The organism is Paraburkholderia sp. FT54 (assembly GCF_031585635.1).
Taxonomy (GTDB): Bacteria; Pseudomonadota; Gammaproteobacteria; order Burkholderiales; family Burkholderiaceae; genus Paraburkholderia.
The window spans coordinates 1424870-1655555 of sequence record NZ_CP134195.1 but is presented as its reverse complement, the minus strand read 5'-3'; the positions used below and the strand labels follow the sequence as shown (position 1 = coordinate 1655555).

Below are 230686 nucleotides of genomic sequence, written 5' to 3'. Positions count from 1 at the left end.
TTGCGAGTCTGCTGCCTTGTTGCTTCCGCTTGCTTAACCTCATAGCGCAGGCAACCGGCGTTATGAGAAGCCATTCTTGCCACTTTTTTGCCCACATGGACGAATAAAGTAAGACAGAGATCGACTTAGCCAAAGATTATAGCACGCGACTCTTGCACGACTCAACCTGCGCGGTAGTCCTGCTCATGGCCGGCGGGTTGCACCCACGTGAGCGCCGCCCGTCTCGAACGAGGCCGCCCGAAGCCCGTCCGGCAGCCCGTGAAAGGCGCCGGCCCGGTCGCAAAAGCCTGCGGCAGCCGGAATATGGTGCGATAATCCTGCAATAAATCGCATTTCAGGCCCGACTCATGGCTATTACGCTCAAAAACGAACACGATATCGCGCAGATGCGCGTCGCCTGCAAACTGGCAAGCGAAGTGCTCGACTACATCACCCCGTTCGTCACGGCCGGCATCACCACCGGTGAACTCGACCGTCTGTGTCACGAATATATGCTGAAGGAACAGGGCACGGTTCCAGCACCGCTGAACTATCAGCCGCCCGGCTACCCACCCTATCCGAAAGCCACCTGCATTTCCGTCAACGACGTGATCTGCCACGGCATTCCCGGCGAGAAGACGCTGAAGAACGGCGACGCGCTGAACATCGACGTCACTGTCATCAAGGAAGGCTATTTCGGCGACACCAGCCGCATGTTCATCGTCGGGGAAGGCTCGATCCTGGCCAAACGCCTTGTCCAGACCACCTTCGAATGCATGTGGCTCGGTATCGACCAGGTGCGCCCGGGCGCGCATCTCGGCGACATCGGCCACGCGATCCAGAAACACGCGGAAGGCCAAGGCTACAGCGTGGTGCGCGAATATTGCGGCCATGGCATCGGCACGGTGTTCCACGAAGACCCGCAAATCCTGCACTACGGCCGTCCCGGCACCGGGCTCGAGCTGGAAACCGGCATGATCTTCACGATCGAGCCGATGATCAACGCCGGCCGCCGCGACATTCGCACCATGCCGGACCAGTGGACCGTCAAGACCAAAGACCGCAGCCTGTCGGCGCAGTGGGAACATACCATCCTCGTCACCGAAACCGGGCACGACGTACTGACCGTCTCCGCCGGCACGCCCGCGCGCCCGCCGGTCGTCGCCGCCACGGCCTGACCGACTTCCCACCTCTGCGCCTCCCTGCCAATGAGTAGTGTTCCAGCCGTCGCCCAATCCCCTGCCACGTCGCTCAAGGCGGAGTACAAAGTGGCCAAAGCCCAACTGCTGGAACGCTTCAGGACGGCCACCAACGTCGACGCGTTGATGGCCTCCCTGGCGCGCGCCACCGACGACTCCCTGCGCGCCGCCTGGAGCACCTGCGAACTGCCGCCCGACCTGGCCCTTGTGGCCGTGGGCGGCTACGGGCGCGGCGAACTGGCGCCGCATTCCGACATCGACATTCTGGTTCTGCTGCCCGATGCGCCCATCGAGCATCTCGAAGCGCGCATCGAGCGCTTTATCAGCCTTGCATGGGATTTGGGGCTGGAGCTCGGCAGCAGCGTGCGCAGCGTGTCGCAATGCCTCGAAGAAGCCGCCAACGACGTCACCGTGCGCACGTCGCTGCTCGAGGCGAGGCGTATTACCGGCAGCGCCGCGCTGTTCGACGACTTCGCGAGGCGTTACCGCGAAGCGCTCGACCCGAAGGCCTTTTTCCAGGCCAAAGTGCTGGAAATGCGCCAGCGCCATGCCAAGTTCCAGGACACGCCCTACTCGCTCGAACCCAACATCAAGGAAAGCCCGGGCGGCCTGCGCGATCTGCAACTGATTCTCTGGATCACCCAGGCAGCGGGTTTCGGCAGCAGCTGGCGCGAACTCGAAGCGCGCGGCCTGATCACCGAGCGCGAGGCGCGCGAGCTGCGCCGTAACGAAGGCTTCCTGAAAACGCTGCGCGCGCGGCTGCATGTGATCGCCGGCCGTCGGCAGGACATCATGGTGTTCGATCTGCAAACGGCGGTAGCCGAGAGCTTTGGCTACAAGCCGACCGCCACCAAGCGCGCGAGCGAACAGCTCATGCGCCGCTACTACTGGGCCGCCAAGGCCGTCACGCAGCTCGCCACGATCCTGATCCAGAACATCGAAGCGCAGCTCTTCCCCAGCACGAGCGGCATCACGCGGGTGTTGTCGGAGCGCTTCGTCGAGAAGCAGGGCATGCTGGAAATCGCCAGCGACGACGTGTTCCTGCGCGAGCCGAACGCGATCCTCGAGGCCTTCCTGCTGTACGAACAGACGCCCGGCGTGAAAGGCCTGTCGGCGCGCACGCTGCGCGCGATCTACAACGCCCGCGACGTGATGGATCAGCACTGGCGGCGCGACCCGGAAAACCGGCGCCTCTTCATGGACATCCTGAAGGAGCCGGCCGGCATCACCCACGCGCTGCGTCTCATGAACCAGACCAGCGTGCTGGGGCGCTATCTGCTGAACTTCCGGCGCATCGTCGGACAGATGCAGCACGACCTGTATCACGTCTACACCGTCGACCAGCACATTCTGATGGTGCTGCGCAATCTGCGCCGCTTCGCGGTGGCCGAACACGCGCACGAATATCCGTTCTGCAGCCAGTTGATCGCCAACTTCGACCGGCCGTGGGTGCTGTACGTGGCGGCGCTGTTTCACGACATCGCCAAAGGCCGCGGCGGCGACCATTCCACGCTCGGCATGGCCGACGCGCGGCGCTTCTGCCGCAATCACGGCATTGAGGGCGAGGACGGCGAACTGGTCGTGTGGCTGGTCCAGCAACATCTGACCATGAGCCAGGTCGCGCAAAAGCAGGACACGAGCGACCCGGAAGTCATCAAGCGCTTCGCCGAACTGGTCGGCACCGAGCGGCGCCTCACAGCGCTCTACCTGCTGACCGTGGCCGACATTCGCGGCACCAGCCCGAAGGTCTGGAACACGTGGAAAGGCAAGCTGCTCGAAGACCTGTATCGCACCACGCTCGCCGTGCTCGGCGGCGCGCGGCCGGACGCGCATTCGGAGTTGAAGTCGCGTCAGGAAGAAGCGCTCGCGCTGCTGCGCCTCGAAACCGTGCCGGAAGGTGCGCAGAAGGCGCTGTGGGAGAAGCTCGACATCGGCTATTTCCTGCGTCACGACGCGGCGGATATCGCGTGGCAAACACGTGTTCTGTACCGCCACGTCGAGACGCCGACACCGATCGTGCGGGCCCGTCCGTCGCCGATTGGCGAGGCGCTTCAGGTGCTGGTGTACGTGAAGGATCAACCGGACCTGTTCGCCGGCATTTGCGCGTATTTCGACCGCAATGGCCTGTCGGTGCTCGACGCGCGGGTCAGCACGACCCGTCACGGTTACGCGCTCGATAATTTCCTCGTCGCGCATACCGAAGAAGACGTGCATTATCGCGATATTGCCAATCTGGTCGAACAGGAACTGACCGCCCGCCTCACCGGTGACGGCACCCTGCTTCCGGGACCGTCGAAAGGCCGTTTGTCGCGGCTGTCGCGGACCTTCCCTGTTACCCCGCGCGTCGACCTTCGGGCCGACGAGCGCGGCCAATATTACATCCTGTCCGTGTCGGCGAACGACCGGCCAGGCCTTCTTTATTCGATCGCGCGTGTGCTGGCCGAGCATCGGGTCGGCGTCGCTTCGGCGCGGATCAATACGCTCGGCGAACGCGTCGAAGACGTGTTCCTGCTGGATGGACACGGTCTGTCGGACAGCCGCCTGCAAATTCAGGTCGAGACCGAACTGCTGCGCGCGATCGCAGTGTGAGATTTCATGCGAGTCAAATTAACAGCCAAGCACCCGCGGCCGGCTTCGTCCGAACGCGCCCCTGTCCGTACCGGCAGCACGTCGGCGCGTAAGCCGACGCGCCCCGTGGGGCCCAGACCGGCGACGCCGGCACCTGGCGGGGCGCGAGGTGAACGCGCCGGCGCGGCCGGCGGCGGCAAGCGGCCGGCGGGCGCTGGTAAGCCGGCCGGTGCCGGCGCACGTCCTGCGCGGCCTGCCAAGGCTGAAGGGTCGTTTTCGCGCGAGCGGGACGCCGGTGGCGCGCCGCGAGCGGCGTCTGATCGACCGCCGCGCCGCGAGGGCGCGGGCGGTGCGCCGCGTCGGTTTGAAGGCGGCGGCGAGCGCGCTCCGCGTCGGGATGACGGCGAGCGTGCGCCGCGCCGGTTTGAAAGTGGCGGCGAGCGTAGCGAACGCGCGCCGCGCAGGGCTGAGGGTGAACGGGCTCCGCGCAAGTTTGAAGGTAGCGGCGACCGTGCCCCGCGTCGGGACGCCGCGGAACGCGCGCCGCGCCGATTTGAAGCTGGCGCCGATCGCGGCGAACGTGCTCCGCGCAGGGCGGATGGCGAGCGCGGCCAAGGCGCTCCGCGCCGGTTTGAAGGGGGTGGTGACCGTACCGGCAGCGCACCGCGTCGGCTTGAAGGTGCAGGCGATCGCGGTGAACGGGCACCGCGTCGGTTTGAGGGCGGTGCTGATCGTACCGATCGCGCTCCGCGTCGCTTTGAAGGCACTTCCGACCGCGGTGACCGCGCGCCCCGCCGTGAAACCGGTGACCGAGCCGAACGCGCGCCCCGCCGCTTCGAAGGCAGTACGGATCGCAGCGAACGCGCGCCGCGCAGCTTCGGCGAGCGCGCCCCGCGCCGCGACGACGGCGAACGCCGTCCGTTCAGCGCAGCGCGTCCCGGCGCAGGCCGTCCGTCGCCGGAAGGTGGTCCACGCGGCGAGCGTCCGGCACGCCCTGAACGCGACGCATCCGACCGCCCGCGCTTCGGCAGCGATCGTCGCGCTCCGCAAGACCGCCGCGGCAACGAGCGTGGTCCGCGCAGCGACAGCGCGCCGCGCCGTTTCGAAGGCGAGCGCGGCGCATCCGAACGTGGCGAGCGCAGCTTCGCCAAGCCCGTCAAAAGCGGCTACGGCGAGCGCGCGGACCGTCCGGCACGCGCTCCGCGCGACGAGCGCGGCGAACACGCCCCCGCCAAACGCGAATTCGGCGACCGCCCTGCGCGCAGCACCGAGCGCACCGACCGTGGCGAGCGCCCTGCCCGCAGCTTCGACAAGACGCTGCCGGCCGCCGGCCGCCGCTTCGGCGACGACCGTCCCGCGCGCGCCGACAAGCCGCGCGGTGCATCCCGAGCCGAACGCCCCAACGAAACCGATGCCGCTCCGCGCACCCCGCGTCGCGATTACGAGGACGCGCCGGGCACGCTGCGCCTGTCCAAGCTGATGTCCGAACTCGGCCTGTGCTCGCGCCGCGAAGCCGACGAGTGGATCGAAAAGGGCTGGGTGCTGGTGGACGGTGAGCGCATCGACACGCTCGGAACCAAGGTCCGTCCGGACCAGCGCATCGAAATCGACCCCGCCGCCGAGGCCGCGCAAGCGAGCCAGGTGACGGTGTTGATCCATAAGCCGGTGGGCCTGGTTTCAGGTCAGGCGGAAGACGGTTATCAGCCGGCCATCACGCTGATCACGCCGGAGAATCGCTGGGAAGGCGATCACTCCGACATCCGCTTCTCCGTCGCGCATTTGCGCCAGCTGGCGCCGGCTGGCCGCCTGGACATCGATTCGACGGGCCTGCTGGTGCTGACGCAAGACGGCCGGATTGCGAAGCAACTGATCGGCGGTCATTCCGAGATCGACAAGGAATATCTGGTGCGCGTGGCATTCGGCGAGCACACCACCGACGTCGAAAGCCACTTCCCGCCGGAAAGTCTGGCGCTGCTGTGCCACGGCTTGTCGCTCGACGACGTGCCGCTCAAACCCGCGCAGGTGAACTGGCAGAACGGCGAGCAATTGCGTTTCGTGCTGCGCGAAGGCAAGAAGCGGCAAATTCGCCGCATGTGCGAACTGGTCGGCCTGGAAGTGATCGGACTGAAACGCGTGCGCATGGGCCAAGTGATGCTGGGCGCGCTGCCACCGGGCCAATGGCGTTATCTGTCGCCGGATGAGTCGTTCTGAAGCCGGACGCCTGACTGACGCTTCAAAAAAAAACGCCACGGAAGCTAATTCCGTGGCGTTTTTTTATCCTTGCGCCGAGCCGAGGACGCCAGTGCAGTCACCAGAAGCAGCACAAGCCACGTCAATCGTCGGTATTCGGATCCATGTCCGGGAACAGCACTTCCGTGAAGCCGAACTTCGCGAAGTCGTTGATCCGCATCGGATACAGCTTGCCGATCAGGTGATCGCACTCGTGCTGCACGACACGCGCGTGAAAGCCCTCGGCGACGCGGTCGATCGGCTTGCCGTATTGATCGAAGCCGTGATACTTGATCATCGAAAAGCGGCTCACCGCGCCGCGCAGCCCCGGCACCGACAGGCAGCCTTCCCAGCCCTCTTCCATGTCCAGCGACACCGGCGTGATGGTCGGGTTGATCAGTACCGTTTCCGGCACCGGCGGCGCGTCCGGATAGCGCTCGTTGTGCCCGAAGCCGAAGATCACCACCTGCAGATTGACGCCGATCTGCGGCGCGGCGAGGCCCGCGCCGTTTGCGTCGTGCATGGTCTCGAACATGTCTTTGACGAGCTCATGCAGCTCGGGCGTGTCGAAGTGATCGACCGGATCGGCAATGCGCAAAAGACGCGGATCGCCCATCTTAAGAATTTCGCGGATCATAACTGCCCCTCCAGGAGCTTACGCATACCATCTTCGTCGAGTACGGAGATGCCGAGTTCCTCAGCTTTCGCCAACTTGCTGCCCGCGTCGGCGCCCGCCACCACATAGTCCGTTTTCTTCGATACGGACCCGGCCACTTTCGCGCCGGCCGCTTCCAGCATTTCCTTCGCCTCTTCGCGAGCGAGGCTCGGCAAGGTGCCGGTCAACACGACCGTCTTGCCGGCCAACACGCCCTGTGGCGCCTTGGGCGCCGGCGGCCCTTCCGGCCAGGTGACCTTGCCCGGCGCGCGCAACTGCTCGATCACCGTGCGGTTGTGCTCCTCGGCGAAGAACTGATGAATCGACTCGGCGACCACCGGCCCCACGTCGTTGACCTCCAGCAAGGCTTCGACCGAAGCGTCCATGATCGGATCCAGCGAACCGAAGTGCTTGGCCAGGTCCTTCGCCGTCGATTCGCCCACATGCCGGATGCCAAGCGCGTAGATGAAGCGCGCCAACGTGGTGTGCTTGGCCTCTTCGAGCGAGTCGAGCAGATTCTGCGCGGACTTTTCGGCAAAGCGGTCGAGCTCGGCGAGCGTCGCGAAACCGATGTTGAACAGATCGGCCGGCGTGCGTACCAGATTCTGTTCGACCAGCTGGTCGATGATCTTCTCGCCCAGCCCGTCGATATCCAGCGCGCGCCGCTGCGCGAAATGCCACAGCGCCTGCTTGCGCTGCGCGGGACAGAACAGGCCGCCGGTACAACGCGCAATCGCCTCGTCCGGCAGCCGCTCGATATTCGAGCCGCACACCGGACACTGCGTGGGCATCACGAACTCGCGGGCGTCGGAGGGACGCCGCTCGAGCAGCGCGCTCACCACCTCGGGAATCACGTCGCCGGCGCGCCGCACGATCACCGTGTCGCCGATGCGAATATCCTTGCGGCGCACTTCGTCTTCGTTGTGCAGCGTGGCATTGGTGACCGTCGCGCCGCCGACGAACACCGGATCCAACCGCGCCACCGGCGTAATCGCGCCGGTGCGGCCGACCTGCACGTCGATCGCGACGAGTCTGGTCAGCGCTTCCTGGGCGGGGAATTTGTGCGCCAGCGCAAAACGCGGCGCGCGCGACACGAAGCCGAGCGCATCCTGCTCGTCGCGCCGGTTGACCTTGTAGACCACGCCGTCGATGTCGTACGGCAGCTTCTCGCGTTTCCCGCCGACGCCGTGAAAGAAACCCAGCAACCCCTCCACGCCCTGCACCACAGCCCGTTCGCTGTTCACCGGCAGGCCGAGCTCCTTGTACCAGTCGAGCAGGTCGCTGTGCGTGGCCGGCATCTCCATGCCTTCGAGCACGCCGATGCCATAAGCAAAAAACGACAGCGGCCGCTGCGCGGTGATCTTCGAATCGAGTTGCCGCAAACTGCCCGCCGCGGCGTTACGCGGATTGGCGAATTCCTTCTGTTCCGCCGCCCGCTGCCGTTCGTTCAAGCGCTCGAAATCGCGCTTGAACATCAGCACTTCGCCGCGCACGTCGAGCACGTGCGGCACGCGTTTGCCCTTGAGTTTGAGCGGAATGGAGCGAATGGTGCGGACGTTCCCGGTGACGTTCTCGCCGGTCGTGCCGTCGCCGCGCGTGGAGGCTTGCACGAACGCGCCGTCGACGTAACGCAGCGAGATCGCAAGGCCGTCGAATTTCAGTTCAGCCGCGTAGTCGACCGGCACGGGAGGCTCGCTCGCGTTCTTGCCGAGCGCGTCGCCGACACGCTTGTCGAATGCGACGATGTCTTCGTCGGCGAAACCGTTGTTCAGCGACAGCATGGGCTGGTCGTGCACGACCGGCTCGAAGCCGCTCGCCGCCTCGCCGCCCACGCGCTGGGTGGGCGAATCCGGCACGATCAGGTCCGGATGCTCCGTCTCGATACTCTCCAGCTCCTTGAACAGCTTGTCGTATTCCGCGTCAGGCAGGTCCGGCTGGTCGAGCACGTAATACGCGTAGTTGGCGCGTTCGAGTTCCGCGCGCAGCCACGCGGCACGCTCGGCCGGGGCGCTGGTTGCAGGTTGTGAGGCGGAGGTTCGGGCCATGCTGTCGGAAGGTTCTTCAGTGAAGTTCAGACATTGGATTATCGCAGGAAGCGTGCCCCTTTACATCGGCCGGATGGCCAGTTTCGGCGCGTTGCGCATGCGGTCCACAATAACGCGTGAAGGCGCCTCGTGAAACGACAACGGCCGCACATCGTGCGGCCGTTGAAGACACCGGTAAAACATAAAAGTTACTGGCTGAACAAGCGCCGCGTGGCCGGCGAGCCGGCCGGAATGCCCGCCTGTTCGAGCTTCGCATACAGCGTCATCAACTGTTTTTCGATGGCGAGCAAGGCGGTCTCCGGCAGCGGACGGCGACCGTCGTCGACCACCCGCCCGCCGATGCGCTCGGCCAACGATTTCGCGTAGTCGCACATCAGGCGGAACGGCAGGATGTCTTCGTCGGCCACCGGCACGTCGAGCACCAGCGTGATCATCTGGCCGCCCTTGTAGGTGAGGTCGTCGCGCAGGAAGTTGGTGTCGCCGAATTGCAGCATGAACACCGGGCTCTGCTTCGCGTCGAGCTTGACGAAACGCGTGCCGTCGCGCGAGAGCAGCAAGCCGTCTTGCGACGCGACCGCCTGCACGTAGTTGGCGGACCACGGCGCGCCGTCGGAGAGCACGTTGATCGACAGCTGCGCGTCGCACTGCGCGGCAAAGCCGTCGAGCTCGCGCGCCATCGCCACTGTTTCGAGCATGTCGGGAAATTCCGGCGAGGCATCCAGCGCATCGGCAAACTGCTGCACGCCGGTCACGAACTCGGAAAATTCCAGTTCGTTGAGCGCGCCGCTGCGATTGGCCAGCTGCGCGGCCGCGCGCAACTCTTCGTAGCGCGCGCCGTTTTGCAGCAGTTCCCACGCGCCGCCCTCGAGCTTGCCTTCGATATGCACCGGCTTGCTGCCCGCGCGGCGCAGACGCTGCGCGAGCGGAATGACCTTGTCGCCTGCGACCGGGCCGTTCAGACGGATCGGCACGATACAGTCGATGCGCCGGTCGACGATAGCCGGCGGCGCCGACGAGATCGTCGTAGCGGCCGGCAGAATCGGTTCGACCGGCTCGCTCGCCCGCCGGGCGGCTTGCGCGGCCCCGGCGGTCTCGCCTTCGGCTTCAGCCACGCCCTCGGCTTCCGGATAGCCGTTCGGCGTGGTCGTCTCGGCCTGAATATCGGCCGCCGTGTCGAGCGGCGCCGTTCCAGCCGCCTGGCCGCCAAAAGTGGGTTCGACGCGTGCCGCCGTGGTTTGCTCCGCTCCTTCGGCGCCCGCCACCGGCTCGCGCCGCGTGGTCGGCCGGGCCGGTTCGATGAACGGGCTCTGTTCCTCCTGATCGTCCCGCGCGAGGTTGTCGGCGGTGTCGGCCGGCATCGGTCGCGGCATCTTGCGGCGCACCTTCGCGCTCTGCCACGCGTTGTACACGACCACGCCCCCGACCACCACGGCACCCGCGCCGATCAAACCGAGTGTCAACTCGTCCATGCATGCTCCATCAGCAATTCTTTTATCTGCGCGACCTGGCGCCCGCTCCACGTGTCGCGCGGCCACCGGCCGCTGCGCTGAACGCGGACACCCGCGATTGTCGACTCAATGAAACTCAAATGAAACTCAAACGATATTCTGGGCGAAACCGGCAGCCGTTTCCATGTCGACGGCAACGATCCGCGACACGCCCTGCTCCTGCATGGTCACGCCGATCAACTGCTGCGCCATTTCCATTGCAATCTTGTTGTGCGAGATAAACAGGAACTGGGTTTTGTCCGACATCGCCCGCACGAGGTTCGCGAAACGTTCCGTGTTGGCGTCGTCGAGCGGGGCGTCCACTTCGTCCAGCAGACAGAACGGCGCGGGATTCAACTGGAACATCGCGAACACCAGCGCGGTGGCGGTCAGCGCTTTTTCGCCGCCCGACAGCAGGTGAATCGTCGAATTCTTCTTGCCCGGCGGCTGCGCCATGACCTGCACGCCGGCGTCGAGAATTTCGTCGCCGGTCATGATCAGCCTCGCCTGGCCGCCGCCAAACAGACGCGGGAACAGTTCGCCGAAATGCAGGTTCACCTGGTCGAAGGTGCCTTGCAGGAGCGTGCGCGTTTCGGCGTCGATCTTGCGGATGGCGTCTTCGAGCGTTTCGATCGCGCTGTTCAGGTCGGTCGATTGCGAGTCGAGGAACGACTTGCGCTCGGTCGCCGCCTTCAGTTCGTCGAGCGCGGCCATGTTGACCGGACCGAGCGCGGTGATGGCGTTGTTGATGCGCGTGACTTCGCCCTGCAGGTACGACGGCTTCATGTCCGGCGTGAGCTTGGCCTGCAACTGCGCCTCGTCGACACCGGCCGCGGCCAGCTGTTCGATGAACTGCTCGCCGTTCAGGCGCGCCGCCTGTTCCTTCAACTGCAATTCGTTGATGCGGTCGCGCAGCGGCTGCAACGCGCGCTCGGCGGTGAGGCGCGTCTCGTCCGCGGCACGCAGCTTGGCGGTGAGATCGTCCAGTTCGAGACGCGCCGCGTGCAGCGCTTCTTCCTTGACGGCGCGGATGTCGAGCGCGTCCTGCAGACCGGTGTGCGCGGTCTGTTCATTGATGGTTTCCAGCTCGGCGCGCGCATCTTCCAGCGACGCCGCGACCCGCTCGCTCTGCTCGTGCGCGACCTGAATGCTGCGCTTCAGTTCGTCGATGCGGTTCGCCATGTTGCGCGCGGCAAAGCGCGCGTCGGTGGCGGCACGGTCGAGATCGCGCGCCTGGCCGCGAGCGGCGGTGAGGGCTTCGTCGAGTGCCTCAAAGGCGAGTTGATGATCTTCAAAACGCGCCTGCAATTCGGCGAGCTCGCCGTCGTGACGCTCGAAGTTCGCTTCCGACTCCGCCCGCATGGCGCGCTGCTCTTCGATCTGCGCGGTGATCTCCGCGAGTTCCTCGCGAATCTGCGTGCTGCGTTGGGTGTAACGCTCGTGCGCCTGGGTGAGCTTGAGCACGTCCATTTGCAAGGCATGCACGCGCTGCGTGGCGCGTTCGGCCTGTTGACGCACATCGGTCAACACCTGCGCGGCTTGCGTGTGCGCGGCTTCGGCGCGGATCGCGGCGGCCTTCACTTCGTCGGCGAGCAAGGCTTGCGCGCGAACCTGGCGCGCCAGATTTTCGATTTCCTGCTGACGGGCCAGCATGCCGGCCTGCTCGGAATCGGCGGCATACAGTTGCACGCCGACGCGCGTCACCACATGCCCCGCCTTGACGACGAACGAGCCGCCTTCCGGCAATTGCGAGCGCATGGCGAGCGCCTGCTGCAGATCGTCGGCGACGAACGAGAGGCCGAGCCAGTCGTTCAGAACCGCGCGAATGCCCGCGTCGTCGATCCGCACCAGCGACAGCAGCGGACGCAGCGCAGGCGGCGTGGCGGCCGGCTGACCGGCCACGGGCGGTGCATAGAAGGCGAGCTTGGCGGGCGGCGCGTCGGTGGCGAAAGCCTTGACCCAGTCGAGGTTCGACACTTCGAGCGCGGCGAGCCGCTCGCGCAGCACGGCCTCGAGCGCGGCTTCCCAACCGGCTTCGACATGCAGCTTCTTCCACAGACGCGGCAGGCTGCCCAACTCGTGCTTTTCGAGCCACGGCTGGATCTTGCCTTCGGTCTGGACGTTTTCCTGCAACTGCTTGAGCGCGGCAAGGCGCGCGTCGAGCTGATGAATCTGGGCGCTTTCCGCCTGCACGCGCTCCTGCGCGGTACGGCGTTCGCCGTCGAGGCGTGGCAGCGTTTCCTGCGCGTCGGTCAAACGCGCTTGCGCGTCGTTCAGGATTTCCTCGTGCTCGGCGAGCTGCATGCGCAGGTCTTCGAGCTGCGCTTCGTCGGGGGCGTCGAGACCGCCCGCTTCCGACTTCAGGCGCTCGTGACGCGCCTGCAATTGCTGCAATTGCTGATCGGCATTGCGCTGATGCGCGGCTTCGAGCTTGAGCGCCTGTTCGGTCTGCGCGATGCCGCCGCGCTCGGCGTTCAACTCCGTTTGCGCGTCGCGCCAGCGTGCTTCGAGCGCGGGCATTGCGTCGTGCTTGGCGGCGGCTTCGTCTTCGGCCAGCGCCGCCTTTTCCTCGGCGACGGCCAGTTGTTCTTCGGCGTCCGCGAGATCGTCTTGCGCTTTTTGCGCCTGCGACTGCCATTGCTCACGCTGTGCGTTCAGCGCGGCGATCTGCGCCTGAACGCGATTGCGCGATTCGACGATGAACTTGATCTCGGCTTCGAGCCGGCTGACTTCCGAATTCGCCTCGTAGAGCGCGCCTTGCGCGCCCTGCATCGCGTCGCTGGCGGAATAATGTGCGACACGCAGCGTTTCGAGTTGCGCCTCGACTTCGCGCAGCTTCGCGGTGTGCGCTTCGAGATCGATTTGCGCCTGTTCGATTGCGCGTTGCTGGCGTTCCTGCTCGCTGCCGGCTTCGTTCTTGCGCAACAGCCACAAGAGACGCTGCTTCTCTTCGCCGTCGGACTGCAGTTCCTTGTAGCGCGTGGCGATCACGGCCTGCGCTTCCAGCTTCTCCAGATTCGAACTGAGTTCGCGGACGATGTCCTCGACCCGCGTCAGATTCTCACGCGTATCGTGCAGACGGTTCTCGGTTTCGCGGCGGCGTTCCTTGTACTTCGACACGCCCGCGGCTTCTTCGAGGAACACGCGCAGCTCTTCCGGCTTCGCCTCGATCAGGCGCGCGATCATGCCCTGTCCGATGATGGCGTACGCGCGCGGCCCGAGGCCGGTGCCGAGGAAGATGTCCTGAATGTCGCGGCGGCGTGCCGGCAGATTGTTGATGTAGTAGCTCGAGGTGCCGTCGCGCGTGAGCACGCGCTTCACGGCGATTTCGGCATACTGCCCCCACTGCCCGGCGGCACGGCCGTCGGCGTTGTCGAACACGAGTTCGACGCTGGCGCGGCTGCCGGGCTTGCGCGCGGTCGAGCCATTGAAGATCACGTCCTGCATCGACTCGCCGCGCAGCTCGGAGGCGCGCGATTCGCCGAGCACCCAGCGCACGGCGTCGATGATGTTGGACTTGCCGCACCCGTTCGGTCCCACCACGCCGACTAGCTGGCCCGGGACCTGGAAATGCGTGGGATCGACGAATGACTTGAAGCCAGCGAGTTTGATCGAGGTCAGACGCACGGCGATTTCGCTGTTTGAAAAGGGAAAAAAATAGGTGGCTCGTGAAGGCCGCGCCAGCCGTTCGCCGATGGAGCGACACGGTCCGCGAACCCTCGCGACTCGGGTGCCGGCTTCATGCGGTGAGGCATGCGCCGGCTAATGAGGGGCAATCATACCATCGCGCGTGGGCGGTTTTTGCCGTCCTTACGGTCGTCGAGCCCGGCATCGCGTCCGTCGGCGAGACTCTCCTCCTGAATGGCCGGATCGGGCGGCATGGCCTTGGTCCGATGCACCCAGCTGGACAGCGCCGAAGCCAGCACGATGCACACGCCGCCCGCCCATTCGCGCGGACCCGGCGTCTCGCCGGCGAACAGCCACGCCGACAGCGCCGTGACCACGATCTCGAACAGCATGATGATCGACGCCCGATTGGCCGGCACGCGCGCGAGTCCGTACTGCACCAGCATATTGTTCGACGCCAGCAGAAACCCGAGGCCGAGCACCAGCCAGGCGGCCGTGCCGAGATGCGCGCCGGAGGGCGGCGTGGGCATCGCCTCGAACAGCGAGGCACAGGCACTGAACAGCGCCGCGCCGCCGAAGATCGTCGCCGTGCGCATCTCCGGCTTCATGTCCGGCAACACGCGGCTCGTCTTGAGAATCAGCACGTTGCTCATGGCGAAGCCCATGCCGCCCGCGAGGCCCGCCCATTCAGCGAGATTGCCGGGCACGGGAATACCCAGTTGCGGCGACCACAGCATGGTCATCGCGCCGGCCAGCGACAACGCTGCCAGGCCCGCACCCGCCCAGGTCAGCCGTTCGTGCAGGATGAAGTGCGCGAAGAGCGCGGTCCACGCCGGGGTGAGATAAAACAGCAGCAGCACGCGCATCACCTGGCCGTGAATCGAGCCCCACACGAAGCCGAGGTTGGTGATGCCCGCGGCCAGCGCGAGAGCGGGCAGCAGCCAGTGCCAGCGCACGGTCTTGAGCGCGCGATAGCGCACCAGCAGCACGAACAGGCAGCCGGCGCCGCTCGTCAGCGCGCTGGCTGCCGTGCCCGTCACGCCGAGCGCCGCCAGCATGCGCAGTGGATACCAGATCACGCCCCACACCGACGCGCCCAGCATGATCGCGAGCGTCGGCCAACCGTTGCGAAGCCAGTTGGTCATGGTGCGGGGCGCCTTGCGGAGGCGTTCGGGGTGTTTGTGTCGCGGACCGCGGCGCTCGTGCGCGTGTTGTGTCCGGCTGTCTCCGAGACTGCTGCGTACATTGCTGCTCCTGCTTCTTTTTTGCGCGAACCGTCGGCGGTTCGCGTCGTTCCCGCTGCAGCGCATTGCCTGCGCCGCCTGGCGGGTTGCGCCGTTGCTCAACGGCGCGAGGTCCTTCGCCTGCTCAACTCTTCGCCTTGCCTTCACTGCGCGGCCGTGGAACGCCTGCGCGCCGCCGCCGTGCGATGCGCGGTCCGCAAACCGCCGCGCCGCCGTATGCCCGCCTTGCCAGGCTCGCCACGCTATAATCATTCGCTCGCCGCTGCTGACGGCGGTTCAGCGTGTTTTGTGCGTTATACCGCTGCCGGCGCGTGCCCCGCTTTTTTCTGCACGCTTTTTCCACATCCGTTTCTCGCCCATCTTCGATCAGGCTCGATCCGCCCAGTGAATCCGCTACTCGACTCCCTTCAGCCCTACCCGTTCGAAAAGCTGCGCGCGCTTTTCGCGGACGTCACGCCGAGCGCCGGTCTCGCGCACATCAGCTTCGGCATCGGCGAGCCGAAACATCCTACGCCCGAGCTGATCCGCGAAGCCGTGGTGGCCTCGCTCGGCGGCTTGTCGTCGTATCCGGCCACGATCGGATCGCCGGCGCTGCGCGAGTCGATCGCGAAGTGGGTCACGCGGCGCTACAACCTGCCGCCGGTCGATCCAGCCACCCAGGTGTTGCCGGTGTCGGGTTCGCGCGAGGCGTTGTTCGCACTTGCCCAAACCGTGCTCGACCCGAAAAAGAATGCTGACGGCGAGCCTGCGATCGTACTCTGTCCGAACCCGTTCTACCAAATCTACGAAGGCGCTGCGATTCTGGCCGGCGCGCAGCCGTACTTCGTGAATAGCGATCCGGCGCGCAACTTCGCCTGCGACTATTCGGCGGTGCCGGCCGACATCTGGGCGCGCACGCAGCTGCTCTACGTCTGCTCGCCCGGCAATCCGACCGGCGCGGTGCTCACGCTCGACGACTGGCGCGAACTGTTCGCGCTGTCGGACCGCTACGGCTTCGTGATCGCCTCGGACGAGTGCTACTCCGAAATCTATTTCGACGAAGCCAACCCGCCGCTCGGCGGCCTCGAAGCCGCCCACCAGCTCGGCCGCGGTTTCGAGCGGCTCGTGATGCTGTCGAGCCTGTCCAAGCGCTCGAACGTGCCGGGCATGCGCTCGGGCTTCGTCGCGGGCGACGCGGCGATTCTCAAGGACTTCCTGCTATACCGGACATACCACGGCGCGGCCTTGTCGACGGTGTTCCAGAGTGCCAGCATCGTGGCCTGGAACGACGAGACGCACGTGCGCGAGAACCGCGCGAAGTACGTGCGCAAGTTTTCCACCGTGACGCCGATGCTCGCCGAGGTACTCGACGTGCGCTTGCCGGACGCCGCGTTCTACCTGTGGGCGGACGTCTCGCGCACGGGCCTGACGGACACCGAGTTCGCCCAGCGCCTCTACGCCGACTATAATGTGACGGTTCTGCCGGGCTCGTTCCTCGCGCGCACTGCGCACGGCGTGAACCCCGGCCGCAATTTCGTGCGCATGGCGCTCGTCGCCGACGTCGACGAATGCACGCAGGGCGCGCAGCGGATCGTCGATTTTTGCCGCGCGCTGGCGGGTTGATCTGCCGTTCACGGCAGCCCCGCGCACCGCATCCCCTTCTTCAGACTTCAACTCTTCGATAAAGCACGCATATGTCGCAACAACTTCAGCAGATCATTGACACCGCTTGGGAAAACCGCGCCGAACTGTCGCCGAAGGCCGCTCCGGCCGACGTGCGTGAAGCCGTCGCCCACGCCATCGAGCAACTGGACAAGGGGGCGCTGCGCGTCGCCGAAAAGAAGGACGGCGACTGGGTCGTCAATCAGTGGCTGAAGAAAGCCGTGCTGCTGTCGTTCCGCCTGGAAGACAACGCGCCGATGCCGGCGGGCGGCTACTCGCAGTTCTACGACAAGGTGCCGTCGAAGTTCGCCAACTACACCGCTGAAGACTTCGCCGCCGGCGGCTTCCGCGTGGTGCCGCCCGCCATCGCGCGCCGCGGCTCGTTCATCGCGAAGAACGTCGTGCTGATGCCGTCGTACACCAACATCGGCGCGTATGTCGACGAAGGCACGATGGTCGACACGTGGGCCACCGTCGGTTCGTGCGCCCAGATCGGCAAGAACGTGCACCTGTCGGGTGGCGTGGGCATCGGCGGCGTGCTGGAGCCGCTGCAGGCGAACCCGGTCATCATCGAGGACAACTGCTTCATCGGCGCGCGCTCGGAAGTGGTGGAAGGCGTGATCGTCGAAGAAAACTCGGTGATCTCGATGGGCGTGTACCTCGGCCAGAGCACCAAGATTTACGACCGCGAAACCGGCGAAGTCACGTATGGCCGCATTCCGGCGGGTTCGGTGGTGGTGGCGGGCAACCTGCCGTCGAAAGACGGTTCGCACAGCCTCTACTGCGCCGTGATCGTCAAGAAGGTCGACGCCAAGACGCGCGCGAAGGTTGGTCTGAACGAGCTGCTGCGAGGCGACTGATGGCGCGCGGCACCAAAACCGTCGTCTACGGCATCCCGAACTGCGACACCGTGAAGAAAGCCCGCGTGTGGCTGGAAGAACATGGCGTCGAGTTCGAGTTCCACGACTTCAAGAAACACGGCGTGACCGAACCGCTCGTGCAGGACTGGCTGAAAGACGTGAAACTCGACGCCTTGCTGAACCGGCGCGGCACCACGTGGCGCGCGCTGTCCGACGACATGAAAGCGGCCGCGGACACGCAGTCGGGCGCGATCGCGTTGATGATCCACAAGCCGTCGGTGATCAAGCGGCCGGTGCTGGTGGTCAACGGGCGCGTCAAGTCGCTCGGCTTTTCCGCCGACGAGTACACGGCGCTCTTTGCCTGAGAGAAGTATTGTTGCCTGAGCGCGAAGCTGTTTGTTCAGGTAAGGCGCGACTCGCCTGGTTCGGCGTGCGGTGCTGGATACCGGGGCTGGCGGCCAGTTCGGCGCGAGTCTCGGTGCTTGCGCCGAACGCGACGCGCCATGTAGTAAAACGCGGCCAGGCCGCGTGACTCAAAAGCTGTTGCCGGCTGCGGTATTCAACCGCCAGCCGGCATTTTTTCATTTCAAAGTGGCTGTATCGAATCCATGTCCGGCACCCTCGCCCTTACCGAACAACTGATCGCGCGCGCGTCCGTCACGCCCGACGACCAGCATTGCCAGCGCCTCCTGATCGAGCGCCTGTCCGCGCTCGGCTTCGAGCACGAGACGATCGAATCGAACGGTGTGACCAACCTGTGGGCCGTCAAGCGCGGCGTCGACGGCACCGCGGGCAAGCTGCTCGCGTTCGCCGGCCATACCGACGTGGTGCCGACCGGCCCGCTCGAACAATGGCACTCGGCGCCGTTCGAGCCGACCCATCGCGACGGCAAGCTGTACGGCCGCGGCGCGGCGGACATGAAAGCGTCGATCGCGGGCTTCGTGGTGGCGAGCGAGGAGTTCGTCGCCGCACACCCGGCGCATCGCGGCTCGATCGCCTTCCTCATCACGAGCGACGAAGAAGGCCCCGCCACCGACGGCACCGTCAAGGTCGTCGAGGCGTTGCAGGCGCGCGGCGAGCGCATGGACTATTGCATTGTCGGCGAACCGACTTCGAGCGCGCAGTTCGGCGACATGGTGAAGAACGGCCGGCGCGGTTCGATGTCGGGCAAGCTGATCGTCAAGGGCGTGCAAGGCCATATCGCCTATCCGCATCTGGCGAAGAATCCGGTGCATCTGCTCGCGCCCGCGCTGGCCGAACTGGTCGCCGAACGCTGGGACGACGGCAACGAATATTTCCCGCCCACCACGTGGCAGGTGTCGAACATTCACAGCGGCACGGGCGCGACCAACGTGATTCCGGGCCATGCGGACGTGATGTTCAACTTCCGTTTCTCGACGGCGAGCACCGTGGAAGGTCTGCAAGCCCGTGTGCACGCGATCCTCGACAAGCACGATCTCGACTACGATCTGCAATGGACCGTGAGCGGCCTGCCGTTCCTCACGCCGCGCGGCGATCTGTCGGACGCGCTCGCCAGCGCGATCAAGGACGAAACTGGCGTGAACACCGAACTGTCGACCACCGGCGGCACCTCGGACGGCCGCTTCATCGCGCGCATCTGCAAGCAGGTGATCGAATTCGGCCCGCTGAACGCCAGCATCCACAAGATCGACGAACATATCGAAGTCGCACACATCGAGCCGCTGAAGAACGTGTATCGCCGCGTGCTCGAACAACTGATTGCGTGACCCAAGGACTATCTGCGATGACGCTCCCGTTTTCCACCGTTCGCGACCTGCTGCGTTTCGCGGTTTCGCGCTTCAACCAGGCCGATCTGTCGTTCGGCCACGGCTCGGCCAATGCCTACGACGAAGCCGTCTATCTGGTCCTGCACACGCTGCATCTGCCGCTCGATCTGCTCGACCCGTTTCTCGACGCGCGTCTGACCGCGGCTGAAATCGACGCCGTGCTGAACGTGATCGAGCGCCGCGCCACCGAGCGCGTGCCGGCCGCCTACATCACGCAGGAAGCCTGGATGCACGGCTTCCGCTTTCACGTGGACGAGCGCGTGATCGTGCCGCGTTCGTTCATCGGCGAATTGCTGCAGGACGGATTGCAGCCCTACGTGGAAGATCCCGAGCAGGTGAGCGCCGTGCTCGAGTTGTGCACCGGCTCAGGCTGCCTCGCGGTTCTCGCCGCGCATGCGTTCCCGAATGCCGATATCGACGCGGTGGATCTGTCGGCGCCCGCACTGGAAGTCGCCGCGCGCAACGTCGCGGACTACAAGCTCGACGACCGCGTCGCCCTGTTCGAAGGCGATCTGTACGCGCCGCTCGCCGAGCGCCGCTACGACGTGATCATCAGCAACCCGCCGTACGTGAATGCGGCGTCGATGCAGGAACTGCCGGCCGAGTACAAGCATGAGCCGGAGATGGCGCTGGCGGGCGGCGCGGACGGCATGGACATCGTGCGCCGGATCATCGCCGAAGCGCGCAACTGGCTGACCGACGAAGGCGTGCTGGTCGTCGAAATCGGCAACGAGCGGCAACACGTGGAAGCGGCGTTCGGCGGGCTCGATCTCGTCTGGCTGTCGACCAGCGCCGGCGACGACAACGTGTTTCTGATCCAGGCGGCTGATTTGCCGGTTTGAGGTTGTTATTGCTTCGTGTTGCGATGCGCGCGGCGCGAGTTGTGCTGCTGTGCGTGTCGCGTCTGAGTACGGCCGTTTTGCCGGGCGAGCGCTCCGAGCCCGATCGTTGGCGTACCACGTCAAGGCGAAGCGGCTTTAACGAGCGCTCGCTGCAAGCGCATGTCTCGACCAGGCTCCCCAAGCGCCAACTTGCGCGCGCCCGACCAGGCAAACGCAACAATCTTTTGCCCACGTCGACCACACCGCATTCAGGCACGCGCCGCTGAAGCTGACCGTGGCTTGACCTTTCCCCGCCCTCAACGCACGCACGTTCGGTAAGATGAGCGCGGTCAGCTACCCGGCGCCCGTCGAACCGGCCCGGGCAGCGCTTCGCCAACCCAACGCCTGCCTATGGAATTCGACCTGCTTCACATCGGCACGCTGGTCGCCCTCTGCCACATTCTCGGCGTAGCCGCGGCATGCCACGCGATTCTCAATACGCGCACTTCGCAAGGTGCGATCGCGTGGGCCGTGTCGCTGGTCGCGATGCCTTATCTGACGCTGGTGCCGTATCTGTTCCTCGGCCGCAGCAAGTTTGCCGGCTACGCGGACGCGCGCCGCGTCGAAAACGAACTGTTGCGCACGCGCGCGCATCCGCCGGAATGGGACACCAGTGCTTCGTCAGCGGGACTGCCCACGCTGGAACTCGGCGGCCGGCTCGTGCATTCGCTCACGCGGCTCGGCGGCATGCCGTTTCTGCCGGGCAACTCGGTGCGCACGCTGGTGAACGGCGCGGCGACCTTCGAGGCCATTTTCGATGCGATCGAAAGCGCGCGCCGCTATGTCATCGTGCAGTTCTTCATCGTGCGCGACGACGCTCTCGGCGAGATGCTCAAAGACGCCCTGATCGCGAAGGCGCAACAAGGCGTGCGCGTCTACTTCCTGTACGACAGCATCGGCAGCTTCGATCTGCCGCACCGCTACGTGGCGGCGCTGCGCGCGGGCGGCGTGGAGACGCATCCGTTCGCCACCAATCGCCGCTTCGTCAACCGTCTGCAACTGAACTTCCGCAATCACCGCAAGATCGTTTCGGTGGATGGTGAACGCGCGTTTGTCGGCGGACACAACGTGGGCGTGGAATATCTCGGCGGCAGGCCGCCGCTCTCGCCGTGGCGCGATACCCATATCGAGGTGCGCGGCCCGGCAGTCGCCAGCATCCAGTTCGTGTTCACGGAAGACTGGCACTGGGCCACGCAGCGGTTGCCCGAGTTCGACATGCCGCCCGCTCCGGTCGCCGACCCATCCACGGGCCAAGGCATGCACTGCCTCGTCGTGCCGAGCGGTCCGGCGGACAAGCAGGAGACCTGCTCGCTCTTTTTCGTCGAAGCGATCAACGCGGCGCGCGAGCGAGTCTGGATTACCTCGCCCTATCTGATCCCCGACGAGGCGGTGTTCTCGGCTTTGCGGCTCGCCGCGCTGCGCGGCGTGGACGTGCGCATTCTGATTCCGAGCCGGCGCGATCACCTCGTGGTGTTCGCCGCCTCGAAACTGTATGCGTACGACTCGCTACGCGCGGGGATCCGGATCTTCCGCTACCAGCCGGGCTTTCTGCATCAGAAGGTCGTGCTGATCGACAGTGCGGCCGCGGCAATCGGCAGTGCCAATCTCGACAACCGCTCGTTCCGGCTAAACTTCGAGATCATGGTGCTGACCGTGGACCGCGGCTTCGCCAAAGAGGTCGAAACGATGCTGCTGGCCGACTTCGCCGAATCGCGCGAAATCGACCGCAATGAGTATCGCAAGGCAAGCGCCTTGAAGCGCGTGCTGATGCACGTGGCGCGTCTGTTTTCGCCCATCCTGTAGCGACAGCCGGCTTTACAGCAGCTTTTCGATATCCTCGGTAATCGCCTCGGGCTTCGTCAGCGGCGCGTAACGCTTCTCCACGTTGCCGTCGCGCCCGATCAGGAACTTGGTGAAGTTCCACTTGATCGCTTCCAGCCCCAGCAGGCCCGGCGCCTCGCCCGTCAGATAGCGGAACAGCGGATGCGCGTTCGCGCCGTTCACGTCGACCTTGTCGAACATCGGGAACGTCACGCCGTAGTTCTTCTCGCAGAAGCTGCCGATCTGCGCGGCGTCGCCCGGCTCCTGCTTGCCGAACTGGTTGCAGGGAAAACCGAGCACCGCGAGCCCGCGTGCCGCGTAAGTGTCGTACAGCTTTTGCAAGCCCGCGTACTGCGGCGTGAACCCGCATTCGCTCGCGGTGTTGACGATCAGCAAAACCTTGCCGTCGTATTGCCCGAGGCTCACTTCCTCGCCGCCCAACGTGCGTGCCGAAAACGAATAAATCGATGTCATGTGCTCTCCCCCGTGAAAGCCGTCAGTCTATGCCAAAAGCTTCGCCGGTACAGTCGGCCGAATGGCCGATCCCGGTTGAGCGCCCGGTGTCCGGTCGGGCAGTCTAAAATAGCGGTTTTCTTCAGCCGGCCTCTTCGTGATCCGCTTTAACCAGTTCAGCCTCGCGCGCGGCACCAAGCCGCTCTTCGACAACACCACGTTCACCCTCAACCCCGGCGAAAAGGCCGGCCTGGTGGGGGCGAACGGCGCGGGCAAATCGACGCTGTTCGCCGTGCTGCTCGGCGAACTGCATGCGGACGGCGGCGATTTCTCGATCCCGCCGAACTGGCAGATCGCCCACGTCGCACAGGAAACGCCGGCCGCGGACAAGACCGCCCTCGCCTACACGCTGGACGGCGACGCCGCCTTGCGCGCGATCGAAGCGGCGATTGCCGCCGCCTCCGCCGCGCATGACGGCGCGGCCGAAGGCGAAGCGCACGCCGCGTTCGCCGACGCCGACGGCTACACCGCGCCCGCGCGCGCCGAAGCCTTGCTGCTCGGCCTCGGCTTCACGCTCGAACAGACCCGCGAGCCGGTCAGCAGTTTCTCGGGCGGCTGGCGCATGCGGCTGAATCTCGCGCAGGCGCTGATGTGCCGCTCCGACCTGCTGCTGCTCGACGAACCGACCAACCACCTGGATCTGGACGCGATCGTCTGGCTGGAAGACTGGCTGGCCCGTTATCCGGGCACGCTGATCGTGATCTCGCACGACCGCGAATTCCTCGATTCGGTCTGCAACGTCACGCTGCACCTGGAGCAGCAGCAGATCAAGCGCTACGGCGGCAACTACTCGCAATTCGAAGTGCTGCGCGCGCAGCAGATCGCGTTGCAGCAAAGCGCGTACGAAAAGCAGCAGCGCACGGTCGAGCATTTGCAGAGCTACATCAACCGCTTCAAGGCGCAGGCCACCAAGGCGCGCCAGGCGCAGAGCCGCGTCAAGGCGTTGGAAAAGATGGAGCTGATCGCGCCGGCGCATGCGTCCTCGCCATTTACGTTTGAATTCCGCACGCCCGATTCCGCGCCGAATCCCATGATGGTGATGGAAGACGTGCGCTGCGGCTACCGCAGTGAAGCCGAACCCACCGTCGAGATTCCGATCGTCGAGCACGTCATGCTGTCGATCCAGAACGGTCAGCGCATTGGCCTGCTCGGCGCGAACGGCCAGGGCAAGTCCACGCTGATCAAGACACTCGCCGGCACGCTCGAGGCGCTCGGCGGCCATGTGCGCGAAGGCAAAGGGCTGCGCATCGGCTACTTCGCGCAGCATCAGCTCGAAACGCTGCGTGCCGACGACACCCCGTTGCAGCACCTCGCGCGTCTCGCACCGGACACGCGCGAGCAGGAGTTGCGCGACTTCCTCGGCAGCTTCAACTTTTCCGGCGAGATGGCGACCTCGAAGATCGCGCCCTTCTCCGGCGGCGAAAAAGCCCGCCTTGCGCTCGCGCTGATCATCTGGCAAAAGCCGAACCTGCTGCTGCTCGACGAACCGACCAACCACCTCGACCTCGAAACACGTCACGCGCTGACCATGGCGCTCGCGCAGTTCGAAGGCACGCTGATTCTGGTGTCGCACGACCGGCATCTGCTGCGCGCCACCACGGATCAGTTCATGCTGGTCGCGAAACATCGGCTGCGGGAATTCGACGGCGACCTCGACGACTACCGTGACTGGCTGCTTCAACATGCTGCCGAGCAGCGCGCGGCGCTCAAGGCAAACGCGGCGTCGAGCACTAGCAATGGTGGCGACGGCGGCGCGGACAACGGTGTGAACCGCAAGGAACAGCGACGCCTGGAAGCCGAAACGCGTCAGAAGCTCGCGCACCTGAAAAAACCGCTGCAAAGCCGGATCACGAAGATCGAAAAGGAAATGGACGCGCTCAACGCCGAGAAGGCGACGCTCGACGCCTTCGTCGTCGACCCGGCGAGTTACGAGCCCGAACAGAAAAGTAAACTGACGGAAGCGATCCGCCGTCAGGCAGATGTGAACGCGCGCCTCGAAGCGCTCGAAGCCGAATGGCTCGAGACTCACGAGGAACTCGAACAAATCGGCTAGCGGCACGCTGTTTCAGGTCCGCGCCGGCATCGACGGGAGGTTGGCTTTGTCATCCGCGACATCATCCGTCTCAACGCCTGATTCATCGGCCGCTTCGTCGGCCGCTTCACCGGCCGCCTCAGCGCCGCCCGCGCTACAGGGGCTGCGCGTGCTCGACCTGACGCGCCTGCTGCCGGGCCCGGTCGCCGCCCTGCGGCTCGCCGAACTGGGCGCCGACGTGCTGAAGATCGAAGCGCCTGGCGCCGGCGACCCTACCCGCACGATGATGCAGTCGTCGAGCGATCGCGTGGCCGGGCGGCCCGGCGCGTTTTACCGGCTGGTGAACCGCGGCAAGCGCGAAACGCGCCTCGACCTCAAGTCCGAAGCGGGACGCAACGTGCTGTGCGCGCTCGCGGCGGAAGCTGACGTGCTGATCGAGAGCTTCCGGCCCGGCGTGATGGAGCGGCTCGGTCTCGGCTACCAAACGCTGCACGCCCTCAATCCGCGGCTGGTCTACTGCGCGATCAGCGGATACGGCGCGAGCGGCCCGTTCGTCGACCATGCCGGACACGATCTGAACTACATCGGCTACGCGGGCGTGCTCGATCAACTGGCGGGCCGTGACGGCGCGCCGATCCTGCCGAATTTCCAGATCGCCGACCTGCTCGGCGGGGCCTTGAGCGCGGTCACGCAGATTCTCGCGGCGCTATGGTATGTGTCGCGCGGTGGCGAAGGCCGCTTCGTCGATGTTTCCATGACGCATGCCACCTACGCGCACAACGTCGTGGCGCAGGTCGCGCTCGCTAACGAGGGCGCGGCGCCTGCCGTCGGCGCCGGCCTGCTGAATGGCGGCGTGCCTTGCTACAACCTGTACCGCACGCTCGATCACCGCTGGCTCGCGGTCGGCGCGCTCGAACTGAAGTTTTGGGAAACGCTCTGCATGGCGCTCGACCGGCCCGAATGGGCCACGCGCCACTGGAGTCTCGGCCAGGCGATCGGCGGCCCGGACGCCGCCGCGCTCACGCAGGAACTCGCCGACCTGATCGGCAAGCGTCCGCTGGAAGAATGGGTTGTGCTGCTGGAGCCGCTCGACTGCTGTGTCTCGCCGGTGCTGACGCCGGCCGAAGCCGCGCGCCATCCGCTGTTCAATCCGCAGGCTTACGATGCGGCAAGCACGAGCGGTGAAGACGATGAAAAAAGCCTGGTCGGGTAGCGCCTCGGTGAATCAATGGTCGCGTCGACCCTAAAGTGACCGCGACTCAAGCCCCCGTCCATTAGCTTCACACGGACCGCGAACACAGGGGCGAGCCACCCAAGCCCCTGCCGCCCGCACAAACCTCAGCGCCGCGCCACCGTCTGCCGCGGCAAAGTCTGACGCGGCGTCTTTTCGTCGTCGTACAGCACGTGCTTGCGGCCTTCCACATGGCGATTGATGGTCGCGCGGACTTCGGCGGCCGTGGCGTCTTCGGCCACCACCCGCCGCGAGATCTGCCCCGCCGTGTCGATCCACTCGACGATCCGGCAAGCGCCGCCCCATGGCTGGCGAATGGGCGCGGAGACGCGGCAGCCGCGCACCTGTATCGGCCGCTCGGCTACGGTTTCAGATGACTGTTTCAAGGTGCGATCCTTTTTCGGGCATCAGAAGGGATGCATACCCCTGCAGCTTAGGAAAAAGGAATGTCGGGTAGGTTACAGCCAATATGGAGATATTTACCGCGCATTACGGAGTGAAGGGCGCCCCTAGGCGCCCGAACCCCCGTCTATTCGAGCGTGCGGACCCGGTCGATGGCCTGTTCGATCCGCTCGACCGCAACGACCTGTAAGCCTTCGATCGGCTGCTTCGGCGCATTGGCCTTGGGAATCACCGCGACCGAAAAGCCCAGTTTGGCGGCTTCCTTCAGACGCTCCTGACCGCGTGGCGACGGCCGGATCTCGCCGGCGAGACCCACTTCGCCGAACACCACCAGCCCCTTGGGCAGCGGCTTGTTGCGCATGGACGAATGAATCGCGAGCAACACGGCCAGGTCGGCGGCGGGCTCGGTGATCTTCACGCCGCCCACGGCGTTCAGGAACACGTCCTGATCGAAACACGCGATGCCGGCATGCCGGTGCAGCACCGCCAGCAGCATCGCGAGCCGGTTCTGCTCCAGGCCAACGGCGAGGCGCCGCGGGTTCGGCGCGTTGGCCGAGTCCACGAGGGCTTGCACTTCGACCAGCAGCGGCCGCGTGCCCTCCTGCGTCACCAGCACGCAGGAACCCGGCACGGACTGCTCGTGCTGCGACAGAAACAGCGCCGACGGATTGGCCACGCCGCGCAGGCCACGCTCGGTCATGGCGAACACGCCGAGTTCGTTGACCGCGCCGAAGCGGTTCTTGATCGCGCGCACCAGACGATACGAGGAATGCGTGTCGCCCTCGAAATACAACACCGTGTCGACGATGTGCTCGAGCACGCGCGGACCAGCCAGCGCGCCTTCCTTGGTCACGTGGCCGACCATGATGATGGTGGTGCCCGACTGCTTGGCGATGCGCGTCAGTTGCGCCGCGCACTCGCGCACCTGGGCGACCGAGCCCGGCGCCGAAGTCAGCGCGTCGGAATAGACCGTCTGGATCGAGTCGATCACCGCGACGTCGGGCCGCTGGTCGGCGATCGTCGCCTGGATTTTCTCGAGCTGGATTTCGGCGAGCAATTGCAGCTCGCTCGCCTTCGAGCCCGGCTCCAGCAACGAAAGCCGTTGCGCGCGCAACGCAATCTGCGCGGCCGATTCTTCACCGCTGATATAGAGCGCGCGCTTGTCGGCGGCGATTTCCGCGAGCGATTGCAGCAACAGCGTCGATTTGCCGATGCCCGGATCGCCGCCGATCAGCACCACGCCGCCCGGCACCAGACCGCCGCCGAGCACGCGGTCGAACTCGCTCACGCCGGTGGTAAAGCGCGGCACGTCCGACGCGTCGATATCGGCGAGACGGCGCACCGGCGCGCTCTTGGCGAGCGACTGGAAGCGGTGCGTGGACGGCGCTTCCGCCACCGACTCGACCAGCGTGTTCCACGCATTGCATGAGGGGCACTGGCCGGCCCATTTCGGCGATTGCCCGCCGCATTCACTGCAGATGTACAACGTTTTGGGTTTTGCCACGCGTTATTGCCTGTGTTGCTGTTCTTTGGATTGAAACGCTTGCTGCGAGGCCAGGTGTGCACCCGGGTTGCGCGCCCGGCTTTGCGGGTCTTTACTCCGCCCGCACTGGCACACGCGGCGCCACGGCGCACATCAGCTCATAGCCGATCGTGCCGCACGCCTGCGCGACGTCGTCGATCGGCAGCGAGTTGCCCCACAGCTCGACGCGCGAGCCGACGTTGGCGGTCGGCACCGGCGTCAGGTCGACGGTGAGCATGTCCATCGAGACGCGCCCGACGACCCGCGTGCGCACGCCGTCGACGATCACCGGGGTGCCTTCCGGCGCGACGCGCGGATAGCCGTCGGCGTACCCGCACGCCACCACGCCGATACGCATCGACCCGCGCGCCTTGAACGACGAACCGTAGCCGACCGTGTTGCCTTCGGTGAGCATTTGCACGGCGATCAGTTCCGAGGCGAGCGTCATGGCCGGTTGCAGGCCCGTGCCTTCGATCGCGGCCGTCACGCCGGACGGCGACGCGCCGTACAAGATAATGCCCGGGCGCACCCAGTCGAAATGCGTGGCCGGATGCCACAGCGTGGCCGCCGAATTGGCGAGGCTGCGCGCGCCGGCGATGCCCTGCGCGCCCCGCTCGAACGCCTCTACCTGATAGTCGACGCCGCGATTGCCATCGGCGTCGGAGAAATGAGTCATCAACGTGATCTGGCCGACGCCTTGGGCAGCGCGCGCGCGCTCCCATGCGGCGCGGAACTTTTCCGGCGTGTAACCGAGGCGGTTCATGCCGGTATTCATCTTCAACTGGATGTTGACCGGTTTGGACAGGCGCGCCATTTCGAGCATGCGCAACTGCTCGTCCGAATGCAGGGCGGTGGTCAGGCTGTAGCGGTCAATCACGTCGATATCGGTCGGACGAAAGAAACCTTCGAGCAGAAGAATCGGGCCGGCCCAGCCCAATTCACGCAACTTCACGGCCTCTTCGAGGTCCAGCAATCCGAAGCCGTCGGTCGCGCGCAGGCCCGGAAAAACGCGCGCAAGGCCGTGTCCGTAGGCGTTGGCTTTGACGACGGCCCAGATTTTGGATTTCGGCGCGTAGCGCCTGGCGACGGCGAGATTATTGGCGAGAGCGGAGGTATGAATTGTGGCTGAGAGCGGGCGCGGCATGGGATATTTTCGTAAAGACGCTTGCGAATCAGCGGCTTACAGGGCGTTTTCAGCGCTCGGCAGCCCGCTGGGCGGTGCGATCAAGGATTCTGCTAGTCCGAATGCAGCTATTTTCATGATATAAAGCCGTGCGCACAACCCATTTCGACGAACGGCATAAGCCCGGACGGTCAACCAGCGGCCGGGGCGGACAGACCGCAGCGAGGACAGCATCGCATCAGATGAAAAAAGGTTTTTACACCATCATGGCCGCGCAGTTTTTTTCGTCGCTGGCCGACAATGCGCTTCTGATCGCTGCTATCGCACTGCTGAAAGATCTTCACGCCCCGAACTGGATGACGCCGCTGCTCAAGTTGTTCTTTGTGCTGTCATACGTCGTTCTCGCCGCCTTCGTGGGCGCCTTCGCCGACTCCCGTCCGAAAGGACGCGTGATGTTCATCACCAATACCATCAAGGTCGTCGGTTGCATCACGATGCTGGTGGGCGCGCATCCGCTGCTCGCGTATGGGATCGTCGGCTTCGGCGCGGCGGCTTACTCGCCGGCCAAGTACGGCATTCTCACCGAACTGCTGCCGCCTGACCGTCTGGTCGCCGCGAACGGCTGGATTGAAGGTACCACCGTCGGCTCGATCATTCTCGGCACCGTGCTCGGCGGCGCACTCATCAGCCCGCACATCGCCGCGCCGATCCTGCGGCACCACATTCCCTCGGTCAACACACCCGCCGAGGCGGCGATGCTGGTCATCATGGCGATCTACATCATCGCCGCGCTGTTCAATCTGCGCATTCCCGACACCGGCGCGCGCTATCCGAAACAGGAACGCGGCCCGATCAAACTCATCACCGATTTCGCCGACTGTTTCCTCGTGCTGTGGCGCGACAAGCTCGGCCAGATTTCGCTCGCGGTCACCACGCTGTTCTGGGGCGCGGGCGCGACGCTGCAATTCATCGTGTTGAAGTGGGCCGAGGTATCGCTCAGCATGTCGCTTTCCGAAGCGGCCATCCTGCAAGCGGTGGTGGCCGTAGGCGTGGCGGCCGGCGCGATCTTCGCGGCCTCGCGGGTGCCATTGAAGAAGTCGCTGTCGGTGTTGCCGGTCGGCATCATGATGGGCATCGCCGTGATGCTGATGGCGTTCTACACGCGGGATCTGTTCCCTGCTCATTGGGGTCTTTATTTTGGCCGCATGCATGTGCCGGGCTATCTGATCGTCGCGTATATTTTCCTGATGATCGTCGGCGGCCTGTCGGGCTTCTTTGTCGTGCCGATGAACGCGCTGCTCCAGCATCGCGGACACGTGCTGCTGTCGGCGGGTCACTCGATCGCCGTGCAGAACTTCAACGAAAACCTGTCCGTGCTCGTGATGCTGTGCCTCTACGCCGTGCTGGTGTGGCTCGACGTGCCGGTCACGGCGGTGATCGTGCTGTTCGGCACCTTCGTGTGCCTGATGATGTGGTTCGTGATGCGGCGCCACCAGGCCAATCAGCGCGCGTTCGACTCGGTCGCGCTGATCGGCGAAGTCAAGCACTGATCCACGGCGGGCTGTCCGCTCACGCCGCGGCCCGCGCCTTCCTCCTTCCTCGCTTTGCCATGACTCAACCAATTCCCAATGTGCTGACGATCGCCGGTTCCGATTCCGGCGGCGGCGCCGGCATTCAGGCCGATCTGAAGGCTTTCTCTGCGCTCGGCGCGTATGGCGCGAGCGTGATCACCGCGCTCACCGCGCAGAACACGCGCGGCGTCACCGCGATTCACGCGCCGGACCCCGGCTTCATTACCGCGCAACTCGACGCGGTGTTCGACGACATCCGCATCGACGCCGTGAAGATCGGCATGCTGGCGAACGCGCCGATCGCGCGCGCCGTCGCCGATGCGCTGCGTCGGCACAAACCGAAATACGTCGTGCTCGACACGGTGATGATTTCGAAGAGCAACCACGCGTTGCTGCTGCCGGACGCGGTCGCCGCGGTGCGCGACGAATTGCTGCCGATCGCCGATCTGCTGACGCCCAATCTGCCGGAAGCCGCCGCGTTGCTCGGCGTGCAGGCCGCGACCGATGAAGCCGGCATGGTCGAGCAAGGCGAAGCGCTGCGCGCGCTCGGCGCACGCGCGGTGCTGATGAAGGGCGGTCATCTGAGCGCCCCCGATAGCCCGGACTGGCTGGTGCAGGAGAGCGGCGCGCTGCGTCTCGGCGGCCCGCGTGTGCCGGTGAAGAACACGCACGGGACGGGCTGCACGCTGTCGTCGGCGATTGCGGCGCTGATTGCGCAACGTGACGATCTGGCGAGCGCCGTCGCCGATGCCAAGCAATATCTGACCGGCGCACTGCAAGCGAGCGATCGACTCGACGTCGGCAGCGGCGTCGGGCCGGTGCATCATTTTTATCGGTGGTGGTGAGGGGTGGCTCGCGCGGGAACTGACCGGTTGCGTCGACCGGCTCCTGCGCCCTGATCTTGCCGGCAGCGCTTCATGATCGTGCCTGCTTCTTTCCAGGCAGCCCGCCGCTACTGCCGCGCGTAGTTTTGCGCCAGCTCCGGCCACTCGTCCGGCACGATAAAACCGCGCGAGCGTTCGATCAGGTTGCCCACGCTGTCCTCGGTGAACGCGGCGACCATCGCCGGTCCGTGCAGATGTGAAGTTTGCCCGGCGAGTGCCTGCGTATCGACGAAAACCAGGCCCGCGGCCTGCGCCTCGCGAAGCGTATGGCGACGCGGCGCGAGCCATTCCAGCCGCGGCAAGGTCCGCCACTTCTGTGCATGGGCCGCTGCGAATGCCGGCCAATCGCCGCGCGTCACCCACCAGCCACGGCCATGCGCCGGATCGAGCTCGACGGGATCAAGTGGCCTCTCGCCTTGCCGGTAAAACAGCCAGCCTTTGATGAACATCTGCGGCGTCCACGGACCCGCATAGCCGACCGAGGCGAACTCCTCGCGCGCGCTCAACGGCAACTGGTGATTCAGCAGATGCGCGAGCTTCAGGTCGAAGCGGTCTTGCAGATTCGGGCCGACGTAATCTGACAACTGCCCACGCCCGTCGCCGGCATGCAGATAGCACTTCACGGCCAGCTCCCAATGCAGCCGCGCGCCCTGCCGCGTCCTGATCAGAAAATCGCATTCGCCGAGCGTGATACCCGCGCGCCGCAGCGGCACGCCAGCCGCCACCAGCCGCGCTGCCGGCCCATGCTGGAGGAACCAGCCGAGCAGCCGTTCGGCGTACCGGCCCAGACGCGTGATGCGCGTCGCCGCGAGGTCGTGATGCAAGGGCTCGGGCGCGGCGTCGAGCGCGCGAAGCCAGTCGATGGTCGCCTGGGCTTCCTGCGGCGTCTCGAAAGGATTCGCCAGCACGCCAACCGGTGGTTGCGGGCGCAACAGATCGGCGCTCAGCAACAACCACGCGAGATCTCGCACAGCGGGGTCGTGCAAGGTGTCGAGCAGCGTATCGCGGCTCGCGGCATCGCTGCCGGACGCCGCCGCGGATTCGGCCGGCCCCTCGACGGCCGTCACTTCGACGCGTTCGACGGCGCGCCGCCCGCCGCCCGCCATGTGTCGCGCGCGAGGCACAGGTCGGCCCAGGCCTTCGCCTTGTCGGGCAGGCTGCGCAGCAGATACGCCGGATGATAGGTGACGATCACGGGCACGCCTTCATATTCGTGCACGCGGCCACGCAAGGACGAAATGCTCGCGTCGGTTTTCAGCAGACTTTGCGCCGCGAAGCGGCCGAGCGCGACGATCAGTTTCGGCTTGACCAGCGCGACCTGACGTTGCAGATACGGTTCGCAACGCGCGACTTCGTCCGCTTCCGGGTTGCGGTTGCCGGGCGGGCGACACTTGATCACGTTCGCGATGTAGACGTTGGTGTCGCGCGCGAGCGTCAGCGAACGCAGCATGTTGTCGAGCAGCTTGCCGGCCTGGCCGACGAACGGCTCGCCCACACGGTCCTCGTTTTCACCCGGCGCTTCGCCGATCAGCATCCAGTCCGCATTGCGATCGCCGACGCCGAACACGGTGTTGGTGCGCTTCTCGCACAGACGGCAAAGCTGGCAAGCGGCGACGCGCTCGCTCAACGCGTCCCAGTCCAGCGTGTGGATTGCCGGCGCCGCGGGGGCTTCCTGACGCGCGTTCGCGGGAGCCTGGGTCGGCAGGTCGTCGAACCACGCGAAATCGTCCTCGGGCGGCGCGTCGAATGTTGGCGGCTCGGGGCTGCGGGATTGCTGCGATGGTTGCGGCTGGCGCTTTGGTGAAGACGGCGTCTGATCCGCACGGATCGGCGCGTGCCGTTCGCTCTGTGCCGACGCGGCATCGGCGCTTTGGGCCTCTCCCGCGCGCAGCGCCGGCCGTGCGGTTTCCTGGGCGCGCGCGACGGGCGGCAAGCCGGGCGCCGCGCTGGGCGCATCGTCATGACGGGCGCCCGGCCCGGCCTCTACACCGGCGCCCTGCCCGGTTACGGCTACGGGTTCGGCTTCGGTTTCGGCTTGCGCTTCAACAATCGGCTCCTGCGCCGCCGCCATTCCTCGACGCACCCACATCGGCGCGAGTCCGAACTCTTCCAATAAGGATTCATGCAGCGCCATCTGCGCCCTCCGTGGCAAACGAGAAACGCATCACGATGGCGTCCTCCCGGCTGCGATGACGCGCCGGATAATAGTTTTTGCGCCGGCCGATCGAAGAAAAGCCGAAGCGCTCATAAAGCCGGATCGCCCGATGATTCGACGGCCGCACTTCCAGCAGCAGACCGTCGAGTTTTTCAGCACGCGTAATCCGCACCGCTTCGCGCAGCAGCGCGAGTCCCGCGCCGGCACCTTGAGCCGCGGGCGTCACGCACAAATTGAGCAGATGCATTTCGTCGACGACCGGCATCAGCACGCAATAACCGATCAGCGTGCCGGTGACATGACGCAGACAGATGCCGAAATAGCCGTTGCGCAGCGAATCGCCGAAATTGCCCCGGCTCCACGGAAATTCATAAGCGAGCTTTTCGATGGCGGCGATTTCGTCCAGATCGCCTTCGGTCATCGGCGACATGTACCGGTCCGCGAGCAACACGCCACTCATTGCCGGCCCTCGTCTTGGGCTGTGTCGTGCGGGAGTCTGGCGGCCTGCTCGGCCTTGGCGGCTTTCTCAGCTTTTTCGGCGACCCGCTCGGCCGTGGTCTGGGCGACCTTGTCGCGCACATATTCTGGCGCGGCCTGGTCGGCGGGCAGCGTGCGGCCGGCGCGCAACGCGCGCAGCGCGGCGTGGGCGAGCGGCACCGCGTGCGGCAGCGCTGCGCCGTCGACGCTGCTCGCCGCGGCGAGCGCGGGCAACCGCGCGCCGAAGGCCGCGGCGGCATTGCCTGCCAGCGTGAAGGGGACGTCGGGTAATGCGAGCCGGTCCGGCGCATCGAGCGAAGCCGCCTGGAGCGTGCGCCATTCACCCTGCGCGGGGTCCCAGGCGTAGTCGGCCCAATAAATTTCGTCCATGCGCGCGTCGAGCGCGGCGAGCACGCGCGTCACCGACGGGTCGCGCAGGCGCGCGCTCTCGGCGCACGCAAGGAGCGTGCTGACCGGCACGACCGGCAGATTCAGGCCGAACGCGAGGCCCTGGGCGACGCCGGTCGCGGTACGCAGGCCCGTGAACGAACCCGGACCGGAGCCGAAGGCAATGGCGTCGCAGTCCGCCAGTGTCAGGCCGGCTTCGTTAAAAAGTTCGCGGATAGCGGGGAGCAGGCGCGTGCTGGAGACCGCGCCGGTTTGCTCGTGGCGCACCCAGAGACGCGGTTCGGCGCGTGCCTCTTCATGTGTCGCGCCAACCGCACTGCCGGCGGCGGACAGAAGCGCTACCGAGCAGAATTCGGTCGAGGTATCGAGGGCGAGGAGCACAGTTTGAGTCATGGACCGTATTGTAATCGGCACGGCGCGCGCAAATGTGGTTTGCGCTTGCGCGCCGCATGCTTCGGCTTTGAATCCGGGTCGCAGGCCGGCGTTTGGAATAAGCCCTCGGGTCCGCGGCGGCATGCACTTGTTATGATCGTCAGCCGACATCAATCCCGATCCCGCCCGGCGGGCAAAACGACAATGACCGACCTCGACATCCAGTTCACCCAGGCCCAGGAAGATGTGAAGCAACTGACGGAGCGCCCGGGTAATCTCACGCTTCTGCGCTTGTATGCCCTCTTCAAGCAGGCTAGCGAAGGCGACGTTCGCGGCGACAAGCCGGGCTTCGCCGACATCGTCGGCAAATACAAGTACGATGCGTGGGCCGCGCTCAAGGGCACGGCGCAGGACGCCGCCAAGCAGCAGTACGTCGAGCTCGTCGAATCGCTCAAGAGCGGCAAGGCGGCCTGAAGCGGCCGTGAAGCGACCATTGCCGGCCCGCCCGGCAACCGCACCGCCCGTGGGAACAAGACCCGGCACGAACTTTTCCACCAGGAAAACTCCTAACAGTGGCGCAGTGCAGCAAAAGCCTATACAATGCTGCCTGCGCTTCACTGCTTTGCCCGGCTTTCCCTTAGCGGCCTTTGCGGCGCAGCGCTTCGTAGCGTTTAGCTCCAATCCAGTTTAGAACCTGTCCCCTCCTGCCTAGCCCCCTACGGGCGATCATGTCCCAGGCTGGCGGCACGCCGTGTTGGCATGTCGCATCCGATACAGCTTCTAACGAAAAGCTCGCCTTCATTGTCGCGAGCTGCCCCCGTTTTTCGATTTGCTCGCTGCTTCTTTGCTCGCTGAATCCGACGACTTGGGTATGCCGATTGGCGCCGACGTTTTAATTCCGTGTGTACCAAGGATTTTCCAAGGATTCTCATGACTTCGAGCAATACCCCCAGCAGCCCGTTGAACGCCATCGCCGACCAAGCCCTCGGTCTCGCCGACGCACCCGCCCAAGCCGCAGCCGTTGCTGCCGCTCCGGAAGCCGTCGCCGCTGAGGCCGCAGCACCGGCCGGCCCGTCGTTCGCGTCGCTCGGTCTGTCCGCGGATGTCGTCTCCGCGCTGACCGCCGCTGGCTATCAGAATCCCACGCCGGTTCAGCAGCGCGCCATCCCCGCCGGTATCGCCGGGCGCGACCTGATGGTCTCGAGCCCGACCGGCTCGGGCAAGACCGCCGCGTTCATGCTGCCCGCCATCGAGCGTTTCTCGCAACTGCAAAAGGCGCAAGCCAGCCAGCCGCGTGAACCGCGTCCGGCCGACGGCGCCCGCACGCGCCGTCCGCAGCCGGTTGCCCGTCCGACCATGCTGGTTCTGACGCCGACCCGCGAACTCGCGATGCAGGTCACCACCGCCGCCGCCACGTACGGCAAGCACCTGAAGCGCCTGCGCACCGTCAGCATTCTGGGCGGCGTCGCCTACGGCCAGCAATTGATGCTGCTCGCGAAGAACCCGGAAATCCTGGTTGCCACGCCGGGCCGTCTGATCGACCACCTGGAACGCGGCCGTATCGATCTGTCGCAGCTGCAGATCCTCGTGCTCGACGAAGCTGACCGCATGCTCGACATGGGTTTCATCGAAGACATCGAAACGATCGTTGCCGCTACGCCGGCTTCGCGTCAAACCATGCTGTTCTCGGCCACGCTCGACGGCAAGATCACGTCGCTGACGGGCCGCCTGCTGAAGGATCCGGAGCGTATCGAGATCGTTCAGCGTCTGGAACAGCGCACCAACATCGCGCAAACCGTCCATTACGTCGACGACCGCGATCACAAGGACCGTCTGCTCGACCATCTGCTGCGCGACGAAGGCCTCGACCAGGCTATCGTCTTCACGGCAACCAAGATGGATGCCGACCAGCTGGCCGGCCGTCTGGCCGACGCCGGCTTCGAATCGGCCGCCCTGCACGGCGATCTGCCGCAAGGCGCGCGTAACCGCACGATCCGTGCGCTGCGCGAGCGCCGTGTGCGCGTGCTGGTGGCCACGGACGTCGCCGCTCGCGGTATCGACATTCCGGGCATCACGCACGTGTTCAACTACGACCTGCCGAAGTTCGCCGAAGACTACGTGCACCGCATCGGCCGTACCGGCCGTGCTGGCCGCTCGGGTATCGCGGTGAGCCTCGTGCATCACGCCGAACAAGGCGCGCTGAAGCGCATCGAGCGCTTCGTGCGCACTCCGCTGCCGGTCAATGTCGTCGAAGGCTTCGAGCCGCGCAAGTCGGCTCCGTCGGGTAACGGCCGTCCTGGCTTTGGCGGCCGCGGCCGTCCGGGCGGTGGCAACGGTGGTGGCCGTCGCTTCGGCAGCGGTTCGGGCAAGCCGGCCGGCAACGGCGGCGGTGCGCGCAGCGGTAGCGGCAATGGCGGCGGCTGGGCCGGCAAGTCGGCTGGCGGCGGCTCGCGTGAAGGCGGCTTCGGCGGCGGTTCGCGTGAAGGCTACGGCGGTTCGCGCGACGGCGGCTACGGCGCACGCCGCAGCGACGGCCCGCGTACGGCGCGTCGCGGCAGCTAAGTACCGACCGGGCGCATTGTGCTTCAGGGCTTCGGCCCGTTGCAGCGCCCAGACGGTACTGCGCAGTTAGCTTGAAAATAGACCCAGACGGCCTCGCGCCGTTCGTCAGTCGAAAGAAACCGGTGCTCAGGCGCCGGTTTTTTTTCGTCCATACTGCGGCGCTCCCCAAATTTCACGATGTGGAAAATTTTTTTGCGTCGTAAAAAATCGTGCTGCAAGGCACAAGACGGCCTATTGCAACATGGAAAAAGTCTTTTCTCAATGTGAAACGTAAAGTGTAATTCATTGATTTAAAACATGAATAAATATTCCAAAAAGGCTGACCGGCGACTATTGCGCGACCATCGATTTGCCTAGACTCTTATATAAGACTTCACGAAACGAAACGCCCTAACCGGCCAGCCGCTTCGACGAAGAAAAGAGTCACCCATCCATACAGGCAACCAAGGAGCACACCATGTCCCGTCAAGAACAAGCCAGGCAACTCCAACAGCAATGGGAAACCGATCCGCGCTGGAAAGGCGTGAAGCGCAGCTACACGGCGGAAGACGTGATCCGCCTGCGCGGCTCGGTGCAAGTCGAGCACACGCTCGCCAAGCGCGGTGCGGAAAAACTGTGGGAAAGCGTGAACAACGAGCCGTTCGTCAACTCGCTCGGCGCGCTCACCGGCAATCAGGCCATGCAACAGGTCAAGGCCGGCCTCAAGGCGATCTATCTGTCGGGCTGGCAGGTTGCGGGCGACGCGAACGTGGCCGGTGAAATGTACCCGGACCAGTCGCTGTATCCGGCGAACTCGGTGCCGCTCGTCGTGAAGCGCATCAACAACACGCTGACGCGCGCCGACCAGATCCAGTGGTCGGAAGGCAAGAATCCGGGCGACGAAGGCTACGTGGACTACTTCCAGCCGATCGTGGCGGATGCGGAAGCCGGCTTCGGCGGCGTGCTGAACGCATTCGAACTGATGAAGGCGATGATCGAAGCGGGCGCCGCGGGCGTGCACTTCGAAGATCAACTGGCTTCGGTGAAGAAGTGCGGCCACATGGGCGGCAAGGTGCTCGTGCCGACGCGTGAAAACATCGCCAAACTGACGGCCGCGCGTCTGGCCGCCGACGTCTCCGGCACGCCGACCGTGCTGCTGGCGCGTACCGACGCGGAAGCCGCCGATCTGATCACGTCGGATATCGACGAAAACGACAAGCCGTTCCTGACCGGCGAGCGCACGGTGGAAGGTTTCTACCGCACCAAGCCGGGTCTCGAGCAGGCGATCTCGCGCGGCCTCGCCTACGCGCCGTACGCCGACATGATCTGGTGCGAAACCGGCAAGCCGGACCTCGAGTTCGCGAAGAAATTCGCCGACGCGATCCACAAGGAGTACCCGGTTCAACTGCTGTCGTACAACTGCTCGCCGTCGTTCAACTGGAAGAAGAACCTCGACGACGCGACGATCGCCAAGTTCCAGCGCGAACTCGGCGCAATGGGCTACAAGTTCCAGTTCATTACGCTGGCCGGCTTCCACGCGCTGAACTACTCGATGTTCAACCTCGCGCACGGCTATGCCCGCAACCAGATGACCGCTTTTGTCGAAATGCAGCAGGCTGAATTCGCCGCCGCCGAAAAGGGCTTCACCGCGGTCAAGCACCAACGCGAAGTCGGCACCGGCTACTTCGACGCGGTGACGCAAACGGTCGAACGCGATGCATCGACGACCGCGTTGCACGGCTCGACGGAAGACGAACAGTTCTTCGACAAGAAGGTCGCGTAAGCAACCCCGCGGTCTGATCGCGGAAACGGGGCAGACAGACGAAAAGCGGCTCCGGCAGAGAGCCGCCGTCACAGGGAGGAGCAAGGCCGTCGGAGCGTGAACCGGGCAGCGCCGACGGCCGGCAGCTTGAAGCGGACTCTGGGCGAGATCGCAGCAGCAAGAAAGCCAGCACAGCGCATGTGCGGCGAACACAGCGCGCGCCGACCTCACCGCCGGCGCGTTTTTTTCGGCTTTGATTCAGCGATACACAATCACCGGAATCTTCGTATGCGTGAGCACTCGCTGCGTTTCGCTGCCGATCAGCAGGCTGCCCAAACCGCGGCGGCCGTGCGAGGCCATGAAAATCACGTCGCAGCCGCCCTGCTCCGCCGCCTCGATGATGCCGAGATACGGCGCCGGATGCACGCTGGTCCGGCTGTCGACCGTGACGCCGACACGGCGCGCCGCCATCTCCACCTCTCGCAGATGCACGCGCGCTTCGCGCTCGCTGCGCTGCAGGAATTCGGTGGGCGGTTCGACCACCACGTCGGAGAACGGCGAGTACGGGTATTGGGGCAAGCACGCGTAGGCGGTCACGTGCGCATTAACGGCTTGCGCGAGATCGATGGCGCCGTCGATTGCCTTGCGAGACAGATCTGAACCGTCGGTCGGAACCAGGATGTGCCTGAACATGATGCCCTCCGTCGCCGGCTGCGCGCAGCGCGGCCTCAGCGTCCAACGAGGCTCGGCGTACAAGCCGCTTCAATCGATTGTAGGTCGCGGAATTGAGCGTATGAATCTGTTGAGGGTCTGTCCGCATATCGGAAACCCCTTGTTAGCAGCGGCGGCGGCGCAATCGCCGGGCAAGCTCGCGCGGCGCCGGCCGCTGTCAACCCCAGTAGCCGGGATCGCCATACGTATGCTTGAGAAAGTCCAGAAACAGTCGCACCCGCAGCGGCAAATGACGGCGCTGCGGAAACACCGCGTGAATGCCGATGGGTGGCGCGGTGAATTCGTCGAGCACGCTGACGAGCCGCCCGGCCGCGATGTCCGTGCCGACCTCCCACCACGAGCGCCACGCGAGGCCGTAGCCCTCGAGACACCATTCGTGCAGCACCGCGCCGTCCGAGCATTCCATCGTGCCGGACACCTTGATCGAGACGACCTTGTCGCCCTGCTGGAACATCCAGCCGCGCTGCTGGTTGGCGCTCGCGCCGAGCGCGAGACAGTTGTGATGCGCGAGATCGGCGAGGCTGTGCGGCGCGCCGCGCCGGCTCAGGTACGACGGCGACGCCACGCACACACGGCGGTTCTCGCCGAGCTTGAGCGACACCAGCGACGAATCCGGCAATTCGCCGAGACGCACCGCGCAATCGAAACCCTCGTTGACCAGATCGACGAGGCGATCGGACAGGTCGAGCGTGATCGACACGTCCGGATGCGCGACCGTGAACGCCGGCACCAGCGGCGCGACGTGCCGGCGTCCGAAGCCCGCCGGCGCGGAGAGCCGCAGGTGGCCGCTCGCCTTGACGCCGCCCGCCGACACGCTGGCTTCGGCGTTCTGCATGTCGTGAATGACGCGCTGACAGTCTTCGAGAAAGGCCGAGCCTTCGAAGGTCAGCGTGATCCTGCGCGTGGTGCGCACCAGCAATTTGACGCCGAGGCGCTCTTCGAGCGCGTCGATGCGGCGGCCGATGATGGCCGGCGCGACGCCTTCGGCCGAAGCCGCGGCAGACAGGCTGCCTTTGGCCGCGACGGTCACGAAAGTCTCGATCTGCTTGAAACGGTCCATGAACGGTGGGAGCCGCGCGAGGGCGGGAAAGTGGTCGGTGCGCGTTAGATTAGGTGGATGAAAGTAAAAGATCAAGTGATGTTTAGCCTCTTTTTTAGCGCATAACATCACTAATACAATCCGTCCTGACCTCTGATAGGAGCGCACGGCAATGTCGGCCACAACGACACTCTCCCTTAAAGCAGTGATTTTCGACGCATACGGCACGCTTTTCGACGTGCATTCGGTGATCGCTGCCGCGGAGCAGATGTTTCCCGGCCACGGCGACGCGCTCTCGCAGTTGTGGCGCCAGAAACAGATCGAATACACGCAGTTGCGCACGCTCGCCGACACGGCGGACGCACCCGGTGCACATTACCGGCCGTTCTGGGACATCACGCTCGACGCCTTGCGCTTCGCCGCGAAAAAACTTCAGCTCACGCTGGGCCGCAAGGCCGAAAAGCGTCTGATGGACGAATACGCGTGCTTGTCCGCTTTCCCCGATGCCGTGCCCGCGCTGCACCAGTTGCGCGACGTATCGCTGAATTCGGCAGCGCTTGCGGGCAGCGAATCCGCCTCGCGCCCACTTCTCGCAATTCTCTCGAACGGCAATCCGCAAATGCTCGACATCGCCGTGAAAAGCGCCGGCATGACGCGCCTGTTCGACCACGTTCTTTCAGTCGACGCCGTGCGCGCCTACAAACCCTCGCCCGCCGCTTACGCGCTCGGCACGCAAGCGTTCGACGCGCTGCCGCGCGAGATCGTCTTCGTGTCGTCGAACGGCTGGGACGTGGCGGGCGCGACGTGGTTCGGTTTCACCACTTTCTGGCTCAACCGGCAAAACGCCCCAGCCGAAGAACTGGGCGTCACGCCGCATGGCACGGGCCCAGGCATGTCCGATCTGCTCGCTTTTCTGAAAAACCCCGCGTCGTCCGGCCGCAGCAGCGGCGCCGGCGGCAGCCGCACGCGCCACAGCCCTGGCGCATGACGGCTACCAATGGATAACACGACGCACATCAACCGCAATTCAACGCACTTTCAACATTTGCATCGTTGCAATCTGACCGACCAAGGAGAAAAACATGGCGAACCCGCAGTCATCGCATTCATCGTTGTCGCTGCCGCAGGGCATGGAAATCACGGCTGAGATCAAGCCAGGCTACGAAGCGATCCTCACCCGCGAAGCGCTCGAACTCGTCGCGGCGCTGCATCGCACGTTCGAGCCGCGTCGTCAGCAGTTGCTGCAGGCGCGTGCGGAACGCACCGGGCGCCTCGACGCCGGCGAGCGCCCCGATTTCCTCGCCGAAACGAAGAGCGTGCGTGAAGGCGACTGGACAATCGCGCCGCTGCCGCGGGATCTGCAATGCCGCCGCGTGGAAATCACCGGTCCGGTCGAGCGCAAGATGATCATCAACGCGCTGAATTCGGGCGCGGATTCGTACATGACCGACTTCGAAGATTCGAATGCGCCGAGCTGGGATAACCAGATCACCGGCCATATCAATCTGAATGACGCGGTGCGCCGCACGATTTCGCTGGAACAGAACGGCAAGTCGTACACGTTGAACGACAAGGTCGCCACGCTGATCGTGCGTCCGCGCGGCTGGCACCTGGACGAGAAGCACGTGAAGGTGGACGGCAAGCGCGTGTCGGGCGGCATCTTCGACTTCGCGCTCTTCATGGTGCACAACGCGAAGGAACTGGTCGCGCGCGGCTCGGGTCCGTACTTCTATCTGCCGAAGATGGAGAGCCATCTCGAAGCGCGTCTGTGGAACGACATTTTTGTCGCGGCGCAGGAAGCGGTCGGCGTGCCGCGCGGCACGATTCGCGCGACGGTGCTGATCGAGACGATCGTCGCCGCCTTCGAAATGGACGAGATCCTGTACGAGTTGCGCGAACACAGCTCGGGCCTGAACGCCGGCCGTTGGGACTACATCTTCTCGGCAATCAAGAAGTTCAAGGCCGACCGCGACTTCTGTCTTGCCGACCGCTCGCAGATCACGATGACGTCGCCGTTCATGCGCGCCTACGCGCTACTGTTGCTGAAGACCTGCCATCGCCGCAACGCGCCGGCGATCGGCGGCATGAGCGCGCTGATTCCGATCAAGAACGATCCGGCCGCCAACGAGAAAGCGATGGGCGGCGTGCGCTCGGACAAGGCGCGCGATGCCGGCGACGGCTACGACGGCGGCTGGGTCGCGCATCCGGGCCTCGTGCCGATCGCGATGGAAGAGTTCGTCAAGGTGCTCGGCGACAAGCCGAACCAGCTCGGCAAGCAGCGCGACGACGTGCTCGTCACGGCCACCGACCTGACGGACTTTCGTCCCGAAGCGCCGATCACCGAAGGCGGTCTGCGCAACAACATCAACGTCGGCATTCACTACCTGGGCGCGTGGCTCGCGGGCAATGGCTGCGTGCCGATCCACAACCTGATGGAAGACGCCGCCACTGCGGAAATTTCGCGCTCGCAGGTGTGGCAATGGATTCGATCGCCGAAGGGCAAGCTCGAAGACGGCCGAAAGGTGACAGCCGAGCTGGTGCGCGAGTTATCGGCGCAGGAACTCGACAAGGTGAAGGCGGCCGTGGGCGGCGACACCAGGCCGTATGAGCGCGCCGCGCAGATCTTCGAACAGATGTCGACGTCGGAGCAGTTCACCGACTTCCTGACGCTGCCGCTGTACGAGGAAATCTGAGGCCAGCGTCAGGTCTCATGGACGCATCGGGTGTGCTCCGATGCGTTGACAAAGGACGACGCAGTAACAAGCCCGCTTTCGCGTGACGCACGCAGCGCAAAAGCGGCTTGAGTCGTAAGGCTGACCGACCGGACGGCCCGACAGGCGTATGCTTGCCGGGCCGTTTTTTTATGCGCGCGTGCCGTGGCTAGCTCAGTCAGCGCGTGCTGCGATATCCGATCCAGTCGCCCGATCTGATTTCGGGCAAGCCCTTCACCGCACTCGGCGCAACCGGATAAAAGCGGCAGTTCACGACGTTGCCGTCGACTTTCACCATCACTTCGCGCGCGAGGAAACGATCCTCGACGCCCGGATAGACCGCCTCGATTTCGTCGAGCACGGCGACCAGTTGGTCGTCGATCTCGTAGACGTCGCCGATCACGTCGACACCGGCTTCGTCGACCACGAGGCCCGGATACGAACCGAAGTCGAACAGATGGCCACGCACCGTGGCCGTGCCGAGCAGATTGGGCGCGGCGATCTCGTTGCGCGCCGCGGCGTGGCGAATGTCGTTGACTTCACCGGCGCGCAATGTGCCGTATACAAAGACGGTCTGCATCGTCGTTTGCTCTCCTTGAATTGGGGTTTGGGTGGCTTTTGTTTCCGGCTCTGTTCGAGCTTGAGTCCCGGCTGCGGTTCAGTTCAGCGCCGCGCTCGCCACTAGCACGCCGTCGATATCCGCGTAGATCCATTCGCCGGGGCGCACCAGCGCGCCGGGCAATTGCACCGCCACGTCGCGCTCGCCGGTGCCGAGCTTCTGGCCGCGCCGCGGAGAGGTCGTCAAAGCCGCAATGCCGACGTTGACCTCGTTGAGTTCCAGCGTATCGCGCACACAGCCGTTCAGGACGATGCCCGCCCAGCCGTTCTGTTCCGCGATCTGCGCGAGGTTGGCGCCCACCAGCGCGCAACGCAGGCTGCCACCACCGTCGACCACCAGCACGCGGCCCGCGCCCTTCTCCTCGAGCGTGGACCGCACGAGTGCGTTGTCCTCGAAGACCTTCAGCGTCACCGCTTCACCGCTGAAACACTCGGCACGGCTGAACAGGTGAAAGACTGGCTCCAGCACGCGCAACGTGCCGAGCGCCAGTTGATCCTCGTGCGCGTCGCACAAGTCCGCGGTGGCAAAGCTCATGGCGTTCTCCTTGGGTCCGGGCAATCGGCACATTATGCAACGGCGGGTCTTGCGCAGCACCTACAATGGGAATCCTGCGGCGGTTTGCCCGCCCGCACGGGTTTTGCCTCGCGGCGCTGGCGGCATCCTTCCGGGAGCCCGCGTTTGCCGCGTTCCGTTATCGGGATCGATCTTCACCATGACTTCGTCCGCCGACTTCAACCTGTCGAGCCCCGTACGCTTCGCCGATATTCCGCCCGAGTTCCAGCCGAACGAAACGCATCCGATCCGCGTGCGCTCGCGGCAGATACCCTCGGGCTGGCGCATCGCGCGTCACACGCATGCGTGGGCGCAGGTGGCCTATGCGTCGCGCGGCGTGCTGCGGGTCGCGACGACCGGCACGACGTGGATGGTGCCGCCATCGCGGGCAATCTGGGTGCCACCGCATGTGACGCACGAAGTGGTCGCCGTCGAAGACGCGTTCCTGCGCACGCTCTACATCACCGAAAGCACCGTGCCGGCCGGGCTCGATACGCCACGCGTGGTCGAAGTCTCGGATCTGCTGCGCGAAGTGATTGCCGCGCTCGACACGCCGGGCATCTCGGCTACACGTGAGCAGCTGCTGGGCGCTCTCGCACTCGACGAACTGACCCGCTCGGAGCCGCTGCCGCTCTCCGTGCCGATGCCCAACGAAAAGCGTCTGCGCGCGCTGTGCGAGGCGGTGATCGCCGACCCGACTCATGGCGAGTCGCTCGAACAATGGGCGTCCAGCGTGGGCGCGAGCACGCGCACCATTGCGCGACTGTTTCGTCAGGAACTGGGGGTGAGTTTTTCGCAATGGCGCCAACAGGCGATTCTGGCGCGCGCGATTCCGCTGTTGAGCCAGGGACGGCCGCTTTCGCATGTCGCGTTGGAATTGGGCTATCAGAGTCAGAGCGCGTTTTCCGCTATGTTCCGTCGGGCGTTCGGCGAGAGTCCGCGCGCATTTATCGAGCGTGGCTCGGAACATCGGGCGGGGCATGGGGAGCACGGCGACACGGAGGCGGACGACGAGATGGCGCGCGATCGCACGGATGTAGAGAGCGATGCCGGACGCTGAGCGAGCGCCTGAAATTTCGGCGTCAAACGCGTGCTTGAGACGCGGCGCATCCAATTCGGCGCGCTGAACCCTACGTGTCAATCACCAGCGCCTCAGACCGCGCGCGTCAAGCCCGACGCTTCAAAACCAGCGTGCCAAACACCAGCGCCGCAGACCTTGTGTATCGAACACCGCGGCCTCAAACCCGTCGCGCCAGATGACGGATCGCGCCAAGTTGCGCAAGACGCGGCCCGGCCAGCTTGTAGCCTTTGCGCTGATAGAGCCGCGCGGCGGGATTGTCGACGAACACTCTCAGTTGCAACTCGCGCAGGCCGCGCTCGCGTGCCCATTGATGCGAAACATCGAGCAGATACGTGCCGGCACCGAGCCGGCGATGGCCTTCGGCAATCTGCACGTCGCGGATATGCAGCGAATTGCCCTCTTGCGTGATGCGCAACACGCCGATCGGCGTGCCGTCCATTTCGAGAATGAAATTCTCCGACTCGCGCCAGCTACCGAGAAACAGATCGCCGCGCCACACGAGATGGTGGCGACGATAGTAACCACCCATGTTGTTGCGAGTCAGCGCCTCGGCGAACTCGAAATCGTCCATGCTGGCTTTGCGCAGATGAAACGGTAACGGAGCTTCGGTTGGATCGAACATGGCGAGGCGACAAGGAAGAGTCGGGTCAACGGTAAAACAGGCCGCGCGCGCTGGCAATGGCTGTTTGTCCCGAGCATACCCAGGCGCGCTGGACAGCGGAATAAAAAAAGCCCACTTCTTTCGAAGTGGGCTTTCTCAAATCTGGCGGAGCGGACGGGACTCGAACCCGCGACCCCCGGCGTGACAGGCCGGTATTCTAACCAACTGAACTACCGCTCCAGATTTTTTGCACCGCAGCTTGTGAGCTTGACTCATTTGCCGCTGCGTCACCACTGCACCGTTCACCTTCCAACCGAACGACGCCGATGTGCTGGCGTCCCCTAGGGGATTCGAACCCCTGTACTCACCGTGAAAGGGTGATGTCCTAGGCCTCTAGACGAAGGAGACAACGTACTGCTTACACCTTTAATGAAAAAGCCCGTTCAAGTTTTGATGAACGGGCTTTGTCTGGCGGAGTGGACGGGACTCGAACCCGCGACCCCCGGCGTGACAGGCCGGTATTCTAACCGACTGAACTACCACTCCAGTCTTTACACCCTAGCTTGCGAGCGTCGGTTATTTCTCTGCAAGCTGCGCTGCTTTACTGCTACTCGAAGCATGCTTCGAACATTAAAGCGACGCTGATGTTTGGCGTCCCCTAGGGGATTCGAACCCCTGTACTCACCGTGAAAGGGTGATGTCCTAGGCCTCTAGACGAAGGGGACATAATCTTTTCAGATCTGTCTTTATCTTGCTACCAACTCACGCTAACTTCTGCTTGGTCAGCAGCAAAGACCGATATTCTAACTACGTTACAACTGTTTGTGAAGTCTTTTTGCTACAACTCCAGACTTCGGAACGACTTCATTCTGCTCTGATGGTGGAGGTAAGCGGGATCGAACCGCTGACCTCTTGCATGCCATGCAAGCGCTCTCCCAGCTGAGCTATACCCCCCTTGCAGAACAGAAACGAGATTCTAGAGGCCAATTTGCGCTTTGTAAATACCCTTTGAGCAATTGCATGCGTCTTTTTTCACAAGGCGCATGCAAACCCTCTCAAGGCACGCGCGAACGCGCTCAGGCCAGCGCTTTTTCGATACGGCCCACGACGACATCGCGCCCGAACAGCATCAGCACGCTGTCGATCGACGGCGTATGCGTCGTGCCCGCCACCAGCAGACGCACCGGCATGGCCAACTGCGGCATCTTCAGCTTGTGCGCGCCGAGCGTCGCCTTCAATGCGGCGGCGATGGCTTCCTTGCTCCATTCCACGGTCTTGAGCGCGGCCGCCAGATCGGCGAGCGCCGGACGCACCACCTCGGTCACATGCTGCGCAACGGCTTCGGCATCCGGCGCCGGCGTGCGATAGAACATCGCGGCGTTCTCCGCGATTTCCTTCACCGTCGACGCCCGGTCCTTCAGCAAGCCCACGACGGCCGTCAGATCGGCGCCCTGGGCGAGCGCGGCTGCGTCGATACCCAGTTCGGTGAAGAACGGCTCGGCCAGCCCGGCGAGACGCTGGTTATCCGCTTCCTTGATGTAGTGCGCATTCAGCCAGTTCAGCTTGTCGTAGTCGTATTGCGCCGGGGACTTGCCCAGATGCTCCAGATCGAACCACTCGACGAACTGCTCCCGCGAGAAAATTTCCGCGTCGCCATGCGACCAGCCGAGGCGCGCCAGATAGTTGACCACTGCTTCCGGCAGGAAACCGGCGTCGCGATAACCCATCACGCTCATGGCGCCGTGGCGCTTGCTCATCTTCTCGCCCTGCTCGTTCAGCACAGTCGGCAAGTGCGCGTAGACCGGCGGCTCGCCGCCGAGCGCGCGCAGAATGTTGATCTGCCGTGGCGTGTTGTTGACGTGATCGTCGCCGCGAATCACGTGCGTGATGCGCATGTCCAGATCGTCGACCACCACGCAGAAGTTGTAGGTCGGCGTGCCGTCCGGACGCGCGATCACCAGGTCGTCGAGCTCCTCGTTCGAGATCTCGATGCGGCCTTTCACGGCGTCGTCCCACGCCACCACGCCGGTGAGCGGGTTGCGAAAGCGCAGCACCGGCTGCACGCCCGCCGGCGGCTCCGGCAGAACCTTTCCCGGCTCCGGACGCCACGTGCCGTCATAGCGCGGCTTTTCGCCGGCTTCGCGCTGACGCTCGCGCAGTGCGTCGAGTTCTTCCGTCGACATGTAGCACGGGTACACCAGCCCCGCGTCCTGCATCTCTTTGAGCACTTCGCGGTAGCGGTCCATGCGCTGCATCTGGTAGAACGGGCCTTCGTCGAAATCGAGGCCGAGCCACGCCATGCCTTCGAGAATGGCTTCGACGGATTCGGTGGTGGAGCGCTCGACGTCGGTGTCCTCGATCCGCAGCACGAAGGTCCCTTTCATCTTGCGCGCGAACGCCCACGGATAAAGCGCGGAGCGAATGTTGCCGAGGTGGATGAAGCCGGTGGGACTCGGTGCGAAACGGGTACGAACGGAGGTGGTCATTAGCGGTTACTCGGAAGACGGGCGCCGGCGCCTGAGGACTGACATCGCCCGTGAAGCGCGGCAGCGGAGCGCGCCCATTCGGCAGAACAACGCCGTGCATGGGCACGAAGGAAATAAATGCGAGAGCCGAATTATACCTTCGAGAAGCGTCTTTCCTGCCCTCGTCCGAATGGCCAAGTGCGACGTGCACGCCGCGCTGCACGGCGCCTGAAGGCGTCCTCTGCAACGTTTCATTACCGCGCCGCCGCGCGCGCTGAGCTTTGCTTTATGATGTGCCCGCGCTGCGGCCGGAGATAGATCCACAGCGCATGGCATCGCCGCTGGCGATCCCGTCCGCCTGACTATCCGCCTGATCGCGGCCACCGGCGACGCCGAGTGCGTTGCCCGCGCCGTTGCTGGAGAATTCGTTGAAGCCCTCATCGCCTAGCCTCGCCCGCCGCAACTTTTCACTGGCCGCCGCCTCCGCCGTGCTGGCCGCCTGCACCACGACCGGCAGCAAGACCGACGGCACGCCCGTCGCCGTTACACCCGTCACGCCCGTTACGCCCGTTACGCCCACGCCGCCGCTCGACAAGCCGCAGCGGCCGCTGCGCGTCGCGCTCGCGCTGGGTGGTGGCGCCGCGCGCGGCTTCGCGCACATCGGCGTGATCAAGGGGCTCGAGGCGCGCAATATCCAGGTCGATCTGGTGGCCGGCACCAGCGCGGGCTCGGTGGTGGGCGCGCTGTACGCGTCGGGCATGAACGGCTTTGCGCTGAACAAGCTCGCGCTGACCATGGACGAAGCGTCGATCAGCGACTGGGCCATGCCATTTCGCACGCGCGGCTTTCTGCAAGGCGTCGCGCTGCAGAACTACCTGAACGCGACGCTCAACAACCGTCCGATCGAAAAGATGGCCAAGCCGCTCGGCGTGGTCGCCACGGACCTGAAGACCGGCCAGCCAATCCTGTTCCAGCGCGGCAACACTGGTATCGCGGTGCGCGCGTCGTGCAGCGTGCCGTCGATTTTCGAGCCGGTGAAAATCGGCGGCCATGAGTATGTGGACGGCGGTCTGGTGAGCCCGGTGCCGGCGTCGTTCGCGCGCAAGATGGGCGCGGATTTCGTGATCGCCGTGGATATCTCGCAGCGTCCGGAAAGCGGCCTGACGGCCAGTTCGTTCGACGTGCTGATGCAGACCTTCACGATCATGGGTCAGACGATCAAGGCCTATGAACTCGACAAGTACGCCGATATCGTGATCCGCCCGAATCTGGCTGCAATGAGCGGCAGTGATTTCTCGCAGCGCAATGCGGCGATTCTGGCCGGCGAGGAAGCGGTGGCGAAGATGATGCCGGAACTGCAACGCAAGCTGGCGGCGGCAAGTCGGGCCGCGGCCTGACCGGACCGAAACGGTCCTTAGAGCGGCCTGGCCAGCCGCTCAAATACAAAAAACCTGCTTCGTTCGAAGCAGGCTTTTTTTACGCCGCGGGACCGCCAACGCAATCTTATTGATTGCCGCCGATTGCCGCGTTCACGCGCTTGCGCAGATCCTGGCCGTCCTGATACGACGCCTCGATCCGCCGCGCGCCGGTAAAGCGCTTTTCCCAGTAGCCGTCATCCATGTCGTCGACACGGATCGTGCTGCCCGTGGAGGGCGAATGCACGAACTTATTGTCGCCGATATAGATGCCGACGTGCGAGAACGTGCGGCGCATGGTGTTGAAGAACACCAGATCGCCCGGCTTCAGGTCGCTCACGCGAACCTTCTCGCCGACGCGGCTCATTTCCTCGGCGCGGCGCGGCAGCGCCATACCAAGGGTGTCCTGGAACACGTAGCGGACGAATCCGCTGCAATCGAGCCCCGAATCCGGAGTGTTGCCACCCCAACGGTAGCGCACGCCGATCATGTTCAGCGCGCCGACGACCACGTCGCCTGCTTTGCCGGCCATGCCGGAAAGGAACGATTTGGCGCCGCCATCGCTATCCGGAGCGGCTGCTTGCGTAGTGGGAGTGGGAGCGGGAGTGGACAACGAATTCGACCCGCTGGGGGTCGAATATGAGGCATTCTGATTGAAACTGCTTACTTCGTCGGCGAACGCGCCGGGAGCTGCTGCCATCAAGACGCCAATGAACATCCCGGCGACGACGCGCGTGCAAGCCTGGGTTAGGTTTCTGTGCTGCATTGGTCGGTATTTTTTGCCTAAAAATCAGGGGTCTACGGAAAAAGTTTGGTCGATACTAGCCAGTAAGTATTCACGTGTCAAAACAAATAGAAAAATACAATCGAGACACGCACCCAATTGGTGAAAAAGCGGGAAATCAATGGTCCAGCGCGGCTTTCAGCAGCTTTCGAGTGTAGGGGTGCGCGGGTGTCGCAAAAATCTGCTCAACCTCGCCGCTTTCGACGATCGAACCGTTTTGCATAACCGCGACACGATGCGCCATCGCCCCGATGACCGCCAAGTCGTGGCTAATAAAAACGAAGCCGAGATTGTACTTCTGCTGCAACCCCGCGAGCAGTTTCAGCACCTGCTGTTGAATGGAAACGTCGAGCGCGCTGGTCGGTTCGTCGAGGATCAGGATGCGCGGCTCTAGCACCAGCGCGCGCGCGATCGCGATCCGTTGACGCTGCCCGCCGGAGAACTCGTGCGGATAGCGCTGCAGCACCGTGCGGTCGAGGCCGACTTCGCGCAGCACCGTGACCACCTTGTCGCGGCGCGCGTGCGGCGTCATGGCCGGCCGGTGGAGCGCGAGCCCTTCGCCAACGATCCGTTCGATCGTCTGGCGCGGCGAAAGCGAACTGAACGGGTCCTGAAAGACCACCTGCATGTTCGACCGCAAGGTCGTCTGTTCCGCGCCGCGATAGCTGCCGAGCGCCCTGCCCTGGAACTCGATTTCGCCGTGCACGGTGCGTTGCAGACCGAGCAAGGCCATCGCCAGCGTCGATTTACCCGAGCCCGATTCGCCGACGATCCCCAGCGTCTCGCCCTGACGCACCGACACGCTCGCATCCGCCACGGCGCGAAACCGCCCCGAGTGAAACCAGCCGCTGAAACCCGGCAGCTTCGTTTTGAAATCGACCGAGATTCCGCGTGCTTCCAGCAGCACCGGAGAAATCGGCAACACCGGCACCACTGTGCGTTGCGGGCGGCTCGCCAGCAGACGCTGCGTGTACGGATGCTGCGGCGACTCGAACACCCGCTCGACCGGCCCGCTCTCCACCAGAACGCCCTTCTCCATCACCGCGATGCGTTGCGCGAAATGGCGCACCAGGTTCAGGTCGTGCGTGATCAGCAGCACGGCCATGCCGCGTTTTTCCGCTTCGTCGCGCTGCAACTCCAGCAGCAGGTCGACGATCTGCGCGCGGATCGTCACGTCGAGCGCCGTGGTCGGCTCGTCAGCCAGCAGGAGACGTGGGCGGCACGCCAGCGCCATCGCGATCATCGCGCGCTGGCGCTGGCCACCCGACAGCTGATGCGGATAGCTGTTCACGCGGTTGCCCGGCTCGGCGATGCCGGTGCGTCCAAGCAGCGCCACGGCGCGCTTGCGCGCCTCGTTCGCCGTCACGCCGTCATGCACGACGACGGTTTCCGCGATCTGGTCGCCGACTGTGTAGAGCGGATTGAGCGCGGTCATCGGCTCCTGAAAGATCATCGCGATGTCCGAGCCACGCAAGCCGCGCATCTCGCGCTCGCTCTTGCCGAGCAGGTCCTGGCCGTCGAAACGGATCGAACCGCTCACCTGCGCGTCGCTCAACAGACGCAGGATCGACAGCGCGGTGACGCTCTTGCCCGAACCCGATTCGCCGACCAGCGCCACCCGCTCTCCGCGCTGGATCGCGAGCGTGACGTCGCTGACCGCGACGGTGTCGCCGAAGCGCACGTGGAGATGGTCCAGTTCGAGCAGCGGCGTCGTCGTGGCCGGTTGTGCGTTGGTCTGCAAGCTCGCGCTCATTGATTGCCTCCGGCGCGCATGGCATCGGAGATACGGGTATCGAGCGCGTTGCGCAGCGCGTCGCCCATGAAGGTCAGCAGCAATAGCATTGCCACCAGCACGCCGAAGGTGGACAGCGAAATCCACCACGCGTCGAGATTCGCCTTGCCTTGCGCGAGCAGTTCACCAAGGCTCGGCGTCGGCGACGGCACGCCCAGGCCGAGAAAGTCGAGGCTCGTCAGCGCGAGAATGGCGCCGCTCATGCGGAACGGCAGGAATGTGATCACCGGCGTGAGGCTGTTGGGCAGCACATGGCGCCACATGATCTGCCAGTTCGACAAGCCCATCGCGCGTGCCGCGCGCACGTAGTCCTGGTGGCGATTGCGTAGAAATTCGGCGCGCACGTAATCGGACAAGCCGATCCAGCCGAACAGCGAGAGCAACACGATCAGCAGAATGAAGCCCGGCTCGAAGATCGACGAAAAGATGATCAGCAGGTAAAGCTCGGGCATGGCGCTCCAGATTTCGATCAGACGCTGCCCGACGATATCGGTACGTCCTCCGAAATAACCTTGCACCGCCCCCGCCGCGATGCCAAGAATCGTGCCGATCAGCGTCAGCACCAGACCGAATTCCACCGAGACCCGGAAGCCGTATAAAAGACGCGCGAACAGGTCGCGGCCGCGGTCGTCGGTGCCGAGCCAATTGTCGCGCGACGGCGGCGCCGGGTTCGGCGCCTTCGAAAAGTAGTTCAGCGTGTCGTAGTAGTAACGATTCGGCGGATACACGGCGAAATTGCCCGGCGCGTCGAAACGATGCTTGATATACGGGTCGAGGTAATCGGCCGGCGTCGGAAAGTCGCCGCCGAACGTGGTCTCGGCGTAGGTCTTAAACATCGGGAAATACAGGTTGCCTTCGTAGCGCACCACGAGCGGCTTGTCGTTCGACCACAGCGGGCCGGCCAGACTCGCCGCGAACGCCACGACGAACACGATCAGACTCCAGTAGCCGAGCCGCTGCTGACGAAAGCGCTGCCACACGCGGCGCGCGGGCGAAGGCGAGACGAACGCGCGGGCCGGTTCGGTGCGCGCCGACGCATCGGCGGAAAGACGGGCTCGATTCATCAGCGCTCCAGTTGTTCGAATTGGATGCGGGGATCGACCCACACATAGCAAAGATCGGAAATCAGCTTGGTCGCGAGCCCGATCAGCGTGAACAGATACAGCGTGCCGAGCACGACCGGATAGTCGCGCCGCACCACCGATTCGTATGACAGCAGCCCGAGGCCGTCGAGCGAAAACAGCGTCTCGATCAGCAGACTGCCGGTGAAGAACGCGCCGATAAACGCGGCCGGAAAACCGACGATCAGCGGCAACAGCGCATTGCGGAACACGTGCTTCCACAGCACGCGCTTTTCCGACAGACCTTTGGCGCGCGCGGTGAGCACGTATTGCTTGCGGATCTCATCGAGAAAAGCGTTTTTCGTCAGCATGGTCACGACCGCGAAACTGCCCACCACCGAGGCCGTGATCGGCAACGCGATATGCCACAGATAGTCGAGAATCTTGCCGGCCACACTCAGTTGCGCCCAGTTGTCCGAAGTGAGATTGCGCAGCGGAAACAGCTGCAGGAACGTGCCGCCGCCGAACAGCACGAGCAGCAACACACCCAGCACGAAGCCAGGAATCGCGTAGCCGATCAGCACCACGAGACTCGTCGCGACATCGAAGCGCGAGCCGTTGCGTACCGCCTTCGCAATGCCGAGCGGCACCGATATCAGATACGTCAGGAAGAACGTCCATAAGCCGATGCTGATCGAGACCGGCAGCTTGGAGACGATCAGCGACCACACGCTTTGATGGCGGAAATAGCTCTGACCGAGATCGAAGGTCGAGAAGCGCTTGAGCATCAGCACGTAACGCTCGAGCGGCGGTTTGTCGAAACCATATAGCGCTTTGAGCTGCGCGATCTGCTGCGCGTCGACGCCGTTATGCGCGCGCAGGCCGAACGGCGCGCCGTTTTCCGCGCCCTTGCGCAACTCGTGCTGCATCTGCTCCACCGGGCCACCAGGAACGAACTGGATGACGACAAAGGTCAGCGTCAACACGCCGAGCAAGGTCGGGATCATCAGCAGCAGGCGTTTGAGGATGTAGCTCCACATGGCGGCGTTTCCGGTGCGATGGCGGTGAATGAATGACGCGTTAGCGCGGCTGAGGCTGTGCTTGCGGCTGCAATTGCGCTTGTGGCTGCGTTTGTGGCTGCGCGAACCACCACATCGACGTGATCCAGCCTTCCGCTGAATAGTACAGGGGCAGCGTCTTCGGCCATGCAAGGCCGCGCTTGAACGCCACCCGATGCGTCGCGCTGTACCAGTGCGGCACGACGTAGTAGCCATGCATCAGCACACGGTCGAGCGCGTGCGTGGCGTCGACCAGTTGCTCGCGCGTCTGCGCATGCACGAGTGCGCTCAGGATCGCGTCCACCACGGGCGACTTCAGCCCGATCATGTTATCGGAACCCTGCGTACCCGCGGCCTTACTGCCGAATCGTTCGATCTGCTCCGAGCCGGGCACTTGCACGTCCGGCATGCGGATGGTGGTGGTGTCGAAATCGAATGCGTCCAGACGCTTCTGATAGACCGCGAAATCCGACACGCGAAACGTAGCCTCGATGCCTAGCTTCTGCAGATTACGGATGAAGGTTGCGACGATCGGCTCCATCTGCGCGGACGAGCCGGAGTCGTCGAGAATCTCGAAGCGGAACGGTTCGCCCCTGGCGTTGCGCAATGCGCCGTCGCGGTAGGTCCAGCCGGCCTGCTGCAACAGCGCGCGCGCTTGCAGCAGATTGGCGCGCAGCGAGCCGGGCGGATCGGTATCCGGCTGCTTCGGCGGCGGCCCGAACACCGCCGGATCGAGCTTCGCGCGCCATGGTTCCAGCAAGGCCAATTCACCCGGCGAAGGCAGCCCCTTCGCCTGCAGATCGGTGTTGGCGAAGAAACTGTCGATACGCGTGTACTGATTGAAGAACAACTGCCGATTGAGCCACTGAAAGTCGAGCGCGAGATCAAGCGCCTTGCGCACGCGCACGTCCTGAAACAACGGCCGCCGCGTGTTCAGCATGAAGCCCTGCATGCCGGTGCCGTTATGTTGCGGGAATACCTGTTTGATCAGCTCGCCGCTATCGAACTTCTTGCCGACATCACGCCGCACCCAGTTGCGCGCGACATATTCGACCAGCGCGTCGTACTCCCCCGCCTTGAACGCTTCGAGCCGCGCCGTGCTATCCGAATAGAGCTTGTAGACGATGCGGTCGAAGTTATTCATGCCGACGCGCACCGGCAGCGCCGCGCCCCAGTAATTCGGGTCGCGCCGGTAGGTGATCGTGCGGCCGTTGTCGTATTGCTCGATCAGATAAGGCCCGCTGCCGATCGGCTTTTCGAACGCAAGCTGATCGAATGGAATGCGGCTGCCGTCCGGCTTCATCCCCCACTTGCGCGAGAACACCGGTATGCCGCCCGCGAGCAACGGCAACTCGCGATTGCGCTGGTGAAACTCAAAGCGAATGGTGTGCGGGTCGACCACCACCGCGCGCGTGATCTCGCCGAAAATCGATGCGAATTGCGGCGCCGCTTGCGGGCTTTTCAGCGTGTCGAGCGAGAACTTGACGTCGTCGGCGGTGACCGGATCGCCGTCCGAAAACCGCGCGCGCGGATTGATGTGGAAGGTCGCCGACAGGCCATCCGCCGCGATGTTGATGTCGTCGGCGAGCAGCCCGTAAGCGGACGCCACTTCGTCGCTGCTGCCGACAGTCAGGCTTTCGAACATCAGATCCACACCGGGCGCCGTATTGCCGCGCAGCGTGAACGGATTGAATTTGTCGAAGCTGGTGAGACGGCTCGGATTGGCGAGCACCAGCGTGCCGCCTTTCGGCGCGTCCGGGTTGACGTAGTCGAAGTGCTTGAAATCCGCCGGATATTTCGGCTCGCCGTATTGCGCGATCGCATAGACCGCATGCGCCCGCGGCGCCACGAGCAAACCGGCCACGGCCAGCACGCCGCACATCATCGCGGCGCAGGCCGAGCGCCATGAACGCGGCGCAATCGCAAGGCTGTCACGCGAGGGTCTGCGAATCACACTGCACCGGAGTGCACGAGGCGTTGGAACCCGTCGCGAGCCAGTTGTCATAGGGGCCTTGTTGATCAGTGAACAATTGCAGTGTGAGAGAATTCTACCCAATAAACCCGCGCGATCCGCACGTCCGTTGCGCACAGTGTCGACGTGCGCGGCGCGCCGAACCGATCAGGAGATTCCATGGGCTTCCTCGCTGGCAAACGTATCCTGCTGACCGGCTTGTTGTCGAACCGTTCGATTGCCTACGGCATCGCGCAGGCCTGCAGGCGCGAAGGCGCCGAACTGGCATTCACCTATGTTGGCGAGCGCTTCAAGGACCGCATCACCGAGTTCGCGACCGAGTTCGGTAGCGACCTGGTGTTCCCCTGCGACGTTGCCGACGACGCGCAGATCGACGCCCTCTTCGCTTCGCTCAAGCAACGCTGGGACGGCCTCGACGGTCTCGTTCACTCGATCGGCTTTGCGCCGCGCGAGGCGATTGCCGGCGATTTCCTCGACGGCATGACGCGCGAAAATTTTCGCATCGCGCACGATATCTCCGCGTACAGTTTCCCGGCGCTCGCGAAGGCCGCGCAATCCATGTTCACGCCGGACGCGTCGTTGCTCACGCTGAGCTACCTCGGCGCCGAGCGCGCGATTCCGAACTACAACACCATGGGTCTCGCCAAGGCTTCGCTCGAAGCGAGCGTGCGTTATCTGGCGGTCTCACTCGGGGCGAAAGGCGTGCGCGTCAACGGCATTTCGGCGGGCCCGATCAAGACCCTCGCCGCGAGCGGCATCAAGGGCTTCGGCAAGATTCTCGAGTTCGTCGAACAGAACGCACCGCTCAGGCGCAACGTGACGATCGAACAGGTCGGCAACACGGCGGCGTTCCTGCTGTCGGATCTGGCGGCCGGCGTGACGGCGGAGATCGTGCACGTCGATAGCGGTTTTAATGCGGTAGTGGGCGGTATGGCCGCGGTGTCGGAGTGAGCGTGTCTTTCGCGTGAGCGGGCGGTGCTCAAGTCGCGCCGCTGCGTTTTGTGCGCGTGTCGTTGCAGAGGCCCAATAGAAAACCGCCCTGCCGGGCGGTTTTTCTTCGACTGCGTGATTCGATCTACTGCAGTCTGGACGCTTAGTGCCAGCCGCGGTGATTATCGTAATGGTCGTGGCCGTAGTTGTAATGGCCCGGGGGATGATGGCGATACCAGTCATCGCGCGCCCAGTAGCGGCGGCCGTCCCAGTAGCGGTCGCCATGCCAGCCGATCACGATTGCCGGGCCGCCGTAGTACACGGGGGCCGGTTGATAGACGACCGGCGGCGGAGGCGGCGGCGGCGGTGCATAAACCGGCGCCGGCGCGACGTAGACCGGTGCCGGAATGCCGATGTTGACACCAACATTGAGGCCGCCGGCCATTGCAGCACCCGACGCACCCAACGCGAAAATCCCAATCAGAAGTGGAACAAGACGAGCGGACTTCATCGATCACCCTTTAGAAGATGTGTTGTTGGCGGGAATATAGCGCAAGGCGTCGCTCCGCGTATTTCAACTTTGTAATAACTGATGCATAACATCGCCCGCACGACCGCGCGGTTACGTCTCGTTACATTGGACATGGTTTGGTGAAGAAGCGGCGGCTTGCCTGTTCAATCGGCAAGCGTAAATCTGACTCAGCAACGATCGATACGGGAGACGGTCACGCTTGGCCGCCAATACACGCCCTACTCCCAGATGGTCGGCGCGCTCTGGCCGAAGGGCGTGCTGACCGGCGCAACCGGCGCCCACCCAGACGATGTCGACGCGCTCGACACCACGCTGCGTTTCAACGATTCGGTTGCCTATCTGTGGCCGAACGTCGCGGGTCCGCAATTTAGCGCGCAATACGGCTTGTGGCGTGCCGGGAGACGTGGCCAATGGCGGCGATTTCAGCGCGGCGTTTCGCTACGACTACAAGCCGCTCGCGGTCGCAGCGGGGCTACGTGAAGCTGAAGGACATGGCGACGAGCGTGGTGCATGTTCGCCAGTCATATGCCGATCAGCAAGCTCGCCTGCGGCCTCGAACAGCTCCATCGCGCGTACTTCGAGGCGATAGCGCAATTCAGTCTTTCGGAACAGCGAATACTCTTGCATGACACGGCAGCGGCGATTTACAAGCTGAGCTAAATGTTGGTTGCAGTGGGCGGATGAGGTCCAACAGCGGCGGTCAATCGCGGAAACAAGAGCAAGGCATACTGACGTCGTGTCTTCACGCTCGAAGTCTGGTCGGGTCGTCGCCGGAATGACGAGGCAAGGCCCTATCAGTCTCGCGGCAAGTGGAAAGACACCGCAATTGCGACACCCCAAAAAACAAAACCCCGCAGAGCCTGAACTCTGCGGGGTTTGCCGCCACTGCTGGCGGAGACGGAGGGATTCGAACCCTCGATCCAGGTTTTGGCCCAGATGCTCCCTTAGCAGGGGAGTGCCTTCGACCTCTCGGCCACGTCTCCCAAACTTTCGGTCGCGCAGGGAGTCAGCGCGACGAAGCCAAGATAATAGCGGGCCGCACCGCGAAGGTCAATGTCTCGTGAACACTTTTTGTGCCAGTTTCGTCACTGACGACGCAATTCATTCACCTCGGCCACACAAAACAAACGGAGCGCTCCTGTCCACCCCGCTGTTCGAAGCAAATTACGCTTGATCCAGCTCGAAGGCCTTATGCAGCGCGCGCACGGCGAGCTCCATGTACTTCTCGTCGATCAGCACAGAGATCTTGATTTCGGACGTCGAGATCATCTGGATGTTGATGCCCTCTTCCGACAGCGTGCGGAACATCGTGCTCGCGATCCCGACGTGCGAGCGCATGCCGACACCGACCACCGAGACCTTCGACACCTTCGGATCGCCCAGCACCTGCTCGGCCTGCACATGACCCTTCACCTGGCCCGTGAGGATGTCCATGGCGTGCTGATAGTCGCCGCGGCCGACCGTGAATGTGAACGCCGTCTTGCCTTCCACGCTCTGGTTCTGGATGATCATGTCGACGTCGATATTCGCGTCCGCCACCGGGCCGAGAATCTGATACGCGATGCCCGGCTTGTCGGGCACACCCATCACGGCGATGCGAGCTTCGTCGCGCTGAAACGCGATGCCCGAGATGACTGCTTTTTCCATGGTCTCGTCTTCTTCAAAAGTAATCAGGGTGCCCGACTTCATTTCAGCGTCGAGCGGTATCAGCGGATCGGTCAGGCTCGACAACACGCGTGTCTTCACCTGATATTTGCCGGCGAATTCCACCGAGCGGATCTGCAGCACCTTCGAACCCAGGCTCGCCATTTCCAGCATTTCTTCGAACGTCACGCGATCGAGCCGGCGCGCTTCTTCCACTACGCGCGGGTCGGTCGTGTAGACCCCGTCGACGTCCGTGTAAATCAGGCATTCATCGGCCTTCAACGCAGCCGCGACCGCAACCGCCGAGGTATCCGAACCGCCACGGCCGAGCGTAGTGATGTGGCCGTCGGGATCGATGCCCTGGAAGCCGGTGATCACCACCACCCTGCCTGCGTCGAGATCGCGCAGCACGCGCTCACCGTCGATTTCGCTGATACGCGCTTTCGTGAACGCGCTATCCGTTTTGACCGGCACTTGCCAACCGGCGTAGCTGACCGCCTCGACGCCGGCTTCCTGCAGCGCGATGGCGAGCAGCCCCGAGCTGACCTGCTCGCCCGTGGCGGCGATCATGTCGAGTTCGCGCGGGCTCGGCTGGCTTGTGATTTCTTTCGCGAGACCGAGCAAGCGGTTGGTTTCGCCGGACATCGCCGACGGCACGACGACCATCTTGTGGCCAGCCTTGTGCCATTTCGCGACGCGCTTGGCGACGTTCTTGATGCGCTCGACCGAGCCCATCGAGGTGCCGCCGTATTTGTGTACGATGAGTGCCATTGTCGTTCTGAACTGGAGGAGAAACCGCGCTGGCGCGCTGGAGACGACCGCACAAAAGCACAGGAGCGCAGCGTCTTGTGAACGACGGCAGAGTGTGTGGCGGCGTAGATGCAGCACGCGTGCAGCACGCGCGGATTTGCCCGGGAATGATCGCTGATGGCTTACCGGAAACGACGGATCACGATCGCAAACCGACAACATTGACAAAAGCGACGGCGAAATCGGGTCGGGCAAACAAGTTAACGTACCCGATCGAGCGCAAAAAGACAAGCCGAAAAGGCCATCGAAACGCGCTGAATAACGGCTGCAAAGGCTTGTTTCATGCAAATTTGCGCCCTGTTTCCAGATTCACCGCTCAGGTAATCCAAGTGTCCGACCGGTCGGTCAGGCGATCAGCAAATCCTCGCGCCAGATGATCTTGACGCGCGATTCGCCCTCGTCGACCTGATCCGGCAACACTGCGCGATTGACCCCGAGCAAGGGCACGAACAGCAGATCGTCGCCGATGTAGAGCAGCGGCACGTCGCGTTTCCATGCGGGAATACCGCGCTCCTGAAACAGGTTTTTCAGCGTGCGGCTCGGCGCATTGCGCGCTTCGCTCGTGCGCATCCGTTCGCCGCCGCTGCGTGAACGTGCGCTCAACACAGCGCGTTGCAAGACGCCCGCGGGAATCGTGCCGGAGTCGCCTGCGGCCGCGCTCGCGTCGACGAATATGAAAGTGCCGCGCCATTGCGGCAAGCGCCAGATCGATTCGCCCTGCCACGCGAGTTCGCTGACCGCGCGCGCGGCGAGCGCGGTCTCGTCGGCGGGCTCGCTGCTGTCGCCTGTTTCCCAATACACGAGGCCGCGATAGCTGCGCAACGCATGACCCGCATGATCGATACGCAGGCCATGGCCCTCGCCTGCCGCGCCGATCTCGCGCAGCTGACGCAGCGCATCGCCAAGACGCGCGCTGGAGGCAGCGACAAGGCCCAACGTGCGCATCCAGTAGCGCATCAGGTTGAGCGCGCGGTCGTCGCCGAGCGCGAGCAATGCATCGTGCGATAGAGCGCGCCCTTCGTCGCGTGACGCTTCTCCCATATCGATGCGTGCAAGCGCATCGAGCAAACGCTGCGCCGACGCCGCGTGCGCCGCCGTGCGCGCGAGCGCATCGCGAAACCCGGGAAAGTGGACGGCCAGCGCCGGCGCCACCTCGTGGCGCAACGCATTGCGCGCGTAGCGTGTATCCGCGTTCGACTCGTCGTCGATCCAGCGCAACGCGCGCTCGCTCGCGTATTGCTCGAGTTGCGCGCGCAGCAGATGAAGCAAAGGCCGCACGCGCGTCGCCGACGCGCCCGCCGGCAAATACTCGGGCGCCATCGCGGCAAGGCCCGCGAGACCGGCGCCTCGGAGCAATTGCAACAGCACGGTTTCCGCCTGATCGTCCGCATGTTGCGCGAGCCACAGCGTGGCGATATCGCGCGACGCGCACATGCCGTCCAGCGCGCGATAACGCGCGTCGCGCGCGGCGGCCTCCACGCTCACACCCGCGTCACACGACACCTCGACGCGCTGTGCCGCAAACTCGACGCCACGCTCAAGCGCAAACGCCTCGCAATGCGCGAGCCACGCATCGGCATGAGCACTCAGCCCATGATGCACATGCAGCGCGATGCAACGCGAGGCGCCCGCGACACGCACCGCGGCATCGAGCAACACACTCGAATCCACGCCGCCACTGAACGCAATCGCAATACGCGAGTTAGCGGGAGATGTAGACAACGAAAAGCCGACCGCCTCGAGAACGAGGCGGTCGGCGGGCGTATCGGCGGTGGAAGTCACGTTGCTCGCGCGCTGGGCGCCGAACGACGAAAGAGAACGCGCGCGGGCTTAGGCACCCGGCGTCGTTTCCTTGAACTTGCCGTACGACATCAGCCGTTCGAAACGGCGTTGACGCAGGTCGTTGATGCTCATGCCCTGGAACTGGCGCAGCGAATCGGCGAGCGCACGGCGCAACATGGCGGCCATGCCCTTCGGATCGCGATGCGCGCCGCCCAGCGGCTCGTTGACGATCTTGTCGATCAGGCCGAGCGCCTTCAGGCGGTGCGCGGTCAGGCCGAGCGCTTCCGCGGCTTCCGGCGCTTTCGCGGCGCTCTTCCAGAGAATCGATGCGCAGCCTTCCGGCGAGATCACCGAATAGGTCGAGAATTGCAGCATCAGCACGCTGTCGCCAACTGCAATGGCCAACGCGCCGCCCGAACCGCCCTCGCCGATGATCGTCGCGATCAGCGGCGTTTTCAGTTCGGCCATCACATACAGATTGCGGCCGATCGCTTCCGACTGGCCGCGCTCTTCCGCGCCGATGCCCGGGTACGCGCCCGGCGTGTCGATGAACGTGAAAATCGGCAAGCCGAATTTTTCGGCGAGACGCATCAGACGTTCGGCCTTGCGATAGCCTTCCGGACGCGGCATGCCGAAGTTGCGCAGCGCGCGCTCCTTCGTGTCGCGGCCCTTCTGATGGCCGATCACCATGCATGCCTGGCCATTGAAACGCGCGAGGCCGCCGACGATCGACAGGTCGTCCGCGTAGTTGCGGTCGCCGTGCAGTTCGTGGAAATCGGTGAACAGCTCGTTCACGTAGTCGAACGTGTACGGGCGTTGCGGATGACGGGCGATTTGCGAAACCTGCCACGGCGTGAGGTTCGCGTACAGATCTTTGGTGAGCTGTTGACTCTTCTTGGACAGCCGCTCGATCTCTTCCGAAATATCGACGGCCGAATCGTCCTGCACGAAGCGCAATTCTTCGATCTTCGCTTCGAGTTCAGCGATCGGCTGCTCGAAATCCAGAAAGGTGGTCTTCATTGGTTGTAATCCTTGGACTTACCGGCAGCGCGTATTCTAACCGCGCGCGCCAATGTCAAAACCATCTCGCAACTATCAATTTTTAACATTAATAGCTTTTGAGATGGTCCCGTCTCTTCTTGTTCAGTAGTCGACCGGCAACGGGTCAAGACTACGCCACATATACCAGGTGGCGACAGTGCGCCACGGCTCCCAGTTGGCGGCGACCTCGCGCGCTTCGCTGCGCGTAACCGGTTCGCCGCTGAAGTAGTTGACGCTGATCGCGCGGATCAGGCCGAGGTCGTCGAGCGGCAGGACGTCGGGGCGCGAGAGGTTGAAGATCAGGAACATCTCCGCCGTCCAGCGGCCGATGCCGCGAATCTGCGTGAGTTCGGCGATCACCGCCTCGTCTTCCATCGACGTCCATTTGCCGACATGCAACGCACCCGACACGAAATGCTGCGCGAGATCGAGCACGTACTCGGCCTTACGCTTGGACAGTCCGCACGTGGTCAGCTTGTCCAGACCGAGCTTGATGAACTGCTGCGGCACCAGCTTCGGACAGGCGGCCTCGACCTTCGCCCAGGCGGCTTGTGCGGACGCAACCGAAATCTGCTGGCCGACCACTGAACGCGCGAGCGTGACGAACGGATCGCCGCGGCTCAGCAGATGCACCGGGCCGAACTTCGGAATCAGCTTCTTCAGAATGCGATCGCGCTTGACGAGATCGGCACACGCCTTGTCCCAATAGGCCGGACGCGTGACTTCAGGCGTAAGACCGCCGATCTGCACCGGCACCGCGACTTCGCTCGCGCTCGCAGCTTCGCCGCCCGTGGTTGCGGACGCGCGCGTCTTGCGCACGACTTCGCCTTCGTGCCCCTCACCCGTTACGCGGGCGAGCTCCTGCACGTCGCCGGCCAGTTCAGCCGGCAAGACGCCATTGCTCTTCGCACGCGACGCCTTCGCACGCTTCACGAGCGGCGCATGGGCCGACGCGCCGTTGAGCGCGCGCTGCACGGTGGTTTTTTTCGCTGCGCCCGCTGCGCTCTTGGCCGCCACCCCGGCGGCTTTCGACGATGCTTTCCCTACCGCGCCGCTGCCCGTGCGAGCCGACGTGCGTGTCGACTTTGCCGCGGTTGCTGCGTTTGTTTGAGACGCGGCTCGTTTAGCCGGCGTCTTCGTGGCCGTTGCCATCCTGCCTCCTGCCTGGCGAGTCGATCAAAGGGTAAGTCGAGGTGCGCTCACACGCGCCGCCACTCGGTCGACCCGCCGGGTTTGTCTTCAAGTGCAACGCCGGCCTCGAGCAATTCGGCCCGGATCCGGTCTGCTGCCGCATAGTCCTTCGCCTGCTTGGCGGCCACGCGCGCGGCGATCTTCGCTTCGATCGCGGCGGGCTCGAGTGCGCCAGCGGCTGCTGCCCCCGCTGCCTGCTGCAGATATGCACGCGGCTCGCGGCCGAGCAGTCCGATCACCGCGCCCAGCGAGCGCAATTGACGGGCCAGCGCGGCGTCGCGCGTGCGGTTCACTTCAGTTGCCAACTCGAACAACACCGACACTGCTACCGGCGTGTTGAAGTCGTCGTTCATTGCTGCCTGGAAACGCTGCGCATGCGCTTCGTTCCAGTCGATTCCGGCGTCGTCCGGCGTGACGTCCTTCAGTGCGGTGTACAAACGCGCGAGGGCGTTGCGGGCGTCGTCGATATGCACGTCGCTGTAGTTCAACGGCGAGCGGTAATGCGCGCGCGCGATAAAGAAGCGCACGACTTCGGCATCGTACTGCGCCAATACTTCGCGGATCGTAAAGAAGTTGTTCAACGACTTCGACATCTTCTCATTGTCGATCTGTACGTAGCCGTTGTGCATCCAGAAATTGACGAAGGTTTGACCGGTAGCAGCTTCACTTTGCGCTATTTCGTTTTCGTGGTGCGGAAACTGCAGGTCCTGGCCGCCGCCATGAATGTCGAAATGCTCGCCGAGCAACGTGCAGCCCATCGCCGAGCATTCGATATGCCAGCCGGGACGCCCACGTCCATATTTCGAATCCCAGCCTGTGTCGGCGGGCTCTTCCGGCTTGGCCTGTTTCCACAGCACGAAGTCGAGCGGGTCCTGCTTCGCGTCGTTCGCCGCGACGCGTTCGCCCGCGCGCAGATCTTCGAGCGACTTGCCCGAGAGCTTGCCGTAGTTCGCGAACTTGCGCACCGCATAGTTGACGTCGCCGTCGCTTGCCTGATAGGCGTAGCCGTTCGCTTCGAGCTGTTCGATCATGCCGAGCATCTGCGCAATGAAGTCAGTGGCGCGCGGCTCGAGGTCGGGCCGCTGGATGCCGAGCGCGTCCGCGTCTTCATGCAATGCGTTGATGAAGCGATCGGTCAGCGCTTTGATCGTTTCGCCGTTCTCCACTGCGCGCCGGATGATCTTGTCATCAATATCCGTGATATTGCGCACGTAGGTCACGTCGTAGCCGAGCGTGCGCAACCAGCGCTGCACGATGTCGAACACGACCATCACGCGCGCATGGCCGACGTGACAATAGTCGTACACGGTCATCCCGCAGACGTACATCCGCACGACGCCTTCTTGCAGCGGCACGAAAGTTTGCTTGTCACGCGCGAGCGTGTTGTAGATGCGCAGTGATTCCATAGAGAACGGTGCGTGGGCCGAAAGAAATCCGCAATGTGTTTCATGCGCGCCGCGCCCCGCGAACAGACGGCGGGTGCGTCGCATACAGCAAAACCGGTGCACCTGGTGCGGCGGTCAGGCTGCGATCAAGGCGGAGACGACCACGAGTGGCGAAAAGACAGTTTGCGGTTCGACGGAACGCGCAGACCTTTTGTTAGAATGGGTCGGAGTATAACATCCAGACCTGAGCCTATGAAACCTTCAAGCGGCCGCGCACGCAGCGCTGCGACCCTCGCCGCGGCGGCCTTCAGTGGCGTCACGCGCGGCATGAGCCGCGGTGTCGCTCCTGGCGTTGCCCGTCATGCCACGCGTGCCCTCACGTTGCGCGTCACCCTGGCCGTCGCCCTTGCGGCCGTGCCGGCCGCGGCCGCCTTTGCGCAAAAAGCCGCCACGCTGCCGCAAGGCCCCGCCGTGCGCGACAACACGCCGGAAATCGACGCGTCGATCGCGCAGAAAAACTGGGCGGCCTCGCTGACCCAGCTCGACGCGCGCATCGCCTCGAATCCGCGCGACGCGCAAGCCAGGTTCAAGCGCGGCACCGTGCTCGCCCACCTGAATCGCGACGACGAAGCCATCGCCGCGTTCATCGAGCTCACCCAGATGTACCCCGAGCTGCCCGAGCCGTATAACAACCTCGCCGCGCTTTACGCCAAGCAAGGCCATTATGCCGAAGCGCGCGCCGCGCTCGAAACGGCGACCAAGGTCAACCCGGGCTACGGCCTCGCGTACGAGAATCTCGGCGACCTGTATCTGCGCATGGCCAACGAGGCCTATCGTCGCGCGCAGAGCCTCGGCAAGGCGAGCCCCACCACCACGCAGCGTCTCGCGGACATTCAGAAAGTCATTGCGCCGGTCAAGACCCCGGCCCAGCCGAAACGGGCCGCCGCCCCGGAAGACGACTACACCGCCCGCGCCACCTCGAACATGACGCAGACGCCGAGCTTCCAGTACGGCGGCGCGAACGGCTCGCTCGCCATGCCACCTTACATGGCGCCGTCGAAGTAAAGCCATTACGTTTTCGCGCAATACGTTTTTTCCAACCCTGAGGATCTTCATGAAATGGTTGATGTTGGCGCTCGGCAGCGCCGCCCTGATCGCAAACGCCCCCGCATTTGCCCAGTCCGGTTCGCAAGCCGCGCATCCGTCCGTCCTCTTCAAGACATCGGAAGGCGACATCCGCGTCGAGTTGTATCCTGAGAAAGCGCCGAAGACGGTCGCCAACTTCCTCGACTACGTGAAGTCCGGCCAGTACAGCGGCACGATTTTTCATCGCGTGATTCGCGGCTTCATGATTCAGGGCGGCGGCTATACGCAGAGCTTTGCAGAGAAGCCGACGCGCGCGCCGATTCCGCTCGAAAGTCGTAACGGCCTGAAGAACATGGCGGGCACGCTTGCCATGGCGCGCACCAGCGATCCGAATTCGGCCACGGCGCAGTTCTTCATCAACACGGTCGACAATGCCGGCCTCGACTATCCGAATCCGGACGGCAACGGCTATGCGGTGTTCGGCAAGGTGACGAGCGGCATGGACGTCGTGAAGAAGATCGAAGGCACGCCCACCACCTCGCGCGGCCCGATGGGCGACGTGCCGCAAAAGGCGGTGGTGATCGAGTCGGCCACGGTCGTCGGCAAGTAATTGCAGCAAAGGCGAGCGCTGAAAGCGCGCGCGACATACCGCGCGCACGAGCCAGGCGTCAGCGCTCAATCCACGCCCCGGCGCGGCCCGGCGTCAGTTCATGACGACTCGCCGCGCCTTTTACCCACCCTGTTCATCAAAGGATTCCATCATGGTTGAACTGCATACGAACCACGGCGTCATCAAACTCGAACTGGACGCTGAGAAGGCGCCGAAGTCGGTTGAGAACTTCCTCAACTACGTGAAGGCCGGCCACTACGACAACACGGTGTTCCACCGCGTGATCGACGGCTTCATGATCCAGGGCGGCGGTTTCGAACCCGGCATGAAGCAGAAGCCGACGGCCGAGCCGATCACCAACGAAGCGAACAACGGTCTGAAGAACGTGAATGGCTCGGTCGCCATGGCACGCACGAACGACCCGCATTCGGCCACCGCGCAATTCTTCATCAACGTGAACGACAACGACTTCCTGAACCACTCGTCGCCCACGCCGCAGGGTTGGGGCTACGCCGTGTTCGGCAAGGTGGTCGAAGGCATGGACATCGTCGAGAAGATCAAGAAGGTCAAGACGGGTTCGAAGGGCTTCCATCAGGACGTGCCGGCGGACGACGTGGTGATCGAAAAGGCTGTGATCGTCGACTGAACGTGAACCAGGCATCGACTCGTTCGAACTGATATCAGGCACCTTCAATGCTGCAAGAAACGCCGCTGCGAAGCGTCGCCGCGGGCGTGCCTGGCGAGGGCAAACGCCCGCACGCCGCACGCCCGTTTTTTTTCCTCTCCGATATTCATCTGGGCGAGGCGATTCCGCGTACGGTCGCCGCGTTCGAGCATTTCATCCGCGTGACGGCCGAACAGGCCGATTCGGTTTTCATTCTCGGCGATCTGTTCGAGTACTGGATCGGCGACGACATGCTCGTCGAGCCGTTCGTCGCGCGCATGGCGGCGCTCCTGCATACGTTGTCCGAGCGCGGCATCGCGCTCTACATCATGCATGGCAACCGCGATTTTCTGCTGGGCAAGCGTTTCATGAAAGCGGCCGGCGCGATCTGGCTGCCCGATCCGTTCGTGATTACCGCGTTCGGCACACGTGTCGTGCTCGCGCATGGCGACGGCTTGTGCACGGCGGATCGCGGCTATCAAACGTTCCGGCGTTTTGCGCGCAACCGTTTCGCGCAGATGCTGTTTCTCGCGTGGCCGTTGCGCTGGCGTCAGAAGCTCGCCGAAAACATGCGCTCGAAAAGCGAGCAAGGCCGCTCGCGGCCGGTTTCGCCGAAGTACGACGTGACGGCGGCGGCCGTGGCCGCGTTATTCAAGTCGTCGAAAACCGCGACCATCATTCATGGACACACGCACCGGCCGGCGCGGCATTGCGAGCCGGGCGGCACGCGCTGGGTTCTGCCGGATTGGGATCTCGACCACGGCGAGCGGCGCGGTGGCTATTTGCGTATCGATGCCGAGGGGATTCGGGCGTTGCCGTTGGGTTGATGGCGGCATGGCGGTTGATCATGGGCTTGCCGCACTACTGAATGCACGTTGAGCCTGGCCCTCTCTTCGCGCCGCGTCTAGTATCCGCCCTCGCTAGCGCCAAGCGATTGACGTCGGCGCCTGCAGGAAGCGTCACCGCTCCGCCGCCGCCCCTTCCACCTTGCCTGCAATCGCGGCCGACAGGCGCCGCAAATCGAGCAACGCCGCATCCGCGCCTTGCAGCCCTTCCAGACTCGTGCCGAGCCGCTCCAGCGCGTCGACGATTTCGTCGATGCGCTTCGCTTGCGTGGCCGCGTGATCGATCAGGCCGTGAATGGCCAGCGACACCGGATCGTCCGCGTTCGGCGTGATGCCGTACGCGCAGAAGCCGCTGCTCCCGGCGGCGCGTTTTACGTCGCGCGCGGCACCGCTGGAACCCGCATCAGACGCGGTGGACGCCGCCTCGGAAACCACCGCGGCCGCCGCCGGCACGATGATCCGCGCCGGATTGCCCACCGCCGTGCCGCGCGCCGGCACGGGCTTGGTCACCACCGCGTTCGAACCGATCTTCGCGTCCGCGCCGATCGTGAAACCGCCGAGCACCTTCGCGCCCGCGCCGACGATCACGCCGCGCTCGAGCGTAGGATGCCGTTTCGCGCCGCGCGTGAGCGACGTGCCGCCGAGCGTCACGCCCTGATAGATCGTGCAGTCGTCGCCGACCTGCGCGGTCTCGCCGATCACCACGCCCATGCCGTGATCGATGAACACCCGCCGCCCGAGCGTCGCGCCGGGATGGATTTCGATGCCGGTCATGAAGCGCGCTATCTGCGAGACGAAACGCGCGAGCCAGCGGCGCCCGGCCCGCCAGCATGCATGCGCGAGCCGGTGCAGCACGAGCGCGTGCAGGCCCGGATAACACGTGAGGACTTCCCAGGCGCTGCGGGCGGCGGGGTCGCGCTCGCGGATCGTGGCGATGTCTTCGCGAAGTCTCGTGAACATGGCAGGGACTGTGTTGTGGGAGAAGGGGCCGCGCGCGACCTGGCGCGCGTGACGGCATGGCTTGCCGCATAGCACGGCGGCAGCTTTGCTTAGAACGTGTTGAGGATTGTAGGGGGATTGCGCGAAACCTGCCGGAAGCCCACGCTACCGGCGGGGTCGTCGCTGGTCGTCGCCGGTCGTCGCGAAAGCACGCAGCAACGGCGTGCTGCTCTCAGGACGCGTCGCCGTCCTTGTGGCTCGTCTTCAGCAGAATGTGTTTGGCTATGCCGCGCACGATATTCACCTCCTCGCGTTCGAGACCTGAGCGCGCAAAGAGACGCCGCAATCGCGACATCAGCTTCTTCGGATTCGCCGGATCGAGAAATTCGAGCGCGACCAGCGCGCTTTCCAGATGCGTGAACATGCTTTCGATTTCGTCGCTCGCGGCGCGCGCGCCAGCCGGCTCGCCCTGCCCCGCAGCCGCCTGAGACGCAGCTTGCGCCGCCGTTGTCACGCCGTCGACCGACAGATACGTCGTGCGCAACTCATACGCCAACACCTGCACGGCCTGCGCGAGATTGAGCGAGCTATAGGCCGGGTTGGCGGGAATATGCGCCAGCGCGCTGCAGCGCTCGACGTCCTCGTTCGACAAGCCGGTGCGCTCGTTGCCGAACACCAGCGCGATCTCGCCATGCACCGCCTGCTCGCGCGCGACGCCGGCCGCGGCACGCGGCGTCCATTGCGGCGGCCCGTATTCGCGCAGCCGCGCAGTCAGCGCGATCGACCAATGCACGCCGCTCAGGGCGTCGGCGAGGGTCGGCACGACGTGCGCGGACGCCAGTACGTCGTCGGCGCCGCTCGCCATGGCGACGGCTTCCGGATCGCTCTGCACGTGCGGCACGCGCGGCGACACCAGCACGAGCCGCGAGAAACCCATGGTTTTCAGCGCGCGCGCCGCGGCGCCCACGTTACCCGGATGACTCGGCTCGACGAGCACGAAGCGCGTCGAGGTGAAGCCGCCGCGCAGTTCGGCTACGTCAGGATCGGAAGAATGGTGGGTGTGGTCCACGATAAATTCTGCAAGCTAAAGACGGGTATGGTAGCGCCAACGCCGCAGCCGGTCCGAAATGGACGCGGATACGCATGCCAATGCGCTTGCCCAATGCCGGGCCGAGCCGCGTAAAACCTGGGCAGATTGCCCGCCCGTCCCGCGAACGCCGCCGCGGCGCCCGGACTCAGGTAAAATACCGAAATTCGCGTCCAGCTTTGCATGAGCGCCTCGTTCTTATCCAATTCGTCTCCGTCGGCGGAATGCGCACCGGTCCTGTACCGGGCGAGCGTTCCGTGCTGTTTCCGCGCCTTTCGAGGGCGCCCAATTAGCGCAGGTTAGCGCTCATTTACCGGCCAGCAGCCGTGCTGCCCCGGCACAAGGATCCAGTCTCATGCATCCCATGCTCAATATCGCTGTGAAGGCCGCGCGCCGCGCTTCACAGATCATCACCCGCGCGTCGCTCGATCTCGATCTCGTCCAGGTCAGCAAGAAACAGCACAACGATTTCGTCACGGAGGTCGACAAAGCGTCTGAAGCGGCGATCATCGACACGCTCAAGACCGCCTACCCCGATCACGCGATCCTCGCCGAAGAATCCGGCAAGTCCGATAACGAATCCGAATACCAGTGGATCATCGATCCGCTCGACGGCACCACCAATTTCATCCACGGCTTTCCGTACTATTGCGTGTCGATCGCGCTGGCTCATAAGGGCATCGTGACGCAGGCCGTAGTCTACGACCCGACCCGCAACGACCTGTTCACCGCTTCGCGCGGCCGTGGCGCATTCCTCAACGACCGCCGCATCCGCGTGGCCAAGCGCGACCGTCTGGCCGACGGCCTGATCGGCACCGGCTTCCCGTTCCGCGAAAAGGACGGCCTCGAAGCGTATGGCCGCCAGTTCGCTGAAATGACCCAAGCCTGCGCCGGCCTGCGCCGTCCGGGCGCCGCCGCGCTCGACCTGGCGAACGTTGCGGCCGGCCGCATGGACGGCTTCTTCGAACAAGGCCTCAATGCGTGGGACGTCGCCGCCGGCAGCCTGCTGGTCACGGAAGCTGGTGGCCTGGTTGGCAACTACACGGGCGATTCGGATTTCCTGCACGTCGGCGAAATCGTCGCGGGCAACGCGAAGGTCTACGCGCAGATGATCCCGATTCTGTCGCGCTACAGCCGCACGCGTCAGCAACCGGCTTAAGCCCTGCCGGCGTGACGCCGGTTGGGCACCGGCAAGCGGCATGTGAACAAGCGGCTTCGGCCGCTTTTTCGTTGGCGCGCCTGCATCCAGCGGGCGTTCGTGCTACAAAGCGAAATGCCGCGCCGGCGCACTCCATTGCCGGCTGCTTTTCGCGCGTTTTTTGCTGCGCCCTGCTTTGCGCCTGACTTGCGCGCAGCTTCCGACCGGCTTCATGAAAAAAGGCTTCTACACAATCATCGCGGCGCAGTTTGTTTCGTCGCTTGCAGATAATGCACTGTTGATCGCAGCCATCGCGCTGCTCTCCGTGATTCGCTCGGCCGCCTGGGTCACGCCGCTGCTGCAGATTTTCTTTACCGTGTCGTATGTGCTGCTCGCGCCGTTCGTCGGCGCGTTCGCCGACTCGATGCAAAAGCGGCACGTCATGTTCATCTCCAACGCGTTGAAGGCGAGCGGCTGCCTGATGATGATCGCGGGCGTTCATCCGATGATTGCATACGGCGTGGTCGGCTTCGGCGCGGCCGCATATTCGCCGGCCAAATACGGCATCCTCACGGAACTGCTGCCCGCGGAAAAACTCGTTCAGGCGAACGCGTGGCTCGAATCGGCCACCGTGCTGTCGACCATCGTCGGCACGATGGTGGGCGGCGCGCTGATCAGCACCTTCGCGGATAAGTTCGTCGCGCATGCGCATCTGCCGCTGATCCGCTCCTCCGCCGATCTCGCCATGTTCGCAACCATGGTGACTTATGCGATCGCCGCCGCGATCAACATTTTCATTCCCGACACCGGCGCGCGTTATGAGAACCGCCTGAGCGAACCGAAGAAACTGGTCGGCGACTTCTATCATTGCTTCAACGTGCTGTGGGCCGACAAACTCGCGCAGATCGCGCTGTGGGTGACCACCCTGATGTGGGGCGGCGCGGTCACGCTGCAATTGCTGGTGCTCAAATGGGCCAACGTGAATCTCGGGCTGTCGCTCTCGAAGGCGGCGGTCATGCAAGGCGTCACGGGGCTCGGCATCGCGGTCGGCGCCGCAGCCGCGGCCGCGCTGATTCCGTTGCGCAAATCGCTGCGCGTGTTGCCGGTCGGCATTCTGACCGGCGCGGTGGCGATCGCCATGGCGTTCTACAACAAGGATCTGTTCCCGCCGGGTTCAGGCATTCGCATCGGCACCTACGTGCTGCCGTTCTACATTCTGCTCGCCTATCCGCTGATGATCCTGCTCGGCGCGCTCTCGGGCTTTTTCATCGTGCCGATGAACGCGATTCTTCAGCATCGCGGCGCGACGCTGCTGTCCGCCGGGCATTCGATCGCGGTGCAAAATTTCAACCAGAATCTCGCCGTGCTGCTGATGCTCGGGGCCTACGCGCTGCTGCTCACGGCGAAGATGCCGGCGCAGTGGATCATCGTCGTGTTCGGCACCTTCATCACCTTCATGATGTGGCTGGCAAAACGGCGTAGCGCGGTGAATGAACGCACGGTGGATATGCGGGTCATGGTGGAAGAATGAAGTCTTCATGCGGGTGCAGCGGGCGCGGCGCGGTTTGTGCGAGATTTGCCGCCGTGGCGTAGGGCTGCAATGCGGATTGGCGGTTCGGATTGGCCGACTGGCCAGGGTCCGCTCGCCGCGCCGGCAGGTTAAACTCACGCCCTGAACAGCTAACGCAAGAAGATACCGAGGATGGGCATTCAAACCGCAGCGGCCAACGACGTCGCACAACACACGCCTATGATGCAGCAGTATCTGCGCATCAAGGCGGACCATCCGGGCACGCTGGTGTTCTACCGGATGGGCGACTTCTACGAACTCTTTTTCGACGACGCGGAAAAAGCGGCACGTCTGCTCGATCTGACACTCACGCAGCGTGGCGCGTCCGCGGGCAATCCGATCAAGATGGCCGGCGTGCCGCATCACGCGGTGGAACAGTATCTGGCGAAGCTGGTTAAGCTCGGCGAATCGGTCGCGATTTGCGAGCAGATCGGCGACCCCGCTACGTCGAAGGGTCCGGTCGAGCGCAAAGTGGTGCGCGTGGTCACGCCGGGCACGCTCACGGACGCCGCGCTGCTGTCCGACAAGAGCGACGTCTATCTGATGGCCATGTGCGTCGCGCATAACCGTCGCGGCGTCGCGACAAGCGTCGGCCTTGCGTGGCTGAATCTGGCGAGCGGCGCGTTGCGCCTCGCTGAAGTCGCGCCCGACCAGGTGGCGGCTGCGCTCGAGCGCATTCGTCCCGCGGAAATTCTGGTGGCCGACACGCCCAGCGACCCGGCGAGCTGGACGCCGCCGGTCAATGCGGGCGCCCTCACCCGCGTGCCGGTCTGGCACTTCGATGTCACCTCGGGCACGCAGCGCTTGTGCGATCAGCTGGAAGTGGCGGGCCTCGACGGCTTCGGCGCGCATTCGCTGACATGCGCATGCGGCGCGGCCGGCGCGTTGCTGCTGTATGCCGCCGCCACGCAAGGCCAGCAATTGCGTCACGTGCGCAGCCTGAAGGTCGAATACGAATCCGAATATATTGGCCTCGATCCCGCCACGCGCCGCAACCTCGAACTCACCGAAACCCTGCGCGGCACCGAATCGCCCACGCTGTGTTCGCTGCTCGATACCTGCTGCACGACCATGGGCAGCCGTCTGCTGCGTCACTGGCTACATCATCCGCCGCGCGAATCGGCGGTGGCGCAGGCGCGTCAGCAGGCCATCGGCGCATTGCTCGATGCGCCACCGGGCGCGAGCGTCGACGCGTTGCGCGGCGCGTTGCGGCAGATCTCGGACATCGAGCGGATCACCGGGCGTCTCGCGCTGCTGTCAGCACGGCCGCGCGATCTGTCGAGTCTGCGCGATACCTTCATTGCCTTGCCCGAGTTGCGAACGCAACTCGCCGCCGTCTCGCCGAATGCGGATTCGCTGGCACGCATCGACGCCTCGCTGGAACCGCCGCAAGCCTGCGTCGAGCTGCTCAAGCGCGCGGTCGCGCAGGAACCGTCGGCGATGGTGCGCGACGGCGGCGTGATCGCGCGCGGCTACGATGCGGAACTGGACGAGCTGCGGGATATTTCGGAGAACTGCGGGCAGTTCCTGATCGACCTCGAGACACGCGAGCGCGCGCGCACGGGCATCGGCAATCTGCGCGTCGAGTACAACAAGGTGCACGGCTTCTATATCGAAGTCACGCGCGGTCAAACCGACAAGGTGCCCGACGATTATCGCCGCCGCCAGACGCTGAAGAACGCCGAGCGCTACATCACGCCGGAACTGAAAACGTTCGAGGACAAGGCGCTCTCCGCGCAGGAACGCGCGCTCGCCCGCGAACGCTCGCTCTACGACGCGCTGCTGCAGGCGCTGCTGCCCTTCATCCCGGATTGTCAGCGGGTCGCTTCGGCGCTCGCCGAACTCGATCTGCTGGCGGCCTTCGGCGAGCGCGCCCGCGCGCTCGATTGGGTCGCGCCCACGTTCTCGGCGAACACCGGGATCGAAATCGAACAAGGACGGCACCCGGTGGTCGAGGCGCAGGTCGAGCAGTTCATCGCCAACGACTGCACGCTCACGCCCGATCGCAAACTGCTGCTGATCACCGGCCCGAACATGGGCGGTAAATCGACCTTCATGCGGCAGACCGCGCTGATCGCGCTACTCGCCTACGTGGGTAGCTACGTACCGGCGCGCCGCGCCGCCTTCGGGCCGATCGATCGCATCTTCACGCGCATCGGCGCAGCGGACGACCTCGCCGGCGGCCGCTCCACCTTCATGGTCGAGATGACCGAAGCCGCCGCGATCCTGAACGACGCCACGCCGCAAAGCCTCGTGTTGATGGACGAGATCGGCCGCGGCACGTCCACGTTCGACGGGCTCGCGCTGGCGTGGGCCATCGCGCGGCACCTGCTCGCGCACAATGGCTGCCATACGCTGTTTGCCACGCACTACTTCGAACTGACGCAGTTGCCGGCGGAATTTCCGCAGGCGGCCAACGTGCATCTGTCGGCGGTGGAACACGGGCATGGCATCGTGTTCCTGCACGCAGTCAGCGAAGGTCCGGCGAATCAGAGCTACGGTCTGCAGGTCGCGCAACTCGCTGGCGTGCCGAACGCGGTGATTCGCGCGGCGCGCAAGCATCTCGCGCATCTCGAACAGCAGTCCGCCGCGCAACCCGCGCCGCAACTCGATCTGTTCGCCGCCCCCATGCCGATGCTGCTCGAAGACGCCGACGACGAGCGCGACGATGCCAAGGCGGAATCGCCGGCGTCGCCCGCCATGCAGGCACTCGTCGAGCGTCTGCGCGGCATCGACCCGAACGATCTGCGGCCACGCGAAGCACTCGATCTGCTGTACGAACTGCACGAACTGGCCGCCGCGCCGGATGCGGATCATTGACGCACACAGGCCCTCGCAGCGCCCGCGCAAACTTCGCGCGGCGCTGAGCGTCGCCCTCACGCTTTCTAGCGGCTGCGTGCCGCTCGCGGGACTGTTCGCGGGGTTGTCAGCTTTCGCGCCGGCGGCCTACGCCGACGCGCCGCGCTACACCTTCGCGGTGATCGCCAACACAATGCAGAGCGCCGCCGACGAAGCGCCCACGCAGCGGCTGATCGAAGCAATCAGCCGCGAGCGCGACATGTCGTTCATCGTGTACGACGGTAATCTGAAGGGCGCGAAAGAGGCGTGCCGCGACGCGCTCTACGAGCGCCGCCACGCGCTGCTCGAAACGTCGCGACCCGCCCTGTTCTTCATTCCCGGCCAGCATGACTGGGCCGATTGCGGCACGGCCGAAGCCGGCGGCTTCGATCCGACCGAGCGGCTCGATCAGTTGCGTCAGACGCTCTTCGCCGACGCCACCTCGATGGGTCAAAACCCGATCGCATTGACGCGTGAAAGCGAAGTCTCGCGCTTTCGTCCCTATCGCGAGAATGTGCGCTGGCAAGTGGGCGATACGGTGTTCGTCGGCCTGAATGCGCCGAGTCCGAACAATCATTATCTGACTGCGGGCGGGCGCAACGGCGAATTCGAAGACCGCGTGATCGCCAATGCATTCTGGCTCGAACACGCCGGCGAGTATGCAAAACGCCGCGACGCGCGCGCGATCGTCGTGTTCATTCAAGGCGACCCGGACCCTGAGCGCTACGAACGGCCCGACCGTTTTGCGTGGCTACGTTTTGCGCGCAACACCCGCCGCGACGGTTTTCTGGAATTCAAACGCAGCCTCGTGAAGCTCGCGCAGACTTTCCGCGGACCCGTGCTGGTGATTCACTGCGACGACGAGCGCGCGAGTGCCGGCTTCGTGATCGATCAGCCGCTACGCAATGACAAAGGCATGCTGGTGACGAATCTCACGCGTGTCGCGCTCGCGCCGCATGATCGTCTCAACCAGTGGATTCAGGTGGATGCAGATCTCGGCAGGAAACCGCCGTTTCGCGTCAGCGTGCACGATGTACCGAGGCAAATGCCGATGCCCGCGGCGCAGCCCGTGGTGCCGCGCGATGAACCGGCCGCGTCGATGCCGGCTGTGCCGGCACTCGGGCCCGCGTCGGAATTGCCGCCGCTGTTGCAAACGCCTGGCGAGTCGCAACTGGATCAGCAACCGCGCATACCGGCGGATCAGGGAGGTGGTGGCTACGGGCCGGCCACGTCGACGCCGCCCATGTCAGCCTCGCAGCCGCGCACGCCGGGCGCTTCTTCAGGCGTGCCCGGCATGCCCGCAAGCTCAGTGCAGCGTGGGCCCTGACTTGTCTTCTTCGTCGTCCTCGTCGTCGTCGAGAACTTCGAGGCCGTCGGCGCCATGCGCGTGTTCGTGCTGGATTTCGTCTTCAGTCGCCGGACGCACGTCTTTGACGGTCAACGCAAAACGCAGCGCCATGCCGGCGAGCGGATGGTTGCCGTCGAGCACGACTTTGTCTTCCGCGACATCGGTCACCACGTAGACGAGCGAATCGAGATCCTCGTCGCCTTCTTCCGGCGTGCCTTCGAATTGCATGCCGACTTCGAGCGGTTCCGGGAAGCGATCACGCGGCTCGATCTTCACGAGATCGGGGTCGTACTCACCGAACGCGTCTTGCGGCTCAAGCTGGATCTGGGTCTCGAAACCGGCCTCGTGGCCGTCGAGCTCTTCCTCGATCTTGGGGAACGTGCCATCATAGCCGCCGTGCAGATAGACCATCGGCTCGTCGCTTTCTTCAATCAGATTGCCCTGCGCATCCGACAGCTTGTAAGCGACTGACACGACGGTGTTCTTTGCGATTTTCATTCGATTCTCCAGAATACAACTCACATTATACGATGCCCAAGCGGCCCACTGACCACCCGGCCGACGTAGCTTCGGCACGGAATTCATCGCCGGCTTCAAAGTCGGCTCTTCCGGTTCTCCCGCCCTCGCCAGACACGCCGACACCGCTGCTCGGCAATCTGACGCCGTCGCAATTCATGCGCCGCTACTGGCAGAAAAAGCCGCTGCTGATTCGCCAGGCGATCCCGAACGTCGAGGCGCCGCTCTCGCGCGACGAATTTTTCGAGCTGGCCGATCAGGACGAAGTCGAAGCACGTCTGATCACGCATTTCCGCAATAAATGGCAGCTGGAGCACGGGCCGTTTGCGCCTGACGAACTGCCTTCGGTGAAGCAGCGCGCATGGACGCTGCTCGTGCAAGGCGTGGATCTCCACGACGATCGCGCGCGCGCCTTGCTGGACCGCTTCCGCTTCGTGCCGGACGCGCGTCTCGATGACCTGATGATCTCGTATGCAAGCGACGGCGGCGGCGTGGGCCCCCACTTCGATTCCTACGATGTGTTTCTTTTGCAAGTAAAAGGCAAGCGGCGTTGGCGCATCAGCGCGCAGAAAGATCTGACACTGCAAGCCGGTTTGCCTTTGAAAGTTTTACAGAATTTCCAGCCCGAAGAGGAATGGCTGCTGGAGCCGGGCGACATGTTGTACCTGCCGCCGCACATCGCGCACGACGGCATCGCCGAAGGCGAATGCATGACCTGCTCGATCGGTTTTCGCGCGCCTTCCGTGGGCGAATTGACCGCGCAGTTCCTCTACCATCTGGCGGAACGCGGCGAGTCGGCGGGCCGGCCAGGCGCGCTTTATCGTGATCCGCAGCAGCCTGCCGTGGAGCGTCCGGCCGAGCTGCCCGCGGCGTTGGTCGAAAGGGTTGGCGCAATCCTTGCTGGCATCGAATGGAAAAAGCAGGATATTGCGTCGTTCCTTGGTACGTATCTCAGCGAACCGAAACCGAGTGTCGTCTATGATCCGCCGCAAAGGCCGCTTAATGAAGCACGTTTCATCGCTCAGGCATCGAAGTCAGGTATTCGGCTGGACCGCAAGACTAATTTGTTGTACAACCGCCGTTTTTTCTTCGTAAATGGAGAGGAAACGTCATTCGATAGCGCAAAAAAGTGGTTGTTTGACCTCGCAAATCACCGCTGTATGAGTGCGAAACGCTTTGTAACACTCTCACACGATTCGTCGGTGACAGCACGGCTACACGAGTGGTATTGTGCGGGCTGGATACAAGTGGGCGAGCTTGCGTAACTCTGCCTGCCTGCTATACCGTACAGTGAAATTTTGTATGAGAAAGACAACGTATTGACCCCGGATTTATGGATTGTCAGTACGAAAGTGCATATAATTTCCGCCCAAGCCGTAGGGAAGATTCGAGCTCGTCAAAAGAGCTTCTCCACCAGCGGCCCAGGTCGGTGTTGGAGCACATTACCGGTTTTATTTTGCGCTGTTGCTTACCTTTAAACCATAAAAGGACGTGATCATGAAGAAATCCCTCCTCGTAGCATCCCTGTTGGCAGCTGTGGCACTGGCTGCATGCAACAAGAGCAACGACCAAGCCGCTGCCCCGGCTAGCGACGCAGCTGCTGCTTCGGCACCGGCTGCTGCAGCTTCGGATTCGGCTGCTGCTGCTTCGGGTGCTGCTGCTGCTGCGAGCGACGCTGCTGCTTCGGCTACGACCGCTGCTTCGGACGCAGGCGCTGCTGCTTCGGACGCTGCCGCTTCGGCTGCTGCTCCGGCTTCGGGCGCAAGCCAGTAAGCTGTCGCATAGGGTTCGCCTCTGGGCGAAAACTGCACCGGGAAATCGTCGCGATTTCCCGGGCAGTAAAGCAAAACGCCACGGATTCACATCCGTGGCGTTTTGTCATTTAAGCGCCGCTTTTTATAGCGGCGTTGATTGATTCTAATCAGCCTGTTGCGCCGGTTTGGCGCTCTCTTCAAAAAACTCGCGCACCACCTCGATCTCGCGTGTACGTTTGAATGGCGGCAGGCTCTGCCAGATACGGCGCCCATACGGTTTGTCGACGAGGCGGGTGTCGCAGATCATCAGCACGCCGCGATCGGTCTCAGCGCGAATCAGACGGCCTGCGCCCTGCTTCAGCGTGATCACGGCCTGCGGCAACTGATGCACGGCGAATGGGCTCAAGCCTTTCTTGGTGAGCGCGTCGAGTCGCGCCGACAACACCGGATCGTCGGGCGGCGCAAACGGCAGCTTGTCGATCACCACCAGCGACAACGCGTCGCCACGCACGTCCACGCCTTCCCAGAAGCTCTGGCTACCCACCAGAATCGCATTGCCGTACGAGCGGAAGCGCTCCAGCAACTCGGTGCGGCTCGCATCGCCCTGCACGAGCAGCGGATAGTCCCAGCCGCGTGCTTCGATCGTGTCGCGCAGCTTGGCCGAGATGCGGTCCACCGCGCGCAGCGTCGTACACAACATGAACACGCCGCCGCCCGATGCTTCGATCGCCGGCAATGCGGCGTCGAACACGGCGTCGGTAAACATCGGCGACGACGGCTGTGGCAAATTACGCGGCACGTACAGCAGCCCTTGCGTTGGATAGTCGAAGGGACTGGGCAAGGTCATCGAGCGTTTCGCGTTGAGGCCCATCTGCGCGGCGTAGTGTGTGAAATCGCCACGCACCGACAGAGTCGCCGACGTGAAGATCCACGCGCGCGGCACACCGGCGCGCTGCTTCGCAAAGATCGGCGCGACCGACAGCGGCGTTTCGTGCAACTGCACCGTATGCGAGAAGACTTCGATCCAGCGCACCTTTTCATTCGGGTCGGCGCGCTCGGCTTTGCCGTCGACGGAGGCGGCGTCAGCGGCGTCGCGCTCGGTCTGCGTGGGTGGCGTGGTCCAGCCACCGAGCACGGCTTGCAATTCGCGTGCGCGCCGCAGACATGCGCCGATCGATTCGGCACGCTCGGCCTGACCCGCCAGCGCCGACGCGAGCGCATCGAGTTCGGTTTCAAGCGTCTCGAGCGCGGGGAATAACGGATGATCATCCGGCAACTGGCCGATCGACAAGCGCACCGTGTCTTCCTTGAAGGCAAGCCGCACATCGCGCGCGGCGCGCTCGAGCGTCGCGCCCAGCTTGACCCAGTCGACCGTTTCGCGAGCATGCCCTAAACCTTCGGCCACCGAATCGCGAGCGAGTTCGAGAAACTGCGTGGTCGAGAGCGTCTCGCCGAAGAACAGCGTGGCTGTCTCGGGCAGTTGATGCGCTTCGTCGAAGATGATCGTGTTGGCCGTGGGCAGCAACTCGGCCATGCCCGTATCGCGCAACATGATGTCGGCGAAAAACAGATGGTGATTCACCACCACGATATCGGCCTGCTGCGCCTCGCGGCGCGCCTGCATTACGAAGCAGTCCTTGTAATGCGGACACTCCTGGCCGAGACAGTTTTCGCGCGTGGACGTGACCATCGACCACACCGCGGCCGTTTCGGGCACGCTCGCGAGTTCGGCCTTGTCGCCGGTGCGCGTGATCTTGGCGAAACGCACGATATCCTGCAGATACGAGGTTTCCTGACGCGACGGCAGCCGGCCGTTATCCGCGGTGCGCTGCAGATAGTAGTGGCACAGGTAATTCGCGCGCCCCTTGAGCATGGCGACCGACACCGGCACCGCGAGCGCATCGCGCACGGTCGGAATGTCGCGCTGAAAGAGCTGATCCTGCAAATGCTTCGTGCCGGTGGAGACGATCACCTTGCCGCCCCACAGCATGGCTGGCACCAGATACGCATAGGTCTTGCCGGTGCCCGTGCCGGCTTCGACGATCAGCGTGTTTTCGCTGCCGTCGAGGCCGCCCGATTCGGCGCTTTCAGCGGCCTCGGCGGCGGCATCGGTACCTGCCCCCTGCAGACGCCGCGCCGGACGCTTCTGCGCCTCGAACATGGCCGGCTCGGGCACCGCGCGGCCCGACGCTTCCATGGCGGCGGCGACGGCGCGTGACATTTCGATCTGCGACGCGCGCGAGCGATACCCGTCGATCTGACGGGCCAGCAAACCATTGGCGGCGAAGATCTCGTCCAATTCGGCGATGCGGCGCGGATTGAGCGACGCGCTCAGTGCGGACGCGGCAGGACGCGGTGCCGGACTAGCGGCTCCGGATGCGTCGCCCGGCGTGGCACGGGATGAAGTTTCAAGCGGTGAATTCAAGGCAAGCGTTTCCTGCAAAGTCCGGCTCGCGCGGCGCGCGCCCGGCGCCTGCCAGGCCGCGAACTCAGGCGCGTGCGTCCGGTTCGAGCTGCAATTGCAGCAAGATGATGGTGTCCTTGACTTTGAGTTTGCGCTTTTTCAGGCGCTGCAACTCGAAGTCGTCGATGCCGGGCTCATCCGACATTCGGTCGATCAAGCGATCGAGCCCACTATGCTCCGATTCCAGTTGCAGAATGCGGTCGCGAAGTGTGTCCGCGTTGATGACGTGATGTTGATCGCGCATGCTCGCCTCCTCTCGTCTATGGCGCGGGCTGCGTGTGCAGCCCGATGCCTGAGGTTGCTGTCCGGCTTAAAACGCGTTACGGCGGCTATGGCCCTGCCACACACGCTCAGGGCCTGCTCCAGCACGCTTACTGCTGTTGTTGCTGCTGCTTTTGCTGCTCTTCGAGTTGCTGCTGTTTCAACGCGTCCTGGCGCTTCTGTTCGGCTTTCTCGGCTGCCTGCTTCTGACGAGCCTCCACGTCGGCCTTGTGCTGTGCCGCGTCGGCCTGCTTCTTCTCGAAGCTCTGCTGCTTCTGCACGCGCTCCTGCGCCTTCTGCGCGCCCTGCGCACGCGCTTCGTCGAGCTTGCGCTGGAAGTCGCCCTGCTTCTGATCGTACGCCTGCTGGTTGGCCGCCGCCTGCGACGGGCTGATGCCGCGCTGCGCCTGATCCAGCGCATGCTGACGCTGCTTTTCCTGGTAGGCCTGGGCATTCGCGCTGCGCTGCGGCGCCTCGGCGGCGCGCTGTGCCTGATCGAGCTGATGCTGACGCTGTTTGTCTTCGTAAGCCTGGGCGTTGCGCGCGTCGTCGGCGGCGCGCTGCGGCGCGTTCGCTTCGTCCTGCGCGCGCTTGAGCGCGGCCTGCTCGTCACGCACGCGGGCGCGCTGCGTGCGCTGTTCGCCGTCGAGCGCGAGCTGTTCCTTGCGAATGTCCGCCTGCACCGAGCGCATGCTGTCGCGCGCCTTGTTCAAGCAATAGTTGATGAAGAACTTGCTATAGCAGTCGTGTTCCGCGACGCCGTAGCGATAGTTGTTCTCCTCGGTGCGCTGATCCAGGACTTTCTGGCGCGCGTCGAAATCGCTTTCCGACGCTGCCGCGTTGCCGGCGTTGTCCGTGCCGTCGGCGTTCGCGGCGCCCTGCGCCTTCGTGGCGCTCATGGCCTGCTCGCCCGACGCAGCGGCCGGCGTCACGTCGCCTGCGGGCCGCGCGGCGCCGCTGTTTGCAGGCGTGACGGATTGCGCCACGGCCGGCGCGGACACCACCAGCGCGGCGGCCAGCACACAAGACGCGCACGACGCGAAAGACACGCCATGGGAGAGCAACGCGGACCGAAACACGGAGCGCGGCGCCGACCCGAGCGCGGCGAACGAAGAACGTGGCAAACCCGGTGACGAACCCGGCGACAGAAACGGCAGCAGTTGTGACAAGCGAGAGACCAAGCGGGAGCCCAGGCAGTTGAGGAACAGGGAGATCGGCAACGTCGTAGAGGGTCAACGGAACATGCCCCAAATTCTATCACCCTGCGGTTGAGCCCCTTTGCATTTATGGCAAAATGCCCCGCTCCAGCAACCTGGTCGCAGCGCGCACGCCCGGCGTGCCCCGACGTGCCTCAAGTGGCCCTCATGTGCCCTCACGTCGCGTCAGCGCGCGGCCTCCGAACTGAGTCCGCAGGAACACCAAGACCTTATGACGGAAACCGTAGCACTCAAGATCGTACAGCGCATCGCCGCCGAACTGTCCGTCCAGCCGCGCCAGGTCGCGGCCGCGGTGCAACTTCTCGACGAAGGAGCGACTGTTCCGTTCATCGCCCGCTACCGTAAGGAAGTGACCGACAATCTCGACGACACGCAACTGCGTAACCTCGAAGAACGCCTGCTGTATCTGCGCGAGCTGGAAGACCGGCGCGCCGCGATCATCGCCAGCATCGACGAACAGGGCAAGCTCACCGACGAGCTGCGCACCGCGATCGAGGGCGCCGACAGCAAGCAGGTGCTGGAAGACCTGTATCTCCCATATAAGCCGAAGCGCCGCACGCGCGCGCAGATCGCCCGCGAAGCCGGTTTGCAGCCTCTCGCCGACGCGCTCCTCGCCAATCCCCTGCTCGATCCGCAAACCGAAGGCGCCGCCTACGTGGACGCCGAGAAAGGCGTCGCCGACGTGAAGGCCGCGCTCGACGGCGCGCGCGACATTCTCTCCGAACAGTTCGGCGAAACCGCCGAGTTGCTTGGCAAGCTGCGCGACTACCTGTTCAACCAGGGCGTGGTGTCGTCGAAAGTGGTGGAAGGCAAGGAAACCGCCGAAGAAGAGAAATTCCGCGACTACTACGACTACGCGGAAACCATCCGCACCGTGCCGTCGCATCGCGCGCTGGCGCTGTTCCGCGGCCGCAATGCGGGCGTGCTGATAGTCAAGCTGGGCCTCGGCGAGGAACTCGACGCGCAGGTGCCGCATCCGGGCGAAGCGCTGATCGCGCGCCACTTCGGCATCGCCAACCAGAATCGCCCGGCCGACAAATGGCTCTCCGACGTGTGCCGCTGGTGCTGGCGCGTGAAGGTACAACCGCACATCGAAAACGAACTGCTGACCAATCTGCGCGACGAAGCCGAGCACGAGGCGATTCGCGTGTTCGCGCGCAATCTGAAGGACTTGCTGCTCGCGGCGCCCGCGGGACCGAAGGCCGTGATCGGCCTCGATCCGGGCATGCGCACCGGCGTGAAGGTGGCGGTTGTCGATCGGACCGGCAAGGTGCTCGCCACCGACGTGATCTATCCGCACGAGCCGCGCCGCGACTGGGACGGCTCGATCGCGAAGCTCGCGCGCATCTGCGCGCAGACGCAGGCTGAACTGATCAGCATCGGCAACGGCACGGCGTCGCGTGAAACGGACAAGCTTGCGAGCGAGCTGATCGCGCGTCACCCGGAGTTCAAGCTGCAGAAGATCGTCGTGTCCGAAGCCGGCGCGTCGGTGTACTCGGCCTCGGAACTCGCGGCGAAGGAATTTCCCGACATGGACGTGTCGCTGCGCGGCGCGGTGTCGATCGCGCGGCGTTTGCAGGACCCGCTCGCGGAACTCGTGAAGATCGAGCCGAAGGCGATCGGCGTCGGTCAGTACCAGCACGACGTGAATCAGCGCGAACTGGCCCGTTCGCTCGACGCGGTGGTCGAAGACTGCGTGAACGCTGTTGGCGTGGATGCGAATACCGCGTCAGTCGCCCTGCTCGCGCGCGTCTCGGGTCTGAATGCCACGCTGGCGCGCAATATCGTCGACTATCGCGATGCGAACGGTCCGTTCCCGTCGCGCGAGCATCTGCGCAAGGTGCCGCGTCTGGGCGACAAGACCTTCGAGCAGGCAGCCGGGTTCCTGCGCATCAACAACGGCGAGAATCCGCTCGACCGCTCGTCGGTGCACCCGGAAGCGTATCCGGTTGTCGAACGCATGCTGGCGAAAATCAGCAAGCACGTCGGTGAAGTGCTGGGTAATCGCGACGCGTTGCGCGGCCTCTCGGCCGCCGAATTCGTCGACGATCGTTTCGGTCTGCCGACCGTGCGCGACATTCTCCTCGAACTCGAAAAGCCGGGCCGCGATCCGCGTCCCGAGTTCAAGACCGCGACGTTCCGCGAAGGCGTCGAGAAGGTCAGCGATCTGACGCCGGGCATGGTGCTGGAAGGCGTCGTGACGAACGTGGCGGCATTCGGCGCATTCATCGACATCGGCGTGCATCAGGACGGTCTGGTGCACGTGTCGGCCATGTCGACGAAGTTCATCAAGGACCCGCACGAAGTCGTCAAGGCCGGCCAGATCGTCAAGGTGAAGGTGCTGGAAGTCGATGTGAAGCGCCAGCGTATCGCCTTGACGATGCGGATGGACGACGAGGTCGGTGTAGCCGCGGCGCGTAGCGGCGGCGCCCAGCAGGATCGTAGCGGCGCGGGCCGCTCGGGCGGCGGTGGGCGCGGCGCGCCGCAACAGCGCTCGCGCGAGCCGGAACCGGGCGGCGCGATGGCGGCTGCGTTTGCCAAGCTCAAGCAGAAGTAAGTTCGCTGCGTTAAAGGCGCGTGGGTCCCGCTCACGCGCTTGCTGAGCTTGTTGAGCACCGCGCGGTGCTCGATCAGTCGTTCGCTCCAGCGCCAAACAAAAAGCCCACGCATTCGCGTGGGCTTTTTTTCGCGCCTCTATGCGCGAGGCGCTTGAAAATCACCGGCAACCATCAAATCTCGATCTTGGTCCCCAACTCCACTACCCGATTTGCCGGAATACTGAAGAAGTCCGTCGGCTTCGCGGCATTCTGATGCATCCAGGCGAACACACGTTCGCGCCACACCGACATGCCCGGCAGTTGCGTCGGCACCACCGTTTCGCGCGCGAGGAAGAACGACGTATCCATCATCTCGAAGGTCATGTCGCGGGTGCGGCCGACTTCGAGCAGCACCGCCTTCACGTCCGGCGTTTCGTTGAAGCCGTAGGCCGCCTTGACGAGATACAGGCCGCCGTCGATATCCTTGACCGTGACGCGCTCCGAGTCGTTCACGTAGGGAATATCACGCGTCACGAAGGTCAGGAAGATAGTGCGCTCATGCAGCACCTTGTTGTGCTTGAGGTTGTGCAGCAGGCTCACCGGCACGAGCGAATCGCTGCCGGTCAGATAGATCGCCGTACCCGACACGCGATGCGGCGGATGCGCGAGCAACCCTTGCAGGAACGGCATGAGCGGAATACCGTCGGCGGCCGTGCGCTCCTTGACGATCATGCGCCCCTTGAACCAGGTCATCAGCAGGAAGAACAGCAAGGCGCCGATGCCGAGCGGCAGCCACCCGCCTTCTTCCACTTTCAGCAGGTTCGCGCCGAAAAACCCTAGATCGACCGTCATGAACACGCCGATGATCAGCGCCACCAGCAGCTTGTTCCAGTTCCACACGTTCACCATCACGACACAGGCGAGAATCGTGGTGATCACCATGGTGGCCGTCACCGCGATACCGTACGCGGCCGCGAGATTGTCCGAGCTCTTGAAGGCGATCACGATGCACAGAATGATGAACAGCAGCATCCAGTTCACCACCGGCACATAGATCTGGCCGATCGCCAGTTCGGACGTGTGCAGGATCTTCATGCGCGGCACGTAGCCGAGTTGGATCGCCTGGCTCGTGAGCGAATAGGCGCCGGAAATCACGGCTTGCGAAGCAATCACAGTCGCGACGGTCGAGAGCACGACGAGCGGCAGCAACGCCCAGTCCGGCGCGAGCAGGAAGAACGGATTTTCGATGGCCTTCGGATCGTGCATCAGCAGCGCGCCCTGGCCGAAGTAGTTCAGCACCAGCGAAGGCATCACCAGGACATACCACGCCATGCGGATCGGTTTCGCGCCGAAGTGGCCCATGTCGGCATACAGCGCTTCGGCGCCGGTCAGCACCAGCACGACCGAGCCGAGCACCACGTAGGCTTGCAGCACGTGCGCGGCCATGAAGGTGTAGGCGTAGTACGGGTTCAGCGCGCGGATCACATCCGGAGATTGCAGGATGTGCCACAGGCCGAGCGCGGCGAGCACCACGAACCACAGCACCATGATCGGACCGAACAGGCGGCCGACCATTGCCGTGCCGTGCCGTTGAATCCAGAACAGCAGCACGAGGATCACCATGGTGAGCGGCAGCACCAGATGTGACAGATGCGGCGCGGCGATCTCCAGGCCTTCGACTGCGGAGATCACCGAAATGGCCGGCGTAATCACCGCGTCGCCATAGAACATGCAGGCGCCGAAAATGCCCAGCATCACCAGCAGCCCGGCCATTTTCGATTTCTCGCCGAGCGAGCGCAGTGCCAGCGCCATCAGCGCGAGCACACCACCCTCGCCGTTATTGTCCGCGCGCATCACGAACAATACATACTTGACACCGACCACGATCACGATCGCCCAGAAGAGCAGCGAGATCACACCCAGGATTGATTGATCGGTCAGCGGAATGCCGTGAGAGGGGCTGAAGGCTTCTTTCAGCGAGTACAACGGGCTCGTGCCGATATCGCCGAATACCACTCCGATCGCAGCGATGGCGAGGGAAGGCAGAGGCTGTTTGTGCACGTGATTGTTATCTGTCATAAACGCGAGGAAATCCGTTCCCTGAGCGGAAAAACGATCGCCATTCTAAACTGCCAGCATGGCACCGCCCGGCTTGTTGTGGATACACCACGTGACGGTCCGCGCAGTGTAGCACCGCGATATGAGCGCGTCTGCTGCGTGAGCCCTATTGCCGGCAGCGTCGATGCGCGATTTGCGAAGCACGCGCGCACGGCCCATAAACAAAAAAGCGGAGCCCAATGGGCTCCGCTTTGCGAGACTACGCAGCGTACGGCGCGATGTGCGACGCAACACGTTCGGCGCCGAAGTGCGCATCACTCCCCCGACGACTCCTGCGCTTGCGCCATGCCGCGCTTGATCCAGGCGCCGAGGTTATGCGGACGAACCGTGTCCCACTCCTCGAACGGTTGATGGATCCAAGGATTGGTGGGCAGATACTGCACGTGATAGTCGGGCTTCACCTTCGAGCAGCCCTTGTACCAGAGCACCGCGGAACGCACCGCGGTGATCGCCGGATAACGCTCTTTCAGATGCTGCTGAACACGCGCGAGCGTCACGCCCGAATCGACCAGGTCGTCGACCAGCAGCACGTTGCCGTGCAGCTCGCCACGCGTCATCGTGATGTATTGCGCGATGTCGAGTTCGCCCTGCTCCGTGCCGGCCGCTTCGCGATACGAACTCGTGGCGAGAATTGCCAGCGGCAGATCGTAAATACGCGAGAGCTGATCGCCGACGCGCAATCCGCCGCGCGCGAGACACAGAATCTTGTCGAATTTCCAGCCCGACTCGTGCACCTGCAATGCCAGCATTTCGATCAGCCGGTGATACTCGTCCCAGCCAACCCACAGGTTCTTGTCGTCGTTGCGCGGATCTTTCATCGCAATCATGGGTACACCTTGCACCATGGCTTAAACCTTGAACGGATGCCGAAGCAGAATCGTTTCGTCGCGATCCGGACCGGTCGACACCATGTCGATCGGAATGCCAGCGACTTCCTGCACACGCGACAGATAAGCGCGTGCATTCGCGGGCAGCTTGTCCCATTCCTTGATGCCGACGGTGCTTTCCTTCCAGCCCGCGAAGGTTTCGTACACCGGCTCGCAGCGCGCGACTTCCGATGCGCCACGCGGCAGCAGATCGACATTCTTGCCGTCGACCGTGTAGCCGACGCACAACTTCACTTCGTCGAGACCGTCGAGCACGTCGAGCTTGGTCATGCACAGACCCGACACGCCGTTGATCTGGATCGAGCGGCGCAACGCGGCGGCGTCGAGCCAGCCGGTGCGGCGCGGACGGCCCGTGACCGAGCCGAATTCCTTGCCGACGGTAGCCAGTTCGAGGCCGATTGCTTCCTGACGGGCGGCGTTATCCGCGTCGTACAGTTCGCTCGGGAACGGGCCCGAACCGACGCGCGTGCAATACGCCTTGGTGATGCCGAGAATGTAGTTCAGCTTTTGTGGACCGACGCCCGCGCCCGACGTGGCCGCCCCCGCCACGCAGTTGCTCGACGTGACGTACGGATACGTGCCGTGGTCGATATCGAGCAGCGTGCCTTGCGCGCCTTCGAACAGCAGGTTGCTGCCGGCCGCGTTCGCGTCGTACAGACGGCGCGACACGTCGGTGACCATCGGCTTCAGACGGTCGGCATAGCTGAGCATCGTGTCGAGCGTTTGCTGGAAGTCGACAGCGGCGACGCCCAAGTATTGCGTCAACACGAAGTTGTGATAGTCGAGGTTTTCACGCAGACGTTCTGCGAAGGTCTCGGGCTCGAACAGGTCCTGCACGCGCAAGCCCCGGCGCGCTACCTTGTCTTCGTAAGCCGGGCCGATGCCGCGGCCGGTGGTGCCGATCTTGCCCGCGCCACGGCGCGCTTCGCGGCCCTGGTCGATGGCGATGTGATACGGCAGGATCAGGGTGGTGGCTTCGGAAATGAAGAGGCGATTCTGAACGTCGACTCCAGCGGCTTCGAGCTCGCCGATTTCCTTGAACAGCGCTTCCGGCGACAACACGACGCCATTGCCGATGTAGCACGCGACGCCGGGATGCATGATGCCCGACGGAATCAGACGCAAGATGGTTTTCTTGCCGCCGATGATAAGCGTGTGACCGGCATTGTGACCGCCCTGGAAGCGAACGACGCCTTGAGCGTGGTCCGTCAGCCAGTCGACGATCTTGCCCTTGCCCTCATCACCCCACTGGGTCCCCACGACGACGACGTTACGCCCGGGGTTCACATTCACTGCGCTGGCAGACATGTTGTTTCGTAAGCTGGTTAAAAACGTATTCTACCTATGTTCGCGGAACCTTCCGAATTTTTCCGTTTCCGCTCAACGGTATGCACGTTATGGTGGGTATTGCGAAAGTCGCGCGGCCGGTGGCCGCACGGCGTTTTTACGACATGTTCGACGCCGCTTGACATGCCTTGAGAATCAATCACGCGCATGTTCCGCGACGCGCTCAGCCGCGCGGTTCGACGACCCAGTTGCCGTTGCGCTCGACCAACACGCGGTCGAACGCGAATTCGTCCAGATCGTGTTCATGGCCGGGTAGCGCCTGAATCACGACTTCGCCGGCATCGCGCAACGCGACGACGCTCACGCGCAGTGCTTCGTCGTGCTGCCACGGCGCCAGAATCGCGCTGCTGCGCGCTTCGACCGGAGAAATGCGCGCCACTTCGCGCAGATCGAGCGAAAAGCCGGTGGCCGCCCGTGCCCGGCCGTACGCCTGGCCGACGTGGTCGTAACGGCCGCCGCGCGCCACCGCATTCGGCACGCCGTCCACGTATGCCGAGAACATCACGCCGCTGTGGTAAGCATAGCCGCGCAGATCGGCAAGATCGATCATCACTTCGGCGCCGTCGACCTGGCTCGCGAGGAACGCGAGGTCGTCGAGCGCGCGGGAGATCGCCGGCGCGTTTGGCAAGCGGGCGCGGGCTTCGTCGAGCACCGAGGCGTCGCCGTACAGCGTGGGCAGCGCACGCAAGGCGTCGCGGATCACCGGCGTGAGGTTGGCCGTCAGTTCGACGAGGCGCGGCACGTCCTTGCCCGCCAGCGCGTCGTAGAGCGACTGCCCGAGCTCGGCCGCGGCCGGCTCGGCGTCGATCAGCGCAGCGAGCACGCCCGCATGGCACAGATCGAGGCGCACTTTCGCGAGGCCTGCCAGACGCAGCGCGTCGAGCATCAGTTGCTGGATTTCGAGGTCCGCTTCGAGACCGGCGTGACCATAGATTTCCGCGCCGATCTGGATCTGCTCGCGCGTGGCGTGCAGCCCGCGCGGACGCGTATGCGCCACGTTGCCCGCATAGCACAGACGCGTCACGCCCTGGCGATTCAGCAAATGCGCGTCGATGCGCGCGACCTGCGGCGTGATGTCCGCGCGCAGACCGAGCGTGCGCCCCGACAGTTGATCGACCAGCTTGAAGGTACGCAGATTCAGATCGTGTCCGCCGCCCGTGAGCAGCGACTCGATGTATTCGAGCAGCGGCGGCATGACCATCTCGTAGCCGTACGAACGGAAACGATCCAGCAAATGGCGCCGCAATTCTTCGATCTTGCGGGCTTCCGACGGCAGCACGTCGGCAATATTCTCGGGAAGTAACCAGGTCGACATCGATACAGTCCTACGACGTTGAACACGGCGGCTGGGTGCGCCGGTAAGTGAGTGTGAATGGCGGGCGGCGGCTCGATTTTGGCGGCTATCGCGGGCGCTCGGGGCGCCTGCGACGACCCGCATCCGGCTATCTGCCATCTGCCGCACAGGCTTTGCACTGCGCGGCGCTCGGACCACTGCGGGCAATCGCGACCGACGGCATCCGGCGGCGGTGGACATTCACACGCGCCATCGGACCGCGAGGCCGTCGGCAGGACAAACCCCGTCAGGTCACGATAAACAGCAGGATCAGCCCGAGCACCATCACGATCAGGCCGCCCACGCGAATCTGATGGGGCGGCCGTTCCGCTATTTTACGAAACGTGTCGCGCCAGGCGCTCGGAAAAACGAAGGGGAACATCCCCTCGATAATCAGCATCAACGCGATCGCGAGCAATAACGAGCCGGCTATATCCATGCGAATTAAGGGGCCGCGATGCGGATGCCGCGGCGTTCCGGTTATCAGTGTTTGCGCGGGACCGCGGGAGCGTCCGGGGCGGCGCCGCCGGTCGGGCTACGCATGAAGCGGAAGAACTCGCTGCTGGGGTCGACCACGATCACGTCGCCCGGCTTGAAGGTGTTCTTGTACGCCTGCATGCTTTGATAGAACTGGTAGAACTGCGGGTCGCTGCCGTAGGCCTCGGCGGCGATTTGCGCGGCCTTGGCATCGCCCTCACCCTTGATGGTCTGCGCCTGACGATAACCGTCCGCGAGAATCGCCTGTTGCTGGCCGATCGCGTCCTGCTTGATCTTGTCGGCCTCGGCCGTGCCCTTCGAGCGTTCGTCGGCGGCGATCTGCTGGCGCGCGGCAATCATGCGCTTGTAGACGGAGTCTGTCATCGACGCGGGGAAATCGACGCGCGTCAACTGCACGTCGACCACCGACACGCCGAGCGATGCCGCAGCCTTGTCCATCGCGGCGCGCGCTTCGTCGGCGACAGCCTGCTGCCTCGCAAGCGCGTCGGACAGCGTGACTTTCGCAAACGCGTCGCCCAGCGCGCTGCGCGACAGCAACGCGAGCCGGTCCGGCAGGCTCTGCGCATCGCCGCGGGTTTCGGCGAGCAGCTTGAGCGGATCGGTCACGCGATATTTGAGGACCGGGTTGGCTAGCAGATCGATTTTGTCGGACGTCACGTAGCGGTCTTCGTCCGGTGCGTCGAGCGACTGGATGCGATTATCGACCAGCGTGACCGTTTGCAACGGCGGCGGCAATTTGACATGCAAGCCGGGGCCGAGCAGGCTCGGCGCCTCGTCGCCATGCGAGGACAGCACAGCCATGTGCCGCTGATCGACGACGAACACCATCGACGAAGCGGCAAACAGCACGATGACGACGGCCACGACGAGCGCAATGATCTTGTTCATGATGTGCGCTCCTTATTGGACGTCGTCTTCGCGCATACGGCTGCGGAAGGAGTCGCGTGAACGCAGCGCGTCGCTGCTGGATGCGGCCTGGCTGGCGGGCGTGGCGACCGCGGCCGGCGCGGAAGCTGCCGTGCCCGGCGCGGAGGCCGACGGTGCGGCCAACGGCAACGCGGCACTGCTCGCCGCTTGCGGCGCGGCAACGGCCGCAGCACCTGAGGTGGCGCCCGCAGCGGTGCTCGCGTCCGCCACCCGCTGGCGGGTCTGCTCGACCAGCTTGTCGAGCGGCAGATACAGCACGTTGTTGCTGCTCTTGCTGTCCACAAACACCTTGGTCGTAGTCGAATAGATCTGCTGCATGGTATCCATGTACATGCGCTCGCGAACCACAGCGGGCGCTTTCGAGTACTGCGCATAGACCTGCTTGAAGCGCTCGGCGTCGCCTTGTGCCTGGGCCACCGTCTTGTCGCTGTAGGTTTTTGCTTCGTCGATCTGGCGAGCCACGTCGGCTTGCGCGCGCGGCAACAGATCCGCTGCGTAGGCCTCGGCATCGCGCTTCGCGCGCTCGTTTTCCTGACGGACTTTCGCGGCGTCGTCGAATGCGGCTTGCACCCGGTCCGGCACCTGCACGCCCTGGATCGTCACACCGGTCACGGCGAGTCCGGACTGGTATTCATCCAGGGATTGCTGGATCGCCGCCATCAGTTGCTGGCGAATTGTTTCGCGATCCTGATAGAGGATGTCGTTGGTGCTGCGCGCGCCAACGATGCTGCGCACCGCCGCCTGACCGGCCTGCATCACGCCCTGATCGGGATCGACGCTGCGGAACAGGTAGTCGGTCGGCTTCTTCACCTGGTATTGCACCGCGAAGCGCACGTCGACGATATCCGCGTCGTGCGTGAGCATCGACGCGTCTTTCACATTCGCGAGACGCAACACGTTATTGCGGCCGATCTCCACCTGGCGGATCTGGCCGACATTGACGAGTTCATGTGCTTCGAACGGATACGGCAGACGCCAGTGCACACCCTGCCCCGCCGTGTAGCGATACTTGCCGAACTGCATCACGACGCCGGCCTGGCCGTCCTGCACGACGAACACACCGCTGCCGAGATAGATGGCCAGCAGCACGCCGATCACGATGCCCACGCCGATGCGCGCGCCACGACCGTTGTCCGGACGGCCGCCGCCCGCGCCGCCGCCCTTGCGGCCGAACACGCGACTCAAGCGGCGGTTGAAATCGCGCCACATCTCGTCGAGATCTGGTGGCCCTTCACCGTCCTTGGCCGGCGGACGCTTGGGCTCGTTTGGACGTTGCCGGTCGCCATTGCCGTCCCCACGGCCCCAGCGCGGATCGTTCAGTGACATCATGGCGCGCATGCGCAGCCAGATACTCCGCTCGTTGTAATCGTTCACCTGTGTTCGTTCACCAGAGTAGACAGCGGGTCAGTGCAATTGGAACGGGTCAGTGCCCGAGTTCTGGGACCTTGCGGTCGTCGCGTGGTGCTGCCGACCGGTCTTCTTCCGAGAGATCGACCAGCGTTTCGGGAAGAGGTTCGGCAGTAGCGATTTCAGCGATGGCAGCGCGCAGCGTGTCCAGCCCTTGCCCCGTGCGCGCGCTCAAAAAGACGCGCGAAATATTACCATACTCGTCCCTTTCGACCGCATCCCCACGGGCCGCCAGCTCCGGCACCGCGTCGATCTTGTTGAAGACCAGCACTTGCCGGATCGTATCTGCACCGATGGCATGCAACACCTCGTTCACCTGATCGATCTGGTCGAGCCGCACCGCGCTCGACGCATCGACCACGTGCAGCAGCAAGTCGGCGTGAATGGTTTCCTCGAGCGTGGCGCGAAACGCCGCGACCAGCTGGTGAGGCAGTTCGCGGATGAAACCGACCGTATCCGACACCACTACCTGCCCCGCTTCGTCGCCGAGATAGACGCGCCGCGAAGTGGTGTCCAGCGTCGCGAACAACTGGTCGGCGGCGTACGCCTGAGCCTTGGTGAGCGCGTTGAAGAGCGTGGATTTGCCCGCGTTCGTGTAGCCGACCAGCGACACCGACATGGTCTGATTGCGGCTGCGCGCGCGGCGCTGCGTGCCGTGCTGACGGCGCAGTTTCTCGAGCCGCGTCTTGAGCGCCTTGATGCGCTCGCCGATCAAACGGCGGTCGGTTTCGAGCTGCGTTTCGCCAGGGCCGCGCAAACCGATACCGCCTTTTTGCCGTTCCAGGTGGGTCCATGCGCGGATCAGTCGCGTCGACAGATACTGCAGCTGCGCGAGTTCCACCTGCAGCTTGCCCTCATGGCTGCGGGCGCGTTGCGCAAAAATGTCGAGGATGAGACTGGTGCGATCGATCACGCGCCGATTAAGCGCCTGCTCCAGATTGCGCTGCTGCGCAGGCGCCAGAGCATGATTGAAAATGACGAGTTCGATGTCGTTCGCCTCACACGCCAGACGCAGTTCTTCGGCCTTGCCGCTGCCGACGAACATCTTGGCATCGGGACTGGACCGGCGCCCGGTGAGGGTGACTAAGGGATTCGCGCCCGCGCTTTGCGCGAGCAGGCTGAGTTCTTCTAGGCTGGCTTCGAAATCGATCTTACCGAAGTCGATGCCGACAAGCGCTGCATTGATCAAATTGGAAGGTATCAAAATGAGGCGGCCGGGAGTAATCGCCAACGGGCGACGTTAGCCGGCCGCGACGGGGGTTAGGACTGTTCAGAATCCGGGTGGAAATTCACCGGGCGGGCTGGCACGACTGTCGAGATTGCGTGCTTGTAGACCATCTGGGTGACCGTATTCCGGAGCAACACGACGTACTGGTCGAACGATTCAATGTTCCCTTGAAGCTTGATGCCGTTGACCAGGTAGATCGACACCGGCACATGCTCTTTACGCAGTGCGTTCAAAAACGGGTCTTGTAACAATTGCCCTTTGTTGCTCATAGCAAACTCCGTATTTTTTTGCAGGTTGACTTAATTGACGGGGAAGAAAAAGAGATCCACCGTCAACCGCTACACTATAGCCGATTTTCGTTTTTGCGCGAGAGGCCCGGCCATGCGGCCAAAGCCAGCACACACGCGGGTTTCAGCCTGGGTCTAGCCTTTATCCGCGTAAGGGTTCGTCGACGATCTGAACTCTATGCGCAATGGAGTCCCAGTCAGCTTGAAAGTTTCCCTGAAGCGGTTTTCGAGGTAGCGTTTGTACGTTTCGGTGATCGCGTCGAGCGCGTTGCCGTGAATCACGATGATCGGCGGATTCTGCCCGCCCTGGTGCGCGTAGCGCAGTTTCGGGCGCACGGGACCACGCCGGCGCGGCTGCTGGAATTCGACGGCGTCGATCAGCGCGCGCGTGAGCTTCGGCGTCGGCAGCTTGGCCATGGCGGCTGCGTAGGCGTCGTCGACCGAGCGCATCAACGGGCCGATCCCTGTTTTTTCCGCGGCGGAAATAAAATGGAACTTGGCGAAGTCGAGAAATTTCAGTTTGCGCTCGAGGTCGGCCTTGGTGCGGTCGCGCACATGCGGATCGAGACCGTCCCACTTGTTCACGCCCACCACCAGCGCACGGCCCTGCTCCACTACGAAGCCGGCAATATGCGCGTCCTGTTCTGAAATATCCTGGCGCGCGTCGAGCAGCAGGATCACGACGTTGGCGTCGGAGATCGACTGCAGCGTTTTCACCACCGAGAATTTCTCGATCGCTTCGAACACTTTGCCGCGGCGGCGCAAACCGGCCGTATCGATCAGCGTGTACGGTTTGCCGCCGCGCTCGAAATCGACGTAGATCGAATCGCGCGTGGTGCCCGGCATATCGAACGCGATCACGCGTTCTTCGCCTACCAGTGCGTTGATCAAGGTCGACTTGCCGACATTCGGACGGCCGACGATCGCGATCTTCACGCCGCGCGTTTCTTTCTCGTCGTCGCTCTCTTCCGGCTGGCCGGCGTACGCGACTTCGAGCGCCTCATTGATCATTTCGGTGACGCCGTCGCCGTGCGCCGCGGAAATCGCGCGCGGGTCGCCGAGGCCGAGTTCGTAGAAGTCGGCGGCGACCGTGGTGTACTTCATGCCCTCGGCCTTGTTGACGACGAGGAAAATCGGCCGGCCGACCTTGCGCAGATAATCGGCGATCGACTTGTCCTGCGGCGCGAGACCGTTGCGACCGTCGACGATGAACACGACGATGTCCGATTCCTCAACCGCCTGGCGGGTTTGCCGCGCCATTTCGTGCAGAATGCCGTCTTTCGCGACCGGCTCGAAACCGCCGGTATCGACGACCAGATACGGCCGCTCGCCGGTACGCCCTTCACCGTAGTGGCGATCGCGGGTGAGACCGGGCAGGTCGGCAACCAGCGCGTCACGCGAGCGCGTGAGCCGGTTGAACAGCGTGGATTTCCCCACATTGGGGCGCCCAACGAGGGCAATAACGGGTTTCATCAGATGTTGTTCACGGTGAAACGCGGGATCGAAATCGACCGGCCGCGTAGCGACGCCATGCGGCCGCTACACGGCAGCGTTTGACGAAAATTATCACGAATTCGGCCAGCCCCGGATGTGCTGTCAATATGCGCACCCGGGCGGACGGGGGTTTGGCTGTATGGGCGGCGCCAAGGGGCCGCCAGGTTCAGTCTTTACTGCTCGACGGCTCGCACGCCAGTTCGAATACGATTCTCTGCGGTATGTACGAGGATGCCGCCGAAGGTGGTGCCGCAAGCAACCACCGATGGCCACGCGGGCCCGTGCGCCATGTCTGATCCGACTTGCCGGACCAGCCAGTCCGGCGGAATTCTTTTACTTACTCTGCCCTGCTACTACAACTCAAACCGCAACTCGACAAAAACGCGCGCGGCCGGCGAAGCCGGCCTGCATGCCAGACGGCGATTGCCTCGCGCGATCAGCGCGGGCGGTAGCCGTACAGGTCGCCGTCGTGCGTCAGCACCACCAGCGTCTCGCCGGCGAGCACCGGCGCCGCGGTAATCGGGCTGCCGTCGGTCTTCACGCGTGCGACGAGCGTGCCGTCGTCGCGGGACAGGAAGTGCACGTAGCCTTGGTAGTCGCCCAGCACTGCGGCATGACCCAGAATGAACGGCACGCTCAGGTCACGGTTCTTTAGCTTGTCGTTCTTCCACAGCGGCGCGCCGTTGCTGACGTCGAACGCCGACACCACCGACCAGTCGTCCGCTGCCACCACGGCGCCATCATCCTGCGCCAGACCGCTCGTGCTGGAGAACGCCTTTTCCCACACGGCGCGGCCCGAGTTCGCGTCGAAACAGCCAATCTGGCCCTGGAACGTCACGGCGCAGGTTTCCGAACCGACCAGCGTGGGCGGACCGGTCACGTCGTTGATACGCTCCACTTCCGTCACGCCCTTCGGATAGGACACCGGCGTTTGCCAATAGTTATCGCCCGTCTGCAGGTTGATCGCCGCGAACGCGCCGCCCGGGAAACCGGCCAGCACGGCCGCATCGCCCGCGAACGTCATGCCCGACGACACACGCAGATTGAGCGGCACCGCGCGGTTGCGGTAGTTCCACTTCTGCTCGCCGGTCTGCGCGTTGAATGCGACGATCTGACCGTCGACCGTGCGCACCACCACGAGACCGTTGCCGACGAGCGGCGGCGAAATGATCTCGCCCGGCGCCTTGGCGGTCCACAGTTGTTTGCCGTCCGCGCCGAGTACGTAGACGTCGCCCTTCAGGCCGCCGACCGCGGTGAGCGTGCCGTCGCTGCCGACACCCGCCGAAAGGTCGTCGTGCAGCTTCACGCGCCAGACGTCCTGACCGGTTTGCGCGTCGATCTTCGCAACCGAACCGTTCGCTCCAGCCGCGTACACGGCGTTGCCGACCGCAACCGGCGAGAACAGATAGCGCCCTGCCTTACCGACGCTTGCCTTCCAGGCCTGCTGCACGTCGAGCACGGGTTTGAACTCGGTGAGCGGCGTCGGCACGCGGCGCTCGTCTTTCGTGGATGAGCAAGCCGCCATGGTGAGCACGGTCATCGCACAGGCAACGGGCACAGCGTAACGTTTCAGCAGATTCATCGGTGGACGAAGCATTCAGGAATTTAATTAAAGGAGACCGGTTGGTCGTGGCACGCGGCGCTGATTGTGGCGCTTTACGTGCGGCGATCAGCCGCCCAGCGCGTCCAGCTTGAACTGAATCAACTGGCGCGCCGAACTATCGTTTTTCGACAGCGAGTCGAGGGCCAGCTTGTAGGCCGCGCGCGCATCGTCGCGCTTGCCTTGAGCGGCGAGCAGATCGCCGCGGCCGTTCGCCACGATGCCTTTGAACGCGTCGGACTGCGGTTCGGCGAGCAGCGCGAGGCCCTGGTCGTAAGCCTTGTCGTCGAGCAGCAGCGAAGCGAGGCGCAGCTTGGCGATCTGCTTGAACTCGTCATCTTTCGCGTGATCGATGGTCCATTGCAGTTGCGCCTTCGCGGCGGCTTCGTCGCCCGCGGCGTACAGCGCCTTGGCGGCGCCGAGCGCGGTCATCTGCGCATACGCCGTGCGGCTGAACCTGTCTTCCATGTCGGTGGCGACGCGGGTGATCTTTGCCTTATCGCCCGATGCCACGGCTTGCTGCACCTGGTCGTACAGCACGGCAGCTTCCGCCGCCTGGCGCCGTTGCCAGAAATTCCAGCCGTTCCAGCCAGCCGCGGCGACCAGTGCCACCAGCACGATCCATGTGGTTGCATTGCCCCACTGCGTCCACCATGCCTTCAGACTTTCAATCGATTCTTGTTCGTCGTGGTAACTCATTGCCCGGCGATTTCCTCTTTCTTGCTACGTGTGCGTGTCGAACCCGATTGCGAACCAACCGGCTCGACGACATCGCGATCAGTCGTCGCCGTCTTCGGCGGTTGCAACCATCGCATTGATTAGAAATTCGGTCAAGTCTTCGGCCGGTACGTTGTGTTGCTCGTTTTTACCGCCGTTAGCATTTGTATCGCGCAGCGGTTTCACGCCCACCGTGCCGTTGGCGATCTCGTCTTCGCCGAGCACCACCGCGAACGCCGCGCCGCTTGCGTCGGCACGCTTCATCTGCGATTTGAAGCTGGCCGTTTGACCGTCGGCGCTGCAATGCAGGATCACGTCGAGGCCCGTGTCGCGCAAACGCTCGGCGATGATGAAGGCCTGCTCGCGCGCCGCGTCGCCCTGATGGACCACGTACACGTCGCAACCTTCGTCTTCCGGCACCAGTTGCTCTTCCTTCAGCAATTCGAGGATCCGCTCGACGCCCATTGCCCAGCCGCATGCCGCCGTGGGCTTGCCGCCGAGTTGTTCGATCAGCGGATCGTAACGCCCGCCGGCCGCGACAGTGCCTTGCGCGCCGAGCTTGTCGGTCACCCATTCGAACACGGTCAGATTGTAATAATCGAGACCGCGCACGAGACGCGGATTGATCGTGAACGGGATGTTGTTCGCCTTCAGAATGCGCTGCAAACCTTCGAAGTGCGCGCGCGATTCTTCGCCGAGAAAATCGATCAGCTTAGGCGCGTTCTGCGCGACTTCCTGCATGGCCGGATTCTTCGTATCGAGCACGCGCAGCGGGTTCGTGTAGAGACGGCGCTTCGCTTCTTCGTCGAGCACGTCCATGTGCTTTTCGAGGTGCGCGATCAATTCGACACGGTGCGCCGCGCGTTCTTCCGCGAGACCCAGCGAGTTGATTTCGAGCTTGATGCCCATCAGCCCGAGGTCGTCCCACAAACGCTGGCACATCATGATGATTTCAGCGTCGGCGTCCGGACCGGCAAAGCCGAGCGCTTCCACGCCGACCTGATGGAACTGGCGATAGCGGCCGCGCTGCGGACGCTCGTGGCGGAACATCGGGCCGATGTACCACAGGCGCTTCGGGCCGTCGTACAGCATGTTGTGCTCGATCGCCGCGCGCACCACCGCCGCCGTGTTTTCCGGGCGCATGGTCAGATTTTCACCGTTCAACGCGTCGGTGAAGCTGTACATCTCTTTCTCGACGATGTCGGTCACTTCGCCGATACCGCGCTTGAACAACTGCGTATGCTCGATGATCGGCGTACGAATATTCTGGTATCCGTACGAACGCAGCATCGACTTGACGGTCGTTTCGAAAAATTCCCACAGCCCGGCTTCCTGCGGAAGGATGTCGTTCATACCCTTCACGCCGGAGAGCTTTTCGAGCTTTTTCTTCTGTTCAGTCATCTGTATTTCGAGAGCCGATGTTTAGTTGGCTACCGTGGCGCGGCCATAGCTGCGCTCGACGTAGTCACTCACGATTTGCTGGAATTCTTGCGCGATGTTATCGCCGCGCAGCGTCTTCACCTTCTCGCCGTCGATGAACACCGGCGCGGCCGGGTTCTCGCCCGAGCCCGGCAAGCTGATGCCGATGTTGGCCTGCTTCGATTCGCCCGGACCGTTGACGATGCAACCCATCACCGCGACGTGCATCTTCTCGACGCCAGGATATTGATCGCGCCACACCGGCATCTGCGTGCGCAGATAGGTCTGGATTTGCGACGCAAGTTCCTGGAACAGCGTGCTGGTGGTGCGGCCGCAACCCGGGCACGCGATCACCATCGGCGTGAACGAGCGCAGACCCATGGTCTGCAGGATTTCCTGGCCGACGATCACTTCGCCGGTGCGCGAGGCGCCCGGTTCCGGCGTGAGCGAAATCCGGATCGTGTCGCCGATGCCCTGCTGCAACAACACGGACAACGCCGCGGTCGAGGCAACAATGCCCTTCGACCCCATGCCAGCCTCGGTCAAGCCGAGATGCAGCGCGAAGTCACAACGGCGCGCGAGTTCGCGGTACACGGCGATCAGATCCTGCACGCCGCTGACCTTGCACGACAGGATAATCTGATTGCGCGACAGACCGAGTTCGACCGCCCGCTCCGCCGAGCCGATCGCCGACTGGATGAGCGCTTCGTACATCACGCTTTGCGCTTCCCACGGCGTGGCACGCGCGGCGTTCTCGTCCATCATCTTCGCGAGCAGGTCCTGGTCGAGACTGCCCCAGTTGACGCCGATACGCACCGGCTTGTCATACTTCGCCGCGGCTTCAATCATCTGCGCGAACTGCGTGTCGCGTTTCGCGCCATGGCCGACGTTGCCCGGATTGATCCGGTACTTGGACAGCGACTCCGCGCACGCGGGGTAATCGCGCAACAGCAGATGGCCGTTGTAATGGAAGTCGCCGACCAGCGGCACCGACACGCCCATGCGGTCGAGCTGCTCGCGCACGGCCGGGACGGCCGCGGCCGCTTCCGGCGTGTTCACGGTGATACGCACCAGTTCCGAGCCGGCTTGCGCCAGTTCCTTGATCTGGATCGCGGTGCCGATGGCGTCCGCGGTATCCGTGTTGGTCATCGACTGGATGCGCACGGGTGCGTCGCCGCCGATGGTGACGAGCTGGCCGCCCCAACGGACGTCGACCGCGTGCGACTTGCGCCGCGCGGCCTGGCCGCCGAACACCGGCTCGGTTGAAACGATCTTGCTACTCGATTGGGATTGAGCTTCGGATTGCATCGAAAAACCCATTTACGCCGCATGCGCCACACAGAAGACGTAGCGCCTGAATTGAAAAAGCGCCGCGGACCGGTTGGCCGCGGCGCATACCGTATCTGTCAAGGCAGCGCGAAGCGCGCCACGTTGCCTTTGGCCGCCGCATACTTCGACGGATCGACCGGCTGGCCATCGAGCGTCAGCGAGTCGAGACCGGCCCTGTTGCCGACCGTGACCTTGAACGGCGCTTCGCCCGTTACTTCCTTGGTATCGCCTGCGTGCACGAGGCCGGAGAACACTTCCTTGCCATCTTTGCCACGCACGCTGAACCAGCTGTCCTGTTTTACGCTCAACGCAACGATCGACTGACCTGCAGCCGGCGTGACCGTAGCCGCCGGCGCGCTCGCGCCCGGCGCAGTTGCCGCAGCCGGTGCTTGCGACCCGGCTTTCGGCGCGGCCGTCATTGCCGTGACTGCCGGCGCCGACGAAGGCGCCGTGCCGGTGGCGAGCGGCGCGGGCATCGGCGTAGCCGACGCTGCATTTTCTGCTGCCGCCTGCGCGTCCGGCGCAGAAGCAGCCTCTTCCGCGGCGGCTTCCGAACCTGCCGATTGCCCCTGCGCCACCGCGCCCGATGCGCCGGTCGCGCCGCCAGCGGCACCGTTCGCGGTCGCTTTCAACCGCGCGAGCCACGCCGACGAATCGCCGCCGTTGGTATGCCACATGCCGAGCGCGATCACCGCGACGATCACCGCCGCCACGCCCCACAACCATGAGCGGCTCTTTTGCCCGCTGCCGCCCAGCGAAAGCGATACCTTGCCGCGGGGCAAATCTTTACCCGACGACGCCGGCATCGACAGATCCGGCGCGGGCACACCCTTTTCGCGGCGCAATGCCGCCGTGAACGGCGTGGGATCGGCGCCGAGCATCTTCGCGTAGCTGCGCACCACGCCCAGCGCGAAGGTGGTGTCCGGCAAGTGGCTGATGTCGCCCGATTCGAGCGCGCGCAGCTTGACGGCACTCACCTTCAGACGCGCCGATACGTCGTCGATCGTCCAGCCTTTCGATTCACGCAATTGGGTCAAGCGCGCGCCAACCGCCGCCAACGAGTCCATGCCCGGCTGCACAACAGGCTGCACCGCCGCCCGTGCGACTGGCGCCGGATGGCCTTCGTTCGTGTCTGTGTCCTGCGGCTGCGGGTGCTGCGGCTCACTCATCCCAAATCCTTTCGCGTCGATTCTTTTTCACTTGTGCAACCCGGACCGGCTCAAGCCTCACGTCCCAATCGCAGACCGTTTATAACAAAATGTGCGGCCTGATGTGCCGCTTCCGATCGCTTCTGCAAACTTTCTTTTCAATCGACACCGGCACGGCAGCTTGTCGCGCGTTCGCGGAATTCTCTCCGAACGCCGGCGCCCCGCCATCCCCGCGCGATTACACGGCGCGAACCTCGATGATCTTCGCCGCCTTCCCGGTGCGCTCAACGAGCCGTGTGCGGTCTTGCACCGCGCCGGCCAACTGACCGCAGGCAGCGTCGATATCATCGCCGCGTGTCTTACGCACCGTGGTGACGACGCCCGCGTCCATCAACACTTGTGCAAACCGCTTGATCTGTTCCGGTTTCGAGCGGATGAGGCCCGATTCGGGGAACGGATTGAACGGAATCAGGTTGAACTTGCACGGCACGTCGCGCGTGACGGCCAGCAATTCGCGCGCTTGCGCTTCGCTGTCGTTGACGCCGTCGAGCATGCAATATTCAAACGTAATGAAGTCGCGCGGCGCGACCTTCAGATAGCGCTGGCAAGCCGCCATCAGTTCGCGCAGCGGGTACTTCTTGTTCAGCGGCACAAGCATGTCGCGCAGCGGATCGCTCGGCGCATGCAAGGAGACCGCAAGCGCCACCGGCAGATCGGCGCCGAGCCGGTCCATCATGGGCACGACGCCCGAGGTGGACAGCGTGACACGGCGGCGCGACAGGCCGTAGGCGTTGTCGTCGAGCATCAGGCGCATGGCCGGCACGACCGCGTCGTAATTGAGCAGCGGCTCGCCCATGCCCATCATCACGACGTTCGTGACGACCCGCTCGCCCTTGCCGTCACCACCCGTGGCGCGGCCGCCGTCCACGCCGCGCGACGCGCGCAGCGCGAACTCAGCCATGCGCAACTGGCCGATAATTTCGCCAGTGGTGAGATTGCGGGAGAAACCCTGTTTGCCGGTCGAACAGAAACGGCAGTTGACCGCGCACCCGGCCTGCGACGACACACACAGCGTGCCGCGTGTTTCTTCGGGAATGTAGACGGTTTCAACCGCGTTGCTGTTGCCGACGTCGATCAGCCACTTGCGTGTGCCGTCGGTGGAAATATGGTCGCTGACGATGCCCGGCATCGAGATGGCGGCGCGCCCCTTGAGCTTTTCGCGCAAGGACTTTGCCAGATCGGTCATGCCGTCGAAGTCGGCCGCGTTGTATTGGTGAATCCAGCGCTGCAATTGCTTGGCGCGAAACGGCTTCTCGCCCAGGCTGTCGCAGTAGGCGACAAGCCCTTGGGCGTCGAGGTCGAGAAGGTTGACGGTGGGACTGCTCGTCATATCGAATCCTGCCATTTCAGTGCGAGAGTACGTTCATGCAACAAGCTGCATGAACGCAATGCCGTTCGCGCCCATTCCTGCTGCTTTTACCTTACTACTTTGCCGGGCGATTCGTGCGATAAATCAGATCGGCTGCACGAATCGCACGAGGCAAGTCCTGCTTAACGCGAGTAGACGTTCACTTGCGGGAAGAAGAATGCGATTTCGACGGCAGCCGTTTCAGCGGCGTCGGAACCGTGCACTGCGTTCGCGTCGATGCTGTCGGCGAAGTCGGCGCGGATCGTGCCCTTTTCCGCCTTCTTCGGATCCGTTGCACCCATCAGGTCGCGGTGCTTCAGGATCGCGTTTTCGCCTTCCAGCGCTTGCACGACGACCGGGCCCGAAATCATGAAATCGACCAGGTCCTTGAAGAACGGACGTGCAGCGTGCACAGCGTAGAACTTCTCCGCGTCGGCGCGCGACAGGTGAACCATGCGCGAAGCCACGATCTTCAGACCAGCGTTTTCGAAACGGCTGTAGATCTGGCCGATCACGTTCTTGGCCACTGCGTCCGGCTTGATAATCGACAGGGTGCGTTCGATCGCCATAAAAACTCCAAAAAATTAAGAGGTTACAGATTCAAATGAATCCGCTATTGTAGCATGTTCCCGTGTATGATTGCGATTGAACCCTTACAGAACTGAAAGACTCCAAGCAGGAATTCCCGAATACTGGTAGCGTAGGCAATGTCGGTATTTTCAGGGCATTGAAACTCCCTGCCCGCGCGCCAATCTTAGGGATGAGAGCGCCGCGGCCGGTGACAGAAATTCCCACCGGCGCTGCCCGACTCACCACTACCCGCTTCACAACCATACGCATCACGCTTCTGAGGTAAGGAGAGACCATGAACGATCATCCGTATAGCTTTGGCCGCAATGGCGCGGTCAGCACGGTCGAAACGCGTAACCGCGTGCTACGGAACACCTACTGGCTGCTCGCGCTGTCCATGATTCCAACAGTGCTCGGCGCGTGGGTGGGGCTCACCACCGGATTCTCGCTGTTCGCCGCCACCAGTCCGGCCATGAGCATGCTGGCGTTCTTCGCGATCGCCTTCGGCTTCATGTTCGCCATCCAGAAGACCAAAGACAGCGCGGCCGGTGTGTTCGTGCTGCTCGGCTTCACGTTCTTCATGGGCCTGATGCTGTCGCGCATCCTGAGCTTCGTGCTCGGTTTTTCGAACGGCCCGTCGCTGATCATGCTCGCCTTCGGTGGCACTGGTGTGATCTTCGCGTCGATGGCAACCATCGCCACGGTCAGCAAGCGTGACTTCTCGGGCCTCGGCAAGTGGCTGTTCATGGGCGTGATCGTGCTGCTGCTCGCATCGGTCGCGAACGTGTTCCTGCATCTGCCGGCGCTCATGCTCACGGTGTCGGTCATGGCCATCGTGATCTTCTCGGCCTACATGCTGTTCGACGTGCAGCGCGTCGTGAACGGCGGTGAAACGAATTACATCACCGCTACCCTCGCGATCTACCTGGATCTGTACAACGTGTTCGTCAACCTGCTGGCGCTGCTCGGCATCTTCGGCGGCAACCGCAACTAAGCCTGATTCAGGGCGCGGCGTGCGAAACGCGGCGCCCTGAAAGAAAAAGCCCATAACGAGTGATCGTTATGGGCTTTTTTATGGGCCGCGTCGGGCAAGCGCCCGGCGCAAGCGGGCACAAGCACAAGCGCGTCATCCGCCTATCACACGCTCAGCCACGCAAACCCCTCATCCTGCGAAGCCACCACCACTTCCGTCGGCGCCGCGCCCAGCACACCGGCCATGGCGGCCTGCGCCAGTTCTGGCAAATTGTTCTGCTGGCTCAGATGCGCGGCGACCAGGTGGCGCAATCTCGAACGATCGAGAGAGGCCAAAATCTCAGCCGCCGCGTCGTTGTTCAAGTGCCCATGATTGCCGCCGATGCGTGCCTTCAGCGATTGCGGATAGCGGCTGCCCGCCAGCATCCGCACATCGTGATTGCATTCGAGCACCAGCGCGTCGCAGCCGCTCAGCACTGAGCTGATATGCGGCGTGGACGTGCCGACATCCGTCAGCACGCCGAGCCGGCTCGCGCCGTTCGAGAGCACGTATTGCAGCGGCTCGCGGGCGTCGTGCGGAACGGTGTAGGGGAGAATGCTGAGGTCGCCGATTGCCACCGTTTCGTCGCCCCACAGCACCTGCAGGTCGACATCGGCTTCGTCGGCGCCCACCGCGCGGGCGGTGCCCCAGCTCATGTACAACGGAATCGACCACTTGCGCGCCAAGGTCAGCGCGCTGCCAATGTGATCGCCATGTTCGTGCGTAATCAGAATCGCGTCGAGTCCATCGACACTCGCGCCGAGCCGCGCCAAACGCCGCTCGACTTCCTTGGCAGAAAACCCGCAGTCGAGCAGCACGCGCGTGGTGGTCGCACCGCTTTGCGCTTCCACCAGCAAGGCATTGCCTTCACTGCCGCTGCCGAGACTCGCGAACCTCACGGTCCGCTTAGTTCAGTTGCGCGTGCAGCAGCGTCACGATGCGCTGCGCGTCGGACGAATTGTCGACCTGCCCGTTCGCCGTCAGCACCGCCACCTGCGTCACCGTGTCGCCCTTCGAGCGCACGTTGACGAGGAATTCCTGAGCCGGCTTCTTCGACGAATTGCCACTGTAGAACAGCTTGCCGAACAGCCCTTCTTTCTTCAGTTCCTGCATCGAGTCCGCGTAGCGCACGTAGTAGATACCCTTCGCGCGATCGCGGTTGTCGACGGTGAAGTTGGTGCGGTCGAGCGCGAGGCCCACACGCAGCCATGCGCGATCGAACGACTCCGGCAGGTCAAGCGTGGATGCGCCGGCGCTTTGATCGATCGTGGTCGGCGCAACCGCCGTACGCGCGTCGGTCAGCAGTTGTTTGGATTGCGCTTCGGTCAGGCCGAACTTTTGCATCAGCTTGGTGAGGAACAGCGCCTCGAGCGCCGGATCGCGCGGGCGCTCTTCCCAACGCGACGACGTCTTGTCCTGCCCCGTCAACACTTCCTCCATGGCGCTGTGCGTAATGGAGATGTCGGTCGTGTCGCCCGCACGCGAGACGAGCGTGCGGAAACTGTCACGCGTGCCCGACGAATACGCGAAGTCGATGACCTTGCCGACCGTGCGGCGGAACCAGTCGTCCGGAATGTTGGCGCGGTTTTCAGCCCAGTCGGTCGTCATGATGCCGGTGGCCGGCGCGTCGGTCTTCAGCGCGAAGCCGTTTTCCTGCCAGAACTCCTGCAACTGCGGCCACAGTTGTTCCGGCGAACGGCCGTCGACGACCAGCCAGCGGCGATCGCCGTCACGTTCGATATGCATGCCGAGCGGATCCTGCGCGTTCGGCTGGCCTTCAGTCGAATTGCCGGCGGCCGTCACCGCGCGCGTCTGCGCGCCGCCCAGCGCCAGATTGGCAGGCGGCGCGACGTAGCGCTCGTCGGTCTTGGTGGTGCTCAGATCGCCCGGAACGGCCAGCGGCGGCGCGCTTGCCGCGCCCTTGTAGTTGACGCGGTCGGAAGCAAACCAGTCGTTCAGCGTGTCACAGCCGGCGAGCGTCGTGAGGGCAAGCGCCAGCGCCGCCATGCGGGTTGCGTGGAGGGAGAGTGCGGAACGTTTCATGAGGTCCTTCGTGATGCTGGAACGCGGTGCCTTGGTTCTGTGTGCCGGGAACGCGGGCTGGATCGACGTCGGTTAAGGGAGTGCCGGTGGCAGGCTTTCGTTGGCGCTGGAGGGTGCCGCGGACGCTATCCGTCTAGCCCAGCAGGCCCGCTTCGCGCAGCGCGCCGCGCACCACTTCGTGGTATTGCGCGTCGAGCGGCGTGAGCGGCAGGCGGATTCCGCCCTGCACACGACCCAGTTGCTGCAGTGCCCATTTGGCCGGAATCGGGTTCGATTCGATGAACAGGTTCTTATGCAACGACAGGAGTTTCAGATGAATCTCACGCGCGGTCTTCGCGTCCGCGGCGAGAGCAGCCTTGCAGAGATCGCTCATCGCGCGCGGGGCGACGTTGGCGGTGACCGAAATATTGCCGTGGCCGCCGAGCAGCATCAGCGCGATCGCGGTGGGATCGTCGCCGCTGTAGATGCCGAAGTGCGCCGGCGCGGACTTGATCAGATGCGCGGCGCGATCGATATTGCCGGTCGCCTCCTTCACACCGATGATGCCCGGCACCTGCGCGCAGCGCAGAATGGTTTCGTTGCTCATGTCCGCAACCGTGCGGCCCGGCACGTTGTACAGAATCACCGGCAGATCGACGGTTTCGGCGATCTTCGCGAAGTGGCGGTAGATGCCTTCCTGCGTCGGCTTGTTGTAGTACGGCACGACCTGCAGCGTGGCGTCGGCGCCGACTTCTTTGGCCTGCTGGGTGAGTTCGATGGCTTCGGTCGTGGAATTGCCGCCCGAGCCCGCGATCACCGGAATCCGGCCCGCCGTATGCTCGACCGCGGTCTTGACCATCAGCACGTGTTCCTCGACCGACAGCGTGGCCGATTCGCCGCTCGTGCCGACCACGACGAGAGCGTTCGTGCCCTCCGCGACGTGCCAGTCGATCAGTTTGCGAAACGCCGGCAGATCGAGGCTGCCGTCTTCGAGCATCGGGGTGATGATGGCAGGAATACTGCCGCGAATCTGAACGCTGTCGTTGCTGCTGTGGTTGCCGTTAGTCATGAAACGCCATGAATTTGATCAGGTAAACCGCGATTGTAGCGGATTACCCAGCCAACTCGTAACAAGGCGGGGGTGCCGCCTGCGCGGGGTCGTCTGAGCGCTCCGCCTCCTGGATTGCGCAGATCCGCTGGACGTAGGCCGGGCGCGGCTGCGCGAGAAAACCGTCCTGAAAAGCGACCACCCGGAGCTGGCCGCGCACGCGGTCGAGAAGCTCGCCGGGCGCCAGCAGAAACGCCGGATTAGAGGGTTTGCCAACGCTTTCGTTTCCTTGCGCGAAGGTCTCGTAAACCAGTACGCCGCCGGGCGCAAGCGCGCGCAACAGCAGCGCAAAGAGCGGCCGGTGCAGGTAGTTCGTCACCACGACGGCGGCGAATTTCGCGTCAGCGGACAACGGCCACGCGGCGCCTTCGAGGTCGGCTTCGAGCGGGGTGACGAGCGGAACGCCCCGCAGCGCGTCGAGCGCCGCCGTGTCGCGGTCGATGGCGGTGACCGGATGCCCCAGCGACGCAAAGAACCGCGCATGCCGCCCCGCCCCGGACGCGACATCGAGCACCGCGCCGCCCGCCGCGACCAGATGCGCCCAATCGCGCACCCAGGGCGACGGCTCGCCCAATCCATGCATGGCGGTAGCGGGAGTGCTCATCACTTCAGCGCGGCTCAGTTGTACGAGAGGCCCATGGCTTCGCGTACTTCGCGCATGGTTTCCGTGGCGAACCTGCGGGCCTTGTCGCAGCCGTCGGCGACGATCGCGCGCAACAGCGACGGATCGTCCATGTACTTCTGGGCGCGCTCGAGCATGGGCTGCTGCTCGCGCAGAATGCCCTCGATCACCGGCTGCTTGCACTCGAGACAACCGATGCCTGCCGTCCGGCAGCCCTTCTGCACCCACTCGTGCGTGGCTTCGTCCGTGTAGACCTGATGAAGCTGCCACACCGGGCACTTGTCCGGATCGCCCGGATCGGTGCGGCGCACGCGCGCCGGATCGGTCGGCATGGTGCGCACTTTCTTCGTGATGGTTTCCGCGTCTTCACGTAGGCCGATCGTGTTGCCGTACGACTTCGACATTTTCTGGCCGTCCAGACCCGGCATGCGCGACGCTTCCGTCAGCATGGCCTGCGGCTCGACCAGAATGATCTTGCGCGAACCTTCGAGGTAGCCGAACAGACGTTCGCGGTCGTTCATCGACAGGCTCTGCGACTCCTGCAACATGGCGCGCGCCTGTTCGAGCGCTTCGTCGTCGCCTTCCTGCTGGTAGGCGTTGCGCAGTTCGTGATAAAGCTTGGAACGCTTGCCGCCGAGCTTCTTCGCGGCGTCGTTGGCTTTCTCTTCGAAGCCCGGTTCGCGGCCATACAGGTAGTTGAAACGGCGCGCGATCTCACGCGTCATCTCGACGTGCGGCACCTGGTCTTCACCGACCGGCACGAGCGAGCCGCGATACAGCAGAATGTCCGCCGCCATCAGCACCGGATAGCCGAGGAAGCCGTAGGTGGATAGATCCTTGTCCTTCAGCTTCTCCTGCTGTTCCTTGTAGGTCGGCACGCGTTCGAGCCAGCCGAGCGGCGTGCTCATGCCGAGCAACAGCGCCAGTTCGGCATGCTCGGGCACCTTGCTCTGGATGAACAGCGTGGCCTGCGCCGGATCGATGCCGGAGGCCAGCCAGTCGATCAGCACGTCCCAGACGTTCTTTTCGATCACTTCGGGCGTTTCGTAGTGCGTCGTCAGCGCGTGCCAGTCGACCACACAGAAGAAACACGGGTATTCGGACTGCAGCCGCACCCAGTTTTTCAGCACGCCGTGATAGTGGCCGAGGTGCAACGACCCGGTGGGCCGCATGCCGGAGAAGATACGGTCTGGGAACATGGTTATCTAGAAAAGCGAAACAAGGGGAGTCAGAATAGCGGTGATCGCGCTGTAGCCGATCGTGACCAGCGGGTTTAACCAGTATCGCGTGAGCGTACCCGTCATGACCAGCGCCATCACGATGAAAAAGCCGTACGGTTCGAGGCGCGACAGCGTGATGGACTGCCGCCGCGGCAACAGCGCCATCAGCACACGGCCGCCGTCGAGCGGCGGCAGCGGAAACAGGTTGAGCACGCCGAGCACCAGATTCACGCCGACGCCCGCGCCCGCCATACGCGTGAAGAAAGGCTCGTTGACATTCAGCACCGCGAGCGCGACACCGAACAGGCCCCAGATCACCGCCTGCACGAAGTTGCAGGCCGGACCCGCCGCCGCGACCCACAAACTGCCCCAGCGCGGATTGCGCAGGTTGCCGAACGCGACCGGCACCGGCTTGGCGTAACCGAACATGAACGCGCCGCTGGTGGCGAAGTACAGCAGCAAGGGAATCGCAATCGTGCCGAGCGGGTCGATGTGCCGCATCGGATTGACGGAGACGCGGCCGAGCACGTAGGCGGTATTGTCGCCGAGCCAGCGCGCGACGTAGCCATGGGCGGCTTCGTGCAGCGTGATGGCGAAAATCACCGGCAGCGCGTACACCGCAATGGTCTGTATCAGGGAAGAATCCATAACTCGTTATTGTAACAACGCGATTGCGTGCGTCTGTCCGCTTTCACTCATGCCGTCTCCGCGAGGCCGAACGGCGCGAGAGAACCGCGCCCCGGCCGCACCAGCACCGGTTCCGCGCCGGTCAGATCGATCACCGTGGACGGCTCGCACACGCAAGGACCGCTGTCGATCACCAGATCCAGTTGTTTCTCCAGGCGCTCGCGGATCTCTTGCGGATCGTTCAGCGGCTGGGTTTCGCCCGGCATGATCAGTGTCGAGCCGAGCAGCGGCTGGCCAAGTTCTTCCAGGATCGCCAGCGTGATCGCGTGATCCGGCACGCGCAGGCCAATGGTCTTGCGCGACGGATGCGACAGGCGCCGCGGCACTTCCTTGGTGGCCTGCAACACAAACACATAAGGGCCCGGCGTCACCGATTTGATCAGCCGGTATTGCCGGTTGTCTACCATCGCGAAGTTCGCGAGTTCCGACAGATCGCGCACCAGCAGCGATAGCAACTGCTTCTCGTCGAGTCCGCGAATGCGCCGCAGACGCTCGACCGCGTCCTTGTCGTCCAGATGGCAGGCAAGCGCGTAGCTCGAATCCGTCGGCAACGCGACCACGCCGCCATCGTTGATGATCTGCACGGCCTGCTTGACGAGGCGCGGCTGCGGGTTATCAGGATGAAGCCGAAAGTATTGGGACATGGCTACTAACGTTGGCTGACGGACGGACGGCGGATAGACGGCAAATGAACTGCGGCTGAAGACCCGCCGGAAGACCGGACGACCGCGCGCGGCCGGCGTTCACGCACGGACGTGCCGCCACGGCACGGCGCGGTCACAGCCAGCGTTCCCAGACGGGCTTCAGATCGGGGGGCAGCGGCGGCAGCGTGCCGAGGTCGACGCGGCCTTCGCCGGGTGCATGGAAGTCGGACCCGCGTGAGGCCTCGAAACCGAAACGGCGCGCGACATCGGCGTATTCGCGGTATTGATCGGGCGTGTGGCTACCGGTCACCACCTCGATCGCCTTGCCGCCGAGATCGATGAATTCGGCGAAAAACGCGTCGAATTCGACTGGCGAGTAAGCATAGCGACCGGGATGCGCGATGATCGCTTCGCCGCCGGCGGCCTGGATCCAGCCGACCGCGTCGGCCAGCTTGGCCCAGCGGTGCGGTACGTAACCCGGTTTGCCGTCGCCGAGAAAGCGGGTGAACACGTCCTGCGTGGAACTGGCGTAGCCGCTTTCCACCATGAAGCGCGCGAAATGCGTGCGCGAAATCATGTCCGGGTTCGACACGTATTTGAGCGCGCCCTGATAAGCGTCGGGAATGCCGAGCGTGGCCAGTTGTTCGCCGATCGCCTCTGCCCGCGCCGCCCGCCCGTTGCGGGTGCGCGCCAGACCGTCGAGCAGGATCGAACTGGTCGGATCGACGCCCAACCCGACGATGTGCACCGTGCGCGAAGCCCAGGTCACCGAGATTTCGACGCCGCTCAGATAGTCCATGCCGAGCGCCTCGGCGGTGCTTCTCGCTTCGTGCTGGCCGCCCAGCTCATCGTGATCGGTGAGCGCCCACAGCGTCACGCCGCCCGCATGCGCGCGGCGCGCGACGTCGGCCGGCGCGAACTGGCCGTCGGAAACGGTGGAGTGACAGTGGAGGTCGGCGTTCATCGTGGTCTTGAAAAGGTTCTGCGCTCATTTTACTGCAACGCAGTAAGTGGACGCAGAGCTATCTCGCAACCGACACCCCGAAAGGAGGTCTTCGCGGGAACCCTCAGACTTTTTGAAGGCGCTACGCGCAGAATCCCTCGATCAGCGCGGCCACCTGCTCCGGCTGGTCGTGGTGCACCATGTGCCCCGCTTCGTCGATGATCTTCTCGCGCCAGTTCGGGAACGCCTGAAAGCGCGCCTTGAATTCGTCGAGCGGGATCTCGCCGGCGATCTGCGCGAGCGTCGGCGAATTGGCGGCCTCCACGTGCAGCACCTTCGCGCTCACCTTGCGCCACGTCGCCATCACTTCGTCGAGCCGGTACAGCGCCGGGCCGCGCAGCTTGTGCGCAGGATCAGCGAGCAGCATGTAGCGCCCTGCGCCGTCCGGCTTCGACCAGTGCAGCGCGAGAAACTGCGCGCGCTGCGGGGCGAGCCGCGGATTGGTCTTGATCAGGCGCGCGGCGACGTCGTCGAGCGACGCGTAGCGCTTCAGTTGCGGCGGATCGCGCAATTCGTCGAGCCAGTTGCGCAGCCGCCTGGGCGCTTGCGCCGGGTGCGACGGCGCGAGACCGAAGCCTTCGAGGTCGACCACGCACCGCACCCGCTCCGGCCGCACGCCCGCATACATGCAGGCAATGTTCGCGCCCATGCTGTGGCCCACCAGATTCACCTCGCCGGTCGGCGCGTAGTGGTCGAGCAAGGCGTCGAGATCGCCCAGATAGTCCTGAATCCAGTAGTTGCCGCCACCGTGCTGCGCCACCGGCCAGTCCGACAGGCCAAAGCCGCGCATGTCCGGCGCCAGCACCTGCCAGTCGCCGCCCAACGCGTCGACGACGAACTGGAACGAGGCGGCCACGTCCATCCAGCCGTGCAGCATGAAAAGCTTCGGCGCATCCGGGTTGCCCCAGCGCCGTACATGCAGACGGATGCCGCGCACGGCGATGAATTCAGACTGGGAAGTGTTCATGAACGGCACGTCCAAAAAAAGAATGGTCGTTCGATTATAACGAGATAGACGTCGGCGCACGGGTCGGATGGTGAAGCAAGTCTCAGTCGTCGGTGGACGGCAGCGCCGCTTCCTGCGCGTCGAGACCCGCAAGGGCTGCCAGCGCGGCCAGTTCGGCTTCGTCGAATCCCGCGTCGCGACGCGCCTCGAAATTGAACGGACCACGTAATTTCGGTGCGTGATACTGGTCGGCGAGGCGCGTGTAGGTCTCATGAGGGTCGAGGCCGCTGTCGTCGCACAGGTGGCGGAACCAGCGATTGCCGATCAGCACGTGGCCGATTTCGTCGCGCAGGATGACATCGAGAATCGCCGCCGACGCCTGATCGCCGGCCTGCACCAGGCGCGCCCGGATCGGCGGCGAGGCGTCGAGGCCGCGAGCTTCGAGCGTGCGCGGCACCAGCGCCATGCGCGCCAGCACGTCGCCGCGCGTACGCTCGCACATGTCCCACAGGCCGTCGTGGGCCGGAAAATCGCCGTAGACGTGGCCATACTCGGCGAGGCGCGCGGTTAGCAGTGAGAAGTGATACGCCTCTTCGGCGGCGACTTTGAGCCAGTCGGTGTAGAACGCGGCGGGCATGCCGGCGAAGCGCCAGACCGCGTCGAGCGCTAGATTGATGGCGTTGAATTCGATGTGCGCGAGCGCGTGCAGCAGGACCGCGCGCCCCTGCGGCGATTGCATGCTGCGCCGCTTCAAATGCCGCGGATCGACCAGTTCGGGCCGCGCGGGACGGCCTGGTAAACCGGCCGGTTCGTCGAGTTCGAGGTCCGTGGCGCATGCCATGCGGCCTTCGAGTACGGCGGCGTAGAGCGCGCGGGCCGCGCGGGCCTTCGCGGCCGGATCGGCTTCGCATAACGCGGCGAGCGCTGCGGTGCGCGCGCAATGGGCGTCGCGCCCGACATTGGAAGCGGGCGAAACTGGCGGAACGGATGGTGCTGACGGAGCGGCGGACATCATGGCAAGCGAATCGACAAAGGAAACAGCAACGGAAGCCGCAACCGGCATGGCTCGGGAAATGGCGAATCTAACGGCAACCGACGCTTTGGCAGGCGGCCGGCAAAGCACGCCTGCCGGCGCAACCACGCCAACAGCAGCCCGAACAGCGCAGCAACGATCGCCCCGACGGCCGGACCAAGCGGCCCAACCACACAACCGTTTACAATACTCGATTCGACCATCCACCGCGCCCGATGCGCCGGCAAGACGCGACAGCGCGGCGCGGCAAGACGTTTCAGGCAGTTCGGCGCCCCATCCCGCGCGCGTAGCCACCGATCAACAGGAGACACCGTGACCATTTACAAGCTTGGCGAAGCCGCCCCGACCATCCATGAAAGCGTCTTCGTCGCGGATTCGGCGAGCATCATCGGCAATGTGACGCTCGCGGAAAACGCGAGCGTCTGGTTCGGCGCGACGATTCGCGGCGACAACGAGCCAATCACCATCGGCGCCGGCAGCAACGTGCAGGAAAACGCCGTGCTGCACACCGACCCCGGTTTCCCGCTGACGATCGAGCCGAACGTGACGATCGGCCATCAGGTCATGCTGCACGGCTGCACGATCAAGGAAGGCGCGCTGATCGGAATTCAGGCCGTGGTCTTGAATGGAGCGGTGATCGGCCGCAACTGTCTGGTCGGAGCGGGCGCCATCGTGACCGAAGGCAAGGTGTTCCCCGACAATTCGCTGATTCTCGGCGCGCCCGCCAAGATGGTGCGCGAACTGACCGAGACGGATATCGCCAACATGCAGCGCGGCGCGGCAACGTATGCCGAGCGCCGCGAATATTACAAGGCGCAGCTCGTGCGCATCGGCTAACCAGCCGGAGCGCGCGGCGCGCACGGCGCGGCATCACGCTGCGTCATTCGACCGAGGAAAAGTTGTGAGCGACCAGTTGCAAAAATTCATGTTCAGCGCGGCGCCGGTGCGTGGCGAGATCGTTTCGCTGCGCAATACGTGGCAGGAAGTGCTGACGCGCCGCGATTATCCGGCGCCGGTGCGCACGGTTCTGGGCGAAATGATGGCCGCGTGCGCGCTGCTGTCGGCGAATCTCAAGTTCGACGGCACGCTCATCATGCAGATTTTCGGCGACGGCCCGGTCAAGATGCTGGTGGTGCAATGCGGCTCCGATCTGTCGATGCGCGCGACCGCCAAGCTCTCCGGCGAAGCGGCCGACGTGATCGGTGAGACGACCAGCATGGTCGACCTGCTGAATGCGAGCGGCCACGGCCGTTGCGTGATCACGCTCGACCCGGCCAGCAAGCAGCCCGGCCAGCAGCCGTACCAAAGTATCGTGCCGCTGTCGGGCGTGGACGGCCCGCTCAATTCGATGGCCGAAGTGCTCGAGCATTACATGCATCACTCGGAGCAGCTCGACACGCGCCTGTGGCTCGCGGCGAACACCGAGCGTGCGGTCGGCATGCTGCTGCAAAAATTGCCGGGCGACGGCGGCATCGTCCCCCATCCGGGCGATCTGGACGCGGACACGTGGGAGCGCGTCTGCACGCTGGGCGGCACGCTCTCGCAAGACGAGTTGCTGAAGGAAGAACCGGAAACGGTTTTCCGTCGCCTGTTCTGGCAGGAAAACGTCCAGCATTTCGAACCGGCCACGGCGCGCTTCGAGTGCACGTGTTCGCGCGAAAAAGTCGGCGGCATGCTGAAGATGCTGGGCCGCGAGGAAGTGGACGGCGTGCTCGAAGAACGTGGTCATGTCGAGATTCATTGTGAGTTCTGCAACCAGCGTTACGAGTTCGATCCAGTCGACGTGGCGCAACTTTTTGTCGCCGAAGCGCTCTCACAAGGTGTGACGCCCGCGGCTGAACAGCGGCACTAAACGGCTCGCCGGCGCGCGGATTCCATACGCGCCGAACGGCGATTCATCACACCTGTATGACGGCAGTCAAAATACCGCGCCGCCCGCTGCCTTTTCAGGGCCCGGGCGGCGCAGTATCTTTGATCATTGCGTTGGATCATTGGCGGTGCGCGCGGTGCATGATTTGCTTAGGCATCCGACCGATGGAGATCGAACATGAACCACCCTACTTCGTTGATACGGCTGCTGCGCCATGCACGCACGACCGCCGTGCTGGCTGTCGTCGTGGGCAGCGGTGCGCTCGCTGGCTGCGTGATGGATCCGCCGGGGCCGTCGCCGATTTATAGCCGGCTGCCGGCCGATCAGTCAGGCATGGCCGCCACCGCCCAACCACTGACACCTGAAGAACGCCAGCGCTATGACGCGATCGACCATCAGGTGATGGCCGAGCAGAATCAGGCGATGGCCGCTGAAAATGCGGCGCAAGCATGGTCGCGTTACTACGCGCCGCCTGTCAGCGTGTATGGCAGCTATTACGGCGGTGGCTGGGGGCACGGCTGGGGTACGGGTATCGGCGTGGGTTACGGGCCATACTGGGGCTGGTAAGACGCGCCGGCAGTCCGCGCGTTGCAAGATTCCGGGCTTGGCGCGCGGCGCCGAGCCCAAAGAAAAAGGCACGGTTCTCACCGTGCCTTTTTTTACATCCTTCGTACTGAGCCGTTGTGCTGCTCTGGCGATGCTCAGTGCGCAGCCTTCTTGTCTTTTGCAGCAGCCGCCTTACCACCGTGCTTGCGATCCGGCTTCGCGCGCGATTCCGGATTCGGCACCATATGCAGCGGCGCCGCCGACATCTCACCGCGCGTGGACGTCGTAACAGAAGGCGTGTTCGCCGTGGGCAACGGTGCGTTCGGCGACACGAACTGCACGAATACTTCGCCGTCCTTCACCATGCCCATTTCGTAGCGCGCCCGCTCTTCGACCGCGGCCGTGCCGTTCTGCAAATCCTGCACTTCGCCTTGAATGCGTTCGTTGCGCAGTTTCGAATCGGCATTCTTTTGCACCTGCTGCGCCAGTTGCTGCTGCAACTCGTGCACGCGCAACCAACCGCCGTGCCCCCACCAGAGCGGGTACTGGATCAGCGCCAGTAGAACGATCAGGACAGCAGTGACAAGCCGCATGAAGTAAGCATAATGAATACACGCCGCCCTGCGCTATACGCAGGGCGGCGGGGTCAATCAGAAACGGAGGATAACCGGCTCATCGGTCAGCGCTGGCAAAGCGGCGATTAGCGCAGATTGTAGAACGCCGACTTGCCCGGATAGCTGGCGATATCACCGAGGTCTTCTTCGATGCGCAGCAACTGGTTGTACTTCGAGATACGGTCCGAACGCGACAGCGAACCCGTCTTGATCTGACCGGCGTTCAGGCCGACCGCGATGTCCGCGATCGTCGAATCTTCGGTTTCGCCCGAACGGTGCGAGATCACGGCCGTGTAGCCGGCGCGCTTGGCCATTTCGATCGCCGCGAAGGTTTCCGTCAACGTGCCGATCTGGTTGATCTTGATCAGGATCGAGTTGGCGATGCCCTTTTCGATGCCTTCCTTCAGGATGCGCGTGTTGGTGACGAACAGGTCGTCGCCCACGAGCTGAACCTTCTTGCCGAGCTTGTCGGTCAGAATCTTCCAGCCTGCCCAGTCGCTTTCGTGCATGCCGTCTTCGATCGACACGATCGGGAACTTGTCGGCGAGATTCGCGAGGTAGTCAGCGAATTCCGTCGACGACAGTTGCAGACCTTCGCCCGCCAACTGGTACTTGCCGTCGTGGTAGAACTCGCTCGCTGCGCAGTCGAGTGCGAGCAGCACGTCTTCGCCGGCGCGGTAGCCGGCCTTCTCGATGGCTTGCAGGATGGTCGACAGACATTCGTCGTTGCTGCCGAAGTTCGGCGCGAAGCCGCCTTCGTCGCCCACTGCCGTGCTCATGCCGCGGTCGCTCAAGATTTTCTTCAGCGCGTGGAACACTTCGGCACCGCAGCGCAGCGCTTCGCGGAAGGTCGGCTGGCTGACCGGCACGATCATGAATTCCTGGATGTCCAGGCTGTTGTTGGCGTGCGCGCCGCCGTTGACGATGTTCATCATCGGCACCGGCAGTTGCATTGCGCCCGAGCCGCCGAAGTAGCGGTACAGCGGCAGGCCGGCTTCTTCAGCGGCAGCCTTCGCGACGGCCATGGAGACAGCCAGCATCGCGTTCGCGCCGAGGCGCGACTTGTTGTCGGTGCCGTCGAGTTCCAGCAGGGTCTTGTCGAGGAAAGCCTGCTCGGAAGCGTCGAGGCCCATGATCGCTTCGGAGATTTCGGTGTTGATGTGCTCGACAGCCTTCAGCACGCCCTTGCCACCGTAACGGCCGGCTTCGCCGTCGCGCAGTTCGATCGCTTCGCGCGAACCCGTCGACGCGCCCGACGGCACCGCGGCGCGGCCCATCGTGCCCGACTCGAGCAACACGTCGCATTCGACGGTGGGGTTGCCTCGCGAATCGAGAATCTCTCGACCGATGATATCTACGATAGCACTCATGGTTTCCTCAAGAAATGACGTTGAATTCTTTACTGTGACACTGTATCTGACGTGTCGATCCGGAGTTACCGCTTCAGCGGTAACTCCGGTCCCATGCAGCGCACCGGTCTCCCCGGCGAACTACCTGCGCGCCAATACGTTCGACGACCATTGCGTGCATTCGCCGCGTGCCGATTATGCAAAGCTGTCGTGACACGCGGTGAATGCCTGAATCAGTTGAAATCGCTTTCGAGGAACGGCGCGCGCTTGACGGCCCGATCGAGCGTAACCAGCGTCTCGAGCAGATCGGCCATGCGATGCAGCGGCACGGCGTTCGGACCGTCCGACTTGGCTTCGGCCGGATTCGGGTGCGTCTCCATGAAGAGCCCCGACACGCCCACTGCCACCGCGGCACGCGCCAGCACCGGCACGAATTCACGCTGACCGCCCGAGCTCGTGCCCTGCCCGCCCGGCAACTGCACCGAGTGAGTGGCGTCGAACACGACCGGCGCGTTGGTTTCGCGCATGATCGCGAGCGAACGCATGTCCGACACGAGGTTGTTATATCCGAACGACACGCCGCGTTCGCACGCCATGAAGCGGTCTTCCGACAAACCCGCTTCACGCGCGGCGTCGCGCGCCTTGTCGATTACGTTCTTCATGTCGTGCGGTGCGAGAAACTGGCCTTTCTTGATGTTGACCGGTTTGCCCGAACGCGCGCACGCGTGAATGAAGTCCGTTTGACGGCACAGGAAAGCCGGCGTTTGCAATACGTCGACCACTGAAGCGACCTGCTCGATCTCGTGCTCGGCGTGAACGTCGGTCAACACCGGCAGACCCAGCTGGCGCTTCACTTCCGACAGAATGCGCAAACCTTCGTCCATGCCCAGACCGCGGAACGACTTGCCGCTGCTGCGGTTGGCTTTGTCGTACGACGATTTGTAGATGAACGGAATGTTCAGCTTCGCGCAGATTTCCTTCAGCCGGCCGGCTGTGTCGATCGTCATCTGCTCGGATTCGACGACACAGGTGCCCGCGATCAGGAAAAACGGCTTGTCGAGCCCGATTTCGAAATCGCCCAGTTTCATGCTTTCTCCCCAACTGCGACCGGCGTGCGCGCCTCGTGATGCGCGAGCGCCGCTTCGACGAACGACTTGAACAGCGGATGGCCGTCACGCGGCGTGGACGTGAATTCCGGGTGGAACTGCACGCCGACGAACCACGGGTGCATGCTGCGCGGCAGTTCCATCATTTCCGGCAGATCTTCACTCGGGGTACGGGCGCTGATGATAAGGCCGCCGGCTTCGAGCTGGGGCACGAAGCGGTTATTGACTTCATAACGGTGGCGATGGCGTTCGTTCACGTCCTTGCCATAGATCTCTTCGGCCATGGTGCCGGGCTTGATCGGGCAACGTTGCGAACCGAGGCGCATCGTGCCGCCCAGATCCGATTCTTCCGTGCGCTTCTCGACGCGGCCTTCGCGGTCGTACCACTCGGTGATCAACGCGACCACGCGGTTCGGCGTTTCCTGATCGAACTCGGTACTGTTCGCGTCTTTCAGACCAACCACGTCGCGAGCGAATTCGATCACGGCCAGTTGCATGCCGAGGCAGATGCCGAGATACGGCACCTTCGCTTCGCGTGCATAGCGGATCGCGGCGATCTTGCCTTCGGTGCCACGACGGCCGAAGCCGCCCGGCACGAGCACCGCGTCCAGATGCTTGAGGCTTTCGACGCCTTGCGTCTCGACCTCTTCCGAATCGATGTACTCGATATTGACCTTGGTCGACGTATGCATCGACGCATGACGCAGCGCTTCGATCAGCGACTTGTACGACTCGGTCAGATCGACATACTTGCCGACCATGCCGATCGTGACTTCGTGCTTCGGATGCTCCAGCTTCTCGACCAGATCGGACCACATGGACAGATCCGCGGCCTTCGGCGTGAGCTTGAGCTCTTCGCAGATGATCGCGTCCAGACCCTGGTCGTGCAGCATCTGCGGAATCTTGTAGATGCTGTCCGCGTCCCACACGGAGATCACGGCGTCTTCCGGCACGTTCGAGAACATGGAGATCTTGGCGCGCTCGTCGTCCGGAATGCGGCGGTCGGCACGGCACAACAGCACGTGTGGCGAAATACCGATTTCGCGCAGCTTCTGCACGCTATGCTGCGTGGGCTTGGTCTTCAGTTCGCCGGCCGTGGCGACCCAGGGCACCAGCGTGAGGTGCACGAAGCACGCGCTGTTGCGGCCCATGCGCAGGCTCATCTGACGCGCGGCTTCGAGGAACGGCAGCGATTCGATGTCGCCCACGGTGCCGCCCACTTCGACGATGGCGACGTCCGGCTCACCGCACGTCGCGGAAGCCGCGCCGCGTTCGATGAACGCCTGGATTTCATTCGTGATGTGCGGGATGACCTGCACCGTCTTGCCGAGATAATCGCCGCGGCGTTCCTTGCGGATCACCGATTCGTAAATCTGGCCCGTGGTGAAGTTATTGGCCTTGCGCATCTTCGTGCTGATGAAGCGCTCATAGTGGCCGAGGTCGAGGTCCGTCTCCGCTCCGTCTTCCGTCACGAACACTTCGCCGTGTTGAAACGGGCTCATCGTGCCGGGGTCGACATTGATGTAGGGATCGAGCTTGAGGAGGGTGACTTTAAGACCGCGCGATTCGAGGATCGCGGCGAGGGAAGCGGCGGCAATACCCTTGCCGAGGGAAGATACTACGCCGCCGGTGACGAAAACATATTTGGTCATCGCTGGATGCTCGCGGGAAAAACGGATTATACCGTAAAGCAGGGCCCCAACCCCAGCAAAATCCTGGCGGCATCCACATGTGCGCGCGCTGCGGTGGCGGCCATTGCCGCGCGTGGATCATGCGCCGTTTCTTGCGGCGCGTGCCGGCGCGGCGCGCTATGGTCGGCGTCGCGGCGCTGGGCTGATGCTGCCGCCTTCGTCGTCCACGCTCACGTCCGCGCGTGCTTTCGCGTCATCCGCGCTGCTCCAGTTCATGCAACATGCTTTGCACCGCGCGTGCGGTTTCGAGCGGCCTTTCCATCGGGTAGAGATGACTGCCCTCGATCCATTCCACATGGCCGCCGGTCGCGCGGCGGGTGGCGTCGAGACCGGCCTGGCGGATTTCCTTCGAGCGGGTGCCGGCGATGAAACCCACCGGCACCGGCGCGCCGCGGGCGAGCCGCGAGCCGAGCGTATGCGGCAAGGTCTTATAGATCTGATATTCGGTACGGCGATCGAATGCCAGCGACCGCGCGCCGTCGGGCGAAGTCTGCGGAATCCCGAAGTCGATATAGTCGGACAGCATGCGTTCATCCCAGCGCGCAAACGCCGGCTTCGAATGGAAATGGCGCCACGCTTCGTCACGGCTCGCCCATTGGGTGCGTCGCGTGCGGGTGGCGGCCGCGGGCGAGAGCCGCTCGTCGAGGCCGGTCCATTGCGACACGCGCAGCATGCTGCTGCGCCAGCCGGCGATCACCGGCGAATCCAGCATCACCACGCCCCTCACCCACTGCGGCTTCTTGAGCGCGGCCATCAGCGACAGATAGCCGCCCAGCGAGTGTCCCACCAGCCACACCGGGTATTCGTACGTCCGGCGGATGTCGTCGAGCAATTGCTCGACCAGATGCGGCCAGTCCTGCGTCACCGGAAAGCGCGCGTCGTGGCCGATCCGCTCGATGGAGCGCAACTCGTAGTCGTCTGCGAGCTCGGCGAAGATCGTCCGGTAGGTCGACGCCGGAAAGCCGTTCGCGTGCGAGAAGTGAATGATGTTTTTCAACTGCGCCTATCTCCATTCTGTTTTTGCGTGCCGGGCATCGTGCGCACCTGGGTGCCATCACCACGCCCGGCGGCGCGTTTCTTTTATCTGAGCGGGCGGCAATTCATCGGCTAACCCGTCAGCGATCCATCCAGTAGCGGCGCTGCGTGTCGCGATAGCGCTCGAGCGCGACCGTTACGCTTCCGGCAGCGGCACCGGCATGCGCCTCGGTCTGCTGGCTCATCTCGACCCGCACCGCACCGTCAGCATCGCTGCGCCCGAGCTCGATTTGCCGCGCCTTGTAGCGCTCGAACACACCCGCATTCGGGTGATGAAAACGGTTGCGATAGCCTACCTGAAATAGCGCGATGAGCGGGTCGACAGAGTCGAGGAACGGCTCGGTCGACGAAGTCTTGCTGCCGTGGTGCGGCACGACCAGCACCTGCGCGCGCAACGCGCCGCGATCGCGCGCGAGCAGGATGCGTTCGACGGGCGCCTCGATGTCCGCCGTCAGCAAGGCCGTCATGCGCGGCGGCTCCGTTTGAATGCGGCCGGGCGACGGGCTTGCCGCGGCGGGCAAGGTGCTGACGCGCAACACGCAGCAATGCGCGTTCGGCTTGCCTTGCAGCGGACCGGCATCCGGCCAGAGCATCGCGAACTCCACGCCGTCCCACTGCCAGCGCTGGCCCGCCGCGCACGGCAAGGTGTCGGCGCCGCGTTGCCGCGCGTTCGACCAGAGCGCATTCGACGGCGCCAATGCCGCCACCATCTGATGGACTTCGATCGCGTCCAGCACCGCGGGTGCGCCGCCCGAGTGATCGGAGTCGGCGTGACTGACGATCAACGTATCGAGTGTTCTCACGCCATGCGCCTGTAGAAACGGCACGACCACCCGCTCGCCCGCGTGAGTCGACTCCGGGCCCGGCCCCGTGTCGAACAGCAACGTGTGATGTTCCGTTTCGACCAGCACCGAAGTGCCCTGGCCGACATCCAGCGCCGTCAGGCGGAAACCGCCGTGCGGCGCTCCGGACGGCGCAGGCATCAGGAGCGGCAACCACGTCAGCGGCGCGGCCCAGCGCAGCGGCCAGCCGCGCGGCGCCAGACACCAGAGCACGCCCACCGCTGCCGCAGCCAGCGTCCACGCATCCGGTTGCGGCAGACGCCAGAGCGCCCAGGCTGGACCGGACAGCATCCGCAACGCCGCCGCCAGCAGTTCCAGCAAAGCGTGCGCGGCGTGCCACGCATAGAAGTCGAGTGGCGTGGGCAAGGCGACGCCCGCGAGCACCGCCGGCGTCACCAGCAGGCTGACCCACGGAATGGCGAAGGCATTCGCGAGCGGGCCAATTAGCGCAATCTGCGCGAACCAGTAGACGGTCAATGGCGCCAGCGCGACCGTCACGGCGAACTGCACCTGCGCGGCGCCGCGCAGCCGCTCGCCGGCACCGCGCAGGCGGCGGCGCAGACCGGCGCGCCATCTCGACCATCGGCTGGGCGCGTCGCCGCCCTCGCCCGCTTCGTCACGGTGCTGTTCATGATCCCGCACACGGGGCCGCCCCGACATGGCGAACAGAATCGCCGCCACCGCGCAGAACGACAACCAGAATCCCGCCGACACGACCGCCCAAGGGTCGATCAGCAGCACGAGCCCCAGCGCCCACGCGAGCACCGCCGAACGCGCCACATTGCGACCGCTGACAAACGCGAGCGCGACGACGCCCGCCATCCACAGCGCGCGCTGCGCCGGCACATTGAAGCCGGCCAACGCAGCGTGCAGCGCGGCGAACACCGCGCCGGCCGTGATCGCGACGACTTGCGCCGGCAACCGCAAGGGCCAGTTGCGGCCGATCCACCCGGAGCGCCGCCAGAACGCGCCCGCCAGCCAGCCCGCGAGGCCCGCGACGAAACCGATATGCAGCCCTGAAATCGCCACCAGATGACTCGTGCCCGTACTACGCATCAGCAGCCAGTCCGCGGCGCTGACTTCGTCCTGCGCGCCGATTGCAAGCGCCACAACGATCCCGCGGTGCGGCGCGTCGGCGAGCACTGCGTCGATCCGTTCACGCAGCGCGCCGCGCCAGCGGTCCACGGACACGCCGACGCCGCGCGCATAGCCACGCAACCGCACCGCCTGTGCCGGCGCGCTCACATAGCCGGTGGCCCGCACGTTGCGCGCGAGCAGCGTCGCCTCGGCATCGCGCACGCCGAAGTTGGCATTGCCATGCGGACGCTTGAGGCGCACGGTCAGCCGCCAGCGTGCCTCTGGTTCGAGCAGAGGCGGCGGCGCATCCTCGGCGATCCACGAGAGTTGGATTACGCGCGGGAAGGCGGCGATGGGTGCTTCGGCCGATTCGACGTCGAATAGAAAACGCGCGCCGTTTTCATCGCGTGACGGCAATCCTTTGATACTGCCGACCACCTCGATATCGCGGCCTTCCCACGCGGTGGGCAAGCCGAACGCGAGGCGCATGTCCGCGCGCAAGGCTGCATAGCCGAAGCCGAGGCACAACGCCGCGCACCACACCGCGCTCCAGCCGGCGAACGAACGCACACGTTGGCTGAAGCGGATCCGGCACGTGAGCAAACCAGGAGCCGCCGCGCGCGCGGCCCCATCCTCGCCCAAACCCCACATCGCCACCACAACCGCAGCACAAGCAACCAGCACCAACCCGCACAACGCCATCCAATCCGGCAACGCCGCCTGCCGTTGCAGCCCGATTACGCCCAACGCGAATCCACACCACCATGCCCGCATCCGCCCTCCGCCAGCAGACGCCAGACGACGCAACGCTCGACGCACAGGCGTGAGCGAGCGCGCCAGGCGTGGGTATCGCCCGGCGCGAACCACTCAAACCATCGCGTTCAATTATGCAGAGGAAAGGGTGAGCCGCGGCAGCGCGGCGAGCGCGTTAGCCGTTGTGCCTAGGGCGGCTTCGTCGGCGGCCATGCCGCGTAGTTGCGCAAGGCCCGCGCCGATGGCAGGAATCTGCTCGGGAGAGTTGCGCTGCTTGTAGATCCATGACGGCGCGATGTCCGGTGCGTCGGTTTCGACGACCAGCGCGTCGAACGGCAATTGCTCGGCGAGACGGCGGATTTGCCGCGCGCGCTCGAAAGTCAGATTGCCGCCGAAGCCAAGATGCATGCCCTGGTCGATATACGCCTGAGCCTGCTGAAAACTGCCGTTGAACGCATGCGCGATGCCGCGATGAATCTGATGCCGCCGCAGTCCCTTGATCACCTGATCCTGCGATTTGCGCACATGGCAGATCACCGGCAGATCGAACTCACGCGCGATCTGCAACTGGCCGTTGTAGAAGAATTGCTGACGCGCGTCGTCGAGACCGCCGACGAAATAATCGAGTCCGATCTCGCCGATACCGACAAACAGCGGGTCGCCGAGACTCGCCTCGATTTCCATGCGCAACAGATCGAGATCGCTCTCCTGCGCCCCCGGCGTGAACAACGGATGAATGCCGAGCGCGTATGCGCCACCGTCGACGCGGTGCGCCAGCTCACGCACCGCCGCGAAGTTCTCGCGGCCGATCGCCGGAATCACGATCCGTCCCACGCCCGCGCGGCGCGCCGCCGCCGCGACTTCTGAGCGGTCGGCGTCGAATTCCGACGCGTCGAGATGACAGTGCGTATCGATCCACATGACGTGCCTCGTTAGCGGCGCAGCATCGGCTCACGGCGTCCGGCGCCTGAGCCCACTTAAACCGGCACCGGCGGCTCTTCGTGCAGCACGCCGTCGCGCAGCCGCATGATGCGGTCGCAACGTCCCGCCAGTTCCGGATCGTGCGTGACGATCACGAAGCTCGTATCGAGCGTTTGCGACAGTTCGAGCATCAGATTGAACACGGTGTCCGCGGTGCCGCCGTCGAGGTTGCCGGTCGGTTCGTCAGCCAGCACGCAGGCGGGCTTCGTCACCAGCGCCCGCGCAATCGCCACACGCTGACGCTCGCCGCCCGACAACTCGCCTGGACGATGCTTCGCGCGATGCCCCATGCCGACGCGTTCCAGCACCGCGAGCGCTTCGCGGCGCGACGCTTCGGTGGTCATGCGGCGAATCCGCAGCGGCATCGCGACATTGTCGAGCGCGGTGAACTCCGGCAGCAGATGGTGGAACTGATAAACGAAGCCCAGCGCGCGATTGCGCAGGTCGTTGCGTTCGCGCTCGGAGAGCTGGGTGAACGGCTTACCCATCACCGAGACGTGGCCGGCGCTCGGATCGTCGAGGCCGCCGAGCACGTGCAGCAGCGTGCTCTTGCCGGAACCCGACGCGCCGACGATCGCCAGCTTCTCGCCGCGCCGCACGCTCAGTTCCGTGTTGTTAAGCACCGTCACGTTCAGACCGCCCTGCACGAACGACTTGGAAATGCCGGTCGCTTCCAGCACGTAGGGATGCGGCACGGTGCCGGAAGAAGCCATGGACAGGTTAGCTGAACGGTCATTCATAGCGCAGTGCCTCCGCGGGACGGACTTTCGCACCACGCCAGCTCGGGTACAACGTGGCCAGCGCCGACATCACGAAGGCGATGATGCCGATCCGCGCGACGTCGGCCGGAACCAGTTCGGACGGCAATTCGCTGATGAAATACACCGACGGCGGCAGGAACTGCACGCCGAGCAGATGCTCGATCATCGGCACGAGCCATGGAATGCTCCACGCGATCAGGCAGCCGAGCGCGACGCCGGTGGCCGTGCCGATAAAGCCGATCGTCACGCCCTGCACCACGAAAATCTTCATGATCGAACCAGGCTGCGCGCCGAGCGTGCGCAGAATCGCGATGTCGGCTTGCTTGTTGGTCACCGTCATGACGAGCGACGACACCAGATTGAACGCGGCCACCGCGATGATCAGCGTGAGGATGATGAACATCATGCGTTTTTCGATCTGCACCGCCGAGAACCAGGTCTTGTTCTGCTGCGTCCAGTCGCGAATGTATAAATCGCCGGAGAGTGTGCGCGCAAGCTGATGCGCGACTTCCGGCGCGCGCTGCATGTCGGTCAGGCGCAGCCGCACGCCGGTCGGCGCGGGCAGCCGGAACAGCGCCTCGGCGTCCTTGATGTTGATCAGCGCCAGCGTGCTGTCGTACTCGTAATGTCCTGACTCGAAGACGCCCACCACCGTGAACTGCTTCAGCCGCGGCAGCATGCCGGCGGGCGTGATGGTGCCTTCGGGCGCGACCAGCGTGATCTTGTCGTCGACCGTCACGCCGAGATTGGTGGCGAGGTCGGCGCCCAGCACGATGCCGAAGTCGCCCGGCTTCAGCGCATTCAGACTGCCGCCTTTCATCTCCTTACCGATATCGGACACCTCGGGCTCCAGCGACGGCTCGACGCCGCGCAGCGCCACGCCGCTCACCGCGTCCTGGCGCGTGAGCAGGGCCTGCGCTTCGACATACGGCGCCGCGCCGATCACTTCCTTGTTCTGGCGGGCTTCCTTCGCTGTCAGCTCCCAGTTGGGCATCGAGCCGGTCGGCGAAAAGATTTCGACGTGCGCGAGCACCGACAGCATGCGGTCGCGCACCTCTTTCTGAAAACCGTTCATCACGGACAACACGACGATCAGCGCCGCGACGCCGAGCGCGATGCCCGACATCGACACGAGCGCGATGAAGGAAATGAAGCCGTTACCGGTCGTGCGTTTGCCGGCGCGGGTGTAGCGCCAGCCAATCTGCCATTCGTAGGGAAATTTCAAGCGAATCCTTTTCTGCGTTCTTCGGCTTTGTGCCGCGCACGAAGGCGTGAAGCGCCTGCCGCGCGGTCCGAGCGTCGTGATCATTGGTGTCGTTGCGACGCGGATGGTTCCGGTACGGCGCACCGTGCCGTAGCAACGCGCGCGCCACGCCAGTCCCACGGCGGTCCGGACGACGGCTCTTGCCGTTGCCGCCATTGCCTGCCACCACTAATCAAGCGCGAAGTTTGCCATACAATGCCGCCCGCCCGCGCAAAGGCGGTCTGGACCGGACTTCGGACAGAAAGGCCGGCCGCGCCCCGGTCAGGCCGGCTCAGCGGCGGCGCTCCCAAAACGGCGCCGCCAAGGCGTGCCGGGTTTCAGGCGCGAGGCCGGCTTCGTCTAACGCAGGTTGTAACGCCCGCGAAGCTCGTTGATGATGCCCGCGGCGGCACTGTTGGCGGCGTCGCGCACGTCGGCGTCCTTGCGGTCGCGATGCAGATGGCTGATGTCCCAGTTGCAGCCGCTTTCATCCTCCACGGTCTCGTGGAAGCCGGTCGGAATCCAGCCGGCCGTGGCCGGGTTCGCATCGAGGGCCTTGACGACCAGTGCCAGCAATTCCTGCTCGGTTTTGAGTTCACGCGACATGCCGGTCTCCATCGTCATGTGCGCGGTGCCGCCGCGCGCGGCTGTTGCTCCCGAACGTCCGGGCGACGGGGAATCGGGCACGCCGCCGCTGCGCTACGTCGAGCGCAAGCTGATGGTCGGAATACTCGCACTCTTTGCCCTACAATGCGCAGCATCATGCTCGCCAACCGTCTCCATCTTCTCCTACCCTTCGCGCTGCCCGCCGCAGCGGACGCTGCCACCGCCCTTCACGCCATCCAGAGTCCGGCCCTCGACCGGCTGATCGCGCGCGCGACGCTGGTGGAGCGTGTGATCGGCGAGGACTTTCAGCGCACGCTGCCGCACGAGCGCTGGGTGGCGCGCCAGTTCGGCGCACTGCCGAGCGGCGCGGCGGCCGCCGACGAAGCGCCGCTCGCGCCGTACATGCTGCGCGCCGACGGCGGCGAACCGGGCAACGCCACATGGGCCTGCGTGCAGCCGGTGCACGTGCGCATCGCGCATGATCATCTGGTGCTGATCGATCCGGCCTCGCTCGACCTGTCAGACGAAGACGCCGGCGCGCTGCTCGCGGTCGCTCGACCGCTGATCGAGGAACTCGGCGTGCGCATCGAAGCGCCGCGCCCCGCGCGCTGGTATCTGTCGGGCGACGGGTTCGGCACGCTGGCCGGCGCCTCGCCATTGCGCGCGAGCGGGCGCAACATCGAAATCTGGCTGCCGCACGAGGCGCACTCCGGCGAGCGTTCGCGCGCATGGATGAAGCTGCAGAACGAAGTGCAGATGGCGTGGTTCGAGCATCCAGTCAATGAAGCGCGCGAGGCGCGCGGCCTGCCGGCCGTCAACTCGATCTGGTTTCACGCGCAAGGCGCGATCCAACCGGTGCGCAGCCCGTTCGCGCGCGTCTTCTCCGACGCAGCGGCGACGCGCGGCCTCGCCCTGAGCGCGGGCGTTGCGACCGCTGCGCCGCCGGCGTCGTTCGGTGCGCTGCGGGCGGCCGGCGCCGGGCACGGCGCTTCGGGCGATGCTTCGGCCAATGCTCCGGGTAACGCTCTGAGCGGCACGGCGGGCGGCGCGTCCGCGCTCAACGCCAACGCCAACGCCAACGCGAATGCAAACACCGGCGGCATCACGCTGGTCGAACTCGATCCGTTCTCCGCGCCCTACATCGAGCAGGACTGGGCGCGCTGGAACGACGCGTTCGCCGCGTTGCAGACAGACTGGTTCGAACCGGCGCTCGCCGCGCTGCAATCCGGCCAGCTCGCCGAACTCGGACTGACCTTGTGCGGCGACACCGGCTCGGTGACGCTCTCGGTCACGCGCGGCGATCTGCGCAAATTCTGGCGGCGGCGGGTGCTCGCCTCGCTCTTCATCGAATGATCCACGGCCCTTCCGAATGACTCGAATCGTTACGCGCGCCTCGTCTCCCGTCGACGCCGAAGTCCTCACCCGCCACGGCCTGCATCCGGTGCTCGCGCGCCTTTACGCGGCGCGCGGCGTGTGCATGCCCGACGAAATCGAAACCGGTCTCGCGCGGCTCGTGCCGCCCGTCGCGCTCAAGGGTTGTGAAGACGCCGCCGCCCTGCTCGCCGACGCGATCCAGAACCAGCGCCGCATGCTGGTGGTCGCCGACTACGATTGCGACGGCGCCACCGCCTGCGCGGTTGCCGTGCGGGGCCTGCGCATGTTCGGTGGCCGGATCGAATATCTGGTGCCGAACCGTTTCGAATACGGCTACGGTCTGACGCCGGAGATCGTCGCGCTGGCCGCGCGCAGCGCGTCGGGCCAACCGGAGTTGCTGATCACGGTGGACAACGGCATTGCCAGCGTCGACGGCGTGGAAGCGGCCAACGCGCTCGGCATCGACGTGCTGGTGACCGACCACCACCTGCCCGGCGACGAACTGCCGGCCGCCCGCGCCATCGTCAATCCGAACCAGCCGGGCTGCTCGTTCCCGAGCAAGTGCATCGCGGGCGTCGGCGTGATGTTTTATGTGCTGCTCGCGTTGCGCGCGGAATTGCGCCGCCGCGGCGCCTTCAACGACGCGTTTCCCGAACCGCGCCTGGACGGCCTGCTCGATCTGGTCGCGCTCGGCACGGTCGCGGACGTGGTCAAACTCGACGGCAACAACCGCGTGCTGGTCGCGCAAGGTTTGCAGCGCATCCGTAAAGGCAAGATGCAGCCGGGTATCGCGGCCCTGTTTCGCGCCGCCGCGCGCGACGCCCGCAGCGCGTCGGGCTTCGACCTCGGCTTCGCGCTCGGGCCGCGCCTGAACGCGGCGGGACGGCTGTCGGACATGTCGCTCGGGATCGAATGCCTCACCACCGACGACATCGGCCGCGCCTGGGATCTCGCGCAGCAACTCGACACGATGAACCGCGAGCGGCGCGAGATCGAAGCCGGCATGCAGCAACAGGCGCTCGACGACCTCTCGGCGATCAATCCCGATGGCGCGACCACCATCACGCTGTTCAATCCGGGCTGGCACCAGGGCGTGATCGGCATCGTCGCGGGCCGGTTGAAGGAGAAGTTCCACCGGCCCTCGTTCACCTTCGCGCTCGCCGACGACAGCGGCCAGACCGTCAAGGGCTCGGGCCGCTCGATCGCGGGCTTCCATTTGCGCGACGCGCTCGATCTGATCTCGAAGCGCGAGCCGGGCCTGATCGTCAAATTCGGCGGCCACGCCATGGCCGCGGGCCTCACGCTCGCCGCCGCCGACGTGCCGCGCTTCACCGCCGCGTTCGAAGCGGTCGGCCGCGAATGGCTCTCCGAAGACGCGCTCTCGCGCACAGTCGAAACCGACGGCGAGCTGGAAGACGCGTACTTCACGCCGCAATTCGTCGAAATGCTCGACGCCGCCGTGTGGGGCCAGGGCTTTCCGGCGCCGGTGTTTTCCGGCGAATTCGACATCGCCTCGCAGGCACTCGTGAAGGACAAGCACCTGAAGCTGCAACTCGTGCGCGGACGCCAGCGCTTCAATGCGATCTGGTTCAATCACACGGACACGCTGCCCGCTCGCACCACGGTGGCCTATCGCCTCGCGAGCGATACGTGGAACGGCGTGTCGCGCGTGCAGCTGATCGTCGAGCACGCGGCGAGCTAAGGCGGTCAACTGAAAAGCCCAGCTGATCCGGGCGAGTTGCAATCGCAAGCTGAAGCGCAGACCTGACGCGACGAATGCGGGCGATGATTCGACGCCGGCGCGTCAAGCACCCTGCCAACCGTACCGGCGTCGCCGCACCGAAAACCTCGAAAATCTCCGCAAAATCAACCGCCAACACGCGCCGGATCGCTCAACAGCCTCCGGCGCGGCGTGCCGATCGGCTATAATTTCCCCTTTTTACGAAGCTATAAAAGATCGACATGGAAGCGGAACGTCTCAACGCGATCGAAGCCTCACTGGCGGACCTGCGCACTCGCGCGGACTCGCTACGGGGGTATCTTTGACTACGACGACAAAGCACTGCGTCTAATCGAAGTCAACCGGGAACTCGAAGATCCGGACGTCTGGAACGACTCGAAGCACGCCCAGGCCCTCGGCCGGGAAAAAAAGCTGCTCGACGACACCGTCGGCAAACTTACCTCGCTCGATAACGACCTGCGCGACGCGCAGGACCTGTTCGACATGGCCCGCGAAGAAGACGACGAGGAAACCCTCCTCGCCTGCGAATCCGACGCGCAAGGCATCGAACAGCGAGTCGCGGACATGGAGTTCCGCCGCATGTTCGCGAACCCGGCCGATCCGAACAATGCGTTCCTCGACATTCAGGCCGGCGCCGGCGGCACCGAGGCGTGCGACTGGGCGTCCATGCTGCTGCGCCAGTATCTGCGGTACTGCGAGCGCAAGGGCTTCAAGACCGAGGTTCTGGAACAGACCGACGGCGACGTGGCGGGCATCAAGAACGCCACGATCAAGATCGAAGGCGAATACGCATACGGCTTTCTGCGCACCGAAACCGGCGTGCACCGCCTCGTGCGCAAGTCGCCGTTCGATTCGTCGGGCGGCCGTCATACGTCGTTCTCGTCGGTGTTCGTGTACCCGGAAATCGACGACTCGATCGAAGTCGACATCAACCCGGCCGATCTGCGTATCGACACCTACCGCGCGTCCGGCGCGGGCGGTCAGCACATCAACAAGACCGATTCGGCCGTGCGTATCACGCACATGCCGTCGGGCATCGTCGTGCAGTGCCAGAACGACCGTTCGCAGCACCGCAACCGCGCCGAAGCCATGGCCATGCTGAAATCGCGCCTGTACGAAGCGGAAATCCGCAAGCGTCAGGAAGAGCAGGACAAGCTCGAAGCCGGCAAGACCGATGTGGGCTGGGGTCATCAGATCCGCTCGTACGTGCTGGACAACAGCCGTATCAAGGATCTGCGCACTAACGTCGAAATCAGCAATACCAAGAGCGTGCTCGACGGCGACCTCGATCCGTTCATCAGCGCCAGCCTGAAACAGGGCGTCTAAGCGCAACCGGCGCGGCCTGCCCTTGCAATGCCGCGCCGCATCTTTTTACCGCCTGAGGTTTTTACTGACTGGCCACCCGCATGCAAGCCACTTTCGTGCGGGCTACCGAATACCAAATCATCATGACCGAACCGACCCAGCCTAGTGCGGCCCAGCCTGACGCGGCCCGACCGAATGTCGTGCCCGAGGTGGACGACAACAAGATCATGACCGAGCGCCGCGAAAAGCTGCGCGAGTTGCGTGAGCAAGGCGTCGCCTATCCGAACGATTTCCGTCCCTCGCATCACGCCGAAGATCTGCAGTCGCAGTACGAGCACGCCGACAAGGAAGCGCTCGAAGCGAATCCGCTCGAAGTCGCGATCGCCGGCCGCATGATGCTCAAGCGCGTGATGGGCAAGGCGAGCTTCGCGACCGTGCGCGACGGTTCGGGTCAGATCCAGTTCTTCATCACGCCAGCCGACGTCGGCCAGGAAACGTACGACGCCTTCAAGAAGTGGGACATGGGCGACATCGTCGCGGCGCGCGGCGTGCTGTTCCGCACCAACAAGGGCGAGCTCTCGGTGCGTTGCACCGAATTGCGCCTGCTGTCGAAGTCGCTGCGCCCGCTGCCGGACAAGTTCCACGGTCTGTCGGATCAGGAAATGAAGTATCGCCAGCGCTATGTCGATCTGATCGTCACGCCGGAAACGCGCAAGACTTTCGTCGCGCGCACCAGGGCGATTTCGTCGGTTCGCAAGTTCATGGCCGAGGCCGACTTCATGGAAGTCGAAACGCCGATGCTGCATCCGATTCCGGGCGGCGCGGCGGCCAAGCCGTTCACCACGCACCACAATGCGCTCGACATGCAGATGTTCCTGCGTATCGCGCCGGAACTGTATCTGAAGCGTCTGGTGGTCGGCGGCTTCGAGCGTGTGTTCGAGATCAACCGTAACTTCCGCAATGAGGGCGTGTCCGTGCGCCACAATCCGGAATTCACGATGATCGAGTTCTACGCCGCGTACACCGATTACAAGTGGGTGATGGACTTCACCGAGCAACTGATCCGCCAGGCCGCGATCGACGCTCTCGGCACGGCCACGATCACCTATCAGGGCCGCGAACTCGATCTGGCGAAGCCGTTCCATCGCCTCACGATCACCCAGGCTATCCAGAAGTACGCGCCGCAATACACGAACGAGCAACTCGCCGACAGCGCGTTCCTGCGCACGGAACTGAAGAAGTTCGGCGTGGATGCGTCGCAGCCGCAGTTTTTGAACGCGGGCGTCGGTTCGCTGCAACTGGCGTTGTTCGAAGAGACCGCCGAGTCGCAACTGTGGGAACCGACTTACATCATCGACTACCCGATCGAGGTGTCGCCGCTGGCGCGCGCGTCGGACAAGGTCGACGGCATCACCGAGCGTTTCGAGTTGTTCATCACGGGCCGTGAGATCGCCAACGGCTTCTCGGAACTGAACGATCCGGAAGACCAGGCTGCCCGCTTCAAGAAGCAGGTCGACCAGAAAGACGCCGGCGACGAGGAAGCGATGTTCTACGACGCGGACTATATCCGCGCGCTCGAATACGGCATGCCGCCGGCCGGCGGTTGCGGCATCGGCATCGACCGCCTGGTCATGATGCTGACCGACAGCCCGAGCATCCGCGACGTGATTCTGTTCCCGCATCTGCGCCGCGAAGACTGAGCGTCGCGCAGTTCACGGTGAAGAAACGCCCGGCTCGATGCCGGGCGTTTTTCTTGCTGCGCTAAGCGTGTGGCGCCCGCCTAGGCGGTTTGTAACCATCGGTAAAAGCTGCATGTGATGCGAGGATTCGGCCTTCTGTGTTCATCGCGCGAGCGCTTGCCGGAAGCGGCGTGCCGCCACGCTGCGCGAGGCTTCGACGCGACGCCGTCGAGATGTCTGCCCGGAAATCGTTACAAATTGAAACCTTCGCGGAATCGATTTACCAGACACTTGGTCTTACCAAAAGTCGACTCCTGTGGAAGACGGAGGCCAGAATGGACAATCCCAACACGCAACCCACCACGCAATCCGCACAGCCCGCGCCCCAACGCCGGCTTCACCCGCTTGTCGCGACCGCTGCCGGCGCGGTGATCATCGCAAGCCTCGTCGCCACGGCGGCAGTCACGGGCCTTTTCCCGAAGGCGTCCAGCGACGGCGCGCAAAACGATCAGACGCAAGCGGCGCAGGTCACCACGCAAGCGAACCAGCAGGGAGTGGTCGATTCGGCGGCGCCGGCCAACCCGACGGCACAACAGGCGGCGCAGCAACAGACCGCGCAACAACAGGCGGCGCAGCAACAGGCCGCGCAGCAACAAGCCGCCCAGCAGCAGGCCGCGCAACAGCCGCAACCCGCTCCCGCGCCTGCACCCGCACAGCAGCAGCAATACGCCCAGCAGCAACAGGCACAGCCGGCGCCTAACTACGCCCAGCAGCAGCCGCCGGCACAACCGGCCTACTGCTCGACATGCGGCGTAGTCGAGGCCATTTCGGCGGTCCGTCAGGAAGGTCATGGCACCGGTATCGGCGCGGTCGGCGGCGCGGTGGCCGGCGGCGTGGTCGGCAACCAGTTCGGTAGCGGAGGCGGACGTACCGCGATGACGCTTCTTGGCGCGCTCGGCGGCGGCCTTGCCGGCAATTCGGTCGAGAAACATATTCGCAGCACCACGTCGTACTCGGTGCGCGTGCGGATGGAAAGCGGCAAGACGCGTTACTTCACCTACCATGAAGCGCCGCCGTTCCAGCAAGGTCAGCGCGTGCGGGTTCAGAACGGCACGCTCGTAGCAAGCTAGAGCACACGCTGGCGGAGTTTGCGCCAGACGCGAAAAAGGCGATTCCATTGGAATCGCCTTTTTTCCTTGCCGAGGCCGGAGCGCGAGCGGATCGCTGACCGGCGTGGGAAAACTCACTGACGCTCAATAATCCGCGTCTTCAATCCATGCAGCCTGAATCGCCTCGAGGATCTTTTCGTTCGACCGGTTAGGATCGTCGTCGAATCCTTCCAGCTCGGTGACCCAACGGTGCAAGTCGGTGAAGCGCACCTGTTGCGGATCGATGTCCTGGTGCTTGTCAGTCAGGGCCATCGCGATGTCTTGCGTATCGGTCCACTTCATGGCTGCATCCTCCTGTTAGTGATTTTCCTTCGCGTGATTGATCGAGTAGCGAGGGATTTCGACAACCAGATCCTGCTCAGCCGGCACCATGGCCTGGCATGACAGACGCGAGGCCGGCTCCAGCCCCCACGCCTTGTCCAACAGATCGTCCTCGTCTTCCTCCGACGGAGTCAAGGCGGCGAAACCCTCACGCACGATCACGTGACAGGTCGTGCATGCGCAGGACTTCTCGCACGCGTGCTCGATTTCAATACCATGTTCGAGCAGGCTGTCGCAGATGCTCTTGCCGGGCACGGCATCGATCACCGCGCCTTCCGGGCACAGTTCGACGTGAGGCAGCACAACGATTTGAGGCATACATTTTCCGTTTCGGTCTGAGGCACGGCAGCCGCAAACAGGCTCCATACCATTTTACTGGCGCCGCGCGGACTTTTTAAGTCCGCGCGGCGCGCTTCGATTTCTTGCGGCGGCCTCCCGCAAGTCGAGGCCGCCTGCCGTTAGCGCAAGGCTCAGATCTCGTCGAGCCTGCGGCCGGCGAGCGCGCGGCGAATGCCCTTGTTCATGCGGCGGGCGGCGAATTCGTCGGTGCCTTCGGCGAGGGTTTTGGTGACGGCTTCGATCGCGTCGACGTCCTCGCTTTGCGCGAGGTTGCGCAGAGCCTCGAGCAGCGTGTCGAGCTCGGCGCGCTCGCTGTCGTCGAGCAGTTCGGCGTCGGCGGCGAGCGCGGCGTCGGTGGCTTCGACGAGACGCCGTGCTTCGACTTGCGCTTCGCGCAGCGCGCGAGCCCGCATATCGACTTCAGCGGTCGAGAAGCTGTCTTCGAGCATTCGCGCGATGTCGTCGTCGGCGAGACCGTAGGACGGCTTGACCACCACCGACGCTTCCACGCCCGAGCCCTGCTCGCGTGCGAACACGGACAGCAGGCCGTCCGCATCCACCTGGTAGGTCACGCGAATGCGCGCCGCGCCGGCGGCCATCGGCGGAATGCCGCGCAGCTCGAAACGCGCGAGCGAGCGGCAGTCGCTGACGAGCTCGCGCTCGCCTTGCACGACGTGAATCGCCATGGCCGTCTGGCCGTCCTTGAAGGTCGTGAAATCCTGCGCGCGCGCGACCGGAATCGTCGAATTGCGCGGGATGATTTTCTCGGTCAGGCCGCCCATCGTCTCGACGCCGAGCGACAGCGGAATCACGTCGAGCAGCAGCCACTCGTCGCCGTCCGCGCCGCGATTGCCCGCGAGCAGGTCGGCCTGGATCGCCGCGCCGAGCGCGACCACCTGATCCGGGTCGAGGTTGATCAGCGGCGGCTGGCCGAAGAACGACTCGACCGCGCGGCGGATCACCGGCATGCGCGTCGCGCCACCGACCAGCACCACGCCCTTGATTTCCTTCGTCGTGACTTTGGCGTCGCGCAGCGCCTTTCTTGTCGGGCCGAGCGTACGTTGCACCAGCGCCTGTGTGATGGCTTCGAAAGTGGCTTCGCCGATCGTCAGATCGATCTGAGCGCCGTTCGAGAGCGTCGCCTGTAGCTTTGCACTCGGCGCATCGGACAAGGCCTCCTTGGCCACGCGCACGCTGTCCAGCAGCAAACGCACGTCTTCCGCTGCGAGCGTGTGAGGCGCGATGCCGGCCTGTTCCAGCACGTGGCGATACAGCGCGTGGTCGAAATCGTCGCCGCCGAGCGCGGAGTCGCCGCCAGCCGCGAGCACCTCGAATACGCCCTTGGTGAGCTTGAGAATCGACAAATCGAAGGTGCCGCCACCGAGGTCGTACACGGCGTACAGACCCTCGGAACCGTTATCGAGGCCGTAGGCGATCGCCGCCGCGGTCGGTTCGTTCAGGAGGCGCAGCACGTTCAGGCCGGCCAGACGCGCGGCGTCCTTGGTCGCCTGACGCTGCGCTTCGTCGAAATAAGCGGGCACCGTGATCACGGCGCCGACCAACTCGTCGCCGAGTGTGTCTTCGGCGCGCTGGCGCAGCGTCGCGAGAATTTCGGCCGATACTTCGACCGGGCTCTTCACGCCGTCGATGGTGCGGATCTGCACCATGCCGGGCGCATCGATGAAATCGTACGGCGCGTTTTCGGCGCCCTCCACTTCCGCCTTGCCGCGCCCCATGAAGCGCTTGACCGAGACGATCGTGTTGCGCGGATCGCTCGCGGCCTCAGCCTTGGCCGTGCGGCCGATACGGCGGCCGCCCTTTTCCAGGTAACGCACCACCGACGGCAGCAGCACATGGCCGTCTTCGTCGGGCAGCACGTCGGGCACGCCGCTGCGCACGGCCGCGACGAGGGAATTGGTGGTGCCGAGATCGATGCCGACCGCCAGACGCCGCTGGTGGGGCGCCGGCGCCATGCCGGGTTCGGAGATTTGCAGTAGGGCCATCTGGATCTTCTCGGGGCCGCTTCGCCCCGTCCTGAATTTTCGCGTTGCTGGATGTAATGCTACGGCTTCTTCTGGCGACTGTCGCTGTGCTCGCGCGCGGCGCAGGACGCACGGTGCGCTCGAGCTAACTAGTTCTCGAGCCGCTCGATCTGCGTGTCGATTTCCGACGCCACCCGCTCGATGAACATCAACTGCCGCACCGCCTCGCCCGCGGCCTGATTCGCGCCGCTGTCGAGCAACGCGCCGAGCTTGTCGAAGCGCATGCGCTCTTCGTCGCGCAGTTCGGTGAGCAAGGCGTCGAGCGCGTCCACGTTCTTCGCCGCGGCCGCATCCTCGATGCCTTCGCGCCATTCCATCTGCTGCATCAGGAAGGCCGGCTCCATCGCCGTATTGTCATGCGCGCCGACGTCGATGCCGCGCAGATGCAGCAGATAGGTGGCACGCTTCAACGGATCGCGCAGCGTCTGATACGCCTCGTTGGTGCGCGTCGCCCATTGCATCGCAATGCGCTTTTGCGCGTCGCCGGCCGCCGCGAAGCGGTCCGGGTGCACTTGCGCCTGGACCGCGCGGTAGGCGTGATCGAGCGCTGATGCGTCGAGCGCGAATCGCGCCGGCAGATCGAACAGGTCGAAGTGGCTGTCGTTCAGCGAGGCCATCGGATGGAAGGTGTCCGTTCAGGAAAGCGCACCGGAGTGCAGTCAAAAAACGCGGCTCGGGCGGAGCGTGGCGGCACAGTCGAATTCGCGGATGAAACTAAAAAGGCGGCCCGCGCCGCCTTTGATCCGCTGCACGCGGAAATGTCCGATCTACACGCGGAACGATTCGCCGCAACCGCATTCGTCCTTCACGTTCGGGTTGTTGAACTTGAAGCCTTCGTTCAGCCCTTCACGTGCGAAGTCGAGTTCGGTGCCGTCGATATAGGCGAGGCTCTTCGGGTCGACAATGATCTTCACGCCGTTGCATTCGAACACTTCGTCTTCGGGCGCGAGTTCGTCCACGTACTCGAGCTTGTAGGCCAAGCCGGAGCAACCCGTGGTGCGCACGCCGACGCGCAGGCCGACGCCTTTACCGCGCCGGTTCAGATACTTCTGGACGTGCTGTGCTGCCTTTTCGGTCAACGTAATTGCCATAGCGTTTCTCATTGCGCAGTGCGTGCTGGCCGTTCGTCTGCCTGCTCACGCGCCGCTACCCTGCCTGCATCAAATATCGCTCGTACCGGACGGCTTCCCCCAAGGGGACGCCCTTCGGGGCGCTTGAATTCGCGCCGTCCGTTTCGATTCGCCTGAAACCGCGCTGCAACCGCCGCTCGATCAAGCGTGCTGCTTTTCGTCTGCGACGACTGCTTCACCGTGGCGTTGCTTGTAGTCGGCGACCGCTGCCTTGATCGCGTCTTCCGCGAGGATCGAGCAGTGGATCTTCACCGGCGGCAGCGCCAGTTCTTCGGCGATCTGCGTGTTCTTGATCGACATGGCTTGATCGAGCGTCTTGCCCTTCACCCATTCGGTGACGAGCGAACTCGACGCAATCGCCGATCCGCAGCCATACGTCTTGAACTTCGCGTCTTCGATGATGCCGTCCGCACCCACGCGGATCTGCAGCTTCATCACGTCGCCGCATGCGGGCGCGCCGACCATGCCGGTGCCGACCGCATCGTCGTCCTTCGCGAAGGAACCGACGTTGCGCGGGTTTTCGTAGTGGTCCAGAACCTTGTCGCTATAAGCCATGATGACACTCCTTGATTCGTTTCAACCTGCAATTCGCAATTCGATGAATTCGACGTCGTCCAAACGGCGCGTCAGTGCGCTGCCCACTGGATGGTCGAAATATCGATCCCGTCCTTGTGCATTTCCCACAGCGGCGACAAATCGCGCAGCTTCGAAATCTTGGTCTTCAGCAGGTTGATCACGTAATCGACATCCTGCTCGGTCGTAAAGCGGCCCACCGTGAAGCGGATCGAGCTATGCGCCAGTTCGTCGTTACGGCCCAACGCGCGCAACACATACGATGGTTCCAGCGAAGCGGATGTACAGGCCGAGCCCGACGACACCGCCACATCTTTCACCGCCATGATCAGCGACTCGCCTTCGACGAAATTGAAGCTGATGTTCAGGTTGTGCGGCACACGCTGTTCCATGTCGCCGTTCACATACGTTTCTTCCATTTCCGACAGCCCGCGCAGCAGCCGGTCGCGCAGCATGCGGATGCGTTCGTTTTCCGTCGCCATTTCTTCACGCGCGAGACGGAACGCTTCGCCCATGCCGACGATCTGGTGCGTGGCCAACGTGCCCGAACGCATGCCGCGCTCGTGACCGCCGCCGTGCATCTGCGCTTCTATACGGATACGCGGCTTGCGGCGCACGTACAGCGCGCCGATGCCCTTCGGGCCATACGTCTTGTGCGCCGAGAACGACATCAGGTCGACCTTCAGCTTTTGCAGATCGATCGCAATCTTGCCGGTGGCTTGCGCCGCGTCGACGTGGAAAATGATGCCTTTTTCACGGGTGATCTCCCCGATCGCCTCGATGTCCTGAATCACGCCGATCTCGTTGTTGACCGACATGACCGACACCAGAATCGTGTCCGGACGCAGCGCGGCCTTGAACTTCTCGAGGTCGATCAGGCCGTCGTCCTTGACGTCCAGATACGTGACTTCGAAGCCTTCGCGCTCGAGTTCGCGGCAGGTGTCGAGCACGGCCTTGTGCTCGGTCTTCACCGTGATAATGTGCTTGCCCTTGCTCTTGTAGAAGTGCGCGGCACCTTTGATGGCGAGGTTGTCCGACTCCGTTGCACCCGAGGTCCAGATGATTTCGCGCGGGTCGGCGTTCACCAGCGCGGCGACATTCTCACGCGCTTCTTCGACCGCGCGCTCCGCTGCCCAGCCATACGAGTGGCTGCGCGATGCGGGGTTGCCGAACTGCTCGCGCAGATACGGAATCATCTTGTCCACCACGCGCGGATCGATCGGCGTCGTCGCGCTGTAGTCCATGTAGATGGGCAGATGGAGAGTGTCGTTGTTCATCAATTGCTCCGGGGACGTCATGTGCTCTGGCTTCTGGGTTTCCTATCAGGCTGCGGTCACTGCCCGCTACCTAGGAACCGGCCATGTTGAAAACGGAATTCGGCCCTTTGGGCGCCACGCGGACGGGTTCGACCGCCGGCGCCTCATTGCGCCTGTCGCGCAGCACGGCCGGCGCGCCTTCGCGCGAGCGCTGCTGATCGACCAGATCCTTCAGGGACACCGAATCGAGGTACTCGACCATTTTCTGGTTCAGCGTGGACCACAGTTCATGCGTCATGCAGTGGCCATCGTGCTGTTTGGTGCCCTCGCACGAGCCCTTGCCGCCGCACTGGGTGGCGTCGAGCGGCTCGTCGACCGCGATGATGATGTCGGCCACGGTCACGTCTTCGGCGCGGCGGGCCAGATTGTAGCCGCCGCCCGGTCCGCGCACGGACTCGACGATTTCATGACGACGCAGCTTGCCAAACAGCTGCTCGAGGTACGACAGGGAGATGTGTTGGCGCTGGCTGATACCCGCAAGCGTCACCGGGCCCTGCTCCTGGCGCAGTGCCAGGTCAATCATCGCCGTGACGGCGAAACGGCCTTTCGTGGTGAGTCTCATATGGTGTGGGAACCGCAATTCTCGACAAGTTTTGTCAAGTATAAATACATGAGCGATTTAGTCAAGTATCCCTATTGCGATTTGGGTCATTTGCTTAATTACCGGATAAGCCCGGCGCGCTCTCTCGCCAAACCTACCCGAGCAACTGGGGACGCAACGCCGCGATCAGGCCACGGCAGGCCGCTTCACACTGATCCAGCACCTGCTCGAAACCTTCCGCGCCGCCGAAATACGGATCGACGACTTCGCGGACGCCGCTCCAGCGCGCGTCCGCTTCGGGGACAAATTCCATCAGCAGACGGATCTTGTCGCGTTGTTGCGGCGGGCAAACCTGGCGCAGCGCGGCAACGTTTTTGTCATCCATCGCGATCAGCAGGTCGAAGCGCTCAAAATCCGCCGCGGCGACCTGGCGGCCCCGCAAGGCGGAGAGTTCATATCCGCGCCGGCCGGCCGCCTGCTGCGCGCGCTCGTCTGGCGGCTCGCCGATGTGCCAGTCGCCCGTCCCGGCGGAGTCGATCAGGATGCGCTCCACGAGCTTCGCCTCGCCGACCAGATGGCGCATCACACCTTCCGCGGTCGGGGAGCGGCAAATGTTCCCGAGGCAGACAAAGCAGATGGACACGGTTTTCATCAGGGGCTTTTTCAAGCGCGCGAGGCGCGTCGGCCGACGGTTAACAAACGGTGCCGCGATTATACAAAGCTGGCTAAAATCGCGCCGGACGCAGGCGCGCGGTGCCGACAGGCATAGCCCCGCGTGCAGCGGATCGATCCGGCCACGCTCAACCCTGTGCTTACGACGCGTCCGCGAGCGGCATCGCCGTGGCGGCACGCATCGGTTTGGCAGGCAGCGTCGAGGCGTCGTCGATCATGCCGTACGAGACGGCGCGCGCGAGTTCAGCCGCGAACTGGCCAGCCGCAAGCGGAGCCTGCGACGCGCGCGAGGCGGCGTTGCCGCAAATATGCAGATAAGCAGCCGCAGCGAGTGGCACAACGATGGCGAGGGGCCAGTACCCCGATATTGTCTTTTTCATGATGTCGTTTCTTCCGATAAGGGGCAGATGAGTTTGCAAGTCACTATGCCCAGTCGAAATCCTATAGGAATAGACAATCGGGAAAAACACCTTATAGCGAGATAGAGCGTTGCTCTGAACGGAACAGTCAATTGATGGTTATGTGACACGCGACTAGCGCCCGGCGTGGCACAGAAAATAAATCCTTACAAACACATACAAAGCTCTTGCGACGGATGGCGATAATAACGGTCTTACAGAAACAGAAACGAAATCTCGCATTGGTCGATCACATGAAACGCTTTGCACCACTCGTCTGCGTGGCCGTCGCCGCCTTGCTCGGCGGCTGCGCGGTCTATCCGGACGGCACGCCGATGTACAGCAATGGCTACGGCGGCGATTACAGCGGCTACGACGGATACGATGGCTACGCCCCGGGTGTCCCGGTCGTGCCGCAGACCAACGTCTACATGGGCTATAGCAACTACTCCGGCCCTGGCTACTACAACGGGCCGGGCCGCTATTACGGACCGGGACCCGGCTACGGCGGCTATCCTGACCGGGGCCGGCCTAACAACGGCAACCACGGCGATAACGGCGGCTGGCATGGTCAGCCGAACGGCGGCTCGCACGGCGGCCCGCCGCCTCAAGGCGCCGCGGGCGGTCCCCGTGGGCCGAGTGGATCGAATGCGCCTCGGCCTGGGGCTGGCAGCAGCCCACCGCCGCCCCCGCCCCCGCAGCAGCAGGCAGGCGGCGGAGGAGGTCGTGGCAATGGCAATAATGGCGCGCCTGTGCGTGGGGCGCCGGGCCGACAGCCCGGCCAGATGACGGACCACTGAGCGGGGGCGCGCCGCAGAGTTGCGCGGTATGCATGGATAGACAGTGCATGCCTACCGCGCTCCGATTTCCTCGACCACCGTCTGATAGTCGCTAGAGAAGCACTCGCTAACGGCGCGTGCTGATTAAACGGCGCGGCACTGGAGTTACCGACTCGCGCCCGCACGCCGTCAAACTTTAAGAACGACCAGCTTCGCCCAACAACGCCCACTCAGCCAATATGGCTGCGCTGCGCCGCGTACAACTCCCTGAACGTCCGACCGACCGGAGCGGGCATATCCCGCGTATTGGTCCAGCCCGCGCCGCCCAGCGGCAGCTTGGCGATCGACCGGTTCCTTCCGCCCATGCGTTCCAGCACGCGCACGGCCAGCTTGGTGAAGAGCGCGTAAGCATCCGGATGCAGTGCCAGGAATCCCCAGACGGCGAGTCCGGCGCGCTCTTTCCACGGCCGTAGATGCCGCTCGACCTGCTTCTCGCGCAGCTTGCGCAACAGATCGGATAACGGAATGCCCACCGGACACACGCTATTGCACTCGCCGCACAAGGTCGCGGCCTGCGGCAAGTCCAGTGCCTTGTCGATGCCGACATAACTCGGCGTCAATACCGACCCCATCGGGCCCGGATAGACCCAGCCGTACGCGTGGCCGCCTACCTTCTGATACACCGGGCAATGGTTCATGCACGCGCCGCAGCGGATACACCTCAGCATTTCCTGGAAGTCGCCGCCGATCAGCCCCGTGCGTCCGCCGTCGACGAGCACCACATACATATGCTCAGGACCGTCCTGGTCGCCTTCGCCGCGCGGTCCGGTCAACACGGAAAAGTAGTTCGAAGTGGTCTGCCCGGTCGCCGAGCGCGGCAGGAGACGCATCGCCGTGGCCAGATCCTCGAGCGTGGGCAACACTTTCTCGATACCCGTCACGGCCACATGCACGCGCGGCATCACTGTGCACATGCCTTCATTGCCCTCGTTCGTGACCAGCACCACCGAGCCGGTTTCCGCCACCACGAAATTGCCGCCCGTCACGCCCATGTCCGCGGTCATGAAATGCGGACGCAGCATCTCGCGCGCTTCGCGCGTCATGTCGGTGATTTCGGTCAGGCGCGGCCGGTTGTGCGTCTTTGCGAACAGGTCCGCGATCTCGTCCTTATCTTTATGGACGACCGGCGCGATGATGTGGCTCGGCGGCTCGTTGTCGTTGATCTGCAGGATGTACTCGCCCAGATCGGTTTCGATGGATTGCACGCCCATCTGCCCGAGCACTTCATTCAGGCGCATTTCTTCGGTGACCATCGATTTGGTCTTGATCACCTTCTTCACCTCGTGGCGGCGCGCAATGTCGCCGACGAGCCGCGCCGCCTCCTGGGTCGTCTCGGCGAACAGCACCGTCACGCCGCGCCGGGCCGCCTCGCGCTCGAAGGTTTCCAGCCACACGTCGAGATTTTCCAGCGCGCGATTGCGGCGCTCCTTCAGCGCGGCGCGCGTGGCGGGAAAATCGATCGCGGTCATGGCCGTGGCGCGGGCCGACACGAACTTGGTCGACAGCTTGGTGAGGTTCTGCTGCAGACGCTGGTCGGCGAGTTTCTGACCGGCGCGTGCCTTGAATTGCATCGATTGAACTTGCATGGCGGCCTTCTGCTTATTCGGGCGTATTCGGGCGTATTCGAACGAAACGGGCGAAGCGCGGATGAAAACACGCGTATCTAAAAACGGCGGGGTGCAGCCAGCAGCGTTACACGTCGCCGGCCAGCACCTGAGCGATGTGCAGCACGCGCGTGGTGACGTCGCCGGTACGCCGCAAGCGGCCCTCGATATTGAGCATGCAACCGAGGTCGCCGAGCACCACCGCACCGGTGCCGCTCGCATGGATATTCGCGCATTTTTCGTCGACGATCGCCGTGGAGATGTCGCCGTACTTGAGCGCGAAGGTGCCGCCGAAGCCGCAGCAGTGCTCGCAATCCTTCATCTCGCTCACCGTCACGCCGACTTGCGCCAGCAAGGCCCGCGGCTGCGCCTTCACGCCGAGCTCACGCAGCCCGGAGCAGGAATCGTGGTAGGTGACCTGACCCGTGAACTCGCCCGGCTGCAACTGCACCTTGGCCACGTTCACGAGGAAGTCGGTCAGTTCGAATACCTTGGCACGCAGCCGGCCGAAGCGGTTCATCAGTTCGGGATCGTCGGCGAAGAGATCGCCGTAGTGCGCGCGGATCATGCCGCCGCACGAACCGGACGGCACCACGACGTAATCGAACTGTTCGAACTCGCGCAGCGTCTTCTCCGCCAGATCGCGCGCGATGCGCCGTTCGCCCGAGTTATACGCGGGCTGACCGCAACAGGTTTGAGCAGGCGGCACCACCACTTCGAATCCGGCGCCCTCGATCAGTTTGATGACCGAAAAACCGATCTCGGGACGCATCAGGTCGATCAGGCAGGTAACGAACAATCCGACTCGCATGAGCCCTCCTTCGGGAAAACGTCCCTGATTATCCGCTGTTTGCCGCACAATACCAACGGCCAGAAGGCGTAGGACGAAAGCCGCTTAAATTGGAAATGGCGTTCCAACCGCTTTCCTTCTTTTCACAATACGGGATACAATCAATTTCCGCTGTTTGACGCATCAACCGATTCCTCCCCATGAGCGATACGAACCCGGATCCCAAAACTTCGATCCAGGTGATCGAACGCATGATGCGCTTGCTCGACGCACTCGCTGCGCATAGCGACCCGGTCAGCCTGAAAGAACTCGCCATCCGCACGGAGCTGCATCCGTCCACCGCGCACCGCATCCTGAACGACATGGTGATGTGCCGGCTGGTCGACCGGTCGGATCCCGGCACTTACCGTCTCGGCATGCGCCTGCTCGAACTGGGCAATCTGGTGAAGGCGCGCCTGTCGGTGCGCGACGCGGCGCTCACGCCGATGCGCGAACTGCATCGCCAGACGGGCCAGACGGTGAATCTGTCAGTGCGCCAGGGCGATGAAATCGTCTATATCGAGCGCGCTTATTCCGAGCGGTCCGGCATGCAGGTGGTGCGGGCCATCGGCGGGCGGGCGCCGCTGCATCTGACCTCGGTGGGCAAGCTGTTCCTCGCCGCCGACGAATCCACTCGCGTGCGGGCTTACGCCACGCGCACCGGTTTGTCGGGCCACACGCAGAACAGCATCACCGACCTGACCAAACTGGAGCGTGAGTTGTCGCACGTGCGCCAACAGGCCTGCGCGCGCGACAACGAAGAGCTGGAACTCGGCGTGCGCTGCATCGCCGCCGGCATTTACGACGACACCGGCAAGCTGGTCGCCGGTCTGTCGCTGTCGGCACCGGCGGACCGCCTTCAGGACTCCTGGCTCGGCCAGCTCAGTCAGACGGCGCTGATGATCTCCGAGTCGCTCGGGTATCGGCCGCAACCCGCTCAAGACCATTCGCATAGCCATCACGCTTAATCCTGCGCCTCGCTTCCGTCCAAAAAAAAAGCCTCGCAAACGCGAGGCTTTTTGTTTTCATGCAGCCGGTCCGAAACCGGCCACCGACTTAACGCTTCAGGTACCCGGGCCGCTGGCATCCGCGCTGGTAATGCGCGCCTCGCCGCCGCCGTTATCCAGCCACGTGCGCAGTCGCGTGGCGTCCGCGAATCGCGAGTACTTACCCGACGAGTCGAGTAGCACCATGATCATCGGACGGCCGTGAATGGTCGCCTGCATCACGAGGCACTCACCCGCTTCGTTGATGAAGCCGGTCTTTTGCAGACCGATGTCCCATGTCGGGTTACGCACCAGCGCATTCGTGCTGTTGTACGCCAGCGAACGCTTGCCGGTGTACACCTCGTAGCTGTGATCGGTCGAGAATTTGCGGATCAGCGGATACTGATACGCCGCGTTCACCATTTTCACGAGGTCACGCGCGCTCGACACGTTCTGGCTCGTCAAACCCGTGGGGTTTTCAAAGTGCGTGTCGGTCATGCCGAGTTGCTTGGCCTTCGCGTTCATCGCTGCCAGGAACGCCGGACGGCCGCCCGGGAAATAACGCGACAGCGCCGCGGCCGCGCGATTTTCCGATGCCATCAGCGCGATATGCAGCATGTCTTCACGCGAGAGCACCGAGCCCACCGACAGACGCGAACCGGTGTTCTTTTCGTAATCGCGGTCTTCGTCCGTGACTTCGATCTGGTCGGTCATCGGCTCTTTCGAATCGAGCACCACCATTGAGGTCATCAGCTTCGTGATCGACGCGATCGGCACCACGGCGCGCGAATTCTTGTCGAACAGCGCTTCGCCGGAGTTCTGGTCGATCACGTAAGCGACGCTCGATCGCAGCATGAGCGCGTCCGGCGTTTCGTGCAGGCCGAAAGCCTGACCGACGCTCGGCTGACGCGGTTCGTACGCGACGCGACGCACTACCGAGTGGTGGCGGCCGTTCGACGTATACGTCACACGCTTGCGCTTGACGCCCGCGCGCGGCGCGTCTTCGTCAGCGGCAACGGTCTTTGCAGCCGCGCCTTTGGTCGCTTTCGATGCCTTGCTGGACGCCTTGGCAGGCTCGGCAGCCGGCTTTCTGGCCGCTTTGGCGTGTTTGGAGGTTTGTGCAGTTGCAGCAGGCGTGGCGGCAAAAGCGCTCACGGGCGTGGCGAACGCCGCTGCGATGACCATGGAGGCGGCCACCGACAGAGCGGTGCTGCGGGCCGCGCCGTGGATCACTTTTAGCGACGAAAGCATGTCGGTTTTCATGGGTGTTCGGTAGGGAGCGGCGAGAGGTTTCCGCAAGTGTAGTAAAACAACGAAAAATTAGCAATTTGAAGCACTTATACGCGCTCCTTAAACCGGCTTGTAAGCTCCGATCGCAAAAACACGAATAAGTGCCGCGCATCGATCGAAAAAAACGATCACCGGCGCGTCACGCCTCGCCGCTGCCGCCGTCCGCCGGAATCGAGGTGATTCTTGCAGCATAACGGCAATTTCGAGACAACCTTGATCAGGGGAAATACGGTCAGAGTACGGGCGAATCAAACAATGCCACTGCTACAGCACGCGGCCAGGGTTTGCACGCGAGGTTGTTAAACGCCTGCTGCAAACCGCAACGCGCATTCGACCAGCATGAGCCATTAACGTTCCGTGACACTTTCCGGTTTACACCGAATCGACCGTCGAAGAATTTTTTAACGGTTGTGGGATGTCGGCGCGGCCGCCTTCACGCGCACTGACCGGTCAAACTTACCCCGCCATCCTGCAATAAATGCCAGACGCCTTGGCACCAGTACAGTGCGGAGGTTAAATTGACTTGCGTCATAAGCTTGTCATTCCGACCGCATAACACTATGTTTTATCAGCAGTTTCTTAACATTGTGCGATGCACAAAAAGTACTTGACATTCCTTGCAGCCATCCTAAAATGGGAACCATTGCTGCGATGCACAATACATCGCGGTCCGGCGGGACGCACCAATGTGTCTCACCATTCACCCAATGCGGTCCGCACAGACAGACCGCGATCCAGGAGCGTAAACCATGACTCTGCTGACCCCTGAGCAATTCGCCGCAGCCCAGAAAGCCAACTTTGAAACGTTGTTCGGCCTGACGACCAAAGCATTTGAAGGCGTCGAAAAGCTGGTTGAGCTGAACCTGCAAGTCGTGAAATCGACGCTCGCGGAAAGCCAGGAAAATGCCCAACGCGCGTTGTCGGTCAAGGACGCGCAGGAATTGCTGGCACTGCAAGCAAGCCTTGCACAGCCGGTGGCTGAAAAGGCGCTGTCGTACGGCCGTCACGTGTATGAAATCGTTTCGGCAACGCAAGGTGAATTCACCCGCGTCGCGGAAGCGCAATTCGAAGAGCAGAACCGCAAGGTCCAATCGCTCGTCGAGAACGTCGCAAAGAATGCACCGGCTGGTTCGGAAACCGCCGTCGCCGTCCTGAAGTCGGCTATCACCGCAGCCAACACCACGTACGACACGGTTCACAAGGCGACCAAGCAAGCTGTTGAAATCGCTGAAAGCAACTTCAATGCAGCTGCAACGGCCGCGTCGAAGGCAGCTTCGCAAGCCGCTGCACAAGCATCGCGCTCGGCCAAGAAGGCAGTCTAAGCTTCAGTCTCAAGCATCACGCTTTAAGCATTACCTGCGCCGGCACAGCTCACGAGCTGTGCCGGCGTTACCGCAAGCAACAGCGTTGTGCCGTTGCCGCTCACACGGTGCTCACTGGCCGAACGCTCCGATACGTTGAATAGCGTATCGTTTGCCCGGCGAAAGGCCGGGATTTTTTTACCCGTCGCTTATTCCTTCGCCTGAGTCGTTCGGCATGTTTTGATATCGCCGTCGTCGTGCGGCAACCGCCCTACGCTGCTGTCCAAAGAAAAACGGCGCGCCTTTTGCGAGGCGCGCCGTTTTTGCTTCATCGACCCCGCCTGCACGAATGCAGACGGACCGAATCGCCTTACTTCTTTTTCACCGGCGGCAGATCCGTACAGACGCCTTCGTACAACTCGGCGGCCATGCCGATCGATTCGCCGAGCGTCGGATGCGGGTGAATCGTCTTGCCGATATCCGTTGCATCCGCACCCATTTCGACCGCGAGACAGACTTCGCTGATCAGGTCGCCCGCATTCAGACCGACAATCCCGCCGCCGATCACGCGATGCGTTTCCTCGTCGAACAGCAGCTTCGTGAAGCCTTCGTCGCGGCCGTTGGCGATTGCGCGGCCCGAAGCGGCCCACGGGAACACCGCCTTGCCGTACTTGATGCCCTCGGCCTTCAACTGGTCTTCCGTCTTGCCGGCCCACGCCACTTCCGGATCCGTGTACGCCACCGACGGAATCTGCAGCGCGTCGAAGTACGCCTTTTCGCCGTGCGCGACTTCGGCGGCGACGTGGGCTTCATGGACGGCTTTGTGCGCGAGCATCGGCTGACCGACGATATCGCCGATCGCGAAGATGTGCGGCACATTGGTGCGCATCTGCTTGTCCACGTCGATGAAACCGCGATCCGTCACGGTGACGCCTGCCTTGTCCGCGCCGATCTTCTTGCCGTTCGGCGAACGGCCGACGGCAACCAGCACGAGGTCATAGCGTTGCGCTTCGGCCGGGGCCTTTTCCCCTTCGAACGACACATAGATGCCGTCGTCTTTCGCTTCGGCCGCGGTGGTCTTGGTCTTCAGCATGACGTTGGCGAAACGCTTGCTGTTGTACTTCTCCCAGACCTTGACCAGATCGCGGTCCGCGCCGGCCATCAGACCGTCGAGCATTTCGACCACGTCGATCTGCGCGCCGAGCGTGGCGTACACCGTGGCCATTTCCAGCCCGATGATGCCGCCGCCGATCACCAGCATGCGCTGCGGAATCTGACGCAATTCGAGCGCGCCGGTCGAATCGACCACCCGCGGATCTTCCGGAATGAACGGCAGCTTCACCGCTTCCGAACCCGCGGCGATGATCGCCTGCTTGAACTTGACGACTTTCTTGCCGCCCTCGACCTGCACTTCCATATGATGCGGATCAACGAACGAACCGGTACCCGTGACCACTTCGACCTTGCGCATCTTCGCCATGCCGGCGAGACCGCCGGTGAGCTTCTTGACGACGCCCGACTTGAAGTCGCGCAGCTTGTCGAGATCGATTTGCGGCTTGCCGAAGGTGATGCCGTGCGAGCCGAGCGCCTCGGCTTCGTCGATCACCAGCGCCGTGTGCAACAGCGCCTTCGACGGAATACAGCCGACGTTCAGACACACGCCGCCGAGCGTCGAGTAACGCTCGACCAGCACCGTCTTCATGCCAAGGTCAGCCGAGCGGAACGCCGCCGAATAGCCGCCGGGACCCGAACCGAGCACGAGCATGTCGCACTCGATATCCGCATTGCCGGAGAAGCTACCCGCCTGCGGAGCAGGCGCGGCGGCCTTGGCCGGAGCTGCCTGCGGTTTTGCTTCCGCTTGAGCGGGCGCCTTCTCAGGTTCCTTGGCCGGAGCCTTCGGTGCATCTTTCGCGGGCGCTGCATCCGCCGATGTTTCGACGAGCGCGATCACCGTGCCTTGCGAGACTTTGTCGCCGGCTTTGACGCGCACTTCCTTGACGGTGCCGGCGGTATCGCTCGGCACCTCGATGGAGGCCTTATCGGACTCGAGCGTCATGAGAGCCTGTTCGTTCTCGATGACATCGCCCGCTTTGATATTGACTTCGATGACATCGACGTCTTTGAAGTCACCGATATCCGGCACTTTTACTTCGACGAGACTCATTAGTGTCCCCTTCTCTTATTGATCGTGATGAGACGAAGAACCCCAAAAAAGCAGCCCAAAAGCTGGCAGCGCGGCGAACAGAAACATCCTTTGCAGTCCGCCCAAGGACGCGCCTTTCTTTTGCCTACTTTTCTTTGGAAGACAAAGAAAAGTAGGTGCCGCCCCGCACAGGGGCGACGCTAATAGACCGACAAGAAAGCAGGTTCTACAGAAGCGCGCGGATAACAGACAAAAAACCGCGCCCCGCGCAACCCAATCACCACATCAAAGAATCACACGCCGGAAATCGGCAAGAAGCGCCCCAAGATACGCATTGAATCGCGCCGCAGCGGCACCATCAATCACCCGATGGTCATACGACAAAGAAAGCGGCAGGATCAGACGCGGCACAAACTGCTTGCCATCCCAAACCGGCTTCATCGCACCGCGCGACAACCCAAGAATCGCCACTTCAGGCGCATTGATGATCGGCGTGAAGTTCGTGCCACCGATGCCACCCAAGGAAGAAATCGAGAAGCACCCACCTTGCATCTGATCCGGCTTCAGCTTGCCGTCGCGCGCGAGCTTGGACAACTCGGCCATTTCCTTGGCGATATCGATCAAACCCTTCTTGTCCGCATCGCGAATGACAGGAACGACCAGACCATTCGGCGTATCAGCCGCGAACCCGATGTGGAAGTACTGCTTGAACACCAGGTTATCGCCGTCGAGGCTGGCATTGAACGTCGGAAACTGCTTCAGGGCGGCAACCGCGGCCTTGATCACGAAAGCCAGCATGGTGATCTTCACACCCGACTTTTCGTATTCCTTGTTCAGCTTCACGCGCAATGCTTCGAGCTCGGTGATATCCGCTTCGTCGTTATTCGTGACGTGCGGAATCATGACCCAGTTGCGATGCAGATTCGCGCCCGAAATCTTCTTGATGCGCGACAGCGGCTTCGGATCGACCGGACCGAACTTCGTGAAGTCGACCTTCGGCCACGGCAGCAGATTCAGCTCGCCGCCACCCGCGGCAGCCGGTGCCGCAGCACCAGCCGGCGCAGCACGCTGACCGGTCATGACGCCCTTGATGAAGGCGGTCACGTCGGCTTGCGTAATGCGTCCCTTCGGACCCGTGCCCTGCACTTGTGTCACGTCGACGCCGAGTTCGCGCGCGAACTTGCGCACGGACGGCGACGCATGGCTCGCGTGACGCGCGCCACCTTCGCCAGCCGGAATCACCGGAGCCTGAGCGAGCGCCGACGGGGCCGCCGGAGCCGGCGACGGTGCAGCCGGCGCATCGGACGGCTTCTCGACCTCTTGCCTGGGAGCCGGAGCCGGCGCAGCCGCGCCGCCCTCCGCTTCCACGATCACGATCACCGAGCCTTCCGACACGGTATCGCCGACCTTGACCTTCAGTTCCTTGACGACGCCGGCGGCCGAGCTCGGCACATCCATGGTCGCCTTGTCGGATTCGAGCGTCACCAGCGACTGCTCTTTCTCGACGCGATCGCCGACCTTCACCGCGACTTCGATCACGGGAATGTCTTTGTAGTCGCCGATATCCGGCACTTTGACTTCCTGCAGACCGCCGCCGCTCGCGGCGGGAGCGGGTGCCGGCGCAGCCGCGGGCGCGGGTGCCGGCGCAGCCGCGGGCGCGGCCGAAGGTGCCGGAGCCGGTGCAGCGGCAGGCGCCGGAGCGGGCGCAGCCGCGCCGCCTTCAGCACCTTCCAGCACGACGATCAACGAACCTTCCGAGACGTTGTCGCCGACCTTGACCTTCACTTCCTTGACGACGCCGGCGGCCGAGCTCGGCACGTCCATGGTCGCCTTGTCGGATTCCAGGGTAACGAGCGATTGCTCTTTTTCGACGGTGTCACCCGCCTTCACCAGCACCTCGATCACAGGAATGTCCTTGTAATCGCCGATGTCCGGCACCTTGACTTCGATCGCTTGACTCATTGTTAGTGTCTCCTGGGCCGCGCACGCGGCCTGCCCCTGTCAAACACAGGGACGGGCGCGTACGCCATGGCACACGGGGAATGATGCCTTAGACGGTCATCGGGTTGGGTTTGGCGGGATCAAGGTCGTACTTCTTGAGCGCCTCGGCGACTACCTTGCGTTCGATCGTGCCTTCATCTGCGAGTGCATTCAACGCGGCAACCGTAACCCAGTAGCGGTCGACTTCGAAGAAGTGGCGCAGCTTTTCGCGCGTGTCCGAACGGCCGTAGCCATCCGTGCCCAGCACGACGAACTTCTGCGGCACGAACGCGCGGATCTGTTCGGTCAGCGCGCGCACATAGTCGGTCGAGGCGATGACCGGACCTTGTGCGTCCTTGAGCAGCTTCTCGACGTGCGAGAGCTTCTTTTCTTCGGTCGGGTGCAGCAGGTTCCAGCGCTGCACTTCGTGGCCTTCGCGCGCGAGTTCGGTGAAGCTCGGCACGCTCCACAGATCGGCGGCGACGCCCCAGTCGTTCTTCAGCAGGTCGGCGGCGGCGATCACTTCGTTGAAGATCGTGCCCGCGCCCATCAGTTGCACGCGCGGCGCCTTCTTATCCGCTTCGGCCTTGCGGAACGCGTACATACCTTTGATGATGTCTGCCGCCACGGAGTCGCCCTGCGGAATCGCCGGGTGCTCGTAGTTCTCGTTCATCACCGTGATGTAGTAATACACGTCTTCCTGATCCGCGACCATGCGGCGCAGGCCGTCCTGCATGATGACCGCGAGTTCGAAACCGAACGTCGGGTCGTAGCTGATGCAGTTCGGCACCGAAGCCGCCCACAGCAGCGAGTGGCCGTCTTCGTGTTGCAGGCCTTCGCCGTTCAGCGTCGTGCGGCCCGCGGTGCCGCCCAGCAGGAAGCCGCGCGAACGCATGTCGCCCGCCGCCCATGCCAGATCGCCGATGCGCTGGAAGCCGAACATCGAGTAGAAGATGTAGAACGGGATCATGATCTCGCCGTGCGTCGAGTACGACGTCGCGGCTGCGATCCAGTCGGCCATGCCGCCGGCTTCGTTGATGCCTTCCTGCAGGATCTGACCGGTTTCCGACTCACGGTAGAACATGAGTTGGTCGGAATCTTCCGGCACGTACTTCTGGCCTTCCTGATTCCAGATACCGATCTGACGGAACAGGCCTTCCATACCGAAGGTACGCGACTCGTCCGGCACGATCGGCACGATGCGCTTGCCGAGCGCCTTGTCCTTCAGCAGGATGTTCAGGACCCGCACGAACGCCATGGTCGTGGAGATCTCGCGGCCTTCGCCCGTGCCCTTCAACAGCGGCTCGAACGCCGACAGTTCCGGCACCGGCAGCGAGTCGGCCTTCTGGCGACGCGCCGGCAGATAGCCACCGAGGTCCATGCGCTTCTGGCGCATGTACTCGAGTTCCTTCGAACCATCTTCGAACTTGAGGTACGGCACGTTGACGATCTCCTCGTCGGAGATCGGCAGGCGGAACTGGTCGCGGAATTTCTTCAGCTGATCGACGTGCAGCTTCTTCTGCTGGTGGGTGATATTCATCGCCTGACCAGCTTCGCCCATGCCGTAGCCCTTGATCGTCTTCGCGAGAATGACGGTCGGCTGGCCCTGCGAATTCGACGCTTCCTGGAACGCCGCGTAGATCTTGTGCGGATCGTGGCCGCCGCGGTTCAGGTTCCAGATTTCCTCGTCGGACCATTCGGCGACCAGCGCCTTCAGTTCCGGCGTGTTGAAGAAGTGTTCGCGCACATACGCGCCCGACTCCGATTTGTACGTCTGGTACTCGCCGTCGACCACGTCCATCATGCGGCGCATCAGCGCGCCCGACTTGTCGCGTTGGAACAGCGCATCCCAGCGGCTGCCCCAGATGACCTTGATGACGTTCCAGCCCGCGCCGCGGAATTCGCTTTCCAGTTCCTGGATGATCTTGCCGTTACCGCGCACCGGACCGTCGAGGCGCTGCAGGTTGCAGTTGATCACGAACACGAGGTTGTCGAGGCGTTCGCGGCCGGCCATGCCGATCGCGCCGAGCGATTCCGGTTCGTCCGTTTCGCCGTCGCCGAGGAAGGCCCAGACCTTGCGGCCGTCGGTCTTCGCAATGCCGCGCGCCTGCATGTACTTCATGAAGCGCGCCTGATAGATCGCCATGATCGGGCCGAGGCCCATCGAGACGGTCGGGAATTGCCAGAAGTCCGGCATCAGCCACGGGTGCGGGTAAGACGAGATGCCCTCGCCGCCCACTTCCTGACGGAAGTTGTCGAGCTGGTTCTCGGTCAGGCGGCCGAGCAGGAACGCGCGCGAGTAGACACCCGGCGACGAGTGGCCCTGCACGAACACGAGATCGCCGCCATGTTCGGCCGACGGCGCATGCCAGAAGTGGTTGTAGCCGACGTCGTACAGCGTCGCGGCGGAAGCAAACGAGGCGATGTGGCCGCCGACGTTGGTGTCCTTGCCGGCGCGCAGCACCATCGCGATGGCGTTCCAGCGTGTGTACGAGCGGATACGGTGTTCGATGTCCTGATCGCCGGGAATCTTCGCCTGACGCGAAACCGGGATCGTGTTGATGTACGGCGTGTTGGCCGAGAACGGCAAATGTTCGCCGTGCACGCGGGCGAACTCGATCTGTTTCTCGATCAGGTAGTGAGCGCGATCTGGGCCCACAGCAGAAATCACGCCATCCAGCGCTTCAAGCCATTCGCCGGTTTCCTGGGGATCGTCGTCTTTTTCGGCAGCGACATATTTCATGACTTCGTCGGGTACAGCGGACATGCTCGTCTCCTGGATGTAGAGGAACGCTCTTTGAACAGACGACGCGGACGAAGCACGGCCGCGGCAGCTTCGGCCGATTGTAATAAGGGTCCTGGCGTCCGCGCAACAAAATTTTCGAATTACGAGATCGATTCTCATAATGCGGAAAATTGTTGCGGCGCAACCTGATTTGACTGCCGATCGACGGATACGCTGGCTAGTTTGCGCCGATTAATGGTCCTTTCCGCGCTTTTTTGCGCCATTTGCTAGCTTCACGCTGCGCTACAATGCCACGCATGTTGACCGAACGGCTTTTCGCACGCTCGGCGCGCACCGCCGGTTCGCCCGCGGATTCGACGCCGTCCTCCCGCTGGCACCACGGACCGTGGTGGTCCAACTCCTATTTGCTCACGCCGCTCCTGTCGATCCTGGTGTTCCTGGTCGTCATGAGTCTGATTTTGTGGAGCCTGAACCGGCGCGAACAGCAACAGCAGGAAGACACGCTTTACCGTAACGTCGCATGGGCGCAGCAGCAGATCCGGCTGTCCATGACCGGCGCGCAGGAGCAGATCCAGGCGCTCGCGCGCGATCTGGTCGCCGGCCACGCCGATCCGCACTCGTTCCAGGTGTCCACCACGGACATCATGCAGGGGCATCCCGAGATCCTCTACATGAACTGGTACACCAGCGCGCAGCAACCGCGCTGGCCCAATACCGCACTGCCCGTGTTCGGCCAGCGCCTCGCCAAGCCGAACGACGCGCAGATGGACGAAGCCGTCAAAGCCGCCTTCACCGAGGCGCGCAACACGCGCCGCCAGGTGTATTCGCCGCTCATCTACGACGACCTCGGCAACGGCTACATCACGCTGCAAACGCCGGTGTTCCGCGACCGCGACTTCCTGGGCACGATCGCCGCCGTGTTCTCGGTGGAAGGGATCCTCAAGCACGACATTCCGCCTGAGCTGTCCGCCAAATACAAAATCTCGATCATCGACGTGAACAACCGCGAGTTGACCACCACGTCGACCCGCCCGCGCCTGCCGCGCGACATGTTCTACGATCTGCCGCTCGACCCGCCGGGCCAGGGCGTCTCGGTGCGCGTCTACGCGTTCCCGCAGATGACCAACTTCACCAACAACACGCTGGTGTGGCTGGTGGCGGGTCTGTCCTGTTTCGTGCTGTGGAGCCTGTGGAGCTTGTGGAAACACACGCGGCAACGCTTCGAGGCGCAGCAGGCGCTGTACGCCGAAGCGTTCTTCCGCCGCGCGATGGAAAACTCGGTGCTGATCGGCATGCGCGTGCTCGACATGCATGGGCGCATCACCCACGTCAATCCGGCGTTTTGCCGCATGACCGGTTGGGACGAAAGCGATCTGGTCGGCAAGAACGCGCCGTTCGCCTACTGGCCGCGCGACGCTTACCCCGAAATGCAGCGTCAGCTCGACATGACGCTGCGCGGCAAGGCGCCCTCTTCCGGCTTCGAATTGCGGGTGCGCCGCAAGGACGGGTCGCTGTTCCATGCGCGTCTCTACGTCTCGCCGCTGATCGATAGCTCGGGCCGCCAGACCGGCTGGATGTCGTCCATGACCGACATCACCGAGCCGAAGCGCGCGCGCGAAGAACTCGCCGCCGCGCACGAGCGCTTCACCACCGTGCTGGAAAGTCTCGACGCCGCCGTCTCCGTGCTGGCCGCCGACGAAGCCGAACTCCTGTTCGCCAACCGCTATTACCGGCACCTCTTCGGCATTCGCCCGGACGGTCATCTGGAATTGGCGGGCGGCGGGTTCGATAGCGCACAGGCGTCGTCCGATTCGATCGATATGGTGGACACATACGCTGGCCTGCCCGCCGCCGCGTTGACCGAAAGCACCGCGGATGCGCAGGAAATTTACGTGCAGAGCATTCAGAAGTGGTTCGAAGTGCGCCGCCAGTACATTCAGTGGGTGGACGGCCACCTCGCGCAGATGCAGATCGCGACCGACATCACCACGCGCAAGCAGGCGCAGGAACTGTCGCGCCAGCAGGACGAGAAGCTGCAGTTCACCAGCCGTCTGATGACGATGGGCGAAATGGCCTCGTCGCTCGCGCACGAACTGAATCAACCGCTCGCCGCGATCAATAACTATTGCTCCGGAACCGTCGCACTGGTTAAATCCGGTCGGACGACGCCTGACAATCTGCTGCCCGTGCTCGAAAAAACCGCCCAGCAGGCGGTGCGCGCCGGCATGATCATCAAGCGCATTCGCGAGTTTGTGAAGCGCAGCGAGCCTAAGCGGCAAGCCACGCGGGTGGCCGATATCGTCGCCGACGCCGTGGGTCTGGCCGAGATCGAGGCGAGGAAGCGCCGCATTCGCATCGTCACGGATCTGCGCTCGCGCCTGCCGGTGATCTACGTCGATCCGGTGCTGATCGAGCAGGTGCTGGTCAATCTGCTGAAGAACGCCGCCGAAGCCATGGCCGAGGCCCGTCCGAATGCGGTCGATCCGGTGATCCGCGTGGTCGTGCGGCTGGAGAGCGGGTTTGTCTGCATCAGCGTCGTCGACCAGGGGCCGGGCGTCGACGAAGCGACAGCCGAGCGGCTGTTCGAACCGTTTTACAGCACCAAGTCCGATGGCATGGGCATGGGGCTGAACATTTGCCGTTCGATTATCGAATCGCACCGCGGCCGTCTGTGGGTGGTCAACAACGTCGAATCTGACGGCCACATCACAGGCGCCACGTTCCATTGCAGTCTGCCTATTGGAGAGCCTGATGGCCCGAGCAACGGCGGGGCACAGGCGCCGACACCACAAACCGTTACGGGAGAGCTATGAACAGCCCAGTCACCACACAGGAAACTGTCTTTGTCGTCGATGACGACGAGGCCGTGCGAGATTCGCTGCGCTGGCTGCTGGAGGCGAACGGCTACCGCGTGCAATGCTTCTCCAGCGCCGAGCAGTTCATCGACGCATGGCAGCCGCATCAGCATCCGGGCCAGATCGCGTGCCTGATTCTGGATGTGCGGATGTCCGGCATGAGCGGACTCGAGTTGCAGGAACGGCTGATCGCCGACAACGCATCGTTGCCGATCATTTTCGTGACGGGTCACGGCGACGTGCCGATGGCCGTGTCCACGATGAAAAAAGGCGCGATGGACTTCATCGAAAAGCCGTTCGACGAAGCCGAGTTGCGCAAACTGGTCGAGCGCATGCTCGACAAGGCGCGCAGCGAAAGCACCAGCGTGCAGCAGCAGCGCGCCGCGGCGGAGCGTCTCGGCAAGCTGACCGCGCGTGAGCATCAGGTGCTCGAGCGCATCATCGCCGGCCGCCTGAACAAGCAGATCGCCGACGACCTCGGCATCAGCATCAAGACGGTCGAAGCGCACCGCGCGAACATCATGGAAAAGCTCAACGTCAACACGGTCGCCGATCTGCTGCGGCTGGCGCTGTCGAACAAGCCGCAACCGGCGCAATAACCGTCGCACGGCGGCGCTTGCCCCGAAGGAGGGCCCTCTGGGGGACTCGCCGCCAGGTTAGAAGTGACTGCGCATCAACGGCCGGACTATCGAGGTCCGGCCCGTCTCGCCCTCTTTTCCTTCGTCACGTCCCTCGCCTTTCCACCCGCCACCGCCGCCATCGCACGGCAATCAAGTCGAAGTGCGTCACCCGGCACAAGCGGAGCACGCATGACAACACGCGGCCACACGGCTGGGAATCCATACGCGGCGCGCCAGGCGAGGCCGGTATAATGTCGCACTTTGCAGCGCTGTTTTGCCCTGATTCGCGCCGCGCGCTTTTCACGTGTCCGCCCATTCCCGTTGAAAAGCGCCAGCATGCGCGGCACGCACGAGCGTCTGCGCCCTGCCCCGCTTTCCAAACTGCCCATCTCGACCCGACCATGACTGCCAAACTGATCGACGGCCTAGCCCTTTCCAAGACCCTGCGCGCCGACGTCGCCGCGCGCGCCGCCGCCCTCACCGCTCGCGGCCATCAGCCGGGCCTCGCGGTGGTACTGGTCGGCGACAATCCGGCCAGCGAAGTGTACGTGCGCAACAAAGTCAAGGCGTGCAACGACAACGGCCTCGGCTCGTCGTTCGACCGCTATCCGGCCGACCTGCCGGAAGCCGAACTGCTCGCGCGCATCGACGAACTGAACCGCGACCCGCGCATTCACGGCATTCTGGTGCAGCTGCCGCTGCCGCCGCATATCGACAGCCACAAGGTGATCGAGGCGATCGCGCCGGAAAAGGACGTGGACGGCTTTCACGTCGCCAACGCCGGCGCGCTGATGACCGGCCGGCCGCTGTTCCGCCCGTGCACACCATACGGCGTCATGAAAATGCTCGCCGCTTACGAGATTCCGCTGCAAGGCGCGAACGCCGTGGTGATCGGCCGCTCGAACATCGTCGGCAAGCCGATGGCGCTGCTGCTGCTCGAAGCCGGTGCGACCGTCACGATCTGCCACAGCAAGACGCGCGATCTGGCCGCCCATACGCGCAACGCCGACGTGGTGGTCGCCGCCACCGGCTTGCGCAACATTCTCACGGCGGAGATGGTGAAACCTGGCGCGGCGGTGATCGACGTCGGCATGAATCGCGACGAAGCCGGCAAGCTGTGCGGCGACGTCGACTTCGCGGGTGTCAAGGAAGTGGCGGGCTACATCACGCCGGTGCCGGGCGGCGTCGGCCCGATGACCATCACCATGCTGCTCGTCAATACGATCGAAGCCGCCGAGCGCGAAGCGGCCGCGAAGGCGTAAAGCAACAAGCGAAAGGCCGGCGAAGCGGATTCGCCGGCATGAGGACCTTCTGGCGGGCCCTGGTATCGCGCCACGGCACCGGCATCCATCGGCGCCGAACGCGCGCTTTGCATCTCAACGCACGGCTTGATCGCCGGCCGGCATGCCCGCGGATAGCGGCGTCGAGCGGCGGGCCAGACGCCCTCTGCACCACTTCAGCACCGGCCGCTCCACGAAGTGCCACGAGAGCGCCGCGCACAGCAGGATGAACGGCGCGGCGATCAACACCGCCGCCACATGGCCCAACTGCGGCGCGAGATTCGCGACGCATTGCTGCACCATGAAGCCATACAGATAGATGCCATACGAGTAATCGTGACGCGGCACGAAGCGCCGCAAGAGCGGCGTCGTCCCGACCCACAGCACGCCGTACACGAAGGCCAGATAGAACAGCGGCTGCGCGCCGGCCGTGTCGCGGAACACCAGAAACACCATGGTGAACGCCAGCGCCGTCAAACCGTTGATGTCGATCCGTTCACGCCAGCCGTACAGCAGCATGCCGAGCATGAAAAACGGCTCCGGCCAGAACGAATAGCCGCCGGGCGTTTCGCTGAAATCACGCAAACCGATCTGAAAATGCGAGAGATTGATGCGCAGCACGAACGCGGCGCAGCCGAGCGCGGCGGCGAGCGCCACACCGCGTGAGCTGGACAGCAAACCCACCATGCCGGTCACGAGCACGATCAGATAGCAGCGCACTTCCAGCGGCAGCGTCCAGAGCGGTCCGCAGACGTCGACGGGAAAACGGTTGTGCTCGAACACGCCGGGCAACGCCCAGCCGGTTTTCAGCACGATGGTCGAGAAGTTGTCGAGGTTGGCCCACGTCATGCCGGAGGCGAAATACTCGCGCAGCGGCAGCGTCGTGAACAGCGGACCGACGATGAATACCGTCACCAGCGATCCGGCCGCCACAGCCGGCCACAGGCGCGCGATGCGCAGGACGGTGAAGCGCGGCACCGAGCGTTGCCGGTCGAAGCTGGCAGTCACCAGCATGCCGCTCAGCAGGAAAAAAGCGTAGACGCCCAGCGCGCCGAAGCCGTCGAAACCGAGCGCGTTCTGGACCCAGTCCGTGCTGCCGTCGGGAGCCTGCAGCAGATACGAATGGCCATAGACGACGGCAACGGCGGCCAGCAGCCGCACGAGATCAAAGTTATTGCCCTTGCGCGACAGAGCGTCCGAAAGCGGGTTCATCGATACCTCTTTGCAAAAAGCGCCGCTGACCGATAGCGGCACTCCACATTGCCGCATAGCAGCAAGCGGCACCGTTCGCTTTCGCACAAAGCGCGGCGGCGCGTCCTGGGCCACGCGGCGCCGGCCGCCAGGCCGCGCACGCGCAAGGTGCCGCGACATCTGATAATTTGTCTGCCGACGGATTGGAATCGGCGCGCCCTGCCCCAATAATGTCTGTATCGGCTGTTGTAGGGCGTCATCTCGCACGTTCCGAAGGAAGTCCCCTTGGGGATGCCCCGAAGGAAGCCACCACGGGGGGCGCCCGTCGATGCACCGATTACCCGTTCACCCGCGTCAGACAGGAAGCCTCATGTCCACTACCGCCTCGAATCACGACAATCCGCTCCTCGATTTCTCCGACCTGCCGCGCTTTGGCGAAATCCGCCCCGAACATGTCACGCCCGCCCTCGATGTGCTGCTCGCCGATGCGGCCGCCGCCGTCGAGCGCGCTGCCCAGCCGATCACCCCCGCTTCGTGGGCCGACGTGGTCGAGCCGGTCGAGCGTGCCACCGAACCGCTGTCGCGCGCCTGGAGCGTGGTCGGCCATCTGAACGCCGTCGCCGACACGCCCGAACTGCGCGCCGTGTATGGCGAGAATCTGCCGCGCGTCACCGAATTCTGGTCGAGCGTCGGACAGAATCTCGCGCTGTACGAGAAGTACAAGGCGTTGAACGCCAGCAGCGACTTCGCCTCGCTGACCGGCGAACGCAAGAAGATCCTCGGCAATGCGCTGCGCGATTTCCGCCTGTCCGGCGCGGAATTGCCGGAAGACCAGAAGCCGCATTTCGCCGAACTGCAGGAACGCCAGGCGTCGCTCTCGAAAGCCTTTTCGGATCACGTGCTCGACGCGACCAACGCCTATGCGTACATCGTCGAAGCCGGCGATGAAACGCAACTGGCCGGCCTGCCCGAAGACGTCGTCGAAGCCGCGAAAGAAGCGGCCGAACGCGAAGGCAAAACCGGCTACAAATTCACACTGCACTTCCCGTCGTATTTCCCGGTGATGCAGTACTCGGAAAATCGGCCGATGCGCGAAGCGATGTATCGCGCTTATGTCACGCGTGCCTCGGAACTCGGTCCGCAATACGGCAACGGCAAGCCCGACTGGGACAACACCGCAGTGCTCGCGGACCAGTTGAAACTGCGCGCCGAAGAAGCGCACATGCTCGGCTTCAACAACTTCGCCGAAGTGTCGCTCGCGCCGAAGATGGCCGAGTCGCCCGCGCAGGTCATGAGTTTTCTCGAAGACCTGGCCACGCGCGCGCGTCCGCACGCCGAGCAGGACTGGAAGGAACTGCGCGAATTCGCCGCGAACGAACTCGGCATGAGCGAACTGCAACCGTGGGACATGACGTTTGCCGCTGAGCGTCTGCGTCAGAAGCGCTACTCGTTCTCCGAGAACGAGGTCAAACAGTACTTCCCCGAAGACGCCGTGTTCAAGGGTCTCTTCAAGGTCACGGAGACACTGTTCGGCGTGCGTATCCGTCGCGACGACGCGGCCGTGTGGCATCCGGACGTGCGCTTTTTCCGCGTCGAGAATCAGGACGGCGGCCTCGTCGCGCAGTTCTACCTCGACCTGTATGCGCGCGAAGGCAAACGCGGCGGCGCCTGGATGGACGACGCGCGCGGCCGTCACAAGCACACGCACGGCAGCGTGCAAACGCCGGTCGCCTATCTGACCTGCAACTTCTCGGCGCCGGTCGGCGGCAAGCCCGCCTGCTTCACGCACGACGAAGTCATCACGCTGTTCCACGAGTTCGGCCACGGTCTGCATCACATGCTCACGCGCGTCGACGAACTGGGCGTGTCGGGCATCAACGGTGTGGAGTGGGATGCGGTCGAACTGCCGTCGCAATTCATGGAGAACTTCTGCTGGGAGTGGGACGTGTTGAGCGACATGACCTCGCACGTCGAAACGGTCAGGCCGTTGCCGCGCGATCTGTTCGACAAGATGCTCGCCGCGAAGAACTTCCAGAGCGGGCTGGGCACGCTGCGCCAGATCGTGTTCTCGATGTTCGACATGCAACTGCATACCGGCTTCGACGCGTCCGGCACGAAGAACGCCACCGAACTCGCGAGCGAAATCAACGCGCGCTTCCATGTCGTGCCGCAGGCGCCGTTCTCGCGTTGGCCGAATACGTTCAGCCATATTTTCGCGGGCGGTTATGCGGCGGGCTACTACAGCTACAAGTGGGCTGAAGTGCTCTCCGCCGATGCCTACGCGGCCTTCGAAGAAGCGGCGCAAGCGGCGAGCGGCAGCGTGCTCGATCAGGCGACCGGCATGCGCTATCGCAAGGAGATTCTGGAAGTAGGCGGCAGCCGTCCGGCGATGGAGTCGTTCAAGGCGTTCCGCGGCCGCGAGCCGAACATCGATGCCTTGCTGCGGCACAACGGCATGACGCCGGGCGTGGCGCATTGAGCGGTTGAAGCAAGCGTAGGCGCTTTGCTTGGGCCGATAAAAACCGGTGACCTGTTTCGAGCAGGCACCGGTTTTTGTTTCGCGCAAGCGAGCCCGCAAGGCTCGCGGCAATCAACCGCGATGCAGTTTGAAGTCCACCTGCGACGGGCGGCCTTCGAGCGACAGCGCCGCGCGCGCGGCCGGCGCGCGGCTCACCACTCTGCCGCGGCTCACCACCGCAAGGCGCGCGGCGCGCAAGCGGATCGCTTCCACCGGATCGCGCGCGTCGAGCAGCACCAGATTGGCCGCGCATCCCGGCGCGATGCCGTAGCCTTCCAGACCGAGAATGCGCGCGGCGTTCACCGTGACCGCGTCGAAACAGGCGCGCATACCGTCGACTCCCGTCATCTGCGCCACATGCAAGCCCATGTGCGCGACTTCGAGCATGTCGCCCGAGCCGAGGCTGTACCACGGATCCATCACGCAATCGTGGCCGAACGCGACGTTGATGCCCGCCGCCATCATCTCCGGCACGCGTGTCATGCCGCGCCGTTTCGGATACGTGTCGCTGCGTCCTTGCAGCGTGATGTTGATCAGCGGATTCGCGATCGCCGCGACACCCGACTCGCGCATCAGCGGCAGGAGCTTGCTGACGTAGTAGTTGTCCATGGAATGCATAGACGTCAGATGCGAGCCGGTGACGCGCCCGTGCAAACCGAGCCGGTGCGTTTCGGCCGCGAGCGTCTCGATGTGCCGCGACAGCGGATCGTCCGATTCGTCGCAATGCATGTCGACGCGCAAGCCATGCTCCGCCGCGTACTCGCATAACAGGCGCACGGACTGCGCGCCGTCGGCCATGGTGCGTTCGAAATGCGGAATGCCGCCAACCACATCCACGCCCATCGCGATCGAGCGCTTGAGGTTCTCGAAAGCGCCCGGGCTGCGCAGCACGCCGTCTTGCGGAAAGGCCACCAGTTGCAGATCGAGATACGGCGCGACGCGGCGCTTCACTTCGACCAGCGCCTCGACTGCGAGCAGGCGCGGATCGCACACGTCCACGTGGCTGCGGATGGCCAGCAGCCCGCGTGCGACGGCCCAGTCGCAATACTGCAGCGCGCGCTCGATCAGGGCCTCCTGCGTCAGGTCCGGCTTCAGTTCGCCCCATAACGCGATGCCTTCGAGCAGCGTGCCCGACGCGTTCACGCGCGGCAAACCGTACGAAAGCGTCGCGTCCATATGGAAATGCGGATCGACGAACGGCGGCGTGACGAGCGAACCCGTGGCATCGATTTCTTCACCGGCGTTCGCGGCCAGATTCGGCTCGACGGCGACGATACGGCCCGCTTCGATGCCGATGTCGACCGGCTCCTTGTGTTGCGGCGCGGCGCCTGGCGGCAGCATCGCGCGGCGGATGATCAGATCCATCTATCGCTCCCTTTGACCCCGTCCTGATTGATGACGATTCTATCGACGTCAGAAAGCGCGTGGCGGCGTTTTTATCCGGCGTCTTTTTTTGATCTGGCCGTACCGGCAGGCGGCGGGCGATCCGTACCGGCTGTGCGCTCCGCCGCCCGCCTATACTCGCCAGATAGACGGCCGATGCCGCGCCGTCGTCCACTCACGGAGCAAGCACATGAAAACGATAGGCGTGATCGGCGGGATGAGCTGGGAATCGTCCACCGAGTATTACAAGCTGCTCAACCGCCACGCCAAAGCGCGCCTGGGCGGCCACCACAACGCCCGCAGCCTGATGCTCACCGTCGACTTCGCGCCGATCGAAGCGAACCAGCGCGCGGGCGACTGGCGCGCGCTCGGCCAGCAGATGGCCGACGCCGCGCGCCAGCTCGAACGCGGCGGCGCCGATCTGGTGATGCTGGCGACCAATACGATGCATCGCGTGTATGAATCGATCGAAGCGGCGATCGAGGTGCCCTTCCTGCATATCGCCGATCCGACCGGGAACGCGCTGCGCGCCGCAGGCATTGAGCGAGTGGGGCTGCTCGGCACGCGCTATACAATGGAGCAAACTTTCTATACGGGACGCCTGCATGAGCGCTACGGCCTCGATACAGTGATTCCCGACGAAGCCGAACGCGCGGACGTGCACCGCATCATCTACGATGAGTTGTGCCACGGCAAAGTGAACGACGCCTCGCGCGCGACCTATCAGCGTGTGATCGAAGCGCTGGCCGCGCGTGGCGCGCAGGCGGTGATTCTCGGCTGCACTGAAATCACGTTGCTGATCAAGCCGGAAGACTCCGTGTTGCCGGTGTTCGACACGACCGCGTTGCATGCGCAAGCGGCGGTGGAATGGGCGATTGAATCGGAGTGAACGGATGATGTGCGCATGTGCTTCAACGCGCGTGCGCGCGAACGACGCCACAAGTTAAAAAGCCCGCGTGGCTTGCGCCAGCGGGCTTTCAACAATGCTTGGTTGCGGGGGTAGGATTTGAACCTACGACCTTCGGGTTATGAGCCCGACGAGCTGCCAGACTGCTCCACCCCGCGTCAGAGAAAACGGATTGTATAGAGATGTTCGCAACACGTCAAACAATCGCGCGAATTATTTCACGCTCGTGAAACGACTCACAGATCCTGCACCGTCGCGCCTTCCACCTTGCCGTCGATGATATCCGCGCCGTACTGGCTCGCGCTGCGTTTGGCCACGCCGAAATCGGAGAATGTGAGGGGTCGTACGAGACGAAACACGCGGCTCGCCTTCGAGCCGCTGATCGCGCCCGGCCGGCAGACGCGCACCGCGACGTCGTAGCCTTCTGAGTGACGCTTGTGACCGTCGAACTTGTCGAACGCCCGCGAAAAAACCAACGGATGCACTTCGAAGTCCTTATAAAGGGCTGGGTAAAGTTCGGCCATGATGCCTCCCCGATGCGCAAAAGCGCGAGTGTGAGTGGTCTCACTATACGCCGCGGCATGATCCGCCCGCGCTTTTATTTTCGATGCCGCGGCGGGGCCAATTTCACTGCCTCCTCGTCCGCGCGATAAGATGCGGAACTATCGGAATCACGCCAGAAAAAGAGAATGTCATGAAAATCGCCACCTGGAACGTCAACTCCCTCAAAGTCCGCCAGCAACATGTGATCGACTGGCTCGAAACCAGCGGCACCGATGTGCTGTGCCTCCAGGAGCTGAAGCTGCCGGACGAAAAATTCCCGCGCGCCGAACTCGAAGAGAAAGGCTACCGCAGCTGGTTCGCCGGGCAGAAGACCTATAACGGCGTCGGCATTCTGGTGCGCGGCGGCCTGACCGTCGACGAAGGCAGCATCGTGCGCAACATCCCGGGCTTTGAAGATCTGCAGCAACGCGTGATTGCCGCCACCGTCGAAGGCGTGCGCATCATCTCCGCCTATTTCCCCAACGGCCAGGCGCCGGGCACCGACAAGTTCGCGTACAAACTGCGCTGGCTTGCTGCGCTGCACGACTGGATCGCGAGCGAGATGGCGTCGCATCCGAAGCTCGCGCTGCTCGGCGACTACAACATCGCGCCGGAAGACCGCGACGTGCACGATCCGAAAGCGTGGGAGGGCCAGAACCTCGTGTCGCCCGAGGAGCGCGCCGCGTTCGTGCGGCTGATCGGGCTCGGTCTGCTCGATGCATTCCGCCAGTTCGAGCAGCCGGAGAAGATCTATTCGTGGTGGGACTACCGGATGATGGCGTTCCGCCGCAACGCGGGGCTGCGCATCGATCACATTCTGCTGTCGAAGGCGCTGGCGGACGTGTGCTCGTCGTGCGACATCGACAAGGTGCCGCGCAAGTGGGATCAGCCGTCGGACCACGCGCCGGTCGTCGCGCAACTCGGCTGATCGTTCCTCACAACCTCAGACCCGAGTCGATACGTTCAACGTACGCCACAGGAACTCGAACACCATCGCATCATGCTCGGCCTGCTCCAGTTCATCGGAGCCGCCGTGCCCGCCTTCCGTATTCTCCCGATACCAGACGTGGTCCGCGCCCAGCGCCTGCATGCGCGCGGCCATCTTGCGCGCGTGGCCGGGATGCACACGGTCGTCGGCCGTCGAGGTGGTGAACAGCACTGGCGGATACGCCACGTTTGCCGACACCCGGTGATACGGCGAGTAAGCGGCCAGCATGCGTGCTTCATCGGGTTCGTCGGGATCGCCGTATTCGTCGATCCATGACGCGCCGGCGTGCAGCAGGTGATAGCGGCTCATGTCGAGCAAGGGCACCTCGCACACCACGGCGCCGAACAACTCGGGGCGCTGCACCATGCACGCCGCCACCAGCAAACCGCCGTTGCTGCCACCCTGAATGCCGAGTTGCGCCGCGCTCGTCACGCCCGTGTCGATGAGGGCCTCGGACACCGCGATGAAGTCGTCGAACGCGCGCTGGCGATGCTCGCCTTGCGCCGCGGTATGCCAGCGCGTGCCGAACTCGCCGCCGCGGCGAATATGCGCGACCACGTACACGCCGCCGCGCGCCAGCCAGCCGATGCCTGGTCCGGTGAGATAGCTCGGCAGCAACGGAATCGCAAAACCGCCGTAGCCGTTGAGCAGACATGGACGCGCGTGCTGTTGCACGGCGCGCGGGCCGATCACGGTGTACGGCACGCGCGTGCCGTCCGCGGACACGGCGTGGCCGCGCGTGACGGCGAACTGCGTCGCGTCGAATTGCGTCGGCCAACGGTCGAGCAATTCCCATTCGCTCAGGTCGTCGCGCGCGAGGTCGGCGAGCCAGTACGCGGGCGGTTGCAAATAATCATCGGTATCGACGAACACTTCGTCGTTCAGCGTCGGCTCGACGGGCGACACGTCGGCTTGCGCGTCGCCGTGCGTGGGAAAGACGCGTCGCTGCCAACGCCACGCCTGATCGTCGCCTTGCGATGGCGTCAACAGCAGGGTCTTGTTCCGCACATCTTCCAGGTACGACACGATCAGGTGGTTGCGCGTATGCGTCCACTCGCAGGCCGAGGTTTGCGGCGTCGGCGTGAATAGCGGCAGCACGTCGCGCTCACCGCGCAGGAACGCGTCCTCGCGGATCGCCAGCAAGGCGCCGCCCGGATGGCGCACGCCATTGCAGTCCCAATCGAGACGCGGTTCGAGCAGCAGCCAGTCTTGCCAGCCGCTCACCGCGACGTGCGACGGCACCTCGTAGCGGCGCCATGCGTCGACGGCGCCATCGGCATCGTCGAGGTAGTACGTCTGCGAATCGAAAAAGTCGACGCTGCTCACCACCGTGTGCCGCCGCTCGACCGGATCGTAGTGCCCTTCCACGCCGATGTCGCCGAACGCGCCCCTGAACACCACCGGCGCGTCGGCGAGCGCGGTGCCACGCGTCCAGCGCCGCACTTCGCGCGGATAACCGGAGCGCGTCAACGTCTTGCGGCCGTTATCCCAGCCGACATAGAGCGTGTCCCGGTCGATCCACGTCGCCGTGTGCTTGCCGGCCTTCGCGATCACGAAGCCGTCGTCGACGAAACGTCGCGCGTCGATGTCGAACTCGCGCACCACCAGCGCATCCGAGCCGCCCGGCGACAGTGTGATCAGCGCGCGGTCGCCGTCGGGATAGAGAATGTCGAGTTCGACGCACACCCACGGCGTGCCTTCGGCGGCGCCGAGCGCGTCGAAGTCGAGCAGATTCTGCCACTCCGGTTTGCCGCCGCGCCAGGCCGCCCATGTCGTACGCCGCCAGATGCCCTTGGGATTGCGTTCGTCCTGCCACAGGTCGTAAGCCCACTCCTTCCACCGATCAGGAATGACCGGACGCTCGCGCGGCAGATACGCGTCGGCGAGCCGCTGCCTGAGCGACTCGAATTCCGCGCTGTTGCTCCACGCGGCGCGCGTGCGCGCGTTCTGCTGTTCGACCCACGCGAGCGCGTCGGGGTCGTCGAGCGTTTCGAGCGACAGGAAGGGATCGGGGGCAAGCGGCCAGGGAAAAGAAGCGGGAGAAGCGGGCATCGTCAACTGTCGAATGAAAACAGCGTTGATTATGCCTTGTGAGGGCGCATGACTCGTTCGACGAGCGAACCACCGGGACGGCACGCGCCGCCCCGGTCTGCCACACGACACTCAGGGCTCGAGATTGAGCTCCTGAATCTTGCGCGTAATCGTATTGCGGCCGATGCCTAGACGCTCGGCCGCTTCGACCTTGCGTCCGCGCGTGAAATCGAGCGCCTCGCGAATCACGGCCGCTTCGAAACGGCGCGCGAGTTCGTCCATCACGTCCGCCGCGTTCTCGCGCAACATCCGCGCGACTTCGGTGCGCAAGCCGCCCTCCCAGGCGCTGACGGTAGCCGCGACCGGCATGCCGCCCGCCGCGGCCGGATGCACCGCGGCACTCGTGCCGTTGACCGGCGCGCCGCCTGCGAGGCTCGCGTCGCCCGAGCCGATCTGGCCGCCACCGCCGGCCAGATCGGTCACCCCTGCTTGCGCGGGTCCGAGATCGGGCGGCAGGTCCTTGATCTCGATGGTCTGCGCGGGCGCCATCACCGTGAGCCAGTTGGCGAGGTTCTCCAGCTGACGCACGTTGCCCGGAAACGGCAGCGACGCGAGATAGGCCAGCGCCTCTTCGGATACGCGCTTGGACTCGACGCCGAGATCGCGCGCGCTCTTTTGCAGGAAGTGCCGCGTGAGCAGCGGAATGTCTTCGCTGCGCTCGCGCAAGGCCGGCAAGCGCAAACGGATCACATTGAGGCGGTGATACAAGTCCTCGCGGAACAGCCCCTGACGCACGCGCGATTCGAGATTCTGGTGCGTCGCCGCGATCACGCGCACATTGGCGCGCAACGGATTGTGGCCGCCGACGCGATAAAACTGCCCGTCCGACAGCACGCGCAACAGACGCGTCTGCAAATCGAACGGCATATCGCCGATTTCGTCGAGAAACAGCGTGCCGTTCTCAGCCTGTTCGAAGCGGCCCTGGCGCATCGCCTGTGCGCCGGTGAATGCGCCCCGCTCGTGGCCGAACAATTCGGATTCCAACAGATCCTTCGGAATCGCGGCGGTGTTCAGCGCGATGAAGGGACCGTTCGCGCGTGGGCTATGTCGGTGCAACGCACGCGCGACCAGTTCCTTTCCGGTGCCTGATTCGCCGGTAATGAGCACGGTTGCCGCGGAATGGGACAAGCGGCCGATCGCGCGGAACATGTCCTGCATCGCCGGTGCCTGGCCGAGCATTTCCGGTGCTTCGGTGACGCGTTCGTCCCACGTCTGTTCGCCGCGCATGCTCTCGTCCACCGCGCGGCGAATCAGTTCGACCGCCTTGTCGACGTCGAACGGTTTCGCGAGGTATTCGAAGGCGCCGCCCTGGAATGCGGCGACGGCGCTATCCAGATCCGAGAACGCCGTCATGATGATGACGGGCAAGCCCGGCACCTTGTCACGCACGGTTTGCAGCAGTTCGAGGCCGGAGCCGCCGGGCATCCTGATGTCGGAGACCAGCACCTGTGGGCTGTCGTGGTCGAGCGCGGCCGACGCCTCGCGCACGTTCGCGAAGCTGCGGGTCGCGAAGTTTTCGCGGGCCAGTGCTTTTTCGAGCACCCAGCGAATCGATTGATCGTCGTCTACTATCCAGATCGGCTTCATATGGGTCGGTCAGAAGTCTTAATGAGAGAGCCCCCATACCTGTCGCTTCGCGCCAGGCCCCCCGAAGGGGAGTGAGAAAACTTGGGCGGCCCGGCGTTTTCTCACCAGGTGTGGCGTTAGCAGTCGAGCGGCAGCAGAATCTGAAACTCGGTGTGGCCCGGGCGGCTATCCACTTCGATCAAACCGTCGTGCTGTTGCACGAAGGTCTGCGCCAGCGTCAGTCCAAGACCGCTACCGTCCTCGCGTCCCGACACGAGCGGATAAAAAATGCGGTCACGGATTTCTTCGGGAATGCCTGGGCCGTTATCAGTGATATGCAAGTCCAGTGCCAGCTTACATAAACGTTTCGACACCGTAATCTTGCGCGCAATGCGGGTGCGTAATTCGATCCGCGCATCGCCTTGTGAAATACGTTCGCGCAACGCTTCAGCCGCGTTACGCACGATGTTCAGGAGCGCCTGGATCAACTGCTCCTTGTCGCCGCGCAGGTCGGGCACGCTCACGTCGTAATCGCGTTCGATGGTGAGGCCGCGCGGAAACTCCGCGAGAATCACCTGACGCACGCGCTCGCACACTTCGTGGATATTTACGTCGCCGACGATATGCGGATGACGATGCGGCTCCAGCAGTCGGTCGACCAGCGTTTGCAGCCGGTCCGATTCCTTGATGATCACCTGTGTGTATTCGCGCAACTCGTCGCGCTGACGCTCGCCGAGTTCGAACTCCAGCAGTTGCGCCGCGCCGCGAATGCCGCCGAGCGGATTCTTGATCTCGTGCGCGAGATTGCGGATCAGTTGCTTGTTGACCGCGGTGAGGTCGTTGATGCGCTCCTCGCGGTCGGTGCGTAAATGCCGCTCGTTCTCGAACAGTTCGAGCAGCACGTAGTCTTGCGCGCCTTCGAGGAAACCGACGATCGCGTGCACATGCAGCGGCTCGTGGCCCGGACGCTCGAGCACGGCGTCCAGATGCGTCGCGTGAAAACGGTGCGCGGCAATCGCGGAAATGGTCGCGACCAGTTCGTCGGCATTCGAGAAAATGTCCGGCCACGCCATCTGCCTCAGTTGCCGGCGCGAGAGATCCAGCATCGACTCCGCCGACGGATTCGCGAACGCGACGCGCAGCGTGCGCTTTTCGAGCACCAGCACGACCGTCGGCAACGCTTCGAAGCCCGGCAGCAAACCGGAGCTGACGAGCTGAGCGTCGTCCGAGAGCGTCTGCTCGTGTCCTTTCCTTGCCTTGATCAGATTCTTAAGAACCATCTTGCAGTCTGGCCGATAAGAGATGGTGATAAACCGGTGATGCGCTCATTGTGTTGCCCGATGCCCGTTGCCCGCGAGCCGCAAACGTTCTGCACGGCCTAACAAAAAAGGGACGGCGCCGCCGTCCCTTCGTGACCGATCGCGAGCGTCGGGCAAAGCGCTTCGCCGTATGAAGGGCGAAGCGCCATTGCCGCTTACAGCGAGTAGTACATTTCGAATTCGATCGGGTGCACCGACTGACGATAGCGTTGCAGTTCGCCCGTCTTCAGTTCGATGTACGCGTCGAGCATCGAGTCCGTGAACACGCCACCGCGCGTCAGGAATTCGCGGTCCGCGTCCAGCGCGTCCAGAGCCTGATCCAAGCCGGCGCACACGGTCGGGATCTTTGCATCCTCTTCCGGCGGCAGGTCGTACAGGTTCTTGTCGGCGGCTTCGCCCGGGTGAATCTTGTTCTGCACGCCGTCCAGACCCGCCATCATCAGCGCGGAGAAGCACAGGTACGGATTCGCCAGCGGATCCGGGAAGCGCGTTTCGATACGGCGGCCCTTCGGGTTCGACACGTGCGGAATACGGATCGATGCCGAACGGTTGCGAGCCGAGTAAGCCAGCTTGACCGGTGCTTCGAAGTGCGGCACGAGGCGCTTGTACGAGTTCGTACCCGGGTTCGTGATCGCGTTCAGCGCGCGAGCATGCTTGATGATGCCGCCGATGTAGAACAGCGCGAATTCCGACAGACCTGCGTAACCGTTGCCTGCGAACAGGTTCGTGCCGTCTTTCCAGATCGACTGGTGAACGTGCATGCCCGAACCGTTATCGCCGACCACCGGCTTCGGCATGAACGTTGCCGTCTTGCCGTACGTGTGCGCGACGTTGTGGATGATGTACTTCATTTGCTGCAGCCAGTCGGCGCGTTGCACCAGCGTCGAGAACTTGGTGCCGATTTCGTTCTGGCCCTGGCCCGCGACTTCGTGGTGATGCACTTCGACCGGAATGCCGATCTGCTCGAGCAGCAGACACATTTCCGAGCGGATGTCCTGGAACGTGTCGACCGGCGCGACCGGGAAGTAGCCGCCCTTGGTGCCCGGACGGTGGCCGGTGTTGCCGCCTTCGAATTCCTTCGCCGACGACCACGGTGCTTCTTCCGAACCGATCTTGATGAAGCAGCCCGATTGATCCGTGTTCCACTGGACCGAATCGAAAATGAAGAATTCCGGTTCCGGACCGAAGAATGCCGTGTCGCCGAGGCCCGTGCTCTTCAGATAGGCTTCAGCGCGCTTGGCCAGCGAACGCGGGTCGCGCTCGTAGCCCTTGCCGTCCGCCGGTTCGACGACGTCGCAGGTCAGCACGAGGGTGGATTCTTCGTAGAACGGGTCGATGAAAGCCGTGTTCGCGTCCGGCACCAGCAACATGTCCGATGCCTCGATGCCCTTCCAGCCGGCAATCGAAGAACCGTCAAACGCATGGCCGCTTTCGAACTTGTCTTCATCGAATGCCGACACCGGCACCGAAACGTGTTGCTCTTTGCCGCGCGTGTCGGTGAAACGGAAGTCGACAAACTTGACGTCTTCGTCTTTGACGAGTTGCACGACGTCGGCCACGGATTTACTCATAACCTATCTCCTGATTAACGAATTCGGCGGATTCAGCCGCCGCCCAATCTAGCTGACCCGTCCCGGCACGTCCACCCTCAATCGTTAAGGAGGGACATAAAAGTCTGCCTGGACAAATCGATCGGCACCAATAAAGCAGCTTCTGTGCCACGTATGCGCCAACGCGGCGCAAGACCACGCCGTGCGCGCATTTGCGGGGAATGGACGCACCGCGCAGCATGCAGTCCCGAAATCTTTGGACGGCACATCGCACCAAACACGTGCATTCGTCAGATCGGCAACGGCCCGCTTCTCTATTGTGGTGCATTTTGCGAAACGTGCACCATCGCTGCGCATGTGCGGAACCGCGGCGCACCGGCATTCGCAACCGCTCGCGCCACGCATGCGCGCGTCGCACCGCGCGCTAGAATGGTCATTTGGTCCGAAGGAGATTTGCGCTCATGAGCACGCTCGAACAGTTGTACGCAAGCGCGGACAAGCGCCGCACCGAAAATCAGTTGCCATATGCGGGCGCGATATCGCCCGCCGAAGCCTTCGAACTGCTGCAACTCGATCCTCGCACGCGTCTCGTCGACGTGCGCACCCGCGCCGAACTCGATTGGGTCGGCCGGCCGGTGATCGGCGACGGACAATACGCGCACGTGGAATGGACGCGCTATCCGGGCGCGGTGCCGAATCAGGAATTTCTCGCGCAGTTGAAGCAGGTCGCCACGCCCGATACGCCGGTGCTGTTCCTGTGCCGCAGCGCGGCGCGCTCGAAGCTCGCCGCGATCGCGGCCACCCAGGCGGGCTTCACCAAGGCGTATGACCTGCTGGAAGGCTTCGAAGGCGATAAGGACGGCCAGGGGCATCGGAAGACCGTGTCGGGCTGGTGCTTTCGCGGATTGCCGTGGATTGGCGCATAAGTGTCATTGCACGCGGTTGTTTGATTGCCGCGTGATTGCCGCGTAATCGCTGCCTGGTCGCGTCGAGCTTGCCTGTTACCGCGGCCCGTCGAAGGCGGTTCGAGACCACCCTTAAAGCCCGGCGCGAGAGCACAGGCACATCGTCTGCGCCGAATGTGGCAGACCGATGATCCGCGAAACCGCGCTCGGCATCGACCAACGAGCGCGGTGAAGAAAACGGGCGCGGCAGCGCCCGAATCAAGGCTAGCGGTATGCCGCGCGGATCAGGCGCGCGGCTTCGCCGCCGCGGCCGCCGCCTCGGGCTCGACGATATCGCCGCCCAACAGATGTACGCCTTCGCGCAGCTTGACGAATGCCGCCGCCACCGCCTCCGGCTCGCCCTTCACGCCCAGGTCGATGTGATGCCGCGCGTATACGCCACCGCGTTCCGCATCGCCCACGCTCGGCAGACTGAAGACCCGCACGCCCGGAAAATCGTGTTCGATCTTTTCCATCAGCGGCGTGACGCGCGACTCCGGCAGCTCGAACACCAGCAACGACTTCTCCGCATGCGGCATGGCGTGATGCAGATCCGCATATTGCGTATCCAGCACCCACTCGATCATCGGCCATGCCATCACCGGGAAGCCCGGCACGAAGTGATGCCGTTCGATCGAAAAGCCCGGGATCTTGTTGTAGCCGTTCGGAATGATCGACGCGCCTTGCGGATACGTGCCCATATTCAGGCGATGCCGGTTTTCCGGCGACTCCAGATCGAGCGGCGTGGCCGAGTTCGCCGGATACATGTCGCGGATGCGCTCCTGAATCAGCTTCGCCGCCTCCGGATGCAGTTCGAGCAGCACACCGAGCGCGGCCGCCGCGCATTGGCGCGTGTGGTCGTCCGGCGTCGCGCCGATGCCGCCCGTGGAGAACACGATGTCGCCCGAGGCGAAGGTGCGCCGCAGCGTCGCGGTGATGCGCTCCGGGTCGTCGCCGATGTACTCCGCCCAGCCGAGCGACAGCCCACGCGCGCCCAATAATTCGATGACCTTCGGCAGATGCTTGTCGATACGCCTGCCCGACAAAATTTCATCGCCGATGATGATGACACCAAATGCCATTGCCGCCTCTTTGGTTTAATCAGTAAGGAACCGGCGCCGCGTGCCGCACGCCGCCGTGCTCTTCCGCGCGCATGCGTTGCAGTGCGCGCAAACAGTAGTAGCCGAACCACAGCGCCGAAAACACGAGGATGAACGCATAGATCCAGATCGTCACGGCCGTGACCACCGGGAACAGCACGATCAGCCAGACCGACGACGCCCACAACAGCGTGGGCAGCGAACCCAGCAAGCCGCTCGCGATGCCGATCAACAGCAACGGCAAGCGGAAACGCCGCACCAGCGCGCGCCGTTCGTCACGCGTGGCATGCAGCGCGAGTGCGTCGTAGCTCATCACACGATACGTCAGCCAGCCCCACAGGAGCGGCGGAATCAGCGCGAAGAACGGCGGCACGAGCCAGAGCGGCAACGTGACGATCAGCAGCACGAGACACACCAGCGTGGTCCACAGCGCCTGCGCGAGGCTACCGTACCACGTTCCGCCGCGGCGCATTTCCAGACTCGGGAATTGCCGCGCCGACAGGAAGCGGATGACCGCAGGCATCGACAGCGTGGCGATCAGCAGCAGCACCGTGACGACGATCAGCGGAATTGTCATGGCGATCACGATAAACGGTGCGATCGCCGCATGCAGCCCCGAAAAGCCGAGCCAGTCGAACAGATGATAAAGCGTGATCGTAAACGACCAGCCTTCGAGCCAGGTGCGGGTCGCCCCGATCAGTGTCTGCCAGGAAAACCACAGGATCACGCCCCACCCAACCGTTGCCGCGAGAAACGGCAGGAAGGTCAGCCAGAGCATGCGCGGGTGGAGCGCGCTTGCGAGCGCGCGTCCAAACGAGCGCAACAGATCATTCATGCGAGCCAATGCCGGTGAACGAAACGATGGATTGAAGAGAACCGCGCAACGTACCCGCCCGGGGGAGCCGCGGGGCGTACGCAAACGTGAACAGGATAAACCACGTGACGCGCCGCCGGGGAAACCGGCGACGTGGGAGAAAGCGCGCTCAAACGGCGGCGGCGTCGTTGCTTTCGGTGCGGCGCTTCGGCGAAAGACGCCCGGCGATGCGCACGAAGGCGAGCCAGTGCTGCGCCCAGAAACCGTCGCCGTAACGGCGACCTTCGAGTTGATCGCTGATGCCGGTCGGCTCCATCTCGCGGCTCCAGGACACGCTGCGAAACAGCATGTCCCACCACGGAAACAGCACGCCGAAGTTGCAACCGTATTTCAACCCTTCGTGGCCGTAACCGATGGCGTGGTGACGGCGATGGAAAGTCGGGCTGACCAGCAGGCGCTCGCCCAGCCAGCCGAAGTACATGCGGATATTCGCGTGCTGGACGCTCTGCGCGAGATTCGTGATAGCGACCAGCACGACGAACTGCGACGGCGGTACGCCGATCACCAGCGCGATCACCGCGAAGAACGATGCTTGCAGCAGGTCGTCGAGCAGATGGTTGCGGTCGTCGGCCCACAGCGACATCTGCTGCTGGCTGTGGTGCACCGCGTGCAGTTCCCACCACACGCCGATCCGATGTTCCCAACGGTGATACCAGTAACCGGCGAAATCGAGCACCAGCAGATACATCACGAACGTGACGAGCGGCTGCGTGGTGACGCCGGGCCACAGATTGTCGAACTCGATATTCGAAATATTGTGCAGCCGCAGCCACGCCTGCACGGTGTCGAAGAACGGCTGCAGCGCGAAGAAGAAGAACAGGTTGAGAATGCCGAGCTTGGCGATCCACGTGTAGATCACGTCGACGCGAACCGCCTTGCGGCTCTCCCACTGCTCGACCGGACGCAGCGCTTCGAGCGGCCGCAGAACCGCGTACATGGCCAGCACTTCCACAACGCCCACGATCACCCAATACAGGCTGTCGTAGGTGTCTTCGTCGTAACCCATCAGATTGAAGCGGAACAGCAGCGGCTGCACCACGTCGACGTACAACAACGTCTGCACGGCCGAGACGAAGCTGTCGAGCGAAGAGAAAATCAGATGGAACATGGTGCTGGTCTTTTACTTCATCCGTGACGGTTCGCGTGGTGCGGCATGAACCCCTGCATCAAGCGCCGTTCGGCGCCATGACCGGCGCGCGATTGAAGAAATAGATGCCGTGCGGCGAACGGCCGACAGCAATCGTCTGAATCAGCTTACGCGTTGTCAGATCAATGATACCGACGTGCTTCGCGAAGCGGAAGGTAACCCACAGATAGCGTTTGTCAGCGGAAAGCTCCATGTCGTCCGGTCCCGGCAACAAACCGGTGATGTCGCCGACGTTGGTGAGCGTGTCCTCGTCGATGATGCTGATCGTGCTCGCCACGCGGTTTGACACCGCGACGTGCTTGCCGTCAGCCAGCGACCGGAAGTTGTGCGCGCCGTTGCCGGTGTGGATCGTCTTGACGATCTTCTGGTTGCGCCAGTCGACCACCGCCACGTAATCCGCGCCAGTCATGCCGACCAGCAGGTATTTCTCGCCCGGCGTCATCCACAGGCCCGCCGGCACCTTGCCGACCTTCATCTTCCACTTGACCGTTTGTGTGGCCAGGTCGATCGCGGCCAGTTCGCCCGACACCTGCAGCGTGACGAAGACCGTCTTGCTGTCGTTCGTGAACGCCATGTGGCTCGGCATGACCGCGAGCGGCAGGCGCGAAGCCAGCGTCATCTGGTTCTTCTGGCCGTCGTAGTGATAAACGTCCAGACGGTCCAGACGCAGGCCGGTGGTGACCAGCCATTTGCGATCAGGCGAAAAACCGATCTGGTACGGATCCTCGATATTCTCGACCCAGCGCTGCACCTGGCCCGATTTCGGATCGACGAACATCAGGTTGTTCGACACCGAATTCGCGACGATCAACGACGAATTGTCCGGCGTGGCCATCAGGTGGTGCGGTTCCTTGCCCGTGGGCACCGTACCGACGACCTGGCGGGTCGCCTCGTCGATCAGGCTCAGCGTGGCTTCGCCGGAATTGAGCACGATCACGTTGTTGGCGCGGGCCGCCGGAGAAAAAAAGCCTGTGGCGGCGACCAGCGCCGCGCCTGCGGCGAACGTGGCGGTCAAGCCGGGAAGAAAAAATTTACGCATGAAAACTCACTTCGGAGAACAACCATCATTGTAGAACGTTTGCCGTGACCAGCGGTTGACGCAGGTCGGTTTGCGACGCGAAAGGGAAATCAGGTGCACGGCGCCTCGACGCCGTCTGGCGAGCAGTTCGACGCGGCGAGCATCGCGTCATTCTGAAAACGCCGGTGATGAGTATCACGGCTGAGACGTCGAATCTCATTGAGAGCATATAAACTCAAGAACACGCTCAGTTTGAAAAAATAATAATCGGAATAAATTCCGCAAGTTCCTTATTTAACGCAACTCGTTTATCAGTCAATCGAGACACGCCAACATAAAGCGATTTTTCCGCACCTACTGCAGATTTAACTGATACCTCCGCCCTGCGGCTAAATCGGACAATTCTGCCGCCTCATCGCCCACCCACTCACCCCGTGGATGTACGGGCGTGACGCGGGTGTTTTCGCACGTAAAAAACGAAGGGCTTGATTCGGCAATACCAGCGCCCGCGGACCTTTTATTTTTTGCGCGGTTTATCAGGGCGATGAATCCATACACGATCACCCGTGCTCACGTGCCGTGCACTCACGCACTACCGCGGAGTTTCTAAAACAATGAAAAGCAATAACCCACTGGTTTGGTGTGAAGCGGCGCAAACGCCGCTGGCGGCGCTGGCGACGGCAAAAACAAGGACAAATCGCCAGAACACGATCGCGCGCGCGGTACTGGTTTTGGCGGCATTGGCGGGTGGCGCGCCGGCGGCGCAGGCCGCCCTCTTCGTAGACACGAGCGTTGATTCACCCGGAAACGATATCAACCCCTATGCTGGAGGCCAAGGCGCGATTGCGCTCGGTATCGGTGCAAAGGCGGGGGGCCCCTACGCGGTTGCGACGGGCTTCCAGGCGAGCGCACAGGGCAGCCTGTCGATCGCGAACGGCGTGCAGGCGAACGCGCAAGGCGACAAATCGACTGCAATGGGCGCGCAGGCGATAACGGCAACTACCGCCATCTACGGAATCGCGATCGGCAATCAGGCCCTCGTCAGCGGCTTGGGCGCAATGGCATTGGGCGCATCCGCGCGGGCCGCCAACGTCAACTCCGTCGCCATCGGGTATGCGGCGGCTGCCACGGCCGCCAACAGTGTCGCGCTGGGCGCGGGTTCAATCACGGCCGTCGGCGCCCAGACCGGGTACCACGCCTACGGCCTCACCACACCCCAAACTTCGGCTGGCGAAATCAACGTCGGCGATCGGACTATCACCGGCGTCGCCGCTGGTGCAGCCGACACCGACGCCGTCAACGCAGGCCAGCTCAAGGGTGCCATTACTGCTGCCACGGCGAATGCTGTCGCGTACGGCAATAATGCGAACGGCACTGTCAACACGGGCAGCGTCACGCTCGCGGGTCCCACCTCCATGGACGGCGGCGTCACGGACGGCACGACAATCACCAACGTGCATCAAGGCGCGATATCCGCCAGCAGCACCGATGCCGTGAATGGCGCCCAGCTCTATGCCATCGCCGGCGACAGCAGCACTGTCTATATCAAACAGAACGGCAGCGGGATCAAGTACCTCCGGACCAACGATGACTCGCTGACGCCGGACGACGCTCGCGCAACCGCCCCCGGCGCTTCGGCGATTGGCTACAACGCCCGGGCAGACGGCGAAAACTCGGTCGCACTCGGCCGCGGGGCTCACTCGGAAACCGCCGGTGCCGCGGCGGTTGCAATCGGCTACGACTCCGAGGCGGCGGCAACCGGCGCCGTCGCTACGGGCTATCAGGCAAGCGCATCGGCAGCTAATGCAATCGCGGTTGGCCATGGCGCATCGGCGAGCAGCGTGAACGGGGTCGCCGTCGGCAATGCGGCGCGAGCAAACGGCACAAACGCAGTGGCGCTCGGCGCGGGTGCCCGCGCCCGGCAAAATGGCACCGCGCTGGGTCGCCTCGCGACCGCGTATGGGTCCAACGCCTCCGCGCTCGGCTACGGCTCGCTCGCTTACGCCGACGGCTCCACAGCGCTCGGCGCCAACGCGAGGGTCTCCGGCGCCGACAGCGTGGCGCTTGGCTACAACGTTACTGTCACCGCCGCGAACAGTGTCGGCGTCGGGGCGAACTCGACCACGACCGCGAATCTCAGTCAACCCGGCGAGGAATTCGGCACGAGCGGCGTCGTCAAGGCGACCCACGCCTTAGGCGAGGTGTCCGTTGGCTCGACAGGCAACGAGCGCCGCCTGACCAATGTGGCAGCGGGCACGGCCGCGACCGACGCCGTCAACCTGAGCCAGTTGAGGGCGGTCGACGGCAAGCTCGACGCCATTGCGCAGAGCGGCACCCAGCATTACTTCAAGGCCGAAGGCGCCGCCGACGGCACGGACGATGCCGGCGCCGCCGGTACGCACGCTGTCGCGTCAGGGGTGCTTGCCGCCGCGTCGGGCGACAACGCCACGGCGCTCGGCGCAAATTCCGCGGCCGCCGCAACAGGCGCCGCCGCGCTCGGTGCGTATGCCTCGGCCACGTCAGCCGGCAGCATCGCCATAGGTTACGGCGCCGTCGCCAACCATGTCGATTCAATCGCGATAGGCCACGACGCGAACGCCTCGGCTGACGGTTCGGTCGCCTTGGGCCAGGGTTCGGTGGCCAACCGTGCGAACACCGTCTCGGTCGGCTCCGCCGGCAACGAACGTCAGATCAGCAACGTCGCGGCAGGCACCGCCGACACTGACGCCGTCAATGTCGCGCAACTCAAAGCAGTGAGCGATCAAGGCGCGGCCAACGCCGCCAGGCTTGACGGCGCGCTCATGTATGGCCAGAAGGCCGACGGCAGCGTCAACAGGAACAGCGTCACGCTCGGCGGCGACGCGGCGAGCGGCGGCACGCTCATCCACAACGTCGCAGCAGGCGTGGACGCAACCGATGCCGTCAACGTCGCGCAGCTCAAAGCAGTGAGCGATCAAGGCGCGGCCAACGCCGCCAGGCTCGACGGCGCGGTCATGTACGACCAGAACGCCGACGGCAGCGTCAACAGGAACAGCGTCACGCTCGGCGGCGACGCGGCGAGCGGCGGCACGCTCATCCACAACGTCGCGGCAGGCGTGGACGCAACCGACGCCGTCAACGTCGCTCAACTGAACGCCGCCATCGGCGGCGCGATCAGCAACGTCGTCGTCAATACGGCTAATCCGTTCTTCAGCGCGGAAGGCGGTCGCGATACCGAAGGCGCCGTGTCTTCCGGCACGCACTCCGTCGCCGCGGGCGCCAACGCTAAGGCCACCGGCGCCAACGCGACAGCCATCGGCGCGAATTCGCGGGCGAGCGGCGAGAACGCCACGTCGCTCGGCGCAAACTCCGTCGCGAGCGGCGCCAACGCCACTGCGCTCGGCGCCACAGCCAACGCCAGCGCGGACAACGCCGTTGCGTTGGGCCAAGGCTCGATGGCGGACCGGGCGAACACGGTATCGGTCGGCGCGGCAGGCCAGGAACGCCAGATCACGAACGTCGCAGCCGGCGTGCAAGGCACCGACGCGGTCAATGTGAATCAATTGCAGCAAAGCGTCGGCGCAGCGGTGAGCCAGGCGAGCAGCTACACCGACGACCAGATCCGCTCAGCCCGTCGCGACAGCTACGGCGGCACGGCGTCCGCAATGGCCATGGCCGGCTTGCCGCAGGCAGTTCTGCCGGGTCGAGGCATGGTCGCGATGGCCGGCGGCACCTACGCCGGCCAGTCGGCGCTGGCCATCGGCGTATCGCAACTGTCGGAAACGGGAACGTGGGTCTACAAGGTGCAAGGCACCACGGATTCGCGCGGCCAGTTCGGCGCGTCGATCGGCGCCGGCATGCACTGGTAGGCGGAACTGACAAGACAGACCGGACCAAAGCGAGTCACCGCAATGGCCCGGACATCGATGTGGTGGGTGCAACCTGGCGCGGGTCCGACAAAGGCCCGTGCCGTTTTGCGCGCGCCGCCATTCCCACAAGGCATGGCGTCGAGCGCGTTTTCTTCCGCGCCGCGAAAGGCAGCCGGTCGATGAGGGAAGCCGCTCAAGCGAGGCGGCCAGCCACAGCGCCGTCTCGCCCCTCGCGTCGATCAGCGCTGCATCGACTCCCAGACCTTGTAAAGCCGTTTCACCGAAACCGGCATCGGCGTGCGCAACTCCTGCGCAAACAACGAGATCCGCAACTCCTCCAGCAGCCAACGGAACTCCGACAGGCGCGGATCCAGCACGCCGCCGCGTTGCGCCACCGCGCGCTGATAGTTCTGCAACAGCGGCTGAAACTCGGCGGACTGCCGTGCATCACGCGCGGGGTCCGCCTTTAGCTTGTCGATGCGCAGCGCGATCCCTTTCAGATAGCGCGGGAAATGCGCCAGTTGCGCGTACGGCGTGTCGACCACGAAGCGCTTGCCGATCAGTCCATCGAGCTGGTTCTGCAGATCGGCATGCGCCGCCGTGAACGACTTCGCCTGCACCAGCTTCTTCGCCACGGTCGCGTATTCGCTCAGAATCTGCCCGACCAGGCGGGCAATTTCCTGAGCCAGCAACGTCAGGCGGCTGCGGCCCTCGTCGCGGCGCGTGTGAAAACTGGCGTCGTCGTCGGGCAACGGGTCTTGCAGGCAGGCGCGGTCGAGCGCGGTATCGATCAGTTGATCGCGTAGTTCTTCCTGCGTGCCGCGCGGCATGAACTGCATCGCCATTTCGCGCAAGCCCGGCAAATTCTTTTCCAGATATTTGATCGGCTCCTTCAATTGCAACGCGAACAGCCGGCGCAATCCCGCGCGATGAATCCGCGCGGCTTCGTCCGGTGAATCGAATACTTCGACGTCGCAATGCGTGCCGCGATCCACCAACGCCGGATAGCCGAACAAAGTCTGGCCGCCACGACGGATTTCGAGCAACTCGGGCAGCTTGCCGAAATTCCACGTCGTCAGCTTTTCATACAGCGCCGTGCCCTGCGCGCCGGCTTGCGGTGCGCTCTGCGGACCTGACGCGGCAGCGCCCTTGCCTCGCTGCGCCGCGCCGCCGGCGGCACCGGACGCTTGCGACGGCGTCGCGACACCGCCGCCGCCCGCGTCAGCCAGCGCCGCCCCGGCCGCGCTCGACGCGATCTTCTGGAAATGCTGCTGCGCCTGGCCGCCGAGTTCGGCGCGCAGTTGCGACAGGTTGCGGCCCATCGCGAGCTGACGCCCATGCTCGTCGACGACCTTGAAGTTCATGAACAGATGCGGCGGCAGGGTTTCGAGCTTGAAGTCCGACTGCTTCATCGCGACCTGAGTCTGCTCGCGAATATCGGCGATCAGCGACTCGAGCAAACCGCCCGCGCCGAAGCGCGGACCGCCATGCCGGTCGACGAAACCCGCCGCGAATTCGGGCAGCGGCACGCAGTGACGGCGCAGCTTCTGCGGCAAGGACTTCAGCAACAGTTGCGTCTTTTCCTTCAGCATGCCGGGCACGAGCCATTCGCAGCGGCGCGCGTCGACCTGATTCAGCGCATACAGCGGCACGCCGAGCGTCACGCCATCGCGCGGCGAGCCCGGCTCGAAGTGATAGGTGAGCGCCATTTCGACGCCGGCCATCGTCATCCGCTTCGGGAACAGGTCGGTGGTCACGCCGGCGGCTTCGTGCCGCATCAAGTCGTCACGCGACAGATACAGCAGGCGCAGCTTGTCTTCCGGCTGGCCGCTCTTTTTCACTTCGTCGCGATACCAGCGTTCGAACGACGCGCCGGTGTAAATGCCCTTCGGCAGCGCCTGATCGTAGTAGGCAAAAATCAGCTCGTCGTCGACCAGCACGTCCTGGCGGCGCGACTTGTGTTCGAGCTGCTCGATATCGGCGAGCAGCTTGCGGTTGTGCGCGAAAAACGCGAGCTTCGTGTCGAACTCGCCTTCCACCAGCGCGCCGCGAATGAACAGCTCGCGGGCGCGCGCCGGATCCTGTTTGCCGAAGCTCACGCGCCGCCGGTGATAGATCGGCAGGCCGTACAGCACCGCGCGCTCGAACGCCGACACCTGTGCCGCGCGCTTTTCCCAATGCGGCTCGGAGAGCGACTTTTTCAGCAGATGCGCGCCGATCTTCTCGATCCACTCCGGCTCGATCTTCGCGATGCAACGGGCGTACAGGCGGCTCGTCTCGACCAGCTCGGCGGCCATCGCCCACTTGCCAGCCTTCTTCACCAGCGCCGAGCCTGGCCACAGATAGAACTTGATGCCGCGCGCGCCGAGGTAATACGGCTCGTCGTCGGCCTTGAGACCGATGTTGCCGAGCAGGCCCGTCAGCAGGGCGAGGTGGATCTGCTCGAAAGTCGCTTCCGCTTCATTCAGACGCCAGCCGTGCTCGCGCACCACGGTCAATAGTTGCGAGTGCACGTCGCGCCATTCGCGCAGACGCAGTTGCGACAGGAAGTTCTTGCGGCACTCCTCGTGCAACTGCTTGTTCGACTTTTTGTGCGCGATGGCTTCTTCGAACCAGTTCCAGATTTTCAGCCACTGCAGGAATTCGGAGCGCTCGTCGGCGAAACGGCGATGTGCCTGGTCGGCCTGTTCTTGAGCTTCGACGGGCCGGTCGCGCGGATCCTGCACGGACAACGCGCTCGCGATGATCAGCACTTCCTTGAGCGCCTGCTGGTCGCGCGCGGCCAGAATCATCCGCCCGACACGCGGATCGAGCGGTAGCCGCGCGAGTTCACGGCCGAGCGGCGTGAGCTGATTGTCGTCGTCGACGGCGCCGAGTTCGTTGAGCAGTTGATAGCCGTCGGCGATCGCGCGGCCCGGCGGCGGCTCGATGAACGGGAAGGTCTCGATCGCCGTCAGATGAAGCGACTTCATGCGCAGAATCACCGACGCCAGCGACGAACGCAGAATCTCCGGATCGGTGAACCGCACACGGCCCTGATAGTCGCTCTCCTCGTAAAGACGGATGCAGATGCCATCGGCGACGCGGCCGCAACGACCGGCCCGCTGATTCGCGGCGGCCTGCGAAATCGACTCGACCTGCAACTGCTCGACCTTGTTGCGATACGAGTAGCGCTTCACGCGCGCGAGCCCGGTGTCGACCACATAGCGAATGCCCGGCACCGTCAGCGAGGTTTCGGCGACGTTGGTGGCCAGCACGATACGGCGCGCGTTCGAAGTGCGGAACACACGTTCCTGTTCAGCCGCGGAAAGACGCGCGAACAGCGGCAAAATCTCCGTATGCGGCGGATGATGCTTGCGCAGCGCCTCGGCGGCGTCGCGGATTTCGCGCTCGCCGGGCAAGAACACCAGCACGTCGCCGGGGCCTTCGCGGCAGAGTTCGTCGACGGCGTCGACGATCGCCTCCATCAGATCGCGGTCGGTTTCGCGTTGGGTTTTCGGCCGGTCGCCACGTGGCGCGGACGACGCATTGCCTTCCGCGGCCTTCACGGCGGGACTGTCTTCCGCGACCGGCCGGTAGCGCACCTCGACCGGATAAAGCCGCCCGCTCACCTCGATCACCGGTGCGGGCTTTTCTTCGCTGCCGAAGTGGCGCGCGAAACGGTCCGCGTCGATCGTCGCCGAGGTCACGATCAGCTTCAGATCGGGACGCTTGACGAGAATCTCCTTCAGATAGCCGAGCAGAAAGTCGATGTTCAGGCTGCGCTCGTGCGCCTCGTCGATGATCAGTGTGTCGTACGCCTTCAGCAGCGGATCGGTCTGCGTTTCGGCGAGCAGGATGCCATCGGTCATCAGCTTGACGGACGCGCCCGGCGACAGATTGTCGGTAAAGCGCACCTTGTAGCCGACCACTTCGCCGAACGGCGTGCCGAGTTCTTCGGCGATGCGGCGGCCCGTCGCCGACGCGGCGATCCGGCGCGGCTGCGTATGGCCGATCAGACCGGAGCCGCCCGCGCCGAGCCCGCGCCCGAGTTCGAGGCAGATTTTCGGCAGCTGGGTGGTTTTACCGGAGCCGGTCTCACCGCAGACGATCACGACCTGATTCTGGGCGATGGCTTTGGCGATTTCCTCGCGACGGCCCGACACGGGGAGCGCTTCGGGGTAGGTAATCGGCGGAATCGGATTCGGTTCGACGACACGCGGTGCGCGCGGCGCACGGGGTTCACGTGGCGGCTGCTGCTCGCGGCGGACGGCGCTGCGCTCGGTGTCGCTCGCCGCCGGCGATTTTTGCGCAAGCGCGCCGTCGGACTCGCGGCGCGACGCCGCGCCTTGCGAGGGTGACTGACGCTGCTGGTCGCCTCGACCGCCGCCTTTCTGCTGATGCGCGCCCGGCACATTCGCGGGCTGAGCACGCCGCTCGCCACTTCGCTGCGTTTGCTGGCCGTGCGGCGCGTTCTGCTTCTGCGCACGCCCTGAGTTCTGGTTTTGGCTCTGGTTCTGGCCCTGGCCTTGGCCTCGGCTTTCGGTGCCGTGTGGCGACTTCACTTCACCACCTTCGGCGTGTTTCGGCTTCGCGCCACTCTCCCGAAGGTGCGCTTCACGGCCCGGATTGTTCTTCTGCGCCGACGCCTGCGCGTTTTCCGCGGCGCGCCGCGGCTCGCGCGCCGGATGCGGCGCGTTGCGTTCGGCGGGTTGCGCATCGCGGCGCTTCGCGTCGCCGGCCTTCGGTTGATCGACGGCCGGCGCCGGATTCTCGTTCGCCGCAGCGGGACTTTTGGGTACATTCGACATGGGGGCGCATTATAATCCCCGGCATGAATTCCCAAACCGACCTCGTCCCCGCGCCCGCGAGCGCTCCGGCCCCCGCTGGAGCAACGGAAGACCTCGCACAGCACGCGCAATTCGTCGACTGGATGCGCTCAGTCGCCCCTTACATCCATGCGTTCCGCAACAAGACGTTCGTCGTCGGGTTCGGCGGCGAGGTGGTGCATCAGGGGCTCCTGAATGCGCTCGTGTCCGACATCGCGCTGCTGCAGGCCATGGGCATCCAGATCGTGCTGGTGCATGGCTCGCGACCGCAGGTCGAGGAGCAGATGAGCCTGCACGGCGTGGAATCCGAGTTTTCGCACGGCATGCGCATTACGGATGCGCGCGCGCTCGAGTCCGCGAAAGAAGCCGCCGGCGAAGTGCGTCTGGATATCGAAGCCGCCATCAGCCAGGGTTTGCCGAATACGCCGATGGCGCACGCGCACATCAGCGTGGTGTCGGGCAACTTCGTGACGGCGCGGCCGGTCGGCATTCTCGACGGTGTCGATTTCGCCCACACCGGCGTGGTGCGCAAGATTGACGCCGATTCGATCCGCCACTCGCTCGCGAGCCGCAAGCTCGTGCTGCTCTCGCCGCTCGGCTTCTCGCCCACCGGCGAGGCCTTCAATCTGGCCATGGAAGACGTGGCGTCCGCCGCCGCGATCGCGCTGCGCGCCGATAAGATCGTGTTCCTGACCGAAACGCCGGGCCTGATGGAAGCCGGCGAAAACGGCCCCGAACTGGTGCGCGAACTGTCGCTCGACGACGCCTACAAGCTGCACGAAAGCGGCGAGGTCACCGGCGACGCGGGCTTCTACCTGAAGCACTCGATCCGCGCCTGCCGCGGCGGCGTGGCGCGGGCGCACATCATCCCTTACGCGCTCGACGGCAGTCTGCTGCTCGAACTGTTCCTGCACGACGGCGTGGGCACGATGATCTCGTACGAGAACCTCGAAAGCCTGCGCGAAGCCACGCCGGACGACGTCGGCGGCATTCTCGCGCTGATCGAACCGCTCGAATCGGACGGCACGCTGGTGCGGCGCGGCCGTCACCAGATCGAACGCGACATCGACCACTTCTCGGTGATCGAGCACGATGGCGTGCTGTTCGGCTGCGCGGCGCTGTATCCGTACACGCAGGAGCGCATCGGCGAAATGGCGTGCCTCACGGTCGCGCCCGAGGCGCAAGGCACCGGCGACGGCGAGCGGCTGTTGAAGCGCATCGAGCAACGCGCGCGGGCGCGCGGCCTGACGCGCATTTTCGTGCTTACCACGCGTACCGAACACTGGTTCCTCAAGCGCGGCTTCGTCAAGGTCACGGTCGACGACCTGCCGGAAGACCGCCGCCGGCTCTATAACTGGCAGCGCAAGTCGCTGGTGCTGATGAAACAGCTCTAAGCGGCCTCATATAAAGCAACTGCCCGCCCCCACATCGATTAGGAGAAGCACAGCATGACTCGTATGGTTCAATGCGCGAAGCTCGGCAAGGAAGCCGAAGGCCTCGATTTCCCGCCGCTGCCGGGCGAACTCGGCAAGCGGATCTACGAAAGCATCTCGAAGGAAGCCTGGCAGGCCTGGTTGAAACAGCAAACCATGCTGATCAACGAAAACCGCCTGAACATGGCTGATCCGCGCGCACGCCAATACCTGATGAAGCAGACCGAAAAGTTCTTCTTCGGCGAAGGCGCGGACACGGCGCAGGGTTATGTGCCGCCGTCGGCCGAGTGAACGCGTTCGCGCTTCAAACTGCATGACCGAAATCCGCGCCGCGTGCGCGGATTTTTTTTCGCCTGCACGCGCCGCCGAAATCACCGGATCGAGGCCGCCCATCGCTGCTTCAGCAGCGCCGGGAAAATTCTCCAAACGGTACATTTTCGCGCCGTTTTAAGTCCCTTTTCCAGACCGTCGGGATTCGCTCAATCCCCCGCCCCTCAAGGGATTGAGGGGCCTCGCCAAGGCCCCCGCTGAACACCGGGTTTGCACGATCCTCTGCTATCGTGCTATCATGTGCATCGTTCCAACAGCATTTCACCTTCATTCACGTTCTCTTCACTCTGGCGTGCAGTGCGTGCGCCATGCCGAACTGAACAGTTTTTATACAAGAAGGCTCGTCGGTCGCTTCCCTGTTTCATGCGCTCTTCATGGGCCACATGAGCGGCGAATAAAAGCACCGGCCTTTTTCGTTTCAAGCCTTCCAGCGGCGCATGGGCCAGCTTTCAGCCACCCCAGCGTCCTCATGCATCTGCCCCCCTTCCACGGCCACGCAGGTGCAACAGTCAGCACAATCTAGACGAGTGTTTTTTCGCGACATGTCTCGCGAGGCACGGGCGTTGTGTTTTCCATCGCGCCCAGCTCCATCGCCTTCAGCGGCGACGGAGACGCTTTTCGCCTTGTTCGCGAAACTGCACTTCCCAGCAACCGTGGCGGAACGTTCATGCGCAACATGAGTTTCGTCGCAGTCATTGGAGTTTTCACCTTGACCGCTTCCAGCAACGGCTTCTGGCGACACCACAAAGAAGAACAACGCCTCTCTCTGGACGACATCACCGTCGTCGACAAATCTCTCCTCAAACGGGCCGTCGGCGCCATGGCGCTCGGCAACGCGATGGAATGGTTCGATTTCGGCGTGTACAGCTACATCGCTGTCACGCTCGGCAAAGTGTTCTTCCCGTCGGCCAGCCCCGCTGCGCAATTGATCGCCACATTCGGCACGTTCGCCGCGGCGTTCCTCGTGCGGCCGGTCGGCGGCATGGTGTTCGGGCCACTGGGCGACCGCATCGGCCGGCAGCGCGTGCTCGCCATGACCATGATCATGATGGCGCTCGGCACCTTCGCGATCGGTCTGATCCCGAGCTACACGACGATCGGCATTTTCGCGCCGGCGCTGCTGCTGGTTGCGCGTCTGGTGCAAGGTTTCTCGACCGGCGGCGAGTACGGCGGCGCGGCCACCTTCATCGCCGAATTCTCGACCGATAAGCGCCGCGGCTTCATGGGCAGCTTCCTCGAGTTCGGCACGCTGATCGGCTACGTGCTCGGCGCGGGCACCGTGGCCGTGCTGACCGCGTCGCTCTCGAACGACGCGCTGCTCTCGTGGGGCTGGCGTGTGCCGTTCCTGATCGCCGGCCCGCTGGGCCTGGTGGGTCTGTACATCCGGATGAAGCTCGAAGAAACGCCCGCGTTCAAGAAACAGGCCGAGCAACGCGAAGCTGAAGACAAGGCCGTGCCGAAGCAGTCGTTGCGCGAGTTGCTCATGCAGCAATGGAAACCGCTGCTGCTGTGCGTCGGCCTCGTGCTGATCTTCAACGTCACCGATTACATGGCGCTCTCGTATCTGCCGAGCTATCTGTCGGCCACGCTGCACTTCAACGAAACGCACGGCCTGTTCCTCGTGCTGCTCGTGATGGTGCTGATGATGCCGATGACGCTCGCCGCCGGCCGCCTGTCCGATACGATCGGACGCAAGCCGGTGATGCTGTTCGGTTGCGTGGGTCTGTTCGCGCTGTCGATTCCCGCCCTGCTGCTGATCCGCATGGGCACGGTGCTGCCGGTGTTCGGCGGCCTGATGATCCTCGGCGTGCTGCTGTCGTGTTTTACCGGCGTGATGCCGTCGGCGTTGCCGGCGCTGTTCCCGACGAAGATCCGCTACGGCGCGCTCGCGATCGGCTTCAATATTTCGGTGTCGCTGTTCGGCGGTACGACGCCGCTCGTGACGGCGTGGCTGGTCAACAGCACCGGCAATCTGATGATGCCCGCGTACTACCTGATGGGCGCGTCGCTGATCGGTATCGTCTCGGTGATGGCGCTGCGCGAAACCGCCCGTAAGCCGCTGCTCGGCTCGGGCCCGTGCGTGGCGACACGCGCGGAAGCGCATGCCGTGCTGCGCGGCGAGCGCGAAGCCGAGGAGATGGACGAAGGTTATGCGGCAACCGCTACGGCGCGTGCCTGAGCGCGGGTCGCTTAGCTGTTAGCGCGGCTTGGCCGCAAGTCGCGAGAGAACGGGCCGGCAAATTTTTGCCGGCCCGTTTTTTTATGGGACCAGGGAATCGAAGCTCGCGCTTGCGTGTGGACCTTCGACGATCAGGATTCCGGCCGAAATCGGCAATTTGAAGCGCCGTGGGCCGGCACTGCCCGGATTGACGAACAGCACGCCGTCGCGCTCGCTGATCAATGGCTTGTGCGAATGGCCCGTCACCACCACGCCGATGCCCTGGCTGCGCGGATCGGCGCCCACATCGGCGATGTCGTGCACAACGAGAATCGTCACCTGCTGCACGGTCAGTGTGGTGTGCGTCGGCAGCGACGCGGCCCAGTCGCCGGTGTCGTTGTTGCCGCGCACCGCCGTGACCGGCGCAATCCGCCTGAGCGCTTCCAGTACGGCCTGATTGCAGATATCGCCCGCGTGGATGATCGCGTCACAATCGGCGAGGTACTGCAAAGCTTCAGGACGCACGAGGTTGTGCGTGTCGGAAATCAGGCCGATTCGTGTGCGTGTGGGTCGTCGAGTGCGCGAAGTCATGGTGGAAGTATCGGGCAAATGAGCGGAGCGTGTGCGCGCACTTCGAGCCGCTACCACCCGCTACGGATCGCTTTGAGCCGCTGCGATCAGCGCAATGAGCAGCAATACACCGCCGAGGACGAGCAGCACGCTTACGCTTCCAGCAGGTGTTCGATGCGCCTATCCGGCACCAGCCACCACGCGGCAGCGAGCGTATAAAGCGCAGCCGAGACCCACGGCACGACAAACGCCAGCGCAATGCCCGTCAGATAGATCACAACCGAGACCTTGCCCTTGAAGTCGCTGCCGACCGCTTTGGCGAGGGTCGAGTCCTTGCCGTGCTCGCGGATCAGCACGCCCATCAGAATGAAATATGCGATCGACGACATGAACAGCACGACGCCGTACATCGCGGTCGGCCAGGAGGCCAGATGGCTTTCGCCGACCCAATGCGTGACGGCCGGCAGCAGCGACAGCCAGAACAGCAGATGGAGGTTGGCCCACAGCACCGCGCCGTTGACCTTCTGCACGGCATGAAACATGTGATGATGATTGTTCCAGTAGATGCCGACGTAGATGAAGCTCAGCACGTACGCGCAGAACACGGGGAGCACCGGACGCAGCGCGGCGAGGTCGAAGCCCTCCGGCACTTTCAACTCGAGCACCATGATCGTGATGATGATGGCGATCACGCCATCGCTGAAGGCTTCGACACGTCCCTTGCCCATCGGTTGGATTCCTGATGTTGAATGCGGTTGCGCGCACCGTTCGCCCGCGTTGCGCTGACGACCCGCGCCGTTGCCGATTATCCGCGATGGCTCAACGCTTTGTCGATGCGCCTGTTCGGCCAGTGGTGTGCCGCGTTCAAACTCAAGCGCCGTCCGGGTAATAAACCGCGAGCCAGACGCTGGGCTCCTGATCGCTTGTCCATGCCACCCGATGCCGGCAATGCGCGTCGATCAGCACGTGGTCGCCGGCCTTCATCGGATACGGCTCGGCCTCGCCTTCGAATTCGAGCGCCGCCGCGCCGCTCAACAGCACGACCCACTCGGCGCGCGGACTGTCGTACCAGAAATCCGGCGGACTGGCGTGCCCCATCGAGACGATCCGCTCGATGCTCACGCCGCCCCGCTCCACTAGCAGGTCGACCTGCTCGTCCGCGCCCGCTGGTGCGCCGGGTCCGAACAGATTGCCGCTTCTGAATGCGCGCTTCATCGTCGATGCTCCGCTTGTGCGCGCCCTCACTTCATGGGTTTGAGTCCATCGAGCAGGGTCGGCACCAGTTCGCTGATGGTCGGGTGAATATGCATCGCGTACTGCAAGGTCGGATACGGCGCGCCCGCCGTCATGATGTCGATAAACGTGTGAATCGCCTCATCGCCTTCAATGCCGTGGATCGCCGCCCCGAGAATCTGCTTGCTCTCCTTGTCGACCATCACTTTCATGAAACCGTCGGTCTCGCCGCGTTCGCGTGCGCGGCCCACGCGCGACATCGGCATGGTGGCGATCAGCGCGTCGCGGCCCGACCTGCGCACCTCGGCCTCCGAGGCACCGACACGCGCGAGCGGCGGATCGACGAACACGGCATACGCCATGATGCGCGTATCGACACTGCGCGCGCCGCCGTCGAGCAGATTTGCGGCGACGATCTGATAGTCGTCGTAGGAAGTGTGAGTGAAGGCGCCGCGCCCGTTGACGTCGCCGATCGCCCAGACGCCCGGCACGCTGGTGCGCAACTGGCCGTCGACTGGAATCGTGCCGTGTTTATCCGTCGCGATGCCGGCGGCCGCGAGGCCGAGGTCGTCGGTGTTCGGCTCGCGGCCGGTCGCGAACAACAGGTGCGACGCTTCGAGGGCGGGAATGTTCTGCTCGAAGCCGATACACACTTCGCTCTCGCGATGCGGATGCGGTTCGACCCGTGAAGGCTGCACGCCGAAGCGGAACTCCACGCCCTCGCGAGTCAGCACCTTCTGCACGGATTCGGCGAAATCGGCGTCTTCGCGGGTGAGCACGCGTTCGCCGCGCACCAGCACGGTCACGCGACTGCCGAACCGGCGAAAGATCTGCGCGAATTCGAGCGCGATATAACTCGCGCCGACAATCACCAGATGACTCGGCAATTCCGTCAGGTCGAGCAGGTTGGAGTTGGTGTAGTAGCGAATCCGCTCGAGCCCGTCGAGCGGCGGCACGACGGCGCGTGTGCCTGAATTGATGAAGATTTCATCGGCGCTGATCTCGTCGAGCGGATTGCCGTCCGGTCCGCTGATAGCAAGCGCATGCGGCCCGGTGAAGCGCGCGTGGCCGTTGAACACGGTCACGTTTTTGGTGCCGCGCAGCCATTTCTCGACGCCGTCGCGCGACTGCCCGATGATCTGGTCCTTGCGCGCCTTGACCGCGGCCAGATCGACGCTGATCGCGCCGCCCACCTGCACACCGAGTTCCGCGCAATGACGTGCGACATGCGCCGCGCGGGCGCTCGCCACATAAGATTTGGTCGGCGTGCAGCCGACATTCACACAGGTGCCGCCGAAGGCCGCCCGCTCAATGACCGCCGTCCTGCGCCCGCTTTGACCGAGACGCACGGCGAGCGGTGAGCCGCCTTGTCCCGTACCGATCACAACTGCGTCGAAGTGCTGTGGCATGGCAACTCTCCCGAGGCTGGGGTGCTGGTCGTAGCATCTTACCCTCAGCCCTTCGAATCACCATGCCGCGCCGCCGATTGCGGCGCATTGTTGCGGATGACTGCTGTTTTCCGTCCGTTTTACTCAGGCGTGGCAATGCACGGCGCAGATCAGCTCGCGCGAACGTTGCAGCGCGGCCTGCGCGCCACGCGACGCCACGACCCAGCCGACCTGGCCGAGATTGAAATCCTGCGACACCATCACCTGCATGAGGGCGACCATCGGTAAGACCACCGACGGCCGGTAAAGCTGGTCTCTGATCAAAGCTGGCATGACGACTCCCATCGCACGGCGCCGGTTCGGCATCGCGCTCAATTTACCTTTCGATGGGAGGATTTTAGGGAGATGGCTCTCGCGGATAAATACCGGGAACGCGAAGTCACTTGTTTGTCAAACCGAACAATCGTTTCCGGACACCTGTGGCCGCAGCCGCCGATAGCCCGCATTCGCGGGCCCGCCGGCGAGTTCAGGAGGCGTTGGCCACGTTAAGCTGCGCGTCCCACAAACTACGGGCATACGCGCTTGCCCCGACCGGACGGCTGTACAGATAGCCCTGCTGCTTGTCGCAGTCGATCGCGCGCAGGAACGCCGCCTGTTCGGCGGTTTCCACCCCTTCGGCGGTGACGTTCATGCCGAGCGAGTGCGCCATCGCCACCACCGCCTGGGTGATCGCAATCGAATCGCGATGATCCGGCAACCCCGCGACGAACGAACGATCGATTTTCAGGTTATGCAGCGGGAAGCGCTTCAGATACGACAGCGACGAGTAGCCAGTGCCGAAATCGTCGACGGAAATGCGCACGCCCATGGCGTTCAGCGCGCTCAGCATCGGCAGGACGGTTTCGCTGTCGCTCATCAGCAGCCGTTCGGTGATCTCCAGTTCCAGCGCCGTCGGCTCGAGCCCGGACTGCGCGAGACAGCGCTCGATCCGCTCCACCAGGCCGTCGTTGAACTGCCGCGGCGACAGGTTCACCGCGACGATCAGCTCCGGCGCCAGCGTGCGCCGCCATTGCGCCACCTGCTGGCAGGCCCGCGCCAGCACGAAGTCGCCGATCTCGACGATCAGCCCGGCATCTTCGGCCACGGGGATGAATTCGCCCGGCGACACGTTGCCCAGTTCGCTGTTGTACCAGCGCAGAAGCGCCTCCGCGCCGATCGTGCGGCCGTCGTGGCTGTCGACGATCGGCTGATACACGAGACTCAGTTCGTTGGCGGCGAGCGCGCGCCGCAGCGATTGCTCGATCGTGAAGCGCCGTTGCAGATGCTGATTCAGCTCGGCGGTGAAGAACTGGAAGTTGTTGCGGCCGCGCTGCTTGGCGTGATACATCGCCGAATCGGCGTTGCGCATGAGCGTGGCGACGTCCTGGCCATCTTCGGGAAAGCGGCTGATGCCGATCGACGCGCCCAGGTAGTACTCGTTGTCCGCGACCGCGAACGGCACTGCGATCATGTCCAGAATGCGGCGCGCGAGGCCGATCAGATGCCCGGTGTTTTCATACGCGCTGACCACGATCACGAACTCGTCGCCGCCCACGCGCGCGAGCGTGTCTTCGGGCGAGATGCACGCCGAGAGGCGCTCGGCCACGCTGCAGAGCAAGGAATCGCCGGCCTCGTGACCGGCGGTGTCGTTGACCTTCTTGAAGCCGTCCAGGTCGACGAACAGCACCGCGACGCTCGCCAGCTCGCCCATGCCGGACGACATGTCCGGCGTGAACAGATCGCGCATTCGCTCCGTGAGATAGGCGCGGTTGTAGAGGCCGGTGAGCGAGTCGCGCGTGGCGAGAAACTTGAGCTGCCGCTGGGCCTCGCGCACCGGCCCGATGTCGGTGAACGAGATCAGTACCGAACTGGGTTCGCTCTCGCCCGGCTTGATAATCGGCACGACGTTCTCGGTGATCCAGACGATGTCGCCGCCGATCAGCTCGACGCCGATCGTGACGCCGAGCACGGGTTTGCCGGTTGCCAGTACCTGGACGGTCGGGCGGGCAGTATCGGCGACGAGCGAGCCGTCCTCGTGATACGCGCGCACCATCACGGTATGAATACTGCGACCGACGATTTGCGGAGTCGCGCGCAAAATGCGCTGCGCACTCGGATTGCAGGCAAGCACGATGCCCCCGCGCGACTGCACGACGATGCCTTCGATCAGGTGATCGACCACCAGCCGGTGATGCTCCTCGCTGTGCGCAAGGCGCTGAACCATGGTGTCCTGATGCACGGCGAGGCCGACGCTGTGGCCGATGTCGCGCAGCATCGCTTCTTCCTCGACGCTCGGACGGCGCGGCACGCGGTAATACACCGCGAAGGCGCCGAGCACCACGCCGGAATCGTTTTCAAAGGGCACCGACCAGCAGGCCCGCAGACCGATTGGTAGCGCGAGGTGCCGGAAGTCGGCCCACAGCGGATCGATTTCGATATCCTCGACGACAACGAGGCGCCGCTCGTACATCGCGGTGCCGCACGAGCCGACCCGCGGACCGATCGCGGCGCCGTCGATCGCCGCGCTGAAGTGCGCCGGCAGCGACGGCGCACCGCCCACTCTGGCGTGCACGCCGTCGGGATCGAGCAACAGGATTGAACAGGACGCCCCTTCCCCCAGCAGCGCTTCCGCGCGGCGGCATACTTCGTCAAGCAATTCCGGCAGAGGCGTGTTGCGGGTGATCAACCGCAACACGGTGCGCTCCGACGCCACCACCCCTTCGGCGAGATTTGTTCCATAGCGGCCTTCAGGCGCTGCTCCCAGCGTGTTATCTGATGTCGCTTCGCAAGTCATATGTGCGCCCCCTAACCCGACATCGGCAAGCTAGTGTACGCGGCACACGGGGGTTTACGCGAGGCCGGCGAATTTAATTCGTCGCGCGGCGCAGACGGGTTGGCTAATGGGCCGGTCGATTGGCGAGGCAAACGGCGCAACGGCCATGCCGGAGCATGTGATGGCGCCGTGGGCGGGCGCCGCGCGGGCCGGGGTTTCGGGTTTCGCTACCGCCTGTTGCGGAGGCGGAGCCCGAATCACGCTGGAACACGCGGCGGCGACTTGCGGATGAGCGCGATCAGCTGTGCTGATCTGGTGGACGGCCTCCGCCTCCGCCGCCACCGCCGCCGTGTCCTCCGCCACCGCCACCGCCTCCACTGCCGTGTCCTCCGCCACCGTTGCCGCCGCCCGGCGGCCTGCCTCCGCCCCCTTGCGAAGAACCGCCTTGAGGCCGGCCACCGGCATCGCCCTGCGGTTGACCGCCCGGCGGACGGCCGCCTGCATTACCCTGCGGCTGACCACCCGGTGGCCTTCCTGCTCCATGCCCCGGTGGCGGTCCACCCGGCGACCCTCCTCCGCCGTGCCCTGGTGGCGGTCCACCCGTCGACCCTCCTCCGCCATGCCCCGGTGGCGGTCCACCCGGCGACCCTCCTCCGCCATGCCCCGGTGGCGGTCCACCCGGCGGCCTTCCTCCGCCATGCCCCGGTGGCGGTCCGCCCGGCGGCCTTCCTCCGCCATGCCCCGGTGGCGGGCCACCCGGCGGCCTTCCTCCGCCGTGCCCCGGTGGCGGTCCGCCCGGCGGCCTTCCCGCGCCGGGTCGCGGCGGAGGCGGCGGCGGATGATGAGCCCAGCGCGATTGCTGGCCATACCAAGGCCGGCCGCGATAATAATTGCCCCAATACGTGCCGATCGAGAACGTCACGATCGGCAGCCCGATCACCGTGCCGTAGTTCATCACCGGTACGTTGGCGCCCTGGTAGGGATAACTGAGCGACCCTGCATAGACCCAGCCGCGCAAGTTCGGCGCGGCGACATCGCACCATTGATAGCTGCTGATGCAGCCCATGACGCTCAGTGGCACACCGGCCGGCAATTGCGTCACGATTGGGTAATCCGATGCCGGACCCGCGCGCACGTTGGCAGTGGTGTTGGTATAAGCCTGCCACTGCGCACTGGCCACAGCGGGCAAGGCGAGCACGCCGGCCGCCGCATACAGACAACGAACGAGGTGTTTTTTCATTCTTTCTCCCGTTTCAAGGGCCGCGTTGTCTTGCCGGCCTGTCCTGCTGGTTTGGTGAGTGCCGCTTCCGGTCCCCGAATCGCACGCCGCATTGCCATGCGCGGCCCGGTTGCTCACAGGCGAGTTGCACGGCACATGCCTGAAAGCGTTCAGTCAACCTCCCGCGTCGATTCCTGCCGTCCCCGTGAGGCAAGATTTGGTAACCACCCACCTGAAGTCAGGCGTTTTTCGGGCGTCCGCATTACGGCGACTCGGCCGATCATCCATTGCATGAAAAAGCCATGCACTGCCCGGACCGCAATGAAATCAATCCGCCCGTTTCTGATTGCCACGCTGATGCTCGCGCATCCGGCCGCCCACGCCGCCAGCTTCGACTGCGACAGGGGACGCTCGCTAACCGAGAAGATGATCTGCAACAACCCCGCGCTCTCCAAGTTCGACGACACGCTGGGGCAACTGTACTGGAAAGCGCGTCGACGGGTCACCGACCGGCGCGCTTTCCTCACCGACAGCGACAGCAAGTGGGCATGGCGGGAAGCGAACTGCCGCGATGCGGCGTGTCTGGAGACGTGGTACGCGACGCGTATCGATGAACTGCGGAAGCTGATCGACAGCATGCAAACCGCAGCGCCGCGTCCCTCCGCTACACCAGTTGAGCCGGACACGCGGCGCAGACCGCTCATGACGCCCGTGCCACCCGCCGACATGGCGACGCGTCAGTGCACGGCGGCGAATCCGGGGATCGTGGTGAACGAACAGTGTTCCGCCGTGCTCAAGGAGACCAGCGGTCAGTGGAGATACCAGCCGCACGGCGGCGACTGGTTCTGCGGCGTCGCGATGCTGGCGCCGGCGGAGACACAGACGCACGCCGTGCAATAGGAAAGTCGTGCGCATGCCCGTGGCGGCGCCGCAGGCATGCAGGCCGCTTTCGCGAAGGCGGCAAAGCGACGCTACCGGCTGCTCCAGAATCTGCGCTGAACCTCCATCACCTCGGCTTCCACTTCGGGCACCGGGCCGATCACTTCGACCGGTTTCTGGCAATGATCGAAGACATACCGGCAATCCACGCTCATGGTTGGATTCTCGGCGTGATCGCCGGTCGCTTCCAGCAAGCGCTTCTCGGTCATGCCGAACACAACCCGGCCGATGTTGGCCCAATACATCGTCCCCGCGCACATGCAGCAAGGTTCGACCGACGTGTACAGCGTGCAACTCCACAAATACTCCGCTGTGAAGTTCAACGCCGCCACGCGCGCCAGCACCGACTCGGCGTGATTCACCGTGTCGACATTGCCCTGCTCCATCAGCACGGTCTCCTGGTCCGGTCCGACCAGCACCGCGCCGAACGGGTGATGCCCTAGCAACGTCGCCCGCTCGGCCACCCGGCTCGAATGCCGCAGATGCCGCACGATCTGCTCGTGCGTGGGCGTCAAACCCTGCGGCGGATAGTTGGCGGCCGTCGCGGCGGCCTCCGTCGAAACCGTCAGACTCACGGGCGATCTCCTCGATTAATAGTTAGATTAGCGAAGCAAATTTTTACTTGGGCAGCGACCCATCCACGCCCTGCACGAACCAGTTCAAGCGCAACAGTTCCGGATCGCTCAGCGACTTGCCGGCGGCGACCTTCACCGCGCCGGACTGATCCATGATCGGACCGGCAAACGGGTTGAACCTGCCTGAGATGATGTCGTCGCGCTTCTGGCTCAAGGCTTTTTGCGCGGCCGGCGAAACGGCGTCGGTGTTGATGTCGGCGAGGTCGATCGCTTTCTCTTTCAGCCCCCACCACACCGGCGAGTTGTTCCACGTGCCCGCCATCACCTGATCCACCAGGTGCGTGTAGTACACGCCCCAGTTGCTCACGCATGCACCGAGTTGCGCGTTCGGTCCGAACTTCTTCATATCCGAGTCCCAGCCGAACGCATGCACCTTCTTCTGCTCGGCGGTCTGCATCGTCGCGGTGGAATCGGTGTTCTGGATCAGCACGTCGGCGCCCTGGCCGATCAGCGTTTCGGCAGCCTGCTTTTCGCGGCCCGGATCGAACCAGCTATTGATCCACACCACCTTCACGCGTGCGTTCGGATTGACCGAGCGAGCGCCCATCGTGAATGCGTTGATGTTGCGCACCACCTCGGGCACCGGCACGGAACCGACGAAGCCGAGCGTGTTCGACTTGGTCGTGTAGCCCGCGACGAGCCCCGCCAGGTAGGCGCTCTGATAGGTGCGCACGTCATAGGTGGCGAAGTTGGCGGCCTTCTTGTAGCCGGTGGCATGTTCGAACACGGCGTCCGGAAAGTCCTTGGCGACCTTCAGCTCGAAATCCTGAAACCCGAAGCTCGAACCCACCACGATCTTATTGCCCTTGGACGCCAGATCGCGGAACACGCGCTCCGAATCCGCCGACTCCGGCACGTTCTCGACGCGCGTCACCTTGACCTTGTCGCCGAATTTCGCCTCGAGCGCTTTCACGCCCTGTTCGTGCGCGTAGGTCCAGCCGGCGTCGCCCGGATTGCCGAGATAGACGAAGGCAATGCCGATCGGCTGCGCGGCGGCGGCCGACGCCCCCGCCGCGCTGATTGCCAGGGTCGCGCCGAGCGTCGCGGCGAGTACGGTTCGGACGGTGTTGATGCGCAATGAACGATGCAGCGCTCGCGCCAGCGTGGTTTTCATGGATTCTCCGAAAATGGTTGAAGGTGCCTGCCCCAGCGCTCGGGATAACCCGGGCAAGGCTCCAGCATAGGGGGCCATATTCGAAGGTCAATTTCAGCGGAAAAATTATTATTCGTTATGCCGCCTATAACGTCGCTAGTATTCTGGTGCCGCCAAAACACGTTCGACGTCTTCGAACGAGTGCATCGGAGAAGTGGTACGGCAAGCGCCTTATGTGAGCGCAATATCACTCTCACCAACCCGCAACACTCTTTCGGAGATTCAAAATGACTCGCTTCCAAGGTAAGTCGATTCTCGTCACCGGCGGCAGCAGCGGCATCGGCTTCGCGGCCGCCAAGGCATTCGCCGACGAAGGCGCCCGCGTGGTCATTACCGGCCGCGACGCCGATGCGCTCGAAACGGCCAGATCAGCACTCGGCGCCCATGCCGTCGCGGTACGCAACGACGCCGGCTCGGTAGCGTCGGCGCGTGAACTGGCGGCCGCGGTCAGCGCCGCCGGCATTCGGCTCGACGCGGTGTTCATCAACGCCGGCACCGCGAAATTCGCGTCGTTTCCGGACGTCGACGAAGCCTTCTGGGACGCCATGTTCAACACCAACGTCAAGGGCGCCTACTTCCAGATTCAGGCACTCTTGCCGTTGCTCAATCGCGGCGCGTCGATCGTGATCAACGGGTCGATCAACGCCCATATCGGCATGCCGGCGTCGTCCGTGTATGCGGCGAGCAAGGCCGCGGTGATTTCGCTGGCGAAGACGCTTTCGTCGGAATTGCTGCCGCAAGGCGTGCGCGTCAATGTGGTGAGCCCGGGCCCGGTGCAAACGCCGCTGTACGGCAAGCTCGGCCTCGACACCGCTGCGCTCGAAGCCACCGCCGCGCGGATTCTCGACCAGGTGCCGGTCGGCCGTTTCGGTACGCCGGAAGAAATCGCCTCGACCGTGCTGCACCTTGCGGCGCCGGAATCGGCGTTTATCGTCGGCACGGAAATCATCGCCGACGGCGGGATGAGCCAGCTTTAAAGCCGCGTTCAAAGCCACGCTGCTGGCGAGCCATGCACATGGCTCGCCAGCAGTGAACCTCCGCAACCCCGCCGCAATTCAGTGAAGCTTCGGCGGCGGCTCCGGCTGGTCCTCATCGGGCATCTCGCCGTCGCCGAACAATTCGCCGCACACGCTTTCGCCGAGTTCGCTCAGGCGCGCTGTGCCCCTGCCTTCCTCGTTGAACGTGGTGTCGACCAGACCGCCGTCGACGAGCGCCGTCAACTGCCGCCGCAAGCCGCTCATCGGCACGCCCGCCTGCTTCGACAGTTTGGCGAGCGACCACGCGCCGCCTGGCGTTTCCCGATGCGCGCGCCACAGTTGCGTCAGCACGGCGACCAGCACCGGATCGAGTTCGTCGTCTTCCATGGTGAGAGCCTCCTTGTTCTCTTATGCCTTGGTTACGCCATCTGCGTGACGAGTTCGCCGAGCGTCTTCAATGCCGCTTCGGTCTGCGCCGTCCACGGATAGCTGTAGTTGAGCCGGATGAAGTGGCGAAAATCATTGCGCGTCGAAAACATCATGCCCGGTCCGACCGTGATGCTACGCGCAAGCGCCGCCTGGTAGAGCCGCATCGAATCGACACGCTCGGGCAGTTCCACCCAGAGTACGTAGCCGCCCTGCGGCGTCGACATACGAGTGCCGACTGGAAAAAACCGTTGCACCATCGCCATCATGATGCTCGCCTGCTGCCGGTAGATCTTGCGCACGTGCCGCAGATGCCGGTCGTAGCCGTCCTGCCGCAAATAATCGGCGACCGCGACCTGCGGCACCGACGGCGTGGTCAGCGTATTCAGAAACTTCAGCTTCTCGACCTGCGCGCGGTAGCGCCCCGGCAGCGCCCAGCCGATCCGGTACGACGCTGTCAGGCTCTTCGAAAACGACGCGCAATGCAGCACCAGCCCTTTAGTGTCGAAGTTCTTCAAGGTCGACGGCCGCGTCTCGCCGAAGTACAGCTCCTGATAGACGTCGTTCTCGATCACGGGAATCTCGTGCGCGGCGAGCAGTTCGACCAGTTGCCGTTTGCGCGCGTCGGGCATCTGGAAACCGAGCGGATTCTGGAAGTTCGGCATCACCATGCAGGCCGCGATCTTCTGTTCGGCGATCACCTGCGCGAGCGCCTCGATATCGATGCCGTGGGCCGGATGCGTCGCCACCTCGATCGCGCGCATGCCCAGACGCTCGATGGCGTGCAGCATCGCGTAATAGGTCGGCGATTCGACGGCCACCGTGTCGCCGGGTTTGGCGACCGCCTGCAAGCTCAAGTTGATCGCTTCGGTGGCGCCGAGCGTGATGACGATTTCGTCGGGATCGACCGGCACGCCGTTCTCGGCGTAGCGCCGGGCGATCTGCCGGATCAGTTCGGGATTGCCCGGCGGCAGGTCGTCGATCAGGTTCCAGCTCGCATGGCGTCGCGCGATCGCGTTCGCGTACTGGTTGATGCGCCGCCACGGGAACAGCGTCGGATCCGGATACGGCGAGCCGAACGGCACGGCGTCGTGCGCGCGGATGCTGCGCAAAGTCGACAGGACGAGGCGGCTGACGTCCACGGCAGCGGCCACCGGCGGCGGCTGGGGAGTGGCCGGGCGGCCGGGCGGCGGCTCGCCGGGCATCACCGCCCGCGCCGCCGCGTCGCGCACGAAATAGCCGGACTGCGGACGGGTCTCGACAATCCCACGGCTTTCCAGCAACGCGTACGCGTGCAGCACCGTCTTGATGCTGACGCCGTGTTGCTGGCTCGCCTGCCGCACCGACGGAATCCGCTCGCCCGCCGCGAACACGCCGCGGCGCACGGCTTCGGTCATTTCGTCGGCAAGTTTTTCGTACAGTTTCAAGGGGCTGAGTCAATCAGAGGCATGGACAGGACTGCAAGTCTATGACAAATATTGTGTAACTGTATCCCTTCGCTTTCCAATTTTCTGTATGCTGCGCCCCATTTGGAACACAGTAGGCTTGCGCCCATCGGCTCTACAGCCTCGTTCCAGCCCGATCCGGCGCGCAACATCATGAAGAAATCCGAAGCTCGCATCGAACCCTATACGCACCCCGCCGCAGGCTGGGGCGCGCTCAAGTACGTCGCCATCAACCTGATCAAGGAAAAGGTGACGGGCGGCGACTACCGCATGCTGTTCAAGCAGAATCAGCCGAACGGCTTCGACTGCCCCGGCTGCGCGTGGCCGGACCGCGAGCATGCGTCCACTTTCGAGTTCTGCGAAAACGGCGTGAAGGCCGTGGCCGCCGAGGCAACCAGCAAGCGCGTGACGCCGGCGTTCTTCGAGGAACACACGGTCGCCGAATTGATGACGCAATCGGACTACGAACTCGAACAGCACGGCCGCCTGACCGACCCGCTCGTCTACGACGCCGTGCGCGACCGTTACGTGCCGATCGGCTGGGACGAAGCCTTCGATCTGATCGCCGACCACCTCAAGCGGCTCGACGATCCGGACCGCGCCGCCTTCTACACCTCGGGCCGCGCGAGCAACGAAGCCGCCTTCCTGTATCAGTTGTTCGTGCGCATGTACGGCACCAACAACTTCCCCGACTGCTCGAACATGTGCCACGAGGCGACCAGCCGCGGCCTGCCGCATACGGTCGGTATCGGTAAAGGCACGGTGACGCTCGACGACTTCGAACACGCCGATACGCTCCTGATCTTCGGCCAGAATCCGGCCACCAACCATCCGCGGATGCTCGGCGAACTGCGCGAGTGCGCGAAGCGCGGCGCGACCATCGTGTCGATCAATCCGCTGAAGGAGCGCGGCCTCGAGCGCTTCGCGAGCCCGCAGCATCCGGTGGAAATGCTGACGATGGGCAGCACGAAGATCAGCTCCGTGTTCATTCGCCCGAAGGTCGGCGGCGATTTCGCGCTGATCAAGGGCGTCGCCAAGCGCGTGATCGAGCTCGACGACGAGGCTTTGGCTTTGGGCTTCGAACGCGTGCTCGACGCCGCGTTCATTGCCGAACACACCGTGGGCTTCGATGCGTTCGCCGACGATCTGCGCGCCGAAAGCTGGGACACGATCGTCGCCGAAGCGGGCGTGCCGCTCGAAGACGTGCTGCAGCTCGCCGACATCTATGTGAAGGGCCGCGCCGTGATTTCGACGTGGGGCATGGGCCTCACGCAGCACAAGAATTCGGTGCCGACGGTGCAGATCCTGTCGAACCTGATGATGATGCGCGGCAATATCGGCCGGCGCGGCGCGGGCCTGTGCCCGGTGCGCGGACACTCGAACGTGCAGGGCGACCGCACCGTCGGCATCGAGGAAAGGCCGACGCAGGCGTTTCTCGACCGCCTCGGCGAAGTCTACGAGTTCGAGCCGCCGCGCGAGCACGGACTCGACGTCGTCAATACGATTCAGGCGATGCTCGACGGCAAGGTGAAGGTGTTCATCGGCCTCGGCGGCAACTTTTCGATCGCGACGCCGGATACGCCGCGCACGTGGGAAGCGATGCGTTCGTGCGATCTCACCGTGCACATCACGACCAAGCTGAACCGCAGTCACCTCGTGCATGGACGCGACGCGCTGATTCTGCCGACGCTCGGCCGCACCGAGATCGACCTGCAGAATGGCGTCGCGCAAGGCGTGAGCGTCGAGGATTCGATGAGCATGGTGCATATCTCGTACGGCATGAACAAGCCGGCGTCGGAAAATCTGCTGTCGGAAATCGCGATCGTCGCGCGCATGGCGCATGCGACGCTCGGCAGCGAGAAAGTGGATTGGCTCGCGCAGGCTGCAGATTATTCGCTGATCCGCGACGGCATCGCGAAAGTGATCGACGGATTCACGGATTACAACGAGCGCTTGAAGAAGCCTGGTGGCTTTCACCTCGGCGTGGCGTCGCGCGAGCGGATCTGGAAAACGCCGAGCGGCAAGGCGCAGTTCCTGGTGCATGCAATCGATTTGGCCACGCCGATTCATCAGGCGCGCAAGGAACATGGCAGGCGGCTGATGACGCTGATGACGACGCGCTCGCACGATCAGTACAACACGACGATTTATGGTCTCGACGACCGTTATCGTGGTGTGTATGGGCAGCGTCGCGTGTTGTTCGCGAACAAGGACGACCTCGCGATGCTCGGTTTCGCGGCCGGACAGCGCGTGGATATGACGAGCGTGTGGGCCGATGGCATCGAGCGTCACGCGGAAGGTTTTCTGCTCGTGGAGTACGACATCCCGCGAGGCTGTCTCGGCGCTTACTATCCCGAGACGAACCCGCTGGTGCCGCTGTCGTCGGTCGCCGACGGCGCGGGAACGCCGACGTCGAAGTCGATTCCGGTTTTGTTGAAGGCTTCTTCCAAGGTCGAGGCGGTGGCCGCCTGATGCCCGTTCGTCAGGCCTGTTTCTTCGCCAGCTCGCGCTGCGTCAGATAGAGACGCAGATCGAACTCGATCTGGTGGTAGCCCGGTTGCATGAATTCGCAGAGGCGGTAAAAGGCCTTGTTGTGATCGCTTTCCTTCAGATGAGCGAGTTCGTGCACTACGATCATTCTCAGAAATTCCGGCGCCGCTAATTTGAATAACGAGGCGATGCGGATTTCTTTCTTCGCTTTCAGCTTGCCGCCCTGCACACGGGAAATGCTCGTGTGCAGACCTAGCGCATGGCGTACGACGTCGAGTTTGCTGTCGTAGGTCACTTTGTCGATCTGGTCCGCGCTGCGCAGGTGTTCGCGTTTCAGGTCGGCGCAATAGGTGTACAGCGCTCTGTCTGTTTGTATGTCGTGCGTGTTCGGATAGCGGGCGGCGAGGTACTGGCCGAGTTGGTCTTCGGCGATCAGCTTTTTGACCTTCTCCTGAAGCGCGAGTGGATAGCCGGTCAGGTATTTCAGGTGGGACATTCTGCTCGGCACTCCGTCAAACGCCGCCGCGATTGGCTTCGCAATCTTCCCAATACCGAAGCGGATCGCGATGGTCGGGGTACTGCTTGTCCAGCCAGTCGGAGAGAGGCTTCCACTGCGGATGGTTCGGGCCGCTCCTCGTGTCCCAGAACGAATCCTTCAGGACGCTGTTGTTGCGGCCGCGATCGCGTACGACGATCCGGCAGTGGTCGTTCGAGTCATGGAATTCCGCCTTCAAGTAGTAGCGCGGAAGGATCTGCAACGCGGCGCCCTCCACGATACGGCCCTGCGCACGAACGACGCCCGCGCATTCGATTCGCAGAACACCGTCCACCGACTTGTCCGCACGCCATCCGACCGGTAGCCTGACCACGCATTCGTCTTTGCCCACCTTGATCCAGTCCATGCGCCAGATGCGGGCGAGCGCGTCGCGCACGGCCGCCGCGTCTTCATAGCCGGGCGGCAGTTCGAATTGGGCCGGTAGCACGACGAGTTCGTCCCCTGTCGGCGTAACGCCGGCTGGCGTGTCGAACGGGTCGTTGCCGAAGGGATTCGAAGGCCGGCTGGCCGTGGTGTTGCTGGTGGTCGGCAAATCCCCGAAAAGGCTTTCGGCGGCGCGGCGCGCACGCTTCGATTTTTCACTGCCCATCATTTTGCTCCGGTGGAATTGCGTTGGTCTGCGGGAAACGCAGTTGGTTTGCGTCGCAGCATCGCACGTGTCGAATGCGCAGGCGAATGGTTGCATATTTCGAACACTGTAGTGGGCGCCACGGTTCCCCGCGTGATTCCCTTGATGATGGTCGAATCCCCCACAGGCGCCGTTTTGAGCACGACATGGCCGCCCGCACCCAAAGCAGCGGACGCCTGGGTTCGATGCGGCAGTTCACGCGTTCAGCCAGCCACGGCACCTGCACGATCCAGGTGATCGCGTCGACGTCGCCGACAGCGAACCGTGGGCTCGCATCGGCGCCTCCGCCAAAACGGGCGATTGCAGGAAAAGCGTCCGGCAACGCGCACGACGCTCGTCGACGGCCTTAAGCCAGGCGGTCAAACGTGCGGCAGGTCGTCAATGCATTTTTCGACATGATCGCCCGGGACATCGGTGTCAATGCCATCGTGGCCGTCGGTGTGAGAGACAGACACAATTTTGGGGCCCAGAAACCGGGTGCCGCCGAGCGTAAAAAGGGACCAAACAGCGTCTCCCCGACGAAGCGCGGCGACGACTTCGGCCACCTCGACCATCGACGTGGGGGACAGCCAGTCACGCGTCGACGGCTCGACGGGGGCCCAGCGCACGTGGGTGATCCTGTCGTTCGCCGGGTTGATGCGAATGGCGTCTATAGCAAAAGTAGTCACGTCTGCCTCCATCATCCTGACAAAGGGATTTCGTCATTATGCGCCGCATCTTTTGCGGGGGATCAGGAGGTGGAATCGTGAACAACGTTATCAGATCGTGCAAACGGAATCCGCTGGTCTAGCGTGCGGGTAGCTTTACCACGCTCCGATCGCGGGGGCTTGCACGGCCGTTTTGCAGCACCATCCATTCCGCGTACACCTAGCGGCGTCGACTGCGCATCGCTCTAGCTTATTACACGGACAGAGTCGCCTGCCCTTGCGAACGACGCCTCCGTTCCATTCTTTCTCGAACAAGCCGCTGAAACGGCACTTCAATGAAGCGGTAGGACAATTCTCCGCAGATAATGACGAGACTTCCGGCCAGGACCGCGCCAAAAACGATATTGCGAAAATTAACAGAAAGACCCGTCGTCCGCGCCATGACTTCCCGTGTAAACAGGATCATCGGTAGGTGACAGAGATACACGGAATACGACCGCTCTCCAAGCCAGACCAGTGGCGAAGCTACGGGAGATCGCGAGAAGTTGGATTTCGATAACCCCGAAAGTAGGCATATGAATCCACCTATTCCAATCGCGGGAAGCACGAAGGGTTGGCTAAGATGCGTTGGCGCCGATATGCAGATCAGCACGCCTACGAACAGCAACGCTATGGAAAAAAGGCGCCGTAGCCGCAACACGGGCAGCGCGTCGTCGGTTTGCAGCAAAATGTAGGTCAAAGCGCCTAGCGCAAACGCCTGCATACGGAAAGCCCAGATAACCGAAAAGCTGGGGGCCGGGAATGCAGACATTATCCCGGCGCCGATCAGCATCAGCGTCACTGCCCATCGGCGACCAGTCAGGCAAATCAGCGTCGTCAATAGCGCGTACATCTGCCATTCAAGTGACAGCGACCAGGTTACGCTGTTGAAGTCAGCATTGCCGCAGGTTGGGCCGAAATGGTTGACGCAATGCACCCAATATGCATTCGAGACTCCGAAGATCGCCGCCGCAGCGCCTACTGCGATCTTTGCCGGGTCTGCGTTAGGGATAGAGGAAGTGAAAACAGAGATGCATACCGACGCCACGCTCCAGAAGAAGACCGCCGGAAACAATCTCCCCCAGCGCCGTGCCCAAAACATTGCCATGGCTTCCTTGCGCGAGTCGGTCCGTCGCACGTCCCGCAGAAACGAGTGGCAAATCAGAAAGCCGGAGATTGCGAAGAAAATGTCGACCCCGGACCAGAATGCAAAGTGCCCGAAGAGACCTTGATAGCTATCTGGAGTCGGCAGGCGGTTGCGATAGTGCTGGGTGATCACCAGCAAGATCGCCACTGCCCTCAAACATTGGATGTCGTTGTTCTTGTCAGTGTTCATAAATCGGTTTGGCGCCTTCACAGATGCGTAATTTTAGCAGACGCCTAAAGGCGAACGTTTGAACGCAGGCAGACTAAGTCTCCAACAATTCAGATTGCTCTCGCGTTACCTCTCGGCTACGGAGTCAAGGCGGGCTTCGCATTCAGGTTGTGCGCTTGCGGCAGCGGCTGATTTTTATCGGCGACTGCTCGACCGATTTCGATCTGCGGAACATTTTGACTAAGCGCTGGCAGCCGCGCGACGCACACTGGATGGATGTCGCACACTATCGAAGATCGATAGTCCCTTCAGAAGCATCGGGGCTCGCCCACGAAACGCTATTCGCACCTGGTGGCAGACAGATTGACCGCCGCTGTGGGCCGGACCGGTCGGAAGAAGTGAATGCAGGGAATCCGGTTCAGGCCAGAAAAAACCACACGCTTTGGATGAAGGTCAACCCGATAAAAGGCAAAACCCCTGCTGGGTCTGTTGGTGCCGGGGACCGGACTCGAACATCCCTACCCAGCAGGGCTTTCAGGATTTGTGCGCATAAAATGTGCATCTGCACACGCCCTACACACGCGAGGCCAGCAACCTATCCACTGCCTCAATCGGTATTGAACCGGCGGCGTTCAAACGTATTTTATTCTCTAGCAGCATCTTGCGGACTGTCGGACGACTGCGCCCAAGCATATCAGCAGCTTGGGTAATGGTGACATGGTGCGGCCTAGGGCGGCGCGCCGAATAGATCGAGACTGCCCTGACTGCCATGTCGATAGCTTCCTGTTCTGTCATTTGCTCCGTGAGTGATTAGCCAACTTCTTTGTATAAAGGGTGCTGCGGCCAGTTTTTAGCCTTTCGGATTTTCTCTTGTAGGACGTTCTTAGAACGGGCCGGGGTAACAGTATCTCCACGCTCGTTCGTAATTGCCTCCCACTCGCCCGGGATATGGATGCTGTCCCACATTTCCCTATCTGCAACCTCCCAAATGAAACATTTAGGGTCCGTGACAGCGGGAGCCACCTGGACCGTAGTCAGTTTGCCGGTAATCGGATGCTTGGCGGCGGTCCCAAAGACCTTGTAACCGTTCGGCCCCTTGAGGTTTGCATAGACCTTCTTACCGTCCTTGCTCTTACGGTGGAATATCTCCACGAGGAAAGCGCTCCCAAGCAGCTCCACCATGTGCCTGCACGTATCGCCGAGATGATCGCGGCTTTCGAGAAGCAGGCAGCCATCGAGTACCACATCAAGGCAGCAACGATCACGCTCGCGGCTGGCGAACGCTATGCAGGGTTGGTGCTTGGCGAGAACGGCGAGGCCGACTATCACCTCGTATTACTGCCGGGTGAAGCCGAGGACGTTACGTGGGAAGCCGCTGGTAAGTGGGCGGCAGATCTCGGTGGTGTATTACCGACCCGCCGCGAGCAGTCGCTGCTGTTCGCGAACCTGAAGGGAGAGTTCCAGTCGGCCTGGTACTGGTCGGGGCAGCAACACGAGAAAGAGAGCGGTTGGGCCTGGTCTCAGCACTTCAACTGCGGTACCCAGACCAGCGACCGCAAGACCAACGAGCTCCGCGCTCGTGCCGTCCGCAGATTAGTCATTTTGTAATTTAGTCATTTAACAGCATGGCCATCCATACACAGCTTCCCATTTACAAGGTCGCGTACGACTTGCTCGACGTGGTCACGGATCTGGTCAAGAACATGCAGCGCGATTTCAAACGATCCATCGGCGAGAAGATCAACGTCGAGTGCATTGAGATCACGGTTCTGGTATTCCGTGCCAACGTCGCGCAGGACAAGTCGCCGCACCTTACGGAGTTGGTCGAGCGACTGGAAGTGATCAACCTGCTGGTCCGCCTTGCGATGGACAAGCGGCTCATTTCCCGTCATGGCTACGCCAAAGCCATCGAACTCACGACGATCATCGGAAAGCAGGCAAATGGATGGCGTCGCGCCGCAACTCGCCCGCTTCACGGAGGTCAAGGCCGCCATGACTGAGCGAACTTTCAATCTGGTCGTGCCGCTGGCTCACGAGGCCACCGCCATGCGCACCATGGGTACCGACCGCCGGCGTGCGGATCGGTCCAGCGCAGTTTCCCGACTGAGCAATCGGCCGGGCGACGTAGATAGCACGAACAATGCGGTTGGGCCTGGTATCAGAACTTCAACAACGGTAACCAGAACAACAACCACAAGAACAACGAGCTCCGCGCTCGTGCCGTCCGCAGATTGGAACGCACATGCTGGCTTCACTTTCACAGAACTTGCCGAGGCCTATTTCGACTGTCGGCGTACGAAGCGCAACAGCGCCAGTGCGCTGACCTTCGAAGCGAACCTCGAACGCAACCTGCGCCGTCTCTTCGACGAGTTGGCCGACGGCAGCTATGCGCCCGGCCGCTCGATCTGCTTCGTGATCACGCGACCGAAGCCGCGCGAAGTATGGGCGGCAGACTTCCGCGATCGCATCGTGCATCACCTGCTTTACAACCGGATCGGCCCGCGCTTCGAGAAGTCGTTTATTGCGGACTCGTGCGCGTGTATCCCGGCTCGCGGCACGTTGTACGCAGCCCAGCGCCTCGAGGCGAAGATCCGGAGCGTCACGCAGAACTGGTCGCGACCCGCGTATTACCTGAAGTGCGACCTCGCGAACTTCTTTGTCTCGATCGACAAGGACATTCTGCGCGGCCTGCTACTCGCCAAAATCTCCGAGCCATTCTGGGCATCGCTGACCGAGCTCGTGTTGATGCACGATCCACGCGCCGACTTCGAATTCCGAGGCGATCGCAGGTTGCTCGCCCGCGTGCCGCTGCACAAGCGCCTGGTGGAGCAGACGGCGAATCGCGGACTGCCTATCGGAAACTTGTCGTCGCAGTTTTTCGCGAACGTCTATCTCGACGTGCTGGATCAGCACGCGAAGCATCAGCTTGGCGCGCGGCACTACATCCGGTACGTGGACGACTTTCTATTCCTGCACGAGTCGGCGGACTGGCTCAACACGACGCTGGCCGACGTCGACGCGTTCCTGCCGGAGCGTCTCGGCGTTCGGCTGAACCCCACGAAAACGATCCTGCAGCCGGTCGCGCGTGGCGTTGACTTCGTCGGGCACGTCATCAAGCCGTGGGCGCGCACGACGCGTCGACGCACGGTCAGCGAGGCGCTTCGGCAAGTCGCCAGCGTCAACGAACAGGACTTCCTGCAGGTCACGAACAGTTATTTTGGCCTGCTCGGGCAGGCGCCAGCGAGCCATCACGACCGCGCGCGGCTCGCCAATGTGGTCCGGCATCGTGGCCGCGCCGTCAACAAAGCATTCACGAAATCCTATCGGGGAAACTGCGCATGAATGCTATGGCTATGAGAACGCAACCGGCATTACTCGCAGTCACGGCGACCGCTACTGCTGCGTGTCTGTCCATCCTCGCAGGCTGGCAGCGCGGCGGATGGATAGCGGAGCGCGCGTTGTGGATCGCCGTCGGCGTGGTGGTGGTTGTAGCCGCTCACCTGCTCCCTGCCCTCTGCCGTTCGCGTGGTTGGCGTCTGCGGATGGTCGGTGCGGTGCTGTGGATCGCCTGCATGGCGGCTACCTGCTACGGCCATGCCGTTTTCTTCGTGATGGCACAGAAGCACGCTGGCGAGCTGCGCGCCGCGGCGGTTCCGGCGGTCGTGACTCACGGCCGCGGCTTGGCTGAGATCGCCGCCGACCGCGCCGACACTGTGGCGCGACTGGCCCGGGTAACAGAACGCCGGTGCGGTGACCGCTGCGCGACGGTCCGAATTGAGCGCGCGACGCTGACCGCCCGGCTTGATGCCCTAGGCGTCGAAGCGGTCGAGGCAAGGCGCGCCGAGACAGCCCAAGACAGCGCCGCCGCCGCGCGCGCCGCAGCGATGGCTGACCCGGTGACTGGTGCGCTGACCGCATTTGGTCTGCCGGTCGCGCACGCCGACCTGATTGCCGGCCTCGCGTTCGCTGCCGTGCTCGAAGGTGTCGCCTGCTTCGCCTGGCTGCTCGCGCTGCGCCCCGCTGAAGTGGCGGGAATCGCGGCAACGCCCGTCACACAAGGCAGTCACGCCGTCCCGGTCACAGCAGTAACGGATTCCAGTAACGCAGTAGCGCCGGTGGAGTCACCCGAAACCGAGAGTCCTGATGACGTTACTCGGGTGCGGGAAGCAGTCGCCGCCGGCACGCTGCGAGCGACCGTGACCGAGATCCGGAAGTTTCTCGGATGCTCGCAGACCAAGGCTGCGGACATCCGAAAGCAGGTAGCACCCACATGAAGCGAGATTGCTCGGATTGCATTCACAGCACTCTATCCCGCTACCCGGAGTGCAAGCACCCAAAGAATCTGCGGCCTGACCTATTTGGCGACAACCCGATCTTCCGCCTTTGCGAGTCGCATCGTGGTTTCGGTGGCGAGGAAGAAAAGCTGATGCCGTCGATCTGCGGGAAGTCCGGGCGATGGTTCGATAACGGAGAGAAGTGAGGGCGCGGCGCATGAGGTTTTTCACTGGCCTTCACCAGCCGTCAGACGCAAAGCACTTCGACGGCGCGTTCATCAGCAAGAACAGGCTGAAAAAGCGCAAGTCGGGTTTCGTGGTCGGCGACTGGATTCTGGATTCGGGAGCCTTCACAACGATCCTGACGCACGGCGGCTATCCGGAAAGCGTCGAGGTCTACGCAACAGAGATAAAGCGCTGGTCGAAGAACGGGAATTTGTTGGCCGATGTCGCACAGGATTACATGTGCGAGGCGCACATGCTGAAGCTGACGGGCAAGACGATTCTGGAACACCAGCAGCTCACGATCGAACGGTATGACGCCCTGATGCAATGCGACGTTGGCGGCGTCTACATCATGCCGGTGTTGCAGGGCTACGCGCCAGAAGATTACGTGCGGCACATCGAGATGTACGGCGATCGGCTGAAGCAAGGCGCATGGGTTGGAGTCGGATCGGTTTGTAAGCGCAACGGCGACCCGCGCGCGATCGAGCGCGTGCTGATGGCGATCAAGGCAGCGCGGCCGGATTTGCGCTTGCACGGCTTCGGGCTGAAGTCCACGGCGCTTTCGTCGTGGATTGTGAAAGACCTGCTCTACACGGCCGACTCGATGGCGTGGAGCTTCGCAGCGCGCAAGCAGGGGCGCAATGCAAACGACTGGCGGGAAGCGAAAGCATGGACAGAACGAATCAACAGCCGGCCGCCGCCGGCGCAGCAAGGGTTATTTACAGCGGAGGAGCTATGCACGATGTAGCTGAAACGATCGGCGCGCGCCTCAGGCGATTGCGCACTGACGCGCGCCTGTCCGCTTCAGAGGTGGCCCGGCGGATACACATGAGCCAAACCTATGTCTGCGAAGTGGAGCGAAACGAACACCTTCCTGGGCTGACGATGGCCGCCGATCTGGCGAAGCTGTTCGGCGTCAGCCTCGATTACATCGCCGGTCTGACGGATCGCGAAATCAACCCTTACGTGAAGTACCAATGACCATGACCGCCCCCACTAACAAGCTCGACGGAGCGATGATGACCCAGCTACAGCAATATGTGTTTCTCGAAGTCGGCGACGAACAGCTGGCGTCCGATGAAGTGTGGGGCGGCTCGAAGTGGGTTCCGAGTAGCCCGGCTTACGTCGGCCACAAGTATCAGGACGGCATGCCTCCCATTCGCCGCGCCATCGCCCTGCTATCTGCAAGCAAACCTGCCGCGCCGATTGCTGCAATGTCGGCGGATGAATGTGCGCAGGATGTGTATAAGCACGGGCAGTCCATTGGCCTGTTCGACATCCCCAAAGAAACTGCCAACGCAATTTGTGCAGGGATAACGTCCATCACGGGCGCCCGCGTGGACTGGCATTACATCGCGGGCCGCGTCCACATGAAGGCACTCGCCGCATCCCCTGCCGCGCCAGCGCAATCGGCGGAGCCGGTGGCGCTTACAGCGTTACGCCAGCTTGAGGATGCATGCGACAAGATCGCGAGCCTCAGAACGAGAGAACAATATCTTTCGATGATCGACGGCGGCCAGCAAGACGCGCTTATCGAACTCGACAATGCACGGATGTTCGCGCGCAACGCGCTACGCGGTCCCGCCGCCCCGCAGCCAGCACAGACTGCCGTGGTGCTGGACGATGAGCGGGAGCACCTGCGCGATGTCTTTCGCGGCCTGGACAGTGCGATATACAGCACGAAGCCATACGAGGCAGCGCAGCACGCCAACAGACTTCGCAATCTTGTGTTCGAACCAAATGGCTTGCTCGAACGCGCCGCATCCCCGCAACCTGCACAGACGGATCGACTGTTGATTTGGGACGCAATATGCAGTCTATCGATGCGCGCCGACGAACTGAAGGCGTCGAATACATCGCCTGATGGCACATGGTGCGATGCTGACGAAGAGGCTACATACGACGCCGAGGTTACTCTCATTGAACAATTGCGCGCCTTTCACGGCACGCTGCCAGCAAGTGGAGGTGATCAGTGAGCACCGTTATCAGCCCATGTGGCACCTATCGCTATCGGCTGACGCGTACAGCCGAATCAATGGCGCCGATGAAGTCGACCGCGTTGTTCGTCATGCTCAACCCGAGCACCGCCGATGCGCAACTCGATGACCCGACAATCCGTCGATGCCGTGGCTTTGCCAAGCTTTGGGATTGCAACGGGCTCGCAGTCGCCAACCTGTACGCCCTGCGCTCGACGAACCCGGCGGCTCTGTGGACGCATCATGACCCGGTCGGGCCGGACAACGACGACTATCTCTGGAACTTCGCTCGCGAGTGTGGCGATGTCGTGTGCGCGTGGGGATCGAACGCACGGCCTGACCGAGCGGCGCGTGTCGCCAGCATCATGCTCGACGCCGGCGCGCGCCTGTGGTGTCTTGGGACGACGAAGGACGGCTCGCCGCGCCACCCGCTATACGTCCGCGCTGACCAGCCGCTGATCGAATGGAGCCCCGCAGGTATCGCCGCATCCGCAGAGAATGGGGATAAGGCATGAACGGCAACAAACGCTCGCTCTGCGAGGCTATCGGGGTCGCCCAAGCACTGAGGCAAGTACCGCTTTCCTCCACTCATGGTCGGGAGGCTTGCGCTCAGGGACTTGCTGGACGGGACCGCTCGACTCGCAGGTCCACCAAAGGCCGGCCGGTAAGCCATGAGATGTGTTTTGCTTCATCCAACAGCCGCAAGATGTGCATCGGTAAAGGACGTAGCGTGTTATGGGCGATTTTGGCGTACCAAAAACACCTGCTCCGGAGCACTGGAGTTTTTCGTGCGGGGGGACTGTTGAGGCTCTTCCGATCAACGTCTCGCAAGCAAGGCACCGTTCCATCTCGCCCTCACTCTCGGACACAACCGACCTATCTAGTAAGCATAGGTCATACAGATAGGGTCGAAGCAGAATCGATCGCGAAACGTCAGTGATTGATTAAGCGGAAGCAGCAGAACAACGAATGATTGAAACCACGCGCAAACACTGGGGTGTGAATTGGACATAGCGAAAGGAAAACGCGTAAACGCAACCGAAGCGGCGCAGATACTCGGCGTGCCTCGGTACGCGATCAGCCGGATCGATCGGGCCGGCGAGATCATCCAACGATACAAGCTCGGTCACAAAACGCACGTCTACGAACTCGAATCGCTCTATAAATTCCTCGCATCATGCCAATCGAAACCATTACAAAGGCCGGCCGCCGGCGCTACCGCTGGACGTTCGAACGCATCATCGAGGGTTGCCGCGTTCGAAAAGCCAAGCTTCTCCCTCCAGGAATTTCTGCCAAACAGGCGGACGAGTTAGGGCGAAAGTGGGATTCGGAGACTTACGCGCTACACACCGGCGTTGCCAAACCAGTGGTCACAATCGGCGACTGCGTGATGATTCATCTCTCGGACAGAAGCGCAGGCTGGAAAGATGCGACAAAGCGTGTTCAGATCCTCCAAAAATGGGCTCCAGAATATGCCGAACAGGACGCGTCGGAACTGCACGAGTGGTCCAAGAGCATTGTGGGATACATGCGAGCCCGCGTAGATCGCCGAGGCGCGCCAAAGCGGCCACTCTCTGATGCGGCGATTCGGAACGTTCTGGCATATCTGCGAGCGGCGATCAAGTACGCGCACAAGATCGGCAGGTTGGACGCAGACCAAACAGCGCGCATGGTGATACCAGCCGTGAATAACGAGCGCCACCACTATCCCGAGCGGCGAGAGATGTTGGAGATCGCTCGCGCGTGTGTACACCGCGAGGTGCGGGCAGCTATTCGGGTTGCGTTCTATTCGGGGATGCGCCGCGGCGAGATCCTGCGCGCCAAGGTCACTCGGCATGGATATTCGCTCGACGACACAAAGAACGGGCGCCCACGAATCATTCCCATTCATCCGCGTGTCGCCGTGCTCGCGCGGCGAACGAAATTCACTTTGACCGTGAAGCAATTCGAGGAGGCCTGGAAGAAAGCGCGCGCGGCGGCCGGTTATCCGAACACGAAGTTTCACGACCTGAGGCACGGAGCAGCGTCTGAAATGATCAACGCCGGCATCGACCTCTTCACGGTCGGTGGCGTGTTGGGGCACAAGTCAGTGGTGTCGACGAAACGCTATTCGCACTTAGTGACAGACAGATTGGCCGCCGCCGTGGGCCGAATCGGTCAGAAAAGATGAGCGCCGAGAATCCTGTTTAAGGCAGAAAAACCCACACCCTTTGGATTGACGGTCAGTCCGTTAAATGGCGAAACCCTTAATGGGCGGGTGGTGCCGGGGACCGGACTTGAACCGGCAAGCCGTTAGGCGGCGGATTTTAAGTCCGCTATGTTTACCAATTTCATCACCCCGGCAGGGGTGGGAACGCGTGTGGACGCGAATTCTACCATTGCCCGGCAGACGCACCAAAACGGCCCCGGCACTGCCCCACCCAACCCCGTTCCAGACGCCGCATCGCCAGATATCGACGTCATCGCCAAGTCATAAACCTTCCCGATAATCCGCTCACGAAAACGTTTACAACCGAGCGCAAACCCATGATCCCGACGATCAAAGATGTCGCTGCCCACGCCGGCTTCTCTATCGCCACCGTGTCGCGCGCGATCAACGCGCCGCACACCGTCAACCCGATCACGCTCGACAAGGTCCGTCAATCCATCGACGCCCTGAATTTCCGCCCCAGCCCGCTCGGCCGTCAGTTGCGCGGCGAACGCACGCGCCTGATCGGCGTGATCCTGCCGACGCTCGCCAATCCCGTGTTCGCCGAGTGCCTGCAAGGCATCGACGAACTCGCCTCGGCGCAAGGCTACCGGCTCATGCTGATGACCACGCAATACGATGCCGACCGCGAACGCCACGCTATCGAAACGCTGCGCGAACAACGAGTCGAAGGCCTGATCCTGACCGTCGCCGATGCCGACACGCACCCGCTGCTCGACGAACTCGACCGCGCGGGCCTGCTCTACGTGCTGATGCATAACGACACGGTGCGTCGTCCGTCGGTCTCGGTCGACAACCGTCTGGCCGCCTACGACGGCGTCCGCATGCTGATCACCCACGGCCATCACCGCATCCTCATGCTCGCCGGCACGCTGGCCGCGTCCGACCGCGCCCGTCAGCGGCATCTCGGCTATTCCCAGGCGATGCAGCAGGCCGGCCTCACGCCGGCGCCCGCGCTCGAAGTCGATTTCAACGCCGAGGAGTTGTCGCCCTCGGTGCTCGCCCATCTGACGAGCGGCCCGAACCGTCCCAGCGCCCTCTTCTGCAGTAACGATCTGCTGGCGATGGTGGTCATGCGCGGCCTGCGCCGCGCGCGTCTGCAGATTCCTCACGACGTGTCGATTCTGGGCTTCGACGGCCTCGCGATGGGCGAGTTGTTGTCGCCGCCGCTCGCCAGCGTCTGCGCGCCGAATCGAGAGATCGGCTGCGCGGCCTGGCGACAGTTGTTGGCGCGCGTAACCGGCACCTACGAAGCCTTGAACGAAACGCCGCTCACGCTGACCTTGCCGCACAGCTTGCGCGAGGGCGCCACCATCGCGGCAATTTCGAACCGCAATGACGCAATGCCGGCGCACGCTTGAACGCCCGCTGAGCGGCCGTTTGCCTGAAGCGCCGCACAACCCACCACAACCCTGAACCACCCGCTCGCTTCTTCTCCAGGAGACCCGCAGTGATCCGCTCTTCCTTCCACTTCGCCTCGCCAGTCAAACCGCTCTGGCGCCGCTTCACGCGCTCCACGGCTGCCGCGCTGTCGGCCGGCATGGTCGTCGCCGCCGCGCTCGCCGCGGTTGCACCGCAAGCCGCCCGCGCCGATGAAACCGCGATCTGCTACAACTGCCCGCCTGAATGGGCTGACTGGGCAGGCCAGATCAAGGCGATCCAGCAAAAGACCGGCATTCGCGTGCCGTTCGACAACAAGAACTCCGGCCAGTCGATTGCGCAACTGATGGCCGAGCAGAAGAGCCCGGTTGCCGACGTCGTCTATCTCGGCGTCTCGTCGGCGTTCCAGGCGAAGGACAAGGGCGTGATTCAGCCGTACAAGCCCGCGCATTGGGACGACATTCCCGCCAACATGAAAGACCCGCAAGGCTACTGGTTCTCGATTCACTCGGGCACGCTGGGCTTTTTCGTCAACAAGGACGCGCTCGAAGGCAAGCCCGTGCCGCGCTCGTGGGCCGACCTGCTCAAGCCTGAGTACAAAGGCATGATCGGCTACCTCGATCCGTCGAGCGCGTTTGTCGGCTATGCGGGCGCGGTCGCGGTGAATCAGGCGCTCGGCGGCACGCTCGATAACTTCGAACCGGGCCTCGACTGGTTTCGCAAGCTGAAGGCCAATGCGCCGATCGTGCCGAAGCAGACCGCCTATGCGCGCGTGATGTCCGGCGAAATTCCAATTCTGCTCGACTACGATTTCGACGCCTACCGCGCGAAATACAAGGATCACGCGAACGTCGAATTCGTGATCCCGAAGGAAGGCACGATCTCGGTGCCGTACGTAATGAGCCTCGTGAAGGGCGCGCCGCATGACGCGAACGGCAAGAAGGTGCTCGACTTCGTGCTCTCCGACGAAGGCCAGAAGCTGTGGGCCGAAGCCTATCTGCGTCCGGTGCGCGCGAATGCGATGAGCCCGGAAACCGCCGCGAAATTCCTGCCGGCCAGCGACTATGCGCGCGCCAAACCGGTGGACTTCGGCAAGATGGCCGAGAAGCAGGCGAGCTTCGGCGAGCGCTATCTGCAGGTGATGCATTGAACGACATCACGTTCCCGCTGCGCTGGCGCATCGCGTTGATCGCGCCGGCGCTGGCGGTGTTCATCGCCTTCTGGCTGTTGCCGATGGGCGCGCTCGCGCAATTGAGCGGCGACGGCCACCCGTTCGCCACCTATCGCGCGATGCTGACGAATCCGCGCTACATGTCGAGCCTCGGCGCGACCGTGCTGCTCTCCGCGGCGGTCACGGCGGCGACGCTGATGCTGTCGGTGATCGCGGGTCTGCTGCTGGCGCGCCGCGAGTTTCCGCTCAAGCGCACGCTGCTCGCGCTGCTCACATTTCCGCTGGCGTTCCCCGGCGTGGTGGTCGGCTTCATGGTGATCATGCTGGCGGGACGCCAGGGGTTGATCGGCGCGCTCACGATGAAACTCACGGGCGACCGTTGGGTGTTCGCGTATTCGATGAGCGGCCTGTTTCTCGGCTACCTGTACTTCTCGATTCCGCGCGTGATCGTCACCGTGATGGCATCGGCGACCAAGCTCGATGCGTCGCTCGAAGAAGCCGCGCGTTCGCTCGGCGCGTCGCCGTGGCGCATCACGCGCGACATCGTGTTGCCCGCGCTCTCGCCCGGACTGATCGCGGCGGGCGCCGTGTGCTTCGCCACCGCGATGGGTGCGTTCGGCACCGCCTTCACGCTCGCCACCGACATCGACGTGCTGCCGATGACCATCTACACCGAGTTCACCCTCAACGCGAACATGGTGACGGCGGCAGGCCTCTCGATCGTGCTCGGCATCGTGACGTGGGCCGTGCTGGCGTTGGCGCGCAGCGTGAGCGGTTCGGCCGTGGCGGCAAGCGCATGAGCGGTATTTCCAAACCTGCGGCTTGCGCAGAGGAAGACGGGACTTCAATGAAGTCAATCACTGTTTCTCCACGGGCGGAAACGAAGCCGCGCTCACGCTTGCGCTTGCCGGATGCCCGGACCTGGCTCGCAACCGGCCAATGGCTCGTCACGCTCCTGCTGTGCGCGTTTTTGATCGTGCCGGTGGTCATGTCGATCACGGCCGGCCTGACGGTCAACTACTTCAAGGGCGTGTCGAGCGGACTCACGCTGCGCTGGCTCGGCGAAGTGTGGACGCAGTATCACAGCTCGGTGTTTCTCTCGCTCGAAGTGGCGGCGGCAACCCTGCTTATCACGCTGCTGACCGGCGTGCCCGCGGGTTACGTGCTCGCGCGCAGCAAGACGCGGCTCTCGCGCATCATCGAAGAGTTTCTGGTGTTGCCGATCGCGCTGCCCGGTCTCGCGTCCGCGCTCGCGCTGCTGGTGGTCTATGGCGGCTTCACGATGTTCCGCATGAGCGCGGCATTTATCGTGGTCGGGCATGTGGTGTTCACGCTGCCCTTCATGGTGCGCGCGGTCGCCGCGGTGTGCGCGAGCAGCGATCTGCGCACGCTCGAAGAAGGCGCGGCGAGTCTCGGCGCGAGCTTTTTTCAGCGCTTCGTGACGATCGTGCTGCCGAACGCGCGGCCCGGCATCGTGGCCGGCGCGCTGGCGGTGCTGACGCTCTCGATCGGCGAATTCAACCTCACGTGGATGCTGCACACGCCCGATACCAAGACGCTGCCGGTGGGTCTCGCCGACACCTACGCGTCGCTGCGCATCGAGATCGGCAGCGCCTACACGATTCTGTTTTTCATCATGACGATGCCCTTGCTCGTCGCCATGCAATGGCTCGGCGTCGACGCGACCGGCCAGCGCAGCGCGGCGAAGAAACGCGTCACCGCATCTCCTTCGAAGTCCACTCAGCCATGAAACTCGCTTCCGTTCCCATCACGCTGACGCAGTGCGCGAAAACGTTTCGCGGCACGCGCGTGCTCCAGCCGCTCGATCTGCATATCGACGCCGGTGAAACGCTGGTGCTGCTCGGGCCGTCGGGCTGCGGCAAGACCACTACGCTGCGCATGATCGCGGGGCTCGAGACACCGGACGTCGGCGGCCGCATCGCGTTCGGCGACGAGGACGTCACCGCCCTGCCGATCGAAAAGCGCCAGGTCGGCATGGTGTTCCAGAGCTACGCGCTGTTTCCGAACCTGACGGTGCGCGGCAACATCGGCTACGGTTTGAAAATCAAGCGCGTGCCGGCTCAGACGGCGCGGCAACGTGTCGACGAATTGCTCGGCATGATGCGTCTGAGCGCGCATGCCGACAAACCGATCGATCAGCTTTCCGGCGGCCAGCGCCAACGCGTGGCGCTCGCTCGCGCGCTGGCCGTGCAGCCGCGCGTGCTGTTGCTCGACGAACCGTTGACCGCGCTCGACGCCCGTTTGCGCGACACGTTGCGCAGCGAGATGAATACGCTGTTGCGCGAGTTGGGCATCACGACCGTCTACGTCACGCACGACCAGGCCGAAGCGATGGAACTGGGCGACCGCATCGTCGTGATGAGCGAGGGGCGCATCGAGCAGATCGGCTCGCCGCGCGAGATCTACTACCGCCCCGCCAACCGGACGGTCGCCCAGTTCGTCGGCACGATCAACCGGCTCGCGGGCGAACGGCGTGACGGCATGCTGAGGACCACCGGCGGCGCGGTGCCGCTGCCCGCGGGCTCGTCTCACCCGAACCCGGCGCACGAGATATTCTTCCGCCCGGAAGACGCCTATCTTGCCGACCCGGCTCATGCGCAATTGCGCGGCCGCATCGAAAGCACCGCGTTTCTCGGCGAACGCACGCGTCTGACGATCGGCGGCGCCGCGCCGGACGCGTTGCTGATCGACGTGGCGGGCCGCGTGGAATTGGCGCGCGGCACGCCGGTCGGCATTTCCATCGCGCAGGACGCACTGATTGCGCTATCGTAACGAAGCCGCGCTGTACTTCTGGCGCGCTAAAAAAAGGACATCCCCATGCTGCTGGCTCAAATTAGCGACCTGCATATCAAACGGCCCGGTGCGCTCGCTTATCGCCGCGTCGACACCGGCGCCTATCTCGCACGCTGCGTCGCCGCCCTCAATGCGCTCGACCCACGTCCCGACGCGGTGATCATGACCGGCGACCTCGTCGATCAGGGTGATCCGGAACAGTACGAGCACCTCAAAACACTGCTCGCGCCGCTCGAAATGCCCTACTTCATGCTGGTCGGCAATCACGACGAACGCGCTGCGTTGCGCGCCGCGTTTCCCGATCGCAAGGAATTGGCGAGCGGCGGCGAGTTCGTGCAATACGCGGTCGATGTCGGAGCGCTGCGGATCATCGCGCTCGATTCGATGGTACCCGGTCAAAGCGCGGGCAATCTGTGCGACACGCGGCTCGCGTGGCTCGCCACGCAACTCGATGCGGCCCAGGGCAAGCCGACGGTCGTCGCGTTGCATCATCCGCCGTTTGTGTGCGGCATCGGGCATATGGACGAACTGCGACTCGACCCTGCCGCCGCCGACAAACTCGCGGCGTTGATCGCACGTTATCCGAACGTGGAGCGGGTGATCTGCGGGCATGTGCACCGGCCCATGTTCGTGCGTTTTGGCGGCACGATCGCCTCCGCCGTGCCGGCGCCCGCGCATCAGGTCGCACTCGATCTGCGCGAGGATGCGCCGTCCGCGTTCATGATGGAACCGCCCGCGTATGCGCTGCATCGCTACGATCCGGCAACCGGCATCGTCACGCATCACGCCTATGTCGAGCAAGCCGACGGCCCGTATCCGTTCTACGAGCCCGAAGGCGATCTGATCGATTGACGCGCGCGGCTCATGCGTCGATGAACGTCTCGTGCACGCGCCGGGACGACCGGAAATACGGAACCCCGAGCGCGGCCGCCACGACAGCCTGCATGAAACCGTCGTATGGAATGGCGATGTCGATGCCGATGGCGTGCGTCATGTAGTCGCCGAGCAGATACGCGCCGGTGCGCATCGCGACGATCGCGACGAGCCATGCCTGCACGTGCACGGTAAAGCGCGCGGATCTGCGCCACGCGAGCAGCGCCAGCCAGCCCATGCCCGCGACGATGAACACCCCCGTGAACACGTCGCAGCCCACCATCACGATCACGGTGCGATACCAGCCGTGCGTTTCGGGACGCGCGAACACGTCCAGCAGCTCCCATTTGAGCATCAGCTTGAGCGGATCGCGCATCGCGATCGCGGTGTGGAGCGCCCATGCCGCGAGGCAGATCAGGGCGAGCAGCGGCCAGCCGTCGATGCGTCGCGGTGCGTGTTTCGTGGTCGATGTCATGGAGTCGTGCTGGTAGTCGTCGGTCGGACAAGGCGCGCTGATTCTACGAACGAAAGCCGAACGACCATCTCATTTTGTTGGCAAGGCGTCGGCAAGCAACCGCTCTCAGCCCCTGTCGCTCCATCCGCCCCCCTCAGCACGATCCGCCGTGCTCCGGTATGATCGGCACGCTTGAGGACCGCGCATGGGCCGGTCCGTCGATCGCTCCTTTCATGTCCACTTCCAACGCATCCACTCCCGCTTCCGCCGACCGGTCGTTGCGCGGCCTGCTGTTTCTGCTCGCCACCATTGCCGCCGTCTCAGTCGCGAACATCTATTACAACCAGCCGCTGCTCGACGACTTCCGCCAGTCGTTTCCGGGCAGCGCGTCGTGGGTCGGCGCGGTGCCGGCCGTCACGCAACTCGGCTACGCGGCCGGCATGCTGCTGCTTG

The 230686-nt window shown here is 63.8% G+C and carries 193 protein-coding genes, 8 tRNA genes and 3 pseudogenes (1 of these 204 only partly in view); 77 read left to right on the top strand and 127 right to left on the bottom strand.

All coding sequences use genetic code 11. The features are described from left to right. Window positions 1-347: 347 nt before the first annotated feature. From map to RI103_RS07785, 3 genes are read left to right on the top strand one after another with little or no spacing between them, the layout of a single operon-like run. Window positions 348-1157 (top strand): type I methionyl aminopeptidase, encoded by an 810-nt coding sequence (map, locus tag RI103_RS07795; protein WP_310814773.1) that lies wholly within the window; start codon window positions 348-350, stop codon window positions 1155-1157. A 30-nt stretch (window positions 1158-1187) separates the two neighbouring features. Next, the gene (locus tag RI103_RS07790; RefSeq protein WP_310814772.1) at window positions 1188-3767 is read left to right on the top strand and encodes a [protein-PII] uridylyltransferase; all 2580 of its coding nucleotides are present in this window, start codon (window positions 1188-1190) and stop codon (window positions 3765-3767) included. 6 nt (window positions 3768-3773) lie between these two features. Beyond that, complete coding sequence (locus RI103_RS07785; RefSeq protein WP_310814771.1) at window positions 3774-5957, top strand: pseudouridine synthase; 2184 nt, start codon at window positions 3774-3776, stop codon at window positions 5955-5957. Window positions 5958-6078: 121 nt separating this feature from the next. On the opposite strand, the gene def is transcribed toward RI103_RS07785, so the two are convergent. From def to RI103_RS07760, 5 genes are all read right to left on the bottom strand, one after another. Then, on the bottom strand, window positions 6079-6612 hold the full coding sequence (gene def, locus RI103_RS07780) for a peptide deformylase (protein WP_310814770.1): 534 nt from the start codon (window positions 6610-6612) through the stop codon (window positions 6079-6081). Further along, window positions 6609-8675 carry an NAD-dependent DNA ligase LigA gene (gene ligA / locus RI103_RS07775; protein WP_310814769.1) on the bottom strand — a complete coding sequence of 689 codons (2067 nt, stop codon included), beginning with the start codon at window positions 8673-8675 and terminating at the stop codon, window positions 6609-6611. Before ligA ends, def begins: the two co-directional genes overlap by 4 nt. A gap of 188 nt (window positions 8676-8863) precedes the next feature. Continuing rightward, the gene (locus tag RI103_RS07770; RefSeq protein ID WP_310814768.1) at window positions 8864-10144 is read right to left on the bottom strand and encodes a cell division protein ZipA C-terminal FtsZ-binding domain-containing protein; all 1281 of its coding nucleotides are present in this window, start codon (window positions 10142-10144) and stop codon (window positions 8864-8866) included. A 126-nt stretch (window positions 10145-10270) separates the two neighbouring features. After that, window positions 10271-13789 carry a chromosome segregation protein SMC gene (smc, locus tag RI103_RS07765; RefSeq protein ID WP_310814767.1) on the bottom strand — a complete coding sequence of 1173 codons (3519 nt, stop codon included), beginning with the start codon at window positions 13787-13789 and terminating at the stop codon, window positions 10271-10273. A 149-nt stretch (window positions 13790-13938) separates the two neighbouring features. Then, a complete protein-coding gene (locus RI103_RS07760; RefSeq protein ID WP_310814766.1) occupies window positions 13939-14934 on the bottom strand; it encodes a DMT family transporter in 996 nt (331 codons plus the stop codon). A gap of 483 nt (window positions 14935-15417) precedes the next feature. Between RI103_RS07760 and dapC the strand changes: the two genes are divergently transcribed. From dapC to cls, 6 genes are all read left to right on the top strand, one after another. Next, complete coding sequence (gene dapC, locus RI103_RS07755; RefSeq protein WP_310814765.1) at window positions 15418-16635, top strand: succinyldiaminopimelate transaminase; 1218 nt, start codon at window positions 15418-15420, stop codon at window positions 16633-16635. Between the two features lie 71 nt (window positions 16636-16706). Next, window positions 16707-17534 (top strand): 2,3,4,5-tetrahydropyridine-2,6-dicarboxylate N-succinyltransferase, encoded by an 828-nt coding sequence (gene dapD / locus RI103_RS07750; protein WP_027213332.1) that lies wholly within the window; start codon window positions 16707-16709, stop codon window positions 17532-17534. Continuing rightward, a complete protein-coding gene (locus tag RI103_RS07745; protein ID WP_012433461.1) occupies window positions 17534-17899 on the top strand; it encodes an ArsC family reductase in 366 nt (121 codons plus the stop codon). Before dapD ends, RI103_RS07745 begins: the two co-directional genes overlap by 1 nt. Window positions 17900-18142: 243 nt before the next feature. Next, a complete protein-coding gene (gene dapE / locus RI103_RS07740) occupies window positions 18143-19282 on the top strand; it encodes a succinyl-diaminopimelate desuccinylase (RefSeq protein ID WP_310814764.1) in 1140 nt (379 codons plus the stop codon). 17 nt (window positions 19283-19299) lie between these two features. Next, on the top strand, window positions 19300-20184 hold the full coding sequence (prmB, locus tag RI103_RS07735) for a 50S ribosomal protein L3 N(5)-glutamine methyltransferase (RefSeq protein WP_310814763.1): 885 nt from the start codon (window positions 19300-19302) through the stop codon (window positions 20182-20184). Between the two features lie 390 nt (window positions 20185-20574). Continuing rightward, complete coding sequence (gene cls, locus RI103_RS07730; protein WP_310814762.1) at window positions 20575-22026, top strand: cardiolipin synthase; 1452 nt, start codon at window positions 20575-20577, stop codon at window positions 22024-22026. Between the two features lie 12 nt (window positions 22027-22038). Here the strand turns inward: cls and RI103_RS07725 are convergent, their stop codons facing one another. Continuing rightward, window positions 22039-22518, bottom strand: coding sequence for a glutathione peroxidase (locus tag RI103_RS07725; RefSeq protein WP_310814761.1), 480 nt, complete (start codon window positions 22516-22518; stop codon window positions 22039-22041). Window positions 22519-22654: 136 nt separating this feature from the next. Between RI103_RS07725 and RI103_RS07720 the strand changes: the two genes are divergently transcribed. Both RI103_RS07720 and RI103_RS07715 read left to right on the top strand, forming a co-directional pair. Then, window positions 22655-24610: an ATP-binding cassette domain-containing protein gene (locus RI103_RS07720; RefSeq protein WP_310814760.1), complete on the top strand. Its 1956-nt coding sequence runs from the start codon at window positions 22655-22657 to the stop codon at window positions 24608-24610. A 148-nt stretch (window positions 24611-24758) separates the two neighbouring features. Then, window positions 24759-25802 (top strand): CaiB/BaiF CoA-transferase family protein, encoded by a 1044-nt coding sequence (locus RI103_RS07715; protein ID WP_310815193.1) that lies wholly within the window; start codon window positions 24759-24761, stop codon window positions 25800-25802. A 125-nt stretch (window positions 25803-25927) separates the two neighbouring features. Here RI103_RS07715 and RI103_RS07710 read toward each other — a convergent pair whose 3' ends face one another. The 3 genes from RI103_RS07710 to alr all read right to left on the bottom strand — a co-directional run bounded on the left by RI103_RS07710 (window position 25928) and on the right by alr (window position 28888). Next, window positions 25928-26206, bottom strand: a complete 279-nt coding sequence (locus RI103_RS07710; RefSeq protein ID WP_310814759.1) for a DUF2866 domain-containing protein — start codon at window positions 26204-26206, stop codon at window positions 25928-25930. Between the two features lie 143 nt (window positions 26207-26349). Next, a complete protein-coding gene (radA, locus tag RI103_RS07705) occupies window positions 26350-27726 on the bottom strand; it encodes a DNA repair protein RadA (protein ID WP_310814758.1) in 1377 nt (458 codons plus the stop codon). Between the two features lie 91 nt (window positions 27727-27817). After that, window positions 27818-28888 carry an alanine racemase gene (gene alr, locus RI103_RS07700; RefSeq protein ID WP_310814757.1) on the bottom strand — a complete coding sequence of 357 codons (1071 nt, stop codon included), beginning with the start codon at window positions 28886-28888 and terminating at the stop codon, window positions 27818-27820. Window positions 28889-29109: 221 nt separating this feature from the next. On the opposite strand from alr, the gene lplT (RI103_RS07695) reads away from it, so the two are divergent. Both lplT (RI103_RS07695) and thiD read left to right on the top strand, forming a co-directional pair. Further along, on the top strand, window positions 29110-30417 hold the full coding sequence (gene lplT / locus RI103_RS07695) for a lysophospholipid transporter LplT (protein WP_310814756.1): 1308 nt from the start codon (window positions 29110-29112) through the stop codon (window positions 30415-30417). Between the two features lie 59 nt (window positions 30418-30476). Further along, entirely contained in the window at window positions 30477-31283 is an 807-nt protein-coding gene (thiD, locus tag RI103_RS07690) for a bifunctional hydroxymethylpyrimidine kinase/phosphomethylpyrimidine kinase (RefSeq protein ID WP_310814755.1), read from the top strand. 107 nt (window positions 31284-31390) lie between these two features. On the opposite strand, the gene RI103_RS07685 is transcribed toward thiD, so the two are convergent. From RI103_RS07685 to tsaB, 4 genes are read right to left on the bottom strand one after another with little or no spacing between them, the layout of a single operon-like run. Next, on the bottom strand, window positions 31391-32428 hold the full coding sequence (locus RI103_RS07685; protein ID WP_310814754.1) for a DUF1853 family protein: 1038 nt from the start codon (window positions 32426-32428) through the stop codon (window positions 31391-31393). After that, the gene (locus RI103_RS07680) at window positions 32386-33456 is read right to left on the bottom strand and encodes a uracil-DNA glycosylase family protein (RefSeq protein ID WP_310814753.1); all 1071 of its coding nucleotides are present in this window, start codon (window positions 33454-33456) and stop codon (window positions 32386-32388) included. Before RI103_RS07680 ends, RI103_RS07685 begins: the two co-directional genes overlap by 43 nt. Then, window positions 33443-33937, bottom strand: coding sequence for a ribosomal protein S18-alanine N-acetyltransferase (gene rimI, locus RI103_RS07675; protein WP_310814752.1), 495 nt, complete (start codon window positions 33935-33937; stop codon window positions 33443-33445). Before rimI ends, RI103_RS07680 begins: the two co-directional genes overlap by 14 nt. Next, window positions 33934-34755, bottom strand: a complete 822-nt coding sequence (gene tsaB, locus RI103_RS07670; protein WP_310814751.1) for a tRNA (adenosine(37)-N6)-threonylcarbamoyltransferase complex dimerization subunit type 1 TsaB — start codon at window positions 34753-34755, stop codon at window positions 33934-33936. Before tsaB ends, rimI begins: the two co-directional genes overlap by 4 nt. Window positions 34756-34938: 183 nt before the next feature. On the opposite strand from tsaB, the gene RI103_RS07665 reads away from it, so the two are divergent. The 3 genes from RI103_RS07665 to aceA all read left to right on the top strand — a co-directional run bounded on the left by RI103_RS07665 (window position 34939) and on the right by aceA (window position 39058). Further along, window positions 34939-35208, top strand: a complete 270-nt coding sequence (locus tag RI103_RS07665) for an acyl-CoA-binding protein (RefSeq protein WP_310814750.1) — start codon at window positions 34939-34941, stop codon at window positions 35206-35208. A gap of 456 nt (window positions 35209-35664) precedes the next feature. Continuing rightward, entirely contained in the window at window positions 35665-37296 is a 1632-nt protein-coding gene (locus RI103_RS07660; protein WP_310814749.1) for a DEAD/DEAH box helicase, read from the top strand. A gap of 457 nt (window positions 37297-37753) precedes the next feature. After that, a complete protein-coding gene (gene aceA / locus RI103_RS07655) occupies window positions 37754-39058 on the top strand; it encodes an isocitrate lyase (protein ID WP_310814748.1) in 1305 nt (434 codons plus the stop codon). A gap of 237 nt (window positions 39059-39295) precedes the next feature. Here the strand turns inward: aceA and RI103_RS07650 are convergent, their stop codons facing one another. Further along, the gene (locus RI103_RS07650) at window positions 39296-39730 is read right to left on the bottom strand and encodes a universal stress protein (RefSeq protein WP_310814747.1); all 435 of its coding nucleotides are present in this window, start codon (window positions 39728-39730) and stop codon (window positions 39296-39298) included. Between the two features lie 196 nt (window positions 39731-39926). Next, window positions 39927-40829 (bottom strand): LysR family transcriptional regulator, encoded by a 903-nt coding sequence (locus RI103_RS07645; RefSeq protein ID WP_310814746.1) that lies wholly within the window; start codon window positions 40827-40829, stop codon window positions 39927-39929. 151 nt (window positions 40830-40980) lie between these two features. Between RI103_RS07645 and RI103_RS07640 the strand changes: the two genes are divergently transcribed. Both RI103_RS07640 and aceB read left to right on the top strand, forming a co-directional pair. Further along, a complete protein-coding gene (locus tag RI103_RS07640) occupies window positions 40981-41796 on the top strand; it encodes a haloacid dehalogenase type II (protein ID WP_310814745.1) in 816 nt (271 codons plus the stop codon). A 94-nt stretch (window positions 41797-41890) separates the two neighbouring features. Then, window positions 41891-43501 (top strand): malate synthase A, encoded by a 1611-nt coding sequence (gene aceB / locus RI103_RS07635; protein WP_310814744.1) that lies wholly within the window; start codon window positions 41891-41893, stop codon window positions 43499-43501. 196 nt (window positions 43502-43697) lie between these two features. On the opposite strand, the gene RI103_RS07630 is transcribed toward aceB, so the two are convergent. Together RI103_RS07630 and rraA are read right to left on the bottom strand one after the other, a co-directional pair. Then, window positions 43698-44099, bottom strand: coding sequence for a gamma-glutamylcyclotransferase family protein (locus RI103_RS07630; protein WP_310814743.1), 402 nt, complete (start codon window positions 44097-44099; stop codon window positions 43698-43700). Window positions 44100-44177: 78 nt separating this feature from the next. Further along, a complete protein-coding gene (gene rraA / locus RI103_RS07625; RefSeq protein ID WP_310814742.1) occupies window positions 44178-44672 on the bottom strand; it encodes a ribonuclease E activity regulator RraA in 495 nt (164 codons plus the stop codon). 178 nt (window positions 44673-44850) lie between these two features. Here rraA and RI103_RS07620 point away from each other — a divergent pair, with 178 nt between their 5' ends. Further along, window positions 44851-45750, top strand: coding sequence for a helix-turn-helix transcriptional regulator (locus RI103_RS07620; RefSeq protein WP_310814741.1), 900 nt, complete (start codon window positions 44851-44853; stop codon window positions 45748-45750). Window positions 45751-45928: 178 nt separating this feature from the next. Here RI103_RS07620 and RI103_RS07615 read toward each other — a convergent pair whose 3' ends face one another. The 7 genes from RI103_RS07615 to gltX form a co-directional block, all read right to left on the bottom strand. After that, window positions 45929-46393, bottom strand: a complete 465-nt coding sequence (locus tag RI103_RS07615) for a GNAT family N-acetyltransferase (protein ID WP_310814740.1) — start codon at window positions 46391-46393, stop codon at window positions 45929-45931. Between the two features lie 142 nt (window positions 46394-46535). Continuing rightward, window positions 46536-46612 (bottom strand) — tRNA-Asp (locus RI103_RS07610). Between the two features lie 92 nt (window positions 46613-46704). Next, window positions 46705-46780, bottom strand: a tRNA-Glu gene (locus RI103_RS07605). Window positions 46781-46841: 61 nt separating this feature from the next. Beyond that, a tRNA-Asp gene (locus RI103_RS07600) sits at window positions 46842-46918 on the bottom strand. A gap of 103 nt (window positions 46919-47021) precedes the next feature. Beyond that, a tRNA-Glu gene (locus RI103_RS07595) sits at window positions 47022-47097 on the bottom strand. A gap of 153 nt (window positions 47098-47250) precedes the next feature. After that, a tRNA-Ala gene (locus tag RI103_RS07590) sits at window positions 47251-47326 on the bottom strand. 122 nt (window positions 47327-47448) lie between these two features. After that, on the bottom strand, window positions 47449-48858 hold the full coding sequence (gene gltX, locus RI103_RS07585) for a glutamate--tRNA ligase (RefSeq protein WP_310814739.1): 1410 nt from the start codon (window positions 48856-48858) through the stop codon (window positions 47449-47451). 407 nt (window positions 48859-49265) lie between these two features. Between gltX and RI103_RS07580 the strand changes: the two genes are divergently transcribed. Next, window positions 49266-50234, top strand: a complete 969-nt coding sequence (locus RI103_RS07580; RefSeq protein WP_310814738.1) for a patatin-like phospholipase family protein — start codon at window positions 49266-49268, stop codon at window positions 50232-50234. A 106-nt stretch (window positions 50235-50340) separates the two neighbouring features. Here the strand turns inward: RI103_RS07580 and RI103_RS07575 are convergent, their stop codons facing one another. From RI103_RS07575 to RI103_RS07555, 5 genes are all read right to left on the bottom strand, one after another. Then, window positions 50341-51018: a C40 family peptidase gene (locus RI103_RS07575; RefSeq protein ID WP_310814737.1), complete on the bottom strand. Its 678-nt coding sequence runs from the start codon at window positions 51016-51018 to the stop codon at window positions 50341-50343. 136 nt (window positions 51019-51154) lie between these two features. Next, window positions 51155-52789 carry a dipeptide ABC transporter ATP-binding protein gene (locus tag RI103_RS07570; RefSeq protein WP_310814736.1) on the bottom strand — a complete coding sequence of 545 codons (1635 nt, stop codon included), beginning with the start codon at window positions 52787-52789 and terminating at the stop codon, window positions 51155-51157. Continuing rightward, a complete protein-coding gene (locus RI103_RS07565; protein ID WP_310814735.1) occupies window positions 52786-53892 on the bottom strand; it encodes an ABC transporter permease in 1107 nt (368 codons plus the stop codon). The genes RI103_RS07570 and RI103_RS07565 overlap by 4 nt, the downstream gene beginning before the upstream one ends. Then, window positions 53892-54929: an ABC transporter permease subunit gene (locus tag RI103_RS07560; protein ID WP_310814734.1), complete on the bottom strand. Its 1038-nt coding sequence runs from the start codon at window positions 54927-54929 to the stop codon at window positions 53892-53894. The genes RI103_RS07565 and RI103_RS07560 overlap by 1 nt, the downstream gene beginning before the upstream one ends. A gap of 40 nt (window positions 54930-54969) precedes the next feature. Next, window positions 54970-56832: an extracellular solute-binding protein gene (locus RI103_RS07555; RefSeq protein ID WP_409076979.1), complete on the bottom strand. Its 1863-nt coding sequence runs from the start codon at window positions 56830-56832 to the stop codon at window positions 54970-54972. Between the two features lie 246 nt (window positions 56833-57078). Between RI103_RS07555 and fabI the strand changes: the two genes are divergently transcribed. Further along, on the top strand, window positions 57079-57870 hold the full coding sequence (gene fabI, locus RI103_RS07550; protein ID WP_310814732.1) for an enoyl-ACP reductase FabI: 792 nt from the start codon (window positions 57079-57081) through the stop codon (window positions 57868-57870). A 142-nt stretch (window positions 57871-58012) separates the two neighbouring features. Here fabI and RI103_RS07545 read toward each other — a convergent pair whose 3' ends face one another. After that, window positions 58013-58360: a hypothetical protein gene (locus tag RI103_RS07545; RefSeq protein ID WP_310814731.1), complete on the bottom strand. Its 348-nt coding sequence runs from the start codon at window positions 58358-58360 to the stop codon at window positions 58013-58015. 187 nt (window positions 58361-58547) lie between these two features. Here RI103_RS07545 and RI103_RS07540 point away from each other — a divergent pair. Both RI103_RS07540 and RI103_RS07535 read left to right on the top strand, forming a co-directional pair. Further along, a pseudogene (locus tag RI103_RS07540) lies at window positions 58548-58884 on the top strand (porin); the annotation flags it as partial. A 7-nt stretch (window positions 58885-58891) separates the two neighbouring features. Beyond that, a complete protein-coding gene (locus tag RI103_RS07535; protein WP_310815291.1) occupies window positions 58892-59041 on the top strand; it encodes a hypothetical protein in 150 nt (49 codons plus the stop codon). A gap of 229 nt (window positions 59042-59270) precedes the next feature. On the opposite strand, the gene RI103_RS07530 is transcribed toward RI103_RS07535, so the two are convergent. The 6 genes from RI103_RS07530 to cysS form a co-directional block, all read right to left on the bottom strand. Further along, window positions 59271-59364: transfer RNA gene (locus RI103_RS07530), tRNA-Ser, on the bottom strand. A 181-nt stretch (window positions 59365-59545) separates the two neighbouring features. Beyond that, window positions 59546-60796, bottom strand: a complete 1251-nt coding sequence (locus RI103_RS07525) for an aspartate kinase (protein WP_310814729.1) — start codon at window positions 60794-60796, stop codon at window positions 59546-59548. A 384-nt stretch (window positions 60797-61180) separates the two neighbouring features. Next, window positions 61181-62617, bottom strand: a complete 1437-nt coding sequence (tilS, locus tag RI103_RS07520; RefSeq protein WP_310814727.1) for a tRNA lysidine(34) synthetase TilS — start codon at window positions 62615-62617, stop codon at window positions 61181-61183. A gap of 48 nt (window positions 62618-62665) precedes the next feature. After that, window positions 62666-63637 (bottom strand): acetyl-CoA carboxylase carboxyltransferase subunit alpha, encoded by a 972-nt coding sequence (locus tag RI103_RS07515; protein WP_007181378.1) that lies wholly within the window; start codon window positions 63635-63637, stop codon window positions 62666-62668. A 123-nt stretch (window positions 63638-63760) separates the two neighbouring features. Continuing rightward, window positions 63761-64810 carry a DNA-3-methyladenine glycosylase gene (locus tag RI103_RS07510; RefSeq protein ID WP_310814725.1) on the bottom strand — a complete coding sequence of 350 codons (1050 nt, stop codon included), beginning with the start codon at window positions 64808-64810 and terminating at the stop codon, window positions 63761-63763. A gap of 47 nt (window positions 64811-64857) precedes the next feature. Continuing rightward, entirely contained in the window at window positions 64858-66255 is a 1398-nt protein-coding gene (gene cysS, locus RI103_RS07505) for a cysteine--tRNA ligase (RefSeq protein ID WP_310814724.1), read from the bottom strand. Between the two features lie 231 nt (window positions 66256-66486). Between cysS and RI103_RS07500 the strand changes: the two genes are divergently transcribed. From RI103_RS07500 to RI103_RS07485, 4 genes are all read left to right on the top strand, one after another. Then, window positions 66487-67299: a tetratricopeptide repeat protein gene (locus RI103_RS07500; protein WP_310814722.1), complete on the top strand. Its 813-nt coding sequence runs from the start codon at window positions 66487-66489 to the stop codon at window positions 67297-67299. A 49-nt stretch (window positions 67300-67348) separates the two neighbouring features. Further along, window positions 67349-67930, top strand: a complete 582-nt coding sequence (locus RI103_RS07495) for a peptidylprolyl isomerase (protein ID WP_310814720.1) — start codon at window positions 67349-67351, stop codon at window positions 67928-67930. A 151-nt stretch (window positions 67931-68081) separates the two neighbouring features. Further along, a complete protein-coding gene (locus RI103_RS07490; RefSeq protein WP_063496582.1) occupies window positions 68082-68576 on the top strand; it encodes a peptidylprolyl isomerase in 495 nt (164 codons plus the stop codon). Window positions 68577-68623: 47 nt separating this feature from the next. Further along, entirely contained in the window at window positions 68624-69421 is a 798-nt protein-coding gene (locus RI103_RS07485) for a UDP-2,3-diacylglucosamine diphosphatase (RefSeq protein WP_310814719.1), read from the top strand. A gap of 132 nt (window positions 69422-69553) precedes the next feature. Here RI103_RS07485 and cysE read toward each other — a convergent pair whose 3' ends face one another. Beyond that, on the bottom strand, window positions 69554-70399 hold the full coding sequence (cysE, locus tag RI103_RS07480; protein WP_310814718.1) for a serine O-acetyltransferase: 846 nt from the start codon (window positions 70397-70399) through the stop codon (window positions 69554-69556). Window positions 70400-70610: 211 nt separating this feature from the next. Next, window positions 70611-71447 carry an RNA methyltransferase gene (locus RI103_RS07475; RefSeq protein WP_310814717.1) on the bottom strand — a complete coding sequence of 279 codons (837 nt, stop codon included), beginning with the start codon at window positions 71445-71447 and terminating at the stop codon, window positions 70611-70613. A 373-nt stretch (window positions 71448-71820) separates the two neighbouring features. On the opposite strand from RI103_RS07475, the gene RI103_RS07470 reads away from it, so the two are divergent. The 4 genes from RI103_RS07470 (at window position 71821) to RI103_RS07455 (ending at window position 78338) form a co-directional block, all read left to right on the top strand. Further along, window positions 71821-72624, top strand: a complete 804-nt coding sequence (locus tag RI103_RS07470; RefSeq protein WP_310814716.1) for an inositol monophosphatase family protein — start codon at window positions 71821-71823, stop codon at window positions 72622-72624. A 211-nt stretch (window positions 72625-72835) separates the two neighbouring features. Further along, window positions 72836-74134, top strand: coding sequence for a lysophospholipid transporter LplT (gene lplT / locus RI103_RS07465; RefSeq protein ID WP_310814715.1), 1299 nt, complete (start codon window positions 72836-72838; stop codon window positions 74132-74134). A 171-nt stretch (window positions 74135-74305) separates the two neighbouring features. Beyond that, window positions 74306-76993: a DNA mismatch repair protein MutS gene (mutS, locus tag RI103_RS07460; protein ID WP_310814714.1), complete on the top strand. Its 2688-nt coding sequence runs from the start codon at window positions 74306-74308 to the stop codon at window positions 76991-76993. Beyond that, window positions 76980-78338 (top strand): hypothetical protein, encoded by a 1359-nt coding sequence (locus tag RI103_RS07455; protein WP_310814713.1) that lies wholly within the window; start codon window positions 76980-76982, stop codon window positions 78336-78338. Before mutS ends, RI103_RS07455 begins: the two co-directional genes overlap by 14 nt. Here RI103_RS07455 and RI103_RS07450 read toward each other — a convergent pair. Beyond that, on the bottom strand, window positions 78318-78857 hold the full coding sequence (locus RI103_RS07450; RefSeq protein ID WP_011488927.1) for a peptidylprolyl isomerase: 540 nt from the start codon (window positions 78855-78857) through the stop codon (window positions 78318-78320). The genes RI103_RS07455 and RI103_RS07450 overlap by 21 nt on opposite strands. 32 nt (window positions 78858-78889) lie before the next feature. Here RI103_RS07450 and RI103_RS07445 point away from each other — a divergent pair, with 32 nt between their 5' ends. After that, complete coding sequence (locus RI103_RS07445; RefSeq protein ID WP_310814712.1) at window positions 78890-80140, top strand: cupin domain-containing protein; 1251 nt, start codon at window positions 78890-78892, stop codon at window positions 80138-80140. Between the two features lie 232 nt (window positions 80141-80372). Further along, complete coding sequence (locus RI103_RS07440) at window positions 80373-80648, top strand: hypothetical protein (protein WP_083772052.1); 276 nt, start codon at window positions 80373-80375, stop codon at window positions 80646-80648. A 144-nt stretch (window positions 80649-80792) separates the two neighbouring features. Here RI103_RS07440 and RI103_RS07435 read toward each other — a convergent pair whose 3' ends face one another. From RI103_RS07435 to RI103_RS07425, 3 genes are all read right to left on the bottom strand, one after another. Continuing rightward, window positions 80793-83054, bottom strand: coding sequence for an ATP-dependent DNA helicase (locus tag RI103_RS07435; protein ID WP_310814711.1), 2262 nt, complete (start codon window positions 83052-83054; stop codon window positions 80793-80795). Between the two features lie 64 nt (window positions 83055-83118). Beyond that, on the bottom strand, window positions 83119-83337 hold the full coding sequence (locus tag RI103_RS07430) for a DUF465 domain-containing protein (protein WP_007181361.1): 219 nt from the start codon (window positions 83335-83337) through the stop codon (window positions 83119-83121). Window positions 83338-83464: 127 nt separating this feature from the next. Next, the gene (locus RI103_RS07425; RefSeq protein WP_310815192.1) at window positions 83465-84403 is read right to left on the bottom strand and encodes a hypothetical protein; all 939 of its coding nucleotides are present in this window, start codon (window positions 84401-84403) and stop codon (window positions 83465-83467) included. Between the two features lie 379 nt (window positions 84404-84782). Here RI103_RS07425 and RI103_RS07420 point away from each other — a divergent pair, with 379 nt between their 5' ends. After that, window positions 84783-87128: a Tex family protein gene (locus RI103_RS07420; protein ID WP_310814710.1), complete on the top strand. Its 2346-nt coding sequence runs from the start codon at window positions 84783-84785 to the stop codon at window positions 87126-87128. Between the two features lie 172 nt (window positions 87129-87300). Here the strand turns inward: RI103_RS07420 and RI103_RS07415 are convergent, their stop codons facing one another. The 17 genes from RI103_RS07415 to ndk form a co-directional block, all read right to left on the bottom strand. Next, window positions 87301-89187, bottom strand: a complete 1887-nt coding sequence (locus tag RI103_RS07415) for a potassium transporter Kup (protein ID WP_310814709.1) — start codon at window positions 89185-89187, stop codon at window positions 87301-87303. Window positions 89188-89480: 293 nt separating this feature from the next. Continuing rightward, a complete protein-coding gene (locus tag RI103_RS07410) occupies window positions 89481-90071 on the bottom strand; it encodes a phosphoribosyltransferase (protein ID WP_310814708.1) in 591 nt (196 codons plus the stop codon). Window positions 90072-90074: 3 nt separating this feature from the next. Next, window positions 90075-91421 carry an adenylosuccinate synthase gene (locus RI103_RS07405; RefSeq protein ID WP_310814707.1) on the bottom strand — a complete coding sequence of 449 codons (1347 nt, stop codon included), beginning with the start codon at window positions 91419-91421 and terminating at the stop codon, window positions 90075-90077. 202 nt (window positions 91422-91623) lie between these two features. Further along, window positions 91624-92775 carry an ATP phosphoribosyltransferase regulatory subunit gene (locus RI103_RS07400; RefSeq protein WP_310814706.1) on the bottom strand — a complete coding sequence of 384 codons (1152 nt, stop codon included), beginning with the start codon at window positions 92773-92775 and terminating at the stop codon, window positions 91624-91626. Window positions 92776-93040: 265 nt separating this feature from the next. Then, on the bottom strand, window positions 93041-93232 hold the full coding sequence (locus tag RI103_RS07395; RefSeq protein ID WP_007181354.1) for a DUF2065 domain-containing protein: 192 nt from the start codon (window positions 93230-93232) through the stop codon (window positions 93041-93043). A gap of 44 nt (window positions 93233-93276) precedes the next feature. Further along, complete coding sequence (hflC, locus tag RI103_RS07390; RefSeq protein WP_310814705.1) at window positions 93277-94179, bottom strand: protease modulator HflC; 903 nt, start codon at window positions 94177-94179, stop codon at window positions 93277-93279. Window positions 94180-94191: 12 nt separating this feature from the next. Further along, window positions 94192-95592, bottom strand: a complete 1401-nt coding sequence (hflK, locus tag RI103_RS07385; protein WP_310814704.1) for an FtsH protease activity modulator HflK — start codon at window positions 95590-95592, stop codon at window positions 94192-94194. Between the two features lie 49 nt (window positions 95593-95641). Next, on the bottom strand, window positions 95642-96856 hold the full coding sequence (gene hflX, locus RI103_RS07380) for a GTPase HflX (protein WP_208949455.1): 1215 nt from the start codon (window positions 96854-96856) through the stop codon (window positions 95642-95644). Window positions 96857-96885: 29 nt separating this feature from the next. Continuing rightward, on the bottom strand, window positions 96886-97122 hold the full coding sequence (gene hfq, locus RI103_RS07375) for an RNA chaperone Hfq (protein WP_006051315.1): 237 nt from the start codon (window positions 97120-97122) through the stop codon (window positions 96886-96888). Between the two features lie 153 nt (window positions 97123-97275). Next, window positions 97276-98613, bottom strand: coding sequence for a ribosome biogenesis GTPase Der (gene der / locus RI103_RS07370; protein ID WP_310814703.1), 1338 nt, complete (start codon window positions 98611-98613; stop codon window positions 97276-97278). Between the two features lie 457 nt (window positions 98614-99070). Further along, window positions 99071-100216: an outer membrane protein assembly factor BamB gene (gene bamB / locus RI103_RS07365; protein ID WP_310814702.1), complete on the bottom strand. Its 1146-nt coding sequence runs from the start codon at window positions 100214-100216 to the stop codon at window positions 99071-99073. 87 nt (window positions 100217-100303) lie between these two features. After that, window positions 100304-100933 (bottom strand): tetratricopeptide repeat protein, encoded by a 630-nt coding sequence (locus RI103_RS07360; RefSeq protein WP_310814701.1) that lies wholly within the window; start codon window positions 100931-100933, stop codon window positions 100304-100306. A 78-nt stretch (window positions 100934-101011) separates the two neighbouring features. Further along, window positions 101012-102352 carry a histidine--tRNA ligase gene (gene hisS / locus RI103_RS07355; protein ID WP_310814700.1) on the bottom strand — a complete coding sequence of 447 codons (1341 nt, stop codon included), beginning with the start codon at window positions 102350-102352 and terminating at the stop codon, window positions 101012-101014. A gap of 21 nt (window positions 102353-102373) precedes the next feature. Then, window positions 102374-103690, bottom strand: a complete 1317-nt coding sequence (gene ispG, locus RI103_RS07350) for a flavodoxin-dependent (E)-4-hydroxy-3-methylbut-2-enyl-diphosphate synthase (protein WP_310814699.1) — start codon at window positions 103688-103690, stop codon at window positions 102374-102376. Between the two features lie 86 nt (window positions 103691-103776). Then, on the bottom strand, window positions 103777-104868 hold the full coding sequence (locus RI103_RS07345; protein ID WP_310814697.1) for a helix-turn-helix domain-containing protein: 1092 nt from the start codon (window positions 104866-104868) through the stop codon (window positions 103777-103779). A gap of 217 nt (window positions 104869-105085) precedes the next feature. Further along, window positions 105086-106237 (bottom strand): 23S rRNA (adenine(2503)-C(2))-methyltransferase RlmN, encoded by a 1152-nt coding sequence (gene rlmN / locus RI103_RS07340; RefSeq protein ID WP_310814696.1) that lies wholly within the window; start codon window positions 106235-106237, stop codon window positions 105086-105088. Window positions 106238-106398: 161 nt separating this feature from the next. Further along, a complete protein-coding gene (ndk, locus tag RI103_RS07335) occupies window positions 106399-106824 on the bottom strand; it encodes a nucleoside-diphosphate kinase (protein ID WP_012433533.1) in 426 nt (141 codons plus the stop codon). A gap of 296 nt (window positions 106825-107120) precedes the next feature. Here ndk and RI103_RS07330 point away from each other — a divergent pair, with 296 nt between their 5' ends. After that, a complete protein-coding gene (locus tag RI103_RS07330; RefSeq protein ID WP_012433534.1) occupies window positions 107121-107819 on the top strand; it encodes a Bax inhibitor-1/YccA family protein in 699 nt (232 codons plus the stop codon). A gap of 143 nt (window positions 107820-107962) precedes the next feature. On the opposite strand, the gene RI103_RS07325 is transcribed toward RI103_RS07330, so the two are convergent. The 10 genes from RI103_RS07325 to RI103_RS07280 form a co-directional block, all read right to left on the bottom strand. Next, window positions 107963-108736, bottom strand: coding sequence for an MBL fold metallo-hydrolase (locus RI103_RS07325; protein WP_310814695.1), 774 nt, complete (start codon window positions 108734-108736; stop codon window positions 107963-107965). A gap of 7 nt (window positions 108737-108743) precedes the next feature. Then, window positions 108744-109880 carry an outer membrane protein assembly factor BamC gene (bamC, locus tag RI103_RS07320; RefSeq protein ID WP_310814693.1) on the bottom strand — a complete coding sequence of 379 codons (1137 nt, stop codon included), beginning with the start codon at window positions 109878-109880 and terminating at the stop codon, window positions 108744-108746. Between the two features lie 133 nt (window positions 109881-110013). Further along, the gene (gene dapA, locus RI103_RS07315) at window positions 110014-110928 is read right to left on the bottom strand and encodes a 4-hydroxy-tetrahydrodipicolinate synthase (RefSeq protein WP_310814692.1); all 915 of its coding nucleotides are present in this window, start codon (window positions 110926-110928) and stop codon (window positions 110014-110016) included. Window positions 110929-110971: 43 nt separating this feature from the next. Further along, entirely contained in the window at window positions 110972-111571 is a 600-nt protein-coding gene (locus RI103_RS07310; RefSeq protein WP_310815191.1) for a class I SAM-dependent methyltransferase, read from the bottom strand. A 14-nt stretch (window positions 111572-111585) separates the two neighbouring features. Continuing rightward, window positions 111586-112788, bottom strand: coding sequence for a tryptophan--tRNA ligase (locus RI103_RS07305; RefSeq protein WP_310814691.1), 1203 nt, complete (start codon window positions 112786-112788; stop codon window positions 111586-111588). A 6-nt stretch (window positions 112789-112794) separates the two neighbouring features. Continuing rightward, entirely contained in the window at window positions 112795-113457 is a 663-nt protein-coding gene (locus RI103_RS07300; RefSeq protein WP_310814690.1) for a site-2 protease family protein, read from the bottom strand. A gap of 47 nt (window positions 113458-113504) precedes the next feature. Next, window positions 113505-114140 carry an L-threonylcarbamoyladenylate synthase gene (locus RI103_RS07295; protein WP_310814689.1) on the bottom strand — a complete coding sequence of 212 codons (636 nt, stop codon included), beginning with the start codon at window positions 114138-114140 and terminating at the stop codon, window positions 113505-113507. Between the two features lie 133 nt (window positions 114141-114273). Then, window positions 114274-115104 (bottom strand): 3',5'-nucleoside bisphosphate phosphatase, encoded by an 831-nt coding sequence (locus RI103_RS07290; RefSeq protein WP_310814688.1) that lies wholly within the window; start codon window positions 115102-115104, stop codon window positions 114274-114276. Between the two features lie 121 nt (window positions 115105-115225). Then, window positions 115226-116110 carry an alpha/beta hydrolase gene (locus tag RI103_RS07285; protein ID WP_310814687.1) on the bottom strand — a complete coding sequence of 295 codons (885 nt, stop codon included), beginning with the start codon at window positions 116108-116110 and terminating at the stop codon, window positions 115226-115228. An 82-nt stretch (window positions 116111-116192) separates the two neighbouring features. Beyond that, window positions 116193-117104 carry a ferritin-like domain-containing protein gene (locus tag RI103_RS07280; RefSeq protein ID WP_310814685.1) on the bottom strand — a complete coding sequence of 304 codons (912 nt, stop codon included), beginning with the start codon at window positions 117102-117104 and terminating at the stop codon, window positions 116193-116195. A gap of 330 nt (window positions 117105-117434) precedes the next feature. Between RI103_RS07280 and RI103_RS07275 the strand changes: the two genes are divergently transcribed. The 3 genes from RI103_RS07275 to RI103_RS07265 all read left to right on the top strand — a co-directional run bounded on the left by RI103_RS07275 (window position 117435) and on the right by RI103_RS07265 (window position 119559). Continuing rightward, a complete protein-coding gene (locus tag RI103_RS07275) occupies window positions 117435-117959 on the top strand; it encodes a gamma carbonic anhydrase family protein (protein ID WP_310814683.1) in 525 nt (174 codons plus the stop codon). Between the two features lie 64 nt (window positions 117960-118023). Further along, entirely contained in the window at window positions 118024-118974 is a 951-nt protein-coding gene (gene hslO / locus RI103_RS07270; RefSeq protein ID WP_310814682.1) for an Hsp33 family molecular chaperone HslO, read from the top strand. A 195-nt stretch (window positions 118975-119169) separates the two neighbouring features. Further along, window positions 119170-119559, top strand: coding sequence for a hypothetical protein (locus RI103_RS07265; RefSeq protein WP_310814681.1), 390 nt, complete (start codon window positions 119170-119172; stop codon window positions 119557-119559). Window positions 119560-119693: 134 nt separating this feature from the next. Here the strand turns inward: RI103_RS07265 and ftsB are convergent, their stop codons facing one another. From ftsB to RI103_RS07215, 10 genes are all read right to left on the bottom strand, one after another. Then, window positions 119694-120131, bottom strand: coding sequence for a cell division protein FtsB (gene ftsB, locus RI103_RS07260; RefSeq protein ID WP_310814680.1), 438 nt, complete (start codon window positions 120129-120131; stop codon window positions 119694-119696). A 107-nt stretch (window positions 120132-120238) separates the two neighbouring features. After that, window positions 120239-121522 (bottom strand): phosphopyruvate hydratase, encoded by a 1284-nt coding sequence (gene eno / locus RI103_RS07255; RefSeq protein WP_054038196.1) that lies wholly within the window; start codon window positions 121520-121522, stop codon window positions 120239-120241. 212 nt (window positions 121523-121734) lie between these two features. Then, on the bottom strand, window positions 121735-122589 hold the full coding sequence (gene kdsA, locus RI103_RS07250; protein ID WP_310814679.1) for a 3-deoxy-8-phosphooctulonate synthase: 855 nt from the start codon (window positions 122587-122589) through the stop codon (window positions 121735-121737). Next, on the bottom strand, window positions 122586-124259 hold the full coding sequence (locus RI103_RS07245; RefSeq protein ID WP_310814678.1) for a CTP synthase: 1674 nt from the start codon (window positions 124257-124259) through the stop codon (window positions 122586-122588). Before RI103_RS07245 ends, kdsA begins: the two co-directional genes overlap by 4 nt. A gap of 232 nt (window positions 124260-124491) precedes the next feature. Beyond that, window positions 124492-125295 carry an alpha/beta hydrolase gene (locus RI103_RS07240; RefSeq protein WP_310814677.1) on the bottom strand — a complete coding sequence of 268 codons (804 nt, stop codon included), beginning with the start codon at window positions 125293-125295 and terminating at the stop codon, window positions 124492-124494. A gap of 118 nt (window positions 125296-125413) precedes the next feature. Continuing rightward, complete coding sequence (locus RI103_RS07235) at window positions 125414-128026, bottom strand: DNA internalization-related competence protein ComEC/Rec2 (protein ID WP_310814676.1); 2613 nt, start codon at window positions 128024-128026, stop codon at window positions 125414-125416. 111 nt (window positions 128027-128137) lie between these two features. Then, window positions 128138-128926: a TatD family hydrolase gene (locus tag RI103_RS07230; RefSeq protein ID WP_310814675.1), complete on the bottom strand. Its 789-nt coding sequence runs from the start codon at window positions 128924-128926 to the stop codon at window positions 128138-128140. 56 nt (window positions 128927-128982) lie between these two features. Beyond that, on the bottom strand, window positions 128983-129726 hold the full coding sequence (gene lolD / locus RI103_RS07225; RefSeq protein WP_310814674.1) for a lipoprotein-releasing ABC transporter ATP-binding protein LolD: 744 nt from the start codon (window positions 129724-129726) through the stop codon (window positions 128983-128985). Beyond that, a complete protein-coding gene (locus tag RI103_RS07220; RefSeq protein ID WP_310814673.1) occupies window positions 129719-130972 on the bottom strand; it encodes a lipoprotein-releasing ABC transporter permease subunit in 1254 nt (417 codons plus the stop codon). Before RI103_RS07220 ends, lolD begins: the two co-directional genes overlap by 8 nt. Window positions 130973-131350: 378 nt before the next feature. Continuing rightward, entirely contained in the window at window positions 131351-131677 is a 327-nt protein-coding gene (locus tag RI103_RS07215; RefSeq protein ID WP_310814672.1) for a hypothetical protein, read from the bottom strand. Window positions 131678-131740: 63 nt separating this feature from the next. On the opposite strand from RI103_RS07215, the gene RI103_RS07210 reads away from it, so the two are divergent. The 5 genes from RI103_RS07210 (at window position 131741) to RI103_RS07190 (ending at window position 138825) form a co-directional block, all read left to right on the top strand. Beyond that, the gene (locus RI103_RS07210) at window positions 131741-132949 is read left to right on the top strand and encodes a regulator (protein WP_310814671.1); all 1209 of its coding nucleotides are present in this window, start codon (window positions 131741-131743) and stop codon (window positions 132947-132949) included. 16 nt (window positions 132950-132965) lie between these two features. Then, window positions 132966-134672, top strand: coding sequence for a single-stranded-DNA-specific exonuclease RecJ (gene recJ / locus RI103_RS07205; protein ID WP_310814670.1), 1707 nt, complete (start codon window positions 132966-132968; stop codon window positions 134670-134672). 260 nt (window positions 134673-134932) lie between these two features. Then, window positions 134933-136037, top strand: a protein-coding gene (prfB, locus tag RI103_RS07200) for a peptide chain release factor 2 (RefSeq protein WP_106313460.1) whose coding sequence is annotated in 2 segments (ribosomal slippage) — window positions 134933-135013 and window positions 135015-136037 — 1104 coding nt in all. Because the reading frame shifts where the segments join, the coding sequence is not laid out codon by codon here. Between the two features lie 122 nt (window positions 136038-136159). Next, complete coding sequence (gene lysS, locus RI103_RS07195; RefSeq protein ID WP_409076978.1) at window positions 136160-137716, top strand: lysine--tRNA ligase; 1557 nt, start codon at window positions 136160-136162, stop codon at window positions 137714-137716. A gap of 314 nt (window positions 137717-138030) precedes the next feature. After that, window positions 138031-138825, top strand: coding sequence for a glycine zipper 2TM domain-containing protein (locus RI103_RS07190; RefSeq protein ID WP_310814669.1), 795 nt, complete (start codon window positions 138031-138033; stop codon window positions 138823-138825). A 123-nt stretch (window positions 138826-138948) separates the two neighbouring features. Here RI103_RS07190 and iscX read toward each other — a convergent pair whose 3' ends face one another. From iscX to RI103_RS07140, 10 genes are all read right to left on the bottom strand, one after another. Continuing rightward, window positions 138949-139146, bottom strand: a complete 198-nt coding sequence (gene iscX, locus RI103_RS07185; RefSeq protein WP_007181290.1) for a Fe-S cluster assembly protein IscX — start codon at window positions 139144-139146, stop codon at window positions 138949-138951. A gap of 15 nt (window positions 139147-139161) precedes the next feature. After that, window positions 139162-139503 (bottom strand): ISC system 2Fe-2S type ferredoxin, encoded by a 342-nt coding sequence (gene fdx / locus RI103_RS07180; protein WP_097389705.1) that lies wholly within the window; start codon window positions 139501-139503, stop codon window positions 139162-139164. A gap of 152 nt (window positions 139504-139655) precedes the next feature. Beyond that, window positions 139656-141527, bottom strand: a complete 1872-nt coding sequence (hscA, locus tag RI103_RS07175; RefSeq protein ID WP_310814668.1) for a Fe-S protein assembly chaperone HscA — start codon at window positions 141525-141527, stop codon at window positions 139656-139658. Between the two features lie 128 nt (window positions 141528-141655). Further along, entirely contained in the window at window positions 141656-142183 is a 528-nt protein-coding gene (hscB, locus tag RI103_RS07170) for a Fe-S protein assembly co-chaperone HscB (protein WP_310814667.1), read from the bottom strand. A 150-nt stretch (window positions 142184-142333) separates the two neighbouring features. Then, complete coding sequence (gene iscA / locus RI103_RS07165) at window positions 142334-142657, bottom strand: iron-sulfur cluster assembly protein IscA (protein ID WP_007181286.1); 324 nt, start codon at window positions 142655-142657, stop codon at window positions 142334-142336. 180 nt (window positions 142658-142837) lie between these two features. Next, window positions 142838-143251, bottom strand: a complete 414-nt coding sequence (gene iscU, locus RI103_RS07160) for a Fe-S cluster assembly scaffold IscU (protein WP_007181285.1) — start codon at window positions 143249-143251, stop codon at window positions 142838-142840. Between the two features lie 71 nt (window positions 143252-143322). After that, window positions 143323-144546: an IscS subfamily cysteine desulfurase gene (locus tag RI103_RS07155; RefSeq protein WP_310814666.1), complete on the bottom strand. Its 1224-nt coding sequence runs from the start codon at window positions 144544-144546 to the stop codon at window positions 143323-143325. A gap of 70 nt (window positions 144547-144616) precedes the next feature. Next, the gene (gene iscR / locus RI103_RS07150; RefSeq protein ID WP_094783140.1) at window positions 144617-145147 is read right to left on the bottom strand and encodes a Fe-S cluster assembly transcriptional regulator IscR; all 531 of its coding nucleotides are present in this window, start codon (window positions 145145-145147) and stop codon (window positions 144617-144619) included. 133 nt (window positions 145148-145280) lie between these two features. Beyond that, window positions 145281-145778: a low molecular weight protein-tyrosine-phosphatase gene (locus tag RI103_RS07145; RefSeq protein WP_310815189.1), complete on the bottom strand. Its 498-nt coding sequence runs from the start codon at window positions 145776-145778 to the stop codon at window positions 145281-145283. Window positions 145779-145938: 160 nt separating this feature from the next. Beyond that, window positions 145939-146178: a hypothetical protein gene (locus RI103_RS07140; RefSeq protein WP_310814665.1), complete on the bottom strand. Its 240-nt coding sequence runs from the start codon at window positions 146176-146178 to the stop codon at window positions 145939-145941. Between the two features lie 272 nt (window positions 146179-146450). Here RI103_RS07140 and RI103_RS07135 point away from each other — a divergent pair, with 272 nt between their 5' ends. Further along, window positions 146451-146996: a hypothetical protein gene (locus RI103_RS07135; RefSeq protein ID WP_310814664.1), complete on the top strand. Its 546-nt coding sequence runs from the start codon at window positions 146451-146453 to the stop codon at window positions 146994-146996. A 209-nt stretch (window positions 146997-147205) separates the two neighbouring features. Here the strand turns inward: RI103_RS07135 and RI103_RS07130 are convergent, their stop codons facing one another. Continuing rightward, window positions 147206-148621 (bottom strand): lactate utilization protein B, encoded by a 1416-nt coding sequence (locus RI103_RS07130; protein ID WP_132373824.1) that lies wholly within the window; start codon window positions 148619-148621, stop codon window positions 147206-147208. A gap of 106 nt (window positions 148622-148727) precedes the next feature. Further along, entirely contained in the window at window positions 148728-149450 is a 723-nt protein-coding gene (locus RI103_RS07125; protein WP_310814663.1) for a (Fe-S)-binding protein, read from the bottom strand. A gap of 179 nt (window positions 149451-149629) precedes the next feature. Here RI103_RS07125 and RI103_RS07120 point away from each other — a divergent pair, with 179 nt between their 5' ends. Continuing rightward, complete coding sequence (locus RI103_RS07120; RefSeq protein ID WP_091792884.1) at window positions 149630-150436, top strand: IclR family transcriptional regulator; 807 nt, start codon at window positions 149630-149632, stop codon at window positions 150434-150436. A 96-nt stretch (window positions 150437-150532) separates the two neighbouring features. Here the strand turns inward: RI103_RS07120 and pbpG are convergent, their stop codons facing one another. Next, entirely contained in the window at window positions 150533-151717 is a 1185-nt protein-coding gene (gene pbpG / locus RI103_RS07115; protein WP_310814662.1) for a D-alanyl-D-alanine endopeptidase, read from the bottom strand. Window positions 151718-152493: 776 nt separating this feature from the next. Here pbpG and RI103_RS07110 point away from each other — a divergent pair. Next, complete coding sequence (locus tag RI103_RS07110) at window positions 152494-153066, top strand: phasin family protein (protein ID WP_012433576.1); 573 nt, start codon at window positions 152494-152496, stop codon at window positions 153064-153066. 349 nt (window positions 153067-153415) lie between these two features. Here RI103_RS07110 and lpdA read toward each other — a convergent pair whose 3' ends face one another. The 3 genes from lpdA to aceE all read right to left on the bottom strand — a co-directional run bounded on the left by lpdA (window position 153416) and on the right by aceE (window position 159935). Beyond that, window positions 153416-155209, bottom strand: a complete 1794-nt coding sequence (gene lpdA, locus RI103_RS07105; protein ID WP_310814661.1) for a dihydrolipoyl dehydrogenase — start codon at window positions 155207-155209, stop codon at window positions 153416-153418. A gap of 264 nt (window positions 155210-155473) precedes the next feature. Further along, the gene (aceF, locus tag RI103_RS07100) at window positions 155474-157150 is read right to left on the bottom strand and encodes a dihydrolipoyllysine-residue acetyltransferase (RefSeq protein WP_310814660.1); all 1677 of its coding nucleotides are present in this window, start codon (window positions 157148-157150) and stop codon (window positions 155474-155476) included. Window positions 157151-157238: 88 nt separating this feature from the next. Next, a complete protein-coding gene (gene aceE, locus RI103_RS07095) occupies window positions 157239-159935 on the bottom strand; it encodes a pyruvate dehydrogenase (acetyl-transferring), homodimeric type (protein WP_310814659.1) in 2697 nt (898 codons plus the stop codon). A gap of 275 nt (window positions 159936-160210) precedes the next feature. Here aceE and fixL point away from each other — a divergent pair, with 275 nt between their 5' ends. From fixL to folD, 3 genes are all read left to right on the top strand, one after another. Further along, window positions 160211-162727: an oxygen sensor histidine kinase FixL gene (gene fixL / locus RI103_RS07090; RefSeq protein WP_310815188.1), complete on the top strand. Its 2517-nt coding sequence runs from the start codon at window positions 160211-160213 to the stop codon at window positions 162725-162727. Then, window positions 162724-163368: an oxygen response regulator transcription factor FixJ gene (gene fixJ, locus RI103_RS07085; RefSeq protein ID WP_006051254.1), complete on the top strand. Its 645-nt coding sequence runs from the start codon at window positions 162724-162726 to the stop codon at window positions 163366-163368. The genes fixL and fixJ overlap by 4 nt, the downstream gene beginning before the upstream one ends. Window positions 163369-163790: 422 nt before the next feature. Beyond that, on the top strand, window positions 163791-164651 hold the full coding sequence (folD, locus tag RI103_RS07080; RefSeq protein WP_310814658.1) for a bifunctional methylenetetrahydrofolate dehydrogenase/methenyltetrahydrofolate cyclohydrolase FolD: 861 nt from the start codon (window positions 163791-163793) through the stop codon (window positions 164649-164651). Window positions 164652-164765: 114 nt separating this feature from the next. On the opposite strand, the gene RI103_RS07075 is transcribed toward folD, so the two are convergent. Then, window positions 164766-165881, bottom strand: coding sequence for an acyltransferase (locus RI103_RS07075; protein WP_310814657.1), 1116 nt, complete (start codon window positions 165879-165881; stop codon window positions 164766-164768). 349 nt (window positions 165882-166230) lie between these two features. On the opposite strand from RI103_RS07075, the gene RI103_RS07070 reads away from it, so the two are divergent. After that, the gene (locus RI103_RS07070) at window positions 166231-168339 is read left to right on the top strand and encodes a M3 family metallopeptidase (RefSeq protein WP_310814656.1); all 2109 of its coding nucleotides are present in this window, start codon (window positions 166231-166233) and stop codon (window positions 168337-168339) included. 111 nt (window positions 168340-168450) lie between these two features. On the opposite strand, the gene RI103_RS07065 is transcribed toward RI103_RS07070, so the two are convergent. Then, window positions 168451-169743, bottom strand: a complete 1293-nt coding sequence (locus tag RI103_RS07065) for an amidohydrolase family protein (RefSeq protein WP_310814655.1) — start codon at window positions 169741-169743, stop codon at window positions 168451-168453. 208 nt (window positions 169744-169951) lie between these two features. Between RI103_RS07065 and RI103_RS07060 the strand changes: the two genes are divergently transcribed. Next, window positions 169952-170650 (top strand): aspartate/glutamate racemase family protein, encoded by a 699-nt coding sequence (locus RI103_RS07060; protein WP_310814654.1) that lies wholly within the window; start codon window positions 169952-169954, stop codon window positions 170648-170650. Window positions 170651-170749: 99 nt separating this feature from the next. Here RI103_RS07060 and RI103_RS07055 read toward each other — a convergent pair. Beyond that, window positions 170750-170826 (bottom strand) — tRNA-Met (locus RI103_RS07055). Window positions 170827-170904: 78 nt separating this feature from the next. Beyond that, window positions 170905-171192, bottom strand: a complete 288-nt coding sequence (locus RI103_RS07050) for a hypothetical protein (protein WP_310814653.1) — start codon at window positions 171190-171192, stop codon at window positions 170905-170907. 170 nt (window positions 171193-171362) lie between these two features. Between RI103_RS07050 and xth the strand changes: the two genes are divergently transcribed. Beyond that, on the top strand, window positions 171363-172139 hold the full coding sequence (gene xth / locus RI103_RS07045) for an exodeoxyribonuclease III (protein ID WP_310814652.1): 777 nt from the start codon (window positions 171363-171365) through the stop codon (window positions 172137-172139). A 15-nt stretch (window positions 172140-172154) separates the two neighbouring features. On the opposite strand, the gene RI103_RS07040 is transcribed toward xth, so the two are convergent. From RI103_RS07040 to glnA, 4 genes are all read right to left on the bottom strand, one after another. Further along, complete coding sequence (locus tag RI103_RS07040) at window positions 172155-174251, bottom strand: prolyl oligopeptidase family serine peptidase (protein WP_310814651.1); 2097 nt, start codon at window positions 174249-174251, stop codon at window positions 172155-172157. Between the two features lie 111 nt (window positions 174252-174362). Continuing rightward, window positions 174363-175877, bottom strand: coding sequence for a nitrogen regulation protein NR(I) (ntrC, locus tag RI103_RS07035; RefSeq protein ID WP_310814650.1), 1515 nt, complete (start codon window positions 175875-175877; stop codon window positions 174363-174365). Between the two features lie 116 nt (window positions 175878-175993). Beyond that, window positions 175994-177136 carry a nitrogen regulation protein NR(II) gene (glnL, locus tag RI103_RS07030; RefSeq protein WP_310814649.1) on the bottom strand — a complete coding sequence of 381 codons (1143 nt, stop codon included), beginning with the start codon at window positions 177134-177136 and terminating at the stop codon, window positions 175994-175996. Between the two features lie 194 nt (window positions 177137-177330). Further along, on the bottom strand, window positions 177331-178746 hold the full coding sequence (gene glnA / locus RI103_RS07025; RefSeq protein ID WP_064268939.1) for a type I glutamate--ammonia ligase: 1416 nt from the start codon (window positions 178744-178746) through the stop codon (window positions 177331-177333). A gap of 440 nt (window positions 178747-179186) precedes the next feature. Between glnA and RI103_RS07020 the strand changes: the two genes are divergently transcribed. Then, window positions 179187-179651, top strand: a complete 465-nt coding sequence (locus tag RI103_RS07020) for a rhodanese-like domain-containing protein (RefSeq protein WP_012433603.1) — start codon at window positions 179187-179189, stop codon at window positions 179649-179651. Between the two features lie 263 nt (window positions 179652-179914). Here RI103_RS07020 and RI103_RS07015 read toward each other — a convergent pair whose 3' ends face one another. The 4 genes from RI103_RS07015 to RI103_RS07000 all read right to left on the bottom strand — a co-directional run bounded on the left by RI103_RS07015 (window position 179915) and on the right by RI103_RS07000 (window position 183829). Next, window positions 179915-180751, bottom strand: coding sequence for a molybdopterin-binding protein (locus RI103_RS07015; protein WP_310814648.1), 837 nt, complete (start codon window positions 180749-180751; stop codon window positions 179915-179917). 19 nt (window positions 180752-180770) lie between these two features. Next, window positions 180771-181604, bottom strand: coding sequence for an EI24 domain-containing protein (locus tag RI103_RS07010; RefSeq protein WP_310814647.1), 834 nt, complete (start codon window positions 181602-181604; stop codon window positions 180771-180773). A 148-nt stretch (window positions 181605-181752) separates the two neighbouring features. Continuing rightward, a complete protein-coding gene (locus tag RI103_RS07005) occupies window positions 181753-182751 on the bottom strand; it encodes a sterol desaturase family protein (RefSeq protein WP_310814646.1) in 999 nt (332 codons plus the stop codon). A 58-nt stretch (window positions 182752-182809) separates the two neighbouring features. After that, the gene (locus RI103_RS07000) at window positions 182810-183829 is read right to left on the bottom strand and encodes a beta-propeller fold lactonase family protein (RefSeq protein WP_310814645.1); all 1020 of its coding nucleotides are present in this window, start codon (window positions 183827-183829) and stop codon (window positions 182810-182812) included. Window positions 183830-184422: 593 nt separating this feature from the next. On the opposite strand from RI103_RS07000, the pseudogene RI103_RS39610 reads away from it, so the two are divergent. After that, window positions 184423-185304: pseudogene (locus RI103_RS39610) on the top strand (hypothetical protein); the annotation flags it as partial. 69 nt (window positions 185305-185373) lie between these two features. After that, on the top strand, window positions 185374-187656 hold the full coding sequence (locus RI103_RS06995; RefSeq protein WP_409076977.1) for a YadA family autotransporter adhesin: 2283 nt from the start codon (window positions 185374-185376) through the stop codon (window positions 187654-187656). A 239-nt stretch (window positions 187657-187895) separates the two neighbouring features. Here the strand turns inward: RI103_RS06995 and hrpA are convergent, their stop codons facing one another. Beyond that, complete coding sequence (gene hrpA, locus RI103_RS06990; RefSeq protein ID WP_310814643.1) at window positions 187896-192446, bottom strand: ATP-dependent RNA helicase HrpA; 4551 nt, start codon at window positions 192444-192446, stop codon at window positions 187896-187898. A gap of 23 nt (window positions 192447-192469) precedes the next feature. On the opposite strand from hrpA, the gene argA reads away from it, so the two are divergent. From argA to proP, 3 genes are all read left to right on the top strand, one after another. Next, the gene (argA, locus tag RI103_RS06985) at window positions 192470-193858 is read left to right on the top strand and encodes an amino-acid N-acetyltransferase (RefSeq protein ID WP_132373802.1); all 1389 of its coding nucleotides are present in this window, start codon (window positions 192470-192472) and stop codon (window positions 193856-193858) included. 54 nt (window positions 193859-193912) lie between these two features. Beyond that, window positions 193913-194188 carry an oxidative damage protection protein gene (locus RI103_RS06980; protein WP_073427523.1) on the top strand — a complete coding sequence of 92 codons (276 nt, stop codon included), beginning with the start codon at window positions 193913-193915 and terminating at the stop codon, window positions 194186-194188. Window positions 194189-194903: 715 nt separating this feature from the next. Continuing rightward, entirely contained in the window at window positions 194904-196406 is a 1503-nt protein-coding gene (proP, locus tag RI103_RS06975) for a glycine betaine/L-proline transporter ProP (RefSeq protein WP_310815187.1), read from the top strand. An 81-nt stretch (window positions 196407-196487) separates the two neighbouring features. Here proP and RI103_RS06970 read toward each other — a convergent pair whose 3' ends face one another. The 8 genes and pseudogenes from RI103_RS06970 to RI103_RS39600 form a co-directional block, all read right to left on the bottom strand. Beyond that, window positions 196488-196976, bottom strand: a complete 489-nt coding sequence (locus RI103_RS06970; protein WP_310814642.1) for a metallophosphoesterase family protein — start codon at window positions 196974-196976, stop codon at window positions 196488-196490. 131 nt (window positions 196977-197107) lie between these two features. Continuing rightward, on the bottom strand, window positions 197108-197683 hold the full coding sequence (locus RI103_RS06965; RefSeq protein ID WP_310814641.1) for a TMEM175 family protein: 576 nt from the start codon (window positions 197681-197683) through the stop codon (window positions 197108-197110). A gap of 142 nt (window positions 197684-197825) precedes the next feature. Next, window positions 197826-198170, bottom strand: a complete 345-nt coding sequence (locus tag RI103_RS06960; RefSeq protein ID WP_310814640.1) for a cupin domain-containing protein — start codon at window positions 198168-198170, stop codon at window positions 197826-197828. A 26-nt stretch (window positions 198171-198196) separates the two neighbouring features. Next, window positions 198197-199597 (bottom strand): FAD-containing oxidoreductase, encoded by a 1401-nt coding sequence (locus RI103_RS06955; RefSeq protein WP_310814639.1) that lies wholly within the window; start codon window positions 199595-199597, stop codon window positions 198197-198199. Between the two features lie 123 nt (window positions 199598-199720). Beyond that, on the bottom strand, window positions 199721-199909 hold the full coding sequence (locus RI103_RS06950; protein ID WP_310814638.1) for a hypothetical protein: 189 nt from the start codon (window positions 199907-199909) through the stop codon (window positions 199721-199723). Between the two features lie 193 nt (window positions 199910-200102). Next, window positions 200103-202409, bottom strand: coding sequence for an EAL domain-containing protein (locus RI103_RS06945; protein WP_310814637.1), 2307 nt, complete (start codon window positions 202407-202409; stop codon window positions 200103-200105). Window positions 202410-202463: 54 nt separating this feature from the next. Further along, a complete protein-coding gene (locus tag RI103_RS39605; RefSeq protein WP_409076989.1) occupies window positions 202464-203255 on the bottom strand; it encodes a hypothetical protein in 792 nt (263 codons plus the stop codon). 178 nt (window positions 203256-203433) lie between these two features. Next, a pseudogene (locus RI103_RS39600) lies at window positions 203434-203628 on the bottom strand (SH3 domain-containing protein); the annotation flags it as partial. Between the two features lie 300 nt (window positions 203629-203928). Between RI103_RS39600 and RI103_RS06935 the strand changes: the two are divergent. Beyond that, a complete protein-coding gene (locus RI103_RS06935) occupies window positions 203929-204507 on the top strand; it encodes a hypothetical protein (protein ID WP_310814635.1) in 579 nt (192 codons plus the stop codon). A 71-nt stretch (window positions 204508-204578) separates the two neighbouring features. Here RI103_RS06935 and RI103_RS06930 read toward each other — a convergent pair whose 3' ends face one another. Continuing rightward, window positions 204579-205121: a nucleoside deaminase gene (locus tag RI103_RS06930; protein WP_310814634.1), complete on the bottom strand. Its 543-nt coding sequence runs from the start codon at window positions 205119-205121 to the stop codon at window positions 204579-204581. Window positions 205122-205164: 43 nt separating this feature from the next. Further along, entirely contained in the window at window positions 205165-206295 is a 1131-nt protein-coding gene (locus RI103_RS06925; RefSeq protein ID WP_310814633.1) for a BMP family ABC transporter substrate-binding protein, read from the bottom strand. Between the two features lie 266 nt (window positions 206296-206561). On the opposite strand from RI103_RS06925, the gene RI103_RS06920 reads away from it, so the two are divergent. Beyond that, entirely contained in the window at window positions 206562-207311 is a 750-nt protein-coding gene (locus tag RI103_RS06920; RefSeq protein WP_310814632.1) for an SDR family oxidoreductase, read from the top strand. 78 nt (window positions 207312-207389) lie between these two features. Here the strand turns inward: RI103_RS06920 and RI103_RS06915 are convergent, their stop codons facing one another. Together RI103_RS06915 and RI103_RS06910 are read right to left on the bottom strand one after the other, a co-directional pair. Further along, complete coding sequence (locus RI103_RS06915; protein ID WP_310814631.1) at window positions 207390-207698, bottom strand: helix-turn-helix domain-containing protein; 309 nt, start codon at window positions 207696-207698, stop codon at window positions 207390-207392. 32 nt (window positions 207699-207730) lie between these two features. Continuing rightward, window positions 207731-209164: a PLP-dependent aminotransferase family protein gene (locus RI103_RS06910; protein WP_310814630.1), complete on the bottom strand. Its 1434-nt coding sequence runs from the start codon at window positions 209162-209164 to the stop codon at window positions 207731-207733. A gap of 171 nt (window positions 209165-209335) precedes the next feature. Between RI103_RS06910 and RI103_RS06905 the strand changes: the two genes are divergently transcribed. Then, window positions 209336-211654 carry an FdhF/YdeP family oxidoreductase gene (locus RI103_RS06905; protein ID WP_310814629.1) on the top strand — a complete coding sequence of 773 codons (2319 nt, stop codon included), beginning with the start codon at window positions 209336-209338 and terminating at the stop codon, window positions 211652-211654. A 10-nt stretch (window positions 211655-211664) separates the two neighbouring features. Here the strand turns inward: RI103_RS06905 and RI103_RS06900 are convergent, their stop codons facing one another. From RI103_RS06900 to RI103_RS06880, 5 genes are all read right to left on the bottom strand, one after another. Further along, window positions 211665-212168, bottom strand: a complete 504-nt coding sequence (locus RI103_RS06900) for a M48 family metallopeptidase (RefSeq protein WP_310814628.1) — start codon at window positions 212166-212168, stop codon at window positions 211665-211667. A gap of 16 nt (window positions 212169-212184) precedes the next feature. Next, the gene (locus RI103_RS06895) at window positions 212185-212820 is read right to left on the bottom strand and encodes a hypothetical protein (protein WP_310814627.1); all 636 of its coding nucleotides are present in this window, start codon (window positions 212818-212820) and stop codon (window positions 212185-212187) included. Between the two features lie 395 nt (window positions 212821-213215). Continuing rightward, complete coding sequence (locus tag RI103_RS06890) at window positions 213216-213524, bottom strand: hypothetical protein (protein WP_310814626.1); 309 nt, start codon at window positions 213522-213524, stop codon at window positions 213216-213218. Between the two features lie 232 nt (window positions 213525-213756). Beyond that, window positions 213757-214878 (bottom strand): acyltransferase, encoded by a 1122-nt coding sequence (locus RI103_RS06885; protein ID WP_310814625.1) that lies wholly within the window; start codon window positions 214876-214878, stop codon window positions 213757-213759. Between the two features lie 789 nt (window positions 214879-215667). Next, the gene (locus RI103_RS06880; RefSeq protein ID WP_310814624.1) at window positions 215668-216039 is read right to left on the bottom strand and encodes a hypothetical protein; all 372 of its coding nucleotides are present in this window, start codon (window positions 216037-216039) and stop codon (window positions 215668-215670) included. On the opposite strand from RI103_RS06880, the gene RI103_RS06875 reads away from it, so the two are divergent. From RI103_RS06875 to RI103_RS06835, 9 genes are all read left to right on the top strand, one after another. Then, complete coding sequence (locus RI103_RS06875; RefSeq protein ID WP_310814623.1) at window positions 216040-216465, top strand: DUF1566 domain-containing protein; 426 nt, start codon at window positions 216040-216042, stop codon at window positions 216463-216465. A gap of 17 nt (window positions 216466-216482) precedes the next feature. Next, window positions 216483-216857 carry a four helix bundle protein gene (locus tag RI103_RS06870; protein WP_310814462.1) on the top strand — a complete coding sequence of 125 codons (375 nt, stop codon included), beginning with the start codon at window positions 216483-216485 and terminating at the stop codon, window positions 216855-216857. Window positions 216858-217074: 217 nt separating this feature from the next. Beyond that, on the top strand, window positions 217075-218199 hold the full coding sequence (locus RI103_RS06865) for a reverse transcriptase domain-containing protein (RefSeq protein WP_310814461.1): 1125 nt from the start codon (window positions 217075-217077) through the stop codon (window positions 218197-218199). A 116-nt stretch (window positions 218200-218315) separates the two neighbouring features. Further along, window positions 218316-219131, top strand: a complete 816-nt coding sequence (locus RI103_RS06860; protein ID WP_310814460.1) for a hypothetical protein — start codon at window positions 218316-218318, stop codon at window positions 219129-219131. Window positions 219132-219348: 217 nt separating this feature from the next. Next, window positions 219349-220104, top strand: coding sequence for a hypothetical protein (locus RI103_RS06855; protein ID WP_310814459.1), 756 nt, complete (start codon window positions 219349-219351; stop codon window positions 220102-220104). Further along, window positions 220026-220337 carry a helix-turn-helix transcriptional regulator gene (locus RI103_RS06850; protein WP_310814458.1) on the top strand — a complete coding sequence of 104 codons (312 nt, stop codon included), beginning with the start codon at window positions 220026-220028 and terminating at the stop codon, window positions 220335-220337. Before RI103_RS06855 ends, RI103_RS06850 begins: the two co-directional genes overlap by 79 nt. Further along, on the top strand, window positions 220334-221332 hold the full coding sequence (locus tag RI103_RS06845) for a hypothetical protein (protein WP_310814622.1): 999 nt from the start codon (window positions 220334-220336) through the stop codon (window positions 221330-221332). Before RI103_RS06850 ends, RI103_RS06845 begins: the two co-directional genes overlap by 4 nt. Window positions 221333-221391: 59 nt before the next feature. Then, entirely contained in the window at window positions 221392-221847 is a 456-nt protein-coding gene (locus tag RI103_RS06840) for a DUF1643 domain-containing protein (protein WP_310814620.1), read from the top strand. A gap of 662 nt (window positions 221848-222509) precedes the next feature. Then, window positions 222510-223502 carry a site-specific integrase gene (locus tag RI103_RS06835; protein ID WP_310814619.1) on the top strand — a complete coding sequence of 331 codons (993 nt, stop codon included), beginning with the start codon at window positions 222510-222512 and terminating at the stop codon, window positions 223500-223502. Window positions 223503-223590: 88 nt separating this feature from the next. Here RI103_RS06835 and RI103_RS06830 read toward each other — a convergent pair. Next, a tRNA-Leu gene (locus RI103_RS06830) sits at window positions 223591-223675 on the bottom strand. A gap of 183 nt (window positions 223676-223858) precedes the next feature. Here RI103_RS06830 and RI103_RS06825 point away from each other — a divergent pair. The 6 genes from RI103_RS06825 (at window position 223859) to RI103_RS06800 (ending at window position 229758) form a co-directional block, all read left to right on the top strand. Continuing rightward, a complete protein-coding gene (locus RI103_RS06825) occupies window positions 223859-224902 on the top strand; it encodes a LacI family DNA-binding transcriptional regulator (RefSeq protein WP_310814618.1) in 1044 nt (347 codons plus the stop codon). A 179-nt stretch (window positions 224903-225081) separates the two neighbouring features. Next, complete coding sequence (locus tag RI103_RS06820) at window positions 225082-226071, top strand: ABC transporter substrate-binding protein (RefSeq protein ID WP_409076976.1); 990 nt, start codon at window positions 225082-225084, stop codon at window positions 226069-226071. After that, the gene (locus RI103_RS06815; protein WP_310814616.1) at window positions 226068-226892 is read left to right on the top strand and encodes an ABC transporter permease; all 825 of its coding nucleotides are present in this window, start codon (window positions 226068-226070) and stop codon (window positions 226890-226892) included. The genes RI103_RS06820 and RI103_RS06815 overlap by 4 nt, the downstream gene beginning before the upstream one ends. 47 nt (window positions 226893-226939) lie before the next feature. Continuing rightward, complete coding sequence (locus RI103_RS06810; RefSeq protein WP_310814615.1) at window positions 226940-227842, top strand: ABC transporter permease; 903 nt, start codon at window positions 226940-226942, stop codon at window positions 227840-227842. Then, complete coding sequence (locus tag RI103_RS06805) at window positions 227839-228885, top strand: ABC transporter ATP-binding protein (protein WP_310814613.1); 1047 nt, start codon at window positions 227839-227841, stop codon at window positions 228883-228885. Before RI103_RS06810 ends, RI103_RS06805 begins: the two co-directional genes overlap by 4 nt. Window positions 228886-228930: 45 nt before the next feature. Then, on the top strand, window positions 228931-229758 hold the full coding sequence (locus RI103_RS06800; RefSeq protein ID WP_310814612.1) for a phosphodiesterase: 828 nt from the start codon (window positions 228931-228933) through the stop codon (window positions 229756-229758). Between the two features lie 10 nt (window positions 229759-229768). Here the strand turns inward: RI103_RS06800 and RI103_RS06795 are convergent, their stop codons facing one another. Next, window positions 229769-230254, bottom strand: a complete 486-nt coding sequence (locus tag RI103_RS06795; protein WP_310814611.1) for a DUF2569 domain-containing protein — start codon at window positions 230252-230254, stop codon at window positions 229769-229771. A gap of 212 nt (window positions 230255-230466) precedes the next feature. Here RI103_RS06795 and RI103_RS06790 point away from each other — a divergent pair, with 212 nt between their 5' ends. Further along, a protein-coding gene (locus RI103_RS06790) for an MFS transporter (RefSeq protein WP_310814610.1) crosses the window boundary here: on the top strand, window positions 230467-230686 show its beginning. It continues 980 nt past the right edge of the window; only the first 220 of its 1200 coding nucleotides appear in the window; its start codon is at window positions 230467-230469; its stop codon lies beyond the right edge, outside the window.

Coding starts and splice junctions, on each gene's coding strand:
- map (WP_310814773.1), top strand. CDS start 348: ATGGCTATTACGCTCAAAAACGAACACGATATCGCGCAGATGCGCGTC.
- RI103_RS07790 (WP_310814772.1), top strand. CDS start 1,188: ATGAGTAGTGTTCCAGCCGTCGCCCAATCCCCTGCCACGTCGCTCAAG.
- RI103_RS07785 (WP_310814771.1), top strand. CDS start 3,774: ATGCGAGTCAAATTAACAGCCAAGCACCCGCGGCCGGCTTCGTCCGAA.
- def (WP_310814770.1), bottom strand. CDS start 6,612: ATGATCCGCGAAATTCTTAAGATGGGCGATCCGCGTCTTTTGCGCATT.
- ligA (WP_310814769.1), bottom strand. CDS start 8,675: ATGGCCCGAACCTCCGCCTCACAACCTGCAACCAGCGCCCCGGCCGAG.
- RI103_RS07770 (WP_310814768.1), bottom strand. CDS start 10,144: ATGGACGAGTTGACACTCGGTTTGATCGGCGCGGGTGCCGTGGTGGTC.
- RI103_RS07760 (WP_310814766.1), bottom strand. CDS start 14,934: ATGACCAACTGGCTTCGCAACGGTTGGCCGACGCTCGCGATCATGCTG.
- dapD (WP_027213332.1), top strand. CDS start 16,707: ATGTCGCAACAACTTCAGCAGATCATTGACACCGCTTGGGAAAACCGC.
- RI103_RS07745 (WP_012433461.1), top strand. CDS start 17,534: ATGGCGCGCGGCACCAAAACCGTCGTCTACGGCATCCCGAACTGCGAC.
- dapE (WP_310814764.1), top strand. CDS start 18,143: ATGTCCGGCACCCTCGCCCTTACCGAACAACTGATCGCGCGCGCGTCC.
- prmB (WP_310814763.1), top strand. CDS start 19,300: ATGACGCTCCCGTTTTCCACCGTTCGCGACCTGCTGCGTTTCGCGGTT.
- cls (WP_310814762.1), top strand. CDS start 20,575: ATGGAATTCGACCTGCTTCACATCGGCACGCTGGTCGCCCTCTGCCAC.
- RI103_RS07725 (WP_310814761.1), bottom strand. CDS start 22,518: ATGACATCGATTTATTCGTTTTCGGCACGCACGTTGGGCGGCGAGGAA.
- alr (WP_310814757.1), bottom strand. CDS start 28,888: ATGCCGCGCCCGCTCTCAGCCACAATTCATACCTCCGCTCTCGCCAAT.
- lplT (WP_310814756.1), top strand. CDS start 29,110: ATGAAAAAAGGTTTTTACACCATCATGGCCGCGCAGTTTTTTTCGTCG.
- thiD (WP_310814755.1), top strand. CDS start 30,477: ATGACTCAACCAATTCCCAATGTGCTGACGATCGCCGGTTCCGATTCC.
- RI103_RS07685 (WP_310814754.1), bottom strand. CDS start 32,428: ATGGCGGGCGGCGGGCGGCGCGCCGTCGAACGCGTCGAAGTGACGGCC.
- RI103_RS07680 (WP_310814753.1), bottom strand. CDS start 33,456: ATGGCGCTGCATGAATCCTTATTGGAAGAGTTCGGACTCGCGCCGATG.
- rimI (WP_310814752.1), bottom strand. CDS start 33,937: ATGAGTGGCGTGTTGCTCGCGGACCGGTACATGTCGCCGATGACCGAA.
- tsaB (WP_310814751.1), bottom strand. CDS start 34,755: ATGACTCAAACTGTGCTCCTCGCCCTCGATACCTCGACCGAATTCTGC.
- RI103_RS07665 (WP_310814750.1), top strand. CDS start 34,939: ATGACCGACCTCGACATCCAGTTCACCCAGGCCCAGGAAGATGTGAAG.
- RI103_RS07660 (WP_310814749.1), top strand. CDS start 35,665: ATGACTTCGAGCAATACCCCCAGCAGCCCGTTGAACGCCATCGCCGAC.
- aceA (WP_310814748.1), top strand. CDS start 37,754: ATGTCCCGTCAAGAACAAGCCAGGCAACTCCAACAGCAATGGGAAACC.
- RI103_RS07650 (WP_310814747.1), bottom strand. CDS start 39,730: ATGTTCAGGCACATCCTGGTTCCGACCGACGGTTCAGATCTGTCTCGC.
- RI103_RS07645 (WP_310814746.1), bottom strand. CDS start 40,829: ATGGACCGTTTCAAGCAGATCGAGACTTTCGTGACCGTCGCGGCCAAA.
- RI103_RS07640 (WP_310814745.1), top strand. CDS start 40,981: ATGTCGGCCACAACGACACTCTCCCTTAAAGCAGTGATTTTCGACGCA.
- aceB (WP_310814744.1), top strand. CDS start 41,891: ATGGCGAACCCGCAGTCATCGCATTCATCGTTGTCGCTGCCGCAGGGC.
- RI103_RS07630 (WP_310814743.1), bottom strand. CDS start 44,099: ATGCAGACCGTCTTTGTATACGGCACATTGCGCGCCGGTGAAGTCAAC.
- rraA (WP_310814742.1), bottom strand. CDS start 44,672: ATGAGCTTTGCCACCGCGGACTTGTGCGACGCGCACGAGGATCAACTG.
- RI103_RS07620 (WP_310814741.1), top strand. CDS start 44,851: ATGACTTCGTCCGCCGACTTCAACCTGTCGAGCCCCGTACGCTTCGCC.
- RI103_RS07615 (WP_310814740.1), bottom strand. CDS start 46,393: ATGTTCGATCCAACCGAAGCTCCGTTACCGTTTCATCTGCGCAAAGCC.
- gltX (WP_310814739.1), bottom strand. CDS start 48,858: ATGACCACCTCCGTTCGTACCCGTTTCGCACCGAGTCCCACCGGCTTC.
- RI103_RS07575 (WP_310814737.1), bottom strand. CDS start 51,018: ATGCAGCACAGAAACCTAACCCAGGCTTGCACGCGCGTCGTCGCCGGG.
- RI103_RS07570 (WP_310814736.1), bottom strand. CDS start 52,789: ATGAGCGCGAGCTTGCAGACCAACGCACAACCGGCCACGACGACGCCG.
- RI103_RS07565 (WP_310814735.1), bottom strand. CDS start 53,892: ATGAATCGAGCCCGTCTTTCCGCCGATGCGTCGGCGCGCACCGAACCG.
- RI103_RS07560 (WP_310814734.1), bottom strand. CDS start 54,929: ATGTGGAGCTACATCCTCAAACGCCTGCTGCTGATGATCCCGACCTTG.
- RI103_RS07555 (WP_409076979.1), bottom strand. CDS start 56,832: ATGATGTGCGGCGTGCTGGCCGTGGCCGGTTTGCTCGTGGCGCCGCGG.
- fabI (WP_310814732.1), top strand. CDS start 57,079: ATGGGCTTCCTCGCTGGCAAACGTATCCTGCTGACCGGCTTGTTGTCG.
- RI103_RS07545 (WP_310814731.1), bottom strand. CDS start 58,360: ATGAAGTCCGCTCGTCTTGTTCCACTTCTGATTGGGATTTTCGCGTTG.
- RI103_RS07535 (WP_310815291.1), top strand. CDS start 58,892: ATGTTCGCCAGTCATATGCCGATCAGCAAGCTCGCCTGCGGCCTCGAA.
- RI103_RS07525 (WP_310814729.1), bottom strand. CDS start 60,796: ATGGCACTCATCGTACACAAATACGGCGGCACCTCGATGGGCTCGGTC.
- RI103_RS07515 (WP_007181378.1), bottom strand. CDS start 63,637: ATGAAGACCACCTTTCTGGATTTCGAGCAGCCGATCGCTGAACTCGAA.
- RI103_RS07510 (WP_310814725.1), bottom strand. CDS start 64,810: ATGGCAACGGCCACGAAGACGCCGGCTAAACGAGCCGCGTCTCAAACA.
- cysS (WP_310814724.1), bottom strand. CDS start 66,255: ATGGAATCACTGCGCATCTACAACACGCTCGCGCGTGACAAGCAAACT.
- RI103_RS07500 (WP_310814722.1), top strand. CDS start 66,487: ATGAAACCTTCAAGCGGCCGCGCACGCAGCGCTGCGACCCTCGCCGCG.
- RI103_RS07495 (WP_310814720.1), top strand. CDS start 67,349: ATGAAATGGTTGATGTTGGCGCTCGGCAGCGCCGCCCTGATCGCAAAC.
- RI103_RS07490 (WP_063496582.1), top strand. CDS start 68,082: ATGGTTGAACTGCATACGAACCACGGCGTCATCAAACTCGAACTGGAC.
- RI103_RS07485 (WP_310814719.1), top strand. CDS start 68,624: ATGCTGCAAGAAACGCCGCTGCGAAGCGTCGCCGCGGGCGTGCCTGGC.
- cysE (WP_310814718.1), bottom strand. CDS start 70,399: ATGTTCACGAGACTTCGCGAAGACATCGCCACGATCCGCGAGCGCGAC.
- RI103_RS07470 (WP_310814716.1), top strand. CDS start 71,821: ATGCATCCCATGCTCAATATCGCTGTGAAGGCCGCGCGCCGCGCTTCA.
- lplT (WP_310814715.1), top strand. CDS start 72,836: ATGAAAAAAGGCTTCTACACAATCATCGCGGCGCAGTTTGTTTCGTCG.
- mutS (WP_310814714.1), top strand. CDS start 74,306: ATGGGCATTCAAACCGCAGCGGCCAACGACGTCGCACAACACACGCCT.
- RI103_RS07455 (WP_310814713.1), top strand. CDS start 76,980: ATGCGGATCATTGACGCACACAGGCCCTCGCAGCGCCCGCGCAAACTT.
- RI103_RS07450 (WP_011488927.1), bottom strand. CDS start 78,857: ATGAAAATCGCAAAGAACACCGTCGTGTCAGTCGCTTACAAGCTGTCG.
- RI103_RS07445 (WP_310814712.1), top strand. CDS start 78,890: ATGCCCAAGCGGCCCACTGACCACCCGGCCGACGTAGCTTCGGCACGG.
- RI103_RS07440 (WP_083772052.1), top strand. CDS start 80,373: ATGAAGAAATCCCTCCTCGTAGCATCCCTGTTGGCAGCTGTGGCACTG.
- RI103_RS07430 (WP_007181361.1), bottom strand. CDS start 83,337: ATGCGCGATCAACATCACGTCATCAACGCGGACACACTTCGCGACCGC.
- RI103_RS07420 (WP_310814710.1), top strand. CDS start 84,783: ATGACGGAAACCGTAGCACTCAAGATCGTACAGCGCATCGCCGCCGAA.
- RI103_RS07415 (WP_310814709.1), bottom strand. CDS start 89,187: ATGACAGATAACAATCACGTGCACAAACAGCCTCTGCCTTCCCTCGCC.
- RI103_RS07410 (WP_310814708.1), bottom strand. CDS start 90,071: ATGGTGCAAGGTGTACCCATGATTGCGATGAAAGATCCGCGCAACGAC.
- RI103_RS07405 (WP_310814707.1), bottom strand. CDS start 91,421: ATGTCTGCCAGCGCAGTGAATGTGAACCCCGGGCGTAACGTCGTCGTC.
- RI103_RS07400 (WP_310814706.1), bottom strand. CDS start 92,775: ATGTCGACCTGGTTACTTCCCGAGAATATTGCCGACGTGCTGCCGTCG.
- RI103_RS07395 (WP_007181354.1), bottom strand. CDS start 93,232: ATGGATATAGCCGGCTCGTTATTGCTCGCGATCGCGTTGATGCTGATT.
- hflC (WP_310814705.1), bottom strand. CDS start 94,179: ATGAACAAGATCATTGCGCTCGTCGTGGCCGTCGTCATCGTGCTGTTT.
- hfq (WP_006051315.1), bottom strand. CDS start 97,122: ATGAGCAACAAAGGGCAATTGTTACAAGACCCGTTTTTGAACGCACTG.
- der (WP_310814703.1), bottom strand. CDS start 98,613: ATGAAACCCGTTATTGCCCTCGTTGGGCGCCCCAATGTGGGGAAATCC.
- bamB (WP_310814702.1), bottom strand. CDS start 100,216: ATGAATCTGCTGAAACGTTACGCTGTGCCCGTTGCCTGTGCGATGACC.
- RI103_RS07360 (WP_310814701.1), bottom strand. CDS start 100,933: ATGAGTTACCACGACGAACAAGAATCGATTGAAAGTCTGAAGGCATGG.
- hisS (WP_310814700.1), bottom strand. CDS start 102,352: ATGACTGAACAGAAGAAAAAGCTCGAAAAGCTCTCCGGCGTGAAGGGT.
- ispG (WP_310814699.1), bottom strand. CDS start 103,690: ATGGGTTTTTCGATGCAATCCGAAGCTCAATCCCAATCGAGTAGCAAG.
- RI103_RS07345 (WP_310814697.1), bottom strand. CDS start 104,868: ATGAGTGAGCCGCAGCACCCGCAGCCGCAGGACACAGACACGAACGAA.
- rlmN (WP_310814696.1), bottom strand. CDS start 106,237: ATGACGAGCAGTCCCACCGTCAACCTTCTCGACCTCGACGCCCAAGGG.
- ndk (WP_012433533.1), bottom strand. CDS start 106,824: ATGGCGATCGAACGCACCCTGTCGATTATCAAGCCGGACGCAGTGGCC.
- RI103_RS07330 (WP_012433534.1), top strand. CDS start 107,121: ATGAACGATCATCCGTATAGCTTTGGCCGCAATGGCGCGGTCAGCACG.
- bamC (WP_310814693.1), bottom strand. CDS start 109,880: ATGAAACGTTCCGCACTCTCCCTCCACGCAACCCGCATGGCGGCGCTG.
- dapA (WP_310814692.1), bottom strand. CDS start 110,928: ATGACTAACGGCAACCACAGCAGCAACGACAGCGTTCAGATTCGCGGC.
- RI103_RS07310 (WP_310815191.1), bottom strand. CDS start 111,571: ATGAGCACTCCCGCTACCGCCATGCATGGATTGGGCGAGCCGTCGCCC.
- RI103_RS07305 (WP_310814691.1), bottom strand. CDS start 112,788: ATGTTCCCAGACCGTATCTTCTCCGGCATGCGGCCCACCGGGTCGTTG.
- RI103_RS07300 (WP_310814690.1), bottom strand. CDS start 113,457: ATGGATTCTTCCCTGATACAGACCATTGCGGTGTACGCGCTGCCGGTG.
- RI103_RS07295 (WP_310814689.1), bottom strand. CDS start 114,140: ATGTCCCAATACTTTCGGCTTCATCCTGATAACCCGCAGCCGCGCCTC.
- RI103_RS07290 (WP_310814688.1), bottom strand. CDS start 115,104: ATGAACGCCGACCTCCACTGTCACTCCACCGTTTCCGACGGCCAGTTC.
- RI103_RS07285 (WP_310814687.1), bottom strand. CDS start 116,110: ATGAACACTTCCCAGTCTGAATTCATCGCCGTGCGCGGCATCCGTCTG.
- RI103_RS07280 (WP_310814685.1), bottom strand. CDS start 117,104: ATGATGTCCGCCGCTCCGTCAGCACCATCCGTTCCGCCAGTTTCGCCC.
- RI103_RS07265 (WP_310814681.1), top strand. CDS start 119,170: ATGAACCACCCTACTTCGTTGATACGGCTGCTGCGCCATGCACGCACG.
- ftsB (WP_310814680.1), bottom strand. CDS start 120,131: ATGCGGCTTGTCACTGCTGTCCTGATCGTTCTACTGGCGCTGATCCAG.
- eno (WP_054038196.1), bottom strand. CDS start 121,522: ATGAGTGCTATCGTAGATATCATCGGTCGAGAGATTCTCGATTCGCGA.
- kdsA (WP_310814679.1), bottom strand. CDS start 122,589: ATGAAACTGGGCGATTTCGAAATCGGGCTCGACAAGCCGTTTTTCCTG.
- RI103_RS07245 (WP_310814678.1), bottom strand. CDS start 124,259: ATGACCAAATATGTTTTCGTCACCGGCGGCGTAGTATCTTCCCTCGGC.
- RI103_RS07235 (WP_310814676.1), bottom strand. CDS start 128,026: ATGCGGGCATGGTGGTGTGGATTCGCGTTGGGCGTAATCGGGCTGCAA.
- RI103_RS07230 (WP_310814675.1), bottom strand. CDS start 128,926: ATGTGGATCGATACGCACTGTCATCTCGACGCGTCGGAATTCGACGCC.
- lolD (WP_310814674.1), bottom strand. CDS start 129,726: ATGAATGACCGTTCAGCTAACCTGTCCATGGCTTCTTCCGGCACCGTG.
- RI103_RS07210 (WP_310814671.1), top strand. CDS start 131,741: ATGCGCAGCATCATGCTCGCCAACCGTCTCCATCTTCTCCTACCCTTC.
- recJ (WP_310814670.1), top strand. CDS start 132,966: ATGACTCGAATCGTTACGCGCGCCTCGTCTCCCGTCGACGCCGAAGTC.
- lysS (WP_409076978.1), top strand. CDS start 136,160: ATGACCGAACCGACCCAGCCTAGTGCGGCCCAGCCTGACGCGGCCCGA.
- RI103_RS07190 (WP_310814669.1), top strand. CDS start 138,031: ATGGACAATCCCAACACGCAACCCACCACGCAATCCGCACAGCCCGCG.
- iscX (WP_007181290.1), bottom strand. CDS start 139,146: ATGAAGTGGACCGATACGCAAGACATCGCGATGGCCCTGACTGACAAG.
- fdx (WP_097389705.1), bottom strand. CDS start 139,503: ATGCCTCAAATCGTTGTGCTGCCTCACGTCGAACTGTGCCCGGAAGGC.
- hscA (WP_310814668.1), bottom strand. CDS start 141,527: ATGGCCCTACTGCAAATCTCCGAACCCGGCATGGCGCCGGCGCCCCAC.
- hscB (WP_310814667.1), bottom strand. CDS start 142,183: ATGGCCTCGCTGAACGACAGCCACTTCGACCTGTTCGATCTGCCGGCG.
- iscA (WP_007181286.1), bottom strand. CDS start 142,657: ATGGCAATTACGTTGACCGAAAAGGCAGCACAGCACGTCCAGAAGTAT.
- iscU (WP_007181285.1), bottom strand. CDS start 143,251: ATGGCTTATAGCGACAAGGTTCTGGACCACTACGAAAACCCGCGCAAC.
- RI103_RS07155 (WP_310814666.1), bottom strand. CDS start 144,546: ATGAACAACGACACTCTCCATCTGCCCATCTACATGGACTACAGCGCG.
- iscR (WP_094783140.1), bottom strand. CDS start 145,147: ATGAGACTCACCACGAAAGGCCGTTTCGCCGTCACGGCGATGATTGAC.
- RI103_RS07145 (WP_310815189.1), bottom strand. CDS start 145,778: ATGAAAACCGTGTCCATCTGCTTTGTCTGCCTCGGGAACATTTGCCGC.
- RI103_RS07140 (WP_310814665.1), bottom strand. CDS start 146,178: ATGAAAAAGACAATATCGGGGTACTGGCCCCTCGCCATCGTTGTGCCA.
- RI103_RS07135 (WP_310814664.1), top strand. CDS start 146,451: ATGAAACGCTTTGCACCACTCGTCTGCGTGGCCGTCGCCGCCTTGCTC.
- RI103_RS07130 (WP_132373824.1), bottom strand. CDS start 148,621: ATGCAAGTTCAATCGATGCAATTCAAGGCACGCGCCGGTCAGAAACTC.
- RI103_RS07125 (WP_310814663.1), bottom strand. CDS start 149,450: ATGCGAGTCGGATTGTTCGTTACCTGCCTGATCGACCTGATGCGTCCC.
- RI103_RS07120 (WP_091792884.1), top strand. CDS start 149,630: ATGAGCGATACGAACCCGGATCCCAAAACTTCGATCCAGGTGATCGAA.
- pbpG (WP_310814662.1), bottom strand. CDS start 151,717: ATGAAAACCGACATGCTTTCGTCGCTAAAAGTGATCCACGGCGCGGCC.
- RI103_RS07110 (WP_012433576.1), top strand. CDS start 152,494: ATGACTCTGCTGACCCCTGAGCAATTCGCCGCAGCCCAGAAAGCCAAC.
- lpdA (WP_310814661.1), bottom strand. CDS start 155,209: ATGAGTCTCGTCGAAGTAAAAGTGCCGGATATCGGTGACTTCAAAGAC.
- aceF (WP_310814660.1), bottom strand. CDS start 157,150: ATGAGTCAAGCGATCGAAGTCAAGGTGCCGGACATCGGCGATTACAAG.
- aceE (WP_310814659.1), bottom strand. CDS start 159,935: ATGTCCGCTGTACCCGACGAAGTCATGAAATATGTCGCTGCCGAAAAA.
- fixL (WP_310815188.1), top strand. CDS start 160,211: ATGTTGACCGAACGGCTTTTCGCACGCTCGGCGCGCACCGCCGGTTCG.
- fixJ (WP_006051254.1), top strand. CDS start 162,724: ATGAACAGCCCAGTCACCACACAGGAAACTGTCTTTGTCGTCGATGAC.
- folD (WP_310814658.1), top strand. CDS start 163,791: ATGACTGCCAAACTGATCGACGGCCTAGCCCTTTCCAAGACCCTGCGC.
- RI103_RS07075 (WP_310814657.1), bottom strand. CDS start 165,881: ATGAACCCGCTTTCGGACGCTCTGTCGCGCAAGGGCAATAACTTTGAT.
- RI103_RS07070 (WP_310814656.1), top strand. CDS start 166,231: ATGTCCACTACCGCCTCGAATCACGACAATCCGCTCCTCGATTTCTCC.
- RI103_RS07065 (WP_310814655.1), bottom strand. CDS start 169,743: ATGGATCTGATCATCCGCCGCGCGATGCTGCCGCCAGGCGCCGCGCCG.
- RI103_RS07060 (WP_310814654.1), top strand. CDS start 169,952: ATGAAAACGATAGGCGTGATCGGCGGGATGAGCTGGGAATCGTCCACC.
- RI103_RS07050 (WP_310814653.1), bottom strand. CDS start 171,192: ATGGCCGAACTTTACCCAGCCCTTTATAAGGACTTCGAAGTGCATCCG.
- xth (WP_310814652.1), top strand. CDS start 171,363: ATGAAAATCGCCACCTGGAACGTCAACTCCCTCAAAGTCCGCCAGCAA.
- RI103_RS07040 (WP_310814651.1), bottom strand. CDS start 174,251: ATGCCCGCTTCTCCCGCTTCTTTTCCCTGGCCGCTTGCCCCCGATCCC.
- ntrC (WP_310814650.1), bottom strand. CDS start 175,877: ATGAAGCCGATCTGGATAGTAGACGACGATCAATCGATTCGCTGGGTG.
- glnL (WP_310814649.1), bottom strand. CDS start 177,136: ATGGTTCTTAAGAATCTGATCAAGGCAAGGAAAGGACACGAGCAGACG.
- glnA (WP_064268939.1), bottom strand. CDS start 178,746: ATGAGTAAATCCGTGGCCGACGTCGTGCAACTCGTCAAAGACGAAGAC.
- RI103_RS07020 (WP_012433603.1), top strand. CDS start 179,187: ATGAGCACGCTCGAACAGTTGTACGCAAGCGCGGACAAGCGCCGCACC.
- RI103_RS07015 (WP_310814648.1), bottom strand. CDS start 180,751: ATGGCATTTGGTGTCATCATCATCGGCGATGAAATTTTGTCGGGCAGG.
- RI103_RS07010 (WP_310814647.1), bottom strand. CDS start 181,604: ATGAATGATCTGTTGCGCTCGTTTGGACGCGCGCTCGCAAGCGCGCTC.
- RI103_RS07005 (WP_310814646.1), bottom strand. CDS start 182,751: ATGTTCCATCTGATTTTCTCTTCGCTCGACAGCTTCGTCTCGGCCGTG.
- RI103_RS07000 (WP_310814645.1), bottom strand. CDS start 183,829: ATGCGTAAATTTTTTCTTCCCGGCTTGACCGCCACGTTCGCCGCAGGC.
- hrpA (WP_310814643.1), bottom strand. CDS start 192,446: ATGTCGAATGTACCCAAAAGTCCCGCTGCGGCGAACGAGAATCCGGCG.
- argA (WP_132373802.1), top strand. CDS start 192,470: ATGAATTCCCAAACCGACCTCGTCCCCGCGCCCGCGAGCGCTCCGGCC.
- RI103_RS06980 (WP_073427523.1), top strand. CDS start 193,913: ATGACTCGTATGGTTCAATGCGCGAAGCTCGGCAAGGAAGCCGAAGGC.
- proP (WP_310815187.1), top strand. CDS start 194,904: ATGAGTTTCGTCGCAGTCATTGGAGTTTTCACCTTGACCGCTTCCAGC.
- RI103_RS06970 (WP_310814642.1), bottom strand. CDS start 196,976: ATGACTTCGCGCACTCGACGACCCACACGCACACGAATCGGCCTGATT.
- RI103_RS06965 (WP_310814641.1), bottom strand. CDS start 197,683: ATGGGCAAGGGACGTGTCGAAGCCTTCAGCGATGGCGTGATCGCCATC.
- RI103_RS06960 (WP_310814640.1), bottom strand. CDS start 198,170: ATGAAGCGCGCATTCAGAAGCGGCAATCTGTTCGGACCCGGCGCACCA.
- RI103_RS06955 (WP_310814639.1), bottom strand. CDS start 199,597: ATGCCACAGCACTTCGACGCAGTTGTGATCGGTACGGGACAAGGCGGC.
- RI103_RS06950 (WP_310814638.1), bottom strand. CDS start 199,909: ATGCCAGCTTTGATCAGAGACCAGCTTTACCGGCCGTCGGTGGTCTTA.
- RI103_RS06945 (WP_310814637.1), bottom strand. CDS start 202,409: ATGACTTGCGAAGCGACATCAGATAACACGCTGGGAGCAGCGCCTGAA.
- RI103_RS39605 (WP_409076989.1), bottom strand. CDS start 203,255: ATGGCCAGCAATCGCGCTGGGCTCATCATCCGCCGCCGCCTCCGCCGC.
- RI103_RS06935 (WP_310814635.1), top strand. CDS start 203,929: ATGAAATCAATCCGCCCGTTTCTGATTGCCACGCTGATGCTCGCGCAT.
- RI103_RS06925 (WP_310814633.1), bottom strand. CDS start 206,295: ATGAAAACCACGCTGGCGCGAGCGCTGCATCGTTCATTGCGCATCAAC.
- RI103_RS06920 (WP_310814632.1), top strand. CDS start 206,562: ATGACTCGCTTCCAAGGTAAGTCGATTCTCGTCACCGGCGGCAGCAGC.
- RI103_RS06915 (WP_310814631.1), bottom strand. CDS start 207,698: ATGGAAGACGACGAACTCGATCCGGTGCTGGTCGCCGTGCTGACGCAA.
- RI103_RS06905 (WP_310814629.1), top strand. CDS start 209,336: ATGAAGAAATCCGAAGCTCGCATCGAACCCTATACGCACCCCGCCGCA.
- RI103_RS06900 (WP_310814628.1), bottom strand. CDS start 212,168: ATGTCCCACCTGAAATACCTGACCGGCTATCCACTCGCGCTTCAGGAG.
- RI103_RS06895 (WP_310814627.1), bottom strand. CDS start 212,820: ATGATGGGCAGTGAAAAATCGAAGCGTGCGCGCCGCGCCGCCGAAAGC.
- RI103_RS06885 (WP_310814625.1), bottom strand. CDS start 214,878: ATGAACACTGACAAGAACAACGACATCCAATGTTTGAGGGCAGTGGCG.
- RI103_RS06880 (WP_310814624.1), bottom strand. CDS start 216,039: ATGGTGGAGCTGCTTGGGAGCGCTTTCCTCGTGGAGATATTCCACCGT.
- RI103_RS06870 (WP_310814462.1), top strand. CDS start 216,483: ATGGCCATCCATACACAGCTTCCCATTTACAAGGTCGCGTACGACTTG.
- RI103_RS06855 (WP_310814459.1), top strand. CDS start 219,349: ATGAGGTTTTTCACTGGCCTTCACCAGCCGTCAGACGCAAAGCACTTC.
- RI103_RS06850 (WP_310814458.1), top strand. CDS start 220,026: ATGGACAGAACGAATCAACAGCCGGCCGCCGCCGGCGCAGCAAGGGTT.
- RI103_RS06845 (WP_310814622.1), top strand. CDS start 220,334: ATGACCATGACCGCCCCCACTAACAAGCTCGACGGAGCGATGATGACC.
- RI103_RS06840 (WP_310814620.1), top strand. CDS start 221,392: ATGGCGCCGATGAAGTCGACCGCGTTGTTCGTCATGCTCAACCCGAGC.
- RI103_RS06835 (WP_310814619.1), top strand. CDS start 222,510: ATGCCAATCGAAACCATTACAAAGGCCGGCCGCCGGCGCTACCGCTGG.
- RI103_RS06825 (WP_310814618.1), top strand. CDS start 223,859: ATGATCCCGACGATCAAAGATGTCGCTGCCCACGCCGGCTTCTCTATC.
- RI103_RS06820 (WP_409076976.1), top strand. CDS start 225,082: ATGGTCGTCGCCGCCGCGCTCGCCGCGGTTGCACCGCAAGCCGCCCGC.
- RI103_RS06810 (WP_310814615.1), top strand. CDS start 226,940: ATGAAGTCAATCACTGTTTCTCCACGGGCGGAAACGAAGCCGCGCTCA.
- RI103_RS06805 (WP_310814613.1), top strand. CDS start 227,839: ATGAAACTCGCTTCCGTTCCCATCACGCTGACGCAGTGCGCGAAAACG.
- RI103_RS06800 (WP_310814612.1), top strand. CDS start 228,931: ATGCTGCTGGCTCAAATTAGCGACCTGCATATCAAACGGCCCGGTGCG.
- RI103_RS06795 (WP_310814611.1), bottom strand. CDS start 230,254: ATGACATCGACCACGAAACACGCACCGCGACGCATCGACGGCTGGCCG.